Source organism: Paenibacillus sp. JNUCC 34, assembly GCF_058269055.1.
This window is the reverse complement of sequence record NZ_CM177770.1, coordinates 4,622,858-4,853,543: the sequence shown is the minus strand read 5'-3', so window position 1 is coordinate 4,853,543 and position 230,686 is coordinate 4,622,858. Positions and strand designations below refer to the sequence as shown.

193 protein-coding genes, 1 pseudogene and 1 riboswitch (2 of these 195 cut by a window edge) are annotated in these 230,686 nt (G+C 45.7%); of the genes and pseudogenes, 155 read left to right on the top strand and 39 right to left on the bottom strand.

The features are described from left to right. On the bottom strand, window positions 1-88 hold the 5' portion of the coding sequence (locus AC2TF5_RS22680; RefSeq protein WP_491299380.1) for a hypothetical protein. It extends 101 nt beyond the left edge of the window; only the first 88 of its 189 coding nucleotides appear in the window; the start codon lies at window positions 86-88; its stop codon lies beyond the left edge, outside the window. A gap of 280 nt (window positions 89-368) precedes the next feature. On the opposite strand from AC2TF5_RS22680, the gene AC2TF5_RS22675 reads away from it, so the two are divergent. The 5 genes from AC2TF5_RS22675 (at window position 369) to AC2TF5_RS22655 (ending at window position 7,037) form a co-directional block, all read left to right on the top strand. Further along, window positions 369-2,033, top strand: a complete 1,665-nt coding sequence (locus AC2TF5_RS22675; protein ID WP_491299379.1) for an AAA family ATPase — start codon at window positions 369-371, stop codon at window positions 2,031-2,033. Further along, complete coding sequence (locus AC2TF5_RS22670) at window positions 2,017-2,856, top strand: HNH endonuclease (RefSeq protein WP_491299378.1); 840 nt, start codon at window positions 2,017-2,019, stop codon at window positions 2,854-2,856. The genes AC2TF5_RS22675 and AC2TF5_RS22670 overlap by 17 nt, the downstream gene beginning before the upstream one ends. 344 nt (window positions 2,857-3,200) lie before the next feature. Continuing rightward, on the top strand, window positions 3,201-4,247 hold the full coding sequence (gene mutT, locus AC2TF5_RS22665) for an 8-oxo-dGTP diphosphatase MutT (RefSeq protein ID WP_491299377.1): 1,047 nt from the start codon (window positions 3,201-3,203) through the stop codon (window positions 4,245-4,247). 24 nt (window positions 4,248-4,271) lie between these two features. Then, window positions 4,272-4,595 (top strand): pyrophosphohydrolase domain-containing protein, encoded by a 324-nt coding sequence (locus tag AC2TF5_RS22660; RefSeq protein WP_491299376.1) that lies wholly within the window; start codon window positions 4,272-4,274, stop codon window positions 4,593-4,595. After that, complete coding sequence (locus tag AC2TF5_RS22655; protein WP_491299375.1) at window positions 4,596-7,037, top strand: DEAD/DEAH box helicase family protein; 2,442 nt, start codon at window positions 4,596-4,598, stop codon at window positions 7,035-7,037. Window positions 7,038-7,128: 91 nt separating this feature from the next. Here the strand turns inward: AC2TF5_RS22655 and AC2TF5_RS22650 are convergent, their stop codons facing one another. Further along, entirely contained in the window at window positions 7,129-7,377 is a 249-nt protein-coding gene (locus AC2TF5_RS22650) for a helix-turn-helix domain-containing protein (protein ID WP_491299374.1), read from the bottom strand. Window positions 7,378-7,521: 144 nt separating this feature from the next. Here AC2TF5_RS22650 and AC2TF5_RS22645 point away from each other — a divergent pair, with 144 nt between their 5' ends. The 18 genes from AC2TF5_RS22645 to AC2TF5_RS22560 all read left to right on the top strand — a co-directional run bounded on the left by AC2TF5_RS22645 (window position 7,522) and on the right by AC2TF5_RS22560 (window position 21,189). Next, window positions 7,522-8,019: a hypothetical protein gene (locus AC2TF5_RS22645; RefSeq protein ID WP_491299373.1), complete on the top strand. Its 498-nt coding sequence runs from the start codon at window positions 7,522-7,524 to the stop codon at window positions 8,017-8,019. Window positions 8,020-8,202: 183 nt separating this feature from the next. Beyond that, the gene (locus AC2TF5_RS22640) at window positions 8,203-9,282 is read left to right on the top strand and encodes a restriction endonuclease fold toxin (protein WP_491299372.1); all 1,080 of its coding nucleotides are present in this window, start codon (window positions 8,203-8,205) and stop codon (window positions 9,280-9,282) included. Window positions 9,283-9,304: 22 nt separating this feature from the next. After that, window positions 9,305-9,715: an Imm7 family immunity protein gene (locus tag AC2TF5_RS22635; RefSeq protein ID WP_491299371.1), complete on the top strand. Its 411-nt coding sequence runs from the start codon at window positions 9,305-9,307 to the stop codon at window positions 9,713-9,715. 342 nt (window positions 9,716-10,057) lie between these two features. Next, window positions 10,058-10,537, top strand: a complete 480-nt coding sequence (locus AC2TF5_RS22630; RefSeq protein WP_491299370.1) for a hypothetical protein — start codon at window positions 10,058-10,060, stop codon at window positions 10,535-10,537. Continuing rightward, window positions 10,534-11,184 (top strand): hypothetical protein, encoded by a 651-nt coding sequence (locus tag AC2TF5_RS22625; protein ID WP_491299369.1) that lies wholly within the window; start codon window positions 10,534-10,536, stop codon window positions 11,182-11,184. The genes AC2TF5_RS22630 and AC2TF5_RS22625 overlap by 4 nt, the downstream gene beginning before the upstream one ends. Window positions 11,185-11,842: 658 nt before the next feature. Then, window positions 11,843-12,145: a contact-dependent growth inhibition system immunity protein gene (locus AC2TF5_RS22620; RefSeq protein WP_491299368.1), complete on the top strand. Its 303-nt coding sequence runs from the start codon at window positions 11,843-11,845 to the stop codon at window positions 12,143-12,145. A 142-nt stretch (window positions 12,146-12,287) separates the two neighbouring features. Beyond that, window positions 12,288-12,584 carry a hypothetical protein gene (locus AC2TF5_RS22615; RefSeq protein ID WP_491299367.1) on the top strand — a complete coding sequence of 99 codons (297 nt, stop codon included), beginning with the start codon at window positions 12,288-12,290 and terminating at the stop codon, window positions 12,582-12,584. A gap of 834 nt (window positions 12,585-13,418) precedes the next feature. After that, a complete protein-coding gene (locus AC2TF5_RS22610) occupies window positions 13,419-13,787 on the top strand; it encodes a hypothetical protein (protein ID WP_491299366.1) in 369 nt (122 codons plus the stop codon). Between the two features lie 44 nt (window positions 13,788-13,831). After that, window positions 13,832-13,969 (top strand): hypothetical protein, encoded by a 138-nt coding sequence (locus AC2TF5_RS22605; protein WP_491299365.1) that lies wholly within the window; start codon window positions 13,832-13,834, stop codon window positions 13,967-13,969. Window positions 13,970-13,979: 10 nt separating this feature from the next. After that, window positions 13,980-14,483, top strand: coding sequence for an SMI1/KNR4 family protein (locus AC2TF5_RS22600; protein ID WP_491299364.1), 504 nt, complete (start codon window positions 13,980-13,982; stop codon window positions 14,481-14,483). Between the two features lie 145 nt (window positions 14,484-14,628). After that, the gene (locus AC2TF5_RS22595; protein WP_491299363.1) at window positions 14,629-15,480 is read left to right on the top strand and encodes a sugar phosphate isomerase/epimerase family protein; all 852 of its coding nucleotides are present in this window, start codon (window positions 14,629-14,631) and stop codon (window positions 15,478-15,480) included. A gap of 187 nt (window positions 15,481-15,667) precedes the next feature. Continuing rightward, on the top strand, window positions 15,668-16,360 hold the full coding sequence (locus AC2TF5_RS22590; protein ID WP_491299362.1) for a response regulator transcription factor: 693 nt from the start codon (window positions 15,668-15,670) through the stop codon (window positions 16,358-16,360). Window positions 16,361-16,444: 84 nt separating this feature from the next. Continuing rightward, a complete protein-coding gene (locus AC2TF5_RS22585) occupies window positions 16,445-17,368 on the top strand; it encodes an ABC transporter ATP-binding protein (RefSeq protein WP_491299361.1) in 924 nt (307 codons plus the stop codon). After that, on the top strand, window positions 17,361-18,122 hold the full coding sequence (locus AC2TF5_RS22580; protein ID WP_491299360.1) for an ABC transporter permease: 762 nt from the start codon (window positions 17,361-17,363) through the stop codon (window positions 18,120-18,122). Before AC2TF5_RS22585 ends, AC2TF5_RS22580 begins: the two co-directional genes overlap by 8 nt. Window positions 18,123-18,229: 107 nt before the next feature. After that, a complete protein-coding gene (locus AC2TF5_RS22575) occupies window positions 18,230-19,060 on the top strand; it encodes a sensor histidine kinase (RefSeq protein WP_491299359.1) in 831 nt (276 codons plus the stop codon). Window positions 19,061-19,194: 134 nt separating this feature from the next. Continuing rightward, window positions 19,195-19,662: a hypothetical protein gene (locus AC2TF5_RS22570; RefSeq protein ID WP_491299358.1), complete on the top strand. Its 468-nt coding sequence runs from the start codon at window positions 19,195-19,197 to the stop codon at window positions 19,660-19,662. Between the two features lie 92 nt (window positions 19,663-19,754). Further along, window positions 19,755-20,357 (top strand): hypothetical protein, encoded by a 603-nt coding sequence (locus AC2TF5_RS22565; RefSeq protein ID WP_491299357.1) that lies wholly within the window; start codon window positions 19,755-19,757, stop codon window positions 20,355-20,357. A gap of 124 nt (window positions 20,358-20,481) precedes the next feature. Further along, window positions 20,482-21,189 (top strand): copper amine oxidase N-terminal domain-containing protein, encoded by a 708-nt coding sequence (locus tag AC2TF5_RS22560; protein WP_491299356.1) that lies wholly within the window; start codon window positions 20,482-20,484, stop codon window positions 21,187-21,189. Window positions 21,190-21,266: 77 nt separating this feature from the next. On the opposite strand, the gene AC2TF5_RS22555 is transcribed toward AC2TF5_RS22560, so the two are convergent. Further along, the gene (locus AC2TF5_RS22555; RefSeq protein ID WP_491299355.1) at window positions 21,267-22,940 is read right to left on the bottom strand and encodes a hypothetical protein; all 1,674 of its coding nucleotides are present in this window, start codon (window positions 22,938-22,940) and stop codon (window positions 21,267-21,269) included. A gap of 82 nt (window positions 22,941-23,022) precedes the next feature. Beyond that, complete coding sequence (locus AC2TF5_RS22550; protein WP_491299354.1) at window positions 23,023-23,958, bottom strand: FmdB family zinc ribbon protein; 936 nt, start codon at window positions 23,956-23,958, stop codon at window positions 23,023-23,025. 492 nt (window positions 23,959-24,450) lie between these two features. Here AC2TF5_RS22550 and AC2TF5_RS22545 point away from each other — a divergent pair, with 492 nt between their 5' ends. From AC2TF5_RS22545 to AC2TF5_RS22510, 8 genes are all read left to right on the top strand, one after another. Next, window positions 24,451-26,235, top strand: coding sequence for a vWA domain-containing protein (locus AC2TF5_RS22545; protein ID WP_491299353.1), 1,785 nt, complete (start codon window positions 24,451-24,453; stop codon window positions 26,233-26,235). A 15-nt stretch (window positions 26,236-26,250) separates the two neighbouring features. Then, window positions 26,251-29,640, top strand: coding sequence for a tubulin-like doman-containing protein (locus tag AC2TF5_RS22540; protein WP_491299352.1), 3,390 nt, complete (start codon window positions 26,251-26,253; stop codon window positions 29,638-29,640). Window position 29,641: 1 nt separating this feature from the next. Next, window positions 29,642-32,092: a transcription initiation factor TFIID gene (locus AC2TF5_RS22535; protein WP_491299351.1), complete on the top strand. Its 2,451-nt coding sequence runs from the start codon at window positions 29,642-29,644 to the stop codon at window positions 32,090-32,092. A 121-nt stretch (window positions 32,093-32,213) separates the two neighbouring features. Beyond that, window positions 32,214-33,494 carry a vWA domain-containing protein gene (locus tag AC2TF5_RS22530; RefSeq protein WP_491299350.1) on the top strand — a complete coding sequence of 427 codons (1,281 nt, stop codon included), beginning with the start codon at window positions 32,214-32,216 and terminating at the stop codon, window positions 33,492-33,494. Between the two features lie 19 nt (window positions 33,495-33,513). Beyond that, window positions 33,514-34,146 carry a beta-mannanase gene (locus AC2TF5_RS22525; RefSeq protein ID WP_491299349.1) on the top strand — a complete coding sequence of 211 codons (633 nt, stop codon included), beginning with the start codon at window positions 33,514-33,516 and terminating at the stop codon, window positions 34,144-34,146. A gap of 14 nt (window positions 34,147-34,160) precedes the next feature. Beyond that, on the top strand, window positions 34,161-35,423 hold the full coding sequence (locus AC2TF5_RS22520; RefSeq protein ID WP_491299348.1) for a TRAFAC clade GTPase domain-containing protein: 1,263 nt from the start codon (window positions 34,161-34,163) through the stop codon (window positions 35,421-35,423). Further along, window positions 35,420-38,455: a GAP1-N2 domain-containing protein gene (locus AC2TF5_RS22515; protein ID WP_491299347.1), complete on the top strand. Its 3,036-nt coding sequence runs from the start codon at window positions 35,420-35,422 to the stop codon at window positions 38,453-38,455. The genes AC2TF5_RS22520 and AC2TF5_RS22515 overlap by 4 nt, the downstream gene beginning before the upstream one ends. Before the next feature lie 243 nt (window positions 38,456-38,698). After that, window positions 38,699-39,520, top strand: a complete 822-nt coding sequence (locus AC2TF5_RS22510; protein ID WP_491299346.1) for an AraC family transcriptional regulator — start codon at window positions 38,699-38,701, stop codon at window positions 39,518-39,520. Here the strand turns inward: AC2TF5_RS22510 and AC2TF5_RS22505 are convergent. Next, window positions 39,461-40,708, bottom strand: a complete 1,248-nt coding sequence (locus AC2TF5_RS22505; protein ID WP_491299345.1) for an MFS transporter — start codon at window positions 40,706-40,708, stop codon at window positions 39,461-39,463. The two genes, AC2TF5_RS22510 and AC2TF5_RS22505, sit on opposite strands and share 60 nt — an antisense overlap. A 319-nt stretch (window positions 40,709-41,027) precedes the next feature. Between AC2TF5_RS22505 and AC2TF5_RS22500 the strand changes: the two genes are divergently transcribed. From AC2TF5_RS22500 to AC2TF5_RS22475, 6 genes are all read left to right on the top strand, one after another. Further along, window positions 41,028-45,368: a DUF4855 domain-containing protein gene (locus AC2TF5_RS22500; protein WP_491299344.1), complete on the top strand. Its 4,341-nt coding sequence runs from the start codon at window positions 41,028-41,030 to the stop codon at window positions 45,366-45,368. A 193-nt stretch (window positions 45,369-45,561) separates the two neighbouring features. Then, window positions 45,562-46,167 (top strand): class I SAM-dependent methyltransferase, encoded by a 606-nt coding sequence (locus tag AC2TF5_RS22495; protein ID WP_491299343.1) that lies wholly within the window; start codon window positions 45,562-45,564, stop codon window positions 46,165-46,167. 86 nt (window positions 46,168-46,253) lie between these two features. After that, the gene (locus tag AC2TF5_RS22490) at window positions 46,254-46,739 is read left to right on the top strand and encodes a ferritin-like domain-containing protein (RefSeq protein WP_491299342.1); all 486 of its coding nucleotides are present in this window, start codon (window positions 46,254-46,256) and stop codon (window positions 46,737-46,739) included. Window positions 46,740-46,975: 236 nt separating this feature from the next. After that, window positions 46,976-48,148 carry a WXG100 family type VII secretion target gene (locus tag AC2TF5_RS22485; RefSeq protein ID WP_491299341.1) on the top strand — a complete coding sequence of 391 codons (1,173 nt, stop codon included), beginning with the start codon at window positions 46,976-46,978 and terminating at the stop codon, window positions 48,146-48,148. Between the two features lie 19 nt (window positions 48,149-48,167). Next, window positions 48,168-48,416 carry a hypothetical protein gene (locus tag AC2TF5_RS22480; RefSeq protein ID WP_491299340.1) on the top strand — a complete coding sequence of 83 codons (249 nt, stop codon included), beginning with the start codon at window positions 48,168-48,170 and terminating at the stop codon, window positions 48,414-48,416. A 71-nt stretch (window positions 48,417-48,487) separates the two neighbouring features. Continuing rightward, on the top strand, window positions 48,488-49,393 hold the full coding sequence (locus AC2TF5_RS22475; protein WP_491299339.1) for an ATP-grasp domain-containing protein: 906 nt from the start codon (window positions 48,488-48,490) through the stop codon (window positions 49,391-49,393). A 298-nt stretch (window positions 49,394-49,691) separates the two neighbouring features. Here the strand turns inward: AC2TF5_RS22475 and AC2TF5_RS22470 are convergent, their stop codons facing one another. Continuing rightward, window positions 49,692-49,970, bottom strand: coding sequence for a hypothetical protein (locus tag AC2TF5_RS22470; protein WP_491299338.1), 279 nt, complete (start codon window positions 49,968-49,970; stop codon window positions 49,692-49,694). Window positions 49,971-50,101: 131 nt separating this feature from the next. On the opposite strand from AC2TF5_RS22470, the gene AC2TF5_RS22465 reads away from it, so the two are divergent. Further along, window positions 50,102-50,449, top strand: a complete 348-nt coding sequence (locus AC2TF5_RS22465) for a hypothetical protein (protein ID WP_491299337.1) — start codon at window positions 50,102-50,104, stop codon at window positions 50,447-50,449. A gap of 250 nt (window positions 50,450-50,699) precedes the next feature. On the opposite strand, the gene AC2TF5_RS22460 is transcribed toward AC2TF5_RS22465, so the two are convergent. Together AC2TF5_RS22460 and AC2TF5_RS22455 are read right to left on the bottom strand one after the other, a co-directional pair. Then, entirely contained in the window at window positions 50,700-51,872 is a 1,173-nt protein-coding gene (locus AC2TF5_RS22460) for an MFS transporter (protein ID WP_491302972.1), read from the bottom strand. Between the two features lie 64 nt (window positions 51,873-51,936). Continuing rightward, window positions 51,937-52,404 carry a MarR family transcriptional regulator gene (locus AC2TF5_RS22455; protein ID WP_491299336.1) on the bottom strand — a complete coding sequence of 156 codons (468 nt, stop codon included), beginning with the start codon at window positions 52,402-52,404 and terminating at the stop codon, window positions 51,937-51,939. Window positions 52,405-52,670: 266 nt separating this feature from the next. Here AC2TF5_RS22455 and AC2TF5_RS22450 point away from each other — a divergent pair, with 266 nt between their 5' ends. The 8 genes from AC2TF5_RS22450 (at window position 52,671) to AC2TF5_RS22415 (ending at window position 58,159) form a co-directional block, all read left to right on the top strand. After that, the gene (locus tag AC2TF5_RS22450; RefSeq protein WP_491299335.1) at window positions 52,671-53,135 is read left to right on the top strand and encodes a HEAT repeat domain-containing protein; all 465 of its coding nucleotides are present in this window, start codon (window positions 52,671-52,673) and stop codon (window positions 53,133-53,135) included. A 175-nt stretch (window positions 53,136-53,310) separates the two neighbouring features. Beyond that, entirely contained in the window at window positions 53,311-53,499 is a 189-nt protein-coding gene (locus tag AC2TF5_RS22445; RefSeq protein WP_491299334.1) for a DUF3934 family protein, read from the top strand. A 134-nt stretch (window positions 53,500-53,633) separates the two neighbouring features. Then, on the top strand, window positions 53,634-53,921 hold the full coding sequence (locus AC2TF5_RS22440; RefSeq protein ID WP_491302971.1) for a hypothetical protein: 288 nt from the start codon (window positions 53,634-53,636) through the stop codon (window positions 53,919-53,921). Between the two features lie 290 nt (window positions 53,922-54,211). Next, window positions 54,212-54,913: a DMT family transporter gene (locus AC2TF5_RS22435; protein ID WP_491299333.1), complete on the top strand. Its 702-nt coding sequence runs from the start codon at window positions 54,212-54,214 to the stop codon at window positions 54,911-54,913. A gap of 67 nt (window positions 54,914-54,980) precedes the next feature. After that, window positions 54,981-55,427, top strand: a complete 447-nt coding sequence (locus AC2TF5_RS22430; protein ID WP_491299332.1) for an N-acetyltransferase — start codon at window positions 54,981-54,983, stop codon at window positions 55,425-55,427. A 75-nt stretch (window positions 55,428-55,502) separates the two neighbouring features. Next, a complete protein-coding gene (locus AC2TF5_RS22425; RefSeq protein ID WP_491299331.1) occupies window positions 55,503-56,441 on the top strand; it encodes an aldo/keto reductase family protein in 939 nt (312 codons plus the stop codon). A gap of 310 nt (window positions 56,442-56,751) precedes the next feature. Continuing rightward, the gene (locus AC2TF5_RS22420) at window positions 56,752-57,144 is read left to right on the top strand and encodes a nuclear transport factor 2 family protein (RefSeq protein WP_491299330.1); all 393 of its coding nucleotides are present in this window, start codon (window positions 56,752-56,754) and stop codon (window positions 57,142-57,144) included. Next, complete coding sequence (locus tag AC2TF5_RS22415; RefSeq protein WP_491302970.1) at window positions 57,134-58,159, top strand: DUF2332 domain-containing protein; 1,026 nt, start codon at window positions 57,134-57,136, stop codon at window positions 58,157-58,159. Before AC2TF5_RS22420 ends, AC2TF5_RS22415 begins: the two co-directional genes overlap by 11 nt. Window positions 58,160-58,658: 499 nt before the next feature. On the opposite strand, the gene AC2TF5_RS22410 is transcribed toward AC2TF5_RS22415, so the two are convergent. Continuing rightward, a complete protein-coding gene (locus AC2TF5_RS22410) occupies window positions 58,659-59,528 on the bottom strand; it encodes a sigma-70 family RNA polymerase sigma factor (protein WP_491302969.1) in 870 nt (289 codons plus the stop codon). 196 nt (window positions 59,529-59,724) lie between these two features. Between AC2TF5_RS22410 and AC2TF5_RS22405 the strand changes: the two genes are divergently transcribed. After that, complete coding sequence (locus tag AC2TF5_RS22405) at window positions 59,725-60,198, top strand: carboxymuconolactone decarboxylase family protein (RefSeq protein ID WP_491299329.1); 474 nt, start codon at window positions 59,725-59,727, stop codon at window positions 60,196-60,198. Between the two features lie 103 nt (window positions 60,199-60,301). After that, window positions 60,302-60,943, top strand: coding sequence for an FMN-dependent NADH-azoreductase (locus tag AC2TF5_RS22400; protein ID WP_491299328.1), 642 nt, complete (start codon window positions 60,302-60,304; stop codon window positions 60,941-60,943). Window positions 60,944-61,081: 138 nt separating this feature from the next. Here AC2TF5_RS22400 and AC2TF5_RS22395 read toward each other — a convergent pair whose 3' ends face one another. Then, entirely contained in the window at window positions 61,082-62,350 is a 1,269-nt protein-coding gene (locus tag AC2TF5_RS22395) for a Bcr/CflA family multidrug efflux MFS transporter (RefSeq protein ID WP_491299327.1), read from the bottom strand. A gap of 202 nt (window positions 62,351-62,552) precedes the next feature. Here AC2TF5_RS22395 and AC2TF5_RS22390 point away from each other — a divergent pair, with 202 nt between their 5' ends. The 3 genes from AC2TF5_RS22390 (at window position 62,553) to AC2TF5_RS22380 (ending at window position 66,788) form a co-directional block, all read left to right on the top strand. Then, a complete protein-coding gene (locus AC2TF5_RS22390) occupies window positions 62,553-63,983 on the top strand; it encodes an extracellular solute-binding protein (protein ID WP_491299326.1) in 1,431 nt (476 codons plus the stop codon). Between the two features lie 295 nt (window positions 63,984-64,278). After that, complete coding sequence (locus tag AC2TF5_RS22385) at window positions 64,279-64,491, top strand: twin-arginine translocase TatA/TatE family subunit (protein WP_491299325.1); 213 nt, start codon at window positions 64,279-64,281, stop codon at window positions 64,489-64,491. Beyond that, a complete protein-coding gene (locus AC2TF5_RS22380) occupies window positions 64,488-66,788 on the top strand; it encodes a putative phage tail protein (RefSeq protein WP_491299324.1) in 2,301 nt (766 codons plus the stop codon). The genes AC2TF5_RS22385 and AC2TF5_RS22380 overlap by 4 nt, the downstream gene beginning before the upstream one ends. A 57-nt stretch (window positions 66,789-66,845) precedes the next feature. Here AC2TF5_RS22380 and AC2TF5_RS22375 read toward each other — a convergent pair whose 3' ends face one another. Beyond that, window positions 66,846-67,601 carry a YheC/YheD family protein gene (locus AC2TF5_RS22375; protein ID WP_491299323.1) on the bottom strand — a complete coding sequence of 252 codons (756 nt, stop codon included), beginning with the start codon at window positions 67,599-67,601 and terminating at the stop codon, window positions 66,846-66,848. A gap of 276 nt (window positions 67,602-67,877) precedes the next feature. Between AC2TF5_RS22375 and AC2TF5_RS22370 the strand changes: the two genes are divergently transcribed. The 12 genes from AC2TF5_RS22370 to AC2TF5_RS22315 all read left to right on the top strand — a co-directional run bounded on the left by AC2TF5_RS22370 (window position 67,878) and on the right by AC2TF5_RS22315 (window position 79,485). Continuing rightward, on the top strand, window positions 67,878-68,861 hold the full coding sequence (locus AC2TF5_RS22370; RefSeq protein WP_491299322.1) for a GNAT family N-acetyltransferase: 984 nt from the start codon (window positions 67,878-67,880) through the stop codon (window positions 68,859-68,861). Window positions 68,862-69,044: 183 nt separating this feature from the next. Next, window positions 69,045-69,692 (top strand): M23 family metallopeptidase, encoded by a 648-nt coding sequence (locus AC2TF5_RS22365; protein ID WP_491299321.1) that lies wholly within the window; start codon window positions 69,045-69,047, stop codon window positions 69,690-69,692. A 221-nt stretch (window positions 69,693-69,913) separates the two neighbouring features. After that, entirely contained in the window at window positions 69,914-71,266 is a 1,353-nt protein-coding gene (locus AC2TF5_RS22360) for an MATE family efflux transporter (protein ID WP_491299320.1), read from the top strand. 180 nt (window positions 71,267-71,446) lie between these two features. Beyond that, window positions 71,447-71,674: an AbrB/MazE/SpoVT family DNA-binding domain-containing protein gene (locus AC2TF5_RS22355; protein ID WP_241932348.1), complete on the top strand. Its 228-nt coding sequence runs from the start codon at window positions 71,447-71,449 to the stop codon at window positions 71,672-71,674. Continuing rightward, a complete protein-coding gene (locus tag AC2TF5_RS22350) occupies window positions 71,675-72,406 on the top strand; it encodes an ABC transporter ATP-binding protein (RefSeq protein WP_491299319.1) in 732 nt (243 codons plus the stop codon). Then, window positions 72,403-73,131 (top strand): ABC transporter permease, encoded by a 729-nt coding sequence (locus AC2TF5_RS22345; protein ID WP_491299318.1) that lies wholly within the window; start codon window positions 72,403-72,405, stop codon window positions 73,129-73,131. The genes AC2TF5_RS22350 and AC2TF5_RS22345 overlap by 4 nt, the downstream gene beginning before the upstream one ends. Window positions 73,132-73,414: 283 nt before the next feature. Then, window positions 73,415-74,455: a BMP family lipoprotein gene (locus AC2TF5_RS22340; RefSeq protein ID WP_491299317.1), complete on the top strand. Its 1,041-nt coding sequence runs from the start codon at window positions 73,415-73,417 to the stop codon at window positions 74,453-74,455. A gap of 75 nt (window positions 74,456-74,530) precedes the next feature. Then, window positions 74,531-76,027, top strand: coding sequence for an ABC transporter ATP-binding protein (locus AC2TF5_RS22335; protein ID WP_491299316.1), 1,497 nt, complete (start codon window positions 74,531-74,533; stop codon window positions 76,025-76,027). After that, entirely contained in the window at window positions 76,024-77,091 is a 1,068-nt protein-coding gene (locus AC2TF5_RS22330; RefSeq protein ID WP_491299315.1) for an ABC transporter permease, read from the top strand. Before AC2TF5_RS22335 ends, AC2TF5_RS22330 begins: the two co-directional genes overlap by 4 nt. Further along, complete coding sequence (locus AC2TF5_RS22325; RefSeq protein WP_491299314.1) at window positions 77,075-77,998, top strand: ABC transporter permease; 924 nt, start codon at window positions 77,075-77,077, stop codon at window positions 77,996-77,998. The genes AC2TF5_RS22330 and AC2TF5_RS22325 overlap by 17 nt, the downstream gene beginning before the upstream one ends. Before the next feature lie 85 nt (window positions 77,999-78,083). Further along, window positions 78,084-78,758: a sulfite oxidase-like oxidoreductase gene (locus AC2TF5_RS22320; RefSeq protein WP_491299313.1), complete on the top strand. Its 675-nt coding sequence runs from the start codon at window positions 78,084-78,086 to the stop codon at window positions 78,756-78,758. Between the two features lies 1 nt (window position 78,759). Then, the gene (locus AC2TF5_RS22315) at window positions 78,760-79,485 is read left to right on the top strand and encodes a nucleoside phosphorylase (RefSeq protein WP_491299312.1); all 726 of its coding nucleotides are present in this window, start codon (window positions 78,760-78,762) and stop codon (window positions 79,483-79,485) included. Window positions 79,486-79,571: 86 nt separating this feature from the next. Here the strand turns inward: AC2TF5_RS22315 and AC2TF5_RS22310 are convergent, their stop codons facing one another. Continuing rightward, window positions 79,572-79,799: a hypothetical protein gene (locus AC2TF5_RS22310; RefSeq protein WP_491299311.1), complete on the bottom strand. Its 228-nt coding sequence runs from the start codon at window positions 79,797-79,799 to the stop codon at window positions 79,572-79,574. 360 nt (window positions 79,800-80,159) lie between these two features. On the opposite strand from AC2TF5_RS22310, the gene AC2TF5_RS22305 reads away from it, so the two are divergent. From AC2TF5_RS22305 to AC2TF5_RS22285, 5 genes are all read left to right on the top strand, one after another. After that, the gene (locus tag AC2TF5_RS22305; protein WP_491299310.1) at window positions 80,160-80,627 is read left to right on the top strand and encodes an RNA polymerase sigma factor; all 468 of its coding nucleotides are present in this window, start codon (window positions 80,160-80,162) and stop codon (window positions 80,625-80,627) included. Then, on the top strand, window positions 80,624-81,832 hold the full coding sequence (locus tag AC2TF5_RS22300) for a hypothetical protein (RefSeq protein ID WP_491299309.1): 1,209 nt from the start codon (window positions 80,624-80,626) through the stop codon (window positions 81,830-81,832). The genes AC2TF5_RS22305 and AC2TF5_RS22300 overlap by 4 nt, the downstream gene beginning before the upstream one ends. Window positions 81,833-81,862: 30 nt before the next feature. After that, entirely contained in the window at window positions 81,863-82,054 is a 192-nt protein-coding gene (locus AC2TF5_RS22295; RefSeq protein WP_491299308.1) for a hypothetical protein, read from the top strand. A 765-nt stretch (window positions 82,055-82,819) separates the two neighbouring features. Continuing rightward, the gene (locus AC2TF5_RS22290; protein WP_491299307.1) at window positions 82,820-83,389 is read left to right on the top strand and encodes a hypothetical protein; all 570 of its coding nucleotides are present in this window, start codon (window positions 82,820-82,822) and stop codon (window positions 83,387-83,389) included. 17 nt (window positions 83,390-83,406) lie between these two features. Next, the gene (locus AC2TF5_RS22285) at window positions 83,407-83,769 is read left to right on the top strand and encodes a hypothetical protein (protein WP_491299306.1); all 363 of its coding nucleotides are present in this window, start codon (window positions 83,407-83,409) and stop codon (window positions 83,767-83,769) included. Between the two features lie 812 nt (window positions 83,770-84,581). On the opposite strand, the gene AC2TF5_RS22280 is transcribed toward AC2TF5_RS22285, so the two are convergent. Continuing rightward, complete coding sequence (locus tag AC2TF5_RS22280) at window positions 84,582-84,971, bottom strand: tyrosine-type recombinase/integrase (protein ID WP_491299305.1); 390 nt, start codon at window positions 84,969-84,971, stop codon at window positions 84,582-84,584. A 358-nt stretch (window positions 84,972-85,329) separates the two neighbouring features. Here AC2TF5_RS22280 and AC2TF5_RS22275 point away from each other — a divergent pair, with 358 nt between their 5' ends. The 4 genes from AC2TF5_RS22275 (at window position 85,330) to htpG (ending at window position 88,600) form a co-directional block, all read left to right on the top strand. Beyond that, on the top strand, window positions 85,330-85,527 hold the full coding sequence (locus AC2TF5_RS22275) for a transposase (protein ID WP_491299304.1): 198 nt from the start codon (window positions 85,330-85,332) through the stop codon (window positions 85,525-85,527). A gap of 116 nt (window positions 85,528-85,643) precedes the next feature. Next, complete coding sequence (locus tag AC2TF5_RS22270; RefSeq protein WP_491302968.1) at window positions 85,644-86,267, top strand: IS3 family transposase; 624 nt, start codon at window positions 85,644-85,646, stop codon at window positions 86,265-86,267. Between the two features lie 94 nt (window positions 86,268-86,361). Further along, window positions 86,362-86,589, top strand: coding sequence for an IS3 family transposase (locus AC2TF5_RS22265; protein ID WP_491302967.1), 228 nt, complete (start codon window positions 86,362-86,364; stop codon window positions 86,587-86,589). A 130-nt stretch (window positions 86,590-86,719) separates the two neighbouring features. Next, window positions 86,720-88,600: a molecular chaperone HtpG gene (gene htpG, locus AC2TF5_RS22260; RefSeq protein ID WP_491299303.1), complete on the top strand. Its 1,881-nt coding sequence runs from the start codon at window positions 86,720-86,722 to the stop codon at window positions 88,598-88,600. A 66-nt stretch (window positions 88,601-88,666) separates the two neighbouring features. Here the strand turns inward: htpG and AC2TF5_RS22255 are convergent, their stop codons facing one another. Beyond that, window positions 88,667-89,296: a DUF3298 and DUF4163 domain-containing protein gene (locus tag AC2TF5_RS22255; RefSeq protein WP_491299302.1), complete on the bottom strand. Its 630-nt coding sequence runs from the start codon at window positions 89,294-89,296 to the stop codon at window positions 88,667-88,669. A 283-nt stretch (window positions 89,297-89,579) separates the two neighbouring features. Here AC2TF5_RS22255 and AC2TF5_RS22250 point away from each other — a divergent pair, with 283 nt between their 5' ends. From AC2TF5_RS22250 to AC2TF5_RS22215, 8 genes are all read left to right on the top strand, one after another. Further along, the gene (locus tag AC2TF5_RS22250; RefSeq protein WP_491299301.1) at window positions 89,580-91,286 is read left to right on the top strand and encodes an amylo-alpha-1,6-glucosidase; all 1,707 of its coding nucleotides are present in this window, start codon (window positions 89,580-89,582) and stop codon (window positions 91,284-91,286) included. Window positions 91,287-91,490: 204 nt separating this feature from the next. After that, entirely contained in the window at window positions 91,491-93,221 is a 1,731-nt protein-coding gene (locus tag AC2TF5_RS22245; protein WP_491299300.1) for a cache domain-containing sensor histidine kinase, read from the top strand. Then, the gene (locus AC2TF5_RS22240; RefSeq protein WP_491299299.1) at window positions 93,214-94,389 is read left to right on the top strand and encodes a response regulator transcription factor; all 1,176 of its coding nucleotides are present in this window, start codon (window positions 93,214-93,216) and stop codon (window positions 94,387-94,389) included. The genes AC2TF5_RS22245 and AC2TF5_RS22240 overlap by 8 nt, the downstream gene beginning before the upstream one ends. Window positions 94,390-94,532: 143 nt before the next feature. After that, window positions 94,533-95,810, top strand: coding sequence for an ABC transporter substrate-binding protein (locus AC2TF5_RS22235; protein WP_491299298.1), 1,278 nt, complete (start codon window positions 94,533-94,535; stop codon window positions 95,808-95,810). A gap of 22 nt (window positions 95,811-95,832) precedes the next feature. Further along, window positions 95,833-96,834 carry a carbohydrate ABC transporter permease gene (locus AC2TF5_RS22230; RefSeq protein WP_491299297.1) on the top strand — a complete coding sequence of 334 codons (1,002 nt, stop codon included), beginning with the start codon at window positions 95,833-95,835 and terminating at the stop codon, window positions 96,832-96,834. Then, on the top strand, window positions 96,831-97,643 hold the full coding sequence (locus AC2TF5_RS22225; RefSeq protein ID WP_491299296.1) for a carbohydrate ABC transporter permease: 813 nt from the start codon (window positions 96,831-96,833) through the stop codon (window positions 97,641-97,643). Before AC2TF5_RS22230 ends, AC2TF5_RS22225 begins: the two co-directional genes overlap by 4 nt. A 36-nt stretch (window positions 97,644-97,679) precedes the next feature. After that, entirely contained in the window at window positions 97,680-100,778 is a 3,099-nt protein-coding gene (gene ebgA, locus AC2TF5_RS22220; RefSeq protein ID WP_491299295.1) for a beta-galactosidase subunit alpha, read from the top strand. A 50-nt stretch (window positions 100,779-100,828) separates the two neighbouring features. Continuing rightward, on the top strand, window positions 100,829-102,070 hold the full coding sequence (locus AC2TF5_RS22215; RefSeq protein ID WP_491299294.1) for an MFS transporter: 1,242 nt from the start codon (window positions 100,829-100,831) through the stop codon (window positions 102,068-102,070). A 149-nt stretch (window positions 102,071-102,219) separates the two neighbouring features. On the opposite strand, the gene AC2TF5_RS22210 is transcribed toward AC2TF5_RS22215, so the two are convergent. Then, window positions 102,220-103,671 (bottom strand): RNA-guided endonuclease InsQ/TnpB family protein, encoded by a 1,452-nt coding sequence (locus tag AC2TF5_RS22210; protein ID WP_491299293.1) that lies wholly within the window; start codon window positions 103,669-103,671, stop codon window positions 102,220-102,222. A gap of 174 nt (window positions 103,672-103,845) precedes the next feature. Here AC2TF5_RS22210 and AC2TF5_RS22205 point away from each other — a divergent pair. Then, window positions 103,846-104,768 (top strand): annotated as a pseudogene (locus tag AC2TF5_RS22205) (alpha/beta hydrolase). Window positions 104,769-105,122: 354 nt separating this feature from the next. Here the strand turns inward: AC2TF5_RS22205 and AC2TF5_RS22200 are convergent. Further along, window positions 105,123-106,172, bottom strand: coding sequence for an S-layer homology domain-containing protein (locus AC2TF5_RS22200; protein ID WP_491299292.1), 1,050 nt, complete (start codon window positions 106,170-106,172; stop codon window positions 105,123-105,125). Window positions 106,173-106,438: 266 nt separating this feature from the next. Here AC2TF5_RS22200 and AC2TF5_RS22195 point away from each other — a divergent pair, with 266 nt between their 5' ends. Further along, window positions 106,439-107,488, top strand: coding sequence for a putative RNA methyltransferase (locus AC2TF5_RS22195; protein ID WP_491299291.1), 1,050 nt, complete (start codon window positions 106,439-106,441; stop codon window positions 107,486-107,488). 129 nt (window positions 107,489-107,617) lie between these two features. On the opposite strand, the gene AC2TF5_RS22190 is transcribed toward AC2TF5_RS22195, so the two are convergent. Then, window positions 107,618-108,565, bottom strand: coding sequence for a helix-turn-helix transcriptional regulator (locus AC2TF5_RS22190; RefSeq protein ID WP_491299290.1), 948 nt, complete (start codon window positions 108,563-108,565; stop codon window positions 107,618-107,620). A 150-nt stretch (window positions 108,566-108,715) separates the two neighbouring features. On the opposite strand from AC2TF5_RS22190, the gene AC2TF5_RS22185 reads away from it, so the two are divergent. The 3 genes from AC2TF5_RS22185 (at window position 108,716) to AC2TF5_RS22175 (ending at window position 113,234) form a co-directional block, all read left to right on the top strand. Next, window positions 108,716-109,201, top strand: a complete 486-nt coding sequence (locus AC2TF5_RS22185; RefSeq protein ID WP_491299289.1) for a DinB family protein — start codon at window positions 108,716-108,718, stop codon at window positions 109,199-109,201. 221 nt (window positions 109,202-109,422) lie between these two features. Then, entirely contained in the window at window positions 109,423-111,975 is a 2,553-nt protein-coding gene (locus AC2TF5_RS22180; RefSeq protein WP_491299288.1) for a beta-mannosidase, read from the top strand. A gap of 341 nt (window positions 111,976-112,316) precedes the next feature. Next, window positions 112,317-113,234, top strand: coding sequence for a hypothetical protein (locus AC2TF5_RS22175; RefSeq protein WP_491299287.1), 918 nt, complete (start codon window positions 112,317-112,319; stop codon window positions 113,232-113,234). A 226-nt stretch (window positions 113,235-113,460) separates the two neighbouring features. Here the strand turns inward: AC2TF5_RS22175 and AC2TF5_RS22170 are convergent, their stop codons facing one another. Beyond that, window positions 113,461-114,681 (bottom strand): ROK family protein, encoded by a 1,221-nt coding sequence (locus AC2TF5_RS22170; protein WP_491299286.1) that lies wholly within the window; start codon window positions 114,679-114,681, stop codon window positions 113,461-113,463. Window positions 114,682-115,087: 406 nt separating this feature from the next. On the opposite strand from AC2TF5_RS22170, the gene AC2TF5_RS22165 reads away from it, so the two are divergent. The 3 genes from AC2TF5_RS22165 to AC2TF5_RS22155 all read left to right on the top strand — a co-directional run bounded on the left by AC2TF5_RS22165 (window position 115,088) and on the right by AC2TF5_RS22155 (window position 117,738). After that, window positions 115,088-115,864, top strand: coding sequence for a glucosamine-6-phosphate deaminase (locus AC2TF5_RS22165; RefSeq protein WP_491299285.1), 777 nt, complete (start codon window positions 115,088-115,090; stop codon window positions 115,862-115,864). Then, a complete protein-coding gene (nagA, locus tag AC2TF5_RS22160; protein WP_491299284.1) occupies window positions 115,861-117,030 on the top strand; it encodes an N-acetylglucosamine-6-phosphate deacetylase in 1,170 nt (389 codons plus the stop codon). Before AC2TF5_RS22165 ends, nagA begins: the two co-directional genes overlap by 4 nt. Window positions 117,031-117,294: 264 nt before the next feature. Continuing rightward, window positions 117,295-117,738, top strand: coding sequence for an OsmC family protein (locus tag AC2TF5_RS22155; RefSeq protein ID WP_491299283.1), 444 nt, complete (start codon window positions 117,295-117,297; stop codon window positions 117,736-117,738). A gap of 152 nt (window positions 117,739-117,890) precedes the next feature. Here the strand turns inward: AC2TF5_RS22155 and AC2TF5_RS22150 are convergent, their stop codons facing one another. From AC2TF5_RS22150 to AC2TF5_RS22140, 3 genes are read right to left on the bottom strand one after another with little or no spacing between them, the layout of a single operon-like run. Beyond that, complete coding sequence (locus tag AC2TF5_RS22150; RefSeq protein WP_491299282.1) at window positions 117,891-119,717, bottom strand: ABC transporter substrate-binding protein; 1,827 nt, start codon at window positions 119,715-119,717, stop codon at window positions 117,891-117,893. Window positions 119,718-119,769: 52 nt separating this feature from the next. Beyond that, complete coding sequence (locus AC2TF5_RS22145) at window positions 119,770-121,278, bottom strand: ABC transporter permease (RefSeq protein ID WP_491299281.1); 1,509 nt, start codon at window positions 121,276-121,278, stop codon at window positions 119,770-119,772. A 13-nt stretch (window positions 121,279-121,291) separates the two neighbouring features. Next, the gene (locus AC2TF5_RS22140; protein ID WP_491299280.1) at window positions 121,292-122,734 is read right to left on the bottom strand and encodes an ABC transporter permease; all 1,443 of its coding nucleotides are present in this window, start codon (window positions 122,732-122,734) and stop codon (window positions 121,292-121,294) included. Between the two features lie 134 nt (window positions 122,735-122,868). On the opposite strand from AC2TF5_RS22140, the gene AC2TF5_RS22135 reads away from it, so the two are divergent. The 11 genes from AC2TF5_RS22135 (at window position 122,869) to AC2TF5_RS22085 (ending at window position 136,185) form a co-directional block, all read left to right on the top strand. After that, a complete protein-coding gene (locus AC2TF5_RS22135) occupies window positions 122,869-124,617 on the top strand; it encodes an ABC transporter ATP-binding protein (RefSeq protein WP_491299279.1) in 1,749 nt (582 codons plus the stop codon). Window positions 124,618-125,383: 766 nt separating this feature from the next. Next, complete coding sequence (locus tag AC2TF5_RS22130; RefSeq protein WP_491299278.1) at window positions 125,384-126,502, top strand: sugar ABC transporter substrate-binding protein; 1,119 nt, start codon at window positions 125,384-125,386, stop codon at window positions 126,500-126,502. Window positions 126,503-126,653: 151 nt separating this feature from the next. Continuing rightward, window positions 126,654-128,144: a sugar ABC transporter ATP-binding protein gene (locus tag AC2TF5_RS22125; RefSeq protein ID WP_491302966.1), complete on the top strand. Its 1,491-nt coding sequence runs from the start codon at window positions 126,654-126,656 to the stop codon at window positions 128,142-128,144. Further along, window positions 128,141-129,136: an ABC transporter permease gene (locus tag AC2TF5_RS22120; protein ID WP_491299277.1), complete on the top strand. Its 996-nt coding sequence runs from the start codon at window positions 128,141-128,143 to the stop codon at window positions 129,134-129,136. Before AC2TF5_RS22125 ends, AC2TF5_RS22120 begins: the two co-directional genes overlap by 4 nt. A 312-nt stretch (window positions 129,137-129,448) precedes the next feature. Continuing rightward, on the top strand, window positions 129,449-129,904 hold the full coding sequence (locus tag AC2TF5_RS22115) for an acyl-CoA thioesterase (protein WP_491299276.1): 456 nt from the start codon (window positions 129,449-129,451) through the stop codon (window positions 129,902-129,904). A gap of 47 nt (window positions 129,905-129,951) precedes the next feature. After that, on the top strand, window positions 129,952-130,947 hold the full coding sequence (locus AC2TF5_RS22110; RefSeq protein WP_491299275.1) for a Gfo/Idh/MocA family protein: 996 nt from the start codon (window positions 129,952-129,954) through the stop codon (window positions 130,945-130,947). Window positions 130,948-131,197: 250 nt separating this feature from the next. Then, window positions 131,198-132,274, top strand: coding sequence for a Delta(5) desaturase DesA (gene desA, locus AC2TF5_RS22105; RefSeq protein WP_491299274.1), 1,077 nt, complete (start codon window positions 131,198-131,200; stop codon window positions 132,272-132,274). Window positions 132,275-132,337: 63 nt separating this feature from the next. Further along, window positions 132,338-133,474 carry a sensor histidine kinase gene (locus AC2TF5_RS22100; protein ID WP_491299273.1) on the top strand — a complete coding sequence of 379 codons (1,137 nt, stop codon included), beginning with the start codon at window positions 132,338-132,340 and terminating at the stop codon, window positions 133,472-133,474. Continuing rightward, complete coding sequence (locus AC2TF5_RS22095) at window positions 133,471-134,070, top strand: response regulator (RefSeq protein ID WP_491299272.1); 600 nt, start codon at window positions 133,471-133,473, stop codon at window positions 134,068-134,070. The genes AC2TF5_RS22100 and AC2TF5_RS22095 overlap by 4 nt, the downstream gene beginning before the upstream one ends. Window positions 134,071-134,385: 315 nt before the next feature. After that, window positions 134,386-135,603 carry a cation:proton antiporter gene (locus AC2TF5_RS22090; RefSeq protein ID WP_491299271.1) on the top strand — a complete coding sequence of 406 codons (1,218 nt, stop codon included), beginning with the start codon at window positions 134,386-134,388 and terminating at the stop codon, window positions 135,601-135,603. A 93-nt stretch (window positions 135,604-135,696) separates the two neighbouring features. Further along, window positions 135,697-136,185, top strand: a complete 489-nt coding sequence (locus AC2TF5_RS22085) for a cation:proton antiporter regulatory subunit (RefSeq protein WP_491299270.1) — start codon at window positions 135,697-135,699, stop codon at window positions 136,183-136,185. 61 nt (window positions 136,186-136,246) lie between these two features. On the opposite strand, the gene AC2TF5_RS22080 is transcribed toward AC2TF5_RS22085, so the two are convergent. Further along, on the bottom strand, window positions 136,247-136,996 hold the full coding sequence (locus AC2TF5_RS22080; protein ID WP_491299269.1) for a class I SAM-dependent methyltransferase: 750 nt from the start codon (window positions 136,994-136,996) through the stop codon (window positions 136,247-136,249). A gap of 144 nt (window positions 136,997-137,140) precedes the next feature. Here AC2TF5_RS22080 and AC2TF5_RS22075 point away from each other — a divergent pair, with 144 nt between their 5' ends. The 5 genes from AC2TF5_RS22075 (at window position 137,141) to AC2TF5_RS22055 (ending at window position 144,886) form a co-directional block, all read left to right on the top strand. Continuing rightward, entirely contained in the window at window positions 137,141-139,087 is a 1,947-nt protein-coding gene (locus AC2TF5_RS22075; RefSeq protein WP_491299268.1) for a copper amine oxidase N-terminal domain-containing protein, read from the top strand. 236 nt (window positions 139,088-139,323) lie between these two features. Continuing rightward, window positions 139,324-140,514, top strand: a complete 1,191-nt coding sequence (locus AC2TF5_RS22070) for an acyltransferase (RefSeq protein ID WP_491302965.1) — start codon at window positions 139,324-139,326, stop codon at window positions 140,512-140,514. Between the two features lie 33 nt (window positions 140,515-140,547). Continuing rightward, window positions 140,548-141,240 (top strand): response regulator transcription factor, encoded by a 693-nt coding sequence (locus AC2TF5_RS22065; RefSeq protein WP_491299267.1) that lies wholly within the window; start codon window positions 140,548-140,550, stop codon window positions 141,238-141,240. Between the two features lie 22 nt (window positions 141,241-141,262). Then, entirely contained in the window at window positions 141,263-142,486 is a 1,224-nt protein-coding gene (locus AC2TF5_RS22060; RefSeq protein WP_491299266.1) for a sensor histidine kinase, read from the top strand. Window positions 142,487-142,630: 144 nt separating this feature from the next. Continuing rightward, complete coding sequence (locus AC2TF5_RS22055) at window positions 142,631-144,886, top strand: outer membrane protein assembly factor BamB family protein (protein WP_491299265.1); 2,256 nt, start codon at window positions 142,631-142,633, stop codon at window positions 144,884-144,886. A gap of 583 nt (window positions 144,887-145,469) precedes the next feature. Here AC2TF5_RS22055 and chrA read toward each other — a convergent pair. Together chrA and chrB are read right to left on the bottom strand one after the other, a co-directional pair. Beyond that, window positions 145,470-146,009, bottom strand: a complete 540-nt coding sequence (chrA, locus tag AC2TF5_RS22050) for a chromate efflux transporter ChrA (RefSeq protein WP_491299264.1) — start codon at window positions 146,007-146,009, stop codon at window positions 145,470-145,472. After that, on the bottom strand, window positions 146,009-146,602 hold the full coding sequence (chrB, locus tag AC2TF5_RS22045) for a chromate efflux transporter ChrB (RefSeq protein ID WP_491299263.1): 594 nt from the start codon (window positions 146,600-146,602) through the stop codon (window positions 146,009-146,011). Before chrB ends, chrA begins: the two co-directional genes overlap by 1 nt. Before the next feature lie 366 nt (window positions 146,603-146,968). On the opposite strand from chrB, the gene AC2TF5_RS22040 reads away from it, so the two are divergent. Further along, window positions 146,969-150,772: a family 10 glycosylhydrolase gene (locus tag AC2TF5_RS22040; protein WP_491299262.1), complete on the top strand. Its 3,804-nt coding sequence runs from the start codon at window positions 146,969-146,971 to the stop codon at window positions 150,770-150,772. Between the two features lie 103 nt (window positions 150,773-150,875). Here AC2TF5_RS22040 and AC2TF5_RS22035 read toward each other — a convergent pair whose 3' ends face one another. Both AC2TF5_RS22035 and AC2TF5_RS22030 read right to left on the bottom strand, forming a co-directional pair. Next, window positions 150,876-152,612 carry a PH domain-containing protein gene (locus AC2TF5_RS22035; RefSeq protein WP_491299261.1) on the bottom strand — a complete coding sequence of 579 codons (1,737 nt, stop codon included), beginning with the start codon at window positions 152,610-152,612 and terminating at the stop codon, window positions 150,876-150,878. Beyond that, on the bottom strand, window positions 152,605-153,090 hold the full coding sequence (locus AC2TF5_RS22030) for a PH domain-containing protein (protein ID WP_491299260.1): 486 nt from the start codon (window positions 153,088-153,090) through the stop codon (window positions 152,605-152,607). The genes AC2TF5_RS22035 and AC2TF5_RS22030 overlap by 8 nt, the downstream gene beginning before the upstream one ends. Before the next feature lie 205 nt (window positions 153,091-153,295). On the opposite strand from AC2TF5_RS22030, the gene AC2TF5_RS22025 reads away from it, so the two are divergent. The 4 genes from AC2TF5_RS22025 to AC2TF5_RS22010 all read left to right on the top strand — a co-directional run bounded on the left by AC2TF5_RS22025 (window position 153,296) and on the right by AC2TF5_RS22010 (window position 161,860). Then, on the top strand, window positions 153,296-154,237 hold the full coding sequence (locus AC2TF5_RS22025) for a helix-turn-helix transcriptional regulator (protein ID WP_491299259.1): 942 nt from the start codon (window positions 153,296-153,298) through the stop codon (window positions 154,235-154,237). 66 nt (window positions 154,238-154,303) lie between these two features. After that, window positions 154,304-154,786 (top strand): GyrI-like domain-containing protein, encoded by a 483-nt coding sequence (locus AC2TF5_RS22020; RefSeq protein WP_491299258.1) that lies wholly within the window; start codon window positions 154,304-154,306, stop codon window positions 154,784-154,786. Window positions 154,787-155,084: 298 nt separating this feature from the next. Beyond that, window positions 155,085-155,291, top strand: coding sequence for a hypothetical protein (locus tag AC2TF5_RS22015; protein WP_491299257.1), 207 nt, complete (start codon window positions 155,085-155,087; stop codon window positions 155,289-155,291). A gap of 464 nt (window positions 155,292-155,755) precedes the next feature. Continuing rightward, window positions 155,756-161,860, top strand: coding sequence for a phosphodiester glycosidase family protein (locus tag AC2TF5_RS22010; RefSeq protein WP_491299256.1), 6,105 nt, complete (start codon window positions 155,756-155,758; stop codon window positions 161,858-161,860). An 83-nt stretch (window positions 161,861-161,943) separates the two neighbouring features. Here AC2TF5_RS22010 and AC2TF5_RS22005 read toward each other — a convergent pair whose 3' ends face one another. After that, on the bottom strand, window positions 161,944-165,831 hold the full coding sequence (locus tag AC2TF5_RS22005) for a stalk domain-containing protein (RefSeq protein WP_491299255.1): 3,888 nt from the start codon (window positions 165,829-165,831) through the stop codon (window positions 161,944-161,946). Window positions 165,832-166,115: 284 nt separating this feature from the next. Here AC2TF5_RS22005 and AC2TF5_RS22000 point away from each other — a divergent pair, with 284 nt between their 5' ends. From AC2TF5_RS22000 to AC2TF5_RS21970, 7 genes are all read left to right on the top strand, one after another. Continuing rightward, window positions 166,116-166,508: a phosphotransferase gene (locus tag AC2TF5_RS22000; protein ID WP_491299254.1), complete on the top strand. Its 393-nt coding sequence runs from the start codon at window positions 166,116-166,118 to the stop codon at window positions 166,506-166,508. A 97-nt stretch (window positions 166,509-166,605) separates the two neighbouring features. Continuing rightward, the gene (locus AC2TF5_RS21995) at window positions 166,606-166,986 is read left to right on the top strand and encodes a phosphotransferase family protein (protein ID WP_491302964.1); all 381 of its coding nucleotides are present in this window, start codon (window positions 166,606-166,608) and stop codon (window positions 166,984-166,986) included. Between the two features lie 217 nt (window positions 166,987-167,203). Next, window positions 167,204-167,536, top strand: coding sequence for a CPBP family intramembrane glutamic endopeptidase (locus AC2TF5_RS21990; RefSeq protein ID WP_491299253.1), 333 nt, complete (start codon window positions 167,204-167,206; stop codon window positions 167,534-167,536). 375 nt (window positions 167,537-167,911) lie between these two features. After that, a complete protein-coding gene (locus tag AC2TF5_RS21985; RefSeq protein ID WP_491299252.1) occupies window positions 167,912-168,748 on the top strand; it encodes a GNAT family N-acetyltransferase in 837 nt (278 codons plus the stop codon). A 297-nt stretch (window positions 168,749-169,045) separates the two neighbouring features. Beyond that, complete coding sequence (locus AC2TF5_RS21980; protein WP_491299251.1) at window positions 169,046-169,675, top strand: TetR/AcrR family transcriptional regulator; 630 nt, start codon at window positions 169,046-169,048, stop codon at window positions 169,673-169,675. Between the two features lie 24 nt (window positions 169,676-169,699). After that, a complete protein-coding gene (locus AC2TF5_RS21975; RefSeq protein WP_491299250.1) occupies window positions 169,700-170,239 on the top strand; it encodes a GNAT family N-acetyltransferase in 540 nt (179 codons plus the stop codon). A 463-nt stretch (window positions 170,240-170,702) separates the two neighbouring features. Continuing rightward, window positions 170,703-170,860, top strand: a riboswitch (FMN riboswitch). A 129-nt stretch (window positions 170,861-170,989) separates the two neighbouring features. After that, entirely contained in the window at window positions 170,990-171,973 is a 984-nt protein-coding gene (locus AC2TF5_RS21970) for a DMT family transporter (RefSeq protein WP_491299249.1), read from the top strand. A 166-nt stretch (window positions 171,974-172,139) separates the two neighbouring features. Here AC2TF5_RS21970 and AC2TF5_RS21965 read toward each other — a convergent pair whose 3' ends face one another. After that, entirely contained in the window at window positions 172,140-172,427 is a 288-nt protein-coding gene (locus tag AC2TF5_RS21965) for a hypothetical protein (protein ID WP_491299248.1), read from the bottom strand. Window positions 172,428-172,613: 186 nt separating this feature from the next. On the opposite strand from AC2TF5_RS21965, the gene AC2TF5_RS21960 reads away from it, so the two are divergent. Genes AC2TF5_RS21960 through AC2TF5_RS21950 form a run of 3 tightly spaced genes read left to right on the top strand, consistent with a single transcriptional unit; the run spans window position 172,614 to window position 173,531 of the window. Next, window positions 172,614-172,820: a hypothetical protein gene (locus AC2TF5_RS21960; RefSeq protein ID WP_491299247.1), complete on the top strand. Its 207-nt coding sequence runs from the start codon at window positions 172,614-172,616 to the stop codon at window positions 172,818-172,820. Window positions 172,821-172,850: 30 nt separating this feature from the next. Continuing rightward, the gene (locus tag AC2TF5_RS21955) at window positions 172,851-173,369 is read left to right on the top strand and encodes a carbohydrate ABC transporter permease (RefSeq protein WP_491299246.1); all 519 of its coding nucleotides are present in this window, start codon (window positions 172,851-172,853) and stop codon (window positions 173,367-173,369) included. A 9-nt stretch (window positions 173,370-173,378) separates the two neighbouring features. Then, window positions 173,379-173,531: a hypothetical protein gene (locus tag AC2TF5_RS21950; RefSeq protein ID WP_491299245.1), complete on the top strand. Its 153-nt coding sequence runs from the start codon at window positions 173,379-173,381 to the stop codon at window positions 173,529-173,531. Between the two features lie 176 nt (window positions 173,532-173,707). Here the strand turns inward: AC2TF5_RS21950 and AC2TF5_RS21945 are convergent, their stop codons facing one another. Beyond that, the gene (locus AC2TF5_RS21945; RefSeq protein ID WP_491299244.1) at window positions 173,708-174,226 is read right to left on the bottom strand and encodes a YobA family protein; all 519 of its coding nucleotides are present in this window, start codon (window positions 174,224-174,226) and stop codon (window positions 173,708-173,710) included. A 261-nt stretch (window positions 174,227-174,487) separates the two neighbouring features. Here AC2TF5_RS21945 and AC2TF5_RS21940 point away from each other — a divergent pair, with 261 nt between their 5' ends. The 5 genes from AC2TF5_RS21940 to AC2TF5_RS21920 all read left to right on the top strand — a co-directional run bounded on the left by AC2TF5_RS21940 (window position 174,488) and on the right by AC2TF5_RS21920 (window position 181,014). Continuing rightward, window positions 174,488-175,846, top strand: coding sequence for an FAD-dependent oxidoreductase (locus AC2TF5_RS21940; protein WP_491299243.1), 1,359 nt, complete (start codon window positions 174,488-174,490; stop codon window positions 175,844-175,846). A gap of 46 nt (window positions 175,847-175,892) precedes the next feature. Further along, a complete protein-coding gene (locus tag AC2TF5_RS21935) occupies window positions 175,893-177,185 on the top strand; it encodes a TRAP transporter large permease subunit (protein WP_491299242.1) in 1,293 nt (430 codons plus the stop codon). Between the two features lie 74 nt (window positions 177,186-177,259). After that, window positions 177,260-179,407 (top strand): hydantoinase/oxoprolinase family protein, encoded by a 2,148-nt coding sequence (locus AC2TF5_RS21930; protein WP_491299241.1) that lies wholly within the window; start codon window positions 177,260-177,262, stop codon window positions 179,405-179,407. A gap of 17 nt (window positions 179,408-179,424) precedes the next feature. After that, entirely contained in the window at window positions 179,425-180,081 is a 657-nt protein-coding gene (locus AC2TF5_RS21925) for a hypothetical protein (RefSeq protein WP_491299240.1), read from the top strand. A gap of 72 nt (window positions 180,082-180,153) precedes the next feature. Next, window positions 180,154-181,014, top strand: a complete 861-nt coding sequence (locus AC2TF5_RS21920) for a MurR/RpiR family transcriptional regulator (protein WP_208915482.1) — start codon at window positions 180,154-180,156, stop codon at window positions 181,012-181,014. Between the two features lie 107 nt (window positions 181,015-181,121). Here AC2TF5_RS21920 and AC2TF5_RS21915 read toward each other — a convergent pair whose 3' ends face one another. Next, window positions 181,122-181,517 carry a Loki-CTERM sorting domain-containing protein gene (locus AC2TF5_RS21915; protein WP_491299239.1) on the bottom strand — a complete coding sequence of 132 codons (396 nt, stop codon included), beginning with the start codon at window positions 181,515-181,517 and terminating at the stop codon, window positions 181,122-181,124. Between the two features lie 1,349 nt (window positions 181,518-182,866). Here AC2TF5_RS21915 and AC2TF5_RS21910 point away from each other — a divergent pair. Both AC2TF5_RS21910 and AC2TF5_RS21905 read left to right on the top strand, forming a co-directional pair. Beyond that, window positions 182,867-183,526, top strand: coding sequence for an ABC transporter ATP-binding protein (locus AC2TF5_RS21910; RefSeq protein WP_491302963.1), 660 nt, complete (start codon window positions 182,867-182,869; stop codon window positions 183,524-183,526). A 12-nt stretch (window positions 183,527-183,538) separates the two neighbouring features. Continuing rightward, window positions 183,539-186,850 (top strand): FtsX-like permease family protein, encoded by a 3,312-nt coding sequence (locus tag AC2TF5_RS21905; RefSeq protein WP_491299238.1) that lies wholly within the window; start codon window positions 183,539-183,541, stop codon window positions 186,848-186,850. Window positions 186,851-187,288: 438 nt separating this feature from the next. Here the strand turns inward: AC2TF5_RS21905 and AC2TF5_RS21900 are convergent, their stop codons facing one another. Next, complete coding sequence (locus tag AC2TF5_RS21900; RefSeq protein WP_491299237.1) at window positions 187,289-188,335, bottom strand: hypothetical protein; 1,047 nt, start codon at window positions 188,333-188,335, stop codon at window positions 187,289-187,291. Window positions 188,336-188,656: 321 nt separating this feature from the next. On the opposite strand from AC2TF5_RS21900, the gene AC2TF5_RS21895 reads away from it, so the two are divergent. From AC2TF5_RS21895 to AC2TF5_RS21870, 6 genes are all read left to right on the top strand, one after another. After that, window positions 188,657-190,411 carry an ABC transporter ATP-binding protein gene (locus AC2TF5_RS21895; protein WP_491299236.1) on the top strand — a complete coding sequence of 585 codons (1,755 nt, stop codon included), beginning with the start codon at window positions 188,657-188,659 and terminating at the stop codon, window positions 190,409-190,411. Beyond that, window positions 190,392-192,248 (top strand): ABC transporter ATP-binding protein, encoded by a 1,857-nt coding sequence (locus AC2TF5_RS21890; protein WP_491299235.1) that lies wholly within the window; start codon window positions 190,392-190,394, stop codon window positions 192,246-192,248. Before AC2TF5_RS21895 ends, AC2TF5_RS21890 begins: the two co-directional genes overlap by 20 nt. Before the next feature lie 101 nt (window positions 192,249-192,349). Next, on the top strand, window positions 192,350-192,679 hold the full coding sequence (locus AC2TF5_RS21885; RefSeq protein ID WP_491299234.1) for a thioredoxin family protein: 330 nt from the start codon (window positions 192,350-192,352) through the stop codon (window positions 192,677-192,679). A gap of 204 nt (window positions 192,680-192,883) precedes the next feature. Further along, on the top strand, window positions 192,884-193,660 hold the full coding sequence (locus tag AC2TF5_RS21880; RefSeq protein WP_491299233.1) for an ABC transporter permease: 777 nt from the start codon (window positions 192,884-192,886) through the stop codon (window positions 193,658-193,660). Continuing rightward, on the top strand, window positions 193,657-194,457 hold the full coding sequence (locus AC2TF5_RS21875) for an ABC transporter permease (RefSeq protein ID WP_491299232.1): 801 nt from the start codon (window positions 193,657-193,659) through the stop codon (window positions 194,455-194,457). Before AC2TF5_RS21880 ends, AC2TF5_RS21875 begins: the two co-directional genes overlap by 4 nt. Window positions 194,458-194,471: 14 nt before the next feature. Then, window positions 194,472-195,503, top strand: a complete 1,032-nt coding sequence (locus AC2TF5_RS21870) for an ABC transporter ATP-binding protein (protein WP_491299231.1) — start codon at window positions 194,472-194,474, stop codon at window positions 195,501-195,503. A gap of 50 nt (window positions 195,504-195,553) precedes the next feature. Here AC2TF5_RS21870 and AC2TF5_RS21865 read toward each other — a convergent pair whose 3' ends face one another. Genes AC2TF5_RS21865 through AC2TF5_RS21850 form a run of 4 tightly spaced genes read right to left on the bottom strand, consistent with a single transcriptional unit; the run spans window position 195,554 to window position 198,511 of the window. Continuing rightward, window positions 195,554-196,285, bottom strand: coding sequence for an Rv2686c family ABC transporter permease subunit (locus AC2TF5_RS21865; RefSeq protein ID WP_491299230.1), 732 nt, complete (start codon window positions 196,283-196,285; stop codon window positions 195,554-195,556). Next, window positions 196,282-197,046, bottom strand: coding sequence for a fluoroquinolone export ABC transporter permease subunit (locus AC2TF5_RS21860; RefSeq protein ID WP_491299229.1), 765 nt, complete (start codon window positions 197,044-197,046; stop codon window positions 196,282-196,284). Before AC2TF5_RS21860 ends, AC2TF5_RS21865 begins: the two co-directional genes overlap by 4 nt. Then, on the bottom strand, window positions 197,043-197,897 hold the full coding sequence (locus AC2TF5_RS21855; RefSeq protein WP_491299228.1) for an ABC transporter ATP-binding protein: 855 nt from the start codon (window positions 197,895-197,897) through the stop codon (window positions 197,043-197,045). The genes AC2TF5_RS21860 and AC2TF5_RS21855 overlap by 4 nt, the downstream gene beginning before the upstream one ends. Then, window positions 197,894-198,511 carry a TetR/AcrR family transcriptional regulator gene (locus AC2TF5_RS21850; protein ID WP_491299227.1) on the bottom strand — a complete coding sequence of 206 codons (618 nt, stop codon included), beginning with the start codon at window positions 198,509-198,511 and terminating at the stop codon, window positions 197,894-197,896. The genes AC2TF5_RS21855 and AC2TF5_RS21850 overlap by 4 nt, the downstream gene beginning before the upstream one ends. A 295-nt stretch (window positions 198,512-198,806) precedes the next feature. Here AC2TF5_RS21850 and AC2TF5_RS21845 point away from each other — a divergent pair, with 295 nt between their 5' ends. The 4 genes from AC2TF5_RS21845 (at window position 198,807) to AC2TF5_RS21830 (ending at window position 203,176) form a co-directional block, all read left to right on the top strand. Beyond that, on the top strand, window positions 198,807-200,696 hold the full coding sequence (locus AC2TF5_RS21845; RefSeq protein WP_491299226.1) for a tetratricopeptide repeat protein: 1,890 nt from the start codon (window positions 198,807-198,809) through the stop codon (window positions 200,694-200,696). A 173-nt stretch (window positions 200,697-200,869) separates the two neighbouring features. Continuing rightward, window positions 200,870-201,565: a methionine ABC transporter ATP-binding protein gene (locus tag AC2TF5_RS21840; protein ID WP_491299225.1), complete on the top strand. Its 696-nt coding sequence runs from the start codon at window positions 200,870-200,872 to the stop codon at window positions 201,563-201,565. Beyond that, window positions 201,558-202,262 carry a methionine ABC transporter permease gene (locus AC2TF5_RS21835; RefSeq protein WP_491299224.1) on the top strand — a complete coding sequence of 235 codons (705 nt, stop codon included), beginning with the start codon at window positions 201,558-201,560 and terminating at the stop codon, window positions 202,260-202,262. Before AC2TF5_RS21840 ends, AC2TF5_RS21835 begins: the two co-directional genes overlap by 8 nt. Before the next feature lie 56 nt (window positions 202,263-202,318). Further along, window positions 202,319-203,176: a MetQ/NlpA family ABC transporter substrate-binding protein gene (locus tag AC2TF5_RS21830; protein WP_491299223.1), complete on the top strand. Its 858-nt coding sequence runs from the start codon at window positions 202,319-202,321 to the stop codon at window positions 203,174-203,176. Window positions 203,177-203,739: 563 nt separating this feature from the next. On the opposite strand, the gene AC2TF5_RS21825 is transcribed toward AC2TF5_RS21830, so the two are convergent. Beyond that, on the bottom strand, window positions 203,740-204,987 hold the full coding sequence (locus AC2TF5_RS21825) for an ATP-binding protein (RefSeq protein WP_491299222.1): 1,248 nt from the start codon (window positions 204,985-204,987) through the stop codon (window positions 203,740-203,742). Between the two features lie 296 nt (window positions 204,988-205,283). Between AC2TF5_RS21825 and AC2TF5_RS21820 the strand changes: the two genes are divergently transcribed. The 18 genes from AC2TF5_RS21820 to ald all read left to right on the top strand — a co-directional run bounded on the left by AC2TF5_RS21820 (window position 205,284) and on the right by ald (window position 227,434). Then, on the top strand, window positions 205,284-206,837 hold the full coding sequence (locus tag AC2TF5_RS21820) for a sensor domain-containing diguanylate cyclase (protein WP_491299221.1): 1,554 nt from the start codon (window positions 205,284-205,286) through the stop codon (window positions 206,835-206,837). Window positions 206,838-207,074: 237 nt separating this feature from the next. Next, the gene (locus AC2TF5_RS21815) at window positions 207,075-209,567 is read left to right on the top strand and encodes a PAS domain-containing sensor histidine kinase (RefSeq protein ID WP_491299220.1); all 2,493 of its coding nucleotides are present in this window, start codon (window positions 207,075-207,077) and stop codon (window positions 209,565-209,567) included. Window positions 209,568-209,603: 36 nt separating this feature from the next. Next, on the top strand, window positions 209,604-210,278 hold the full coding sequence (locus AC2TF5_RS21810; RefSeq protein WP_491299219.1) for a response regulator transcription factor: 675 nt from the start codon (window positions 209,604-209,606) through the stop codon (window positions 210,276-210,278). Window positions 210,279-210,472: 194 nt separating this feature from the next. Next, a complete protein-coding gene (locus tag AC2TF5_RS21805; protein ID WP_491299218.1) occupies window positions 210,473-210,934 on the top strand; it encodes a chemotaxis protein CheX in 462 nt (153 codons plus the stop codon). Beyond that, window positions 210,931-211,296 (top strand): response regulator, encoded by a 366-nt coding sequence (locus AC2TF5_RS21800; protein ID WP_491299217.1) that lies wholly within the window; start codon window positions 210,931-210,933, stop codon window positions 211,294-211,296. Before AC2TF5_RS21805 ends, AC2TF5_RS21800 begins: the two co-directional genes overlap by 4 nt. A gap of 47 nt (window positions 211,297-211,343) precedes the next feature. Further along, window positions 211,344-213,332, top strand: coding sequence for a methyl-accepting chemotaxis protein (locus AC2TF5_RS21795; protein WP_491299216.1), 1,989 nt, complete (start codon window positions 211,344-211,346; stop codon window positions 213,330-213,332). A 16-nt stretch (window positions 213,333-213,348) separates the two neighbouring features. Beyond that, the gene (locus AC2TF5_RS21790) at window positions 213,349-213,777 is read left to right on the top strand and encodes a chemotaxis protein CheW (protein ID WP_491299215.1); all 429 of its coding nucleotides are present in this window, start codon (window positions 213,349-213,351) and stop codon (window positions 213,775-213,777) included. A gap of 13 nt (window positions 213,778-213,790) precedes the next feature. Then, window positions 213,791-215,809 carry a chemotaxis protein CheW gene (locus AC2TF5_RS21785; RefSeq protein ID WP_491299214.1) on the top strand — a complete coding sequence of 673 codons (2,019 nt, stop codon included), beginning with the start codon at window positions 213,791-213,793 and terminating at the stop codon, window positions 215,807-215,809. 45 nt (window positions 215,810-215,854) lie between these two features. Next, window positions 215,855-216,937: a protein-glutamate methylesterase/protein-glutamine glutaminase gene (locus tag AC2TF5_RS21780; protein WP_491299213.1), complete on the top strand. Its 1,083-nt coding sequence runs from the start codon at window positions 215,855-215,857 to the stop codon at window positions 216,935-216,937. Window positions 216,938-217,382: 445 nt separating this feature from the next. Next, window positions 217,383-218,396, top strand: coding sequence for a LacI family DNA-binding transcriptional regulator (locus tag AC2TF5_RS21775; protein WP_491299212.1), 1,014 nt, complete (start codon window positions 217,383-217,385; stop codon window positions 218,394-218,396). Next, a complete protein-coding gene (rbsK, locus tag AC2TF5_RS21770) occupies window positions 218,386-219,327 on the top strand; it encodes a ribokinase (protein WP_491299211.1) in 942 nt (313 codons plus the stop codon). Before AC2TF5_RS21775 ends, rbsK begins: the two co-directional genes overlap by 11 nt. Window positions 219,328-219,358: 31 nt before the next feature. Next, window positions 219,359-220,426, top strand: a complete 1,068-nt coding sequence (locus AC2TF5_RS21765) for a BMP family lipoprotein (RefSeq protein ID WP_491299210.1) — start codon at window positions 219,359-219,361, stop codon at window positions 220,424-220,426. A gap of 88 nt (window positions 220,427-220,514) precedes the next feature. Then, entirely contained in the window at window positions 220,515-222,059 is a 1,545-nt protein-coding gene (locus AC2TF5_RS21760) for an ABC transporter ATP-binding protein (protein WP_491299209.1), read from the top strand. Then, a complete protein-coding gene (locus AC2TF5_RS21755) occupies window positions 222,059-223,147 on the top strand; it encodes an ABC transporter permease (protein ID WP_491299208.1) in 1,089 nt (362 codons plus the stop codon). Before AC2TF5_RS21760 ends, AC2TF5_RS21755 begins: the two co-directional genes overlap by 1 nt. After that, window positions 223,137-224,081, top strand: coding sequence for an ABC transporter permease (locus AC2TF5_RS21750; RefSeq protein ID WP_491299207.1), 945 nt, complete (start codon window positions 223,137-223,139; stop codon window positions 224,079-224,081). Before AC2TF5_RS21755 ends, AC2TF5_RS21750 begins: the two co-directional genes overlap by 11 nt. A gap of 32 nt (window positions 224,082-224,113) precedes the next feature. Then, on the top strand, window positions 224,114-225,058 hold the full coding sequence (locus AC2TF5_RS21745) for a nucleoside hydrolase (RefSeq protein WP_491299206.1): 945 nt from the start codon (window positions 224,114-224,116) through the stop codon (window positions 225,056-225,058). 36 nt (window positions 225,059-225,094) lie between these two features. After that, on the top strand, window positions 225,095-226,012 hold the full coding sequence (locus tag AC2TF5_RS21740; RefSeq protein ID WP_491299205.1) for a nucleoside hydrolase: 918 nt from the start codon (window positions 225,095-225,097) through the stop codon (window positions 226,010-226,012). 288 nt (window positions 226,013-226,300) lie between these two features. Then, window positions 226,301-227,434, top strand: a complete 1,134-nt coding sequence (ald, locus tag AC2TF5_RS21735; RefSeq protein ID WP_491299204.1) for an alanine dehydrogenase — start codon at window positions 226,301-226,303, stop codon at window positions 227,432-227,434. Window positions 227,435-227,527: 93 nt separating this feature from the next. On the opposite strand, the gene AC2TF5_RS21730 is transcribed toward ald, so the two are convergent. Beyond that, entirely contained in the window at window positions 227,528-228,097 is a 570-nt protein-coding gene (locus AC2TF5_RS21730) for an SLOG family protein (protein ID WP_491299203.1), read from the bottom strand. 193 nt (window positions 228,098-228,290) lie between these two features. Between AC2TF5_RS21730 and AC2TF5_RS21725 the strand changes: the two genes are divergently transcribed. After that, entirely contained in the window at window positions 228,291-229,181 is an 891-nt protein-coding gene (locus AC2TF5_RS21725) for a DUF6612 family protein (protein ID WP_491299202.1), read from the top strand. A gap of 385 nt (window positions 229,182-229,566) precedes the next feature. On the opposite strand, the gene AC2TF5_RS21720 is transcribed toward AC2TF5_RS21725, so the two are convergent. Both AC2TF5_RS21720 and AC2TF5_RS21715 read right to left on the bottom strand, forming a co-directional pair. Then, complete coding sequence (locus tag AC2TF5_RS21720; protein WP_491299201.1) at window positions 229,567-230,451, bottom strand: carbohydrate ABC transporter permease; 885 nt, start codon at window positions 230,449-230,451, stop codon at window positions 229,567-229,569. A 34-nt stretch (window positions 230,452-230,485) separates the two neighbouring features. Next, window positions 230,486-230,686 carry the 3' portion of an ABC transporter permease gene (locus tag AC2TF5_RS21715; protein WP_491299200.1) on the bottom strand. 705 nt of this gene lie beyond the right edge of the window, so only the last 201 of its 906 coding nucleotides appear in the window; its start codon lies beyond the right edge, outside the window; it ends in the stop codon at window positions 230,486-230,488.

Below are 230,686 nucleotides of genomic sequence, written 5' to 3'. Positions count from 1 at the left end.
ATGATTTATCATGAAATACATTTACTTTTTTTTGAAGTATGGCTGCTGTAAACAATTCTAAATCAGATTTTAAAACTTTATCATCCATTTAAGATACCTTCCTTGTATCTTTATTGTGACTTTATGTCTGATACGTTAGGTATTATATACTATTTTAGGGTCTATTATACTATACTGAGATTACTAGGAGAAGGTAGAAGAGCATATATAATCCCAGGTGATTTAAAGTCGACTTTCTTGCATTTTCTAAAATGACCTCTTGTATTAAACATCAACTATTTTTAGAATTGGTTTACTTACGTATGTTCTCGATTACTATGTTCCCAGTTTAATAATATAAACGAGATTAAGCTTGTGGAGGTATTTAAATGAAATTTAGGGTTCTACCCGTAAATGGTAATGTTAAATATGAAGAAGCTGGTTTTATATATCTTGTAATGGATAATTGGAATGACTGGTGGGAGTTTCGGGTTCTTTATCAACTATATTATAAGGATGAAAGAGATGAAGTGACTTATATAGGCTCTGTAAAGATTGGTGAGTTCAATATGATAAGTGGGCAAGATAGGGTTGATATACTGAAAGAATTTGACTCTTTAAATGAAAAGTTTTTTTCGTTAGGACAAGACAACTATTATTATGAAAATCTTAATCGTTTAGGTGATGTATTTAGAGATGAATTACTACAAAGCTTAAATGATATATCTTTGGATTTGGCTCTCTATGATAAAGCTATAAAAGAGTGGGTAACAAAACGTGCCCTTACGAGAGGTATAAGGGCTTCAACTATAAAAAAGGAATTTCATTTGCTAGCAAAAGGAGACTCTGCTTTATCGAGCTATAACTTTAAATATATTTTAGCTAAGAAGGGGAAGGAAGATAGTGTCTCGCATGAGCTTCAATTTATGACTGAACCTGATTCTAATCCTCCTACAAATTTGTACGCTATAATTGGTAGAAATGGAGTAGGGAAGACACACTTACTGGGTCAAATGGTCGAGTCACTTATGAACAAAGAAAAAAACGAGGGCGGGGGTGAATTTCGGTCAGAAGTCCCGCTGAATAAGGATGAGAAATTGTTCAAAAATATCATATATATTTCATTTAGTGCATTTGATGAAGCCAAGTTTTTAAGAAATCAAAAGGGGACATCTAAACAAATTCGTTATTCCTATATCGGCTTGAAAAAATCAACAAGAAAGAAGAAAGGGTTGATACAGTCTTCCCTTGTAGATACAGAAGAAAAAATTATTACTAAGAGTACGGAACAGCTTCGTGAAGAGTTAGTTGATAGTTTATGGGCTTGCAGGGAAATTCCATCAAAAAGAGTGAGACTTGATCAAGCCATAGAGATGCTAAGTGCCGATCCGGTTTTTTCTGCTTCTGGAGTAACAGATTTGCTTTTAACAACGTCAAATTATGAAAACAATCTTTTAGGATTAGCCGAAAGAGAACGTAGAAAATTAAATACTACAGAAAAAAACTTATTGAGGAAGGATTTTAAGGAACGAGCACTACCTTTATGTAAAAAATTTAGTTCAGGGCATAGTATTGTCTTGTTAACAATTTCCCTGTTAATTGAAGAGTTGGAAGAATCAACGCTTGTTCTGTTAGATGAACCAGAATCTCATTTGCATCCACCTCTGTTAGCAACCTTTACGAGGATTCTTTCCAACTTACTTGTCAAAAGAAATGGTGTAGGTATTATAGCCACCCATTCGCCTGTGATTTTACAAGAAATACCCAAAAAGTGCGCTTGGATCTTCAACCGAAGTGGAAGCAACTTAAAGTTTGAAAGGCCTGAAGTTGAAACCTTCGGAGAGAATATAAATATTCTAACAAAAGAGGTATTCTCATTTGAACTAACAAATTCAGGTTTTCATAAACTGCTAGAAGACGTGGCCAATAAGACGGATAGCTACCAACAGGCGCTAGATTACTTTAATAATGAACTAGGGATGCAGGCTCGTGCAATTTTAAGAGCGTTGATGACGACGGAGGAAAAAAGGGATATAGATGAGGAAAATAAATAAACCAACACAAATTGCCACTGAGGTTTTTTCAAAATGCATTAGTAGAGTGAGAAAAAAGGAATTAAAAGCTAAGTTGCAGTCATGTATACCAGATATCGGAGTTGCAGCAGATGAGTTTGAAAAACTGGCAGAAAAGTCCTCTTTGTGTACATTTAAAGATGAACTGTGTTCCGTTAGAGGTGTTACTATTAAAGAAATGGAGGCTGTATATACACAAAGGATGGTTGACAAAGATTCTCCTGGTAGAGAAGCGTATGATGAGCTAATGAATGCTTCAACAAATTGGACCTGTCCTATATGTGGGCAGCGTAAAGTTTCTTCGTTAGATCATTTTTTACCTAAATCAGTATATCCATCACTTGTAGTGACTCCAATTAATTTAATTCCAGCATGTGATCAGTGTAATAAAAAAAAGTTAGATGTAGCTCCATCTTCAATTGAGCAAACTACTTTGCATCCTTATTTTGATGATTTAGGGACAGAACGTTTTTTATTTGCTAGAGTTCTTGAGTCTGTCCCCCCAGTAATTGAATTTTATATTATTCCACCAGTAAGTTGGAGTATAGAGAAAGCGAAACGTGTTGAATATCATTTCAGGACTTTTGAGCTAAATTCACTTTACAGTGTACATGCTGTTGATGAAATATTGGGTCAAATATATTACTGGGAGAATTTGACTAAGGAGGGATTGAGGGACGAGTTATACAGACAAGGTATAAGTCGAGTAAAGCATCATCCTAATTCTTGGCAATCTGCATTTTATGAAGGTATGTCACAAAATGATTGGTTCTGTAAAGGAGGCTTTCTTGCTTTTAAAGTGTAAGTAGGTTATTCATTTGGATCTTCTGGTATTAATTATACTTTTAAGCTGTCAGAGAAATCAAAGCATTCTGATTCATGATGCCCTTGTGTCTTAGAGATTTCAGAAAGCGCTATCTTAAATCTATTAAAGGTTATTGATATTTTTATTGCCATTGTTGACTTCTATCAATAACGAAAGTAACCCACTCTTAAGGTTCACTGCTCCGTTCACGTTCCTCGGAGAAGCGGAATATGTCCGACATGAGGGCAACAAACCAATTAGTTTTGTCTGGCGCTTAAAGGAAGAAATGCCGGCGGCACTAGTGCCTGTGGCAAACAAAGTTATCGTATAGGGAGTGAAGACACTTGTTAGAGGTTGCGGCGGCGATTATAGAAAATGATCAAGGGCAGCTCCTGATTGCCCGAAGGCGGGCCGGTAAGTCACAGGCTGGAATGTGGGAGTTCCCGGGTGGGAAGCTGGAGGCTGGAGAATCTCCGGAATCATGTTTAAAGCGTGAGATTCAGGAGGAGATGAAGATTGAAATTGAGCCCTATGCGTGGTTCGGAAGTAACGACCATCATTATGGAGCGACACACATTCGGCTGATTGCATACAAAGCTCGCTTTACAAGCGGCACCATTCAGCTTGTCGATCATGATGAGTTCCGCTGGGTGGAGCGTCATGAGCTTGGTGAGTATACTTTTGCGCCTGCGGACGTGAAATTTGTAGAGATGCTGGTGGAAGAGCAGAAGATAGCGGAAGAAGAGAATCTGATAGAAGAGCGGGAGACTGCTGCGGTAGACATCAAAAGTGCTCTCAAGCAGGCGTATAACCACCATGCGGACTTAAGAGATTCTACGGAATTGGAAGATTGGAAGGCAGAAGAACGGGAAAACGTGCTTCATGTATTTCAAGAGAACCATGTCCGAAATGTGCTGGAAATCGGTGCCGGGCCAGGCCGGGACAGCTTATACTTTAGGCAGCATGGTTTGGATGTAACAGCGATTGATATGTCAGAAGAAATGGTCCATTTGTGTCAGCAAAAGGGTCTGAACGCCATGGTCATGGATTTTTACCAATTGAAGTTTGCAGATCAGGCCTTTGATGCCGTGTACGCTATGAACTGCCTGCTTCATGTTCCGAAGGCGCAGCTCTCTGACGTGCTCGTGGAGATTAGACGTGTATTGAAACCGAACGGCCTCTTCTATTTGGGGCTGTATGGCGGGTTATCGACGGATGGGGTGTGGGAGCAGGATACATATGAGCCGAAGCGGTATTTTGCCATGTATCCCGATGAAGAGATCCAGCGAATTGTCAAAGAACATTTTCAGGTGGAAGACCTCCATACACGTTCCATGGGTGAGGGAAATCCACATTTTCAATCCATGAGGTTAAGAAAAGAATATCCATGATTATGGAGAGGGGATAGTTAAACGATGCCTGTATATAACAAGCTTGTGCGGGACTTGATTCCTGAAATTATCGGTTCGCAGGGAAAACAGTATTCGATTCAGACGCTTGAGCCGGAGGCTTATCATGCTGAACTGCGGAAGAAGCTGCAGGAAGAGCAACAGGAATATTTATCGGCAACAAGTAATAAAGAGGCCGTCGACGAGCTGGCTGATCTGCTTGAGGTGATCTATGCTTTGGCCTCTGTCCATGGGGTTACGGAGCAGGAACTGAATCAGGTTCGAAGTGAAAAAGCAGCGAAGCGCGGCGGATTTAAAGAACGTATCTTGTTGATCGAGTCAGAAGAGTAAATGCCAGATATTCGATTGATCACCGAGAATCTTGCTGATGAATTGATTCAAGGCATACGCCGCGCTTCGGGCATCTATATCATGACCTCATTTGTGATGGAGTCCGGTGTAAAAATTTTGGCACCACACTTGGAAGAAGCGCTTCAGCGGGGAGCCGAAGTTAAGCTCTTGGCCGGGGACTATCTGCATATCACGCAGCCCGATGCTCTGCGCCGACTGCTGCAAATTAACGGACTGGAGCTACGGATATGGCGCAGTCGTGGAACCTCGTTTCATCCGAAGGCTTATTTGCTGGATTATGATCATGACGAAGGCTTGTTTATCGTGGGCTCTTCCAACATGTCTTTGTCTGCGTTAAAGATGGGCTTCGAGTGGAATCTGGCGATGAGTGCACAGGCGGAGCCATACACGTTCCAAGAAGCTTTAGAGAAATTTATGAATAGCTTCTATCACGAATACACCGAGCAGGTTAATCTAGAAACAGTTCGGTTGTACGAGAACGAATATGAGGCTTATCGGGATAAATATCCGGAGTTAACAACGACGATCTCAAAAATGGAAGAGACAGAGCTCACTCCTCTTTCCGAGGAAATCGAATCTGCTGCTCCTGACGACAGCGCCATGGCAGAGCATGGTTTGACTCCCCGCCCTGCGCAGGCGATGGCGCTCGAAGAGCTGAACAAAACGATCGAGGAAGGCTATGACCGAGCGATTGCAATCATGCCAACAGGGCTGGGGAAGACGTATTTGGCTGCATTTTTTGCCCAGAGGTTTGAACGGATACTGTTCATCGCGCATCGGGAGGAGCTTCTGCATCAAGCCCGCCGTACCTTTCAGCATGTTATGCCGTCTCGTTCCAGCGGGCTATATGACGGTAAGACGAAGGAAGCAGACGTGGATATGGTATTTGCTTCGATCTATACGCTTGGACGGAAGCGTCATCGGGAAGTGTTCAGGGAACAGTCCTTTGACCTGATTGTAGTGGATGAATTTCACCATGCAGCGGCAGATACATATCGGGCGGTATTAGATGAACTTGAGGCCATCTTCCTACTGGGCATCACGGCGACACCGGACCGTATGGACGGCAAGGATATTTATGCGCTGTGTGACGGCAATATCGCCTTCTATATGCATTTTATAGAGGCAATTGATCGGGGTTGGCTAAGTCCTTTTCATTACTATGGTGTATTCGATGAGATTGATTACTCCAAGGTCACTTGGCTGGGCACCCGCTATGATGAAACAGAGCTGTTGTCCGAACAGCTGCAGGATCATGTGGTGGATCGCATTTATGGTGCTTGGCAGCAGCATAAGCTGACGCGTACGCTGGCTTTTTGTTCTTCTATAGCGCAGGCAGATTATTTGGCTAACTACTTCCGAAAGAAAGGGCATGAAGTGATCAGTCTGCACTTTCAGACGAGAGAAATGTCTAGGCAGGAGGCAATCCGAAGGCTGGAGACTCGTGATCTGGAAATTATATTTACCGTCGATTTGTTTAATGAGGGAGTAGACATCCCATCCGTGGATACGTTACTGTTTGCTAGGCCGACGGAATCGCTAACCGTCTTTACCCAACAGGTTGGTCGTGGGCTTCGTATTCACGAAGGCAAGCAGGTATGCCATATTATTGACCTGATCGGGAACTACCGCAATGCAGATCTCAAGCTGTCGTTATTCAAGCTGCCATATGACGATGATAATAAGGGAAAAAAGCAGCGCGACGAACTGATCCCTTCTGTTCCGGAAGGCTGCCTCATTTCTTTCGATCTTCAGGTCATAAATCTGCTTCAAGAGCTCCAACGTAAAAGGCAGCCACTGAAGGAAAAGCTATTGTCCGCTTACCTGGATGTAAAGCAGGAGCTTGGGAGGCGTCCGAGCTACCAAGAGATGCATCTTCACGGTGGGATGGATTCGAAGCTATATCGTCAGCAATTCGGTTCTTATGTCGGCTTGTTGAGCTGGGCAAAGGAGCTATCCCAAGAAGAGCAGCGGGTCTACGAGATGTATCGATATTGGCTTGAGGAAGTTGAAAAGACAAATATGTCGAAGAGCTACAAGATGATTGTGATGCTGGCGATGCTGGATCGTGGTGTGGAAGAGTGGACTAAGCCAATTACAGCAGAAGAGGCGGCACCGTTTTTCTATCAATATTTAATGAGCAAGGAATACCGGAAGTTGAAGGATTTCTCAGATAAAAAAACGAGCAAACTGTGGGAATATGATGCGGAACAGTTAGCCCGATTAGTAGCTGAAATGCCGATGACCAGGTGGGCCAATAGCTCGAATAGACTGATTGATTTTGACGGCAAGGAGTTTGTCATTCATTTGAATATCGATAACGAGCAGTGGGAAGCGCGCCATATAGTATATCAGTGGACCAAGGAAATTGCTGAGTATCGCTTGACGGTGTATTTTGGACGTAATCAAGGAATGATTTAATATTATTCTTTATATAAAAAGACACATTCAATTTTTAGAATGTGTCTTTTTGTTTCTCTTTTTAATAGAGAAACTGATGAGGCAGCAAATTTTAATCTTCCAGCTCCATCTCAAATTTTTCGATAAGTAAAGATGCCTTAATATGTAGTGCCTTTGATAATGAAAGAATTGTATGTAATGAAGGGGCCTTTTCTCCGTTCTCCAGTTCACTAATATATGAACGATCTACACGAGAGTACAGGCTTAATTCGTCTTGAGTAAGCTGATTTTCTTTTCGGAGTTTACGTAGGGCTTTACCAAATGCGATCAGCTCTATTGATTTGTCACCATGATTCTTCAAAATAAAAACCCCTTAATTGATAGTTAAAATAATCATATGTTGTTCTATAAGGGTATTTCCGTAGGCTATTGCCTACAAAGTGTGTATGATGATACAATACATATACTGGAATTACTGATAAATATATAGATAGAAGGGGGACTTATGACAAACTTAACAACTAAAAGGGAACATGAAAATACATTGAATAAGTTAGCCGAGGCAGAGCTAGATGAATCTGTATTAATAAAAGCGATAAGAGAGTATTATAATCTCTCTCAGATTTATATGAATTTTTCGCTCTTATTTATAGACGTGAAGTTGCCTCATGTTAGCATAATATTATGTGAGCATGCCTTAGAATCAATGCTGAGAGCACTTTATATTAAGGAAAATCATGACCTGTTTCATTCACGTACATTTTCGATAGATGATTTAACTCAATTTTCATTCAAAAGCTCAGTTGTTGATATGGATACCATAATGCTGTTATACTTCACGAAATTCTTATCCCATCTTGAAGATTATTCTTTCATTGATCAAATACAAAAGGCCCATCTTATAAAATTAATCTATAGAGTAGACGAGACATTGATTAATTTATCTTCTAAGATAGCAATCTTTTCTTCCGAAAAGTATAACTCTATCCAGAGCGAGCATTGAATCATTGAATCATTGGTACTGCCCATGATCAGATCACATTGTTTATTCTCTGAAATAGTAACAATGAACCAGATGGCCGATAACAGCGGTGGATTAAAAATCGGAAATGAAGGACCTTGGAACCTTTACCAATTATTTGTAGATCAATAAAATTAGATTAGCAAATGATGGAGAGGTTGATTTATGTCCAAGATCCTTGTTACACCGGAGCAGCTGCTCCGTGTGGCGAATGAATTTCATATAGCGTCAATACAATTGGAATGGACCATTAACCTGCTGAACCAGCAAATTTCCACGATGCTGGTTTGGGATGGAACAACGCGGCAGCGGTTTTTTGACGATTTCCACAGATCCCGCAGCGAGATGACATTAACGATTGAGCACATGAGGGTAATTAGTGAGGAACTAAAGCAAATTGCTATTAAATTTAGACTTTTAGACGAAGAATTATTTCCTATACTTCTTGGTGATGGGGAAGATGAGCCTAAAACATGGCAAAACTATGCTGAAGAGCTCTGGGAAGGTGCGAAATCTGGCGGGCAAAAGTTAGCCGACTCTATTGGCGATACAGTAGAATCGCTAATAGAAGATCCATTGGGAACCAGTGGACAGATGCTATACAATGCTACGATCGGAACCGTTGAGGAAGTCATCGACACAGCTGTGTGGGGGACTAAAATGGTTTTTGATGTTGACGACACCCGAGAGAAGTTTAATGAGAAAATCAATGAAACAGGCGGTATGGCGAACTATTTGGGAGAGCAGGGAGCTCTGTTTGCTGGAGGAGTCCTTCTCCGCAGGGTCGGGGTGAAGAATAGGCATGACTCGGGTGGTAACGGAGGTAAACCACCTAAGAAAGATGAGGGGACGCCAAAAGCTGGTGCGAATTTGGTAGAGGGTAAAGGTATCTATACTCAATACTCGGGAGGTTTGAAACAGTCTCCTAAAGAGGATATCGGGGCTGATTTATTTGCAGAAAAATTGGGTGGCGAATCCAGAGTAATATTCAAGAATGATCCTAAAGGCCGTGAATTCGATGCAATATCTGAGCAATACGTTGGACAAACCAAAACCTCAATAAATAATCTAAGTCCTCAGTACAGGGAGCAAGCTAAGGCTACGATAGAAGCGGCGATTGAAACTGGAAAAAAAGCATACTTTCATTTTGAGACTCCCCCTGTTGATAAAGTCATTAGGCAGTTACGAGAATATGAGAAAAGATATGGTGTTGAGATAATCATTGATATATCTCCATTTAAATAACTATGATTTAGGAGGGCTTTAAGTGTACCAATATCACGGATGGGCAGTTATTTTAGAAAGTGCGAGTGCTGATGGTGAAAGCAATGATGAACATGAAATTGTCCAATCAATCAAAGATTATGTTGAAGTATTAAAGAAGGGTAGTGATATTATAGATATCAAAGGAATTAACGGACAGTATCACTTTTGGATGACAGGCTTATGGAATCATGAACCAAGTTCAAAATATAATCCAGTAAGTATTATGGAGTATATTGGGTCAAAAGCTCCTGGCTCTTATGGAATGCTCTATGTATGTAATGATGAGGATGCAGAACATTATAACGAATTTAGAGCATACATTCTTTCGCGGGGTAAATTAGATGAACACAAAGATCCATTTCTGTCACCGCTAATTCCGGTTGTTACAGATGAGTATGAATTAGAGGACTGATGGAATAACAAGCAATTTGGAGTTTACATTATAGCAACAAGATCGTACAATACAACCAACAAACCAAACACTAAACAACTTGACAAACTTTCACAGGCTTATTCCAACTTGAACAATGAGGAGGAATGAGCCTTTTTGCATGCGCTAAAATCAAAGGAGAAAGAAAACAATGGAAAAACAGGTACCGGCAGAAGAAGAGGCTGGCTAATTTACACAGGCTCAAGCATGAATCGATAAGAAGAGCTCTGGGAAGGTGCGAAATCTGGCGGAAAAATGTTGGCCGACTCCGTTAGCGATACAGTAGAATCTCTAATAGAAGACCCATTGGGGACCGGCGGACAGATGCTATACAATGCTACGATCGGAACTGTTGAGGAAGTCATCGACACAGCCATGTGGGGAACTAAAATGGTTTTTGATGTCGGCGACACTCGAGAGAAGTTTGATGAGAAAATCGATGAAGCGGGCGGTGACGGAGGTGGACCATCTAAGAAAGCTGAGGGGACGGGTGAAATTCCGAAGAGTTATGAACCTAGCCCTAAACATGACCCGAAAAGTGGGTGGGGGAGTACAAACCCAATTCCAGATGCTGAAACAGGGCAAAAATTATTGGATACAGCATACTCATCTTCAAAGAATAAGCAACTTTACAACATTTATGAGGGAAAGCTTATTAAATTTCAGCCAGATGGCGAAACAGGGTGGCATCCATATGAAGTTACGAACCCTGCTAAAGAAGTACCTGCCGATGTGTTAAGACAACTACTTAAAGATGATAAGATTACAAAAGTGGAATACAATAAGCTATTAAAAAACAAGTGAGGTGCTTCATTCTGAGGACTTTTGGAGAAAAAAACACATTTACTATTCAATATGAGTTTGAAAATAATCCTTTTAATGAAAATAGTTTAACTGGTGAAACATGGGGGAGGTTTGAATTATTTGTTCAAGGGGTAGATGTTTGCCAATTTAAGAGAGAGAATAGCGTAACTACCTATCAATGGAATTTGATATATATAGTCGAATGGTTTAGTGAAAATCTAAAGTATATATTGAGTGATAAACCATTCCCTCTCCCTGTTGAAGGACAACACTCGCTTGAACTTTTGGATAATTGTTTGTTGTTTGAATCAGATAATGATGATGAATTTGATGCATGGTTCGATACAAAGCAAGAATGGGAATTTAAACACTCTTGGTTTTCAAATAGGGCAGGTTCTTTTTTGCCTGATGTATTTTTCAGAAGGGTTAATGGTGAAATAGAGATTGCATGGAATAATGAATCGACGTATTCTTCGGAAGGAATTTCGTTTATTAATCCAATTGGAATTGAATATGTATCGCTTGGGATATTTGAATCTACTGTCAATAATTTTATTGAAGACTTCTTGGATAATCTTCTCCTGAACTCTAAATACAAAAAAGATGCCGAAGAAGTTTACCAAAAAATAAAAAACTTAATCAAATAGTCGAGTCGTTTCTTCTTTTGTTGGGGGCTACCCAGTGCCGAATAAGAAAACTATTTATTATAAACTTCCAAAAGCTTATTCCAACTTGAACGATAAGGAGGAATGAGCCTTTTTTGCATGTCCAAGATTAAAGAAGGAAGAAAACAGCGGCAAAGCAGGTACAGGCACAAGAAGAGGCAGGCTAAATTGCTTAAGCTCAAGGAAGATGAATCGATAAGAAGAGCTCTGGAAAGGTGCGAAATCTGGCGGAAAAATGTTGGCCGACTCAGTTATCGATACAGTAGAATCGCTAATAGAAGACCCATTGGGAACCAGCGGACAGATGCTATACGGATGCTACGATCGGAACCGTTGAGGAAGTCATCGACACAGCTGAGTGGGGAATTAAAATGGTTTTTGATGTCGGCGACACCCGAGAGAAGTTTGATGAGACAGCATAAGAAAAAATGTTAATAATGAAATCTTGGATGAAATGGAGGCCAGCATAATTATCCTGTTGGCAAAGGTGTTGATGTGAAGAGTGGAGGTAACTCTGCTTCTAAGCAAGTGTCTAACAGTTTGTCCACATCCCAGCTTTACCTAGTTAAAGATCCTTCTATGCCCTCAGGCTACAGAATTATTACTGGCTATCCTGTTTTTGATTAAAGGAGTGGAACAAATGAGAAATGAAAGAATGAAGTATGAAAATCTCAAGTATTTTATAGAATGTTATTTTAACTGGAGTATGGATTATGCAGACTTAGAAAAATTGATTGAAGAGTTTAAAAGTCGAGAATTACCTGTGTATATCAGAGGCTTATCTCAAGAAATTATTGTAATAAGTGAACAACGTAATTGGAGTGAAATAAAGGACTTTGTTTACTTAAACGGTAGAAGGAATTTAAATATCAAGAAAACTCAAGAAATGATTGAACTATTGCAAAAAAAATTATTAGAAGAAAAGACAAACTGTACTTTTTAACGATAAGATCGTACAACACAACCAACAAACCAAAGACTAAAAAACTTTACAAATACTTGATAAACTTTCAAAGGCTTATTTCAACTTGAATGATAAGGAGGAATGAGCTTTTTTACATGCTCAAAATCAAAGGAGCAATAAAATGGCTATTGAGTATTCTCTCAAATTAGAGAAAAAATTATCGGGATCCGATTTATTGGAACAACTTGAATCAATAGGATACATGAATAATGATGTAATAGAGTTACCTAAAGGAATTGAAATGAGTCAGTTTAAAAACACACTTGGTTTGATTCTTTACTTAACGGAGTCTGGCGAATATCCATATAACGCTTATGGAACTCAGTTCTTGAGAAATGAATTCGTGTATGAAGGTACATTAAGTTTTCGGTTTGTAAACAACTTATACAATAATGAAACTTATGAGTTTGTGCTATAGGTCGAGATGGCGTTAAGGCTGTGTGCTGATTTTATCGCAGAAAAGACTAACATGGCACTGAGCCTAGCTATGTGGGAAATATCCCTAGGAAAAGGGATTGATGATCTCACTGATAATGGATAAATGCCTCGGACATCCCGAATGTTGGAATGAAATTGCTATAATAGAGGAATTATTATATAAATTGAACTCAGACCTTCAGAGAGTAGCTTTAACACAGTAAATATACTTGAGGTAGATAGTCTTATTAAATAAGCTTATATACTTTCTATAAATAAAATAAGCATGAGTGAAAAAGCTTGCCGATTAATCGGCAAGCTTTTTGTGGTGGTACGGCTATCGTCGTGAGTGGGCTCTAAAGGAAATAGGGGAAAGTACGACTTGAGTTGGGTGCAGTATAGGGTGGATATGCATCTCCTGGTGAGTTACGAACAGTTCAGAATACTTTCTATTATCCGGAATAATAACTTACATTAGCCATTGAGTTGTATGAAATTATACTTAATAGCAATTAATAAGAAAAGACCGACTAGAATAAGGATTCCGGCAACCAATAACCCACCTATAATAATTACTCTGTCTAGAGAGGTTGACTTTTTCATTTTCTCACGTCCTTTTAAGATCAATGTAAGTTGCAATAAGAATACATTTTCGATGATTCATATCCATTATTTGAAATTATAAAAAAGTTATTATTTCACTTATTTAACTTTAATTATAACATAAATTCTTTTTGTTAATGGTTGTTAGTATAAAGGTAAGCTTCACTTTAGTAATTAACCAAGAACAAGAACACTTGGTTTGATCTAAAAAAAAAAACAGAGGTGAGGAAAGATGAAAATTATTCATGATTTGAAACAAACTCCAGAAAAGACTGCTAAATTGCTTTCTGATTTGCAGGGTTCTAAACAATTTACTAAAGTGTTGGAAAATTCCAAACAAGCCATTACTCCCAAGGACCCTTTGCAAACAATTTCTTACGAAATGACACTTGTTTACGATGAACAAAAAGAAGTAGATGTAGAAGTTTTATTCGTAAAGTATGATGAAAATTCGGTGGTATCGTTTGGGGATGGTTATCCAGATACACTCATAAAGCCAAGAAAAAGTTATCCCTTTTCGTTCGGTGCTATCTATTTATATGCACAAATGTTAGAAGGTTCGATTGAGAACCCCATAAAAAGCTATTGGCAATTTTCTTAATGTGAAAAGATGAAAAATACTCTGCATCAAAAAGGAGTGGAAGAATGCGAACTAATAAGTATTGGAAGTATTTTGATCGAGCGATGAAAGAGTACAAAAAACGAATAATTTCAGATGAAGAAGTGAAAGAAATACGTGATGATCGACTGAATGAAATGAAGGACTTAATATCTTACCATTAAAGGAGTATGTATGAGGATAATAGAGATTATTAAGAAAATTGAACAGGATAGTAATTGCAGACTTGTGAAAAAGACCACAGATTTCACAAATGAATTAGCTCTTCCAGAAGATTTGAATTATTTTTTTAGCAATTATGACTCCTTACAAATGTTTTTAGATAAGCCTTATGGAATAAAAATAGTTTCTTCAAATGAGGTTATTCCAACTAGTAAAAGGCTTTACCCAAAGGATGATGTTATTTGGGAGGAACTAGAAGGAGATATTAGTAATGAGTGGTATCTAATTGCTGAATCTGAACAAATAAACCAATACATTAGTATTGACATAAGCAAGTCTCATTTTGGTTATTGCTATGATAGCTTCTTGGAAACTCATGCAACACCAGGGGATAGTCAGATTATTGCTAAAAGCTTTACGGAACTGTTAGAGCATTTATACTCTAGTAAAGGTGAAAATTGGTTTTGGTTGGCTGAAAATTTCGAGTCGTATGGGGATGCTTATGATGGCAGGTAAAATATTTTTTAATGGTATTTAACCCACGGGCATACATTCTGAATGAAGATATATATTTGAGGGTTTGGAAATTATGACAAAAACAAGGTGCAAAGATGAAGGTAGGAAGAACAATATTTATGTTTTATGAAGCAGAAGGAAAAACGTGGACGTCGTCGAAGATATTCATATTGGGCGCGTGCTGGTAGAGCAAGAAAGGAAGTGGCTTATGATTACCATTTATGATTGGTTTGGCTACGAATTGCCCAATAAGGAACGTTTTAAGTTAATAAAAGAAGCTGGATTTGATGGCGTTTTATTATGGTGGAGTGATGGTTTTGGTCGTGACTGCTTTGGTCGGAACGATTACCGCAACGGGCCGAAAATTGCGCGAGAAGCGGGACTTTTTATAGAAAATATCCACACACCAGTCCAAAACGAAAACAACCTATGGCTTGACAATCTGGACGGTGAAACCGTAACTGATTGCTATTTGCAATGTGTTGCAGATTGCGCCGAATTTGAGATTCCGACAATGGTGGTGCACTTGCCGGGCGAAAACAATCCATATAACACATTGGGACTGGATAGAATCAAGAGAATCACTGAAAAAGCTGAACAGCTTGGTGTCAATGTTGCACTGGAGAATTTATGGAACCTTTCCAATTTGGCATATGTGCTGGAGCAAGTGGATTCCCTGCGTATCGGATTCTGTTATGACAGTGGACATCACTACCGCCATTATCCAGACGATGATTTATTATCCATGTACGGTTCCCGGCTGATGGCACTACATTTACATGATAATAACGGAAGTTATGCCCAACACGGGTTACCCTTTGACGGCACGATCGATTGGTCTACAACCATGAAAAAAATTGCGGAAACGGATTATTCAGGCGCGACTGCAATAGAGGCCATGAATTGGGATTATGAGGATTTATCGGCTAAAGAGTTTTTACATAAGGCGTTTGAGCGAGCAAAAAGGCTGGAAGCATTAAAACTCTATAATCAATGAAAACGGAAATAATCTGCAACAATCTTTGATATATGCAGGATACCATAATTAGCAGCATCTTCGCCTTATTTCCCAAAGAAGAATAAAAGGCGCATTTACCTGTCGAGTAAAGCCCGAACGTATTCAGCGCTCGGGTTTTTGAGTATTTGGAGGGGCGTATTATCAAAGAGATTTAAAAGGAGATTCAATGAAAAAAACCGTACATATTCTAGTTGCCGAGGATGACAGTTACATCAGTCAACTGTTGTGCAATATTATCAAGAAAAGTGGATATATTCCCCAGCCCGTTTTCTCCGGGACCGAAGCGCTCCTTTATCTGAAGAAGCAAAAGTGGAACATGCTTTTGCTTGATTTGATGCTGCCCGGCTTGACGGGCGAAGAGCTTCTTGAGCAAATCAGCGGACGGGACGATATGCCGGTGATTGTGATCTCAGCCAAAGGCGAATCGCAGACCAAGGTATCGGCGCTGCGCGGAGGAGCGCGTGATTTCATTACGAAGCCATTTGACATTGAGGAGGTATCGGCGCGGATCGACTCCCAATTGGGCTTGTACGCCCGCATGGTGCGGACCGACTCACCCAACGTGCTGAAGCATAAAGGGCTTGTGTTGGATCGCGAGGCCATGTCGATTACAGTAAACGGGGTCAAGCTGTCACTTACCGCGAGAGAATATGAAATTCTGGCGTTGCTATTGTCGGCGCCCAAGAAGGTATTCACGAAAGCCAACCTGTACGAAAGCGTCTGGCATGAGCCGTTCCACGGTGAGGATAACACGGTCAATGTCCATGTGAGCAATTTACGCAGCAAGCTAGCCAAGGCTGCTCCGGGAAGCGAGTTTATCGAGACGGTATGGGGGATGGGCTACCGACTTAAGCCTTAAGGAATTCTTTAGATTTGTCTTTAGCTCTTCTTATGTTTTCTTTCCTATACTCGGTTCATATCGTTGAAGGAGGTCAAGACGAAGATGTACGAGTATGTATTGAGAACAAATCAGCTATCCAAAAAATTTAAAGGCCATACCGCCTTGGATAAGGTCAGTTTGGCGATCCGCAAAGGCTCCATTTACGGCTTTATCGGACAAAACGGCGCCGGAAAGTCGACGTTGATCCGTATCGTGACCGGCCTTGCTTTCCCGACGGAAGGGTCCATCGAACTTTTCGGCACCGGCGAAGAACAAGCATTGGTTCAGGCGCGCAAGCGGATCGGTTCGATCATCGAGAGCCCCGCGTTGTTTCCCCACATGACCGCTGGTGAAAATCTGGAGGCGAACCGAATTTTGCGCGGCATTCCCGGTAGAGCGTGCGTTCCCAGAATGCTGGAGCTGGTCGGCCTGCAGGAGACGGGCAGAAAGAAAGCGAAAAACTTCTCGCTTGGCATGAAGCAGCGCCTGGGTCTGGCGATTGCCTTGCTCGGCGATCCGGAGTTTCTGATTCTGGATGAACCCACCAACGGCTTGGACCCGACGGGCGTCGTCGAAATGCGCGAACTACTGAAGCGGCTGAATCGCGAGTTGGGCATTACGATTCTGATTTCCAGTCATATTCTGAGCGAACTGCATCTGATGGCAAGCCATTACGGCATTATTCACCGCGGCCGGTTGCTCGAACAACTCACCGCCCAGGAATTAAACGACAAGTGTCAGCAGTACGTGCTTATCCAGGTGGATAATCCGGACAAGGCAACAGCCGTCATCCAGAACGAGCTGAACACGGCCGATTTTGAGGTGCTACAAAATGGCTCCATCAAGCTGTATAACGCTGTAGATGAGCCGAGTAAGATATCGTCGGCTTTGTTTTCCGCCGGCTTGCAGATCGAAAAGTTTATGCCCATGGGCGAGGATTTGGAGAGCTATTTTACAAAACGGATTGGAGGGCTTTCGCATGTATAATCTGATTAGAGTCGAGTTTTTCAAGCTGCGGAAGAACAGATCGTTTTGGACCATGCTGCTTGCGTTCTCCGTTCTCTCGCTGGCATACCCGCTGCTATACTATTTCGATCATCGGTCCAGCGGAATCCCCCAAATGACGGGAGCCGAATTTCTGATGACCTTTATTACAAGTAATGCTTATGTTATCAAACTTGGTGTGGCAGTGTTGGCCGGCTTCTTCATCTCGAACGAATACTCCACAGGCGTCATGAAGACGATCGCCTCATCCGGAAATACCAGAGGCCGGCTGTTTACGGCAAAGCTGATCGTGTTTGCAGCCGGAACGATGGTGTTCTCTCTTGTCTTTCCGCTGCTTAGCACCGTGGAAGTGACGCTGCTTTCAGGCTTTGGGCAACTGCCAGCAGGGACCGCCCAGATGTTTATCCCGCGGGTGTTTGGGCTGACGTTGCTCTACTCGGCCGGTTATGCGGCCATGGGAGCATTATTCACGGTCATCTTTACAGACAGCGGCAAGACGATCGGATTTTCCCTCATTTTTTTCCTTATGATCGATATTGCACTGGCTGGCATAGGCGCGAAAATCGATTGGTTTGCCACCATGTATGACTACTCCATTTTCAAGCTGGTGGGAGATATCGGCAGCCCACGTATCGACAGCGGAGATTGGCCTAGGCTCTTACTGAGTCCGTTGCTTACGATTGCCATTTCGGGAATGCTGGGCATTCTCGTGTACCGCCGCAAGGAAATCAAATAACGGTTGAGAGGGGCGGGAGAACCTTGCTTATCCTGAGTATCCTATCGGTTGCGGCGGCGGTTCTCCTGCTTGCCCGTTTACTGATGCTGAGGCGCGAATTAGGGCGCATGACGACACAATTAAGAAGCTACAACGATCAGGACACCGGCAAAAAAATCGACGTAGCCCTGTTCGACCGGGGGCTCGAAGAGCTTGCCGTCCAAATCAATCGCCAGTCCAATCTGATCGTCGAATCGAAAGCCCGCCAGAAACGAATAGAAAATGAACTCCGGCAGGCGGTCGCGAATATTTCCCACGATATCCGCACACCGTTAACTTCTATCTTCGGATACATTCAACTGCTTGACTCGGAGGATGTAACGTCTGAGGATCGGCTTGAATACGTCGCTATCGTTAAAAATCGGACCAAGCGTCTGCAGGCGCTGCTGGACGATTTTTTCGAATTATCCGTGATCGAATCGTTGGATTACCCCCTTTCCATCGAAAAGCTGGGGCTAAACGCCCTGCTCTCCGACATTTTGATCCAGTTTTATGATTTGTTCAACGAACGCAATATTGTGCCTGACATCCGGCTCCAGGAGCAGAATGTGTACGTCTTCGCGGACGAGCCCGCGGTGCGGAGAGTTGTAGAGAACCTACTGGTTAATACGCTCAAACATGCGACTGGGCAGGTTGCGATCACCTTCAAACGGGAACGGGATAAAGCTAGCCTGACGATCACAAACGATGCGAAGGAGCTCGTCGGAAGTGACGTCAATCTGTTGTTTGACCGTTTCTATACCGCAGACCGCACGCGGTCTACTCAAAGCTCCGGTCTTGGCCTCTCCATCGCAAAAAGTTTAATGAACAAGATGGACGGTACGCTGACCGCCGAAATGAATGGCGAACAACTGCGGATGAGCTGTAGTTGGAGACTCTATAACGAGGCAACTAAATAAAAATGTAGGAAATAAGGATGGTGTCGAAAATACCGAAACATATGTAAAGAAGACGTCATAAGCTCTTTATTTACATATGTTTTTTGTTAGAAAAGAGAGCCATGCAAAAGTTAAATGTCCTTGAGGTGAGTAAAGTGGAATTTGAAATCATAATCAACCCAAATTTTAAGATTGGAATACGTGATTCAGAAGATACAACGATATCTGAAGCACTAGATAATAGGCTTGTTAATAGCCAACACTTTACAATGAAATGGCATGATACGTCATTAAGAATCAATTATGGAACACAAATAGCCGATGGCATAAGTGATATTGTTAAAATGTTAGAAGCAATAAAAAAGAGAGAAGAGCAGTTCGTTGTAACTTTCCCAAGTCAAGCATTTTTCGAAACATGGATATGTAAAATTGAAAAATGCGATATTAACATTAATTGGGATAGTCGTGATGATTATCGGAGTATTACGATGAAAATTGAGTTATTTATAAAAGAATGGCTCAAGCTATTGCAGCAACTACGACAGGTCTTAATAGAAACGGGATATAATGTTACCAATCTAGTAGATTTTGATTTACTTGAAAATCTTGAAAGATTTCATTAGCCAATTTTTTAGAAAAGTTGAAGGAGCTATGGTGTAGGCGGACGTCCATATAGATCAGCTGCAGGGGAGCCAATTAGGGAGATGCTTATAATATGAGGGGAAAAACGGATATTTTGAGTATAATAATTTACTACTATAGAGATGAAGAGAGAATGAAAAATCTTTGGTCAAATAAAAAAGAGTTTTCAAAGATTCTCTCTTTAGTAATGGAAGTTGAGCAAGATACCTCTTCAAAAACGATGCTACACAGTTGTGCTGAGTATTTTATAAACTTTACTAGTGTTTTTTTAATACAACAAAGTTCTGATTTTCTGAATTTATTTTCTGAGATAAATGATATCAATAAACGTGTTTCGTTTATGGAAAATTTTTTTATAAATGATCTTGTTTCTGATAAGATTATTTTCAAACTTTTGAATGATGTGGAAGTGATAAAAAGAATAGGTTCTTACAAAGAATGGATAGAATTACCTATTGTGATAAGGGCACGAAAAATCATTGCTACATCGAATGATAGTGAAGTATCTGTAGACCAAATTATTCCATTAGATTTAGATTTAGATAATAGTTTTCAAGAATATTTATTATCTTGGGCCTTTGAAGAAAAAAAGTTATCTAAGGAGGGCACAGAATATTTTAGAAAAAACTTTGAGAAAAAGTATAAACACATATGTTCTATTATGGAACAGAATTAACGCCTAGCCACAAACATACCTTTTATTTAACACGAACAATGAATTAGTAGAGCAAATATTTTTGTTTTTAAAGCAACTTTAACGGGTATTTAACGTTTATATTAAAAATGGGAGGGATTACATTATGAAGAAAAAGATAGTCATTTCTGTCTTGGCTACACTGGTGACGGTATCCACTGTGTTTGGAGCTGCGTATGCAAGTGGAGTAATTAAAATCAATGTCAACGGTAAGCAGGTCTCAACAGACGTGGCGCCACGGATGGTAAATAATCGAGTAATGGTACCTATTAGCTTTATTTCGAAAGCACTTGGCGCTAATGTTGCGTGGAATGAAAAAACACAGACAGTCTCAATAAAAAGTATTGGGATTCCTCATGAAAATGTTTGGAATGATGACGTAAGTAATATAAGTCAATTTACTGTTGGGGGTATTAACAACACAGTTCAAGTATTTATGGCTGGAATGGATACAGGTAGTGAAGATCTTCTTAAAAAAACCACAACAGACGACATGGACGTGGAACTATTAAAGCAGCTACATTTTTCTATGGGACCAACCATGTTAGCTTCGCAAATTATGGATATGAAACAAATCAAGAATGGACAAAAAACAGAATATCAAGTTCGAGTGGCGATTCAAACATGGTTAGAAGAAACAACGATAGACTACTGGGATCTTACCTTAGTGCCTGCTCCAGCTATAAAGGATGGAAATACAACGTCTACAGGAGGTAAAATGGAATATATCGTTAAGAAAAGAGAGGTAGTTAAATCAGTGCCTATTGATGCACTAAGAGTATTCCCAGGATACACCCTCGACTTCAAGAAATAGAGAGCCTGAGCCTGGTATCCTTGCTTGCAAGAGGATACCAGGCTCTGTCTTTTATCAGTATGACCGTAATATTCTTATTATTCAACTTTCTCGACATGGAACACCGGAATAGTGACGGCTTCGTTGTCTAAGTATACTTCTGTATGATAGCTGAGGATACCGCAAACTGTAATTGGTCCTTCCACGAATGCATAGTCACCCCGCAGCCAAATATAACTGTTACTCATACGGGCATATGGCTCTCCATCGCTGTCAAGCACGATCTCGGATGTGAAACGCACCTTTTTGTGTGAATACTCCGGCAGTTGCTCCACCAGGATGTCGATATAATTCGCATTCGGGACAAGTTCGACGAATTGGTAACTGTCACCGTAAAGCTCATAACGGGCTGTTTCATCTTCCTTCCCCGTTTCGTTCAGGTTATGCACGAGCAAAGAGCCGTCATTGTCAATTTTATAGCCGTCTGCCTCGAATGAGAACAGCAGCTCAATTCGATCGTTTGCCACGGCATAGGCACTGTAAGCGGCGGATCGAGAATTCGAATCATACTCGATGAGCAGGACAGGCCGTTCATTTGAACTCAATTGCTCTTCAACGGTCAGGCGGCGCACCTCATAATGGTAAGGTATTGGCTGCGGGTTGCGCAGCACTTTCGGCTTCGAAGTGCCGTCCCACGTTGCATAATACAAACGACGTTCGGTATCGAGTGCCATCGTATACACGGCAGCGCCAAATCGGTTTTTACCGCCTTCGATGATCGGATAATTGCCTTCCGGTAGCAAGAGCGAAGGCTCTGCTGCGGCCCAGACGAGCCGGACGTCCGCGATTTCGGCAGTGGTGTCGTGGAAGCCGGACAGGTCTTCATACAAGCGAATAGCCGTCTCGTATTCCCCGGCCGCGACATGGCGGTCTGCCTTCCTCATCCAGTTTTTTAGTTCTTGCTCCAGATAATTGGTGACGCGGGACGAGCTGCCGGAGCGGTCCGCATAAGCCGCATAGATGGTGGCATGGATTGCGAACGCTTTTGCATTGTTCTGTTCGCCATCTTTCCGCATGATCGTCTCAACAAGCTCCTCCGACTTGGACTGCAGCCACTCCGCTGTGATGCCCAGCTTCTGGTAAGCTTTTTCCATAGTCACTGCTTCGTCCAGCATTTGCTGTAACTCCCCTTTGCCTGCGATACGGGCCAACTTGGATTCATCATAGGAGCGGAACAGGGTATTCAGTTGGGTGGTTTTCTTCTCAGCTCCACCGAAGAGTGAGGACGGAAGAGTTAGCAGATTTGCTTTGAATGATTCAGTGCTACTGTCTCCCTGCTGCTTACTGGCAGCGAGCTGCTCTTCGAAATATGCTTTGAACTGAATCAGATGCTCGTTCATCCGGTCAGCGGCCGTTGTTGAGGTGAGCATTTGCTTGAACTCGTTGATATGGGAGCTGCCGGGCTCTAAGTAAGAGGAACGCAATTGCTGATAGCGTTTGTACGCCTCCATGAACGTCTCAAACTGGAGATCAGCCGCAGCCGCATCTGCATCAGACAAAATCTTGTCTAGCTTGCGCTTCATGGCAGTAATTGGCGCTAGCTTGTGCAGCCGCTCGGCCAATTTGTCCTCCTCATAGAGAATCCATTGATTATTGTGCGCTTGTCGGTACGCTTCTTCCGCCGCAACGAGATCGTTAGCGGCGTACAGCCGATCGGCTTCCTTGATGGTATCAATCTTCTCTGCAATATGCACTCCCCTGATTCCAATCATTACCACAGTCCCCGCACATAATAAAATCATAAAATTCCGCGGGTTTAGAACCTCTCTTATCGTCATAGATATTAGTCTCTCTCTACTCTACAGAATCCTGGAAATCAGGATCCCATTCATATTGGTCATGCACGATTCGTTTCACCTCTTCGGCTACACGATCCCACGGCTCGTTCGGATATTGCTGAATCATTCGGTACAGCCGCAGGATGCGATCCTTCGGCAGCCGGTAGGCGTAACGACGAATTAAGCCGGGATAAGTGAGCACATACCGTTTCATTCTTACGGCTACTCCGGCCACACCGGTCAGGATGTCCTGGCCGTTCTTAAGACCGAGTATTTCTGGCTCGTAATGGATGATGTATCGGAACGTGTCGTCTTTAATCAGTTCACGCTTTATCTTGGCGATCTCCCCAATATAATCGACCAGCAGCGGATCAAATTGCTGCAGTAGGAGTGGTTCCAGCTCCAGCTCCATATCTTTACGCAGTGCGAAGTGATGGAGAAGCCCAAGCTGTTGCAGTCGAAACGTATCGTTGCGGATAAGGGGCCGGAGTTGCCGCAGCAGCTCGTAAGTAAGCTGCTTGTCCTCATCCCAGTGTGAGAAAGCTATCTCCCAGTCACGGTATATGTCCCGTGTCAGCTGCATCTGTTCTTGCTGCAGTAGTCGATCCAGCTTCAGGCTGATCTCAGAAGCGATAAATCTTCTCTGGACGAACCAGAGAATAACAATAAGTATTAGGGCTGTTGCAAGGCAAAGCATCATCTGGCCGAACGTATCGCTTAGAAGGACCCCAACCAGCGTAATGAACAGCAAGAAGAGTCGCTTTGTCTGCATTGACCGTTTAACATTGACGGCTGCCTCACGTTCGATCGGACGCAGTGCAGTCTTGCCGCAGGAAGGACAGACTTCATCTTCCAGTGCAGAGAAGGAGCCGCATGATTTACATCTACGAATTAAATCATAGAGTTGTTTTGGCTTGTGGTAAGGTCTGAAAAAGACAGGTATTTTTTTCATGGCGTCTTCTCGCTCCTATCGTTCAATATGGAGAGAAGCCGATGATCAATCTCGTTGGGTGCGGGTGTTTTCTTGTGTCGAATCCAGTAGAGGACAACTTGAATGGTAATAAAAAGAAACAAAACTGCGATACAACCGTATGCTAACATAAGAGAGTCCCTTCCTTATAAAAATAAAATCTTTATATTTTTGGAATTTGGTTCTTATTATTACTAGAAATGATATTGCTATATGGCTTTATTCCTATATCGTATGTGTAATAAGGTTGAACTTTACATTTCCTGATTATATCATAATGACAGTCGGTGGTAGATAAAGTGAATATAGTGTCATATCCAGTAATTTGATGAAGATAAAACGGAACCAAGAGGATGTTTATTTCGTTGTAACAATAGTCAGGAACGATTAGGTATAACAATGCTATGCCGTTTCAGTGGCGCTTGTGGGCCTACCAATACCCACCCTATCATTTTACGATAAAGGAGTACAACTATGCTTCAAAGAAAAGTGATTGCTTATATGATGTTGTTCACTCTGGTACTCAGCTTCATGCCATGGATTGGGAGAGAAGCCGCTGCTCAGGGTGCCCAAACAGCGTCCCAAATTGATGCGATGCTCGTTATCGATGTGAGTAACTCGATGGATACGAGTGACAAGGACAAAATCGGTAATGAAGCGATGAAGATGTTCATTGATATGTTGTCTTCTACCGGAGACAAGGTTGGCATCGTCGCTTATACCGACAAAATCGAACGTGAGAAGGCGCTGCTTGAGATCCGGTCCGATACGGACAAAGAGGATCTCAAGCACTTTATCGACCAACTGAACCGCGGGGCCTATACGGACATCGCTGTCGGGGTGAAAGAAGCCGTCAAGGTGCTCGAGCAGGGAGTTGATCCTGCCCATGAGCCAATGATTGTCTTGCTTGCGGACGGCAACAATTACTTGAATAAGAACGGTAACCGTACACAGGCAGAGTCGGATCAGGAGCTGAGCGCGGCGGTAGCCGCCGCGAAGCAGAAGGGCATTCCGATCTACACGATCGGGCTGAACGCTGACGGGCAGCTGAACCAGGATGCGCTGGCGGATTTGTCAAAGCAGACGAACGGCAAATCATTTGAAACGTCTTCTGCGGACGATCTGCCGCAGATATTGAGCGAGATTTTCGCCAGCCATCAGAAGCTGAAAATCGTTCCGATCCAGTCGATGACAGGCAACGGAAGCTATCAGGACGTGACGGTGAATGTGCCAAATGCGAACGTGATGGAGGCCAATATTTCCATCATGTCTTCACAGCCGGTCGATCTGAAGCTATACGATCCGTCCGGCAAGGAGGTCGCTATCCCTAGCGATAATGTACAGCTGTCCCGCTCCAAGAGCTATTCCCTGCTGAAGCTGCTTCAACCGGCTCAGGGCGATTGGAAGCTGCAGGTAAAAGGGGCGAAGAAAGACAAAATCGATATAAATCTCGTTTTTAACTATGATTTAAAGCTGGCGCTGGACCCCATACCGTCCAAAACTTACAAACAAGGCGACAAAATCAAAATCAACGCCTACTTGACTAGCAATGGACAGAAGCTGCAAAATGATGCGCTGTATCGCAACATGAACGCTGTACTTCATGTCAAGGACCTTGATACTGGGAATAGTGTCGACCTATCGCTCGTTAACGAGGGAGATCGGTTCACAGGGGAATTCGAGGTGAAGGACAAGCATGAATATGAGCTCAAGGTAAGGGCAGAGGAGAAAAGCTTCTACCGGGAGACTGAGCCAGTCAAGGTGAGTGCGAAGCCAGCTGCTGGCGCAGGAGCTTCTGCCCAGCCGGGTACTAGCGAAGGAGAAGTTAAAAAGCCGTTTCCAATGTGGATTGTTTATTCAGCCACCGGAGGGATTGTGCTCGCTCTGGCGGCCGCCTTTCTGATTGCGGCATGGAAGAAGGCAAACCGTGGCTTCGTTGGTCAAATGGTCATTGAAGTACGGGATGAGAATACAGGCGAGAAGAGCCATCCTCAATATAAGAAATTGAACGCCTTCAAAGGCAAGTGCTCGCTCCACCAGCTGCTGCAACTGGCTCCCGAGTTCAAGGAGACCGAGAAGATGATATTCATTCCGGACAAGAACGACCGCATTCTGCTCAAGAACGGCTCTAACGGAACGATTGAAAAATCGGGTCGTGCAATCGACGCGAGCAAAGGTTTGGAATTAAAGAGCGGCGATCGGATTACGGTGCCGTTGACTCAAGTAGATAAAACGATCTGGATCGAATATATCGTATAGGGAGGAACATCCATTATGAAACCAATCGTTAGAGAACATATTCAGCAATTGGACGTATCGCTGGGCGGAGGGATTGTCAGCGATAAAATTCGCGTTGATACGATCGATAACCCAATCCTTATTATCGGTTTGGGAGGAACCGGGATCGATGCGCTGCTTCGTTTAAAATATCAAATTAATCGCAGATTTAGGCTCCCCGAAGATCCGATCTCGAAGAAGAAACGCGATAAGCCAGATAATGTGGAGTTTCTGGCGCTAGAGACAAATGAGCAGGATCGCAATAAGAAATATCGCGGCATTGGTCTCGATCCGCTCAATGAATTTGTGCTACTGTCGAACGCCGAAATCGGCGGACTGCTGCAGAACCGCAGTATTCTGGAGCCTTATATTACCGAATGGCTGTCCCCAGAGCTGAGCATTACTGACGGGATGAACGGCGCCGCTGGGGTGCGCCAAGCTGGACGGTTACTGCTGTTCACCAAGATCAACCAGGTTGTTCAGGCGATTGACAAGAAGATCAAGACACTGTCGGTCGGTACGAATAAGAAGTTAATGGTATTTATGCTGTCCGGCTTGTCCGGGGGAACTGGCAGCGGCTGCTTCTTGGACATTTCCTATATCGTACGCGGTATTATCGAGCGGGATTACGGTTCTGCCGGCATCGACCGCGTCAATACGCTCGGCTATCTGTTTACTCCGGATGTGAATCTGGCGAACAAAAGTTTGAGCGAGCACACACGCGAATATATCAAGAAGAACGGCTACGCCGCACTTAAGGAACTGGACTATTGGATGAACGTCGACAGCCGGGGCGAGCGTTTCCAGCAGAAGTACGGCAACATTTTGACGGTCAATTCCCCGCTTCCTCCGTTTAACCTGTGCCATTTGATCTCGGCGACGAACACGGAAGGGAAGCTGCTGGAGAATGCCTACGACTACTGCATGAATGTGACGGCGGAGAACATCACGAACTTCATGGCAAGCGAGGATAAACAGTCTGGTGAGGAATTCGCGATTCACGATTATATCAGCAATATCCGCACGAATATCGCCCAGATGAATCGAGTCTATCCAGCCAATTACGAATACAATATCATCGGCGCTTCGTCGGCGGTCCTGCCGATCGAAGAGATGACGACCTATCTCGGATACCGCTTGTTCCAAAAGATGGAGAAGATGTTCCAGAAGGCGCCGAGTCAAGAGGAAGTCGAGAAGTTCGCCCGCCAGTTGGGTGTCGATCTCGACACGATGGTGAAGACGTTTGAATCGCGTGTGCCCGATCCGCTGCCGGGGTATGAGAATAGCGAACGACTGAGCTATAACAATGTAGTGAAGCTGCAGGTTGTAAATATGGATACGGAGCTGGAACAGACATTTTTGGCGCGGGCACGCGAGGAATACATCAAGGCGAAGAAGCAGCTTCCTGGTGAGATTGTTGGCAACTTCACCGATCAGATCCGGCGGATGTTCCTCCATCCAGAGCAGGGGCCGTTCTATGTGTCCCGTCTGATCTATACGGAGAAGGGCTTCTGTCTGTTGAAAATGCTGCTTTCCTACATTGAGACGCTGCGCGAGAATCTGCATCGTATTCCGCGCGACATCGAAGCGGCGCAGGAGCAGTCAAACGAGCGTCTCGGGGATGCGAAGAGCGCCTTTATTTCCAAGGATAAAAAGAAAAACATGTATATCCAATCCAAAATTCAGGAGTATTGGTTGCATGCCGACGTAGAGCGTATGGAGCAGATGATCGAGTTCTATGAGGATCTGTATCAGCTGCTGAATCAGGAGAACAACCGCATTTATAGCCTATTTACTGAAATTTTGAACGCGCTCAACACGATCTTCGAGAAGAACGGCGACATTCTGATTAACGGTGAAGAGCAAGCCGATCATAAAGGGAACCGGACTTACTACTGGAATATTGTCAGTGTTCCGGACATTTCGAAAGTGATCAGCAATATTATGGATCAGAGGGAAGTCGACGACCTGATCCGTGACTTCTCGCTGGAGCTGCTGGATCACTCGAACCAGTGGATCAAGGAGCAGGAACTCGATATCGTCAGCTCGATCTCGGATTTCCTGTCGGACAAGTTTGGCGATCTGATTACGCAATCGATGGAAGATTTCCTCGTCATGAAGTTTGGCAACGACGAGTCGATCGACAAGTTTGTCGAGCGCCAGATCGCAAGCAAGCTGGATGACGAGGCCGTTCCGGTGTTCCATCTGAGCAACAGCTCGGGCAACTTGCATTTTCCAAAATGGGGATTTGTGTCAGTGCCCGTGAAGGCGCCAAGCATTCTGAAGGGAATACGCAATTATCAGAACAATGCGGTTGGTAAGTCGAACTTCACTGTCAAGGAGAGCGAGGTGAAAAACCGCATCTTCTGGCTGAACACGCATAACGGGGTGCCGCTCTTCGTCTATACGCCGCTCAAAGTATACGAGGAGAGCTACGAACGCACCATTCTCGACAAGGAAGGCATCGGACGCCATCTCGTGCAGACCGACAAGGCGAACTGGACGTATCTCCCTTCCCCCATTCCGCAGCAATCTTGGGGGGACACGTACCGCAACGAACGGGTAGAGCAATACAATGTTCGCGTACGCGCTGAGTTTGAGCTTGGCCTGAAGTACAAAGCCGTTGTTGCGAAAAGCATGGATGAGAACACAAGTAATCGCTATGCGGTCGTCTTCACCAAGCCGTTCCAGCTGCAGGATATGCTGAACGACTATGATCTGCAGCTGCAGGTAGCGAAGCCGAACCTCGGAGAAGTAAAGCGCGCTTATTTAGAACTGAAGCGGCTGTTGGAGGAAGGGCTGGAGCAGGTAGGAACGAAGGATATTTTCGGCAGTATTAATGAAAATCTGGCCAAGGAAAATCTGATCCGATCGCCGGAGCTGCTTGCACGCTTGCGTGAGGAATTGGCTAAATATGAGGCGATCCGCACCCAGGCTGAACAATTCGAGCAGCTGCTCAGCCAGTATCAGGACGAAGAGAAATGGCAGGATCATTTCATTGAAGCACTGTACACAGGCACGATCTGTAAAAAAGGCGCACTCTACGTCTATGATCGGGATGAGGAAGAAGAAGCGTGGGAGCCGTTTGCCAATCTGATGAAGAGCCGGGACTATGTAGAATTTGAGGTATACGAGCATTTCCGCAGTTTGGATGAGAAGCTCCGTGGTACGCTGCTCCGTAAGTCGTCCCGCCGTGCGGCGGAGATGACGGCAACGGAGGATGTTGCTCTGCTGCTGACGAAGCTGGATGAATTGTACACGGCGTTCCTGGAAGCCCGCGAACGTCTGGAATACGAGAAGATTGAGCTGGCGAACGGCGAGGATACCTACCAGTTCTACAAGCAATTGACGATCAAGCTGAATGCGATTCGGAGAAAGTTGAAATAGGATGAAGATACACACGATAGTGGAGAAATACGCAACAGCATATTCAGGCGATGAAGGGAGACTCAGCGGCAAAGACGATAGTCAGAGCAGCATTCATTATCCGACGGTGTTTCTCTTCATTGGTGACAAGGCGGGCGATGCGATTGAGCCGATGATCCGGATTAATGAGAGGAATTGGGATAACAGCGCCGGCGTCATGTATATCCACGCGCTGTCTCGTAACGCTGCTGCGCCCGCTATGGCCTCCGGAGATGGTGGGGACGGCAGCAGTAATTCCGGCCGTCAAGACGCTTTTGCATGGCAGAAATCCGATTCCGGCAGCAGAATTGCTCGGCTCGTTCTGCCGGTTGACGGCAGCCATGTCCCGGAGAAGAGCAAAACGATGCGCCGCGATGTGTACCGGCAGTTCTATGAGCATAATCGTGGATTGTTCGAGCTCAATCGCATTTTGCGGCAGGTGAGCAGCGATATCGCGGAGTACGGCCGGCTTTACGCCTCGTTTGACCGGATTCATTTGGCGGTTGTTACGAGAGTCGACGATCCACTCAACGTACTGGTACCGGAGATTACACTGCTCGCGGATGCGATCTTCCAGCAATCGTTCAAGTCGGTCCAGATGGACCTGTATGTGCTTATCAACGAACGGGAACAGGCGGATGCATTCGGCTATGCCAGCTCGGCGGGGGTCGCATACCTGCGCGAGGTCGATTATATGCAGAGTCCGGACTATTCCTTCTCGGCCCCTTTGCATGTGACGGAAGACGGGATTTCGATCGAAGTGACGCATCCCGCTTCACCATTGTTCGATCTCGTTTATGTGCTGACGGACAAAAATGAGCGGGGGATGTCGACCTTTGCCGAAGAGGACAATTACGAGATTATATGCCATATGAATCTATTGAAAAACCGGAAGCAGACCGGCTCGGGCCACTTGCATGAAATGGACAACTACAACAATACGTCCTTGCGAAACAATGTAATGACCGAATCTGGCCGCTATGGGTATGTTTCGGCCGGCTTATCCAAGGTCGCGCGTCCGAACCATTCGATTGCACTCACCGTGCTGTATCATTTCTACCGCGGGTTGACCGACCGAATGAAGGCCGCTCCCGAGCGTACGCAGGCGGAGAAGCTGGTCTGGTTTGGGCTTGATCCTCAGGCAATCGCTGTCGGGGTTGATCGGGTTGTACCGGATGAGGCGCTGCTTAGCGATATGAACGGCATCATGACCCATGGTATCAGCTTCGGCCAATTGAAGCGCATGACGCTGCGCGAAGCCGAGGATGCTTTGTTCGGTAGCGGCTGCCATGCATACTTTCGGGATAATTATGAACAGGTCACGGACAAAGCGCTCCAGCAATTACCGGATGACGAACTGGTGCAGATGGTCCGGGAAAGGCTGGCCGTTCAGGCGGATACAAGCTTCTATCATGTGTACGATTGGACGAATGAAGCGGATGAAGGAGGGAGCGTTTGGCCGCTCCTGCACAGCCGCATCCGTGATGCAAGCCGGGCGCTGGAGGCGGCGCGGGCCGAGCTGGAGCAAAAGTATGCCGAGGCGGTGGAGGAGCAATCATTCCAGCGGATGCCGCTGATGGATAAGCATAATGTGCGCAATTTCATCCGCTGCTTTTTTAACACCGTATACCGCCTGAAGCTTGAGGTGCTGCGGCTGGAGACGGGGCTGCGGTTGTATCGAAAATATGAAGCGGAGCTGGAGCGGCTGCACGTTATCTACAAAAAGTACGTGCAGCAGATGGAATCGCTGGAGGAGACGCTCAGAGCTGCAGCGTTCACCAGCATCCGCCGCGCCGATGACTATATCGGCCAAAATATTATGGAGTACTACGAACGGGTTACGGCGGACATTATGCAGGAGATTGAAGTGAAGCGGGGACCGAACGCCTTTGGCGAAGAGCGGTATATGGGCAGCATGCCCCGACTGCTGGAGCAGGGAACCGACGCGTTAGTTACACGGTTATGTGAAGTGTGCAGAAGTTATGTTCTGACGGCGGCGCCGTTCAGGCAGACGTTTGAGGAAGAACTGCTGCAGCGGGCGAATGTGACGATTGAATACAGCAATCAAGAGGTGCTGTCGAAGGACGAGCTGTTCAAGAAGCTTTACCGGACGCTGGAGGAGCATGCTGGCATACATGTGCGGCTTCTGGATTATACGCATGAACACCGTTACGAGGAAAAATATTTTTTTGGCGATGCGACGAGCGAGTTTATGCGTTATGCACTGGGGGAAGAGGAGACGTCTCGTATCTACAAACTCGGCTGCGTGCATGAGCAGCGCACCAGCGGTGTAGAGAAGCTTAACATTATGGGCGGCTTCCAGATCGAGGATTTGCTGTATTACCGGAATGGACAAATGTACTACGAGAGATATATAGAGAACGGATATCAACTTCACGGCATCAGTTCCGAGCTGCTGCCTCCTGTCCGGTAACCAGGATGGTTTGATAATCAGTCCCGTCAGTCATCGTTACCAAGGATTGCCCCGACAGTAGCAATGACGGGAAGAACGCATCCGGGCGGATGCACACTATATGTGAGAGGATGCTATATCTATGCAGCGAAAAATAAATTGGCTCATGGTGCTGTTCAGCTTGATCGGTGGCGCCATCGGCTGGGGGATCGGAGAATGGCTGCTAAATAGCCTGCGCGGCGAGTGGCCGAATATTGTAGTGAGCGGACTTTACTTCGGTGTGATCTCGCTTTGTGTTGGTCTGTCCTGCCTGATCGCTGAGATGATCTCGCCTCGGTTGAATGGCCCTTCGTGGCGTCAGCGATATACAGGAACCTCGTGGCTGGTGCTTGTTCCCGCGACGCTGGTGATGCTGTTCATTGCGGGCTTGGCGTTGGAAGCGGCATATCAGTTCGAGCCGGGCAATGTAAAAACCGTGAACAATATCGTTCTCGCCATCGACAACTCGGGCAGTATGGAGCAGACCGATCCGAATCAGGACCGGTATAAAGCAGCCAAGCGTATGATCGAAGAGATGGATAGTGACAAGCAAGTAGCTGTGTTTGTATTTAACGACAATGTGGACCTGCTCCAGCCTTTTGTGCAGTTGGAAGATCAGGATGTCAAGAACCAGCTGTTCGACAAGATCGATGCGATCCAGCCGACGCAGGGCGGTACGGATATCGGCCTGTCTCTATCCGAAGCGATGAAGCACATCAAGGATCATCAGGATACGGAGCGCGGCACGATGGTCGTGCTTCTGTCGGACGGCTTCAGTGAAGTAGACACAAACGCCATGCTCGCCGATTATAAGGCGCAGCATATTGGCGTTCATACGATTGGCCTCAGTCAGGTCGATGCCCAAGGCTCAGTTCTACTGCGCCAGATTGCAGAGGAGACCGGAGGCCAATATTACGATGTATCCGATGCAAATGAGCTGTCGTTCGTCTTCGAACAGATCTACAGCAGTATCGGTGAAAGGACGCTGGTTACGGAGCGCTCCGGCCCGCTTAAGAACAGTACTTATTATATGGTTCTGCATATCATTGCCTTGGTACTTATTGGAACGATGCTTGGCCTGGCGCTGGGGCTCGTATTCGACAACCGTTATCTCGCCAAGAGCTTTGCGATTGGCGGCGCGGCAGCGGGGCTCTTGGCTGGCTTCCTGCTGGAGGCGGGCCTATCCGGACATTCGTTCACGGACGGACTCGTTCGCTTGGGTGCCGATCTCGTGCTTGCGGGTGTCATTACGCTGTTCTCATTCGTTGTGCCTATCCGGGAGAACCAGCGGCAGCGGGGAGGACGACGGCACAGAGGCGCGGCCGAGAGCGAAGCCAGCAGCCTGTCCGGCCGTCGGCCTGATCGAAGCAGCCGCGGATTCTAGTGTGGGGAGGCCATGACAGATGCATTATATTGAGGCGGGATCGGATACGCCGATCATCCGCGAACTGACACATCATATTGACGAAGGGCAATGCACCTTGCGCTGGCTATGGCCGGCTGGTATCCAAGCCGTCTATATTCACAAGACGGTGGATGGCTCGCCATTGGATCGTCCGTCAGGCGCGGAGCTGAAGCTCTATACGAGAGACGAATATAAAGCAAATAACGGGTATCACGACCGAATTGAAGGGATCGGGCGGCTCGTCTATACGGTATACGCCTGTCTGTTGCAGGAAGACGGTCAAATGCTTCTCATCCAGCCGAATGGCGAAAACCGGATCGCGCTCAGTACGGGCCGGGCGAGAATCTATTATTCGATCCGCTACAAGGGCGGCTGGTTCAAAAAATTCAAAGCCGCGCAAATCCAGGTGACGGCAGAGGTACCGCTGCCCGCGGATGTCCTTTGCTATGTGAAGAAACAGGGCAGCTATCCCGTCAGCCAGGACGACGGAACAGTCTATCCTTTCGTCGAGCCGTTTGCCCCGGGCCGTAATGTGCTGCCGGAGATAGAGATCGGCAAGGACGACTATATCCGGCTTTTCTTTACCGATCGCCAACAATACGGCCAATTATACGAGCTGATACCGGAATAAGGAGGGGAAGACACTTGGGGATTTTTGATTTTCTGAAACGCAAACCGCAGCCGAAGTCGCAACCGCTGTTCTATGATATCGTGTGTCCGTACTGCTTCAGCAAGTTCTCGCCGGAAGAGGTTGTGTTTCGTGCGGCGCACCATCGCGAGGATGATGAGGATTATGCGATGCAGGAGGATGAGAAGCTTAACAAATACCGGGACCGCTTCGGCCTCGATACCGTCTATGATATGGAGGCGGTCATCGATCCGCGAGATATTCCAGAGGAGCACCATCTGTATTCCGATCATGTGTTGATTGGATTGAACGACCGGTATGGAGTCGTTACGCGCAGAAGACTGTGCCCGCATTGCCATAACGAGCTTCCGGTGACGGCCGGGAAGGTGCCCAGTAATATTATATCCATTATCGGGGCTTCCCAGGTCGGCAAGTCGGTTTACATGACTTCGCTTATTCATACGCTTCAGCATAGTACGGCGGATAATTTCGATGCCGCCTGCATGCCGCTCAATGCGGAGATAAGCCGCAAATTTCGTCAGATGTACGAGGAGCCGCTTTTCGAACGCGGTGATCTGCTTGCTTCGACACAGAAGGAGAAGATGCAGGAGCCGTTTATTTTTCAATTCGTCTTTAAGGATGAGTCGAAACCTCCGCTGACGCTGGTGTTTTTTGATGTCGCGGGAGAAGGAATGGTCGATCAAGATTATCTCGGGTTGCATGGTCAGCATATCAAAAATTCAGCAGGCATCTTATTCATGATTGATCCGCTGCAAATTCGCTCCATTCGTGAAAAAATACGCATGCAATACGGCGGCGGATCTGACGAGTGGATACCGCAATACGATGAACCGCGTGATGTTGTGCTGACGATGTTCGGCGATTTCATCGCCTATCAAGAGAAAAACAAGACCGACATTCCGACGGCGGTCGTGCTGACGAAAAGCGATATGCTGCATGCGTTGAAAGATGAGGACGGCGATTATATAAAGGGAAATAGTAATATTTTTCATAATATGATTCATCGCAAATATCTTAATCTGACCGAATCCAACAATATCGACGGTGAGATGCGGCGCTTTATCGAGAAGGTGGACCGTCCGTTCAAAGGCACGATGGATGTCTACTTCTCGAATACGTCCTACTTCGCTGTGTCCGCACTCGGCAGCAACCCGGTCAATCAGAAGCTGCAAGGTGTTGTAAGCCCGATACGGGTCGATGAGCCGTTCATATGGCTGCTGTATCAACTGAATTATATCGAGGGGAGAGAGCAGCATTGACAGCGAACAGATCCTCTCGCATCCAGCAGCAAATGTACACACGGGAGCGGAGTGGCATTTTCCGTCCGAACGAAGGATTTGACACGATTGCGAAGTCGGCAGGTCTCGATACTGGGTTCATCAAAAAAGTGCTGCACCCATTCTGTGTTTACGATGCGCCTACAGAACTGGTGTCGCAAGGCGAAAAGGATGAAGCTCGCTATCCGCAGGCGCTGCATCTGTTTCACGGTGACTCGGGACAGCTCGTCCTGGGCCGTAGCATTTATCAGGCAGCCGATTTTACCGGCTTGCGCAGCGCTTTCTTCACTCATAACTACATCATTCCTGTCGAAAGGGCTGCGGCGGTAAAAGACTATGCAGGCTTGCTGAGAACCGCCTTCGCCAGCAGCTATGACATCGAGCAAGGCATGGAACTGCCCGAGTTGGAGCAACTTCCTGTTGAAGCGGAAGTGCATCATACGGCCTCGCCATCCGCTCTGCTCGCTAGCTTAGGGATCGACGAGAAGATGTTCAAGCAGTTGCTGTTCGCCGTCATGTCGTCCATCGTTACAAGGCGCAAGGTGTTCGTGGCGCTCGATGTTGAGTTGGAGGCGTTGACAGAGTGCGCAATACAACTCGCTAGCGTGTTATACGGTAGCCTCCCTTACGCGTACCGCCGCGCTCTGGGTTTGCTTACATATTCGAAGGATCCGCAGAGCCTGAAGGGGATTCATCTCACCTTCGTTGAACGCGGAAGCTTGCGGCCCAATGATCGTCAAATCGACAAAGATTATACATTCGATCTGGCTTCTCGGCGGGTTACGAATGTCGATATCGACCTGGCGAAGCAGCCTTACCTGAACTTTGCCTGGAACAATCTCTCGCTGCCGGAGCGGGCTGAAGCGTTCTATGACTTTGCGGAACAGCTGCTGCAAGGGATGGACTCGCAGCAGTATACGGCGATTGTGAGCTACCACGAGCTTGCCGTCTTGTACCAGATTGAAGGAGGCAACGCTTCCTTATATATGCAGAATCGAAACATCGTACTCCGTTCCATGCTCGGCTATTTGGAGCCCGCCCAGGCTACCCTTGCGAAGCCGCGGCTGCAAAAGCTGTTCCGCGACTGCTTCGAACGCGAATATGAACGGGTGCAGCAGGGACAGGCGCCAGATCCGAATATTGTGAAGTGCTTCATCGAGTACGAAGCAATTGCCGGGGGAACGGCGGGATTGGGAAGCGATCTGCTCGGATATTTAATCCGAAGCTTGTACGAGGCAAGCAAGGAGAAGAACCGCGAGTGGATGGAAGCTTACTATGATCTTATTGAGGGCAGTGGCAGGGTCAGCCAGGCCTTCTTCGCTGCGCTGCTGCGGGGCGGCAAGACGATTTCGCTTTTCTTCCCGTTTATGCAGCGGAAGTTCCAAAAAGCGACCCGGGCCGAGGAGGTCGTGAAGTTGGCGTTGCATTGGTCCAGCCAGCATCCGATCCTTCTAGACACGAAGGAATTTATTGACCTGACCACTGGACAGCTGATGGAGAAGCTCCGGCATGAGGTGGAGCCGGTGTCGGCTGTGAATAAGGTGCTCGATATGATCGACCGCTTGTTCGAGGAGAAGAGCCATTCGGCGAGTGAATCGATGCTATCATTCTTGAAACTGCTGTCCTATGAAGCGAATGTGTTCTTGCTGACAGAGCTCGAACTGGAGCAGGTACACAAGGATGCAATCCTGCAGATCGATTTCCTGGCATACCCGGATGAAGTTAGACAATGGGCGACCCGTTTTCCGCCGCATGTGGAGTCGAACGCAGCGGTTATGCTGTCTGCGTACCGTTGGTTTCACGACAAAGATCCGGATGAATTGCTGTTCGACGGATTGTCACCGGCAGAGATGGATCGGCTGCAGAAGCTCGGCCGCCGCTGGCTGCAGGACGATCTCGAACAGGCCAATTTTGGCCGGCTGGTGCTTGCCTTCTATCGCGGTATCGACGGCGGCATGATCGAGTATGGATCACTGCTTCATTACTTGCAGCAGCATGCCTCTGACAAAGAGATCGTCTATAAATTTATAAACTGGTCGAAGAACAAGCGTTTCTTCTTGAAAGGGAAGAAGCTCGAGCCGGGATATGCGTCGGCATTGGTAGCCTATTTCAAGAAATATGACAGGGACGCATTCAAACACCGGATGAACCGGAAACTTTATTTCGATAAGGCGGGCGCGCCGCTGCAAGCTGTCTACGACAAGGCACGCCGCGAGCTGTCTCCGCCGCTCGTGAGATGGCTGCATCGTAACCGGAAGCTGCTTGTGTGGCTCATGGCCATTGTCCTGGTTGGCGGGGGGATTGTCGGAGGAATGGCAGCGTTCGGCATCTTTGACCGAGGCGAGCCGGCCGTGACAGGAAAGCCTGGTACGGAGCCGATGCCGCCGCAGCAAGCAGTAGAGAAGCAGGAGCCGCAGGTTTACGCACAGCTAACTGAGGATTTCGTTGATGGCGAATTGAAGCCGCTGACAGAGCTTGTATTCGAGTTCGGAACAGAGGCGGAGTGCGCCGCCTTCCAAACGGACACGATTACTTTGAAGCTGATGGACGGCAAGGAGCAGAGTTATACGGATTTTAAAGTGCAGCATCTTTGCTCTGAGGGAAGCGGAGCAAGCGATGATGAAGGCCGTTCGGATGCAGGGTCGTCGGATCGTTCTCAAGACACCGGTGCAGGAACGGAGGAACCGACATCGGTGAAGGGAGAAGCCGGAGACGCAGAACCTCAAACCGAGTTAGACGGGAACGGGGACCAGACACCGGCTGGAGATTCTTCGGGAAACCCTTCAGGGAACAGCATGGGGACGGACAAGACGGCAGCGAACGACACAACGCAGGGAGAAGCGCCATCTCCCTCGGGCGAAACAGATGCTGATAACGATAACGCCCAGGATACAATTGAGCCTACCCCTAAGCAGATCTACTATGCGATCGTCTCTTTAAGCGAAGAGGTCGCTGTTGATCATATAAGTGAAGTACTCGTGAACGAAAAGATGGTTAAATATATTAAAAAATAGAGGACTCACTTGTCTGAATAGCGATTCTACTGGTATCAAACCGCTGGTCAACCAATGTGGAACTAAATAATAAAACGCACGCTAACCATGAAATGGCTTGGCGTGCGTTTTTTTGCGTACAATCCCAGGCTGAGCTCACTTTTTATATCAAGACCCATTCCCAAAAAATTAGATATTGCATCATAATCATATTTGACATGGTAAACTATAATGTAAAACTTCAGTATAGTGATGGTGATTTAATTGTCTATCGTTTTACAAGCTACACAGGGTTTGTTATTGTCCACAAATCAAAAAAAATGCGAGAGTAAATGGCGAAACGACTATTCTTATAAGCTTATCTATTCTATGAAAGGATCTATGTATTACCAGACCGAGAGAAGCGACATTTTCTTATCTAAAAATGAATTTATTCTTTTTAACCCGAATGATATGCATAAACAAATTTCAGTAGATGATCATAAATTTTTAATAGAGCTTGATCCACGATTTTTTAATCAACTGACGGCTGATATTTCATTTATTAAAGATGATATTTCTTTCGCTCTTACTGCTCAAAAACATCCATTAATCCAGCAATGGGTCCATTTTATAAATGATTATGTACAAATAGAAGAAGTAAACGAAAGTCATTCATTAGAGTTATTTTTAGACCATAGCTTCACTCAGTTAGCATTAATTATACTTAAAGTTATGATTGGTACACATTCGTCTGACATTAACATACAACCATTTAAAGAAATTCACCCTGCACTATACAAAACGATGAACGTTATAAAAGAAGACTTCCAACATGCTTGGAGCCTAGATGAAATGGCAGGGGTTTTAGATATAAGCAAATTTCAATTTGCCCATCTTTTTAAGGAGTACATTGGAATTTCTCCCTTTTCGTGGCTTCAATTATATCGCATTATCAGAAGTCAAGAAATGCTTATCAATACCAAGAAAACTATTGCAGATATTTCATATAGTTGTGGGTTTTCTACTATCTCTGTTTATAATCAATTATTTAAACGTCTCTACGGAATCACGCCCAGTTTTTTTCGAGGGAAATACACGAAATAAATAGACAAATGAGCCGATAACCATCATACTTCCGCAAAAAACAAAAATATACCGAATTTCTACAAGAGAGGATAGTGCGCCAAACAAGCTCAACGAAAGCACATTAGAACCATATAAGAGAACTGCATTAAAACTAAACGCTCTGCCTAATTTATTTATTGGTATCAATGTTTGAATAAGATAAACCCGTGCTAAACCAGAAATAGGAAGCCCAATAGCTGCGATTAGTATACCGATATAATAGGTTGACAGATGAGTTGCAAATCCTAATACAAGTATACCAACACCCCATACAATAGAACCGATTAAATAAGTCCTGAGGGTCAGCTTTTTCCAAAGAAAAGGGATGACGATATTGACTGTAATCACACCAGCACCATACCACCCCATTAGAAGACTGTAAAGTTGCTCACCATTATTTTGGGTTTCTATTAGTTGTAACAATAATCCGACCTGCCATACCCAAGTATTAAAGAACACAATCAAAAAAGTTACAAACAACAATGTTCTGATAGTATATTCACCTTTTACCCAGTTAAGGAAATCTTTTATAGAACTAAAAATACTGTCAGTTGTATTCAATAGGTTATCCGTAGTATCGTTATTTTCTTTCCAATGTAGTTTTAAGATGAAAAATGCACTGATTAAATACGTTAAGGCATCAATTGTGAAGAAATGAATTATTTGTCCTGAATTTAACAGACCAATACTAAATATTGGTCCAAGCATTTGTACACCTCTTGTTACAATATCAAATAAGCTATTTGTAGCTGTTCGATCTTCTATAGAAGTAATGAGAGGCAATACAGCTCTGTATGCTGGATTATAAAAACACCCTAGACTTTGAATTATGAAACTCACAACTATTAAATGCCAAAAACCTAAGAGATTCATTTGATAAATAAAGACCAATGAAAGAATAATAGGTACTCGTATGATGTCTATCCACAGTAATAAACGTTTTTTGTTTACAGAGTCAGCAATTACTCCACCAGCTAGTCCGAATAAAAGGTATGGAGTAGCTTGTGTTATAGCTATAACTGTGGTCAGAATGCTGGATTGCGTTAGTTCATAAGATAAAAAAAGGAAAGCAAGTCCTGAAATAACATTTCCTAATTGGGAAATTCCTGCTCCCGCCAAATAATACAATGTCATTCGATTCTTCAGTACACTTCTATACACTGTCATCACCTCATTTAAAAGCTACAGTGTATCCTTCTTTTTTTCTATCTTCATCTTGCTGCATTTTTTTTCAATATTTACTTACCTCTGTGGTCTTAAAAACTTCAAATCAGTGTGAGCTATTGTAGCTCAAGCTATCGTTCTTAAGCGACAGGTAAACAAGTGTATATGAAAAGTAATAACTTATCTCTTTAAAACAAGGGTTAAGTTTCTTAATGTTACTGTAAAGCCGCATCTAAAGCTTTAAAAATAATAGGTGGAAAGGATGAAAGATCATCGGATTAAGCTTGTTACATCATAAAGAATAGGAAGGAAGTGGGCGTTTATGACATGGTATAGAAAATGGGCAACGATTGTAATGATTATGAGCTTATTGTTGACACTTGTTCCGGCAGTGCAAGCGGAGGAGGGAAATCTGCCAACGCCAACGGAAGAGCAGGTTCTTCCAGGCGAACCAAGTGAGAATGACGCGACAAATCCAGATGAAGAAGTATCAGATCCTGAAGTCCAAGCGGAAGATCTGGCACCGGTGCAGGGTGTAGAAGGGGTGATCCCTGCAGTGTATGGGTTACAGTCAGATATTCATAATCTTGCTCTAGGGCTTAATTATGAATGGTCTGAAGCACCTGACGCCGCGTATCCCGACGATAGCAATAAGTTGACTGATGGCAAACATGGCGAACTGAAAATGTCGGATCCGGCATGGGTAGGGCATGTGAAGAAGAAGACACGCGAAGTCGTGTTTGACTTGGGCGAGCCAAAGTCGATCTCGAACATTAAAGCCCGGTTTATGCAAGATTGGCCTACGAACTCTATGTTGGTTCCGTTGACGGTCTCGATGTACGTCTCTGACGACAAGGAAAATTGGGGAACGCTTTCACACAACGCCACTCAGCTTCTTTGGGGGGACGGACCACCAAGAGAAGAGGTGTATGAGTGGGATGGGGCAACAGACGGAATTCGAAGCGGAAATTTGGATGCGAGCATGGCTTATGCCCGTTATGTAAAGGTAACCTTTTCGATGCATACGAGGGCGTGGAGTTTCATTGATGAAATTGAAATTATGGGTGCTGACGGGAAGCTTGAAGGAGCGGTGACGGTTCCGGCTGAGCAACCAGCCTTCTTAGAACCGGGTGAAGCCACAGGAGGCATTCGCAATCTCAATTTACTGTATAACGGACATTATCCGAATGATTTGGGAACTTGGAAGAAGGACCGGATTATTCCTAATATCAGTTATGTAGATCAGTCAGGGGAGCCGGTGGATTGGCTCTTTGACGGTGTTCTTTATCTCGGTCTTGCTGCACCGAATGGCCTAGCATTTGATGGGGGATTCAGTCCGAGCACAGGAGCCACTCTGAAAGAATGGCAGTGGTATCTGGATAAGACCTTTGCCGTAGCAGGCGATATGCAGCAATTAAATGAAGCAACAAAGGAAGTCGGAGCCAAGCTCGATCAGCCAGATTTTAAAGAAAAGGTTGTTTTGATGATTCCAGATCCAGGTGAGTATGTGAGGGATTTCGGAGTTATAGATGGTGAACCTCTAAACTTTAATGCTTCAGATGTCAAAGAAGAGAAAGCGTTTTCTAACCGGGAAAAAGCGATTCAATGGTGGTTGGATCAAGTGGAAGAAAGATGGGGAGCAGCGAATTATTCCAATCTTGAGCTTGTGGGAATGTACTGGCTGGCAGAACAAATCAGTACAAGTGAGAAAGGTCCGGATCTGCTTCAATCGACAAGTGTAAAAGTTCATAACAAAAATCTGAAGTTTTTCTGGATACCGCACTCCCTGGCGTACAAAAGCTACATGTGGAAGGATGTCGGGTTCGATGCCGTAGCCTTCCAGCCTAATTATTTCTTTGAAGAACTGGGTTATGACCGTTTGGAAGACGCCGCGAACATAGCGAAACAGTATGGGATGAGCAATGAAATAGAGTTTGATGATCGGATGCTTACAGATGCTGTATTCCGTGAACGGTTTATTGATTATTTGAACAGTGGTGTAGAAACGGGGCTTATGCAAAAGGGTTTTAAAGCCTACTACCAAGGGAATAATGCTGTTTTCAATACAGCTGTTAGTACGGATCCTTCAACACGTATTTTGTATGAATGGCTTTATCAATTCGTGAATGGAACATATGAAAAAAACAATGCCGCTCCACCAGAGGCGGTAGTACAAATGAACGGAAAAACGCTTCAAAGCGGAGCCGTCATACCGGATACGGAGCCGGTTCAATTCACATGGGAAGTCCAAAATGATGATGGAAGCGGATTGACTAAAGTGACTGCAACGTTTGATGGCAAAGCCTATACCGAAGGAACGGTCATTGATCTGGCAGGTAAGTCAGGAAAACATGAACTGATCATAACCGTAGCAGCAGGTAAATCGATGAAAACCTCATATGTCATTGAAGCATCCACGAATGCTGACGGTTTGAAAACGTTAGTTAACCGCTTCGAGGAGAAGCAGCAATTTACGAATGCTGAAGCGGCTCGTTCTTTGAACAATTATTTGGAAATGATGAAACGCTACGAAGGCGCGGATGCAGCTAAGGTTGTCAAATATCTCAAAGGATTTAATGCAAAGATGGAGCTGTTGAAGAGAGATCATATCATTTCTGATAGCGCTTACAGCACACTGAAGGAAGGAGTCTATTACCTGATTGGGAGTGTCGCTACAAATAAAACTGTGGAAGCATCATCGATAGAAGGCGCCAATCCGAATTATGCACCTGCAAAAGCAGTGGATGGATTCGCTGCTACAAGATGGGCGAGTGACTATGTTAACAATTCGTGGTTCCAGGTTGATCTCGGTGAAGTGAAGGAGATGGATACGGTAAGAATCGATTGGGAGTATGCTCGTGCTAAGACATATAGATTACTTGTATCAAGCGATAAGCAGAACTGGACAAATGCTGTGAGTGAGAATGATGGAATCATTACAGCACATGATGGAAAAGAAACGGTTCAATTTGATCCGGTTAAGGCTAGATACATTAAATTTCAAGGAATTGAAAGAGCGACGGATTATGGATATTCCTTCTATGAATTTGGTGTGTATAGTCTCTCCGGAGCTGAGGAGATCAAAGCGATTGAAGGCTTGAAAGCGGCAATAGACGCAGCATCGAAAAAAGTTACGATAGATGGGTTAGTCATGAATGGCGGCCTTGAAAAGGTTCAATTGAAAGTGCTTAATCCGAAAGGCAAAGTGGATCACGAAGGTCAAACGACAAGTACAGAAGCCGGAAGCTTCCAATTTGCATTTACGCTTAAGACTGGAATAGAGGGAACCTACGAAGCGTATCTGTCAACAGACGAGATGAGTGTGCCTGAAAAAGTTACTTTTGAATATAAGAAAGGAAACCCTGGCGAAGGCAATGGCAACGAAGGCAACAATGGAGGCGGCGGAGGAAATGGTGGTGGTAATAGTGGAGGTAATAGCGGTGGTGGAACTCCTTCTCCAACTCCAGATGGATTCCAGCGCCAACCGGATGGTTCTGTAAAAACAGTATTGAGCTCCAAGCTCGATTCCGATGGAAAAACGGCAATTGGTGTTTTGAGTGAGCAGGAAGTACGAAAGGCGTTAGCTCAGGCAAAGGCTGATCAAGCAGGTAAGCAGAAATTAAGTATAGAGATTAAGAAAAATGGGGAGGCAGCGAACTATGCGCTGGATCTTCCTGCAATATTCTTGTCCGAGTATCCTAATCTGCTTATTGAAGTGATCACACCGAAAGCATCAATTGTCCTTTCCGGACAGATGCTGACAAAATCAGAAGGGCTTGGCAAGCAGCTTCGTTTTGTTATTGGTGATCGGGATGGAAAAACAATAAGCTCAGAAGCACAAGTTCAAATAGGTAACAGACCTATTATTCATTTGGAGGCCATGCTGGATGGCAAGCTGATTCAGTGGAAAAATGAAAAGGCTCCAATTACCGTCACTGTTCCGTATTTAGTTGCTGGCAAAGAGATCGGGACTAGAATCGGTATATTGTCGATTAACGATCAAGGTGTAGCATCAGCTATGAAGGGAGCGATATATTCAGCTTCCGACAAGCTCATCCGCTTCCAAACGGACCATACAGGCACATATGCGGTATATTATGATCAACCTGTATCCCAATTTACGGATCTTGGCAATCATTTATGGGCTAAGGAAGCCATTGATCAATTAACTGCATTGGGGATTGTGAAGGGAACATCGGATGGGATATTCAGCCCTGGTGAGCAAGTGGGCAGAGCAGATTTTATTCTGATGCTCGTCAGAGCACTTGATTTAAAGGCGGAAGCAAGTGATACATTTACAGATGTTAAACCACAGGATTATTATTTCGATGCTGTATCCATCGCGAAGCAGCTGAACATCGTTACCGGTGTTGATGGGGAGCGATTAGAACCGAAAGCAAAAATAACACGACAAGATATGATGGTAATAGCTGCTCGGGCGTTGAAGGTGGCAAAAGCAACAGAGATCGCGGGAGATCCGGCAGCGCTTGATGGTTTTAAGGATGCAAACAGCATATCCGGTTATGCGGCAGACAGTATTGCGGGCATGATTGAGCAGGGTCTGATTCAAGGTGATGGACATATGATCCATCCACGCAATAACACCACTCGTGCTGAAGCAGCCGTATTCCTATATCGATTATTGAATTATGTAACTGAATAATGGTTTAAATGTATAAGGCAAGCCGATCGAATCTAAGACCAAGGGTCTGGCATTCGATCGGCTTTTCCCTATATGCTGGAAATTTATTGACATAAAATAACTGCAACACTATTATAAAGAAGAAAAACACCATGTTATTTCCTCTTAATTCTTTCTTTGCCGTACATTCATTAAATTGTGGGAGGAATCGAAAATGGAAAATGCGAAAATTCAGGATTATATCGAGAGCAGTCAACAGCAATGGGATGAAGAGTACAAATCTAATATGTGGAGTTATTTATCGGATATCACGGAATATGCCAGATATTCAATTGTCTACGGGTACATAAGAAAGTTTGTTGCAGATGAGGGCATTTTAGATATGGGGTGTGGCACCGGTATATTGTACGATATGCTTTTGGACAGCGAGAAGGATGTCTATACAGGTGTGGACCTCTCGGAGGAAGCTATTAAAATAGCGTCGAGTAAAACATCTAAGCGCATTTTCCATAGTGGGGACATTAATCAATATGTTCCTACAAAGCAATACGATGTCATCATTTTTAATGAATCATTGCAATACGTACCGAATACGCCCAGCAAGCTGTTTGATTACTCACGTTACCTGACTACGGATGGCGTGATCATATCTTCCTTATACTCTCACAAAAACACCCTGGATCCGGACTATGCAATGGTAGAATATAAAATCGAAGAGATGGAGCAGTGCGGACTGTTTGATGTAGTAGACAAGGTGAGCTTGTTTAACCATAACGCCGGATTGAAATGGTATATTCATCTTTTGAAGAAAAAGAGTTAGAGGGCTAGCAGATCATGCGTTGAAATAATGCGACTCCCTTAATGGGTTGTCGCTTTTCTTTATAAACGAGACCACGATCGAAGTCGATGAATGATTCACCGATTTATTATTGTAGAAATATGAGGAAAGAGCCAACTTTCTATAAATCGCCGGAGGAAGCTCTGATTCTTATTGAACAGGCTGTATCGGGTGAAAGAGAGGACGAATTGTTTTACGATTATTTGATATCAGTGGCACCTTCCCAAGAAGAAAAAGAGATTATCCAAAGTATTCGTAATGATGAACGAAAGCATAATCAAATGTTTCGCAGTATTTATCAGGATCTTACGGGTAAGACGATTACAGCTCCAACAGAAATAAGTTTCGAAAAACCAAGTTCTTACGTTGAAGGAATTCGAAGAGCGTTGTTTGGAGAGCTTGCGGCAGTAGAACGTTACCGTAATATACAAGCGGGTATGCCAAATAATTATTTCCGGGATATGGTGTTTGAAATTTTAACGGATGAATTGAAGCATGCAAGCAAGTACAACTATATCTTGAATTTGAATGTAAGGAGATTGAATGAGAAATAATAACGAAATAACTCACTTCTGAGGCATGCGCCTAAGTGGGTTTTTTCTCGTTCCTGGAATGATCTACATAAGTTACTCAAACTCCGATAGGAAGAGGGACCCATAAGGCAACGTTTTTGATTTCTGATGCCTTCTGTTAACATGAATATAGTGAGAAGTGAAGGACCCAGGAACCTTTTCCATCTATTAGTAAACATGTAAAATAAGATATTGGCTAATGATGGAGAGGTTGATCTATGTCCAAGATACTTGTTCCCCCAACGGTGTTGTTGGCCGTGTCGGATCAATTTGCAAGAGCTTCGGATCACCTAGAAATGACAAAAAACACATTGAATACACAAATCTCAATGATGATGTTTACCTGGGACGGAGCGACGAGACAGCGTTTTTTTGCAGATTTCCAGGGAGCGCGTAGCGAGATGAAACTGACGATTGAGCATATGCGGGTGATTAGTCAGGAATTGAAAGACATCGCTTATAAATTTTTAGCGGTAGATAACGAGACCGGTGAATTAGATCCAAGATGTATGGCTCCAGTCATTCCAGCATCAGGATCAGGCTCAGGAGTGGTAGAAGACAAGCCTAAAACATGGGGGGATCACGCTGAGGAACTTTGGAAGGGTGTACAGTTTGGAGCGAAGATTTTAGCCGATTCAATAACAGGTACTGCAGAGGCACTGATTGAGGATCCGATTGGAACCGGTGGGCAGATGGCATACGATGCAACGATCGGAACGGTCGAAGAGATCATCGATACGACGGTGTGGGGTACCAAAATGGTCTTTGATGTTGGCGATACCCGAGAACAGTTTGATGAAAAATGGAATGCAGAACAAGATAAAATCAATCAAATGGGCATGTCAGGGTATTTGGGCGAGAAGGGCGCTCTTTTTTTAGGAGGAGTTGCACTCCGAAGAGTTGGAGTTAAGAATAGGCATGGGGTGAAGCATGATTCGGGTAGAGATGATGAGCATTCGAGCTCGGGGACGAGTAAACCTGCACAAACTGGCGGTCAGGATTTAAGTTATGAAGAATTTATACGACAGGAAAAAATAGCAACACAGATGTATACTGAAATAAGGTCTAGTACAACTGATGTGTCATCTATAGCAAAAAATACTGGTTGGAAAGAGCATCGTATTCAGGAGATAAAAAATCATGTTTTTTATAACGAGCAAATTTTACGAGACGGATCTAAAGGAAAGTTTGATCCCGATTATGATATGGCAGAAGCATGGAAAAGGTTGGAGAAGGGGACGTTTACTGAGAATGATATTGTTTTATTAAACCATGAGATATTTGAAAAGAAATTAGTAGGAATAAATAAATGGGATGCGGGAAGTGCCCATGACATAATAATGACTACTGAAAAACTAAACAATATTATTGAACGAAGATGGAAACCATAAACAAGGAGGTTATAGTATCGTGAGTACTCATTTACTTTTAATTAAGGATAAAGAAGATGAGAGTGACGTAATTTACTTTTTTGGTCCGAATAAAAATCAGTTGGGGAAAATTAATTTTAATAAAAAGACAAAAGCTTTTTCCAGTCTAAGCCCCGTACCTGATTTGGATGATTCATGGTCTAATCATTACTTAAAGTATGCAGCAAAACGTTTGGTGAAATGCGACATAGATGGATATTTTCCTGAAGAAACTTTTTATATGTCGTAAAGGTTAGTCTTAAAATTGCTACAAGGCAGTATTTTTTTTGTATTTCATGTTGTGTAAATCAGGAGGCTGAAATGAGGATTATATATTGCTCAGATCCTTTTAACCCTAAAAAAGTAGATTCATATTATGAGAAGGAGTATGAGACTTCGAAAAAGTTGGGGTTTAATGTAAGTTTAATAAGTTTTGAAGATCTAACGTCTAATAACATGACGAGGGCAACTCAACAAATATCAATTCAAGAACAAAAAGAACAAGCCATATTTCGCGGATGGATGATGGCAGGAGAAATATATCTTCAACTTTACAAAAATTTAAAAGATAAAAATGTTGAATTAATAAATAATGTCGAGGAATATAATTTCTGCCACTATACACCCAATTCATATGAGGTAATTAAAAAAATTACTCCTTTAACTGTTTGGTTACACAAATCAGAAATAGAAGTCTCATTTGAAAGAGTTTTAGATTTAGTTAAGATATTTGGACAATCACCGATAATTCTAAAAGACTACGTAAAATCCCGTAAACATGATTGGGATGAAGCTTGCTTTATTCCCGATGCATCAAATAGCAATAAACTATTACAAGTAGTTGAAAAGTTTTTAGAATTACAAAGTGACGATTTGAATGAAGGACTAGTGTTTAAGGAGTTTTTAAATTTAGAATTTTTATCATATCATCCACAAAGTGGATCTCCTCTGTCTAAAGAATTTAGGATTTTCTTTTTGGATGGTAAGCCCATAATAACACTTGAGTATTGGGACGAGGGGATTTATGGAGAACTCAAGCCAGATCTATCATCCTTTATAGAGGTTGCAAAAAAAATTAATAGCCGCTTTTTTACAATGGATATTGCAAAAATTGAAAATGGTCCATGGATTATTCTTGAATTAGGAGATGGACAAGTGGCCGGCCTGCCTAACAATGCTGATGTCATAGATTTCTATAACAATATCAAAATATCTAATATCCAATAAATATTTCAATCTCCATTACCCATCTACAAAACATTCCGATACTGGATAACTCGAGTTACCTAAGTTTCTTCTACTTGATATTACGAGCAAAGCAGCCCTTCACCTTATTTTTCCTTATATGAAAGAGATAAGAGAATGATCACATTCCCGGGGTTGAAGGATGACATCCTCAATGCGTTGCAGCGGTAAGTAGATCAAAGCCAAAAAACATCGGCATTCCCTTACAGGACGCCGATGTTTTTTTACCCTCTGAAGCGTGCTGGTCAAGGCCAAAGAATGACGGTTGGTTACGTGTGCCTTACTTAGTTTTTTCTTGCCCTGGATCAGCCTGGATTGTTTCGTCCGCACCGGGAAAATCCCGCTTGATGCCCATATGCAGATTACGGTCCTCATAATCAAAGGGATTGGGCGGCCGTTGATCCTTGCGCCACGGACTGCTTTTGCCTAATGATTCACTCCGCAGATCAGCCCCATATGGCCCTTCGGGAAATTCCTCGGGAATCAGGTCGTTGCGTTGGGATTCGACAGTAGATAGATCTGTATATTCCGCTCGTTCTTCCTTCTCAAACCGGTTCATAGACGAAGCCTCCCGAATGGGTACTTAAAATACCGTTTCAGTGTGCCCCAGACCGCAAAAATCATGCGACTGCCGAATCCTATATTCACACTCTTTTGCATACATATGATATGAAGAGGAGCGTGAGCAATATGGACAGTAAATTAAAGCGATATTATCAACTAAAGCAAAAGCAGAAAGAGATAGAGCAGGAATTAACTGAATTACGGAGTGAGATCATTGACCATTGTAAGGAGCAGGGCATATCCGAACTGGACGCTGGGAGCTACAAAGCGAAGATTGTTCTTCAAGAGCGGAAAGAATACGATGATAATAAGCTGTATGAAGCGCTCCCTGATCCCGAGGTGTGGCGCATGCTTTCCAAGCCGGATCCCTCTAAGATCGCCAGCCTGATCACACTTAATGTCATCTCTGGGGAAAAGATTAAAGATACGTTCTCGATCAAAAGTGTGTCCCTGCTGCATGTGGATAAAAAGTAAATATTTTGACTGCAAAAATTAAAGGATGACATTCATGCGTTTCCGGCGTAAGTTCCGTACGATGCAATGGGTTCAGTAATCCGAACCACCAGGGCTTTAGGGAGCCATGGTGACGGATGGACTGATAGTTTGAACGAATGAAGAGGTTTACGATGGGGGCGTTCGGTGACTGCTCCCTTTTTTGCGCTATAAACAGGACAGTCCCCGAGTATTTTGCCCTTACATTGTTACTACGGCAGTGTCTGCTCGATCATTTAATCCTTATGAACATGATATAGCTTAATAGAGCAAACAATATGCCAAACGCTCCAAATACAAGCGCAGAGGGAGCAACATTTAATAACAGCCCGGACAGCACCGGCCCCCCAGCCATTCCCATATATCTGATGAAGTTAAACATCCCTACCGCGCTTCCACGGTTATGCTCAAATTCATTCGTTATTCTAGTGGCAAATAGAGGGGTCAGCATGCCTACAGCTATCCCATGAAGAGCCAAAATGACAGACGTGCCCGCTAAAGTATACAAGTGAGCCACGGCAAATAAAAGGATGCTGGAAGACGCCAATATGTTTCCAAATGCTAATAACTTTCTGAACGAAATTTTAGCTTGGAGAAACTTAAATGCGATACTTCCGAGGATTAAACTTAAAGCCATGGGCAAATAAAGAAGTCCTACGATTTTTAAACTCAAATGATAGTGATCCGCTAACAAAACGGGCAAATACACCATAATCGAAAAATAGAGAAAGAATATGCAAAAACTTAAAAGCAGAACGGAGCTTCCGACTTTATTTTTAAATATGGATGTGTAGTGAAGCGCCAGAGTTTTTAGGCTTACAGCCTGATTGCAATCGATATCGTCTTCAGGGAAGAACAACCAATTGATAAGCAGCAAAATGACGGAAACTCCTACAAGAAACCAGAACACGCCGGGATAACCATACCGCTCGCCGATGAAGCCGCCTAGTACGGGTGCGGCTGCCGGAGCGACGGATAATAACATCTGATAAGTTCCCATCGCGCTTCCCCGTTGATTTCCTTGGAATAGCCGACCGATTGTCGTTGCCGCAATAAGCGGGATCGCCGCCGTCCCAACCGCTTGCAATATCCTCGAAATAAAAAATACGGTGAAATTTCTTGTAATGGCACAAGCAATGCTGGCGGCAACCGTTAGCAGGATACTGGAAATAAGAACGAACCGGGTTCCTTTAAAATCAAGGAGCGCTCCAAAGATAATTTGCATCACGGCTGTAAGAAAGATGAAAATGGATACCGACAGGTTTACCATGGTTACGGAAACATGGAAAGAATCCCTAATCAAAGGGATGATCGGAGAATAGATGTTTTGATTCAAAGAAGCGATAAAAGCACTGATACATACCAAATATAGGATAAAATAAGAGTTTGATTTCAAGCGATTCATCATAACCATCCCATCTTGATTTCAAAATTAAATGAAGATCCATAACAAGAGTTTCAATTCTCTGTTATTCGTGGGTCATATCCTGCAAAAATTTCAGGATCACTTTTTGTTCCGATTGCGAAAATGTATCGATAAACGCATAGAATTCTTTTTCTTTTTGCTTATGAATTTTTTCATGTAATTCGAATAAGGAATGCCCTTTGGACGTTAACTCAAAATATATTTCTTTCTTGTTATCAGGGGATTGAAAGCGGGTAATAAGGCCTTCCTTTATCAGCTTCGTGCTGATTTTCGTAATATTCGCTTTCGATAGATTCATCTTTTTGGCAATGGCAATATTATTGATGGGTTGATGTTCGCCAATACACGCAATAACATGCAGACTTGTCATATTTGTAGGCAGATACGGCAGTTCCTCTTGCGCGGCCTGTTTATAAAACATCTGTATATCACGATCTGCTTTCTGTTCGTTGAGATGTAAAAAATGCAAGTAATTATGATATATTTCGTGTTTTGTAAGATTGTGGTTCATTACGACAGCGCCTTCTTTCAAACGTATTTGTATTGATTATCTTAGAAAATGGTTTACCAGTAAACAATTTTGATTTTATATGTTACGCCTATCGATTGTCAAATAATCGGGCCAAAGCAAAAAAGTATAGAATATCCTGTACTTCTCCCCGGTAATGTTGTATATTTCATCATGCTTGTATTCATAATGATCGGTAAAGGATTGAGCCGGAATCCCGGGTCATATAAGATATTTCGCAGAGCTATTAACGAAGGGAATGAAGTGTTTTGAATACGGAAGAACAAGTACAGGTCGAATCAAATGAAAACGGCTATAAGGAACTAAAAGCGGCAGCCAACCGAACAGCAGACTGGCGGGAACGGCTGAGAGCGGTCGAAGAATTGGGCAAGATCGACAATCCGCAGGCCCTGGATGTGCTGAAGCATCGCATGATGAACGATCCGGTCTATAAAGTGCAAGAGGCTGCGTATCAACAGCTGAAAGAAGCGGGCGAAGATGTTCAGATGCCTCCAAGAAGACAAGAAGAATTGGTTAAGGGACTTACGAAAATGCTCGTCCGAATCAAGAAAAGCCTTCCGGTTGGACATAGCTATGAAGAGTTCAAAGAGAAATTGAAAAAGATGAGAATTGATGTGTACGATACGTACGAAGGTGACAAGGGCGAAGAATTCGACAAGTGGCTAGAAGACAAATGGGCGTCACTTCGGACAAGCCAGCAAAAAGGGGTATAACACGGTAGGTGGTTCCTCAGAAGGGGGAGCCGCCTTTTTTCTTCCATAAATTAAATTCAAATCAGACAATTACAGATTTAGCTGGTATACTGGAAAAAATGATAATTGCGTATTTATGTGGGTATACCCGTTAATAGTAATTAACAATAAAGTTACAATATAACGGAGTGATTATGTGAGTAAAGCTAAGGGTAAGGGCGGAACAGGCAGGGGAACAGGCAAAAAGGGCTGGAACCGGTGGCAGGCCAGTGCCAACAGATCCAAGAGCGCCCCCAAACCGTATAAGAGCAAAAATACTAAAAATCAGGACAGTGCAGAAAGCTCCAAGATGGATGGAGACAAATTGGACAGATTGGACATATAGGCAGTCTGATATGTATAAACTTAAGGATAGGCTGATTCCATATGCTCAAATAACTTGACGAAGAGGCAATGTAAGGGGTAGGCTGGAATCGATAAAATAGATTTAGGAGTGGTAATTTGAGGAAACACAAACCGATGTCTTTTGACGAACTGCTGTTGGATTTACAGGGACAAAGAACGATTCAGGACGATCCGAATCATGTATCGCTGGACGATCTTTTTAATGAGACGTTTATGAGCAAGCATTCCAGCTTTAATAGCTTTGGAGCGTTTGTAGAGAAAGGCAACTTTCAAGTGCAGACACAGGAAGATATCAATAACATCCCTGATGAACTGTTCGACCGTCATGTTGCAAGGGAAACGGATTTTGCAGACTGGAAATCCATGCTGGACACAGCGACCAAGGAACATGCCAATAAATAATGAGCATAAATATGAAGCTGAGTTGAGCGTTTGAGTTAACTTAGCGGATTTGATGAAAGGCACGGGATGGTTGTTTCGTGTCTTTTTGCGTTAGTATATAATCATGCCTGCGTTCGTTGAAATGGAAAGGTTTGATGCTGATACCATGTTTAGTGTAGCTATATTGCTCGTACTTGGTTCGGGGTTTCTGCATTCCGTCTGGAACATGTTTACGAAAAAAAGTATAAACAAAAACGTGTTCCTCTGGTTTTGCCAACTGGTAGCTATCCTCATCTTTCTGCCGTAAGACGATGATGGAATGGGATGCCATCCAGTTCAGTAGTACAGGAGGGTGGATTGTACTTGCATCGATACTCCTGCACGGACTGTATATGATTTTACTCGCAGCTACTTATTCGGTAGGTGACCTTTCACAGGTATATCCAATTATGAGGGGAACCAGCCCATTATTAGTGCCATTACTTGGAGTAACTTTACTTAACGAACAATTATCCACAGCAGGATGGATAGGTGTTATAACGATTGTCGTAGGCATTGCGCTGTTAAGTAACATAAAAATCAGTCGTCATGAATCTTCATTAAAGGCACCGCTGATGGCATTGGCTGTGGGGATTTGTATAGCGAGCTACATCGTCGTAGATAAAATAGCTCTAAACTACGTTCCGGCAGTCGTGTTAAATGAAGCGGCGAATGTAAGTAGTCTGTTGGCTCTGTCTTGGGCGGCTTTCCATTCCAAAGGAATGAGAAAGGAACTAAGTACGAACTGGAAGATCATCTTACTGGGCGGGTTAATCGCACCTGCAGGGTACTTATTGTTTTTGTTTTCTTTATCTCTGGCTCCAGTATCACAGCTTGCGCCAATAAGGGAGATCGGAACCGTTTTCGGGACGATCATGGGAATATTTATTTTGAAGGAACAACAAGGTACAAGGCGTATACTTACATCTATCTTAATTACTATAGGAGTCATCATATTAGGAGTTTGGGGTTAATGGTAGGTCTAATACCTAACAATCAGTCGAGAGGAAAAGGCAGATCAACGCTGCCGGGTACAAACATATGAATATACGATTATTTCAGAATTCCGATACGGAGAGGGCTGTTGATATTTGGCTAGAGGGCTCATTAAGATCGCATCCCTTTATTGACTCTGGATACTGGGAAGCGCAAAAAGAAGCGATGGCAAGCCTGTATCTTCCTTCCTCAACAACATTCGTGTTGGAGCATGAAGATGAAGATAACGACACCATCATTGGATTTGTTTCACTAGTAGAACAGTACATAGCCGCCTTATTTATTGACGTTAATGCGCAGAACCGGGGATACGGAGGAAGGCTACTGAATCATATCAAGAAAGAACGTGACTCACTCCATTTGAACGTATATCAGAAGAACGAAAGTGCCACCCAATTTTATAAGAGAAATGGCTTTTATATTGTTGAAGAATCGGTAGATCCAGAAACGTCGGAATCGGAGTACGTGATGAAGTGGGAACGGGAATCGTAACATTTTAATCGAACAGTGGTAAATGTTCATAACAGATACAGAAATCAAGACCATTACTTTTAGGAGGAATGTGACATGAAATATCGGAGACTTGGCCGCAGTGGCCTGAAGGTAAGTGAGATTAGCTTGGGAAGCTGGCTTACTTACGGCGGTTATGTAGAGCGGGAGAATGCTGTCCATGCGATTGAGACCGCTTATGATCTCGGCATTAATTTTTTTGATACAGCGAATGTGTATGAGAAAGGTGCGGCTGAAGTGCTGGTCGGTGAAACGTTGAAAGCGTATCCGCGCGAATCGTATGTGCTGGCAACGAAAGTATTTTGGCCGATGGGAGATGGTCCGAATGACCGTGGACTGTCGCGCAAGCACATTATGGAACAGGCTCACGCCAGCTTAAAACGTCTGGGTCACGATTATGTCGACATTTTCTATTGCCACCGTCATGATCCGGAAACACCACTCGATGAAACGCTGCGTGCACTGGATGATCTTGTTCGTCAGGGCAAGGTGCTCTATGTGGGTGTCAGTGAGTGGCAGGCCTCCCAGATCGCTGAAGCGATGAGTGTGGCCGACCGTTATCTACTGGACCGTATTGTCGTGAATCAGCCGCATTACAACATGTTTGAGCGTTATATTGAAAAAGAAGTGATGCCGCTCAGCGAGCGCTCCGGGGTCGGTCAGGTTGTGTTCTCACCGCTTGCCCAAGGCTTACTGACAGGGAAGTACACATCGGCTTCCGATATTCCGGAAGACAGCCGTGCTGCGAAGCTGGAATGGGTGCGTAAAGGCATTACAGAAGAGAAGATTGCCAAAGTGTATGAGCTAGAGAAGATTGCAGGTGAACTTGATTTATCCGTTGGCAATCTGGCCCTTGCCTGGATTTTGCGTAATTCCAATGTCGCCAGCGCGCTTGTAGGCGCCAGCCGTCCGGAACAGGTGACGGAGAATGCGAAAGCGTCCGGTGTAGAGCTGAGTGAAGAAATCGTGGGCCGGATTGAAGAGATTCTCAAGTAGTGAGTGTAAGAGATGGCTTCTGATATGATCAGGAGTCATCTTTTTTTTCCTAAGAGATAAGAAAGTAAAAACAGTTGAGTAAAGTGCATGCATCCTTATCTCGCAAGAAAAACTTCCGCTGAGAGCGGTCTGTCTTCTTTGAGGTGCATCGATAGATGTTTTTCTTATATTGAGTAAGGAGTAAGCAGGGAATGGATTCACTGATGGAGAAGAAGTCACGCATATTGAGATTAGTAAGGTAGAAAATCGAGGTGAAAAATCGGACATAGGACAGGCTCAAGCCCATAATATGTGGAGAGGATGCTGGGAAGTGGACAATATCTCTTTAAAAGAGAATTTGCTTCAACTGGAGGAAGAATTGCTGAAACCGGATGTTCGTACCTCTCCAGAAGAGCTTTCAAAACGGCTGGCAGATGATTTTTTTGAGTTCGGAAGTTCAGGGAACATATTTTATAAACAGGATTGTATCGGAGAAGGTGGAATAGGTGTTCGAAACATGACGCTTCATGATTTTGAAATCCATCCTTTGTCGGAGGATGTGGTGTTAACTACATATCGTTTATTCGATGAAACAAGAATGGTACATACGCTGCGAAGTTCCATCTGGAAGCGTGTGAATGACGTATGGCAAATGTTCTTTCATCAAGGGACACCAAGCTCTCACAATCTTACATCCAAGGAGGATACGAATTATCATGGATAAAAATCAATTATCTAAACGGTTTATTCAATTCGCAGCAGAATGCCAATCTAGTCCGCTGTACGAGCATTTATCCCTCCACATCGCCGAAGATGCAGAGCTGCTGGAACTAAGCTCCTATGCACAAAAAGGGCAGCCGATGCCGAACCTGTTTTTTGGTGCGGTCCACTTCCTGTTGTTGAACGGAAAAGAGCACAACCTCAAAAATTTCTACCCCAGTCTCGTGAACCAACCGGAAACCGAGGGTGTATTTACTCATTTTAAAGACTTCTGCCTTGCCCACAGAGAAGAGATTATCCCGATCCTGGAACACAAGCTGGTACAGACCAATGAGGTACGGCGCTGCGCTTATTTATATCCATCATTTTGTTATATCTACGACAAGGTGAAAAAGCCGCTGGCCTTGATCGAGATCGGAACGAGCTCAGGCTTACAGCTGCTATGGGACCAATTCAGTTACTCCTATGGTACGGGAATAACCTACGGAAATCCGCGTGCTGCAGTTCATATTACTTCCGAGATCAAGGGCGGTTCAACCCCGCTGCTGACGGATACAGCTCCGCCAGTGTCAGCCAGAATTGGAGTAGATTTGCACGTTAATGACGTATCCAATCCAGAAGACAAGCAGTGGTTGCAGGCGTTAATATGGCCGGAGCATCATGAAAGACGTGAATTATTCACGAGAGCATCTCAATGTGTACAAGAAACACCTATACAGCTGATTGAAGGGGATGGAGTCGCTCTGCTCACACAATTAAGTGACCAAATATCTACAGACTCGTTGATCTGTGTTTTCCATACTCATGTAGCCAACCAGATTCCCAAGGAAGCTAAGAAAAGGTTGACGGAGACGATACAAGAGATTGGCAACAGAAGAGACATTGCCCACCTCTACAATAATATGAATGATGGCGATCTTCATTTGGATTATGTACTCAATGGAAAAACGTATAATCACACGATTGGAGCAACGGAGGGCCATGGAAGATGGTTCGAGTGGAATATCGTAGAAGATTGAGCGGAGAATTAATCATTTTACAGCATAGTGTTTGGCAATTGTAACAGTCCATATGATTTAAGGTACATCAGTACATGAAATAACTCCTTACAAGTGGAATGTGTACTTATATCGCCTAACAGGATTCAGTGAGTGTTGTATAAAGTGCAACTTTATTTTGGTATCTAGCGGTGAAGCACGTATTGTTGCATAAAATACAATAATTGGGATAGGGAATCTTTTATTTACCACTTTCCAGGAGGGATTGTTGTAGAATCTACAACAATATCAATAGATTCAGGTATTCTGTTTCTCCAGTGTTGTATAACATACAACATTACTTAACACATCATGTTTGATCATTGACGATCATATGGTCAAACGAGTCATCCAGGGAGAATTATCGTAATTCTCCCTTTTCTCGTGACTTTGTGTTAAAACAGATTAACTGGGGGCATTAAGCTAACTGGCTGGATAATGTAATGCTAGGCATTATTTGTATACTGTGGCACAACTGTGTTCAATCGTTCAATACCGTCAGATCAAGCTGACTTATGCGCTCAGGATCGGAGATCAAGTCGACTTCGGTAATCTTTCCGTGACTTATAGTAAATTTAAGTACATATAGCAATCTTCCTTGAGGAGCCACAATGATTCCTACTGTTCCGTTAACGTGGGCTAGCTGTGCTGCTTTCTGTGCACGTCCCGAAACTTGTTTCGCTAGAGCAGCCGCTCCTCGCGTTACTCTTGAAGATCCTGTTTGACGATCGTCACGAAGAATAACGTGCGGATCGAGTGCAGCTACTAGAGTATCGAAATCGCCTGCATGCGTTGCAGCAAGAAAAGCTTGAACGACGTCGCGTTGGAGAGCTAGGTCGACTTCCTGCATTGGTTTCGCCCCGCGAACCCGGTGGCGTGCCCTACTCGCAAGTTGTCTTGTAGCGACCTCCGACTTACCTACAATAGGAGCAATTTCATTGAAGGGCATGGCGAAAACATCGTGTAGCACGAACGTGATGCGTTCCGCAGGATTCAAATTACCGAGCACGACTAGCAGTGCAATACCGACAGAATCAGCCAATATGGCTTCTTGTTCGGGGTCAATTATATTCTCTTGGCTTGTGAAAGCATCGGGCAATTGAGCTTCTATCGATTCTTCACGCCTAGATTTTCGCGATCGTAACATGTCGAGACAAACCCGTGAAACAACGGTGGTCAACCATCCTCCCATATTCTCAATGCCTCTTGCATCCGCACGACTAAGACGTAACCAAGACTCCTGTACCGCGTCCTCCGCTTCGTTCAATGATCCAAGCATTCGATAAGCTACTGCCTGAAGGTGCTTCCGGTGTGCTTCGAATATATTTGCCAACCAAACCTGTTCACTCATCATTCAAACTCCCTCGCACAAAAATAAAAAAGCCTCTATAAATACTGACGGATGAAATCTAAACAATGTGACAAAAAGCCGGTCATTTGTTGGTTTTTCGCTTCTCAAGAGAATTTTGTCACAAATCCCGTGGGCGATCCGTCAGCATAGTAAGGAGCCAAAATCGGTTCTAATCAAAATTAAAGGAGTGCTTAACATGCAATCAAGAATGGATAGTCCTGCTATGATCGTACCCGATGCGACTCAAGCCTTACAAGCCCTGGGCAAAGCCTTATTTACATCCGCAGAGAAAACAGGTATTCCGAGCCGTACGCTCTTTCTTGCGTATCTTCGGGCAAGCCAAATCAATGGGGATAGTGTATGCGTCGAACTTCATTCGCGTAATGCCTTGGCGGCAGGTGAATCTACAGAGCGTCTACTGGCCGTATCGGCATGGCGTGAAACGCAATACTTCAATGATACCGAGCGTGCTGCTCTTGCGCTCAGTGAAGCTGTTACCCGACTCAATGACCGAGTAGACCCAGTGCCGGATGAAATCTTTAACGAGGCAGCCCGACACTTCGATGTGCTGGCACTAGCGACCCTGATCGCCGGGATCGCCACGGCCAACCTCTGGAATCGACTTAACGTTTCTACCAGACAGATTGTAACAGTTTCTGCGAGCAAATAATTGTAACGAATATTGCGGTCAGTAATGGAAGGGGATTAGAGGTAGAGTTTATCCCCCTCCAATATTATCGCTTTTCAGAAAAGTGAAAGTGGGTATTACGATTATGGCAACAGTATTATATATTACGGCAAATCCACACGATCATGAAAAATCATACAGCATGTTAGTAGGTAAAGAGTTTGTACAGACTTATCGATCTGCAAATCCGAATGATGAAGTTATCCATCTTGATCTGTATAAAATGGATATACCACAACTTGATATAGATGTTTTTAGCGGTTGGGGCAAACTGAAAGCTGGTATTGCATTTGAACAATTGACTGAAGCGGAGATAATGAAACTAAGCCGTATTAATGAGTTGGTTGATCAATTTGTTGCCGCAGATAAATATGTATTTGTTACTCCGATTTGGAATTATTCGTATCCACCCGTTATGAAGTCATACATTGACTGCATTTGCATAGTGGATAAGACTTTTAAATATTTACCGGATATCGGCCGAGTGGGCTTGCTGAGTGATAAAAAAGCCGTTCATATTCAAGCTAGCGGAAGTTTCTTGTCACCAGGCTCAGATGATGCAGACTTAGAAATGGGTCACCGCCACTTGAAGGTCATTATGGAATTCGTTGGAGTTCCTACCTTTGAGATGATATCTGTTGAGGGAATGGCCGCGAAACCCGAGCAAGAGCCTGCGATAAAAGAAAAGGCGATTCAACAAGCGCGCGAGGTTGCCCGAGGATTCTAACGATTGTCTAAAGCCGCTGTTTCAATTTCTGGGTTCAGTCTAAAGCTTTGTCTAAGCCTTTTAAATTAAAAAAAGAATGGATAAAGCTATCAGTTCTGAGCTGATGCTCTATCCATTCTTTATTAGTACGTTCTATACTCATCCAACGGATGATGCAGCTGCCTTCCTCTCGGGTCTCCGCACCAGCAGTAAATAGCACAGCACAGCTCCTACATCAGCACCAGCTATGACGATACCCATCGGAACCGCTGTCCCATTGCCCATAATTCCTACAAGTGGCATGACCAAAGCGCCCAAAATATAAGATAGCAATCCTAGCAGTGCAGAGGCGCTCCCTGCCGCATGCCCGTAATTTTGCAGTGCCAATGATGCGCCGGCTGTACCGACAATACCGACACAGGAAACGACGATAAAGAGTGGCGGCAGTATAAAGGCAAGCCCTGCTCCGCTCACAATGGTCAACAGCAGAACAAAGCCGCCGATCGTTGCCAACGTGATGCCTGAGCGGAACAATGTTCGTTCACTGACCCGGCCTGCAAGGCGGCCTGTGATTTGACCGGCTATGATAATGCCGATCCCATTGGCGGCAAATATAAGTCCGAAGGACTGAGGGGACACCCCAAAAATGTCCTGAAGTACGAAAGGAGAGCCTGAAATATAAGCAAACATCGCTGCAGAAACAAAGCCTTGGCATAGAGCCAGTCCTACAAATCCTGGATCACGAAATAGAGTTCCAAATGTGGATAACGTGTTGGAAATCCCGCCCTTGGAGCGTTTTTCTCTGCTTAATGTCTCCGGCAATCCAAAGAGTACCGCAAGAAGCATAGCCACCCCAATAAAGGTCAATACGATGAACACACCGCGCCAAGAGGTGAATTTAAGCAGCTGTCCTCCGATAATTGGAGAAAGAATGGGCGCTGCTCCATTCACCAGCATAAGCATAGAGAAAAATTTGGTGAGCTCGGATCCGGAATACATATCCCGTACAATAGCTCTTGATATAACAATGCCCGCCGAACCGGCAATGCCTTGAATAAAGCGAAGGGCAATTAACATTTCAATGGATGTGCTAAAAGCACACAGTAGAGATGCAACCCCATAGACAACCATTCCGATGATCAGCGGAATGCGTCTTCCCCGTACATCACTAAGTGGACCTGCCAGAAGCTGTCCCACAGCGAGGCCAATGAGGCAAGAGGTCAGGCTGAGCTGCGTAAGCGACGTTGTCGTATGCATGGATCTGGCCAATTCCGGCAAGGAAGGCAAATACATGTCCAGCGAAAGGGGTCCAAAAGCGGACAGCGCGCCCAGGATCAGGATCATCCATAGTCGGCTTGTACTTGGTTTAGTGCGTATAACGGTTTCCGTCTTGTTTCTTGTATTTAGTTCTTGTCCTAATTCACTCATGAATGTTCTGAACCTTTCCTTTCTGTCAAAATAAAATGCACGCTTAATAGACATTAGCACAAAAAGGTACGGTATGGCGATTAAAAAATGTGCCAGATCAGCTAAATAGAAGAGAGGCTGCTAAGTATTTGACAATCCTATCTCCTTCCACCAGAATATAATTTGTGATGTAACTTTATTCATATTATTGGGAGTTTTGTACATGAATGAGGAATCAGACAAGCTGTCTTTTCAGGAGAAGCTGGATCGAATGGTCCATTCACTCCGTTCAGAGATAATAAATGGTATAAAAAAGCCGGGGGCGTTTCTGCCTTCGGAAAGCGCGTTGGCCAAGCAGTTTAAGATAAGCAATAAAACAGTCCGCAAAGGGCTGGAACTTCTAGTGGAAGAAGAACTCATCGTGAAAATCGACCGGGTTGGGAGCATGGTCTCGAAGGAGCAGAAGCCGGTAATCGTAAACTTCGGCTGCAATCCTTCCTTGTCAGAAGATATCGTGATGGATCAACTGCTGGAGGAATTCCACCGACTGCATCCGGCTATTCATGTCCGGGCTATCCCGCTTGATTTTTTCGAACATGTGACTTCTGCCGGCGAAATGCTCTCAAGCGGGCTGCTGGATGTCGTGTCGTTTAATAACTGGCAGTTTCAAGAAATGTGTGAGACCGGAACCGGATTGCCGCTGCTGGAGCCGCTTGAGCCGGACGATGGAATATACCGGATCGCCAGCGAGGCGTTTCGGCATGAAGGACAGTTGTATGCAAGGGCCGTGTCATTCTCGCCGGTCGTCTTATGTTACAACAAGGAGCATTTTCAAGAAGCGAAGCTGCAGGAACCTGACAGCTCGTGGACCTGGGAAGATCTGCTGGATACGGCCCGTAAGCTTACGAAGTATAGCGGAAGGCACTCTATTTATTTTGTTCCTGCTGCCTTGAACAGGTATCCAGTATTTCTGCTGCACAGTGGTCTGATGGAAAGTGCGGAAGGTGTATCTGTTAATAGCTTGGATGAGCTAAACGGAAATACGGGGCGTAAGAGGAATGATGCTCCGGGGCTGGCTTACAGTCTAAGGAAGCTCAGTGATATTGTGAATGATCATACGATTTTTCCTAAATACTTCTCAGGAAGTAGCGAAGATGACTCCATCTCGCTGTTTATGCAGGAGCGGGTATCCATCATTTTGACGACTTACTTCAGTCTGAACGCATTTAAGGAACAGAGTCTGTCGTACGATATTTCACCTGTACCTTTGATGAACTGTGGTGGTGAGCAAAAAACGCTACTTGTATCGATTGGGGTTGCGATAAACCGCAGATCGAAAGAGAAGGAGGCAGCCCGGACATTTGCGGAATTTCTGGCGTCAGCTGCAGCGCAGGCTATCATCAGGGAGAAGACGATCAGTATCCCGTCCAGGAAGATGATTGCAGAAGAAGCGGCTACCGTGGACATTAACCGCCCATCGCGTTATTTTATGTATCGGGAACTGTTCCCGAGCTTTATGTATCACAATCAGCTTGGCTTATCCATTCACTCGATGAAGCAATTCAGCAGCAGCCTGAAGGAATTCTGGTCAGACATCATCGACGAGAAGGAGCTATATGCCAAGTTGGAAAGTTATTATTCGGATAACAAGTAAATCGAAGATTTGATGTGGTCAATCGCTGTCATGCAACGCCACACCGCGCTTTTGGAGTTTCGCGTGGTGTGTTTTTTTTATGTTGACAAAAAAATTATGCTGTTTTTATAATTAGTGTACATCAGCGTACATCAGTAATGGTGAACAAGTGTTTCCATCGATCTGCAAGCATTGCTTCGTGAACTAACCGTGAATCAAAGGAGGCTGAACGTTAATTTGAAAGCGCATCCATTCATGCGCGGTAGGAGCACTAAGTTAGTAATGAGAATGTGAAGAATGGGAGGGAAATAACATTATGCCGACTATTGGAGTGACCGGTATTGTGCTTCTGGTCGTGTTGGGTCTTTTGCTATTCGGTCCCAAGAAGCTGCCGGAGCTGGGCCGTGCCGTTGGAACGACAATGCGGGAGCTGCCAAAATCATTTCAGAGCCGCCGAACTCGCAAGATAAAGATTGATCATAGGATCTATACGCATAGAGTCTATTCAACTGAAGGAGGTTACCCATGAATCATGAAGACTGCAGTTCAAATTCTAGTTCAGCTGTAAGCAGACGTAAAGCACTTCAGGTGTTGGGCGCCGCAGGAGCAGTCGTTGTTGGAAGCGTCCTGGGTTCCAAGCTGACTTTTGCCGACGAGGCACAGTCACAGTCACAGTCTCAGAGCGCAGAGTCCCAAGGAGGACAGACCAAAGTTGAATTTGTGTCTGATGTAAAAGCGTTGTTAGCGATCAATCCTAAACGGCTTAAAGCAGACTCTATTGTATATGTCGCAGGCTACCATAAGGCCGGGGACGGTGGGGGGAAATGGGTCCGCTGGGCGGCAGACAGTAATAAAGAGAACAACGGTGGAACGGTTCATGCAGCCAAAGGCGTCGGATCAGGCCGCTGGGAAACCGCTCATAACGGAGTGGCCGACTTCCGCTGGTTCGGTATATTCGGTGCACAGAGCAATGCGGATGATGCACTGGCAGCGATGGTGAACGATCTTTCCATCCACAGGGTTGAGGCGCATACGCCTTTGAATTTCGTAAGACGGCATGTGTTTCACCGCAGCGGGATCGAACTGGATTTTGGCGGACACCGGGTGTCGACGGATGGAATCGAGCTGAATACACGGGATAATCCGTTTGGTGCCGTGATGTTTTTTCAGGGACAAGCTGCGGGTACGGCAAGCAGTGTTACGTTAAGTGCCGACATTCCGGAGGGTAGTGATGTACTGCAGGTGCAGAACTCCTCCGCCTTTACAGTAGAGGATTGGTGGATTGCCCAAGTGTCACCCCAGAGTGGCGGCAAAGCCCAACGTGAGCTGGATTATATGGTGAAGGTGACGGAGATCATCGATGGCACTCATATACGGATCAATTACAAGCTCGGCTGGAGCCTTGAAGCAGGACGTACCATTACATATACGAAAATGAATCCTGTTTACCAATGCAGCGTGCGCAACATGGAATTTGTCGGTGTGCCTGTTCCTCCGACAGAATCAACGAGTCAAAGGCCGTTCGAAACATGGGATCAGATCGGCTCCAACCCGGTCGCTTATGAGTTTGCTGTTGAATGTGACGTATCTGGAATTCGGGCGACCAAAGTATTTTGGCCGGTCGTTCAGCGGCGCTATTGCTCCCACTATGTAACAGAAAGCTGCGAGCTGATCAATCCGGAGGAACGGGACTGGGGTGGAACAGGGTACTTAACCCAGCAGTTGAATGTGCTGTACGGTAACGTTCGGAACTGCAATACGAGTAATGCCCGTCACTTGAATGATTTTACGTGCGCCGCTTATTGTCTGGTCGAGAACTGCCACGGCGACGGAGATGATTATGGTCCGTTCGTAACACACGGCCAGTTCGAACATGATCTGACGTATATCGGCAACTCCGGTCTGCTGTCGTTCGCCAACAGCGGCACACATTGGGGCGACAGTGCCAAACGGGTCACAGTTAAGAAGCACATCGCAACACGGATCGTAGCTCATAAAAAGCTGACGGATCTTACGCTGGAGGACTGCTACGCTATCAACAAGCCAGGTCTCAGTAATTCCGGTTCGATCTGGGCTAACGTTGACGGCCTGCAAATCCGGGGCTGTACGGCTGAGAATATGATTACTTTATCGCAAAGCTCGGTACGTTCCAAGCGTCCGAACGCCATCGAGAGTTGTTCCTTTGGCATGTTGAAGGGGTATGAAATTGCCAGACCGATTCGGAGTGAGGCGGTAGGTGTAACTCCGGTGTCTAGCGATCTGTTGATTTCCAACTGTGAGTTTACTTCGGTGGAGGATGTCAATATCGGAAGTATCAACAGGCTGACTATCCGGGACACCTGGTTTAGAGGGACTTCAGCATCGACAGGTATTGTGCGTGTCGGAAGCAAGGAAGTGATGATCAGCGGCGGAGGATTAGACAACTGCAGCTTGGTCTTCACAGGAGCTTGGGACCATATCAGGACAGGTAGGATGGACCAGTGTCTGACTGTAGACGGTGGAGCGGTATTCAAAGGGACAAGCGGCGAGAACGCATATGTTAAGCATGAAGCCGCAGGCGGAACCTTTACGCTGCACTACGGCAGCTGCCAGAGTCTGGCGGATGACGCCCGTACACTGCATTTTCAGATGACCGATGGCAAGCTGAACTTCAAGGCAGTGGGAGCTCATTTCAAGGGAGGTCAATACGCCGCTTCGGAGGGAAGTGTTGCGAAGGGGAACTATTTCCTTCTGACGTCTTGCATCGAAGAGAAGGTGAACCGTTCGTCGCTCCCAGCTGAAGGAGCATCGGTCCAGCACAGCACCGGGAACCTGATCATCGGTTGAGTACAACGGGGGGGACCCAGGTCAACAGACCTTGGGACACCCCCTTCGTTATGCAATCTATTTTGTTCTCCCATACTGTTTGCCATAAGAAACAATCCGATGATATAGGCTTTTGTCTTTCAAAGCTTTAAGCGGGTAAAATTGAGGCCGTGTATTCACTTCTAGTATCCATGGTTTTCCGCTTTGATCCAGAGCGACGTCCAGCCCCAGCTCCTTAAAGCCCTTGTAATGCCGATCAAAGTTATGCCCCACAGAAACACCGAGTTGCTTCAGTTTGTGTTCTATCTGTTGTATGGAGATGCTGTTAAATTCTGAACGGGCCATCGTTTTATTAAAATATTCAACGGTTCCGCCTTGATTGTAATTCGTAGCGACCTTGTTTGGCTTTCCGACTTTCGTAAACAACCCGGTGCTTACCCAAGAGCCTTTGTTCGTCTTTTGAACCATGACACGAATATCGAATGGTTTTCCGTTGCTTTTGGCTAGACGGATTCCTTTTTGCAGCAGAAAATCTTTCTTCCCCGCAAACCGTTTCAATCCTTTATAGAGTTTATCTTGCGTCGTGTAAGTAGTCTTGACGGTATTATACTGGGTCTGATACCCCCCGTCCTTTTTTTTGATTCGGACAATATTATGCCCGCCGGAGCCGCTTGTCGGTTTGAAATAAACAGTGGAATAGGAAGAGAGCATGGACGACAGGTTGCTTTTGCTGAAGGTAACTGTTGCCGGCACATATTGCTGTAAATGGGATTCTTCCAGAAGCCATTTCGTTTTCTTCCACTTGCTCTTAATTGAGCTGCTCTTATAGGTCATGGGAAAGAGCCCCACCTCTCTTTTTGCCAGCATATGAATTGGAATGGGAGCTTGTCGCCACGTTTGCCTATCACAATGAAGCCCAGTTCTTACTAATTGTTCTGGTGTAGTTCGTCCAGTGATAATATAGCATGTTTTACCGTTATCATAAGACCAACCAGCATCGGATTGAACACCTTCATTTGTATCAAAAGTTTTATTTACCATGAAATGGATTTTGAGATATGGGATAATGTCTATGGAATCTTATTCTAAATAAGGTGGTAGATTAGAAGCATGACAAAGTTTGTTATTCGAAGGATGCGGCAGCCGGATGATTTTGCGGCGGTTGCGCAGCTGTTGAATTGGATCTGGTCGGAACCGACGACAGCGGAACGCTTGAAGGCAGAGGAGGACCAAATTCCTCCGGGGAAGCTGGATTACAATGAAAAGGGCGAGCTTATGGGATGGGACCGTCCTCAATGGGTGGCGGAAGACGAGTTTGGTCAAGTTGTTGCCTACGCGATCGCATGGCGGGCTCCATGGACGGATCCCGGAACATTAATCCAGACCAATGTCGTTCATCCGGAAAGCCGTGGGAACGGGATAGGAAGAGCCTTGCACGATACGCTTCTTCAGTGGGCTGCAGAGGTCAAAGCCTCGCGTTTAATCAGCTTTTTGAGAGAGACAGATGATCGTTCGGTAGCTTTTGCGGAACGTCGCGGCTACGTAAAGGAACGCCACACGTTCGAATCCGTTCTGGACCTGGCATCGTTTGATGGCGGTAATCTGTATGATGCGATCAACGAGGCAGAACGAGCCGGAATCCGGTTCGTTACGCTGGCGGATGAGCCGGGGGAAGCGAGTGAAAGAAAGCTCTATGAGGTGTATAAGGTCACTCATCCGGATATACCAGGCTATGCTGGCGACTTTCCCTGGTTTGAAGAATGGAAAAAATGGAGCATCGGGCAAGCCGGTGCGCGCCAGGAATGGATCCATATCGCCAAGGATGGCGATCGCTACATCGGCGTTGTCACGTTGCTGCAGAACGAGCAGACACAAGCGATGTATCACGAATACACCGGCGTGCTTCCGGAATACCGCGGCCGCCGTATTGCACTTGCCTTAAAGATGCTCGGCGTGCAAACGGCCCGTGCATTCGGAGTCCCCTATTTGAGAACACACAACGACTCTATGAATGCCCCCATGCTGCGAATTAACCGTGATCTGATCGGTTTCCGGGCGGAGCCCGGGAATTACAAGATGGTGTGCGAGCTTTAGTTGAGCGCGCAGATGCAGGGAAATGATAGAGAAGAATTACAGATGGTAGGTGAAAGGATAATAGATAATCGTTTGCTGAACTCTATCAAAAAAAATCTGTATTCCAATTATATTATATATTTACAAATTTATAATATATGATAAACTTATGGTGTATTTACCATAAAAAGGAGATGATAGAGTATGAAGAAATTAGTAACGTTGTTGTCGGTACTTGCTTTATGTATTGCCTCTCTCTCCACAGTTGCTTCTGCAGCCAATGATTACAACTGGCCCGTACCTGATTCAACAAGGATTACACAAGGTTTCAGCAGCAGTCACAATGGAATTGACATTGGGGCTAAGACTGCTGGCGTAGCCGGCAATAAGATTGTCGCCTTCTATGACGGTACCGTGTCAAGATCAGGTTGGTCAACAAGTTATGGTTGGGTCGTCTACATTCATCATGCAATCAACAATACGAATTATCAATCCAGATACGCTCACATGAAACAAGAACCTTCTGTAACTCTCAATCAAAAGGTGAGTAAAGGAAACACCGTCGGTTACATGGGCCAGACGGGAGATGCCACTGGCGTTCATCTTCATTTTGAGACAAGAAAATGTTCAGGTGCTTGCCAAATAGACAATTCCTCTACTCCCGTCAATCCGATAACGAATTTCTTCCCTGGATACAGTATTGCCTTAGATTCATTCACGACCGAGGAGACGGATTTGTTGCAGGTGCCCGATTTCATTCAGCTCGAGGACGATGAAGTTTTCTACAGCATGGAGGACATTCAGAACATGTCTGTTGAGGAACGGATAGAGAAGGGTATTCCAATAGAGTAGTTTACATTGCGGTACTCCATACCGGAGTAAGACATATCATATTTTTCAGGACAAAAGGGGAGGCTTCCATTCTAATGGGAAGCCTCCCCTCTTTAACTATAGCCAACAGATACGGTTTCAGGTAACTACCAATATAAACATAAGGTGTACTGATTATTTTAGAGTGTTAGTATATATTGGATAAGGGTACATAATTAAATGACAAAGAAGGTATTCTTATCGTGAGTTTATTTGTGCGAGAGAAGCATTTTTACAAGAGTTTCTTCTGGCTAACTCTGATCATCGGGCTGCAGAACATTATTTCCCTCGGGGTAAACCTGTCCGACAACGTTATGCTGGGTGGATACAGCGAATCTGCACTTTCCGGCGTGGCGCTCGCGAACCAGATTCAATTCCTGCTCCACATGTTGGTTATGGGCGCGGGCGAGGGGCTTGTCATTATGGCGTCAAGATATTGGGGCGCTAAAGACATCGGGGCTATTAAAAAAGTTGCAAGCATCGGGATGCGGATGGCCGTTGTGTTAAGTGTAGTATTGTGGGCCATTGTGTTTTTCTTCCCTCACGCCACACTTTCGATATTTACCAGTGGGGAGAGTGTCATCAACGAGGGAGTAAAATATTTGCAGATCATATGCTTTTCGTATGTGTTTTTTGCCATTACAAGCATTCTGCTTGCCTCCCTGCGCAGTGTAGAGACAGTCAAAATCGGCTTTATCGTATCCTTGTCCACGCTGATTATTAATGTGGGGTTGAACTATGTACTGATTTACGGCCATTTCGGCTTTCCAGAGCTCGGAGTTAGAGGTTCTGCCATAGCAACACTAATAGCGAGAATGATTGAAACAGCTATTGTCTGTGTGTACATCAAGAAATACGACCGCAAAATTTTATTGAAGCTGAAGGATTTCTTCCGCATCGATCTGAGCTTGTTCAAGCAGTACATCAAAGTCGGATCACCTATATTGTTATCCAATACGATCTGGGGGCTCGCCATGGGGGCGCAAACCGCTATTCTCGGACATATGGGTGAGGCTGCAATCGCAGCTAACAGTATTGCAACTACTATATTCCAGCTGGTGAGCGTTGTGATTTATGCTTCGGCTAGTGCAACAGCCGTTCTGATCGGCAAAACGATTGGGGAAGGCTTTGCCGATAAGATCAAAGCATATGCCAAAACGCTTCAGATTCTGTATCTTTTCTTGGGTTTGTGTACAGGGGCCGTATTGTTCATTCTAAAGGATCACGTGTTAGGGTTATACTCGATATCCGGCGAAGCTAAGGAGCTCGCACTGCAGTTTATGACGGTAATGTCCATTACCGTGGTTGGAACCGCTTATCAGATGCCGGCACTGACCGGCATTGTGCGTAGTGGCGGGGACACCAAGTTTGTGCTGTACAATGACTTTATTTTTATGTGGCTCATCGTGCTTCCGTCCTCATTCCTCTGTGCCTTTGTATTTAATCTGTCACCACTAATTACGTTTATTTGTCTGAAATCAGATCAGATTCTGAAATGCTTTGTAGCTATTGTCAAAGTGAACCGGTATAAATGGATTCGATCGTTCGGATCATAAAAAGGTACCGGAAGATGCTTCTAGACTGTAGACAAACTCGATGAAAAATCGAGGTTTGTAAGCAGTCTTTTTTCTTATTATTTTTGTATAATTTTGGATGGATTTTTTTAACATATGATGTATAATTGGTATGAAAAGTATAACCAGTCATACTTAAATGAATTATAGGAGGTAAGTGGAATGAAAGGACCAGATGGAAAATATATTTTCGGAACAGTAAAAGTAGGAGAAAAAGGGCAGATCGTAATTCCAAAAGAAGCAAGAGACGTTTTTGACATTAAACCGGGTGATTCATTACTCCTACTAGGAGATGAGAAGCAAGGCATTGCGATCGTGAAAAATGAGCTGATGTTTAAATTTGCGCAAGACATTTTAAAAGCACAAGAAATACGGGAGGATGAAGAATAATTGGCAGCCATCAAATTAAATAATTTGACGAAACAATATAAAGACCGCACTGTCGTTAATTCCCTTGATTTCTCGATTGAGGAAGGCGAATTTTTTGCTTTGCTTGGAGAAAATGGTGCTGGGAAAACGACATTAATCAGTATGCTTTGTTGTCTATTAACACCTACAGCTGGCGATGCTCTTGTGTTAGGTGATAGTATTCGCAAAGGCGCTGATGCTGTGAAGCAAAAAATTAATATTTCCCCTCAGGAAACAGCAGTTGCACCGAATTTAACCATTCGAGAAAACCTTGAGTTAATCGCCGGCATTTATGGCAGCTCAAAAAAGGAAGCAAAAGAAAGAGCGACGGAAATGCTTCAAACATTCGGGCTGATGGAACGACAAAAAGATAAAGCAAAAGCTTTATCAGGCGGTATGCAGCGACGTTTAAGTATTGCGATGGGGCTTATTACAAATCCTCAAATTTTGTTCCTTGATGAACCGACACTTGGGCTGGATGTTCGTTCAAGACGTGAACTGTGGGCAACACTTTCGAAATTAAAAGGAAAAATGACGATTGTCCTAACAACGCATTATTTAGAGGAAGCAGAAGCACTTGCAGATCGTATTTGTATTTTACAGAAGGGGTCTGTAAAATCCATTGGCACAGCGGAAGAAATGAAAAACAATACAAATACAACGTCGTTTGAAGAGGCGTTTTTAGCGATTTGCAATCAAGAGGTGGCCATATGAGAATGCTTAATTTTGCAGGAAGAAATCGAAAAGAAATTTTTAGAGATCCGCTTTCTATTGTTCTTGGCATTGCGTTACCACTTCTTCTTTTAGTCGTCTTTACAACGATTGAAAAAAACGCACCTCTCGATACATTTAAAGTTGAAAACTTAACGCCGGGTTTGATTGTATTTAGCTTTGCCTTTTTAACGATGTTTTCGGCACTATTAATTTCTAAGGATAAGCAAAGTGCGTTTTTAACAAGATTATTTGCTTCACCATTAACAGTGATGGATTATGTATTTGGTTATGCATTACCGTTAATTCCTCTGGCATTGCTGCAAGGCGTAATTTGTTTTGTATTGGCGAAGTTTCTTGGTTTATCGTCTAGCTTAATGGATATCTCGCTGAGCATTTTAACGCTTCTTCCCATTGCACTTATGTCCATTTTCCTTGGGTTATTGTTAGGTGCGTTATTTACAGAAAAACAAATTTCAGGTATTGGTACCATCTTTATTACAGCTGTGTCTTTCTTAGGCGGTGCGTGGATGGATATAAGTATGCTAGGGGACACGTTTCAAAAAGTAGCGAATGCGCTTCCTTTTGTACATTCTATTCAATTAGCGCGTGACGTATTGGCCCAGAATTTCGATACATTTAATGCTCATTTTTGGTGGAGTACTGGATATGGGGCTCTTGCTTTAGTAATAGCTGGGCTCGCATTTGTACGTTTATGCAAAAGATAGATAATTTTATATGGATGATCTGAAAGCACCGTAAGGTGCTTTTTTTGATATTTTACATGTCAATTTGATGTAAGGGATTAAAATAAAAGCATTGTCTATTTCCGAACATTCGATGATTCAATTAATCAAAATGTACTGTAAAAAGACCATATTATAATTTAATTTGTAATATTATTCCAATTAAAAATACAATTCGCTAAAATTGCTTTGACATATCCGTCGTCATACCATAGGATATTAACTATACTAAGATAAGCACAACTGAGGAGGATAAGGGCAGGAAATGAAGAAATCATGGTCAATTCTATTAACAATGGTGTTGTTCGTCGGATTATTGGCAGGTTGCGGCAGCAAGGACAGCTCTTCCGAGAGCGATGCATCAGCCAGTGATAAAGGCGATTCTAAAGATAAGAAACGCATTGCACTTGTTCTTCCTGAGAAAATCGGCGTAAACCCGTTCTTCGCATTAATGGATGAAGGTTTGAAGAAAGCTGCAACGGAATTCGGCGTTGAGGTGAAGACAATCGAATCGACCGATCCGGCCTCGATTGAACAGAACCTTCGTACAGCTGTTGCGGAAAAATATGATCTGATTATTACGACGACCTTCCAGATGGAGGATGCACTGAACAAGGTTGCACCAGAAAATCCGGACGTGCCGTTTGCCATTATTGATACGGTTGTTGACCTGCCTAACGTACGCAGTGTTGTATTCCGCGAACATGAAGCAGCTTACCTGCTCGGTGCAACAGCGGGATTGGCAACAAAAACAGGCAAGATCGGCAATGTCGTTGCGAATGACATTCCGATTATGCACAAATATATTACCGGCTTTGAAGAAGGCGCAAAATCGGTTCGGCCGGATGTCGAAATATTCGTAAACTATGTCGGAAGCTTCAATGATCCGGCAAAAGCGAAAGAGTTCGCACTTCTGCAAAACTCGAAAGGCGCTGACTTTGTTGCTGGATTGTCTGCTGTTGGTGACCTTGGAGTATTTGAAGCTGCGAAAGAAAAAGGCTTCTACACTTCAGGACAAGATACAGATAACACCGGTGTGGATCCTGAACACGTCGTCCTGGCTCAATTGAAGAGCACAGACACCGTTGTGTATGAAACGGTTAAAGACTTCGCCGAAGGCAACTATTCCTATGATGTTCGTGACTATGGCTTGAAAGAAGGCGGTGTAGGTCTTACTTACGTTACTCACGAGAGTAAATCCCCGCTTAATGACTTCATTGGACAAGAGACCGTGGACAAGGTAAAAGCGATTGCCGACGATATTATCGCTGGCAAGATCAAAGTTACGAACGCTCTGGAACAATAATTCGTTCTCTACCCTCGACCGGCTGTCTATGGCAGTCGGTCTTTCATTAATGAGTGAAAGGAAGGAAGAACTTCAATGCTACTCCAAATGGACAAAATAACGAAGAAGTATGGTGAGTTCAGCGCGAACCGGGGCATCGATTTTTCACTTCGTGCCGGAGAGGTCCATGCAATTGTCGGCGAGAACGGAGCGGGGAAAACGACGCTTATGCGGATATTGTACGGAATGGAGCAGCCAACGTCCGGTTCCATCCGGTTGAACGGTAAGGAAGTTACCTTCTCCAGTCCGTTAGATGCCATCCATCACGGTATCGGGATGGTACACCAGCACTTCATGCTCTTTCCTTCCTTTACGATAGCTGAAAATATTGTGATCGGTAACGAGCCGGGTTCCTCAGCCAAGTTCGACCGGAAACAGGCCGTCAAAATCGTGGACGGGCTCTGTGATCAATACGGGATGAAAGTAGACCCGAGAGCTGTTGCAGGCAGCAGTGCTCCGGGTATTCAGCAGCGTGTCGAAATTTTAAAGGTGCTGTATCAGGGCGCCGAAATTATTATTTTGGACGAACCGACAGGTGTGCTTACACCGGTGGAAGTGCAGGAGCTGCTGCAGGCCATCAAACTGCTCGCGAAACAGGGGAAAAGTTTTATCCTGATCAGCCACAAGCTGAATGAAGTGCTTGATGTGGCTGACCGAATAACCGTACTTCGTGATGGAGCTGTTACGGGAACCGTGGAGAAGGGCGAGACGGATGCCAATCAGCTGTCCCGCATGATGGTCGGACGAGAGCTTGCAGAGCTGAAGAAGAAACCGGCGGACCCCGGTGATAAAGTGCTCGATGTTTCTGACGTGACCATTCGCGGAACCAAAGGAAAGCCGGTGCTGGATGGGATCAACCTGGCGGTGCAGGCAGGTGAAGTTGTCGGCATTGCTGGCATATCCGGCAACGGTCAATCGGAGTTGCTGCAGGTTATTTCAGGACTCATGCAACCGGATCAAGGACGAATTACGCTCGGAAACACTGACGTCACGGGGATGTCGACTCGCAAAATACGTGAACACGGTCTTGCCCACATACCGGAAGACCGATATGTATGGGGAGCGAACCGGGAAGCGACCGTTCTAGATACCGGAATGATGGGACATCATCGCCGTTTGCAGAAGAATGGGTTTCTTAAACTGAAAGACATCCGCTCACTGGTGTCCGGTTGGGTAAGCAAGTTCTCGATTAAGACGGGCTCCTTGGAGACAAGCACCCAGTATTTATCGGGGGGGAACCTGCAGAAACTCATCGTAGCGAGGGAGCTGGAGCAAGGGACGCCATTTTTGATAGCAGCCGAGCCGACACGCGGCGTCGATATCGGTGCAATGGAGACGATTCATGGCGAGCTTCTGAAAAGGCGGGATGAGGGTACAGGTATCCTGCTTGTATCGTCCGAATTAACGGAAATATTAAAGCTGTCTGACCGGGTTCTGGTCATGTATGAAGGGCGGATCGCCGGCGAGCTGCCGGCGCAGGAAGCCACGGAAGAAAAGCTAGGTCTGTTGATGGCAGGAGGAAGTATTCAATGAACAAACTAATGAAATATGCTTCTCCGCTGCTTCAGCCGATTGTGGCTGTTATTGTCGGCCTTCTCGCTGGAGCGATTGCTATTGTCATCGCGGGCGGGGACATCATGGAAACTTATGCGGAAATGTGGAAAGGGGCATTTGGCGGGTTTTATTTTCTGACGAATACTCTGTCTAGAGCTACGCCTATTATTTTGGTAGGTTTGGGTGCTGCTTTTGCCTTCCGGGCTGGATTTTTCAATCTCGGCTCTCCGGGACAGATGATATTCGGCGCGTTAGCGGCCGCACTGGTCGGATTGTACATGCCGGGGCCGGGCTGGCTTGTGTGTGTAGCGGCCTTGCTGGCGGGTATTATTGCCGGCGGCTTATGGTCGGTAATGGCTGGTTATTTTGACGCAAGATTTGCGGTTAACCTGCTCATATCCACGTTGCTGCTGAACTATGTAGCAGATCTGTTTGCAGGCTATCTCGTTGCTTACCCTCTGAAAGACACATCGGGCTCTGCAGCCATGGCACAGTCGGCGATGCTCGAGAACCAGGTGTGGCTACCGAAGCTGTTCTCTGGTATGCCACTTCATATCGGATTTATTTTTGCGGTGATCGCTGCCGTGGTCATTTATGTGTTGTTGAAGCGTTCCGTCGCGGGGTATGAAGTCCGTATGCTCGGTGGCAATCCGCTGTTTGCCTTGTACGGCGGCATTAAGCGGGGTTCTATGATGATCGGTGCGATGTTTGTCAGCGGCGGACTTGCCGGGTTAGGCGGCGCAGTTGAAATTCTCGGCTCACAGTACCGGTATATTGACGGCGCACTGACTACGGCCGACTACGCATGGACGGGTATTATGGCGGCGTTGCTCGCCGGATCGCATCCCATCGGCACGCTGATATCAGCTATATTTTTGGCCGCACTACAGACGGGTGGAATGGGCGTTGAACGAAACACGGAGGTACCTCTCGAAGTGGGCGCTATTATCCAAGCCGTGCTTATCCTGTTTATATCCGCGAGGTTCACATACAGCTTCCTGAAGCGCAGAAAGGGGAATAAGTCACATGGAACAGCTGTTTGATCTTGCTCTGCTGAATACGGCCCTCCGTGTTCTTACTCCGATTTTGCTCGCAGCGCTTGGGGGAGCCTTGTGCGCACGTGTTGGATTGTTTAATGTCGGCTTGGAAGGTTTTATGCTGCTGGGGGCTTTTGCAGCGGTAGCAGGCAACTATTTTTTCGGAAACGTCATATTGGCGATTCTCTTTGCGATTATGGTCGTATCGGTCTTTTCCTTCGTCTTTGCTTACCTGGCGATCAATCTGAGAGCGAACGTCATTGTTGTCGGGATTGCGATGAACGCGCTGGCAGCTGGCTTGACCACCTTTAGCCTGCGGGCGATTTTCGATGTGAAGGGCGCTTTTTATGATAAGGAGATGGTTGGTCTTCCAAAATGGAACATTCCAATCATTGAGGATATTCCTGTCATTGGTCCTATCCTTTCCGGTCATACACCTCTGGTGTATTTGGCGTTCGTCATTGCTGGCTTGATGTGGTGTTACTTCTACCGCACGAAAAATGGGTTCCGGTTCCTTGCTTCTGGAGAAAACCCGCTTGCTGCCAGCAGCATCGGTATTCGAGTGCCTCGTTATCAATATGGGGCGGTATTAACAAGCGGTGTGCTTTGTACGCTGGCGGGTGCGCAACTGTCTCTCGGCCAGTTGACGATGTTTACGGAAGGAATGACCGAAGGGCGCGGATTTATCGCGCTGGTGGCTACCATGCTTGGACAGTCCGGTCCGCTCGGCGTTACGGCAGCAAGCCTGCTGTTCGGTTTCATGGAGGCGGTAAGCATCCGTTTCCAAGGTTTGGCGCTGCCGACACATTTCACTCAAATGCTGCCGTATGTAGTCACGATTGCCGTTATGTTTTTCTTCAAAGACAAGAGTTATCTGAAAGATGCGCAAAAGCAAAGTTCGAGCTCCAGATAGCGATCGTACGAACGTACACGCCCAAGCATCATTGAATAGAAATTCATGACGTACGGATCGACCAAGCCGGAAGGAGATGGATTCTATGCATAAAAAAGCGGAACGTCTGAAGAAAATGAAGCCGGTGCCTGCCGCGAATCTTACAGAGGAGCAGCGCGCCAAGCTGCCGCCTGGACAAGCACTGACGGAGAAGTTTCCGATTCTTCATGAAGGAGAAGTGCCTCATTATGACCTGTCCGAGTGGACGCTTGAGGTATTTGGAGAGGTTGAAGAGAATCGGACGTTCACCTATGACGAGCTGATGGCGCTGCCGACGGTGACGGTTGATTGTGATATTCACTGTGTTACCCGGTGGTCGAAGTTCGACACACGGTGGGAGGGCATCTTGTTCAGAGATTTCCTGAAACTGCTGAAGGTGAAGCCGGAAGCGAAATACGTCATGTTCCATGCGGATCCAGATTATGATACGAATGTGCCGATGGAGGACTTGATGAAGGATGATGTGCTTATGGCTTACCGCTTTAACGGTGAGCCGCTGACGGAGAAGCACGGATGGCCGCTGCGGACAGTCGTGCCGCACCGGTACTTTTGGAAGAGCGCCAAATGGCTGCGCAAGATTGAATTCATGAAGGAAGACCGCCCGGGTTTCTGGGAGCAGAATGGCTTCCACAATGAAGCCGATCCTTTTGAGGAACAGCGGTTTAGTGGAGAAGCACTACCAATACCCGAAGATGAATGGACACGGAAGGAGTATGATTAATATGTTGATGCCAATATTGCAAGTAAACTCAGAAGACATTCCTGAATATGCGGTCGTCTGCGGCGACCCGAAGCGTGCGGAGGTTATTTCACGCAAGTTGAAAGACGTACGTGAGCTGGCGTTCAGCCGTGAATACCGGACATTTGTCGGAACGTATGAAGGTGTGAAACTCGCGGTCACAAGCCATGGTGTTGGTTCACCCGGCGCTGCTGTTTGCTTCGAGGAGCTCATTCGAGCCGGTGTGAAAACGCTGATCCGTGTCGGCACGGCGGGCTCTTACCGTGCAGATATACCTGCAGGGAGCCTTGTGGTCAGTACAGCTGCTGTACGGACGGACGGATTGACCCGTCAGCTTGTGCCGGATGGTTTCCCGGCGGTAGCTGATAGTGAAGTTACGGAGGCGTTATACGAATCCGCATTATCGATCGGTGAAGGTGTAGTTCGCAAGGGGATTACGGTCACGCTGGATGTTTTTTTCAACGGTGTTGAGGAAGTACCTCATCAGAAATACAAAGCGGCTGGAGCACTCGGCGTTGAGATGGAAATAGCGGCATTGTATGTTGTTGCGGCGATCCGGGGCGTTCGCGCTGGCGCGATTGTGGCGATGGACGGCTTTGCTGATGCGGATCTTGCGGCAGAGTACGATCCAAACACGAACGTTGTTGCAGATGCTGTGGAACGTGAGATTAGTGCTGCACTGCAGGCGGTTGTGAAGCTGGCGAAATAGGCGATCCTGCCGGCACTTTAAGATACAAACTCGTATAAGAGGCTGTCCCAAAAGTATAAATTTTTGGGACGGCCTCTTTTTTTGCGCTAGAAGAACATTTGAACAATTCCATTCACAATAGTGACGATACCAATTGCTGTACAAATCAAACCAGCATTTTTTTTCCCACCGTTTCCTTTTGTACGCTTGCTAGTGAGAAAGAAGACAATTCCTAAGATGACAAGCACAATTCCTAAACCAACACTAAACATATGAAGCTGTGATGAAGAATTTTCAAGTGTGTTCTCAATAGCCTTTTCAATTCTTTGTCCCATTTACTCTATCTCCATAAGACTTATTTTGTGTATCAGATGTATCGAAAAATACTTGAAGTGGTATTTACCACAGTATTGCACCCTTAACGAAACCAAAAGAACATCCGCAACAATAGTATTAGGAACACTTTAATTCTCCTCTCACTGTTAAGATGAATTTATTCTAGTTCTTAAAACTCACTTATTTCATACGTGATTCTTAAGAATTTCTTACTTTACTCATTATTTTTTGCACAGCATCACAACATTCTTCTCAATAACCTTTACACGTGAAATTTTTTAAAAATAAATCCATCAGTTCGTCTTCGTCAAACGTTATATTAACAGGAAAGACAAAACGTAAAGTTGAGAGGTTGGCTAATGGAAGTATGTGATCTTTATGAAAATCTGAAGGCTGATGTATACCGTTATGCCAGATCGCTTGTGAAACATGAGTTTGAAGCGGACGATCTGGTGCAGGATGCCTTTATGAAGGCAATGAATGAAGTAAAGCTGGTAGACCTGCCTGTACACAAGCAAAAGGCCTGGTTCTTCAGAGTAATCAAAAATCGCATGATCGATATTAGCCGGCGGGAGAAGCGGTTTGTATCGTGGGAAGAAGATCTAGATGTGGCCGTGTTTCCTGCTCCAAGCCACAGTATAGAAATGACAGAATGGCTCGGCCGCCTGCCGCAATCACAGAGTGATATCGTGTTTAAACGTTACTGGCTTGGCATGTCCAGTCAGGAAATCGGGGAACAGCTCGGAATTCCTGCAGCGACAGTTCGATACAAACTACAAGTTGCAATCAAGAGGTTAAGGAAATTTTGGGAGGATGATATGAGATGAGTAAAGTGATTGGCAATGTTGGGATGTTGGATCTTACACAGGCAACCGAGGAGAGCGTAAAAAGCATTGAACGGATTGGAAACATTGGGATGGTTCTTTACCGGGCAGAGACGGCTCACCTGCTGACACTTTTGAACAATGCGGGCAATATCGGCAAAACGCTGGAAATACCCAAGGGTCACCGTTACTACAATGGCACGCTGCACCTCAATGAGGAATATTTCAAGCTCTTAGAACAAACAGAGAATGTATTTGTTAACGGTGTGGTTATGATCGATCAGCATGTAACATTGGAGACATTCCAGAAAGGACAGCTGCATCTGGTTGTGAACGGAGAAGTCTATACTCCGCAGCATTTGGCTGGCGCTGTTACGGCATCACTTCTTAAAGCAGGAGGAGCCAGTGTCGAAATTCATACGTATAAATTTTTACCACGCTTTGAATCGGGGAAGTTCCAGCTGACGAACGCCTACTTAGCTTCCGCCAGGGAACCAATACATTTGGTTGTAAACGGAGTGCTGCAGTTCGACAAGGATCTGGATATGGAACAATTTTCAACTCTAATGGATTGTCTCCGGATTAATGGAAAGGTGATTATTTATGAAGAGCAGTCCTCTTATTTCTACGATAAAATACAGGCCGTTAATGGGCTGGTTCAAGTCATTCCTGCGGGATATCAGTATTTGACTAAGTCTCTTCGACTTAATGCCCGTTCCATCCGCCGTTTTAAAAATCAAAAATTTTACACGAAACACCCTATTCTTATCGAAGCCGATGTGTCCCGGGAAGCCTTTAGCAATGCGATTGCGGAGATTCAGTCCTCCTCATTTATTATTTGCAGTGAAGACGTAGAGGATCTGGTGTGGGAGCGCTGCCCTGATCTAAATACCGAAATTGTAAGTTATGAGCATGCTTTTGTGTTCGTTGATGGTGAGGAAACGTGGTCGAAGGAGCAGTTCTTGGCCATGGAGCATCCTATCAGTTTCATTGTTGATGGAACACTGAATTTAGACGACGATGTGACAGAGGAAGTGCTGAAGGACACATTGCAGTCTCTTGACCTATTTGGCGAGGTGATTGTTGCAGATAACAGAATGAAAGGTGTGTTACACCCTTATCTTAGAAGCAATACAGGCATGATTAGAGTGAAAGGAATGGAAGAAGAGCTAGTGGGCATTGGTAATGTAGGAATGTTGTCGCTATAAATGAAATGAGGTGAGGTGTGAGCCTTGTATATGAATAATGAAGATCTAGCTAAACAGTATGCGAACGATCGCCTACAGGAATTGGAACAATGTCGGTTGTTGCAGGAAGTGCGTCTTTCCCGCAATGAAACTATTGCATCAACAGGCGGTGAGCGGAAATCCGGAGGGAAATGGAGATCATTACTTGAGACCATCATGAGGATGGGAAGAAGAATGCTATAAAGGTAATTAAATTTAACAGTTATTTATTGGGGGTGTCCAAAAGGCCCATTGGCCTGGGACACCCCCAGTCTGTTGTAAAGACGCTACGTGTACGAATCACATGCGCTGCTTTCCACGGTAAGCACCGGGCGGAGCGCATTAGGACTGGAATTCCGCTATTTGCTACAATCGACGAGTTTTACAATCGTTACGGACTGAGTAGAACTAGAATAAAAAGTGGACACAGCGTTAAGAGACACGGGATAATATACTTAACGAAGAAAGAGGTGTCCTAGATGGGGGAACAACGGCAGCGTTACAATGAAGAATTCAAAAGACAGACGGTGAAATACATTCAGGAACAGACCAATAATCCGATCTATTTCTTTTAAAGTATCTACGCCTTAAATCTTTAAGTTATTTCCATGCCGCCGGGTACCCACATTGCTCCAATGATCCATACGATCTGAAATATCGTTCCTTATAGCGCAAAAAGCCCAATGGAACGGCGGTGAACTTCCGCGGTTCCATTGGGCTTTTCGTGGGTGATGGGAATTCATCGCCACGTTCTACTCAATTGGTCTACGAATACATACAATGATCTGAAATAACAGTGGAGTGACCTTTAGTGCTACTCCCATCTATAATATTAGAGCTAAGAGCAGGAGGAAATTTTGATGACTCATACAACTACGTTATTGGTAATCTCTTTTTAGTACTTTGGGACCATTTAATCGATAAAGAGCAAAAAAACGTAACCTTTCCCATTTCTAGGTGTTCTTATTATTGAAACAAAAAATACATGTAGTTATGAATAAGAAAATCGCCGCAGCTTTTCTGTCAACAGCACTTATGCTATCCGTTTCCGCAGTTGCCTCTGCTGATAACTTATCAGTAGAAACATTTAATTCAGAGTCGCCAATAGTTACGAATTTAGGACCTTCAGCAAACGATGAATTATTTACATCTGGTTCACTTTCACAGTCGAATACTACCGATGAGGTAATTTCTCCAAGAGCTTTTGATGGTAGAAATATATCATACGAGTTTTCAAAAGTTTATGATAATATTTGGTCTTCAAGTTCGTTGCCCTTAAACACTTATGGAAAGGTGCCCCTTACCTTAGTTCAAACCACTGATAGCTCTAGCATTGAGGCAACAGTAACTTATCAATTTTCTAACAAAAGTGGCACCAAAAAATCTTCTGTAATTCAGGTTGTTGGTAATCTCACTGGTAAAAATACAACTATTAACTTTACTGATGTTCCTAAAGGTACAGCAAACGATCCTATATTTTTGGTTATTGTTAATAAGGTCGATCTTCCTATAAGAGGGAACGGTTACACAAGCTTTTAAGAAAGGAATGATTCGTTTTGAAGAAAAAGTCAATGGGAATAGCAGTTCTATTAGTCAGTGCAATGGCATTATCGGGAGCATTAACATCTAACGTTCTAGCAAGCAATGTTGTCGGTAGCAAAGCAGGGATTGCTAATATCCATGAACATTCAAACAAAGTTGAGGATGGTATTAACGACCCATTACCAGATGTATTACTTGAGGATTCTAATCATCCTGATGCCATTAAAACAAAGGATGGGTTATTTGTAAAAAGTGATACGTCTGAAGAAGATTATAATTCGGACGAAGTAGTTTATGATGTTGAGAAAACTACTGACAAAACAAAAATGATCGTCGAATATGGTGATATTTATATTAAGGAAGAAAAGAGTGAGTAAACACAAACTCTAAGTATTCAAAATAAAAAGATCCTGTTAACTTAAAGGGTCTTTTCGCATTATTAGGTCAGCCAGAAACTTCTGGTTGACCTATTTTTTAGGTGCTATACGATGACGGTAGCCAAAGCTGTTCTCCCACTGCCCCCAATGACCATGTTTGAGCTGGTAAAGGGAAAGAGACCTCGTATCACAAGCGAAGCTATGGGTTTGGAACCATCGTAGGAGTGCCGGTAATATTATTTTGGGAGGTTGTTATGGAACCAGTTATAGGATTGAAAAGGAATGAGTGTATTTCAAGCTTTTCTAGGACGAAATCAGCCTCTCAGTCAGTCAGAAAGCTCTACCTATAGTGACCTCCGATCCATCCGGATCTCTCTAGCCGATAGCATTAGCCCACACGCAATAAAAATAGACCTTTAATAAAGAAGATCTTCATGGCTGTTCCAGACAATACAGAGCGAGCGATTATTGCCAGTTCGAGTATTTTGCTTTTTGGATAGATACCGGTGATGATCTGGATTGGATATTTAATGAGACATTTCAATACGCCGAAGATATTTTAAAAGAACGGCCATGCCACTTCGAACACTTCACTTAAGGCAATCCATATACCATATGTCTTCTCGTAGCAGTTTCCTCCACCAACCATCCGGAATTTAGTCCGATAAAATCCACTCATTTGAATATCCTTTATTTACATATACCCCTTGCTTAATTGAACAATTGTAGAATTCACTTGGACTAATAGCAGTCACAATCACATTTCCTAAATATTTTTTCGTCATATTAAATACCCTCTTTCTTCTCAATAATTACGTCCAACTGATCGACTCCGCCGCAGCCTCTAAGTCCTCGACTCCGGGCGTGGTGTAAATCATCGTCATTTCAATATTAGGCGAACCATCTTTTTTAAAATGCCCCATTAAGATGGCTACGTCTTGCAGGGTATTATCGGCAACTATAAGGTCATGCCCAAACGTGTGTCTTAGAGAATGACAGGTAAGATGCTCAATCTGGGTTCGATCACGATATTTTTCGATAATATGCTGCACACCTCTTACCGATATTTTTTCGGAGTGTTGGGAAGAGAATGCATATCGCCTATCTGAGGGATTGTCCTTCAGATAGCTTTCTAAAGCTGAACGTGCTTCCGAATTAACAGGAACTTCATGATCCTCATACCCTTTACCTCTGATGAACACGTAACCCTAGCTTAAGCAACATGATTACTATCGCATATTCCCTCTTGCTCTGGCCTTTGCGAACTTCACGTTGAAAACGATTCTGTTCATTTTTGGTTAGCCATTTCAGTGTTCGCCTTGCGGCCGGTGGTTTTTTCACAGGATCAACCGGTTTATCTGGAATATAATTCAGGGAAGCATAAAATTAAAAAATTGCATTTAGGTGAACAAAGGTGAGTTGCATTGTGCTCGGCTTCGCCAGTTCCCCCCCTTCCACCATGAACAAGCATATAACGTTTGTAATAGAACTAGAATAAAAAGTGGACACAGCGTTAAGAGACACGGGATAATATACTTAACGAAGAAAGAGGTGTCCTAGATGGGGGAACAACGGCAGCGTTACAATGAAGAATTCAAAAGACAGACGGTGAAATACATTCAGGAACAGACCAAGTCTGTAGCAGATGTTTGTGTCGAGCTCAATATTCCAAAAAGTACGGTAAATCAATGGATTGCAAAATACCGGGAATTTGACCAAGAGCCCCTTGCAGCGCCCGAAAAAGTCCGTGAGCTATAGCAACAGCTGAAAGAACAAGAAAAGGCCAACAAACTTAAAGAACGTAAGATTGAGGATCTTCAGGAGGAACTGGCGATTCTAAAAAAAGCACTGCACATCTTCAGCAAGGAACCGAACTGAAGTTCCAGTTTATCGAAGATCATCACTCCGAGTTTCGAGTGGAGAAGATGTGCGTTGTGATGAACGTTTCCTGGAGCGGCTACTACAAATGGAGAACAGCAAGCCCTAGCAATCAAGCCTTGAGAAAGGCTGACATCAAAAAGCGTATCGAATACCATTATCATGATTCGGAGAGTCGCTACGGGAGCCCTAAGATCACGTATTTGCTTATACAAGAGGGCTATGACATACAAGAGCGCACTGTTGGGAAATACATGAAGGAAATGAATTTTCGTTCCTGTGTGTTTAAAAAGTTCAGGGTCCAGACTACGGATTCCAACCATGATCAACCCATTGGGCCCAACATCTTGAACCAGGAATTCCACGTTAGTGAGCCTAATAAAGTGTGGGTTACAGATATCACTTACATCCCATGTCGGCAAGGGCGACTTTATTTAGCTAGTGTATTGGATCTTTGTACCCGTGAAATTGTAGGATGGCGTTTAGAAAACCGTATGACCAAAGATCTTGTCCTAGGTGCTCTCGAAGATGCTTATCAAGCCAAAAAACCAGGAAAAGGACTTCTCCATCACTCTGACGTGGAACCCAGTATGCTTCCCATGAATACCGTGCCAAACTGAAATCCTACCATATGCAGGCGAGTATGAGCCGCAAAGGGAATTGTTATGACAATGCCTGCATTGAGTCGTTTCACAGCGTGTTAAAGAAAGACTTATTTACTGTAAAAAGTTTAAAACACGGCAACAAGCCTATGACGAAATTTTTCGGTACATTGAATTCTTTTATAACCGAAAACGAATCCATGGTTCACTGGGTTACCTTTCTCCAGTTCGATTTGCAGAACAATTTTACAAGAAAGAAGTTTCTAAAAAATCACGCTATTTTTGTGTCCACTTTCTTGACAGAGGTCCAGTGAGTCCGCTCGCATTTAAAAAGCAATAAAAAAGGGAGGAGCAAATCACCCCTCAACATATTGACATTAAAAAATATAACGTGTTAAATAAAAGAAGTGTTGGCACTCTCGACATGGGAGTGCTAAAAAGATTATTAATGTCTGAAGGGAGATTCATCCATGGCTAAAAAGGAATTCAAAGCGGAATCTAAACGATTGCTGGAAATGATGATTAATTCCATCTATACGCAGAGGGAAATTTTTCTCAGAGAACTGATTTCTAACGCAAGCGACGCCATCGACAAGATCTACTACAAAGCACTCACTGACGATAATTTGGTGTTTAATAAAGAGGACTATTATATCAAGGTAACGGCGGATAAAGAGAACCGCACGCTGACGCTTACCGATTCAGGAATCGGGATGACCCAAGAAGACTTGGAGAACAATCTGGGGGTTATCGCGAAGAGTGGTTCCCTTGCGTTTAAGAGTGAGAATGAAGCGAAGGACGGCCACAATATCATCGGCCAATTCGGTGTCGGATTCTATTCGGCCTTTATGGTTGCGGATGTAGTGACCGTAACAAGTAAAGCATTGGGCAGCGATGAAGCGTTCAAGTGGGAATCTACGGGAACCGAGGGTTACACGATCGAGCCTTGCGAGAAGGATTCCGTAGGTACGGAGATCGTTCTGAAGATTAAAGAGAACACGGAAGATGATCAGTACGATGAATATCTTGAGGAGTACCGTCTAAAAGCTATCGTTAAAAAATACTCCGATTTTATCCGGTATCCAATCAAGATGGATATTAAAGGGCAGCGGCCAAAAGAAGGCACCGAGAACGAATTCGAGGAGTACGTTGAAGAGCAAACCGTCAACAGTATGGTTCCGATCTGGCGCAAAAATAAGGACGAGCTGACAAATGAAGATTACGAGAATTTCTATGCTGAGAAACGCTATGGCTTTGATAAGCCGCTGAAGCATGTTCACATTAAAGCTGACGGCGCCGTTGTATACAATGCGATTATGTTCATTCCGGAAAACACTCCATTCGATTATTACACGAAGGAATATGAGAAGGGGCTTGAGCTGTACTCCAACGGCGTTCTGATCATGGACAAGTGTGGAGACCTGCTTCCGGACTACTTCAGCTTTGTCAAAGGTATGGTGGACTCCGAAGACCTGTCACTGAACATCTCGAGAGAGATGCTGCAGCATGACCGTCAGCTGACGATGATCGCTAAGAACATCAAGAGCAAAATCAAAAGCGCTCTGCAAAGCCTGCTGAAAGAAGAAAGAGAGAACTACGAGAAATTTTATCAAGCATTTGGCAGACAGCTGAAATTCGGTGTGTATAACGACTACGGCCAACATAAAGATGTGCTTCAGGACCTGTTGCTGTTCCACTCTTCCAAAGAGAAGAAACTGGTCACCCTGGACGAGTACGTATCGAGAATGCCTGAGGATCAGAAATACATTTACTATGCTTCCGGTGAATCCATTGAACGGATTGAGAAGCTCCCGCAGACCGAAATGGTGGCTGATAAGGGGTATGAAATTTTGTACTTCACCGATGACGTGGATGAGTTTGCGATCAAGATGTTGATGGCTTATAAGGAAAAAGAATTTAAGTCGGTATCGAGTGGTGATCTTGGAATTGAGCCGGATGCGGATGATAAACCAAGCGAAGCTGAAGAAGGCGAGAACAAGGAGTTGTTTGAGTCGATGAGCGGCATTTTGGGCGGCAAGGTGAAGAGTGTCAGAGCTTCCAAACGTCTGAAATCCCATCCGGTATGTCTGACTGCTGAAGGCGATCTAACCATTGAGATGGAAAAGATCCTGAAGGCGATGCCGAACGGACAGGACGTTAAAGCGGATAAAGTGCTGGAAATTAACATGAACCATGAGGTGTTCAAGTCATTGAAAGACGCCCATCAAGGTGATCAGGAAAAATTGGCGCTCTACACTAACCTGCTGTACAATCAGGCGCTGCTGATCGAAGGTCTGCCGGTTTCAGACCCGGTAGAGTTCACGAACGATATTTGCAAAATTATGGTGTGAAAAGAAATAAATAAACGATAACTCCAATAAACCAGACCTGGGATAAAGGTCTGGTTTATTTTTTCATCACACAATATCGGCAGCCAAAATCATGAGCGGGCCGTTCTCGGCAGCAATACCCTGGAGGGAGTACACCGAGATCGGGAACATCGGAATTCCAACATAGTAAGGGGTAATCGCATAGAGTGGATAAAAGATAACAAGCGATTTGTCAGCCAGATAAAAATCCTGGCTAGGTTGGACGGTAACGACATTTCCTTCTAAGGTAGGAATGTTCCGTTCTTTGATCTGCCGGTTAACCTCAGCAGTCAAGAGGGCCAAATGGTTTGACCCTGGACGGAACAAGTCTGACAGGTTGTACGATTGACCTGTTTGAGTAGTGAAGGTTAGCGCTTTGGCAACTGTGTAACCATGGGCCATCGGTATAGAGTAAGTATAGTTGCTCAGCAGAAGACTGAGAATGCCTCGTTCGTTCGTTTTGATCTCAAAATGTCCGGTTGTTTCCGGGTTCGTACCGGTCTGTACACCCTGCTGGATGCGCTGCATTTCTTGAATCTGAAGGATAATAGTCCGGTTAATCCTCTCCTCGGCTTGGCGGTTGGCAAGCCCAGTTACCTGCGGGTACTGAATTATGGTACCAGGAGCCATGTAGGTGAGTGTCCGGATTTCAACCGGCGGTTCATAGTAGGTCGTCATGATATTCGCTCCATTTCACATCATATACATTAGCCTATTCCTTCAAGAATCACTCGGTGACATATATTAAATACGAAAAGGAACCGGAGTTTGACGGGAACTTGTTCGGCACAAGACCACGAATCTAACAAATGACCACCATCCGCCTGACAAAATGACACCTCCTTCGTTCCTGTAAGGGTGCTGACAACAATATTCCTTCTTCCATAAAACATCATGCCGTTCCTAATCCTTCATGAGAAGGCTTACAATGAAAGCGATACCTCAGTGAAGGAGACGGCTTATGAATTTTGATCTGAATATCGTACCTTTTAGCAGAAGAGAATCCTTTCTGGCGGTTTCCCTCCTGCCTGCAGGAAAGGACCGGGAAAAGGGGCTTTACCTGCGTTCTGTCCGCGGAGGGGATGACAAGTTTGGCGAGGCATTTCTTATTGAGCTGCTCGGCCGGCAGAACGAGCCGGTTTCATTTGAACCGCAGGCTTCACCCGAAATCATCAGGTTAATATGTTCTGATTCGGATATGCATGCCGAAATTTGCATATCTGATTCTCGGACCGTAAGGTTCCGTTCGGAAGGATGCGGTATACGGCTTACTTTCTTCCCGGCGGCTTATGATTATGCTTATGAAGCGGATCAAGACAGCTGGGAAGTGAACAGCTTTACGCATGGCTGCCGCTTTATGCTTACTCGGCTTTCAGGTCTAATGAATATGGAAGTCGAATGGAATGAAATTAAAAGTTCACGCGTTGCAGCGGAGTTCACCGTGGAAGCCGGGACCAATATAGTAGAGTTCGCCGTGGAGGAGTTTATTACGGTTAAGGAGCCCCGAACCGAGTGGGAAGCCTTTGACGATGCCGTCCAAAAGGTCCAACAGGATTATGCGGGCTGGCTGAAGAATGCCCTCACCGTACCCGATCGCTGGCAGGAAGCCAGAGAACTGGCAGCTTATATCACCTGGTCCTGCCTTGTTCCAGCCGAAGGCTGCCTGACCCGACCAGCCATGTACATGTCGAAAAACTGGATGACCAACATATGGAGCTGGGACAACTGTTTTAATGCGATGGCACTTGTCCGCCATAACCCGGAACTGGCCTGGGATCAATTCATGATATTTTTTGACCGGCAGGATGAGAGCGGCTTGATTCCCGACTTTATAAATGATAAATACGAGCTTTGGAATTGCAACAAACCGCCGATTCATGGCTGGACCTTGTCCTGGATGATGCGTCGGACTGATTTTATAAAGGAGCCGCAGCTTCGCGAAATCTACGGCCCCTTATCCAAATGGACGCGGTGGTGGTTCACTTATCGGGATAGTGACGGCGACGGAATTCCACAATATAACCACGGCAATGATTCGGGGTGGGACAACAGCACGGCGTTTAATAACGGTATCCCTGTAGAAAGTCCTGATCTTGCTTCCTTCTTAATTCTCCAGATGGAGATCCTGGCTGAAATCGCCGGATTGCTTGGTCTGTCGGAAGAGTCCAAAGCGTGGAGACAGAAAGCTGACGATACGCTTGAGGACATGATCAGACACTTTTGGAAAGACGGCAGATTCATAGCCTGCCGTTCAGGAACCCATGAGGTGTCGGAAGGAGACAGCCTGCTGCTGTTCGTGCCGATCTTACTGGGCCGTCGATTGCCGGAGCATATACGAACCGCCCTTCTAGAAGGACTTAAGGACGAGAGCCGGTTCTTGACAGATAACGGCTGGGCAACCGAGAGTGTAAACAGCCGTTATTATAAATCTGACGGCTACTGGCGAGGTCCGATCTGGGCACCATCCACGATGCTACTTGTCGAAGGTGCAGCTGCGGCTGGTGACTTGGAACTCGCGAGAGAGGTTTCAGATCGTTTCTGCCGTATGCTCAGCGTCAGCGGCATGGCTGAAAATTTTGATGCTGTGACCGGAGCCGGGCTTCGGGACAGAGCCTTCACCTGGACCTCAAGCGTGTTTTTAATTCTTGGACATGAATATACGATATGACCATAAAGGATGCACTTTTTCTGCAGGCGTTTTTTCACCTTGCAGGAGAGGTGCTTTTCCTGTTTTCCAGTTGGCGCCTAGTTACAACCTTTTTTTTCGCGTTTATAATGAAAGCGTTAACAAACCGGAGGCGGTAATGGTAAAGGAAGTGGAAGAGACCATGCAAAGATGGATATATACATTAGGACTGTGGGGAGAGTGACCATGAACCATAGGCGGACTAAAAAGTTTTTTTCCGGCCGGGTCTTCTCCGGCGATTATCAGAGCATACGAACCAAGCTGCTTTTCAGATTTTTAATCGTTACGCTTATACCGCTGTTTTCGCTTGGCGGTTTGTCGTATTATCAATCCACTCGGGTTATTAACTCTCAGTTCGGGAAATACGGAGATAATGCCGTAGCGCAGCTGGAGCAGCAGACCAGTTCAACATTAAATCGGATGAAGCAGACGGCGGAAACCATCTATTCTTATTTGCTGGATCCGACTCACAAGGGGATCGGGAACCGGGCCCCTTCCACTTATAGTGAAATTATGGAGAAAAATGATTTTGAATCACTTTTGAAATCCATTCGGACTCATTTGACCGCCGGCATCTACATTATTACAACGTCGGGCTATTATTACGGGGAGAACAAACTGGATGTTGCCAAACTTGGAAATATACCATTATGGAACACGAGACCTAAGGCGTACACCGGAACCTATTGGCTTGGATTTTACCAACAGGATCATGCGATAACGAGCGACGAAATCAGTTTGTCCGTTATCGGCTTAGCCGTGCCGATCCATCATCCGAACAAGGCCCAGAACGGCAGTGTTATTCTCATTGAGGAAAATGCCGAGGAACTGCTACATATGTTTAAAAAGTTTGAGACAGATACCTATGCCCATCTGCTCATCAAATCCCCCGACGGGACCGTGGTTTATGAGACTGCCTCGGCCTATAATCCCAAAGAAAGCGATATTACATGGTCCCGGACGCTCGCCGTAAATCAATGGACAATAGAAGCGAGAATTCCGGCTAAAGCCTTCTATCAATCTTCCGCTATTATCCGGGCTAATACAATAGTGGTGGCTATCATTTCCTGCCTGCTCGCTTTCGGAATCGCCTATTTGTTCTCCTCTCGTTTCACTTCCAGAATAAGAAGACTGAAGGAATCCATGCAAAAGGTAAGCTTTGGCAAGCTTGATACCCGAACGCCGATTGAGGGCAAGGATGAGCTTGGCAGCTTGGACATCAGCTTTAACCGGATGGTTACGGGGGTTCAATCACTGATCAGTGAAGTGGAGCAAAGCGAGAGGCTTAAAAAGGAAGCGGAGCTTCGGGCGTTTCATTATCAGATCAACCCACATCTGCTGTTCAATACGCTGAACTCCATACAGTGGAAAGCCCGACTAGAAGGGGCCGAAGATATCCGGCAGATGCTGTACCATCTAACCATGGTACTGGAGGGTAATCTGGACATTTCTCAGGAGCTGGTTACTGTGGGGAGGGAGCTGCGCATGATTGAGCACTTTCTAAAAATCCAGGAAATAAGGTACGGGGACGTTTTCCGTTATAAGCTGGATTGTGAACAATCGCTCCGTCAATATGTCATACCGCGCATGACGCTGCAACCGCTGTTCGAAAATATTTTTTTCCATGCTTTTGTAGACGGTAAAGGGGAAATTCATATGAAGATCACCGAGAAGCAGGGCGATCTTCTGCTTACGCTACAGGATAATGGGGCAGGAATTACGGAGGAAAAGCTGGCGAAGTTATTCTTGCCTAGCGAGAAACGAAGTGGTCGTGGCGGACTTGGAGTGCGGAATGCCGACCAGAAATTCAAGCTGCATTTTGGACCGTTATACGGACTATCCGTACATTCGGTTAAGGGGGAAGGGGCTATTATCACCATTCGGTGGCCTAAGAGAGAGGAGTCTTCCGATGAATAGTACAAAGAAAATTAAGGTACTGATTGCAGATGACGAGAGCATTGTACGCAAAGGACTACGCACGACAGTAGACTGGGAGCGATTCGGGATGGAAGTCGTGGCCGATGCTCCTAACGGACAGGCCGCTTGGGAAGCTTTTTTAGAACACCGTCCCGAGGTTGTTATTACAGATATTGTCATGCCTGAAATGGATGGAATCGAGCTATCCCGTAAAGTGAAGGAAGAAGCGGAGGAAACCAGAATCATCCTGCTAAGCTGCCACCGAGACTTTGAATATGCCCAAGAGGGGATACGGCTAGGAGCTTCGGGATATTTACTGAAAACAGCTTTTGAGGATGAAGAGCTTGAAGCGATGCTGAGCAAATTTCAGCGGGAAATGGCTGACGCCCCAGTTTCCGGTCATGAAGATAAGGAACGATTATCGACGCATCTTTTTGCATGGCTTAATGGTCACAATGACAAGTTTTTGGAGGAAATCCAGAAGCTACGCCGCAGTAGCTGGAAGTTTGATGGACAGTTCTTATACCTTTATCTGGTCAAGACTGCGGGGTGCGGTAGGAATTGGAATGATATTGTTCAGGATCAGGAGATATATGACCAGAGCATGTGTGAGGGCAAGCTTATATCGTATGGTGCAGACAGCTGTTACTGGGCGGTTCCTGAATCGCTTAAGGAGGACGCAGACAGCCTGCTGGTTGAGATCAAGAGTGGATGCGGGAAGCTGAAATGGAGTGTGCAGGGAATTCTCCGGGATTGTGAAGATTTGAAGGAAGCATTTCTGTTGCTGCATAAGGAAGCCGAGCTGGAGCGGATATACGGACTGACGGGCGAAGATTGGCCTGAGCCAATCTGGCATGCCATTCATTTACTGCATGAGTTCCCGGCAACAGACTGGTCGGCCGGGGAACTGGCACATAAGGTAGGATTAAGCCGCAGCCATTTTTCAATTCTGTTCAAAAAAACGGTAGGGGACAGTTTCGTCGCTTTTCAATATAAACGAAAGCTTCGGCTTGCCTATTGTCTGCTGCGTGAAACGACACTGACAATGCAGGAAATAGCAGAACGAACGAGTCTTGGAGACAGTAAATATTTCAGCAAATGGTTCAAACGATGCACGGGTCAGACGCCAAGCCAATACCGTACCGAACAAAAAAAGGAGTTATTCTGAACAAATAAACACCCCTCTCTTACAATTCGAACAAAATAACGATATTTTGCATATCGGTGCACGTTTTGAACCGCTTTCATTCGAGTTATGATGAAAGCGGTTCAATTAATAATGGCCTCAATACTTTAGGGGGAGCTGACAATATGAAAAAAAGAATGTCATGGATGACTCTGGTATCCATTGTGGCACTAATGGGAACCGTGCTGGCCGCGTGCGGGGGTAACGGAAGTTCCGATGCGGATAAGGAAAAGGGCGGAGATTCGCCAGCAAAAACCACCACACTCCGATTTGCTTCCTGGGATTCAGGAGATACGCTCAAAATCGAGCAGGAAATCGCCAAAAAGTTTGAAGAAAAGAATCCGGGAATAAAAGTGCAGGTTGAAGCCTATGCGGATGGTTTCGATCAAAAGCTAGCCGCAGGCTTCGGTGCAGCTAATCCGCCGGATGTGATGTATATGTGGGATTTTCCTACGTATCACCAATCGCTAGAGCCACTGGACAGCTATGCAAGCGATGATAAGGACTTAAATATTGATGACTTTTATCAGGGATTGTTCAACTACGGGAAGATCGAGGATAAGCTGTACGGTATTCCGGCTGGCTTCACAACCCGGGTGGTTTACTATAACAAGAAGCTGTTCGATGAAGCAGGCATTGCTTATCCGAAAGATGGATGGACATGGGATGAATTTCAGGAGATCGCTCTGAAGCTGACGGATAAATCCAAAAAGCAGTACGGCTTTGGTGTCCGGGCTGAAAACGATACGTATGATCTTCAAGGACTGGTATGGAGCAACGGAGGTTCCTTCATTTCGGAGGACGGAAAGACGATTGAAGGCTTTATGAACAGCAAAGAAACAGCGGATGCGATTCAGATGCTGGGAGATATGATCAAGAACGGCTCTGCCGTGCTTACCGGTGGCAAGGGACAGCAAAGCGGAGAGGATATTTTCAAAGCCGGGAAGATCGCGATATGGGAAAGCGGAATTTGGCCACTGGAAGGCTTCAGAGAGGCCGGTATTGATGTAGGTACTGTGGAGATGCCGGCATTCCCCGGCAAGCCCGTTAAAGGAATTCTCGCGGAATCTGCGCTGTCGATTGCAAAAGATTCCAAACATAAAGACCTTGCATGGGAGTTCATCAAATTTTACGTGTCGGATGAAGCTATTAAAATGCGGGTGTCCGACCTCCCTGTTCGGGTAAGCGTGGTTAATGAGCTGAAGAAGGACCAAGACCCGCTGTACAAACCGTACTATACGATGTTGGAACGTTCGGATAATACGCCGGCTTTCCTGCTGAATCTGAAGTGGAATGAAGTGAACCGGCAGCTGTCGGCGGCTGTGGAGTCCGTTATGTTTGGAAGCAGCGCACAGGAAGTGCTGAACCAGGCAGTTAAGGATAGCGAACGTTATTTGAAATAATATTTAGAAAGAAGGTTCGGAGATGGCCGAGACTCATGTGCCCCACTCACAAAAGCAGACAGCCGCCCCGAAACGATTGGGAAAACAAAGATGGGGTGGGGCTACGCCCTACCTCTTTATTTTTCCATGGATATTCGGATTTGTAGTATTCACTTTAGGTCCACTGTTATTTTCCCTCGTGATTTCGTTTTTTGATTGGCCGATTGTCGGTAAAGTGACCTTTATCGGCATAGTCAATTATAAGGAAATGTTTTCTAATGATCCGTTGTTCTGGACATCGCTGATGGTCACTTTAAAGTTCGCGGCTTTGTTCGTACCGCTTAATATCATTGTGGCCTTGGGACTTGCCATGCTGCTGAACCAGAAAGTTAGAGGGAGTGCGATCTTTCGCACAGCATTCTACCTGCCGTCAGTCATTTCCGGTGTAGCTCTTGCCATGATCTGGTCCTGGGTGTACAGCGGGGATTATGGAATACTGAATTACTTTTTATCGGTGTTCGGTGTCGAAGGACCTGACTGGCTGAACGATACGAAGTGGTCTTTGGTAGCGATGGTCATTGCAAGCCTTTGGAGTCAGGGCGCCATGATGCTTATTTTTCTGGCGGGGCTTAAAGGAATTCCCAAGGATCTGTATGAGTCGGCATCCATAGATGGAGCGGGAAAGATCAGACAATTTTTTAGTGTGACGATACCGATGATAACGCCAACGATCTTGTTTAACTTGATTACTTCCATTATTGCTGCCTTTCAGCAGCTAACTCTCGCTCTCCTGCTTACGGGCGGTGGACCGATGAAAGCTACGTATTTTTACGCGATGTACATGTACGAGAATGCCTTTAAATACTTTAAAATGGGTTACTCTGCAGCGAATGCATGGTTCATGTTCCTGATCGTCCTGACATTGACGTTCCTTGTGTTCAAATCGTCGGAGGCCTGGGTGTTCTATGAGGGCGAGATGAAGAGGAACAAGCCAAAGCCAGCCAAAAGAAAGGCTAAGGCCAGCAGAAAGGAGCAATCCGTATGAAAAAAGTGCTCACGTATGCCATGCTCATATGCTGCTCCCTGTTGTTCATTGCTCCCTTGTTCTGGGCAATAACAACAGCGCTGAAGTCACAGCAGGAGCTCTATCTGTTTCCTCCAAAATGGTTTCCGGAAGTTTGGCAGTTTAGCAACTTTGCGGAGGCATGGAACATTCAGCCCTTTAATATGTTTTTAAAAAACACGTTGATTGTTACGATGCTGGCGACGCTTGGACAGCTGATATCCTGCACACTGGTGGCTTACGGGTTCGCCAGATTCGAGTTTAAGGGACGGGATACTCTGTTTCTCATCGTATTGGCTACCATGATGATTCCATGGGAAGTGACTATGATTCCACAATATATGGAGTTCAACTACTTGGGCTGGATCAACACATTGAAGCCGCTTATCGTTCCATCTTGGTTCGGCTCCGCTTATTTTATCTTTCTGCTGCGCCAGTTCATCATGACCCTGCCGAGGGATCTCGATGAAGCGGCGACGATTGATGGTGCCGGAAAAATGACGGTGTTATTGCGGATTATCGTGCCGTTGATGGGGCCTTCCCTGATTCTTGTTGCCGTGTTCCAAATGATGAGTTGCTGGAATGATTATCTGGGTCCGCTCATCTTCCTGAATGATCAGACGAAATACACGCTCACGCTTGGATTGTCCCAGTTCAAGGGGATGCATGGTGTCGATATGCAATCTATTATGGCCGTTACATGCTTGATCTCCATTCCGCCGCTTGCTGTATTTTTCTTTGCTCAGCGCTATATCGTCGGCGGAATCGCAACTACAGGGATAAAAGGATAGAGAAATAAAGATGACTTGGAAAGGATGGAGACATAAATGAAGGACAACCGTTTAGGCCGGGACTGGGAACAACTCGGCGTTCTGGAGCGAAATCGTTCCAAGAGCCGTGCTTATTTTATTCCGTTTGCAGACATGGCAGGAGCTTTAAGTTATGACAGAGGCAGATCAGATTGGTATAAATCGCTGAATGGGATGTGGAAATTTCATTATGCGGAGGAGCCTGAGGCTGCTCCGGAAGCCTTTTATCAAGAGGATTTCGACGTGTCTGAGTGGGAGGATATACCTGTTCCAGGACACTGGCAGCTGCAGGAATATGGAAGTCCGCACTACACGGACTTGTATTACCCGTTTCCGGTAGATCCGCCGCATGTGCCAACTGAGAATCCGACAGGCAGTTATGTGTGTGAATTCGAGCTTCCGGATTATTGGAACGGACAGAAGATCCATATCAAATTCGATGGCGTGGACAGTGCGTTTCATGTGTGGCTGAACGGTTCATTTATCGGCTACAGCCAGGGGAGCCGGCTAACCTCTGAATTCGACCTGACGCCTTATGTTAAGTCTGGAATCAACAAGATGGCGGTCCGGGTATACCAGTGGTCTGACGGAAGCTATTTGGAAGATCAGGATATGTGGTGGTTAAGCGGCATTTTCAGGGACGTTTATCTGATTGCCGAACCTGCTGCCCTCCGCATTGCTGATTTTCGCGTTATCACCGAGCTGGATGCCGAGTACCGAAACGCCAATCTGAACGTCCGGATTGATCTGGAGGGAACAGAATCCGCAGGAAACGTAAAGTTGCAGCTGCTCAACCGTACTGGTGAACAGGTTGCAGCCGCTGAAAGGGTCATTGCTCATTCCTCTATAGAGGAGTTTGAACTGGCAATGGAGGAACCGGCCTTGTGGAGTGCCGAATCCCCGACCTTATATCATCTAGTCATCACTTTGATGGATTCACAGGGCCAACTCTTGGAGACCATCGCACAGCGCGTCGGATTCCGCTGCATAGAAGTGAGGGACGGCCAGTTCCTGGTGAATGGAAAGGCCATTTTACTTAAGGGAGTAAACCGCCACGATCATCATCCAGATACGGGAAGAACCGTTACATTGTCCACGATGCAAGAAGACATCCTTTTAATGAAGCAGCATAATATTAACGCTGTGCGGACGGCTCATTATCCGAATGATCCGCGGTTCTACGATCTGTGTGATGAATACGGACTGTATGTTATGGAGGAAACGGATCTGGAGACACATGGATTCGAGCTGCTTGGCAATATCTCACGCTTAAGTGATGATCCGGATTGGAAGGAGGCCTACGTCGACCGGGTCCGCCGAATGGTGGAGCGGGACAAAAATCACCCGTCCGTTCTGTTCTGGTCACTTGGCAATGAATCCGGGTTTGGGTGCAATTTCCGTGCGATGGCTCAGTGGTGCAGGGAGAACGATCAGACGAGACTGATCCATTATGAGGAAGACCGGGAAGCCGAGGTATGTGACGTGGTAAGCACCATGTACTCATCTGTCGAGAAGATGGATGCTTTCGGTAAAATGACGGATCATCCCAAGCCGCATATTTTGTGCGAGTTTGCCCATGCGATGGGCAACGGCCCGGGCGGACTGCGGCCCTATTTTGATACCTTCGAAGCGCATCGACGTCTGCAGGGTGGCTTCGTATGGGAGTGGATAGATCATGGGCTAAGCAGAAAGACAGCGGACGGCAAGGAGGATTATGCTTATGGTGGGGATTACGGGGATGTGCCGAATAACGGCAATTTCGTAATCGACGGTTTAGTGCGTCCCGACCGTACACCCTCTCCTGGACTTCTGGAATACAAGAAGGTCATTGAACCGGTCCGTGTCGAAATGCTCGATAACAGACGCCTTCTCGTCATGAACCGATATGATTTTATTACGCTGGATCATCTTCAGGCCCATTATCGGATTCTGGCGGAAGGCCGACTTGTTCATAGTGGAGTAATGCCGATTCCCCGTATTGAACCCGGAAAGGGTGAAGAGATCTTAGTTCCGTTGAACGCGGACGAGATCGAGGCAGGTGTCGATCCGCATGCGGAAATGTGGCTTGAAATTTCCTTTACGATAGCTGCGGATTGCCGCTGGGCTGCGCGAGGGCACGAGGTAGCTTGGTCTCAATCTACGCTGCGAGCCCCAGCGGTTTCTCAGTTCAAATTGGACCCGATACGGCAACAAGAGCTCCGCTTAACCGAGGAGAAGCGAAGACTTATTGTCGAGACCGATCGTTTCCAGCTTTCTCTGGATTCACTTCATCCCGGTTTTGAATCCCTGCGTTTGAACGGTAAGAATATTACGCTTGGTGGGCCGAGGTTGAATTTTTGGCGTCCGCCGATTGATAACGATATGTATGTGCTACCGGATTGGCGTAAAGCGCATCTGGACCGGTTGACGGAGCGGATTGATCATTTTGAGTGGAAGCGCTTGGATAATAATTGTGTTCGAATCCAGTGGAACTCCCGCATCGCGCCACCGGTTTATGATTGGGGTTTCCGTTGTGAAACATCATATACGATAACTTCCAGCGGCTTGATTATGATGGACGTGAAGGGAGAACCGATAGGAACACCACCCGCCATGCTCCCGAAAATCGGGCTTCAATTGAAGATCGCGGGAGATATGAAGAATGTCCGGTGGTATGGCAGGGGACCGGGTGAAAGTTACCCGGACAGCAAGGAAGCAGGGCGCTTTGGTGAATACCGGAGTACGGTAGACGGTTTGTTTACGCCTTATATTTATCCGCAGGAGAACGGTAACCGTACGGATGTCCGGTGGATCTCTATTGCAGATGGTGCTGGGACGGGCCTTCTTGCCACGGGTGTGCCTGTTCTCAATTTTAGCGCAAGCAGGTACACCGACATTGACCTGGAAGCGGCCATGCATATAAGTGATCTTGTTCCGAGCAATTTTATTACGCTCAATTTGGATTACCGCCAGAACGGGCTTGGAAGCAACAGCTGCGGTCCTGCACAATCTCCCGAGCATACCGTCAAGCCGGAACCTTTCCAGTTCCGTATCCTTTTACAGGCCTATGCGGCGGAGGACACGGATCCGGGGGCACTAAGCTACCGAATGCGTTCGGAAGCGAAAATATATGAATAAGATTGTTATTCGTATAAGGTTACACCGGATTACAGGAAAAGGGGAATGACATGTCCTTTTACATCAAAGACCTGCTTCAGCTGTCTACGGGTGTACGCCGCTTTCTCATTAGCGAAGCATTTTACGGTGTAGGTATTGGTCTATACACACTTGTTCTAAATTTACACTTACTTTTTAGAGGTCTTAGGGAAGATGAGATCGGAGCATTGGTGTCCACTGGGATTCTGATTATGGGGGTTCTTGCCATACCCGTGTCAATGCTAGCTAATAGGATAGGGAGAAAGAAGCTGCTTGTAGCCGGAGTATTCTTTATCGCGGCAGGAAATGTCCTGTTTGCGGTCAGTGAGGAATTGATTTGGTTTTATGCTGCTCAAATTCTGGTGTCCGCCGGTCTAACGCTTGTCGAGACAACAGAGATCCAGTTGCTCTTCCATTATTGCAAGTCCCGGAAAGAAGAGGCACGCGCATATTCTCTAATGTTTGCTGTCTTTACTGCCTTTACGGGTTTAGGTACCTTAGCTGCCGGTTACATTGCGAAAGGTTTTGAGGGGAGCAGGGGATATGAAGTTACTCTCTTGCTGACCGCTTTGGTGCTTGTACTGCATGGAGTCATAAGAGCGTTTTGGCTGCCAACGGAAAGGAAGAGATCACAGGAGGAAGCGATAGAAAAATCGCCCTCTGGAGGATTTTCCATATTAATGGCTAAAATATCGTCCAGAACCTTGTGGCTGTTTGCTGTGTTTACGGCTTTGCTTGGAGGCTCTATCGCTCTGACAGGCTCTTTTCTGAATGTCATTGTAAAGTTCCGTCTGGACTGGATGGATGATCAGGTATCACTTCTACTGGCAATCAACGGTATCGTATTGTTTATCTGTTCGTTACTGACTCCATATATTATGGAACGATTCGGATACAACATAGCCATTATTTCCGTTTTTGTGGTAAATATCTTGCTGTGTGTATCTCTATACATGATCATGCCGGTATGGCTGTTTGCGGTTATGTTCTTGCTGCGCGGCGGAGGTGCGACGATGCTGTCTAACCTTTTGGATAGTCTGCTGATGTCTGCATTTAAAGATGAAGAGCGAAACTTATACGCAGGCATGAGATCGGTTTTCCGAAGTTTAGGATCGTCATTAGCTACTTTTGCCTCCGGCTTGATTTTGTCCGTACAAAACTATCAGCTTCCTTTTTTGGCGACGGCTGGAGCCCTTCTGGCATGTGGATTGTATTATATTTGGTGGATTCGTCCGGTATTGTCAAAGAGAATAAGCGGCAGTATTGGAGCTTGATGTTGAAGAAGCAGCCCTGATTATAGGGGCTGTTTCTTTTATGTCAGATAAGTTTATTGCTCGTTTTTTAGGTGTGACGGAAACATAAGTTCGTGTACGATAGAGATAGAATTAATCATTGGGGGTTTCTGATGTATCATCTCTGCTTATTACTGGATGCTTAACATCAGTGGAGTTGACACGTTGACGGACTGGCTACCGACCAACCCCGCTATCCCATTGGCGGATGCTTTTGGGAATACTTTACGCATGATATTCGCTGCTCCGTTCACATCAGCATGGATCAGGCCCTTCCGACTTCGATACAACCCGCGATGAATCCGCTTGCCCGAGAAGGCCCTTGTAACTCCTTCTTCATACTTGGGCAATGGGTCGTGATCCAGGAAACTGGCCTTCGACGTATACGCCTCTTCGGTGAGAATCACTTCGATTCCGAGTGCCGCGGCTTTATACCGGATCATCGAAACAAGCATCTGATGTGGAATGTAACAGAACGACTGATTGTTGCTCCGCCCCATATCGGATTCCACCTTCCATCCCTGATTGTATCCGATGACGATTGTCCCGATCTTCTGCTCGGCAGCTAGTCTGACAATATAATGACTCGTCTTGTGAAACAAGTCCTTAATCCTCCGATGACGCTTCAGATGCAGCCGATTTAGTCGCTTGGATGAAAATGCACCTTCCTGCGGTTGTTTGCCTTGGCGGAGAATCCCAGTATAATGTGCCTTCAACTTGTTGTAATACTGATTGATTGCTTTTATCGGCTTGCCCTTCACGCATACCGGTCGATGACCCGTATTTGTGACGATGGTTGCAAGCTGATCAATGCCCAAATCAATCGCCAGCGCATTCTCTTTCGCGACATCTGTCGCTTCTACTGGGCAAGCGAATACCAGTTCCACGACATATTGCCCGTATTTCGGAACGATGCGTACCTGCTTCAAATCTCCCTCTGTATAGCCGAGCTTGCCGATATTGAGCCGCTGTTTCGTCTTTGGGAGTTTGAGGTACTTGCGATCCTTGATCTCACAATCCTGATTGGTGAAAACGACTTCCTTGGCTTTGGTGCGGGCGTAGCCGGGAATATGCGGTCTTCCGGCGTATTTGTCAGGTCGCACTCGATAATCCGTGATGCTGGCGAAGAAAGATTGCCAATTGGAAAATACACGCTTCATAACCCACTGACTGCATTGTGCAGGGAGCGCCCGGTAATCCGCTTGTTCCATCGTCTTGAACAGACAATCGAGAAAGGGATAATCCACATAAGGAGATGCCTTCGTCGGCAATTCGAACAGGTGGCAGCGGGAATCCTTCCGCTGGTCGGCTGGTTTCAGAAGCTGCTTCTGAAGTCTCGCCTGATGGGCTTCAAGTTGGCGTACGTTCATCAATCCGATGTTCGTCAGTAACGTGTCCATGACTTGTTGTTGCAAGGGTTGAAGAGGCTTGTCCTGCCTGAGTGCCGTAAACACTTGGCGGATATAAAAGTTCGTCGTATTGTACAAATTCTTGGCGTCCTGACACATCTGCTCCGCGTACGCATACAACCGATGGCCGGGCTTGATCCAGATTTGATAGGTTCTATATGTTGGTTCTGACACACATTCACCCCCCCTGAAACCAAACGTATGTTCTATTTTATATTACCACATATATTTGGATTGTGGGAGTGATTTGAAAGGAATTGTTACAAGCATTTCACAGATGTCCCCGATTCACCACCCCCTTAGCTCCTGCGTCGCTTGAAGAGGGCGTTCACTCGATGAATTTGATAGATGGCAGAACTCGATCGTTTAGAACCCCGAATAAGGGAATCCGTGGAACAATTTATCCGGGCCGGCCGCCCTTCGGCCAGGCTACAGACCTTTGAGGAACGACGGAAGGGGTATTTGGCAACGATTGATCTTGCCGGAGAGGTGGTAGCAGTCTGGAAAATCGAAGACTATAACTTTGACGAGGTTCAGCTGCGGATTTACAGACCGCTGGATGAGAGCAATCTTCCCGTGATGATTTATTTCCACGGTGGCTGCTTTGTAAGTGGCGATCTCGAAACGCATGACCGTCAGATGCGGCAATTGGCCAACCAGGGTCGCTGCCTCGTGTGGCCGTACATTATCGGCTCGCACCGGAGCATCGTTATCCTGCTGCCCATGACGATGCAGTGAAAGCGATACGGATCATTAAGAAGCAGGCGCCTGCTTGGGGAGGGAACCCAGACAAGCTTACCCTGGCTGGAGACAGCGCCGGAGGTCATATCGCCCTTGTAGCTTCCTTGCGGTTGAAATCAGAGGGCTTATCATGGATTCTGCGCTTGATCTTGATTTACCCGATGCTGGATGCGAAGGGCTCTAGTGAGAGTTATAAGAAATACGGCGACGACTATATCATTACACGGGATATGCTGCTCAGCGGATTTGAGGCGTATTTCGAGGGGAATATACTTCCTGAACATCCTGAGTCCAGCCCCTTATATAGGGACGATTTGGCTGGACTCCCGGATACGCATATATTAACGGGGGAGTTTGACCCGCTGGTTGATGAAGGGGAGGAACTCTACCGCCGCCTGTTGAAAGCGGGGGGGAATGCCCAGTGCCAGAGATATTTGGGGGTAAATCACGGCTTTTTCCAGCTTGGCGGAATAAGCCCGGCCGGACGCAAGGCAATCGGAGACGTAGCCGCTCTAATGAGGGGCTGGTAGGAAACATAACTCAGGAAATTCGGGAGCTAAAGTAATTGGAGGAACGCTTCGTACGCTTCGTACTCGTAGCGTCTCATAACAGACAAAGGGGGTGCCCTAACTGTCTAATCACTTTCTTCAGTGGCTTGTTCTTCGGCTGTTTGCTATACATCAGAGGTACCTAGTTTCAACGGATAAGGCGGAATCATGCTGGAGAAACGAAGTGGTCCCCTTTATCCCCGGATTTGACCATACTATCCATTCTGAAAAAATCTGGGGATAACAGGGATTGGAAGGATGATCCGCATGCGTAGTGCTGAAACAGAGATCAAGGAGTTTATATGGCTATCTCATCATGAAATGTAAGCACTAAGGTTATGCGCGGGCAACATCCCACCATTTATAGTAAACCTTGATTTGTCCTTCCGGGCTGGAGATGAGGGGATCAATGACGATTGTCTTTCCACTGACCTTCAGCTGAATTTCTTTTTTATTTTTGACCGCTGAATCGATCTTGGTCAGAAGATAGCTTTTATCGATTTTGAAGCCGTACAAATCCAGTACGTCCGCAAGCATATTACGCTGCGTGCTGTCGTTGCTGTCGGACAGAGATATGCTGCTGAACGACAAGATTTGAGGTTCAAATTGTACAGAAACTGCATTATCGACTTGACCCTGTTGCTTCGTTCGGGTCATGACTACACGGCTGTCGCCGTCGTCGTAAATGCGATATCCGCTATATTTTGTGAACACGTTCTGACGGATTACTATGTACATATTATCCCGGTATACATCCCATTGTGTGGGGAGTTTTGGTAGGCTGGCCGTAGGGCTGCTTTCGGTCGGGCGGTCGTACAGGTTGGACATACCGTGATTCGTCAGATTTTTAATGAGCTGGAGCACTTCTGCCCGGGTGATGGTCTCATGGCCCATAAATCCCCGGATCGTGTTCTCGCCCTTAATTCGTCCTAGTGCATACTTTTTGCCAAGCACGTATTGAATGGCCTGATCTCCTGAATAGTTGACTCCATCCGCGCTGGAGACAAGTTCCGCGACTTGGGCGCGTGTAATATAGGTACTCCGAATCTTCTTGTCTGCAAAACCGCGGACCGGATAATTTTTAAAATGAAGGAAGTTATAATATTTATCTGACCAGAATTCGGTCAAGTAAGTCTCCTCTAAATCCTTGCCCGCGATGCCGACCACGAGCATACGGATGAACTCCGCTTCGGTCACATTTTGGTTGGGCATAAACGTACCATTCGCATACCCGTTCACTATTCCTTTCTCGACTCCCCACTCAATGGTCGCTTTCGCCCAGTGGTTGTCAGTATCGCGAAAAATTACACCTGCAAATACTTGGCTTGATCCTATAAATAATGACATAACCAAAAGCAGGGGGGCAAATAGTCTTAGCTTCAACATCTACAGTCCTCCATCTAATATTTTGCTAAATTTCTACAAAATACATTGTATAAGTCGATATTTCGAGCGGTCAAGACATACAGGACCGGTTATATAAAGATTGGTTAATTCTAACTAGGAATATTCTGGAACTAACATACTAAAGGACTAAACATCATTGGAGCGATGGGGAAGTAAAGAACTATTCCGTAATAGGACGCTGGGAGGAAGGGATCTTAAACCGGTAATATTGCTAAACACTAACATTGTATTTATGAGGATATGAAATGAAATACATAAGGCTTTCACAGCTTAATCGCGGGGCTTGCTGCATCAGTCGTAAATGGAACGAGGAGTGTGTTATGATAGCCGGGGCGGATTATCCGCGATATTTTTCCAGCTTGAAGTTGAATCTAGACCTACAGATAATGAATGGAGTGTTATATATGACCAGAAGCGGGAAGATGTTAGCAAGTGCCCGGCTTATGGAGCAGAATGAAGCATTGTTCAGATGCCCGGTATGTCAAGGCGCGCTGAGCGTAGACGACGGGAAAAGCCTGCTCTGTGTAAAGCATCACCGGTTTGATCTCGCCAAGCAGGGCTATGTTAATATGCTGACAAACCCGTCCAAGACAAAATATGACAAACGGATGTTTGATGCGCGGAAAATGATAAATGAGGCATCTTTTTTTGAGCCGCTGCTGGTCCGGTTGAGTGAAATCATAAGCCGGCGACAGGAGTCGGTCCAGGATAAGAAAATAGTCCTTCTTGATGCCGGATGCGGAGAAGGATCTCACCTAACCGCATTAAGGAAGAAGACAAGCTCTCTTGTAAAAGAGGACGTACTGGGGATTGGGATCGATATTTCTAAAGAGGGCGTCCAAATGGCCGCGCGGGATGACGGGTCTAATATATGGTGTGTTGCTGATCTGGCAAAATGTCCGTTTGCAGAAAAATCGTTTAACGTTATTTTGAATATATTATCGCCTTCCAATTATGCGGAATTTGAGAGATTGCTTACAGATGAGGGGATACTGATCAAGGTTATACCGGACAGCGAATACCTGAAGGAATTGCGAACTTTGCTGTACAGGGAGAGTGAGCGGCGGGAATATTCCAATGAGCAGACCATAGAACTGTTCAACCGAGGCTTTGAGCTGCTGCATCAGGAACGGCTCCAATATAAGGTTAGCCTCGATCCGGTACAGTTGGAGCATCTGGTGTACATGACGCCGTTATCCTGGGGTGCAGCGGAAGAGCAGGTCCAGCAAGTTCTGAGTCATGATCTGAGCGAAATCAGCTGCGATTTTTCCATTCTGATTGGAAGAATAAAATAGTTTATGAGAAAAGCGCCTGGTTCTTTGGAAGAGAATTGGGCGCTTTTTTTCGGTTATTTAAGTTGAACTAAAGATTCTTAGTCTGAGCATCACTACGAATGCGGATTATTCTTCCGATCGCTATCTGCCTCATTCATACTTTGCCATGATGTCAGCTAAGATGTCTTTCATACAGCGGATCAGTTCGGGAGGTTCTTTGACAGTTGCCTCTCTACCCAGTCCAATGAAGAACTTGGCGAAAAATAAGATTTCGCTTTCCGGAATATTTTGCTCTATCCGGCCTGTGCCGTCCTGGTGAATGTGTATGGTCGGTATTGGACGTAACTCGTTCTCACATCGCTGGACACCTTCCCGACTGAGCTCTACGGAAATCTTTACATAGGACGGGGTCTGTCTCGTTAACGACTCCCAATTGCCGAGATGGATATGCCGGTGATCCATAGGTGAAATCCCGCTGGTATCATACTCCGCCGATTGAATTCGGTCACAGCGAAACAGACGGAAATCATTACGCAGAAAGCAGTAGGCAGGACAGTACCAAAACCCGTTGCTGGCATAGATGCCAACTGGCTGGATATTTCGCTGCGAATAACCACCTTTGGATTCATACTGAATCGTGATAACCTTTTGCTGCACGGCTCCATCTAACAAGATCGACAAATGCACAGCTTTTTGCTGCCGAGTCGGTGTAAAAATGTCCATACGGTTTTTGATCTGGTCAATCCGGTCACGCACATCTCCAGGCATATAAAAGTAAAATTTGTTCAGCGCTGAAGAAGACTCAGTTTCAAAGGGCATAAATAGATAGTGACGCAGGGCATGACTGGCAAAAAACATAGCGACTGCCTCTTCCTCGCTGAACGCAATCGGAGGAAGGATTCGTTCATTGAGAACCTGATATCCGCCATGTGGTCCGACTTCAGAATAGAGGGGAACTCCAAGCTCACTTAGCTCCTGCAGATCCCTTAGGATCGTTCTCTGAGACACTTCGAACTGGTCGGCAAGCTCTTTGGCGGTAAACTTCCGCATCCGGTTGACGGTCATCATCAATTCCATGAGTCTTTTGGATTTAGACATAGTACTAGCTCCATCAAATTATTTTAAGGATTTTAATTGTTTTTTTATAATGGTGACAATAGTTGTCACTATTATAATCTACAATAAGTACCAAGCCCAGAACATATACGGCGAAATGGACATGAATATTATGAAAATGGAGTGAATTACATGAACACGACTAATGAAGTAAAGCATTTATTGTTTGAAGAGCTCGAGCATATCGTCAAAACCTCCTGCAATCTCATCCGCAAAATATCACCCGAGCATTGGGATTACAAACCTGCCGACAATATGAGGACCTTGAAGGAGCTCGTTCATCATTTAGTGTCGGTACCGGCTGTAGACCTGCTTATTCTGAAAGAAAAGAGTGAGTCGGAAATCCGCGCACTCGAAGCGGAAGTTGCTGCTGGAACAGAGAAAGAAACGCTTATCGGCTGGATGAACTCCGGCACGGCGGATGTAAAACACTACATGGAGGAACTCACGGAGGAGGAGTTTTTGCGTAAGAAAACAAAGCCATTTTATTTGGAGCACGGATCTGTACAAGCTAAATGGCTGATCGAGATTGTAACTCATGCACAGCACCACCGGGCGCAGATGTTTAACTACCTGAAGACTCTGGGCTATGAAGTGAATATGTTTGATCTCTACTAGAGCTCTTCAAGGGCGAATACCTAATGATTCAGAAATATAAAGAATCGGCTGCAGCCGGTTCTTTTTTGTGACTGAAATTTTAAATAAATTGTTCATAATATATAAATTAAAAGGAAAATTATTCCCCCTGTTTTTTATTTTAGCGGGTCGACAGAGTCTGATCATGGAGGAATGTATTATAATATATGGTGCAATATTTTTTGCGAATAGAGGAGGCTCATATGAAACTACAATTGCTGGATAACTGGACGTTTAAAGCTTGTACTGAACAGGAATGGCTGCCTGCTCGAGTCCCGGGATGTGTACATACTGATCTGCTGCGAAATGGCAAAATTTCCGATCCGTTCTATGGAACGAATGAGCATGATTTGCAGTGGATTGATAAACAGGATTGGGAATACAGAACCACCTTTGAGGTTTCCGATGAACTGATGGCAGAATCCCGTCTGGAACTGGTATTTGACGGGTTGGACACTTATGCGGATGTGTATGTGAACGGAAAGGCTGTTCTCGCTGCGGACAATATGTTCCGCTCCTGGCGGATAGATGTCAAGGAACGAATCGTGCAAGGAAGCAACCGTATCCGGATCGTTTTTCGTTCCCCGATTCAGGAGGATTTACCAAAGCTTGAGAAGCTCGGATATGCGCTCCCAGCAGATAATGACCAATCTGAATTAGGCGAGGTGGGAGAGAAGAAGGTTAGTATCTTCGCGCGTAAAGCACCGTATCATTATGGCTGGGACTGGGGGCCGCGGTTTGTGACGAGTGGAATCTGGCGGGAGTGCCGGATCGAGGCGTGGTCAGAGGCAGTGATCCGTGATGTGTTTATTCATCAAGAACATGTAACGGCTTCGGTTGCCCGAATGAAGGCGGTTGTAACGGTTGAGGTAAATGATGATTTTGATGGAACGCTTATTGTCACAGCAGCAGGACAGAAGTGGGGAGGAAAGACACAGCTAACCGGCGGCAGTAACACGATAGAGCTTGATATGGAAATCAAGGAGCCGGAGCTTTGGTGGTGTAGAGGCCTTGGAGAGCCGAATTTGTATGAATTCCGTGCGGAACTTCAAGCAGAGCAGCGGACGGTATCATATGCTTCAGTACGGACCGGACTTCGCAGCGTCCGTCTCGTTCAAGAGACAGATCAAGCTGGCACATCGTTCTACATCGAATTGAACGGGACGCCGATATTTGCCAAAGGTGCGAATCATATTCCGAACGACAGCTTCCTAACTGAAGTAACGGAAGAACGTTACCGTCATGAGATTGCATCTGCTGCCGAATCCAATATGAACATGCTTCGCGTTTGGGGTGGGGGAATTTACGAAGAGGACATTTTTTATGAGCTGTGCGATGAGTACGGGTTAATGGTGTGGCAGGATTTTATGTTTGCTTGCAGTATGTATCCCGGGGATGAAGCTTTCCTGAATAGCGTTCGGTTGGAAGCAGAGGAGAATGTGACGCGTCTACGCAACCACCCGAGCATTGTGCTCTGGTGCGGAAATAATGAGATTGACTCCGCTTGGGCGCATTATGACGAAAAAGCGGGATGGGGATGGAAGCAGCAGTACAGCTATGACATTCGCGAAAAGCTGTGGAGAGATTACGAAGCAATATTTCACGAGATATTGCCAGAAGCCGTCGAGAGCTATGCACCAGGGGCTGAGTATTGGCCGTCTTCTCCGCTCGTGTCACTCAGCAGGGACAAGGACCAGCATGCCAATTCCGGAACCACGAGTGGTGATATCCACTATTGGGGAGTGTGGCACAATACCGAGCCGTTTGATAACTACAACGTATATGTGGGACGCTTCATGAGTGAATACGGTTTTCAGTCGTTCCCGGAACCCAAGACGGTAAGAACGTATGCTGAAGAGAGCGATATGGAGCTGGAATCCAAGGTTATGCTGGCACACCAGAAGAACGGAGCGGGGAATCGCTTGATCAAAAGTTATATGGACCAGTACATGTATGAGCCGAAGAATTTCACTTCATTTCTGTATATGAGCCAAATGCAGCAGGCGGAAGCGATGAAGACAGCCATTGAGGCGCATCGTCGCAATAAGCCGTATTGTATGGGCACGCTATATTGGCAGATGAACGATTGCTGGCCGGTCGCTTCCTGGGCGGGCATGGATTATTTTGGCCGATGGAAGGCATTGCAGTATGTTGCCAAGCGCAGCTTCCGAGATGTCTGTCTTGCGGTAGAGCAGAAACAGGAGAAGGGCATCGTTTCAGTTCATTTGATTTCCGATGTGTCTGCACCTATTGAGGGTATCCTGCGGCTACAGCTGCTCAGTTTCGAAGGGAAAGAGCTGCAAGCATTATCCCTTCCCGTGCAAGCTGATGCGCAGGAGGCTTTAGTAGTGTATCAGACGCAGGTAAGTGAACTGCTCAGTGGGTACAATCCTTCATCGGTCGTCCTACACGTAGAGTTGGAGCTGGAAGGGGACGTTGTGGACAGCAAAGATCATTATTTTGTAACCGACAAGCATCTTCTGCTGCAAACCCCGGACATCACGGTCAGAGAGGTTCAGGATAGCGGCGGTACGGCTTTTATTGTGGAGAGCAATGTGTTTGCACGCCAGGTATGGCTGTCTTCAGAACATGAGGGCATTTTCAGCGATAACTTCTTCGACCTGATCCCTGGGAAGCCGAAGAAGATTTCCTTTAGCTCCCGTCATTATGCCGAGACAGCATTCATTCCGGCGTCCCCGGGAACAGTGAAGGTATTGTCAATGGCTGATTGCATCCGTTCGGAGTCTTTAGCATAACGGTGATCTACGATTTGTGCATATTATCTTCTTTCAGAAAAAACAAGAGCAGGTAACTCGAGATTCATTCTTGGGTGACCTGCTTTTTTGTGGTCTATTACAGACAGCGGGAGCCTAGGTCAGCAGACCTTTTTGTCACCTTTTTTATTTTGGATAACCATTGGAATGTAGTCCTTAAGGTTCGCGATTATTCCCCAGGAAATGACATTGTTAAAGCTAAAGAGTTATTTTGCTAGTGCAAAAGTATGAATTCGGCCTTTTACTATTGGAAGATAGACTAGCATTAGGTAAAATATTCCTTGGTTTCCTTATGTAAAATATGATCAGGAGGTTATAGCCTAATGAAAAAAATGTTCTTATATAAGTTCATGCTTATGGCGTGTGCGATTTTGATTGCTTCCGCCGCCATACTCCCTGCTTCCGCTGTTGATGCTGCGGATAAAAAATGGATCAATCAGGTATGGAGCCAGTACGAAGCTTATAACAAAAAGACAGTAGATGCTTATAAAGCATATCAAGAGCAGATCGACAAGGATTTCAAACAATTTAATGATTCCAGTAACGCCGGATTGGATGCACTGGAGAGCAAAGTCCTTTCAGACCAGAAGATTTGGATTGAGAAGCTGGAAGCTGACTATAAGCAGCTTGATCAGCTATATGGAAACAACCGTGAAATGGCTGATGACTTGAGAAAGTATAGAAATTATATCAGCGAGACGAATCTCAACAGCCCGATGTGGAAGTACTCCAAAGCAGCTAGTCGCACGCATTTGAACAGTACACTGTGGAAGCTGGATAAAGCCCTAAGTGATACACATCTGAACAGCAACATGTGGACTTACAGACAAACCATCAACCCAACACATTTGAACAGCGCCGCCTGGAAGCTGAACAATAACGTAAGTGAAACGCATTTGAACAGCAACATGTGGAAGCTTCGCAACAGCTCCAACGATACGTCCTTGAACAGCCCGATGTGGAAATATCGTACAGGGAAATTAAGCAAGACTCAAGCCAAGAAACAATTTGATAAATTGTTTAAAGAATTGACGACGGCGCTTGCCAAATACAATACAGCTCGGAAAAAAGATATTACGGATATGGTCAACAGCACGAAGAAAAAAGTGAATGAACTGCATCACCAGACGATTCAGGCATTGGAATCTCAGCGTGAAAAAACGTTGAAAGAAATATCCGAACTTCGGACGAAGATTGCTGGGGAAGGGCTGCAATGGGAGCCACTGCTCGTTACCCCTTAATGCACTAGAACAACGATAATATTTTCAGGAGAAAGATCGATGCTTCAGTTTCACTGTTAGTGGCTCTCAAAGCTCAGTGTAGTACTTGCATGATAGCGATTGATCACAGCACAGGCCAATTGTCGCAGGAGTTTGATAGCTGTGGTTGAAGAAAACAAGAATACAGGCAGATTCACAAAAGAGCCAAGGAAGGATTAATCCCTCCATGGCTCTTTATCATTCCGGTCTACTCGTAGTCTTCAAAGTCCTGAATAACGGACAGTGCGGCGCCGACCGCCGGATTTTCTCGGTTCCGGACAAATCGAATGTCGGTATGCTCATAAGGAAAGCGCAGCGTATTGCCTTGGGTCAACCTCATTGTGATCTGCTTAAAGTGCTCGCTATCACCATAAGGGCTGTCGATTACGATCTGTTTAGGATTGCAAAGATGGATGATGTGTGTGAGTGCCGTGCTTAAATATTGACCGACTTCCGTATACACACGCTCCTCTGGAGTTAACCCTTCCCAGGCATTCAAAGGAGTATCGATCAGAGCGGATCTGTCTTCCGTGTTCCGGTCAGTTATAGCATTATCCACACATGCTTCTGATCCCGCTTTAAAGCTTGCGTGTGCTACCGAATATTCCTCTGCTTCCAGCTGTTGCAGGCGATGGCGTACCGCCTTGGTACGAATCAATGCCTCAAGGCATCCCTTTCGTCCACACTGGCAGAGGGGACCTGTAGGATCAATCATTAAATGGCCGACTTCACAAGCCGTCCATGATCCGCCGAAATGGAGCTTGTCCCGGATCAGAAAAGCTCCGCCAACCCCCTCGTCAATACGTATATAAAAGGTGGAATCAGCTGTTTCTGTTTCTAACTGCTGCAGTGTGGCAAGAGCGCTTGCCTTAACGCTGTTCATCACCTGCAAAGGTAAGGAAATATGGAGGGAGAGCAGCTTTCTTACATCAACATCACTCCAGTCTAGATGCGAAGAATAATGCACAAACCCTTTGTCCGGGTTCACGATACCCGGCATGCCTACTCCGACACCGAGCGTCTCTGGATGTTTGCTCAGCAGCGCAGCGGTTCTGCGCCCGACCTCGTCCAGACAGCGACTGGATTCGGAGGTGTCCAGGGTGAAAACTTCCGAATCTATAACCTGGGAGTTATAATCGGTAACTACGAGATAACCTTGATTGTGTTGAATAAGAATTCCAATTGATTTGAGAGAGTTCGGGATGATCCTAATTTTGATTTTGGGCCGTCCAGCAGTGGATGTCTCATTAATGCCGACTTCCTGGATGATGTGCTGCTTGATGTATTTTTCCACAATAAGAGATACTGTGTTTTTACTGATTTTAAGATGACGGGCGATGTCCAGGCGTGAGCTGATGCGTTCTTTCCTCAGAAAGGCCAAGACACGTTTCTCATTTTGCTGCCGTAAGACAGCGGTTCCTTTCGTCATTTCATAACCCTCTTCTGATTAATTTTGGTTGGAGAGTACTACAACTATTGTAACAGTGAGGGATTGACATTCCAAAGACCTTATTGTATTTTATAGAAAATATTTAGTCCTATATGAGGATTAATATTCGAATCGATGAGGAGAGGGGCGAAATCATAACAAGGATGAAATGATATGCACCGACAGAGGCTTTTTTCGCATATAAATTTGTAAACGCTTACTGTTTAATCGACAGCTTGGATTAAATACAGTTATAGCTATACATGTTGCTAGCCAAAGCCATTGGATAAAATCGTCGCCCTGCCGGTGAAGGATCCATATCATATTTTGCGGAACATGCTGCTGTTGGTAGAGCTATTAACGAAACGAGAGGAAGAATAAAATATAACAATTGGAGGAGTTAAAGATGAGTTTGCCGACTGTGGTGGAAAGGATCGTTGATCGGCTAAAGGTGCAGGTGTATGAGAACCGTTCTATGCTTGGAAGAGCGGCTGGACTGGATTGTGCGGCACATATGAGAGAACTGTTAGGTAATCAGGAACAGGTGCGTATGATATTTGCGGCAGCTCCTTCCCAGAATGAGTTTTTGCAGACGCTTGCGAAGGAGCCGGACATCGACTGGTCTCGCGTGACAGTTTTTCATATGGATGAATATATCGGACTGGGTGAGGATGCGCCGCAAAGGTTCGGGCTTTTTCTGAAGGTGAGGTTATTCGACCTTGTCCATCCTGCAGAAGTACATCTGATCCAGAGTTCGAATTTACCGGAAGAGGAGTGCCAGCGTTATAGCGGACTTATTGCGGAGGGACCGATTGATATTGTCTGCATGGGGATCGGGGAGAATGGCCATATCGCCTTTAATGATCCGCCCGTTGCCGATTTTAACGATCCCGTGCTCATGAAAGCAGTGGTACTTGATGAAGTGTGCCGGCAGCAGCAGGTAAACGACGGCTGCTTCGAGTCGATGGATCTCGTTCCGACACATGCATTAACACTAACAATTCCTGCATTGATGAGGGGAAAAAAACTGTTCTGTATGGTACCCGGAAGTACGAAAAAAGATGCCGTTCATCGGACATTGAAGGATGAAATGTCGACAGCTTGTCCGTCCACCATTCTGCGCCAACACGAGGACTGCACGCTGTATACGGATACGGAAGCTTATGGGGAGCCAGAATCATGAAACTTGAAGATTCATGGACTGTTAGCGGCATTCACTATGGGACAGGAAGACCCATTGAGATAAAGATACAGGGGACACAAATCGTGAATGTCAGCCCATACGATCCGGCAGACCATTCGGACTTGCCGTTAATAGGACCTGGACTGGTTGATCTTCAGATCAACGGATACGGTGGAAGAGATTTCAATACACATCCGCTGTCCGTCGATATGGTTACATCCGTGACGGAAAAGTTATGGCAAACCGGAGTGACAGCGTACTGTCCGACAATCATTACGAACGGAGATCAGGAGATAGAGGACGCTGCACGAACGATAGCCAATGCCTGTGATCAAAATACGAACGTGGAGCACAGCGTTATCGGTATCCACCTGGAAGGGCCGTTCATTACACCAGAAGATGGACCGCGTGGCGCACATGACAGGCAGTACGTAAAGGCACCGGATTGGAACCTTTTCCAGGGCTGGCAGGAGGCGGCTGGTGGAAGAATCTCCATATTGACGATTTCACCGGAATGGGAAAATGCAGCTGCGTTTATTGAACGCTGCGTGGACAACGGAGTGATTGTATCTATCGGGCACACCTCTGCCACCCCGGAGCAGATTCAGGAAGCCGTGAGAGCAGGAGCCCGGTTATCTACGCATCTTGGTAATGGAGCGCATTTGATGCTGCCGCGTCATCCGAATTACATATGGGAGCAGCTGGCCGAGGATTCGCTGCACGCCTGTATCATTGCGGACGGCTTTCATCTGCCGGATAGCTTCATTAAGGTTGCACTCCGGGCCAAAGGAGATCGGATCATGCTTGTTAGCGACGCGGTGTCATTAAGCGGTATGCCGCCGGGAACTTACGACATGCATATCGGGGGAAGAGTCCGGCTGACGGAAGAAGGGAGATTATGTGTTGCCGAGCAGCCGGAATTGCTGGCAGGATCAGCTCAAATGCTGACATGGGGTATCGGTAAGCTGGTTGGCAGCGGGCTGACAGATCTTAAGAATGCATGGGACATGGCTTCACTACGACCAGCACAGTTTGTCGGCATTCCCCATGTCGGTGAGTTGGCTGTGGGTGCAGCAGCGGATCTTGTGTTGTTTGATATGCGAGGAAAAGACGTGACCGTACGCCAGACTATTAAAGGCGGGAAGTCGGTATTTACAAGAGCATAATGCAAAGAAAGAGGTGTGTTTCGAGCAGCCAGGATTTAAGCTGTGAAACACCCTCTTTTTAGCATATTTGAAGAGAAGCCAGGCCTGGTTCACTGAGTGAGATAAAACCTTCTTCGAATCATTTTGTGATTATATTCACATTATTAAATATCTACATGGTCTATCCTTGAGGTAGGATCCTTTTAAAATTTAAAATAAAAAACCATTATTCCTACCGGTTAAATGTGGTATAATTATCTAAATTTATGGAGAAGAGGGATCGTCATGCCTGTAGAAACTTTTAAAGCAACTGCACATCTGCAAAAGGGAATGGTTGTTAAAGCGAAATCAAGAAATTTTGAGATTACGATTGATGAGCCGAAATCTTTAGGCGGTACGGATGAAGGAATGAATCCGGTGGAATTGGTACTGTGTGCACTTGGTGCCTGTCAGTCGATCGTAGCAAGTGTATACGCCCGTAAATTTAATATTGATTTGAAGGATTTTTGGGTAGAGGTAGAGGGAGATCTGGACACCGACGGATTTATGAATAAATCCGATGTCCGTCGTGGATATTCAGATATAAGATATAACATTCATATTAAGACTGACGCAGCAAGAGAAAAGGTTGAGGAGTTCGTGGAATTTATCGAACACACCTGTCCTGTAGGAGATACGATCAATAATCCAGTCAATCTGCAGCTGAACAAAATCATCATCGAAGACTAATTGTTCGTAAATGTACTTTGCTATAGCGTTTATGTACATATATCAAAGAGACCTCTTACAGTCCGTGGACTGATAAGAGGTCTCTTATATTTCTCGCAGAAACGCCGTCGCCCTGTGAAAAGGACGACGGCGTTTCTTCTTGCTGTAGCTTATTATTTTGAAGCGTTTTGATAGTTTGACAGGAATTCTTTCACCTTAGCCGGATCGGCTTTCAGCTCATTTCCGGTTTTAACCATCGGGCTGAGGGTGGAGAAGGCCTTAATCTTGTTATTGCTGTAGTATGTCAGGATTTCATCCTGGTTGATGGAGTACAGTACGGCTTTTCTCAGATCTTCACTCTTCGCAATATCGCGGTTCTTGGTATTGAAGAGCAGGTAAGAAACGGCGTTGCTCTCGATGGACTGGAGCTTCAGCTTGCTGTCGCCTTTAACGACATCATACTTCGTTTCTGGAACGCCATAGTACAGGTGAATCTCGTTACTGCGCAATGCGGACAACGTGCTGTCAGCATCTTTGATGAAGCGTACTTTTACCTGATTGATCTTAGGCTCATGCTCGGTACCTTTCATGTAACCAGGGTTTTTGTAGAATATGGCTTCATAATCATTTTTATAAGACAGAATGTAAGGACCGCTGGCATACAGGGTGTTGTTGTACTTGTCACCTTCGGTTACTGTGTTCTGGTCTCCGTAAGGAATGTCTTTGTTTACATCAAATTTGGCTACATCATACGTGTTAATGCTCTCAACCTGTTTCTTGGATACGATACCGGCCGATTGGTGAGCCAGGTAGTTCAGTACTTGCGGGAACGGCTCAGTGGTCGTCAATTTGATGACCTGGTATTTGCCGTCCTTGGTACTTGCTTGATTTTTATCGGTAACGAGGGAAGAAATTTTGGTGTCTAGCCCTTTTTCCAGAGATTGTCTTACGGTTTCGTCACTTCCAGATACTTTGACAGCATCCAGGGCGCTTAGGTCTTTAACAACCTCTACATCCTTGATATGTTCATGCAACGTGTATGTCCGGTGATCCGGAACGGAGTCTTTATCCTTAGCACGGTTCAGGGCGAATACCACGTCGTCAGCACCGACACGTTCGCCGGAATCTACGGCCAGTTTGTTGTCCACTTTGGCGAAGTTGATGTCATCTCTAAGGATGAAATAGTATTCGGAGTTACCCTCGGCAATGCTGTGATTGTATGAGAGCGAACCTTCGGATGTGATTTTGTCGTCATCGGTCAGGTTGATCAGGCGAACGTTCATGTTTGTGTTAATAATGTTAATCGATCCATCATTACCTTTGATTGGGTCAAGTGATGTCAGTGTTGAAGTCGCTTGGGCCAAAATCAACGGTTCTTTATCCCGTTTGGATTGGTCTTTGAAATCAACGGCTTCCCATGGAAGGGAACGGGATTTGGACAAGCGAACGGAATTTTCATCGAGAATGTCTTTGTTGATCGCTTGGCTCTTCAGCGAGATGTACAGCGGAGCAATGTAGGCTTTATCAGTGACGAGACGCTGTTCTAGCTGTTTATAGGTTTCTTTGGCATCTTCCGATGTTTGCGTTGCTGCCTGGTCAACCAGTTTGTCAACTTCTTCATCGGACATGATGCTGTAGTCACCGCCGGTTTTAAACACGGAACGAACAGCATAGTCAGGGTTACCAGTTACGGTCGTCCAGCCGGAGAGCATTATATCGTAGTTGCCGGCATCCTGCTGAGCTTTATAGCTACCGTAGTCGGGTTGAAGATTGAGTTTTACATTGAAGCCGTTTTTGGTGAGTTGGTCACGGATAATGTTCACATCCGATTCTTGTGAACTCATAGCGAGCAGTTCAATCGGAACAGCCGACGGGTTTGCTGGTTGCTCGCCTGCTGGCTCAGATGGCTTTTGCGACGCTTCATCTTTCGTTTTTACGGTGCAGCCACTGATTACCAGTACTAACGAAAGCAGCAGCAGTAAAAGTGTTCTTTTTTTCATGATGATTTCCTCCTGATCTTATATATATGTTTAAAAAAGTAATAAATAATAATTAATCGAGCTTGGGATCCAGTGCGTCCCGCAATCCATCACCCAAGAAGTTAAAGGACAATACCAGAGCGATAATGGCAAGCCCCGGGTATATAGCCAGGTACGAGTTGGTTTCGAGATACGTACTACCGATCTTCAGAATGTTTCCCCATTCCGGGATATGAGGCTCAACCCCAAGTCCTAGGTAGCTTAAGCTGCTTGTAGAGATAACCGCTCCCCCAATAGTTAAGGTCGATTTAACGATCATCGGAGCAAGGGAATTCGGAACGATATGCTTAAAAATAATCGATAGATTGCTTGAGCCGAATGCACGCGCCGCATCCACGTATTCGTAGGTGGACACGAGCAGTACGTTCGCTCTCATCGTTCTTGCATAGGTCGGAATAGCCCCAACGCTGAGTGCGATGATTAGGTTGACCGTATTGGCTCCGAAAGCGGCGATAATCGCGATCGCAAGGAGAATACCGGGAATCGCGTACAAAATATCAAGCAGACGCATGATAATATTGTCCGTATGGCGACCATAATATCCGGATATCGCGCCGAGAGTACCTCCGATTACGAGCGGAATAACTGTGGACATAAACCCGACGATAAGTGAGATGCGGGCGCCGAACACGATTCTTGAATATAGACAGCGGCCGAAATCATCGGTTCCGAGTGGATATGCCAGACTTGGCTGCTGAAGAATTGCCGAGTAGTTATTGTCTACCGCGAAGCTGTATTCAAACGTAAACAGGCTGCATACAGATACGGTAAACAGGAAGATGATAAAGAACAGTCCCAGCATAGCCGTAGTATTGCCGGTGATCCGTACCCAGACGTCCGCCCAGCGAGTGGATGCCGGATTGCTATTCTTGCGGATCTTGGACAACAAGTTGAAGCCGAGCACGAGGGCAAAGATATTGCCCGTCACCGCTGTCAGGATAAGCGGCAGCGCAAGCCACTTCAGCCGCGGGTGCGCGTAGTGGTTGTTTACGTATTTTGCAACGAACAGCAGGGCGACCAGATGGAATATTGTCACCAGCACCAGCGCTGCCATTCCCGGTAGAAATGTTTCGGCTACGTAAGGCTTGAACATATTCAAGGCCGATAAGGCGATTACGAATATTTGCGTCAATAGCATATAAACGGCGATTGAATATTCGGGACTTTTTTGTTTTTTTATGAGATTAAAACCAAAGGTTGTTACAAACACATTGCCTGTAAAAATACTTAGCAGCTGAATATAGCCGAGTGCGCGGGTTGAGCGTCTGATCTCTCCGTCACGGAGCAGATCCCTCCGGATCAGGGCCGTGATGACCACCTGCAGTAGCGTAAACAAAGCGTACACGGCAAAAGCGGCAAATACATACGGCCTTAAACTTCCGCTCCCGAAACTGTAGCTGTTCAGCAGCAGGATTATCGTTAAGGTTAAAGAGACGACCCACGTGAACCCGGCCTGGCTGTACTCCTGTGAGGACTTCAGCTGGTACTGGGATTGGCGATGGTTGAAAAGCTTCTTAATCATGAGTACACCTGCTTTAGTATTGTTTCATCTTAGAACGGATACGCGGATCGAAAAAGGCATACATAATATCAATAATGACGTTGACCAGTGAAATGGTGATAGCCGTATACACGACCCCGCCCATAATGGCCGGAATATCGGGAATAAACTGCTTATCCACGATGTAGCTGCCGATACCGCTAATGTTAAACACTTTTTCCGTGACCGCTGATCCGCCGAGCATTCCTCCGAACTGTAGTCCGATGACGGTAATGATCGGGATGAGGGCATTGCGCACAGCGTGCTTTCGAAGCACCTGCCGCTTTCCTAGCCCTTTGGCTTTGGCGGTCAAAATATAATCTTCATTAATAACCTCCAGTGTGGAGGAGCGAGTCATTCTCGCAACCGCTGCGGTGAGCCCCGTTCCGAGCACAATGACCGGCATGATCATCGAGAGCCAGTTCTGCGGATTATAGGTGGCTGGTAGCCATTGCAGCTTTATCGAGAAATTAAGGATGAATATCAATCCCTGCCAAAAGCTCGGAATGGACAAGCCCAGCAGCGCTATGAACATAAACGTATAATCGAAGAACGAATTTTTCCGCGTTGCCGAGATAATGCCGACTGGAATGGCAATGATCATGGCGAACAGTAGTGAAATTACAGTCAGCGTCAGCGTCACCGGAAACTTTCTTGCGATGCTGTTCGTAATTTCTTCACTGCCCGAGAAGGATTTACCGAGATCAAAAGTGAATATTCCTTTAATGTTATTCCACAACTGGGTCCAGTAAGGCTGATCCAGTCCGTGAAGTTGGTTGAATGCCGCAATCTGTTCTTGGGTCGCTGTTTCCCCCAAGATGTTCGCTGCCGGATTAAACGGAGACAGGTGCAAAATCGTAAAGACGAGAACGGCTACACCGAAAATGACAAACACACTCATAATAAGTCTTTCAAAAATAAACTTCAGATACGGTCTGCTGTACAAAAAAAGAAGTATGTACATGAGCAGTCCCGGGATCCATGACACTGCGAAAAAGACGGGATTAGCGATGAGTGATTCAAAAGTGTCCGCAAAAGTCAGGCGCTTCTTCCCGGTGAGTTCCAGTTGCTTGCGTGTACGTTCCTCCACAGCTTCCCGGAACCGTGATTCCGTTAAGGTTTCAAGCTCCCGGTTAAATTTTTCCTCACTGACCTTCTGTCCGAAAAACTCATGTTTCCGTTTAAGCTGTTCGAGCTGCTCTGTCCTCAGCTTGTCCCGGAAACCGGTGGAGATCAGCTCGGCCTGAACCTTGGACCTTAACGAAGTATATGCGTCCTTCTTGCTCTGAAACATATAAATAAGGAAGACCACCAGATTAACCGGTGCTCCCAATAATAAAAGAAAGTATTTATATGAAGGATTAAGAAGGATTTTACGGTACGTGATGCTGATGTTACTGATAAGCTGGCGCTGGCCTGCTGCTTCCGTCACCCCCATAAGGTGTCGTGCCTCCTTCATTGAAATTGCATTATTCCGAGTGATATAGTATATTTTATTTTAGCGCTATTTAAAAGTCAATAGATTAAGAGAGTTCCTCTCATGATATACACAAATAAGGCAGGCGAATTTATATGGAACCGATACTACAGGTGAAAAATTTGAGCGTATCCTTTCAATCCCGTGATTCGGAATTTCACGCCGTACGGGGTGTCAGTTTTGAACTGAATAAAGGAGAAACACTCGGCATTGTCGGCGAATCTGGAAGCGGCAAGAGTGTTACGGCACGTTCAATCATGCGTTTGCTGCCTTCGCCTCCTTCATTTATGAAGGAAGGGGAGATCCTCTTCCTAGGAGATAACCTTGCGGGCAAAACCGAGAAGGAAATGGAGAGCATTCGGGGCCGTGATATGGGAATGATCTTTCAAGATCCGATGACATCCCTGAATCCAACGATTAAAATCGGCGAACAGATTGCCGAAAGCCTCATCAAGCACCAAAAGCTGTCACAGAAAGAAGCGAAAAAACAAGCTCTGGACATGCTTAAGCTGGTCGGCATATCGAACAGCGAGACACGATACAATCAATATCCTCACGAGTTTTCTGGAGGTATGCGTCAGCGTGTCATGATTGCTATTGCACTGGCCTGCCGTCCGTCGCTGCTCATAGCGGACGAGCCGACAACTGCGCTCGACGTTACGATTCAGGCGCAAATTTTGAACCTGATGAAAGATATGCAGGAACGCTTCGGCACGTCGATCATCCTGATCACCCATGACCTTGGCGTTGTTGCCGGAATGTGTGACCGCGTTGCCGTGATGAAGGATGGGGTCATCGTGGAGACCGGAACGACAGAGGAGATCTTTGATAACCCTCAGCATCCCTATACACTTAAGCTGCTTAACGCTCTTCCACGGCTGCACGAGAAGAAAAAACCGAAGCCGACACCGCTCATTCTGACTGACAAAGACCGCGAGCGTCCCCTGCTCGAAGTACGCGGGCTCAAGCAGCACTTCGATATGGGGAAAGGTAATGTTCTGAAGGCTGTGAACGATATCAGCTTTCATATTCAAGCCGGTGAAACGCTTGGTCTCGTGGGTGAATCCGGCAGCGGTAAATCGACAACTGGACGGGCTATTCTTCGGCTGCACCAGCCGACAGGCGGCGAGGTGCTGTACCAGGGCATGGCAGTGAACCGCTTGACAGGCTCGGAGATGAAGACGATGCGCCGTTACATGCAGATGATCTTCCAGGACCCGTATGCATCGCTGAACCCGCGGCTTAAGATCGTCGATATTATCGGCGAAGCACTAGATGTTCACAAGCTGTCGGGAAGCAAGCAGGAGCGCAGAAAGCGGGTCGAGGAGCTACTCGACATGGTCGGTTTGAATCCGGCTTTTGCCAACCGGTACCCGCATGAATTCTCCGGCGGCCAGCGGCAGCGGATCGGCATTGCCCGTGCGCTGGCAGTGGAGCCGAAGTTCATCGTATGTGACGAACCACTATCTGCGCTTGACGTGTCCATCCAGTCACAGATTGTGAAGCTGCTCGAAGAGCTGCAGCAGCAGCTCGGACTCACATATCTGTTCATTGCTCATGACCTTTCGATGGTCAAGCATATCAGTGATCGTGTAGCCGTGATGTACATGGGTAAGATCGTTGAACTGGCAGAAAGTGAAGAGCTGTACTCCAACCCGCAGCATGACTATACCAAATCATTATTGTCAGCTATTCCGATTCCGGACCCGAAAGTAGAGTCGAAGAAAAAGCGGGTTTTGATGGAGGAACGTACCGGAGCGGATCAATACAATCTGGAGCATTCCGAGCTGGTTGAGGTGTCTAAAGGGCACTGGGTCGCACAGCCGATCAGCACTTCAGCATAATGTCAATAAACAACGGAGTTTTCTACCAGGTCCATTCGACATCTGGGGGGAGAACTCCTTTTTTTGTGCAGAGCCCCGACAAGGACGAATCCTGTAGGGGCTCTTTTCGTTTTTGGATGCTGACACGTCTGAATGGGCTGCCACAATGATCAAACATGATGGGATAAATGATCAAACATGATGGGATAAATGATCAAACATGATGGGTTAAAGATCAAACATTATGTGATAAGAAGTCGGCAGGCCCCCGAATATTGGGGGGCTTTATAGTAATTTTGTATGTTGTACAACATTGGGCGAACAGAATGCCTGATCCTACTGGTATTGTTGTAGATTCTACAACAATACCACCTGGAAAGAGGAAAATAGATGATTCCCCATCCCTGTTGTTGTATTTCATGCAACAATTCGTCTTTCACCGCTCTATCTCGGAATGTTGTTGTATTTCGTACAACACTCACTGAACCTATTGGATGATATGAGTAGTCACATTCCACACGTGTAAGTAGGTTCCTTCGATCACATTCCACACGTAAGTAGGTTCCTTCGAGTACTGACGCCCCTTGGCATGCAACGCCGCATCGTGATGGGAGCTGCCCTCGGTGTGTGTCTCACATCATATGGCTTGCCTTACAATGCGCAAGCGCTATGTTTTGAGTAGAGCCTACATTAAGGCAGCATAAAAAATGTATTGACTCTATCATTTAAATCCGATAGGATTACTTGTAATAAATTTGTGGTATTACATAACTAGGGGGAGAGAGAAATGAAGGGGAGTAAGTCGTGGTACAAGCTGACCAGCCTACTGTTATCCATTGTTGTTTTGACAGCAGGCTGCGCCCAGTCCGGTAAAGAAAGCGGAAGTGCACCAAAGCCAGTAGCGAAAGTAGAGAACCTGCCAGCAGGTATAGCTGATAAAGAGGAAATTAAATTGATGGCAATCCGTAAAATCGGAGGCGATGATCATACCGCGCAATTCCTAGCAGGAGCCAAGCAAGAGGGTGAAGCTATGGGCTTTAAAGTAGATACGTTCTCTGCAAATAATGACTCGGCAAAATTCCACGATGCAATCGCTCAGGCAGCGGATAACGGATATGACGGAATTCTCCTGTCGCATGGTGATGATCCTGCCACCGTAGAAGACGTCAAGAAGCTGAGCGAGAAAGGCATTCCGGTTGTCGCTTTTGACTCTGTACCGGAGCTTGCGGACATCAAGGGTGTAACCCTGACATCGCAGGATGATGAGGCACTAGCCAAGTTTGCGCTGGACAAGATGATTGAGGAGCAGGGAGCCGAAGCGAACATCGTTTATTTGTGGGTAGACGGATTCCCGCCGATGGTGCGCCGTAATAAGGTGTATCAGGAAACGCTTAAGAACAACCCAGGCATTAAGGAGGTAGAGCGTTTTGGCGTAGCCAGTGCTGACACCTCGGTCGATACGCAAAATGCGGTGGCTGCTATGCTCACGAAACATCCGAAAGGTGAAATTGATGCAATCTACGCCAGTTGGGACGCCTTTGCGATCGGGGCTGCAAGAGCATTGATCGAAGCAGGACGTACCGAGATTAAAATTTACGGTATCGACGTATCAAATTCGGATCTGGAAATTATGCAAAAGACAGATAGCCCTTGGGTCGCTACTGCTGCAGTAGATCCGAAGATGATCGGAGCGGTCAATGTACGGCTTTTGGCTAAGAAAATTGCGGGTGAGGAAACGCCTACCACGCACAATCTGGAAGCGACACTCATTGACCAGGCAAGTCTTGAGAAAGCGAGCGAAGCGGTGAACATGGTCAATCTCAGCGATATTATTCCGGGCTGGGGCGCAAGTGACGACTTTGAAGAAGATTGGATGAAAGCCTTGAAGCAGGCGAACGGTAAATAACATGCCGCAGGCGCTCTTATCGTCCATTGATAAGGGCGCCCTATTTTTTCTGGAGGGAAGGTGATCCACATTGTCAAGTTCAATTACAGCTGACACCTCAGTGAAGGTAGACCCTTCGATAATAGTAGATCTCCCAGCACCATTGCTACAGATGAAACAGATTACGATCACTTTTCCGGGTGTGAAAGCTTTAACGGAAGTTGATTTTAAGCTGAAGGCAGGAACAGCACACGCGCTTATTGGAGCCAATGGAGCAGGCAAATCCACCCTGATGAAAATTCTTGCCGGAGCTTATGATCACTACGATGGCGAGATCTGGATTGAAGGGCAAAAGGCCAAGATATCCTCTCCCAAAGACGCCAAGGATCTCGGCGTTCAGGTTGTGTATCAAGAGGTGGATACAGCCCTTATTCATAATCTGACCGTAGCAGAGAACATTATGCTCGACCGTATGGTCCACGATATGGGCAAGCGTCATGTCATTCACTGGAAAGGGCTGCATCAGGAGGCACAAGCTATTTTGGACCGGATGAACATCCGGATCTCTACACGAAAGCTGGTTCAGGAACTGACCTTGGCAGAGAAACAGATGGTGCTCATTGCCCGTTCCATTACGAAGCAGTGCCGGATTCTTGTGCTGGATGAGCCGACGGCTCCTCTTAGCCACAGTGAAACAAATCGTCTATTCTCGCTTGTGCAGAAGCTGAAATCGGAAGGTGTCGGCGTTATATTCATATCTCACCGGCTTCCAGAGCTGTATGAGATTTGTGATGAAATAACCATTTTGCGTGACGGCAAGCGGATTGTGAGTGACAGAATAGTCAATCTGGATCAGTCTGAGGTCGTGGAACATATGCTGGACGTCAGAATGGAGCAGCAGTTTCCTCATAAGAAGCGCATCATTGGAGAGCCATGGTTCGAGGCACACGGTATTCATGACCGGGGTAAGGTTTATGATGTGAGTTTACATATTCGCCAAGGCGAAATCGTGGGTCTCGCGGGTTTGGTCGGAGCCGGCAAGACAGAGCTGTGCCGCGCGATATTCGGAGCTTCCAAGACTTCTTCTGGGGAGCTGAGACTTCAGGGCAGGAAGTTGCGCATTTCATCACCCTACGATGCGGTCCGGCAGGGCATTGTACTCGTTCCGGAGGAGCGGCGTCGTGAGGGTGTGTTCGTGGAAGAATCGGTCTCCGTCAATCTGACGGCAGCGGGGCTGTCTCAATTTTGCAGATGGGGTTCGTGGCTCAGTCCAGCGAAAGAAAAGAGTACTTCTGCCATGATGATTGATAACTTGGGTATCAAAACACCTAATGAACGAACGAAGGTAAGCAGCTTATCCGGCGGTAATCAGCAAAAGATTGCTATAGGCAAGTGGCTGCTGGTAGATGCGGATGTGTACATTTTTGACGAACCGACCAAGGGAGTCGATGTCGGAGCAAAGCGGGATATTTTTGAACTGGTAGAGGAGCTGGCTGGCCGAGGCAAATGCGTACTATACGCATCCAGCGAGTTGTCAGAGATCATCGGCATTACCGACAGGGTCTACGTCATGTATGACGGTAGCATCACGAAGGAGATGGAGACACGGGAAAGTAATGAAGAGGAGATATTGTTGTACTGCACAGGAGGCGGGTTAATATGAACACAGCAAGAGCACTGCAGGAAAAGCCGGCGCGCAGCGCGTTTGATTTTTTATACAAATATGGCACGATCATTACGGTAGTTGTGCTGATCGCGGTGTTTGGCATCCTTAACGACAACTTTTTAAATACGAGCAATATTATAAATATTTTACGTTCTATCTCCATCGTCACGATCATTGCAGTCGGACTTACCGTGTCGCTTGCCGTCGGCGGGTTTGACCTGTCGGTCGGTTCCACGGCCTCACTGGCCAATGCGCTGGTCATTTCCTTATTTGTGTGGCATGGGCATAATATTGGGGCGGGCATTGCCATCACGCTGCTGTTCTGTCTGGCCGTCGGCCTCTTAAATGCGTTCTTGGTCATCAACTTTAAGATCCAGGATATGCTGATGACATTGGCGACGATGTTTATCTTTCAAGGTGTGGCGCTCACTTACACCCGGGGCGCGACGGTCTCCCAAAATATGATCATGCCAAACGGCGAATTCGCTGAAGGGAAAATTCCTGCGGTGTTCGAGAAGATTGGACAGGTGCCCTGGATTATTATCATTATGCTGCTCGTTGTTGTTGTAGTTCATTTATTCCTGACGTATACGAAGCATGGGCGTTATATGTATATGATTGGAGGCAACCGCGAAGCGGCAGAACTCTCAGGCATTGCGGTTAGCAAATACCGACTTGCAGCTTATGTGATCTCAGCGCTTTTTGCAGCCGTTGGCGGCATTATTTTGGGCGCGCGCGTGATGAACGCAGAGGTAAATGCGGGAGGGCCCTATCTGATGGATGCCGTAGCGGCGGCCTTTATCGGATATTCTGTTCTTGGTGCTGGTAAGCCGAACGCGCTTGGAACATTTGTTGGTGCTGTACTAATCGGTATTTTGCAAAATGGTCTGATTATGCTGTCTGTCCCATATTATGCGATGGATATTGTAAAAGGCTCTGTGCTGGCACTGGCTTTGGCCGTGACCTATTATAAGAAAAAGTTTGTCTGAAACTTCCTGTTTAAAGATGGTGTCTCGTATTTATGATTCAATTGGATTTGCTGTAAATCATGTAGAACCGTTCCGCAAAGGCAGATGTGCTGCCATCGGGGCGGTCCTTTTGTTACCAGGAGGAAATCATTGACACGACATCGAAACATAGGGGATGGAGTAACTGGCATGGTCAAAGATCCGTCCAATGGTCCATGATTTCAAGAAACTTGCCACTCCATGTTAGAGATCATTGTTGACGGGTATAACTTGTATTCATTATCCTTGTAGAAGTGGTTTTATACATACCGCGAAAGGGGACTCATACTCATCATGAAAAAGACTACCTTTGTACAACCGGATCCTCAGAGCTGGTTGGACACATTCCATTTCTCCATTCCGATTAAGATTCGTTATTGTGAGACGGATATGTTGGGGCATGTAAATAATGTGAGCTATTTTATGTATTACGAACAAGGACGGATTGAGTACTTCGAGAACTTGGGGCTAACAGAAGAGCTGTTTAGTGAAAAGGCTGTATCTGTTGTCGCGGATCTGGAGTGCCAATACATGGCCCAGATGTATCTCAAGGATCCTCTCATGCTGCATGTTAAAGTAGCGGAGATGGGCCGTTCCTCTATGGATGTGCAGTATGCCATCGTGGTAAACGGCCAGCTGAAGGCTGCAGGGCGCGGAACGATTGTGCTTATTGATACGAAGAGTGGGAAAAGCATGCCGATTCCGGATGAAGCACGCAACATCATATCCACATTTGAAGGATGGGAATAAACAGACGCAAGTACCTCTAAATTACACAGGAAAGAAGGCGATGAATCATGAAAGTACGCTTTGGCATTATTGGCACCAACTGGATTACGGAACGTTTTATACAGGCTGCCATGGAAACCGAGCAGTTTGTCCTGACAGCAGTGCACTCCCGTTCGGAGGAGAAGGGCGCAGTCTTTGCGGCACAATACGATCATCTCCCCGCTGTGTTTACTGACTTGGAGCAGATGGTGTCAAGCGATGTGCTGGATGCCGTGTACATAGCGAGTCCCAACTCTTTTCACGCAGAGCAAGCGATCCTGTGTATGAATCATGGGAAGCATGTGCTGTGCGAAAAGCCGCTTGCTTCTAATCCTTATGAAGTACAAAAAATGATAGCCGCTGCCCGTGAAAACAATGTGCTGCTTATGGAAGCTATGAAGTCGACTCTCATGCCGAACTTTAAGGCGATAAAGGATAATATGTATAAGCTCGGCCGGGTACGCCGTTATTTTGCAAGCTATTGCCAGTATTCATCACGGTATGATGCCTATAAGCAGGGTACTGTTCTTAATGCCTTTAACCCTAAGTTTTCGAACGGTTCTCTGATGGATCTGGGGGTTTACTGTATTTATCCGATGGTGGCTTTGTTCGGAAGGCCCGATGCAGTACAAGCTGTAGGGGTGTTGCTGTCCTCCGGAGTGGATGGAGAAGGCAGTATGGTAATTCGTTACCCGAAGATGGACGCGGTGATCATGCACTCCAAAATCAGTCATTCCTATGTGCCTGCCGAGATTCAGGGTGAGAATGGCACGATGGTCATTGATAAGATCAACCAGCCTTACGATGTGAAGATACATTATAGAGATGGTACGATAGAGGATATTACACAATCACAGAGTCATGAGTCTATGTATTATGAGGTTAAAGAATTCATCGAATTGCTGGAAACCGATAAGAGGGACAGTGTCATCAACTCCCTTGAAAATTCATTGATTACGGCCGAGATAGCCGCGGAAGCGAGGAAGCAGATCGGGCTTCGGTACCCCGCTGACGGCAATTCATGATTCTGGAAAAATAGCAGAAATCTTATACCCATCCTATAACTCAAGCTGCAGAGAGCTTGGGTTTTTCTCTTTTTGTCACAAAATATAACAACTCGACCTCCTATTCCCACTTTATATATGACGTTTGTCATACCCTCGACTTGACGTTTATGACTACAGCGTATGACAAAAGCTATCTATAATTAAAATAGAATAGTACGCGTTAGGCGTTACAACGTATACATGTGTCATATCGAGGAGGAAACCTGCAATGGCCCAGCCCAATAACCTATCCAGTTTGAAAAAAAATGTAGCTCCCTACGAAAAGATAGAGACGAAATCGAGTATCAGGCAGATGTTTAATACTCTGGTGCCTCTGGTAGTGCTGTGGTATGCCGCATATTTAAGCCTGTCCGTATCGTATTGGTTGACGATTCCTATAGCTATCGTAACCTCCGGGTTTGTAGTTCGGACATTTATTATTTTTCACGATTGCTGTCACCAGTCTTTCTTCAAGAGCCGCCGGGCGAACGAAATTCTAGGTACCATTACAGGTGTGATCACGCTTGTTCCCTATCAAAAGTGGAAGATCAGCCACTCTATTCACCACGCTACCAGCAGCAATCTGGATAAACGTGGAACCGGTGACATGTGGGTCCTTACGGTAGAAGAGTATGAGGAAGCTTCATTCTGGACACGGTTTGCGTACCGGTTTTACAGAAATCCACTCGTTATGTTTGGACTGGGCCCGATTTTTATATTCTTACTATCATATCGTTTTAACCGGAAAGGCGCGAAGCGCAAGGAGAAGATCAGCACCTATATCACAAACGTTTCTATTGTAGCGTTGTATGCGCTGCTCTGCTGGTTGATTGGATGGCAGGCCTTTGTATTGGTACAGGCTCCGGTTTTCTTTTTCTCCGGTATGATGGGCATTTGGATGTTCTATGTGCAGCATCAGTTTGAGGATACGTATTTTGAGCATGACGAAGAATGGTCATATATTAATGCGGCTGTTGAAGGAAGCTCGTACTATAAGCTGCCTAAGATGCTGCAATGGATTACCGGTAATATTGGTTTCCATCATGTACATCACCTGAGTCCGAAAGTTCCGAACTATAACTTGGAGAAAGCCCATGATGCATCTCCGCCTCTTCAAAAGGCAACAACGATCACGATCCGTACCAGCCTGAAGGCGCTGAACTTCCGGTTGTGGGATGAGAGCAGCAAGTCTTTAATCAGCTTTAAGGATATGAAGCGCATTAAGCATGGAAAGCTCATGCCTGACAAAACTGTGCCAGTTACCGAGCCTATACATCGGCCGAATCCGGGTCTGCAAGGAAAGTAACGGTTAGGTCAGCACGTTTATGATAAAATACAGGTAACAAAGATGAACAAAGGTGGGCGACCCATGCAGAAATGGCATCAAATTTTCCAGAGAAACACGGGCCTAAACCCGTACGTATGGGTCGTCTTTTATATCCTTCCTTTTTACTTTATATTCCGTTCTTCATCCACCTACGAAGTTGTGATCGGAATCATCATCATTCTTGTCTTTTTCGTATGTTATGTGCTTTCTTTTGTATCCAAGGGTTGGCTCGTATACTTCTGGACAAGTGTCCAAATCTTGATCTCGATTACAATGACATTGGTATTCGGCTATGTCTATTTCGCACTGTTTCTAGCATTCTTCATTGGGAATATTAAAAACCGGATCGGGTTTTTCACGTTGTACTCCATTCATTTAGTTACAACTGTTATTTCGATTAATTACGGATTTGTATCGAAAACTCCCTGGTTTATTACCCAACTTCCCTTCGTGATCATCAGTGTAGTAGCCGTTATCTTGCTGCCAGTTACCACGTACAATCGGAATAAGAATGATATACTCCAGCTCCAGCTTGAAGACGCGAACAAGAAGATATCGGAGATGGTAAAGCTGGAAGAGCGGCAGCGTATCGCACGTGATTTGCATGATACGCTGGGTCAAAAGTTATCTTTGATTGGCCTCAAAAGTGATCTTGCGAGCAAGCTCATTACGAAAAATCCGACTCGAGCTCAAGCTGAGATCAATGATGTAAGACAAACGGCCAGGAGTGCGCTCAAGGAAGTTCGGGAAATGGTTACTGAAATGCGTGGCACCCGTCTGGAGGATGAAATATTCCGTATTTCCCAGATCCTGAAGGCGGCCCAAATCGAGTTTACACTCGAAGGCAATTCGGAACTGACCAACATATCGCTAATGAATGAAAATGTGCTTAGCATGTGCCTGAAGGAAGCTGTCAATAATATTGTGAAGCACAGCAATGCCACGGCCTGCTCCATTACGATTGAACCCGGCAGAACGGATCTTATCGTTACTGTGAAAGACAATGGAATTGGTATTCCTAGTGAAACGGCTTATACCCGAGGAAATGGGCTTAGAGGCATGTGGGAACGGCTTGAATTCGTGAACGGGAGTATGGAGATGAAGTCCGATAAAGGAACCATGCTGGTGATAAAAGTGCCAAATGTTCTGAAACAACCAGAGAAGGAGGCAGGGATATGATTTCTGTAGTCATAGCGGAGGATCAACGGATGCTGCTGGGAGCCCTTGCCTCCTTATTGGATCTCGAAGACGATATGCAGGTGGTAGGGACAGCGAATAACGGTGAAGATGCCGTTAAGCTTGTTCATCAGCATAAGCCAGATGTTTGCATCATGGATATCGAAATGCCGATCAAGAGCGGACTTGAAGCAGCTGAGGAACTTAGGGGGATGGGTTGTAAGATTATGATTCTTACGACTTTTGCGCGTCCCGGATATTTTGAACGGGCTCTAAAAGCCGGCGCTCACGGGTATTTGTTAAAAGACAGCCCCAGTGAGGAGTTGGCGACTTCGATCCGCAGCATCATGGACGGACGCCGCATTTATGCTCCAGAGCTGGTGGATGAGGCTTACGGCGAAGAGAATCCTCTGACACAGCGGGAAAAGGAAGTTCTTGGGCTTATTGCCAATGGCAAGAACACGAAGGAAATTGCAAGTGAGTTGTTTATTACGACAGGTACGGTCCGCAACTACATATCTGTCATTCTTGATAAGCTTGGTGTCAGCAACCGGATTGAGGCAATCACTCGGTTCCAAGAAAAGGGCTGGTTTAAATAACTTTCAATTGCCATAAAGAGCCGACTAACGGTTCTTTTTTTTGTCAATTAAATGAATTTTTATACATTTTTTTGTATTCTTAGGTGAGGTGTCTTGATAAAAAGTACTTCTGGGAATAAGATACATGGATTTTGGGAATATTAGAATGATTGAATTATGATTGAATTATGAAGTGTTCTATCTTGTGATTTTATTATCAATAAAATATTTTTGTTTAAATAAGTGAGTTTACTCTGTAAATGTATGCATTTTTTCTGTATACTATATAGAGTGATTTGCCCAAAAGTCATCGTATAGGAGGAGGACGAACGTTGTATGGACCACATGATATTTGAAGTCGGTACGGCCCTTATGCTTGTAGCCCTTGCTTCAGTTTTGGCAGGCAAGCTAAAATTTTCGATCATTCCATTTCTTATCGTACTTGGAATGTTGGTCGGCCCTCACGCACCAACCATCGGAGTCTTTGACTTTACGTTCATTGAAAGCCAAAGTATTATCGAGTTTCTGGGGCGGATTGGGGTTTTGTTCTTATTGTTTTATCTGGGCTTGGAATTCTCGGTTCAGAAATTAATTAAGTCTGGCAAAAATATTGTTTATGGTGGGACGGTTTATGTCCTGTTGAATTTTGTACTCGGGATAGGATATGGTTTCTTATTCGGTCTCCCGCTGTATGAAGTTTTGATTATTGCAGGTATGCTTTCCGTTTCATCAAGTGCTATCGTGGCAAAGGTTTTGGTTGATTTAAGACGTACCGGTAACTCGGAAACCGAGCTGATACTCGGAATGATTTTGTTTGATGATATTTTTCTGGCTGTATTTCTGTCCGTCATGTCGGGACTACTGCTTGGAGGAGCCACATCAGTAGGAGCAACAATCTTATCGGTATCCATCTCCATAGGATATATGCTGTTGTTCTTCTTGATCGCAAGAAAGGGTACACCGATTTTAAATAAGATTCTCAATATCTCATCGAGTGAAATATTTATCATCGTTGTATTTTCTTCACTATTCTTTGTTGCGGGTTTCTCCGAGACGCTGCACGTTGCAGAAGCGATTGGTGCGTTACTGTTCGGGCTCGCTTTATCGGAAACGGAGCATAGCAAACGAATTGAGCATCTTGTTGTACCATTCCGGGATTTCTTCGGTGCAATCTTCTTCTTCAGCTTCGGATTGAGTATAGATCCGTTAGCGCTTGGAGATGCGTTATGGATGGCACTTGGAGCTATTCTACTTACGGTCATCTGCAACTTTATTGCTGGGATGATGGCAGGAAGGAAAGCAGGTTTGTCTCATAAGTCTTCCACTAATATCGGTCTTACAATTATGGCAAGAGGAGAATTTACAATTATCGTAGCTAACTTGGGGATAGCCGGTGGATTGGCTCCTATACTAAAACCTTTCTCTGCACTATATGTTTTGGTTCTCGCTATACTCGGTCCATTGTTAACAAAAGAATCAAAACACATTTACAAAGCACTCAATAAGGTGTTTAAATGGAGCGAGCCAAAAATTAACGTAAAAGAAAATGGCTAATAAGTGCTACGAGACTACTAAAGTGTGTTATCTTCATGATATGAGTTTTTGATGAAGGCACAGAATATGCAGTTGAACGGGAGGATTCAAAGAATGAGTATGATCAGAGAATCCGATCTGCCTGGGATCGGTAAGAAATTTCAAGTGAATACGAGAAGTGGAGATAAACTGGTTATTGTTATACATGATGATGGCCGCAGAGAGCTGTATCATTTTGAAGATAATGATCCGGATGAGAGCATCTCCATGGTTTCACTGGAGGACGATGAGGCCCGTCAGATCGCTGGAATTATCGGAGGAATGACGTATAAGCCGAAAGCGCTCGAGACAATCGAGGTATCTCTTGATGATCTGATTATTGAATGGTTCCGGATAGAACCCCACTATAAGGCCGTAGATAAGACGATCGCAGAGCTGCAAGTACGCCAACGTACCGGAGCTAATGTTCTGGCCATTGTGAAAAAGAATGAGCAGAAGATAAATCCCGGGCCGGAGGATCACCTAACAGCCGGATCCACACTGGTTCTCGCAGGAGAGCGTAAGCAGATTAAGCAGGTGAAAGAACTTTTGATCAATGGCTAATAGCGGTTATCTGACTGCATGAAGCAAGGCCCATCCGAATGGATGGGCCTTTTTTGTCTTTTTATTTTTTCGCTATGATCATGAACCGTGCGGAATTGGTCATGATTCCTTTGTCTGTACGGTTTTCCCGGATAAACTGAGATAACCGCTCAAAGTCGGACAATTCTTGGCCAAAATGAGGGATGATCGGTGTGTGTTTCAGTAGGAATATAAGATCCTCATCCCTTTGGTAGTACTCTATTGCATTGTATTCTGTCGCTTGGATATCGGTAAATCCGGCTTCCTGTAGCTCCGTCGTATACTTCTGCAGCAGTGTTTCACCTTCCTTATGGTCATGCTGTCCTCTACCGAACGCTTGGATGATATTCCACTTATCCAGCTCACTTACCTGTTGCGTCAGAAATACGCCGTCTTCTGTCAGTACTCTGGCAGCCTCTTGTGCGGAGAATGGAGCGTGTCTGCAGGAGATGATGTTAAAGAACCTATCAGGAAACTGAAGTTGCTCCGAATCCATAGCATGAAGACGCACATTGTGACATCCTTTTGCTGATAAATTACGAATTGCAGTTGATATCATGCCTTCGGAGTTGTCGATCCCGATAAGCAGAGAGGCGCATTGAGCGATGGACAACAGATTTTCTGCCCCGCCTGTACCGATATCAAGCAGGATGTCCGATTTACGGCACCGAGCAGAGACTTCCTTGTAAAAGTCCCAAAGAGCGCCCTCTGTCAAACATTGCAGTGAGCTGAAATCCCAACCATTGTTCATCCCTACCTGATCATAAAAGTTTTGATATTCTTGAACTTTCATGTATCATCCCGCCTTTCAAAAAGATCATAACCTTTAACTTTGCGTTCCACAATAAGTTAATTTTAATAGAGCTTTATCGAACTGAGATGGTATAATATTCCTTGGTCCTAAATAACTATATTCATAGAAATGGGTGTCCGAACAATGTTGAAAAGATGGTTCGCATTATTAATGGCAGTATGCTTGGTAATTCCAGCAGCCGCGGGGACAGTATACGGTGATTCCAGAGCGGGTGGAGATAAGATCGTGACGATGCTGCCTGATGGAACCCCATTGCTTGAAGACGGGTCAATATGGGTGACGTATTCCTCAAATCCTCTGACACAAATAGCGGTTCCTGTGAATGGAAATTTGAAGGCGATCGCGGGCAGCGGAATGTCAGGCAACGGAATCAATAACAGCGGACAATTGGTAAAGTGGGGCAAATCCGGTCTGCAAATTGTTCCGGGTACCAGCAGTGTAAAGCAGGTAGGGGATGGATACTGGCTATCCTCAGACGGAACAGTCTGGAGATTGGAGAATTCTAAACCTGCGGCAGTAAAAGGGTTCAGCGGCATAACTATTTTTGATGAGTTTAACGGAATTATTGGAGGCGTTACCTCATCTGGATCCGTACTGCATTACAACGGGAAGTATCGTGCAGAGCCGGTCGTTCTTGGCCAAGTACCGGACACGGCCTCGATTGTTAAACTTGAAGTTTCAGAAGACTACGCTGCCATTTTGTACAATGACGGGCGCTTGATTCTTTTCAGCACAATGATCGTTAATGGAAGCAAGACTTATATATCGCAAACAGTGGTTACAGACGGTGTAGATATTTCGTTAGGCAAGGAAGACAAGCTGGTCTTCGCCAAGAAAGACGGTACCGTATGGAGTGCCAGAACGGATGTATTTACACAGAAATTTGATACAGTCCGTCTAAGCGGAATTGAGGGTATTGATAAGGTTGTAGCCATCAGCGGGAGTAAGTTGTTTTACGCCCGTCAGCAAAATGGAACTTGGGTTGAATATGACAATGGCCAGCTGTATAAGGTTGAAATTCCACAGATTGATCGCATCACATTAAAGGTATCGAACAGCAGACCTAAGGTCGGGGATTCTATTACGCCAAAGCTCGAATTCCAGTATGCCAACGGTAAAAAGGTAGCTATTCCAGAAGGGTTGGTTCAGCTATCAACCGATAAGCCACATTTGTTGCAGCCGTTAGACAATGGAAAGATTAAGGTTCAGGGAGTAGGCGAAGCAAGTTTAAGCGTGAATGTAGGTGGACTGAAGCAATCGGTAACAATTGTATCGGGTCTTGGCAAACCAATCGAGAACGCTAAACAGGAGAAGGGCATTACTTATCTGCCCTTGAAGCCGATCTTTCAAGCATTAGGTGGGACGGTGCAGTATGAGGCTGCGTCTAAGACTTTTAACATTACAGTAGGAACGACCGATATCCGTGTTACATCGGGAAGTAAGAAAGCGAAGATTAATGATAAGACCATAACGATGAAGGGTGCTCCGATTCAGCATAAAGGGGAGACACTCGTTTCATCGGATCTCCTGACGGCTGCACTGGGCGCCAAGCTGAAATGGAACGCATCAAAACAAGAAATGAACGTGTCTTTAGGGGCGGCTCAATTCGTCGTTAAGGCAGAGCAGAAGAAAGCGCAAGAATCTAAGCCGTCCAAGAGTTCAAGCAAAATGTACGAAGTGCCGGCAACCGGAAGCATGGCAGGTTGGAAAGTGCTGAAAGGTCATAAGTATGAGAAGTCACTCCGTATTTACTTCCAGTATAAGAATGGCAATTTGGCGACCAAAACAGAGGATATCCGAAAGGTTAACCTGAACCAAAAGGTAACCTGGACAGACGATTATGGCCTGAAAAGAACAAATACGATCCGAGAAATATATCACCTCTTCTCTTACACGAACGAGTTTACAGCCGAGTGGCTGTTAAAAAAATTCGGAAAGTTGTATGAGGATTGGTTGGCGTCCACATTAGTGGATACTGCTGGGATCGTAGAGGAATATCTGATCGAGACAGGCCAGATGAAGCCTTACGGATCTAATGTCACACTAACGCCAGAAGCTAAGTTTGAGTAACGGCAGGGGGATAACCTGCTGTTATTGAAATGGAACGACCTAGGTTTATCCTGGGTCGTTTTAAATTTATGAAGTGCATAAAAGTTTACAATTAACCGAAAATGAGGGGAAGTAAAAAAACTTAAGCAATTGTTAAGAACTTAGGAAGTATAGCGTTAAGAACTGTCCTGTATAGTAGGTAAAGCTGCTTCATTCTGAAGCGGACGACCTAGTTATACCGGAGGGAATAAGCTATGATGAATAAGTCTGATCTACAGAAGAAGCGGGAAAATATTCCTGAGCTGCAGTTGGTACGAGCATTCGCCATCCTAGGGGTGCTGTCTGTCCACTCTACTTCGTATGCATCCACAGCAATGACGGGATCTAACTACTTCTTCCTATACAATTTCATGAACATATTTATGAAATACGGGACGCCAACGTTTATTTTCTTGAGTAGCTTTGTTCTGTTCTATAATTATTACGAACGGCCATTGACGAAAGAGCTGATTGGCGGATTTTTCAAGAAAAGAATGCTATTTATAATCATTCCTTACATTGTGTTCTCTGCACTTTATTTCGGACTGCTGCATATGCTCCACTATCAGGATCGCTCACTACAAGATACAGTTGAAAGCTTTGTGGGGAAGTTGTTGACGGGAAAGGCTTATACACATCTATACTTTGTATTCATCAGCATTCAGTTCTATGTGTTATTTCCGATTATCTTATGGCTGTTTAAAAAGGCTCCGCTGCTGACCCGATGGGCGATCCCAATCGGACTTGCCGTGCAATGGACTTTTGTTTTGCTAAATAAGTACTACTGGCAAGTCCCGAATAAGGGGAGTTGGTCTCTATCTTACATGGCCTATTTCATGCTGGGCGCTTGCATCGGCATTTATTATCCGAAGCTTAAGGGCTGGCTGACCCTGAGCCGGGATAACGCTACATGGTCTCGTATGATTGGCTGGATTGTTTTATGGACTTGTTGGGCTGCGGCCGGATTAACTCATGTATACTTGTATTACAACTATCGCTTGTACGGTACCATGTACAATTCCACGCTATACGAGCTGATGTGGAACCTGCATACGTATCTAGGGGCGCTCACACTGCTGCAATTGGCTTTTGTCGTGTACCGGAAAGCACCCCGTGGACTTACTTCCACGCTGGAACGGCTTGGCGCGCTTTCGTTCGGTATTTATCTGATCCATCCGTTCTTTCTGCTTCTGTACAGGCAGTACCCACCGCTAAGCGGTAGTCCGATTATTTCACATGTTTGGTATGCAGGCGGGTTCATATTCGCGCTCTGCTGTTCCTGGATCGTTGTGGCACTTACGGTACGCTATGTTCCTTTCTCATGGATTCTGTTTGGCAATATTTCAAAAACCAAGAGAAGTCATACCCGTAGGGAGAAAAGCCTCGTAACTATAGAAAACAGTAATTGATAGCAAGAATCGATTTTTCCACAAGGAGGAGCTATGGCTGGAATAACAATATTAATGGTGGATGATGAGACTGAAATCATTAAACTAATGGATATTTACGTAAAAAATGAAGGCTACACACTGCTCAGTGCATCCAATGGCCTTGAAGCGTTGGATATACTAAAAGCGCATAAGGTTGATCTCATTATTCTGGACGTCATGATGCCACAAATGGACGGCATACAGGCATGCATGAAAATCCGTGAGGAGAATAATACACCGATTATTATGTTATCCGCCAAAAGCCAGGAAATCGATAAAATCGCCGGCCTGAGCATTGGAGCCGATGATTATGTTACTAAACCGTTCAGCCCGTTGGAACTGATTGCGCGTATAAAATCCCAGCTGCGCCGTTATAACCAGCTTAATACTAAGCCTGTTCAAGACGAGAATGAGATCCAGATCGGCGATTTGACCATCAATATTGCATCTCACCGTGTAACCGTGGAGGGCAGAGAAATTAAACTGACCCCAAGAGAGTTTGCCCTGCTTCATATGTTGGCTGTTAACAAAGGACTTGTTATGAGCATGGACAAGATTTATGTCGAGGTATGGAATGAGCCGTTTATGGAATCCAAAAATACGGTCATGGTTCATATTCGAAAGCTTCGTGAAAAAATTGAAAAGGATCCGCAGCGTCCGGACTACATAAAAACGGTATGGGGAATCGGATATAAGATTGAGTAAATCCACGCAGAGGTGAAGGCATATGAGAAATAAATTACTCCATACGGTCCGCTGGAAGCTCATCCTTCTGCTGTTGTCCAGCATCGCTATTACAGCTCTGTTCCTTCTTATTTTGTACTCACTGAGCACTTTCATCGTTGGGATAGAACCCATCAATTATCCGCTTCGCTTCGTTATTAATAATATCGGGTCTCTACCGGTGATGATCACTATCGGCATTGTGGTGTTTTTTGTCAGCATTTATATGAACAGCAATCGTTTCGTGCGTAATCTGCAAGAGATTGAAGCAGGTATGCAGGAGATTTCTAATGGGCGGTTTGACTATCAAATTAAGATCAAGTCTCATGACGAGATCGGTAAGGTGGCGGACAGCATTAACCATATGACGGAGCAGCTTAATTCTTATTTGGAGGAAATTACACACGGATTGCGGGAGATAGCGAAAGGTAATTTTAATATTGAAATACCGGTTGATCCGGGCAGTAAACTCGGCGAGGTGGCAGACAGTATTAATCAGATGAGCAGACAGTTGAGCCATTCTATTCAGGAGGAGCGTAACGCGGAGAAAACGAAAAATGATCTTATAACCGGCGTTTCGCATGATCTCCGAACCCCGCTGACTTCTATACTCGGATTTCTGGAGGTAATTGAGGAAGATCGGTACCAGGATGAGGTGGAGCTGAGGTATTTTGTAAACATTGCTTATGAAAAATCACTGGCTTTGAAAAAGCTGATCGATGATCTGTTTGAGTATACACGCATTAACAATGGGCTTCCTTTGGACATGAAAGAGCTTGATATGGTGGATTTTATCGGGCAGTTGATCGAGGAGTTTGTTCCAAGCTTTGAGAAGCAAGGGATGGAGTGTGTAATGAAGGTTGAGGGTGAATCGCTTAAAATTATGGCCGATGGTGAACGGCTAGTCCGGGCGTATGAGAATCTGATGACGAATGCGATGCGGTATGGACAAGAAGGCAAGGTTGTAGATGTAGTTGTCCGCAGAGACAATGATCAAGTTGTCGTGAGTTTTAGCAATTATGGGGAACCCATACCCGAGAATGATATCCCTTTTATCTTTGACCGGTTTTACCGGGTGGAAAGCTCTCGTTCCAAGCAAACTGGCGGCACCGGACTCGGCCTTGCTATTACGAAGAGCATTATTGAAGTTCAGGGCGGGGAAATTACCGTGCGAAGCGACCGTCATAAGACGACCTTTGAGACACGTTTTTTCATAAATCGATCATAAAGTTGTTCGACAGGGTGAACTGTATTTGGAGACTTCGTCTATAACGACGAGGTCTTTTTCTTTTTTTAATTCCAATTGATGGAACTAATGAGCCAGAAGAGACGTTTAATCAGTAAGCGGCTTATACCAGAAAGGATGGTTCTATTGAACAAGCAATATTCCTTTACCAAAATGCTGACTTATGGATGTATGACAGTGGTTAGCGTCTCTTTATTGTTTAGTCCGATCACACCATTGAAGCAGGCAACGGCAGAATCCGTTAAGGTTTCAAGTGTCGGCTCTTCACAAATGTTCAAGGCGGGCGATAAAGTTAAATTGCAGATGAATGCAGTTTATTTTCCGACTCAACTAACCAAGAACAGCAATCCGCGAAATCTTCAGGTTGAGTACTATGGCAAAAAAGGCGAGTCGTTTAAAGTGGATTTTGTGGACGATGAGATGGTTGGCGTGAAGGATGACAGCCGCGGCAACTTGTGGATTCCTTTCTGGTATCTTGCGAAGGACTCTGTGAATACCAAGAGCATTCCGCCGATGACGGTAATTATGAAATCAAAGCGGAGTTTGTCCATGACACCGGGTAGTAATCTGAAGTGGAGTGAAATGAAAAGCAACACCTCATATACCGCGGTTGCTCAGTGGAAGGATTGGTATGGGGTTCTTGTAAGTCCAGCCCAGTGGCAGCAGGATTATACGATTTACCGTCCGGCTTTGTTATGGGTACAGGCAAAGGATATCGAATCCAAGAAGACACTTCCAGAAGGGTTATGGAACAAGAATTCGGACATTTCGAGCGGTACAATACTGGAACTAGTAACATACATGCTAAAAGATGGGGATGATTCAGCATCTATACTTAAGCTGCTTGGCACACCGCAGGTGAAAGAAAAATCGGTTAATCTGCAAATGGAGGATAGAGGACCGATGCAACTCGGCGAGACATGGAGATACGAGCGGGATGATGCGCAGTTTATTGTTACATTTTCCAAGTCAGGTAAGCTGAAGCAGACGGAGTGGATAATGCCTTCTATTGACACTTATCGAGATAGACGCAGCTCTGGAGACGACTATTACTTCACCTATGATTTTGTAACTTCGCCTCTCGCACGTACTCTGAAAGCTGACCCAATATGGAGAAATCAAGGGGATCTGAACTTTTCGTATTTAATCGGAGGAAATGATGATGTTCTGCTTCTGAAAGGTGATGACGGTGGATTTAGCGGATTTCACCATAATTCATCGCTTTATGCTTTGAACCGGAAGACCGGCAAAAAGCTGTGGCAGCAAAATGCGGGATTTGGTGGGTTTACGGTCAAAATGGATTCAGAGCAGAAACATGTAACAATGTATTCCGCTTATAATCCTGATATTAAGGATTATGAGGATCGTGTTCGCCACATCCGTTTGGCGGATGGCACAATCATGTGGGAGGTAAAGCTGAAGAAGAGCGATGGCGCTTATGGCATGACAGCTGCTGATCGATCCATCATTGTGTATGAGCTCTGGGGGCCCAATTCGAAAAACGGAACACTGACTGTACTGGACAGCAAAACAGGGAATATGCGCTGGAAAAAGACTCTTTCAGGGGAATATCGTATTTTGAATCAAGGGGTGAATGACCCGTACGTACTCATTCAGCAGAACCAACAACTCAAAGCTTATGATCCGATAACAGGAAAAGTGGTCTGGAGCTTGAACGTAAAGGAGACACAGTTGGATGATCCGGCTAGAAACCCTTATTACACTGGGGGCGAACGGATTGAACCTTTGGCGCTTGCAGATTCCACTACAAGATGGGTATTGCTTGGGGAAGAGTGGTTGCTGCTCAACATTAAAACCGGCAAGTCTGAGGCTGTATATCCAGCGAAGCCTGATGAATTATTTGAAGTGCTGGATCAGCGTTACCTTCTGGTGCAGCGCGGATCGAGACATCATATAAAAGGCATTGAGAGCGTGTTCTATGACACGGTGGAGAAGAGGGAATTGTGGACTTTTAAGGGCAGTGCTACCAAAGGTGTGATCGAGGGTGACATGATCTATTTAGCGCTCAATGGCGTGCCTGCTGCTGTTCATAAAGAAACAGGCGAGGTGCAGTGGAAGATGCGGATGACATCTACTAACAATAAGGATCTATCTCATCTGGTATATAGCAGCTTTGCGGTATTGGATCGTTATTTGCTCATTCAGCATGCTTCCAATCTTCTTGTGTTGAATAAAGAGGATGGAAGTCTTCTCGGACGATTGCATGATGTTCATGCGGGAAGTGCCGAGCTTCGCGAGCAAGAGGCCAGAAACGGTGCGCTGAATGCGACCAACGAGGAGGTTTATGTCGGTACGGCCAACGGCGCATTTGTGCGTTATGATGCTAAGGCATTGGAGCAATTCCTGGATCAGGTGGACTGAAAAGATCCGGGGTATGTGATGGGAAGGTTAACGAGAACAGTAAGCTGATTATTAGGTTGTTGAAGCTGCCGAGAAAGTCGGTGGCTTTTTTTTTCCGGAATTCAGTCCTCACGCTGGGTTTCTATTGTTCATAACCTTAAACCCTGTGCTTCTTCCGGCGTGAGGTGTAATGGTGAGGTGCAACATGTTGATGGACATCCGTCTGCCGCTACGTTAACATACTATTCTTGCGGAACTTGAGGACTGGCGTTCCACTATTTCTCCATTTCTGACTTTTTGGGTGTGTATGCGCACAGGAGATACGCTATTATCCGTAACCCAATGATTTCAGGGGGTTCACGGCAAATAACGGAACCTCAGTCCGCGAGTATCGCAATAAACAGCTGATTTTCACAAATAACGGATTCTCTGTCCGCCAATGTGTGTTTGTGTGTACATTTTCTGTACCTCTGCCTAGTGCCTGTATTTGTTCGAAACGTGTACAGCTCCCAGCGTGCGATGCGGCGCTGCATGCTGGTGGTGTAACGCTACATGGCGGAGGTAGAAAATAAGAAATAGTAAATTATCCTCCCTCTACGGTACCTCACACCATATGGGACAATACAAATCCACCGTAAGCAAAGGCCGCAAGAATGACCAGGGCGGGATGGATCTTACGTACATTCATGGCCCAGAAGGCCACGGCAGCGATGCCTAGAGTCTGTATAGCGCCAACGGAGACGATAGAGCTTTTGCCCATCTGCCAGGTCAGCGTGAGCATCATGATGGCTATGACAGGCTGCACGAGCAGGGTCATCCCTTTAACGACCGATGATGACCGGTACTTCTGGAGCAGCTTCAGAAGTAGTATGAGAGCTATTGCTGACGGTACTACGGTTGCTGTTAGAGCGGAAGCCATGCCGACCCAGCCGGATACGCCGTATCCGACAAAAGCGGCGATTTTGGTGGCAATCGGTCCCGGTAGGGCATTTCCTAAGGCGAGCATGTTGGAGAACTCCAGATCGCTTAGCCAGCCGCGGCGGATAACAACCTCCTCATACATAAGCGGGATAGAAGCGGGGCCGCCTCCGTAGCCAAGGACATTGGCGACAAAAAAACTGATGAACAGTTCAATCCATTCCATTATTCAGCCCCCTCCTTTTCCCGTCTTTCCTTCTTCATCTTGCCTACGACTTTAAAATGCACCGCACCATACATAAGGAACAGGACAATGACGATGGCGGGATGGATTTGGATGGTCTCGAGCAGAGCGAATGACAGTGCGAAAAAGCCGATACCTGCGTATATACCGAGTCCCTTTACAGCCTTTTCACCAAATTCATAAGCCATTGTGCCGAGCATAACAGCAATAACGGGAGTAACGCCAGCGATCATGCCGGCTATAATTTTGGAGGTGCTCAAATATTGCACCGCCGATAGCAGGGCAATCATAGCGATACAGGTTGGAAGGATATGGGCTAAAATGGCCACAACGGCGCCTAGACTCTTTTTTTGCTGATAACCCAAATAGGCAGCCATCTTGGTTGCGATCGGTCCCGGCAGCGCATTGGCCAGTGCAAGTACCTCTCCGAATTCGTCGTTGCTTAGCCATTTATAACGTGTAACGGCCTCATGACGGATTAACGGGATGACCGAGGGACCTCCTCCATAACCGAGAATGCCTGTGCGAAACATCGCGATGGTAAGTTGTAAGTAAGTATTGCCGGTTTTACTCAAGGTAAGGATCCTTTCTCCGGTTTGGTCTGTGTTTACGTATGTAAGTATAAATATATAGAGGTTATCATATGTTTTCAACGAAATTGGTCAATGGCATTAATTCATATCTCCCTACAGAATGCTTTTTATCCGTCTCTTATGCCACTAATCTCAAAATTCCTGCATAAAAAAACAAAATAAAATTTTAAAAAACTATTGATATTCGAAATAAAATTTCAATATGATAAGGGTGCATCTTATTTATTGGCTTCGTGAATTCACACAAACCTAAAAAGGAGGTGGGGAAATCTTCTCTGTTAGGCTGAATCTAAAGAAGTTCAGCAGTGAAGCGGCACTCATTATATTATTTAGGGAGTGAATTAATGAATGTTAAGTAAACGAAAATTCAGGCGTAGCAGAACGGTTATATGCTGGACGATGGCGGTTCTCATGACGCTCAGTACGACCCTATCGGGATGGGGGAGCATGATTCCAGAAGTTTCAGCAGAGGCTGTAACTGAAATAACGACAGATGTCCCAGTTGATTCATCTAGGGAGGATTCAACAGATGTCCCAACGGATGTCCCAGCAGATTCATCAGGAGAAGATTCAACAGATATCCCGACAGATATTCCAGCGGATTCATCTACGGAGAATCCATCAGATGTCCCCACAGACACCCCAACAGAAACACAAGTTGATCCATTGTATCTGACTTCTGCCGAGCCGGCAGCAGTGAATCCCTCATCCGAGGTCATCGAGGAGTTTGAGAATCTTTCGTATATACAAGCCTCAGCTGTTCGGGCAACAGCCGATCTGGGTCTGGTAAGCAGGCCGGAAACGATTTTTTATGGCCATCACGCGGCGAAATTATCTTACGATTTTACAGGTACGACTGGAACTTCCGCGGCATACATCAACTTTAAGGACCCAGACGGAAGTGTGGGCAGAACCTTTACCGGAAATCCCAAAAGCATGGGGCTTTGGGTGTACGGAGATGGTGGCAATCACTGGCTGCGGGCACAGGTTCAAGGAGCAGATGGTGTAAAAACAGCTCTTGATCTCACCACATCGACAGGATTAAGTTGGACTGGATGGAAATACATCACATTTAGTGTTCCTGCCTCAATATCCACTCCTTTGAAACTCACTCAAATTTACGTTACGGAACTGAAAGATACGAACAAAAACAAGGGTGAACTCTACTTTGATCGTCTGACAGCTCTGTACAGTGATTCCAAGGCATATGCCCTAGACATCACCGGACTGACCCCGATGCAGACGGGCGAATCCCAGCGAGCAGTATTTTATGCGACATATGCGAATATGACCGAACCTGCTTTGGTGACAGAAGGAGTAAAACTGAGCAGCAGCGATGAAAACATTGCCACAGTGACAGGGGCTACATATGACACTGTTGAGGCAGTGGCACCAGGCGAAGTTACGATTACAGCACAATATGGTGGTGCGCCTCCTGCAACGTTTAACTTAAAGGTAACTGACGAAGAGGTTGTCCCACAGAAATTAGAATTGTCTGGACCGGTACATTTGGAAACCAGCGTTACTGGAAAAATGAAAGCGCATGCAATTTATGACGGGTATGATAATCCGCTTCCGCTTGCGGATGGTGTAAGCTTTATTTGCAGTCATCCCGATATTGTCAGCGTGAATGATGAAGGGCATCTTACAGCCTTGTCCCAAGGTTCAGCGGTTATTACCGTATCCTACAAGGGGGTATCCGTTGAACATCCGATCACGGTGGAGAAGCCTGTACCTGTTTTGAAGAGTATTGAACTTCGCGGCTTGACGGCTGTAAACATCGGGGACTCCTTTGATACCGTTGCGATGGCATCTTATACGTGGATGGATGAGCCTGTAGAATTGAATGAAGGAGTAATGTACAGCAGCAGTAACCCGGAAGTCGCTTCTATAGATGAGAACGGGAAGGTGACGGGATTGAAGGTCGGGGCATCGAGAATAACTGCCACACACGGCGGAAAAACAAGCTCACTGTACATCACCGTTAATCAGTCAAAGGCCATGCCGAAGGCTGAGATGAGAGCGGCTTGGATAGCGACAGTGGAGAACATCGATTGGCCTGTAAAAGGTGCTGATCCCGCAGCTCAAAAGCAGCAGTATATTGATCTGCTCGATCAGCTGGAGTCTGCAGGTATGAACGCGGTGATTATGCAGATCAAGCCGACAGCTGATGCCTTCTATCCGTCAAAGTACGGCCCATGGTCGGCATGGCTCACAGGCGTGCAGGGCAAGGATCCGGGCTATAATCCGTTGGAATTTTTAATCGAGGAAACCCATAAACGGAACATGGAATTCCATGCGTGGTTCAATCCTTATCGTGTAAGTATGAATGAAAATATAAACGAACTGATCGAGGATCATCCGGCAAGACTGCACCCGGAATGGGTTGAAGCCTATGGCGGCAAACTCCTCTTTAACCCAGGTATCCCGGAGGCACAGAAGTTTATCCTTGACGGGGTCATGGAAGTTGTAGAGAACTACGATATTGATGCGGTCCACTTCGACGACTACTTCTATCCGTATCCTGTATCAGGTAAGGACTTTCCTGATGACGATACGTTTACTGAGTACGGCAAAGGATTCTCGAATAAGGAAGATTGGCGCAGAAATAATGTGAATCAGTTCGTGAAGAACGTCAGCGAAGCGATTAAAGCCAAGAAAAGTCATGTGAAGTTTGGCATTAGTCCATTTGGCATTTGGAAGAACAAGAGTGCTAGCGCCCCGGATGGATCTGAGACGAATGGACTCAGCAGCTATGATGCTATTTACGCTGATTCTAAAAAGTGGGTTGATGAAGAGTGGATCGATTATATTACTCCTCAAATCTACTGGTATAGAGGCTACGGGCCAGCGGCCTACGATAAGCTAATTGAGTGGTGGAGCGACGTTACCGCAGGCAAGAATGTCCAGTTGTACAGCGGTCAGGCCGTTTATCGGGTCGGCTCGGTAGATAACTGGCTTGATCCGGAGGAAATGCCAAACCAGATTAAGTACAACCGGAACTTTGATCAGGTTGCTGGAAGCATGTACTTTAGCGCGAAATGGTTTGCAGAGAACCCTCTGGGATTTACAGACCGCCTCCGCGAAGATTTGTACCGTTACCCGGCCTTGGTTCCGACCATGCCATGGTTAGATAACAAAGCCCCATCAGCACCAGTAGGCCTAACAGCGCATAATGACCAGAAGGGCGTAAAGCTGAATTGGAGATCCAAGGACGATGAAGCTTATTATGCGATTTACCGTTTCTTGGACAAAGAAACCATTGATATTCAGAATCCGGCAAAAATGTTGAAGACATTACGCAAACAGGAAGGCTCTGTCCAATCGTTCGTTGATACAACGGTAGTTGAAAATAGTAAGTATACCTATGTCGTTACCGCCGTTGATCGACTTCACAACGAGAGTAAAGAGAGTGGACCTGCTACGGTTCATGTCAAAAAAGGCGGTACTCCTACGGATCCTAATCCGCCGGTGACACCACCAGTCACACCACCAGTGACACCGCCCGTAACGCCTACTAAACCGGTCACACCACCGGTGACGCCACCTGTAACACCTACAGAACCGGTTAAACCGCCAGTTGAACCAACGAAACCTCCGGCGTTCAAGGATGCAGACCAAATTGCTTCCTGGGCGAAGGAAGCGATTGAGGAATTAACGACAAGAGGCATATTGAAGGGCTTTGGTGATAATACCTTCAAGCCGCTCAAGCCGGTAACACGTGCCGAGTTTTTAGCTATGCTGGTCCGTGCTTTTGAGCTGACGGGAGGAAGTGTACCTGCGACCATGAAGGATGTTAAGTCATCCGATTGGTACTACGACATCATAGCAGCCGCCATGAAGGCTGGTCTTGCTCAGGGAGTAGGCGGCGGGAAGTTTGAACCGAATCGTCCGATTACCCGTGAAGAGATGGCAATCATGAGTGCCAACGCCTTGAACCTGGTGAACAAAAAGACAGCTGACAAGGTAGAGGAGACTCTTTCGAAATTCAAAGACAAGGAGAAAATTGCTCCATACGCGAAGTCTGCCATAGCCCTGCTTACCCAAGAGGGAATTATAAACGGAACGGGTAATGACCGCTTTACGCCAAAAGGTATCGCGAACCGTGCACAGGCAGCCGTTATTATCTGGAACCTGCTCAATGCCCAATAACGAATAACCGAAGTACGCTATGAAGAAAGAGCGTTAAGTCGATTAGAATCATAAAAATCAAAAGGTACCTGCGCTAAGCAGGTACCTTTTATTGTAGATAATGTCATAGAGGATTCGATTCGGAGGCAGATATTTCGGTATAGTGGGTGCCTTTCGGGCGGCGGAACCATTCCCATACCGCTTCAACAGCAGATTGTTCCAAGCTGTATATTTTGCCATCATACTGGCTGGAGATGAGGCTCACCTCGAACGACCGAAGGTTAATCCGGCGCTGTCTACGGGTACCTGATACCTTCAGGCTGATGACCTGTGGACGGCGGATATATTGGGTAGTGCGAGTGATCAATCGAGACCGTATCGTTAGCTGCTTGCCTCGTAGAGCGATGCCTGCATCCTTGTACGTTAGAACTGCCCACAGGATTCCGATCGGAAACAACAGGAGTGACCATAATCCGGGTGTCTTGAAATACCAGATGAATCCTGTGCACGCAGCCGTTGTAAGAAGAACTTCCAAACGCATGTACAACCACAGCGCTCTCAGAGGAGGGACGGTATCCACGGTATCCGCGGTGTACTGCGGAACAATTCGCTCCAGCAGTGCCGCAATATCTTTCATCGGAATCAGTGGATGAAGCATAAGGTTTTTATCTGATTCCGAAGTGAGAACGTGGAGCTTCACTTCGCCATAACCGAAAGGCTGCCGCAGCAGTCCTTCCTTCACGGATACAGCTTGTACCCGCTGAGGAGAGAAGAACATCTGCTTGCGTTCCAGCAGGCCACATGTAACGGCGATCTGTTTTCCTACACGCTCCACCGTAAATCCAGCATACTTGATCGTATATAGCACGGCGGATAAGAGCCAGGCCAGGACGAGGGCAAGGGCAATGAGAGCCACCCATCCACCGGGAAGAAAATGTCCTGCTTCCTGATATAGTTTGGTATACAGATTTTTGGGAAGGATGTCGTCTGCCAAGGAGAATACACCTGCAGCAAAGGCTAAAGCAAGCGATAAGTTAAGTGACGTGAGTGCCGCTAGCATCAGACGGCCTGCTGATAGTTGTAGAAGTACGGTACGTTCCTCTGGAACACCCGAAGACTCCGGAATCATTGCAGAGTTAGAAGATCTCGCTGCATTCACTTCTTCGGTTTCCCCGGCAGTATTAGCGCAGGTTGCATTTCTGCTGATCTCAAACTCTGTCCGTGTGTTCTCGGGGTTCTCTTCGTTTACTGTGACAAGAGTAGCTGTAGAATTGCTGTTACTAGCACCGTCATTCGCTGTAGTTCCAATTACATCGCTATTCTGCCATGTGGTGTGGTCCGGTACAACGTTTGCATCCCCATCAGCGTGACCCTCTTCGGTTCGGTTCTGAGCTGCTCCGGCCGCTGTACGCTCTCTAAGCCAGCGTTGAAGACGTTCTGCTTCTGCGCCGGAGATAGCAGGAAGCTTGCCGCCATCATCGGTCTTCCCTGGTGTATCAATCTTCACCTGCGTCAAACCGAGAATTCGCTGCAGCAGCGGCTGCTCCATGTTCATGGAGTGTATACGTCCGGTGTAAATAGAAAGCTCCTCCCGGAAGAATACGCCGCGCCGAATGACGATTTTGTTATCCTCCAGCACATATACCAAGCGTCTCCATTGGAGCCATCCGTAAATGATCAGCAGCAGAACGACTGCCGTGATACCGGCTGCAATCCAATACGCCTGCGTGGACTTAAGTGACCCACCATTTATCATTTTTAAGCCAAACAAAATAATAAGAGGAATAAAAGACTTAATACTGCCGGCAAGTGGGAACAGGATGTACAGCTTGTGAAGGCGTTTTTCCACCGGTTCATTCATCGTGTTCCACCACTTTCGCAAGCTCTCCGATCTGTTGTTTCAATCTTTCCGCTTCGTCCGATTCCAGAGCCATGATGATGTGCGTCTTAGCGGCTGTTACGACCTTCACTTCAGCCAATCCGTATTTTCGCAGCAGCGGGCCTCTCTCCAGCTCGACATGCTGGACGCGTGTCATAGGTACGATGGTGTCTGTGAGCCATATCCAGCCGGAGCGGAGCTCAAGTTCTTCCTCGGATACTTTGAAGCCGAATGTCCGGTAGGACAGTACCGGAGTGACCCATGTGAACCAAATGAGTGTGAACATAAACAGCCCCAGCCCGATCCATCCCGGGATGAGTGTCCAATCTTTTAATTGGGCTATAATGATGTACGCGATAGACACCGCGATCAGTACGGCATTACACAAAAATCCGGCAATACGCTCAGTCCTGATTGAATCGGGATGACAGCGGCGCATGGAAGCAAGCCGATCATTCATTTGTATTTCCCCCCCTTATGTAACAAGCATTGATGTCTGTGTCTCTAGCGGTTTCCGACCTCAATTATGTTTCAATCAATTTTACCATGAAATCATAAATACCGACTGAAGAGTACTTTAATATTTGTTTAACGCAATCCGTAAGTGTTTAGCTGGAATTAAGATATAATTGAACCATGTAGAGGATGAAAGGCTGGATTAACTTATGAAAATAGACCGCTTACTGGCGATTACAGTACTGCTGCTTAATCGTGGCCGGGTCAGCGCCAAGGAACTGTCTGAACGGTTTGAGGTTTCCAGCAAAACCATTTACCGGGACATGGACACATTAAATCAAGCGGGAATTCCTATTGTTGCTCATCAGGGGATCTCGGGCGGCTTTGAGATTATGGAACAGTTCATGATCGACAGGCACTGGTTATCGATTGAAGAGATGAGCTCGCTCGTTACGGCTGTTAAAGGTATTAACTGTGCTCTGGAGGATAAAGAGACGGACGCTCTGCTGCAAAAAGTGAAAAGCCTCCTGCAGAAAGCACAGCGGGGATACGCACAAGATAAATGCGAAGACAGACTGATCATGGATATGAACCCATGGGGCCAGCGGAACGGAATAAAAGAGACGATGCAGCTGCTTAAACAGGCTGTTGATGAGAGACGCAGAACCGCTATTGAATATATCTCCTCGGGCGGGAGAAGTCAGAACAGAATCATAGAGCCGGTCTCTTTGATTTTGAAAAGCTCGATCTGGTATGTACACGCCTATTGCACGTTACGGAAGGATTTCAGAGTCTTTCGATTATCCCGCATTCAGCATGCGGCGTTGACGGAGGAAAGGTTTGAGCCTCTTGAGGCTCCGGTAATAGAGGAATTTCAGTGGGATACGTCCTGGTCGGATATCCCCGAGGAATCCTTGGTGCTGACGTTTAAGAGTGAAGCAAGGCAGCGGATAGCCGATGTATTCCATCCGGATGAGGTGACCATGCTGCCGAGTGGAGCGTTTCGGGTCGAGGTTGTTCGGAAGCCGGACGACTGGTTTTACGGCATGATTTTAAGCTTTGGAGACCAGGTGAAGGTAGAAAGTCCGGACTTTGTAGCTGAGGAAGTTGTGCGGCGGGCACAACAAATTATGGGGCAGTATTTGAACTGAGACAGACAGATGTCCACTTTTCCTTGTTAGAATGAGGTCATATTTAGATGGAAAAGAGGATGACAAATGAAAGTAGAACGTATAAGTAAGCCTGCAGTACAGTTGATCGGGGTGGCCGCAAGAACGTCTAACCAGGCGGAAGCGGGACCTGAAGGGAAAATTTCAGGGCTTTGGGGAAGCTTTTTTCAAACCGGGATCATGCAGCAGCCTGGAATAAAGCCAGATAAAATTTATGGATTATACACAGATTACGCCAGCGATGTGAATGGAGAATATACGGTCGTGCTTGGATGTGAATCTGCTGGAGGAAATGCATCCGGTTCTGGGGATAACTTCACGAAAGTTGATATTCCGGCATCAGACTATTTGGTGTTTACAACCAAACAGGGACCGATAGGGTCTGTGGTGATAGAAGCATGGCAGGAAATATGGGCGTATTTTCAAAATAGTACCGAAACCAGAACATATACAGGGGACTTCGAGCTGTATGATGCGGTACAATTTGATCCTTCAAATGCGGTCGCGAAGATTTATATCGCTGTGTCCTAGAGTGAACCAGAGCTATTTTTATGATATTTCACTAAAAGAGGTTGTTCAAAAAGTCCGCTTTTGATCACGAAGTGAATCGGGATGTGTGCTCGGCATCGAATCTTGAATTCAGCCGGTCCTTCCGGTGCTCACGTACCCAAAACGTACGCTCCGCTCCTCAGTCCCTAGCTTCTTCCAACCTTCTCGGTGCTGAAAACCGACCTTTTTGAACACGAACTAAAAGGGAAAATTTTGAAGGACTATATATTGGTGATGGAGAATTCTACATACACATACTTTATGGAATGGAGTGTATGTAATGGCCAGGAAAATGAGAAATACCCAAATGCCGTCAAAATATGAACTCCCGCCGGCAGAGGACACCAAGCTCAGACATAGGATTGTAGAGAAAGCGGTTGAGCTAGTGTTCATCGGGTTTATTATTTTCTGGCTGGTCACTTTAATAAAAGCCATATGGAGCACAACGATTGTGATACTTAAGTTGAACGGAGTTATAGGCGAATAATCAATCAGGAAATTCGGGGGATCCCATAGGTCTAAGACCTTTTGGGACCCTCTTTTTCAATTATTGTTGTTCTTAGATCTGACAGTGCTTCGGTCAGCTGGGGATATTGGAATCGGAAGCCACGCTCTTCGGCTACACAAATCTTATAAATCGAGCTATTTAGACATTTTTTTTATTAATCAGGTTCAAAAGTCATGCAATGGGGCCCATTGTCCCGGCAATCTAGTGAAATATCTGGTAAGAAAGATGCTTTTAATAGAGAGGACAGGTTCTTTATAGTAAGTAATGTAAACGCTTTAATAGCTGGGGTAGCGGCAATTGATTTCTATTAACACAGCTTTAACATAGCTTTAACACAGAGAGGGGGTAGAGTTTACAAGGCATCGATATACTGTCCTAAGGTAACTCGTCGTTGAAGTCACCTGTGAGACAGATTTTTTTACTAGAATGGAGGTCATTATGGAATGGTAGGTAGCAAGCAGAAACAGATCATATCTTCTTTACTCAGCGGTGTGATGCTGCTGTCTCTTCTAATGCCCGCGCGGCAAGTCATGGCGGAGGAAGTGTCTCCGACGACCGGAATCATTTTGGATCAGAGGGAAATGGAGATTGGGCCGGGAGCGACATACACATGGCAGAATATGCAGATGGAACGGGGATTGGAGAAAGTTCATTCTGTGGAGTTTAATCCGAAAAATTCAGCTCTTGAGCTTCAGCCTGGTAAGACCAGCGGAAAGATTTACGGCATGCAAGAGGTTAGCAAAATGGCCTCGGATGCAGATAGCGTTGGGAATCGTGTTATCGCTGCTGTGAACGGGGATTTTTACGATATGTCGAATGGTTTGCCATTAGGTCTCTTTATGGGAGATAGCGAGTTGCTCAATAGTCCGCCGGACGATTGGTTTGCATTCGGTATAAAAAAAGACGGAACGACGCTGTATGGGCCAAGTCCTAAGCTGACACGAAGTCTGAACATTGCCGGAAAGGACACGACGATTACAGCGATCAATCGGCTGCGGAGTACAGATGCACTGGTTCTCTATACGCCTTCGTTTCACTCTTCGACGATGACGAATGTTTTGGGTGATGAGGTCGTATTGGATATTACTTCGGGAGAAGTTAAGAGCGGACAAACCTTAAGTTTGAAAGTATCTGATATACATAAGGATAGAGGTAATACACCGATCACTGACGGTCAAGTTATTTTGTCGGCGTCAGGAAAGCATCGTGAAGTATTGGCGGGGCTAAAAATCGGCGATGAGGTATCTGTCTCCTTGGAACTCGAACCAGAGTGGAAGGATGTTACGATGGCGATCGGCGGGAGTGCCGTGTTAATCGATGACGGTGTTGTGCAGAACAGCAGCGATACTGCTGTAGCCCCTCGAACCGCTATTGGAACTAAAGCGGATGGCTCAGTTATCATGCTTGTCATTGATGGACGACAGCCCGGATTCAGTGAAGGAGTAACGCTGAATGAACTCGGCCAGATGATGAAAGATATGGGAGTCGTTAACGCCCTGAATCTTGATGGTGGAGGCTCGGCGACATTTGTTGCCCGTATGCCGGGAGAACCGGTACGCGAAATGCTAAACTCCCCTTCAGACGGCAGTGAGAGAAAGACGGCTAATGGGATATTGCTCGTGAACAAAGCTCCGGAAGGAGCCGCGGATAAGCTGGTGGTGAAGCCGCAGACAGAGCGGGTGCTGGCTGGTTCCAGAGCTGAGTTTAAAGCAGCAGCTGTCGATGCCAATATTCATCCAGCACGGTTATCCGGTAAGGTGGCATGGAGTGTTGATCCGACTCTGGGAACCGTGGATGAAGCTGGAATCTTTACAGCCGGATCTACTGCGGTTACAGCTGAAATAAAGGCTATGTCCGGAAGTTTGAGCGGAACGGGTACCGTGGAAGTCGTGGATGAACTGACAGAGCTGAGCTTTGGTGATGTCGTGAAGAGCTTTGCTCCTGGAAAGACGGAAACGCTGAAAGTAACAGCTCTTCGCAACGGCCAAGTTATTCGGGCTGATAACAGCCAGCTGAAATGGCGAACAGAGGGAGAGATCGGATCGATCGACGAGAAAGGAACGTTTACCGCAACAAGCGAGTCAGAGAAGACCGGGAAGATTATCGTAAGTTACAAAGGCGTTGAAGCCTCTGTTGATGTGAACATTGGACTTCCGCCGGTTGTTCTGGAGGATTTCGAGAATGGATTAGATCGTTATCATGAGAGTGCTGGTGCACAGTATAAATCAGTCAAAGCAAGCATTGAGACTAATGAGGATCTGGTGCGGTTCGGAAACAGCTCTCTTAAGCTGGAATATGATTTTACGGGTACAACCGGAACGTCAGGAGCTTATCTGCAAACCAAGAGCGCGGACCAAAATATTGTCATTCCCGGTTATCCGGAAAAAATAGGCATGTGGGTATATGGAGATGGTAAGAAGCACTGGCTTCGTGCACAATTGCGGGACATCAAAGGGATTATTTCGCTTGATTTTGTAGATCAAAGCGTCGGTGTGGACTTCGAAGGGTGGAAGTACCTGGAGGCAGATGTGCCCAAGGGAAGGCTGATGCCTTTGACGATGGACATGCCCGTACGATACATGGAAACATCGGCTGCCAAAAAGGATGCGGGTGTCATTTATGTAGATCAGATCCGTGCGCTTTACGGGCCGAACCAAGATGATATGGACCCTCCGGTGTTGAAGGATTTATCTCCTGCGGAAGGAACGACAATTAATACGAATCAGCCGAAAATCTCCATTACGGCGGAGGATGCCGGCTATGACCCGGAGAAGCACCCAGGTACTACATTGATTGATCCGGAGAAAATTCGGTTCTATCTGGATGGAAAGCTGGTCGAACATACCCTGTATCCGCCAAAAGGTCAGATTCATTATACACCTGACACGCCTTTGGCTGATGGTGTTCACCAGGTTAAGGTGTCGGTAAGGGATCTTTCAGGCAATCAAAGCATCAAAGTATGGACTTTTAATGTGGATACTGATGCTGCCAAGCTGGTGTACAGCACACCGAAGGACATTTACGCTGGCGGTACTTATACTTTGGATTTATCGGCAGTAAAGCCGTCAGATATCCGTAAAGGCGAAATTGAATTGGCTTACGATCCGGCAAAATTGGAAAATCTGAAGCTTATTGTAGGAGACAATTTGGATGATTCCAAGCTTCAAGCTGACATCAACAGTGAAGCGGGCCGCATGGTTCTCAAGTTGAACGATATCGATTCGGCTGGCTTAACGGATAAGGACTTGATTGGACAAATTCAATACGATGTCAAAAAAGATGCTGTGGGCACTCATACATTTGAATTCATATCCGGATCGGTTTCCTTTGTCAGCTCAGGAGACGTTAGCTACCCATTCTTCGGACTTCCTCAGGTTGCGGAGATTCATACGCATCTGACGCTGGAGTGGAATGAACATGGGCATGTTGAAGGATATGAAACGGTCTTCCAAGTTAAGGATGAGAGTGGCGCGTCTGTAGAAGGAGCGCAGATTACGGCAGACGGTCAGGTTATCGGTACAACGGATGCGAGCGGAATGCTAAAAGACAGCACGCTGACTTCGTCGGTCAAGATTTACCAGCTACAGGCTGTTAAGGGAACCTTCTATAGCCCGGTAGTGGCATTTACGGTATCGAAGTTGTCCGGGAGCGAAACGCCTTACAATATCAACGTAAATATGGGGGAAGATCCGACCCGCGCGAGAGGTTTTGCGTGGCATACCCACCCAAGTGTAGATCAGACTGTTGTGGAGTTTGTGAAGAAGTCGGAGTTTACAGGCTTTGATGGGCCGAATGTGAAGCAAACCAGCGGAGAGAATTACCTCTTTAATACGCTGGATGTTGGAACGATTCGGGTGCATAAAACTACCGTTAACGATTTGGAGCCTGGAACCACTTATGTTTACCGTGTTGGAGACGGCAAAGGGCATTACGGTCCGCAGGGTTCATTCCAGACGGCGGAGACGGCAGGGGATGAACTGAAATTTTTGTATTTTGCCGATTCTCAAGGAAGTAGTGAGGCCGATTTTAAGCTATGGGGAAATACAGTTCAGAAGGCTGTTCAAGAGTATCCGAATGCGGAGTTTATCGTTCAAGCCGGAGACATGGTGGAGAAGGGATTCAATGAAAAAGAATGGAATCTCTGGTTCAAAGAAGCACAAGAGGCTTTCTTGAATACAACTCTCATTGGAGCGATCGGGAATCATGAGGTGATGGGCTCCAGAGGCAACGATGATTTCCTGGCTCATTTCAACCAACCGGGTAACGGTGTGTCGAGCCTCAAGGGTACCAATTTCTCCTTTGACTACAAAGATGCTCATTTCATGGTGCTTAACAGTGAGTATCAGTACGAAGAACAGAAGCTGTGGCTGGAGCAAGATCTGGCGAACACGACAAAGAAATGGAAAATCGCGATTTTCCACCGCGGTCCTTACGGCAGTATTTATGATACAGCGGAAGTCAGAAATCTATGGGCGCCTGTTTTGGAAGAAAACAAGGTTGATCTGGTACTGAATGGACATGATCATATTTATTTACGGACACATCTCATGAAAGGCAAACAAGTATCCGAAGATGGTGAAGGCACAACTTACGTTATCGCAGGTTCCTCGGGACCTAAATTCTATTCGCTGACAGCAAGAGATTGGCAAAAAGTGACCGATGAAGAGAAGACTCAAATGTATGCTTCGGTTGAAATTTCGGGCAATGATCTGAAAATGGTAACGAAGACCGTGGGCGGACGTGTTGTGGATGAGTTCATCTTATCCAAAAATACCGCACTGCCAGAATCTATCGAAATTGAGCAGCAGGATGTGAAGCTTGCGGTGGGTGAGAGCAAGCCTTTAACCGTTAAGGTTAAGCCCGATAATGCAGCAGACAAGACGGTTACATGGTCTGTGTACAGTTCTGAACCGGAACAGGTTGTTACTGTTACTGCTGATGGACTTGTTACGGCAAAAGGGCTTGGCACGGCAGTCGTGCGGGCTGCCAGTAACGCTGTACCGGAGTTGTATGCAGACACAACTATCACCGTAGACAGAATTCCGGATGGCGTCATGGAATCATTGTCTCTGCAAGGAAAGTCATCACTTAAGACAGGTGATCAAGATCAAACCGTGACGGAGGCCGTATATGCTGACGGTACCCGAATCCGCCTGCTGGAAGGTGTTGTGTATGATAGCAGCGCTCCAAACGTCGCATCGATCGATGATCAAGGATTGGTACGAGCATTAACGGAAGGAACGACGGTCATTTCTGCAACCTATGGAGAATACAGTGCCAAATATGATCTGACCGTTCAAGCGTCTGGCAATCCAGGAGAAGGCAACGGCGGTGAGCCGGGAGGAAATCCTGGTAGCGGTAGTGGTGATGGTTCAAGCGGACCGGTACAGCCACCAACTGAGCCTAAGCCGACCCCAGATAATGGTACGATTAAAGTGAGTTCTGCTGAACTTGCAGCTATGGTGGCTAAAGGGGAAGTGGTTTTCAATACAAAGGCTAATCTTGAAGAGCTGTTGCTGCCAGGTAATGCTGCAGCGTTGGTGAAAGATAAGTCTGTGACGGTGAACGCAGGTAATCTGACACTTACGATTCCTGCTAATGTACTCCGCTCCCTGAGCGAACTTGTCCCAGCTGACCAACTGGACAGTAGTACGATTAAGCTAAGTGCCAAGACAATAACCGGACAGGATGCTCTCCGCTTGATAGCAGAGGCAGCCAGTAAATCAGGTGCCAAGATTGTTGCTGCCAGTGATCTGCTGACCTTCGGTTTGAGCATCACGACAAAGGATGGTAAGACAAGCGAACTCTCAAGCTTCGTTAAGCCGATCACACTTATTCTTCCTGTTACGGGTAATGTTGACCGTAAGATGACCGGTATTTACTACATGGCAAAAGACGGTAATCTGGAATACATCGGCGGCACATGGCAGGAAAATAAGCTGAAAGCAGAGATTCATCATTTCAGCACTTATGCTGCCCTTCAGTTCAATAAGATCTTTACAGATGTTCCAGCGGATCATTGGGCTTCCAGCGTCATTCAGCAATTGGCAGCCAAGCAGTTGATTAAAGGAATCAATCATTATCAATTTGCACCTGGAAAACAGGTAACACGTGCAGAGTTTGCAGCGATGCTGGTTCGTGCGCTGGGTCTGAAGGAAGAAGGAAACTCCCATTTCACTGATGTTTCTTCTGAGTCATGGTATGCAGGAGCTGTATCTGCTGCGGCGAAGGCTGGCATCGTTACAGGCATCAACAGCAAAGAATTTGCTCCTGACGCTTCCATCAAGCGCCAAGAAATGGCTGCTATGATTGTAAGAGCGTATCGATCCATGGCTTTCCTACAAGGCTCCCAGGGTGAAAAGACTCACTTCACCGATGTGAAGACCTCACCGATCTGGGTTCAGGAAGTAGTCCAATCGGCATATGAGCTTGGGTTGGTAAAGGGCCTCTCTAGCAGTGCATTTAAGCCGCTAGGTTTGACGACACGTGCGGAAAGCGCACAGGTCATCTACAACCTGCTGAGCAAGATGCCGAGATATGCGAGGTAAGCTGGGGCAGTAAGGAAAACAGCCTTCATCCAAAATGGATGAAGGCTGTTTGTATTGATTAGGTGTCGTTATTGGAAAGAATGCTACGGTGTAGACGGTGTAGTAGGTGTAAAAGTAGGTGTTGATGGCTTGGATACGGCAATAACTTCTTCAGCTTTGTTTACTGAAAGGACTACTACTTTATACTCTGTATTTGGCAGTATACTTTGATTGAAAGCATCTTTTACCGTTGAAATAGTTATTTTCTCTGAATAATTCTTACCATCTTTTGTTGGTGTAACTTTAGCTGCATGTACTCTGTTTGTTGTGTTTGATTTAACTGCTGTCTTGGAAGCAGCAACTTTTTTCGGATCCCAGCTGTTGTCAGGTACCTCTTTAAGAGCGATCAATATCTCATATGAATCGATGTTGCTCTCATTGCCGGCAGGTTTAAAGTCCACTTGCAAACTATCCTTATCATTGTCATTGATAGAAGCCTTTACATCAATGGCTTGTGCGGGATCTGTAATTGTGAATTCAGTAGCAACCGATAGTGCGTTTTTGGTTGTTTTCTGGTCCATGGCTACAGCAAGGACGTATACTTTGTAAAGTGTATCCGTAGTTATGGGATTTCCCTTCACATCTTTAGATGCAAATTTAATATTTACTTTCAGTGGATTTGAAGGATTTACTGGAGTAAATATGTTATCTTTACTCGCTGCTTCAGCTTCCTCGAACTTTTGGACAGATGGTGGTACTACCATAACACGATACTCTTCTATATTTGTGTTTTTATTTGACGATGAAAACGTGACTTCGATATCCCCGTTGGTTTTATCCACCTTCGCCGTCACCTCCAAAGGAGGTGAGACCGGTACTCCTTTTAGCGTAAAAGGTTTCGATGGGACAGACAAATTGTTGCCTTCGTTACCGTCTTTGCTGACCGAGAGAACAAATACTTGATAAGAAAATGTACTATCGATGCTTTTATTGTTAATATCTTTCACGTTAGGAGCTAAGCTTTCATCGATATTGGATCCAGATCCCAATGTGCTCACTGATGTATAGTTGCTCACGCCACTTGCTTTGTCAATCGTGAATTTATCTGCCTCAGATTCCATAACTACAAAAATCTTATAATTTCTGATGTTTTTAGTATCATCTGGTTCAGTAAAAGAAACAGTCAATCGGTTTTCAGTGTTTGGTCCCTTATCAGTTACAGTTACACCTGTGACCGGATTGACCGGAGAAATGCTGTTTTTCAGCGTTATAATTTTGGACTCAGGGGACAGTTCAGAGCTATAACTACCGCTGCCAACGGACATGACATATACCCGGTAGGCGGTGCCAGTTTTAATTTTTTCCCCGTCCACATCACTAGCTTTGGAATCAAGCGTTAGAGAGATTGCACTGTTAGATTTGTTGCTCACATCAGTATATTTGCCGCTTCCTTTTAAATCATTTGCTCTCTCTAAATTGAATCCTTTTGGATCGTTCGCTTTAACAACGAATATTCGGTAGGCACTAATGTTGTTGTAATCCAAAGTCCGATCGAATGATACCTTCAGACCCGGCCCGTTGTTATAGTCACTTACGTCCTGAACAGTTACGTTGGTTACGGGATTAACTTTACTTTTGTTAGCAAGCGTAATGTTAGAACCTGTCATTACGTTATCACCAGAGTAATTACTATTGCCTACTGACAAGATATATAAGCGGTAACTGCCGCCGTTTCGGATAGAATCCCCATCTGTATCCTTGCTATCATAGGACAAGGACTTGGTGATCGTGTTGTAGCCTGTTTTATCGATTTTCGTGAAATAGCCACTGGAGGTAGCAGCGTTCGGATTAAAGTTGCCCACCTTAGACGATTTCACAAATAACGCACGGTACTCGCGGATGTTGTTCTCATCAGAAGCACGAGTAAAAGATACCTTAAGATCCTGTCCGTTGTCCGTTACATTTAAATTGGAAACGGCTTTTACAACATTACTATTTCCACTGAGTGTGATGATTGAAGAGTAAGATGACAACGCGTTGTTACCGGAGTAATTACTATTGCCGACCGACAAGATAAACACGCGGTAATCAGTGCCATTCCGGATGTAATCTCCGTCTGTATCACGGCTTCCCGATTGCAAGGATTTGGTGATAGTGCTGGAGCCTGTTTTATAGATATCCGTGTAATAGTAACTGGATAGTCTGTTGGCATCATTCAGATCAAAGTTACCCGCTTTATTCGATTTTACAACGAATGCACGGTAATGACTGATGTTATATTCATCCGATGGACGGGTGAACGAAACCTCTAGATCCCGGCCGTCATTATTATCGCTAACGTCCCTTACATAAAGATTGGAGACAGAGCCGACATACGAACTGCCGCCGTTGTTATTAGATAAAATAATATCGCTCGAAACGGAAGACAGGTTATTGTTTCCATTATTGTTGCCCGAACCAACGGACATGACGAACACCCGGTAATAAACTCCGTTTCTTATTGAGGATCCGTCAACATCTCTGGCTCCGGAGGATAACGTTAGAGAGATGTTATTTCCGGTCTTGTTCACTTGTGTGTAATTGGAGCTGTATACCGAATTCGCTTTGTTCAAATTGAAATTGTGATAGTCAGATGATTTAACCACAAAAATTCGGTAAGACCCGATACCTGACTCATCGGATACCCTGTTGAAGCTTACACGCAGATCGCGTCCATCGCCATAATTGCTCACATCGGCTACTTGAGTGATGACAGGAGCAGTGGTGGACCCTGTAGATAGCGTGATCGAAGCCGAACCGGAAGACAGCTTGCTGGCTAACGTGTTCTCATTGCTGCTCACGGACATAACGAACAGAGTATATGGTACTCCGTTCTTAATATACTCGCCGGAAGTATCACGTGTAGATGAGCTCAAAGTAGTTGTCAGCGTTGTGCCGCTACCACTTGTTTTATATACGGTTGTGTAATACTGACTTGGTACGGATTTGGCCGCTGCCAGATCAAACTTGCTGATATCTTTGGTTTTAACAACCATAATTCTGTAATTGGAAATGAGATCTTCTTTCTGAGCACGGGTGAAGCTTACTGAAAGATCCCGCCCGTCACCATAGTTGTTAACATCGTTCCCCTTCACATTGGTGGCTGTTTCAACGGCATTGGTATTTGTCAGTGTAATGGATGATGATGGCGAGGATAACGCGAATTCGCCGTTATATCTTCCAGCAGTCAACACGTAGGCCGTATATGCTTGGTTTTCACGAATGTAATCTCCGTCGACATCACGGGCACCTGAGGTAAGGGTAACCGTATTACTAGATCCGGTTGGAAATACTACGGAATAGTTGGATGATGGAACCATTCGCGCTGCTGATTGATTAAAGTTGTATGACTTCTCCGCCTTTACAATCATGACCCGGTATTGAGCCGCACGTGATTCTGTATACGACTTGGAGAAGCTGACCTGAAGGTCCCGTCCGTCACCGTAATTTCCAATATCTCTTACGGTTACATTAGAAGCAGGCGAGAGGCCGGTATCAGGAACTGGAACTGGTCTGCCGCCGTTCGAAGTTGTAGTAATGGATACGGTTTTGGTTTTGGAATTCCATCCGACCTTCTCACCTAAGGATTCACTGACGAAGCGTACTGGCACCATCGTTGCACCTTTCAGGTTTTTGGCAGGAACATCGAGACTAACACTTTGGTTGTTAATTGTTGCTGTTTTGGAGTTGATCTTCAATACGATCTTTGTGTTGTCTCTTACAGCGGTGACCGTCTGTGCTTTCTGATTCCATGTAATCTTAGCATCCAGCGCTTCGAAAATGGCCCTCATAGGTAGCATGACACGGCCTTGGATCATAACCGGATCCTGATTTGTTGCTAATCTCACCCCGTCAATTAAGATGTTGAATTTTACTGCTGCTTGCGCCTGTGACTGGAATAGCATAGGAATAATAAGTAGAGCTGATAACATAGCAGCCCAAAACTTCCTCACACGCTTGACCTCCTTCAAAATTAAACGATTGTTATTATTTTCCTCACCTATAAGACGCTGTAGGAGGATGGAAAGTTTCAACAATTGTGCAGTGTTAAGAAAATTTTAAGAAAAATGATGAAAGCATTACAAAAAGCCACCAAAATAAGGAGGTTTTTGGATGGTTTATTCATAATTGAGAAAAAATGTTCGATACCTTCCCAAGTGGTTTCATTCAGGCGACCATACGTATATATCCAATGAGCTGAGAACATGAATAATATCAAATGGAAGGAAGATCACGGTTGGAAAATCCTTTACGCAGCATTCAGTGGATCGAGAAAAGGGATATTTTGGACCATTTATTGCATCAGGTAAGCATTATAACAACTCATCCTATGGAACAGGGTTTTGAAGCGGAAGTAACAAAGTTACATTCAGATCAAGGAAGTTTTGTATTAAAAATATGGAACAAAAGCTCTAGACCGAATATTTCCCTTCAATATAGTTTATTGAATGCTTTATTTGATTGTGGTCTTCCCGTATCGAAGCCGGTGGGTTTTGGGAAATATCAAAACGCTGACTACGTGTTATTGACCACCTTTGATGGTGCACCTATTACCAAGGTGAACAAAATGAAGCTGACAGATATAGCTATGATTTTATCCAAAATACATACAATTCCAGTGAGGAGCTAGGACCGATCCAGCTTCCAACGTATGATTTTAAGGATTACTTTTATCCGGGAATCCAGATCATGCTGACTTGGACCAGGCATTCACTCATCTTGCTGAAATGACCTCAATCAAGCAGGAACGAGTCATACACGGTGATTATCACTTGAGAAATATACTGGAACATAATGATCAATTGACAGTTATCGATTGGACGAACGGAAAATACGGAGATCCCAGATATGATTTTGCATGGTCACTTGTGCTGATCAAGATATACTTGTCAGAGCGGAATGCTTCCGTGTTTAGTTCTGCATATTTATCGCAAAATGAAATCCGACCGGATGAACTTGCCGTGTTTGAGGCCATGGCATGTCTCAGATGGATATTATTTCATAGAAATGGTGGTACGCCCATTGAACCCAACACGCTGAAGAAGGTTAGAAGGCTTATCCATGAGAATCCGAACCTGAAAGAATTGGAGTTTTACGATATTACATGAATACGAGAAAAAATATAATTTCAATGGTAACGATGATTGTAATTGGATGTATCGCAATGGCTTATGTAGATGCTGTCATCTCTCCAGAGTATGCGGCGAAATCGGTCATTAAAATCTTTATTTTCCTAACGTTTCCGCTTGGTTATAGTCTCATTAGTAAAAAGGTATCTTTTAGGCCATTATTCAAGTTTGAGAAAAAAGAGATGCGGGCAACTTTGTGTTCGTCGCTATTTATATATCCATTGTTAACTCGTTGCTGGAGGAGTTTTTCTTTCGCGGTTTTGCTTTTCTGACGTTGAAGAAGCTGACCGGACGCAAGTTCGCTTATATATTCAGCGCAGGTGCGTTTTCCGTGTATCATATTGCCATGATGACGAGCTGGTTTACGGTTCCACTATTCATAGTGTTAATTGTAAGTTTGTTTGTAGCAGGCTTGTTATTCAATTGGTTGAATGAAAGAAACGGGAACATTTACACATCGTGGCTGGTTCATATGAGTGCTAACCTTGCGATTAATACCATCGGGTTTATTTTGTTTGGATTAATATGAAGAAGCAGTCCATTCATGGAAAATAGTACCTTTCGATACATTGGTCTGGTATACTGATTTTGTAGTTTTTTAAAACTTACCTCACCTTAAATGGACGGAGGCTTTGATTGAATGTGCTACTGCATCGCATTTTTTCGTTTGAGATAGTGTAAGGTACAGAACATTTATGCCCTTTCATTTTTTGTAAAATGAACGAGGGTTATTTGATCTGTACCTTTTTTAGCTCTCATTTACGAAAGAATGCGGTGCTTTTTGTGTTGAAAAACAAAAAAACGCGGAGCAATACGAAATAACGTTTCACCAAAAAATAAATTTAGGCGAAAACATCCAGTTTCGCAGGATGAGTCGGCCTTATGATAAAGGACGTGTATTCAAATGTATTTAATGAAAGAACGTAATGAACGATTGGGTGAACAGCTGCTTTGTATGGACAGTGATGCCATGTTTGCAGGAGTCGTATCGGGGCATAATCCCGGTGAGGTGTGGGTGGACGATCGTGATCATCCTTCATCAGCTCTCGTCTGGTCGGGTGGTCTGGAGAGCTTTTGTTTTATGGGGCGCCCTTCATCGCGAGTATCAAATGCGACCTTGGGAAGGTTGATAGACGATGAAATCATTCCGTTTCTGAAAGAGAAGGATACTCATTATTTTGAATTTTCGGTGGATAGTGAGGGGTGGCAGCCGATTATTCAGGATACACTCGGTAGCCGGGATTTGAAAGACAGTTATCAATATGTATATAAGTCAAATCCGATTGCAGGACAGGATCAAAACGGTGAACAATCCGTTTTTCCGGAATCATTTACGGCTGTCCGGTTAGATGCACGGCAGCTTGATGAATGGGAACGAAATGGAGCGGGAAATGCTGACTTTTTAGTTCAGTACATTGAACAGTATTGGGGAACGGTAACCGACTTCTTGGCTAAAGGACACGGTTACGCTGCCATTACTGACCGTAATGTTATCGCGAGTTTGGCAATATCCTCTGCGAAGTTCGGCATGACCCATTCTATTGGTGTAGAGACATTAGAGGACTATATGCGCTTGGGACTGTCGAGCTCGCTTGTGAAGCTGCTGTTGAACGATTTCCATGAGCATGGGATTATGGCATGGTGGGACTGTATGGACAGTAACATCGCCTCGCAAAAAACAGCCGAAAAAGCAGGTTTGGTGAGAACGCATCGTTATAAAATATACTGGCTTACGTTTTGAGCGGAAATCTGAAAAATAAACGGCTGTCCTATAAGCGATAATAATTAGGACTTATTAGAAAAAACAAGCAGGTCGCTTGAGGATTAATCCTTAAGCGACCTGTTTGTTAAGTAGATATGCACAAAAGTAGCGGAGAGGACGAAGCGATTGTAGGAACGATTCGTACTCGCAGCGGCTCATAACAGACAACCTTTTCCTTTTGAGAGAATTCATTGTTGAAAACCGACACTCATGTCGGTTATAATTAAATTCACAAAACGACATTCGTGTCTATTTTATAAAGGGGGTTAGGAAGAGGTGTCTCCGAGAGTGAGCGAACAATACAAGCAGCAGAAAAAAAAGGACTTGCTGAGGGCGGCTAAGCAAGTGTTTACTACCAAAGGGTATCATCAAGCTACGATGCAGGATGTGATGGATGCAGGTGGAGTGTCCAGAGGGGCGCTGTATGCCTATTTTGACAATATTGAACATGTCTATGAAGAGCTGCTTCGGTTAGAGGATGAAGAAGATGCTTTTTCTTTTCAAATCGAAGATGGCGCACAGACGTACTGGAAGCAGCTGGCTGAATGGCTCTTTACGCAGCAGAAGGGGATGGAAGCCGGAGAGCCATCGCTTGCCTTGGCTAATGCTGAGTACTTTTTGTCGTTACATTATCGAACGGATTCAGAAAATGAGAGTTACATGAACATGCGTTACCAGAGACTGATTGAGGTACTAACCTCATTTTTTCAAAAAGGAGCTTCACAAGGCGAATTCAACCCCTGTGTACCTGTAGGTCATATTGCCCGGTATCTTATTTCATGTATGGATGGAATCGTACTTAATACCGCCCGCTTGGGTCATGAAATAACAAAGGTAGATGAACAGATAGAAATGCTGGTGTTTTCTTTGGAGTCCATGTTGTTCCGGGACGGAATAAGAGATTGAACATATTAGGAAGGAGAATAAGCGATGCTATTTGAATCTGCTAGAATTAAATTCCGCAAGATGACAACGAATGATGTACAGTTGTACAACGAATGGAGAAATGATCTTGAGGTCATGACAACGACCAGTCCTTCACTGGATTTGTATACTGAGGAAGATACACACGAATTTGTCAGCCATGTGATTTTGGGATCTGACACTTCCAAAAGTTATATCATCTTGGACAAGCAAAGCGATCGGCCGATTGGCATCATATCTCTCATTCAGCTGGATTACAAAAACCGCAATGCGGAGTGTATTATTGATATTGGCGAAAAGGACTACTGGGGCAAGGGCTATGGAACCGAGGCGCTTCGATTGCTGCTGGATTATGCATTTTTGGAGCTGAATTTGCACAGGGTTTCTTTAAGGGTGTTCTCATTTAATCAGAAAGCGATACACTTATATGAAAAAATAGGGTTCAAGCATGAAGGGGCTTCCCGGCAAGCGATCTTCCGGGACGGTGCATGGGGCGACATTGTCCAGATGGGGATTCTTCAGCATGAGTATGTGACAGCTAGATAATACGCACCGTAAAGCAGGCATGTTTCATGTCTGCTTTTTATTGTTATACAACCTTTTAAAGAGAAAAGAGTAATTTTGGTGATGTGGACGGAGACGGAATCAGCGAAAACATGAACATACAGGAGGTAGGCGAGGAACAAGCGCTAATCAATCGCCAAAATCCCCGGATCCTGCCACCCGTGCAGTGTATGACAAAACGTATCAATATTTAAAGGGGACCTATCGACCATAGGGATGTTAGAACTGGAGACAAATTAAAGGTTGTAACTTATCGATATACACTATATAATTCTCAGTAACAAACTTATGTTATGAAATTAACATGATTTTCTGCAAAAAAATTGTATTTACATGAAACTATTCGTGTTATAATTTCATTGTGATCTTTGTATCAGCGGATTGTCATAAATTTTAGTATCATAAGTTCAAGTTAATTATGCATTACAAAATATAATAAATGAATATGGATCTTCGGGGTAAGGTGAAATTCCTGACCGGCGGTGATGGTGCGTTACTTGTGAATGTGCTTCAGCCCGCGACTCGCTGTTTCGAGATTGAGATGGCGACTGACTTGGTGTAATTCCAAGGCCGACGGTATAGTCCGGATGGGAGAAGATCAAACATGAGTTTGTCGCGGGCTTTTTTAAGCTTTCGGCAGGCTTATTTGGTCAGCCCCCGTATTTTTCGACATTGTCGATTACGGGGGCTTTCTGCTGGTAAGACTCCGTATTCAGGACAGGAGACAGCAAGATGGAAAATGTAAGCTCAAGTGTTAAGATGCAGCCGACCTCAACGGCGAAAGAGAAAAGCAGCTTTAAAGGTGGATTTTGGCTGGTTGTATTGGGAGCGGCTCTGTGGGGTGTAGATCCCCTGTTCCGGATCATTCTTTTGAAAAATATGACTTCCTCTCAAATCGTACTGCTTGAACATATTATTATATCTCTTATTGCGATACCGGTTATTTGGAAAAATCGTCACGAGTTCAAGAGTCTCGGCTGGCGGCATGTCGGCGCGCTGCTCTTCATATCATGGGGCGGCTCAGGTATAGCCACCATCCTGTTCACGATGGGACTGACGAGCGGGAACCTGAACGCCGTGCTATTACTGCAAAAGCTGCAGCCGCTGTTTGCTATTATTTTAGCCAGTCTGCTGCTTAAGGAAAAGCTTCCACGTCATTTTTCGATGCTCTTTATTTTGGCACTTGGCGGTACGTATTTACTGACCTTCGGGTTCACTCTTCCGATTGGCCATTATAGCGAGTTTATTCAGGTCGGAAGCCTGCTCTCACTCGGTGCTGCCGCACTGTGGGGCGGATCGACAGTGATGGGACGTTTGATGGTCGGTCAGATGAAATATGAGACGGTCACGTCTCTGCGGTTTGTTCTGGCTCTTCCGCTGCTCAGCGTCATTACATGGAGTGAAGGAGCAGCATGGAATTTGCCGGCTGCCGGAACAATGGATTTTGCCGCGGTTATGCTTAATCTGATCGGTCAAGCACTGCTGCCGGGCTTGCTTAGTCTGCTGGTGTATTACAAAGGACTTACGACAACGAAAGCATCGGTAGCGACGCTTGGGGAGTTGAGCTTCCCAATGGTAGGGGTGCTGATTAACTGGATCGTGTTCCGCGAGGTTATAACTTACGCCCAAATTACGGGCTTCCTGCTGATCTGGTTCGCACTGTTTGTAATTTCCAGACAATCAGATTCCAGCTCTCTGGCGGGAGAGCAGGGATAAGAATATGTGTGTGAACAAGCTGTCGAGACAACTCGGCAGCTTTTTTTAAGAGAGAAGTACAAACTTCGGAGCAAACGGCATCCTTGTCTCGCAAGAAAAACTACAACCAATGGGTGGTTTTCTTGTTCTCTTTCTTCCCGCAAATTAATTGATCGAGCATGTATCGTCACTTTAGCAGCTTGATCTCATCTGGTGTCACCAAATACGTATAGATCGTTTCCATTTGCGGCCCTTCGCCGTTTTCCGGCTCGCAATTTTGTTTCACTGTCACAATATAATCCGTCCCGGACTGCTGTGTGTCTGTTATCGTATTGAACGTCTGGAGGCTGTTACTGCATTGCGGTACGAGCTTCAGCACCTTTTCTTCCGCCGTATCACGGGTAAACTCCTCTGGGACAGTGCATCCGGTTGCCGCCATGAAAACGATGAGCAAACACCACAATAAACGTTTCATCTGAACCTCCTTTTAATCCACAATGAATATCAATGGTCCTCGTCTGGATGTATGATGTATAACGTTTCCGAATTGCAAAATGTTGCTCTCTCCTGCAGATCTGGTTAGTCATGATTAACATTGCGTCGGACCCAATTTACTGGTTGCTTCTCTACTTCCGGATGAAGGATAAGCACAAAGAAAAATATGAGCGGTAGTATCGGTCTGCCATTTGACGGTGACCCGAGAGCGGGTTACGGGATTATTGATTTTTGCTATGGGAATATTGCCGTCCAGCTCAGAAGGATAGCCTATGATACGGATAAGGCGATCGCGATCGCCAAAGAACGCGGAATGCCGGGCATTGCGCGCTACGGAAAGCCAGATATCCATATGACAGTAAAAAACAGCTGACTTAGGAGAAACGGTAAGGCAGGCCGTCTCATGATGACTCTGGGACTGTTGGTCTCGTCGTTCCGTCCGGCGGCGGATATTATGCAATCCGGCTGGTGGAACGTGTTTCCGCATCAGGAATGGAAAACAGCGGATACGATCAAGCTCTCCAAGGATATCGATCTCCGGGAACCGATTGAGGTGAACGGAAAGACCTACAATGATGAACAGTTAAAATCGGGTGTCTTGGCGGAAGACAGCCGTCTGATCTGGCAAAGCCGGCGCGCCCGTGAAATCAGCGTGCGCACGTACCTGGGAATATGGCTGGCGCATACCGCTTTTGGTCTGCCGCTCGTTACCTATTTCATGTACAACTTTATCAGCCAACTACCGAAGGATCTGTTCGAGTCGGCTTTCATGGACGGTGCGAACCATTTTACAATCTTTAGTAAACTGATTCTTCCGCTGTCTGTTCCGGCCCTTGCTTCCATTGGTATCTTTCAATTTCTGTGGGTATGGAACGACTATCTGGTGTCGCTTATTTTCATCGGTAACCAGCCGAGCGTGTAGGTGATGTCCATGAAAATCGCCGATCTGGTCGGTTCCCGCGGCAACGACTGGCATCTGCTTACCTCAGCCGCTTTTATATCGATGCTCATGCCGCTCGCCATCTTCTTCCTGCTGCAAAAGTATTTCGTGCGCGGATTGATGGGCGGTTCGGTAAAGGGCTGAAGGAATATGAGCGCGCCGAACGCGAAACATCAGATAAGCGGAAGCCTGTTTGCGCTCGGTAAATAGACCATGATCTTGGCGTTTATGCCCGCGATCATGGTCTATTTGTGTTGTGCAGCCATAAGCTTGTATGGATTAAACGTTTTCACGGAACGTCCTTTGTCTTGGTGGACCGTTCATTCCGAATCCTGTTTTTCATCTATAACCTGTACGTTCAATTCAGCTTTTCCTTGTTTGATATGAACAATCCAAATGTCCTTTTCAGCAACATAATTTACTGTTTTTATAACAGGAACCTCTGCGCTACTCATTCCTTGTGACGTCAAAGCTTTACGAATGACCTCTGGTTCGGTCAGGTTTGCGTGTTCTGGTTGACTGCTTGGCACAACAGAAACTTGGTTAGCTTTCGATTGTCCCGGGTAGGATTCCAGCACCATATCGTACCACACCTGCACCTTTTGGCCGATAGAAATGTCTTTTGGAGCATTCGAAAACCAAATCGCATTATAGAACTCTTTCACGCCGGCTGTCGAGCTGTAATCCTTCGGCACATTGCTCACGACCAGGATCTGGTCGTCCGCTTTCCCTACGACATATCCTTCCATCCCCGGTTCAACAGCAGTCGTATCCGGATTATAATCGATTAACGATAAGCTGAATAATAGCATGATTACAGTGATTATTAATTTATTCAATTGTTATGCCTCCCCGCTCTATGAAACCGATTTATAATATAAATCTAGCATTTCTACTGATATTGACGTCCTCTTTTTACAAAAAGTTGCTGTTCTGAAAAATAGTTCGTGCACCCCTTTATTCACGATGGAAAATGATTTTCTGAATTTCCGGATATTTAGAAAAATATTTTCCTGAAAGCATTTACATAATCCGAGTGCTCTGGTAATCTAAGGTCAAGAAATCATCATACATCATTACCAGAAGGAGCGAAGATGGAAATGGAGAGTATGCAAAAGTATGACGTTGTCGTAATGGGCGGAGGCATTTCCGGGGCGATGGCCGCGGTTGCGGCATCCAGCTCAGGGGCAAAGACATTGATTGTTGAATCCCACGGGTTTTTGGGAGGGACGCTTACCGCGAACGGCGTCGGTCCGATGATGACCTTTCATGCGGGGGAGAAGCTAGCGATACAGGGATATACAAATCAGTTAATTGAGCGCTTGAAGAAGCTGGGTAAATCACCGGGACATATTTTTGATACCGTCGGGTTTACGTATTCAGTAACTCCATTTGATGCGGAGGCCATGAAACATGAACTTGAGCTGATGGTAACCGAGAGCGGCGGAGAGATTTTATACCACACGATGCTGGCAGGAGTGAAGACAGAGAATGGCCGGATCGTTAGCATAACGGTGTGCAACAAGTCGGGGCTGAGCGAAATTCAAGGCTCCGTATTTATCGACGGTACGGGAGATGGAGATTTGTCTGTCGGAGCAGGTGCGGAGTTTACGAAGGGCAGAGAGTCTGACGGGGCGATGCAGCCGATGACTTTGAAGATGAAAATGTACAATGTGGACATTTCGAAGGTTAAAGAATACATCCACAGTCATCCCGATGATTTCCCGTTGTACAACGGAGATACATCGATCATTGAGAAATCACCTCGACTGTCGGTTGGCGGGTTTGACAGTCTGTTCAAGGAAGCCAAGGCGAAGGGTGAAATCTCCATCCCGCGGGAAAATATCCTTTTCTTTGAGACAAATAATCCGGGTGAAGTCATCATGAACACGACCCGAATACTGGGTCATGACGCAACGGATGCGATGAGCCTGAGCCAGGCGGAGATGGTAGGTCGTAAACAATGTCGTGAGCTTGAACTGTTTGTTCGGAAGTACATTCCAGGATTTGAGAACGCTGTCGTAGAATCGACTGGTCCGAGCATCGGTGTGCGCGGTTCCCGGCAGATTAAGGGAGTGTACACACTGACGGTTGAAGATTTGATGGAGCAGCGGTTGTTCGAGGATACCATTGCCCATTCAGGTTACCCTGTTGATATTCACAGTCCGGACGGGGAAGGAACGAAGCACCAGAAGCTGGAATGGGGCGGTATGTACAGCATTCCTTACTCCTGTATGATAACAGAGTCCGTAAGGAACCTAATCGTAATCGGACGTTGTATCTCGGCAACATTTGAAGCACAGTCCGCGATGAGAACGACACCAACAACAGGTGCTATCGGGCACGCCGGGGGTGTAGCGGCTGCGATAGCTGCCAAGAGTGGAGTTGACGTTCAGGATGTCAATATCAAAGAAGTGCAGCAGAGTCTTAAAGAGCAGGGCGCTTATCTGGAAATATAGTTATAACTCGTTATAAGCAGTAACCATATTGAGAGGGGATATTAAAGTGACAACTTTAATGTGGTTTCAAGCCATCGGCATTTTACTCGTCTTCCTGATCTTTGTAGGATTGATGATGACTCGGAAACTTCCGACAATTCTGGCTTTGCCTTTAATGGCTGTATTGTTTGCGGTCATTGCGGGCGTTCCTTGGATGTCAGATGATCCGGAAACAGCTACGATAGCCAAAACAATCTTATCAGCCGGCTCCATGAGACTGTCCGGTGCGATTGCAGGCCTCGTGTTTGGTGCCTGGTTCGGACAGATTTTGAACAAAGTCGGTATTACTAAATCGATTATACGTAAAGCAGCTGAACTTGCCGGTGACAAACCGGTTCTGATCGCAGTCTTGTTCTTTGCGACCGCATCGATTATATTCTCCGCAGCAGGCGGACTCGGTATGGTCATCTTGGTAGGTACGATCGTTATTCCGATCATGCTTACCGCAGGTATTTCCCAGTTTGTTGCTTCAATCGTAGTCATTTCGGCTGTCGGGGTGGGGGCTCTGTTTAACGTCTCCAACTGGGCCGTGTATGTGGACGTTCTTGGTCTCTCCGTTGCAGAGATTGCTGACTACACACTCGTAGCGGCTCTGCCACTTATATTTATTTCACTAGCCATGATTATTTTCTACATTAAAAGAGACGGCAAAGGCCGCAAGGCATGGGCTATGCCAAATGCGACTGGCGGAGAAGGAAAGAAAGTTCCAACGATCGCACTCATCAGCCCGATTGTTCCGGTTGTTCTCGTATTTGCCTTTAAGCTTGATATCGTACCAGCGGTTGTTATTGGCGCCCTGGTAACTATTTTGCTAACATGGCCTAAGCGTCCAGTTCACGTACTATCCAGTGCGCTGGTGGAAGGGATTCAGGACATTGCTGGAGCGATGGCGCTGATGATCGGTATCGGTATTCTCTTGAACTCTGTTATGGCGCCACAGGTGTCGTCGCTCATCTCGCCTCTGATTGAAGCGGTTCTGCCGACGAACCCAATCATGTACGTTCTCTTCTTTACTCTCTTGTCACCACTCGCTATTTATCGTGGACCGCTGAACGTATGGGGCCTCGGAAGTGGTATCGCTGCCTTGTTCGTATCGGCTGGTATGACTCCGATTGCTGCGATGCTTGCGCTGCGTGTAGTGAGTAACGTGCAAGCGGTTTCTGACCCAACAAACTCGCACAACGTGTGGGTTGCAGACTTTACGAAGAGTGACATTAACGAAATTTTGAAAAAGACACTGCCTTGGATGATGGTTGCCGTACTCATTTCGATGCTGATCGGATCATTCATGGTCTTTTAAATCCGGCACATGGATTCGGGCGGGGCGTTGCATAGTATGTGCGAACCCCGCCTGTTACTTCAGGAGGGAGAACAATGGAGAGAAAAAAAGTAAGGGTAGGCATTGATGTCGGGGGCACGTTTACGGACGCGGCTGTTATTGATAATGAAACTTATGAAGTTATAGAGAAAATGAAAATTCCGACCACTCACCACGATGAAGACGGCGTAGCTAAAGGGATCGTACAAATTTTGAATAAAATTTTGGCGAGCCGGGGAATTCTGCCAGATGATGTAGCGTTTATCGCTCACGGAACAACGCAAGCAACAAATGCGCTGCTGGAGGGGGACGTGGCATCTGTTGGTATTATCGGAATGGGTTCAGGCCTCGATGGTCTCAGCGCACGCTCGGAGTCCAACCCGGGTGATATCGAGCTCGCTCCAGGAAAGTATTTGAAGACTTACCATACGTATGTGGACTCCAAGGAATTAAAGGATGACCAGATCGAAACGGCAATCGATGAACTTGTGAAGCAGGGGGCCGAAGTGATTGTGGCTTCCGAAGCCTACAGCGTAGACGACCCTGCGAACGAGCTGCGCGTTGTGGAAATTGCTAACCGTAAAGGAATTTATGCAACTGGCGGACATGAAATTTCCCAGCTTTATGGACTTAAGACGCGGACAAGAACAGCGGTCGTGAACGCTTCACTCATACCGAAAATGATGGAGACAGCAAATATGACGGAGAAGTCCGTCAAAAACGCCGACATTAAATCACAGCTCATGATCATGCGTTGTGATGGCGGGGTTATGAGTATTGATGAGGTACGCAAGCGGCCGATTTTGACGATGCTGTCCGGGCTAGCGGCCGGGGTGGCCGGTGCGCTCATGTATGAGAAAATCTCGGATGGGATTTTCTTTGAAGTTGGCGGTACCAGCGTCGATATATCCGTGATCAAGAACGGTAAAGTTATGATCAAGAATGCTCAGGTAGGTGGACACCGGACTTACCTTCAATCGCTTGACGTGCGTACGCTTGGTATTGCGGGGGGCAGCATGATCAAAGTGGCGGGCGGCAAGATCACCGATGTAGGCCCGCGAAGCGCGCACATTGCCGGCAAGGAATATGAGGCTTTCGCAAAGACGGAGGATATTGTAAATCCCAAGGTGAAGTTCGTTAGTCCTCGGCAGGGTGACCCAGCAGAATACATTATCCTTGAGAGCGAGAACGGTAATGATTACTCTTATACATTGTCCGGGGCAGCCAACATTCTTGGCTATATTCCGGAAGGCGATTATGCACAAGGGAATAAGGAAGCGGCGGTAAAGGCTTGGGAAGCGCTCGCTGCCCATGTCGGACTGAGTGTGGAAGAAGCCGCCAGACAGGTCATGAACATCGCAATCGATAAAACGATGAAGACAGTTAATGAAATGATCGAGGATTATGAACTGGACCGTTCGTTTGTTACGCTGGTAGGTGGCGGAGGTAGTGGTGCGGTTCTTGTTCCTGCGATGGCGGAGCGAGAAAACATGAAGAGCAAGATTGCCAACAATGCTCCGTACGTGTCTACGATCGGTGTGGCTCTAGCGATGGTGAAGGAACAGCTGGAACGGACGGTTGTGAATCCGACGGAAGAGGATATTAAGCGAATCCGGGCCGAAATTATGGAGCGTATCGTTAAATCAGGTGCAAGCGAAGCTACGGTTGAGGTTACGATCGAGATTGACAGCCAGAAAAACATTTTGCGCGCTGTCGCTACAGGTTCGACCGAGCTCCGTTCGAAAGATTTAGGCAGTGAGGCGATGTCTGATTCCGAGATGGTTGTCATCGCAGCCAAATCTGTGGATCAGCCGCTCGAATCGACGAAGCTTACTGCAAGAAGTGGCCGCTGGAGTCTTTTTGCAAGTGAAAATGTGAAGAAGTCGTTCTTCGGATTGATTAAGAAGAAGTCCAATGCGGTAAGCGTTCTGGACCGGGAAGGCGTTGTGCGTTTCAAGAAGGCCAACGTGCAGTATACGAAGCTTACCAAGTCTCAGTTTCAGAGTACGCTGGGTGATTTTTTGGACGATAACACGATCTATTCGGATGCGAATGCAACGATTCCAAAGGTGTTTGTATTTTATAAGGAAAAAATGCTGGATTTGACAGGGATGCAGACGAAAGAGCAGCTCATGTCGATTCTGGAGATCGAGACGGAAATGTTGCGCGGAGAAGATGAAATGATCGTAATTGCTTATCAGTAGGAAAGGGGCGGGAAGGGATGACGGTTCGTGAAGGGATACTATCTGACGAGATTATGGCATGTGCGGAGCTGGAACAAGATCCTCTTTTTCATAAAATACCGAAGGACAAGATCCCGTACTATGTATCAACGTCGCTTGCCAGAGGCAAAGAGGCAGCAGCGCCGTATATTGGAAGGAATATCCGAGAGCTGTGCCAGGCCGAAGGCCTTCGCTATGAAATCACGAACCGTTCAGGAACCTTCCACAACGTATCGTTTCGCGCACAGATCGATTTTGCCAAGAAAACGCCGGAAATTATCGTGTACTCTGCATCCTTGGCGGGAATGAGGCAGGCCTATCAAGAGGTGGTGGGTACGGATGCCGAGGGTACGGAGCTGGATAGACTGATTGATATCCATCTGGCACACGAGTTCTATCACTACCTAGAATATAAAGCGGGGAAATTCACGAATGAAGAGCTTGAACCCATTGAGGTATTCAGGTTGGGGCAATTCTTTGTGAAGCGCTCAAGTGTAGTAAAAACCAGCGAGATTGCAGCACATGCTTTTTGCAAGGAAATGATAGGGCTTCCCTGTCTGCCGAATGTGCTTGATTATGTCTACCTGATCCAGAGCAATACGCTCTCCGAGGGACAATTCGGGCAGAAGATAAACTCTTGGGAGTCCTGGATGTAGCTTTATCAATACCTTACTCGGTGTGATATAATGGATTGTGCTAGTTCCATAGGTAGATCAGGAGGAGGTATCATGTCTTCACAGGTTCCGGCTGTCATAGCAAAAATAGTATCGCAAACGCAAAAATTAACATACGGGGAAAATCAGATTGCTAACTTTGTTATCCATAACCCCGAATTTATTACACGGAACACCATTACCGCCATCGCGAATGAGATCGGTGTATCGGAGACAAGCATCAACCGCTTTTGTAAAAAGGTTGGGTTTAAGGGGTTTAACGATTTCAAAATTGCTTTTGCCCAGGATGCGTTCTACCGGGATATGCAGGCGAAGAAAAAAGAGAGACGGGAGATCAACGCAATTGATGCCCTGGCTCTGGACTATAATGAACTGATCGTAAACACCTCGGCGCTTATTACGGAAGAACAGCTGAACCGGGTGGTTGAGCTGTTGAAAGGTGCACGGAGGATTTTTTTGGTCGGCCTGTTCGATTCCTTTCTGGCGGCGATTGCGTTAAAGAACCGGCTGGCGATTATCGGCATTATGTCCGAAGCGATCAGTGATAGCCGGGCGATGAAGATTGCCGCTTCCCAGTGCAGCTCGGAAGATGTGATGATTGCGTTCTCACGTTCAGGATCAACGAAGGAGATTATCGACGCGGTATCTATCGCGCAGGTCAATCAGGCCAAGACGATTGCAATTACCTGTTACGATTCGTCGCCGATTACGGAGAATGCCGTTGTCGACATTATCGTGCCGGATAAGATCTCCGTCAGCAACAGTGCGCTGATGTCCAACCATATCACGTTCCTGTTCGTTGTGGATCTGATCATGAATATATTCATTTCCTCGGACAAGAAGTATTTGAAGAAAAAGCTGGATAGCGAAGCGATTCTGGCGAGCGATCAATCGATAACGAATTATTTCTTATAACTTAAGAAGGGGGTGTCCCAAAAGGTCTATTGACCTGGGACCCCCCTTTGTCTGTTGTAAGACGCTGCGTGTACGAATCGTTCCTCATGTGTTTTTTATTAAGCAACTTAAAGTTTTATTTGCGAAGGTTTCATCACAACTCTCAAAAAAAACAAAGGATAAATTAATAAATATAAATTAAAGCCCCACCAGAAAACATCAAAATCGCCAGCGAAGGCCCAAAAAGCAATGGCTTGCAAACCAGAGCAAAACGTCAATACCAAAGATATTAACGCCCAAGACTGCCAGGTAGAACGATTTTTCTTATAAAGATACAAGCTGCTTAGACCAGTAATCGAAATTAATATATCTAGCGGGAAGAAGGACCAATTCCAATCTACCAGAATAGGATTATTGTAATCCTTGAAGGCCCATGACTCTGGAATAATCTTAAGATACGTTACAATCCAGTAAATAATAAACCCGATATCTGTAACTAGAAAAAACGGTTTTAGAAATTTCATGCTACCTCCAAAGTAGGTTAAATAATTTGATTAATCATTCGGTTTTTGAGCAACCAATGACTGATCAAAAAGGAAAAAATCAAGGTGCAGACAGTTACAATAGCAACCTTTATCACTAGATGGACAGATACTGTCCTTAAGGCAAGTTGTAGACTGACAATGACCGGAGCATGGATAAAATAAATGAATTTTATTTTCCAATCAATGGTTACGATAAGCTACCGTCCCTAACCAAAACAGCACAAGATATTGAGGAAAATATCCTAAAAAGAAGTCATGGATGTACAGTTGGTTAGTGGAGAAAACAAGCCTCGTCAAAAAGTTAAGTTTGCAAGGTAATGGTCCCGTTCAAAATTCTGGATCCGCAGGAGGAAGCTCCATAACGTTGCGACGCCTCAAGCGAGGCTTGAACAATTCTTGGATCTCCTGATACCCTAAAACATCTTACAATAAAAACCATTATTCTACTACACCGAAAGTATTTTTATTCCAAAAAAATAAAAGTTAAAAATATGTCTGTCTATAATAAATGTACGCGCCTATAAGGATTTCCATCTCTCCATGACGATGCTGAACGCATTAATTTACATACATAATCTCCTTTATTAGGGATATGAGTCTACTAATAAAGAATTAGAAAAACTTCAACGGAGAAGGCGGAATTATTCTGGAGAAACGTAAGTGGTCGCCCGAAAGCTTTCCACAGGAAAGCTCGCATCGGAAGCATAGACTGTCACCGGATTTTAACGATTATATAAATACATAAAAAAATCTGGGGGCAACAACGATTGGAAGAATAATCCGCATTCGTAGTGATGCTCAGACTAACAATCTTTAGTTCAACTTATGTAGATATGAATCTACTAACATAAACGTATTACATACAATATTTGCTTTACAGGGATTATTTAAGTTTGAATATTCAATAGAGGCTCAATCTTATAATCAGTTCTTGACATAAAAAGCAAAGTAGCGGAGGGGATGGAATCGATTTGAAGAAGCGAAGCGTTCGCCTTTGTCCCCGAATTTCATCCACTTTAAAAGTTGATTCATAAGGAATTTGGGGACAACAGCGATCGTAAGAACGATCCATACACGTAGCGGCTTCATTGCTTAATGAAAGCACTGATTTTGGATTTGAGCCTCAATAGACATTCTAAATTTATATCCAAAATCAAAACATTGTGTGACCATGCCGGTTTCAAAGGCTTCTCTGTTTTTATTGGTCGATGTTTTTTGTTACACTTGGTTACAAGTTGAAGTTAAGAGAAAGCCAGAGGAGCAATCGCCAGAAGGGAGTGGGTAGAGTGGCATTTGTGTCTATTAAAAATGAATATAAACGTTATCAGATGGGGGAGACCACCATTGTAGCGAATGACGGGATTGATTTTGAGATTGAAAAAGGGGAGTTCGCCATTATTGTAGGTCCCAGCGGCGCGGGCAAATCTACGGTACTGAATATATTGGGAGGCATGGATACGGCAGATGAAGGGCAGGTTCTGGTGGACGGAACAGATATAGCCCGGTTTAACAGCAAAGAGCTTACCGGATACCGACGAACGGATGTCGGATTTGTGTTTCAGTTTTACAATTTGGTGCCGAACCTTACGACAAAAGAAAATGTTGAACTCGCTTCCCAGATTTCCCCACGTGCTTTAGATGCGGAGCAGGTACTAATAGATGTCGGGCTGGGAGAGCGTCTAAACAATTTTCCGGCACAGCTCTCCGGCGGAGAACAGCAGCGAGTGGCGATCGCGAGAGCACTTGCCAAGCAGCCCAAGCTGCTCTTGTGTGATGAGCCGACTGGAGCACTGGACTATAACACAGGTAAGCAGGTACTGAAGCTGCTACAGGATACATGCCGGAATACCGGAACGACAGTTATCGTTATTACACATAACTCGGCAATCGCGCCTATGGCTGACCGGGTCATCGAGATCAACAACGCAAAGGTCCGGAAAATCGTGCAGAACCCGAATCCGGTCTCAGTCGACCACATCGAATGGTAAGGGGCTAATTACTTGAAAAAAAGAGCATTATGGAGCGATATTTTCCGGGAAATATGGCGGACCAAGGCGCGGTTTTTGTCCATTTTTGCCATTATCATGCTCGGTGTCGGTTTTTTCGCAGGGATTAAAGCTACTGGCCCCGACATGTTGAATACTGCAGAACATTATTATAAAGAGCTTCGATTGATGGATTTGAAGGTGCAATCTACATATGGCCTGCGGGAAAAGGATATCGCTACCCTTGAACAGGTCCCAGGTGTATCGGAGGTGCAGCCTGGTTACAGCTCGGATGTCTTCTTAGGTGATAGCGGACTTATTGCAAAAGTATTTTCCAATCAGCAAGACAATCATCTTAACCGGTATAAAGTAATGTCAGGTAGATTGCCACAATCATCCGGTGAAATTGCCCTCGATGATAACGGTAAGTTGGGAAGCCTTTATAAGCTGGGTGATACGATTACCTTTACGAATCCGGACCCTGAGGCGGATCTGAAGGATACGTTCGGCAAGGTGAGTTATAAGGTAGTCGGAACCGTCAGAAGCCCTATGTTCATAGGGAATATGGGGCGTGGGAACAGCAGCATTGGCAAGGGAACGGCGGATGCTTTCGTAGTCGTTCCCCAGGAAGATTTCAATCTGCCCGTGTATACCGAAGCTTATATAGACTTTAAGGATACAACAGATCTTGCACCATATACGCCCGAATATGACGATCTTATTGAGAAGGATAAAGAGCAGGTGGAGCAAGCGCTCAAGGGACAACCTGAGGAGCGTTTGAAGGAAATTCGGGATGAGGGGCAGGAGAAGCTGGATGAAGCCCAGCTAAAAATCGATGATGCCAAGCAGCAGCTGGCTGATGCTCAGCAGGAGCTTGCGGATGCCAAAGCTAAACTGGATGATGGACGCCGAAGCTATCAGGAAGGCGTAGATAAGCTGCAATCGGAGCTGGCGAGCGGACAAGCGAAGCTGGATTCGGCGGCTAGAGAAATCGAAAAGGGCAAGGCAGATTTGGAGCGTAACCGAAAGCGTATCGCCGATGGACAAGCTCAGATCAAGTCAGGCCAAGCTAAGTTAGATGCCCAAAAGAAAACTTCCGAGCCTCAGCTGGCACAAGGGCAAGAGCTGGTGAAATCACTGAAGCAGATTGCGAAGATGCCGCCCGATTCGATACCTGCGGAACAGAAGCAGCAGCTTATTGCCGCTTCGGGAGCGGCGAATGCGGGGTTAGGGCAGGCCGTCACCGGATATTTGAACGGTGCGGTGGATGCCACAACATTAAACGGTGCGACTGCCTCTTTTGAGCAGGGACTAAATCAGGGGGCTCAGAAGCTTCGATCCGCGCAGCAGGAGCTGGACACCCGAAAGCAACAGCTGGAAGAAGGACAGGCTCAGCTTCGTACTGGCGAACGTGAACTGGCGCAAGGCGAGGCAGAGCTTAAACAAGGTCAATCAGATCTTGCAATAGCTAGACAGCAGGGAGAAGAGAAGCTGGCTTTAGCTAAGGCGGAGCTGGATCAAGGGCAAGCCGAATATGATAAAGGACTTGCTACTTATGAGGAAGAGAAGCAGAAGGCCGACCGTAAAATCGCTGACGGGCAAAAGGATTTGGCTGAGGGACAAAAAGAGCTGAATGAACTCGAGCGTCCCAAGACATATGTGTTTGACCGCAGCATCAATCCGGGATACACCGAGTATAGTGATAACGCGGACCGTCTGGCGTCTATCGCAACCGCATTTCCTGTATTCTTTTTCCTGATTGCAGCATTGGTCAGTCTGACAACGATGACACGTATGGTGGAGGAGCAGAGGCTGCAGATTGGAACACTGAAAGCGCTCGGATATAACAACAGAGATATTATGAAAAAATTTCTGGTGTACGCCACATTAGCTAGTGTTATGGCAACCGCCGCTGGATTGGCTATAGGGTATACCCTCTTTCCGAATATTATCTTTGACGCTTACGGTGCTTTATACAACTTGCCGAGTATACGGACAAGCTTCTATACGAGCTACAGTGTTATATCGGTTGTCGTTGCGCTGCTGTGCACAACGATGACTGCGCTTATTGTGGCAAGAGTGGAGCTTCGTAGCAATGCTTCCGTACTCATGCGGCCGAGAGCGCCGAAGAGCGGTCAGCGTATACTACTGGAACGGATAGGTTTTATATGGAAGCGCCTTGGATTTACAGGGAAAGTAACAGCGCGCAATCTATTCCGTTATAAACAGCGTATGTTTATGACCGTATGTGGTGTGGCAGGCTGTACCGCACTTATCCTGACAGGTTTTGGCCTGAAGGATTCGATTGGGGATATTGCGCCGCTGCAGTTCGGAAAAATTATGAAATATAATGCGATAGTCGCTTTTCAGGATGATAGTAGCGAGCAGTTGAAGCAGGATTATGACAAGTTGATCGATCAAACGCCGGAACTGACAGGTGTGCTGAACGTAACGCAGGATGCGATGAAGGTATCGGCTAAGGGTGTCAACAGTCAGGATGTAACACTGTTTGTTCCAGAATCACCGGATAAGCTGAGCGATTTTGTGACGCTGAAGGAAAGGAAGTCGGACAAGAGTGTACCGCTGTCTGATCAAGGGGCTGTAGTATCGGAAAAGCTGGCCAGACTATACGATGTGAAAATCGGAGATATGCTGACCATCCAAAACAACAACAATGATCCATTTGAGGTTAAGATAGCAGGTATAACGGAGAACTATGCCATGCACTATCTGTATATGACGCCTGCTTACTATGAATCGGTCTTTGGTAAGGAACCGAAAGTAAACACACAGCTGTTGACTTACAAGGATACCCGTTCGGAATGGGAGGATGCTTTCGGCGAAAAGCTGACCGCAAACAAACGGGTTGGCATGGTGAGTTTTACGAGCGGGGTAAGCAGCGCTTTTGAAGACACTATGGACAGTATGAATGTTGTTGTGGTCGTGCTTATCATATCTGCAGCAGCTTTGGCTTTTGTTGTATTGTACAACCTGACCAACATTAATGTGTCGGAGCGGATTCGAGAGCTGTCCACCATTAAAGTGCTGGGCTTTTACGATAATGAAGTTACCATGTACATCTACCGGGAGAATATGATTCTGACCGTGCTCGGCATAATCGCAGGCAATTTCCTCGGGATATGGCTTCACGGGTTCGTGCTGCAAACGGCTGAGGTGGATGCCATGATGTTCAGTAGAACTATCGAGTGGATGAGTTATGGTTATGCTGCCGCGTTGACTCTGCTGTTCTCGGGTATCGTAATGCTGTCCATGCATTACAAGCTGAAACGCATCGATATGATTGAAGCGTTGAAATCGGTGGAGTAGGATTGTTGTATTTCCCATTGGAATGAGATAATTTAAATGTATCTTCACTTTTCGAAGGAGGCGTTTTTGTATGATCGAGATGGACATATCACAACTCTATATTAACGCCCCCAACAAGGAACGGATTTCTTGGATCAAGACCTCTGCCTCCTCAAAAAGGCGCAGTGAGACAGAAAAGGTTTTGCTGATGCGTAGCACCCGAAACCAATTCCTTAGGGCCGTGGAGAAGGGCAAAATTGTCATCCATAGTAAGACAGAATGGACTCTGAATAAATGAGGTGACAGGATGTCAGAAATATGAGGGCAGGAGGATCCTCAGCTGCTACAGAAATTGAATGAAACGATAGAGTGGGTTGTTCAAAATAAATCATAGCTAGCTATGATTTCAAATGAATAATAGAAGACGGGCTCCGCATGAACCGCGGAGCCCGTCTTCTATTATTTTATTAACTGCCGGAACGCCCGGTTCAGAATATGGGTCATCTGCATCATTTCTTTTTTAGTGTTATAAATGCCGGTTAACAGCATTTCTCGCTCGATTTGATGCTTGAATTCCAGAAACATTTCTTGCGCTTTGATCAAGATATCTATGGTTACAGCCTGATCGCGGTTGTCGTCTGATTTCAGGTAATGAATGAGGTTTATCACCTTGACGATGTTTAGAGCAACAGCCTCTTGTGGAATCTGGCTCAGTATTTTACCAACGGTACCCCCGGAGACCACACCGAGCAGACTGCTGCCGCCGACAAGCACAGTCATTCCGCCCACCATCCCGACGCCTGCAGCAATCGATCCGCCGCCGAGCATTGTGAGACCTGTTGTCGTGGCCGCAGCACCGGAAAGACCAAGCAATCCTCCAACAGCGGGCGCGATGACGGGCAGGGTGAGTACAGCAGCAATCGATCCGACACCCACAAGGCCAGTGATGCCCCATTTGGGCATTTTTCCGCCTTCATCTTTAATATCTTTAAAAAACTTCTCCGTATCTTTATAAACTTTTTTGCCCCATGGGCCGAACCCGCACAGGTGGGAGATTTTATCGATATGAGCTTCAAAGTTGGTTTCCTCGCCGGCATCTTTGAAGTGATCCATATCGTAATAGATCGGTGTATGTATGACTTCTTGCATGATGAGAAACAGCTGTATCCGGCCTTCGGCCGTTGCGCTGAAATCGTTTATCAGCTGCTCAATTGCAGCATCCCTAAGAATTTCCGGCAGCGAGATCAAGTTTTTGGCTTCCCAGTACGCCTTCCATTCTTCTTTTTTACGGATTCGTTCAAGCATCTTGGAGGCTGCATGGTTCTTATGTGCCTTGTTCAGTGAGTGAAAGATACCGTTCTTTTGCGCGATATTCTGCTGTTTTTCTTCAATAACTCTGAGTCCATGATATTCATACGCGAGATCTTCATCCATTCGAAATTGAACCAACTTCTGGATCAAGGTGTATCCATCTTCATTTAATGTGAATGTCTGCGGTAGGTTCATTGCATCATCTTCTTTCCGAGTTGCTATCTACTATATCGAAGAAATAGAGGCGAAAATTTAGCTCCCTGCCCGGTGCTGCTGCAATTTTCCAATAAAAAACCTTCTCTCTCCGCAAGAAAGAGTAAGAAGCTTGTTATCAAAGCTAACGCTTTGATAACATAAAATTGGAGATAACATAAATTTGAAATTTCCTTATCTAACCGATTAAGGTGGAAAAATACGTTATAATATACATATTAGCAGTGGAACGAACTAGTAATGCTACTAAAGAGGCCTTCGCTTGAACGTGCAGCATCAGGGCCAACAGTCGGAGGTATGTGAATGGGTATAGTCTTTTCCTTTTTAAAGAAGTACCGAGTTGCCGCAATAGCGGCTCTTACGATGATGCTGATTGAGCTTTCGCTGGAATTGGTCCAGCCGCTCATCATTTCCAAAATTATTGATGACGGCATACAGCAGGAGAATTTGTCGGTTGTATGGATGTGGGGAGGCATACTGACGTTTAGTGCGCTGATCGCATTCGGGGCGGGAGTTGCGAGTTCTTTTTTCGCCGCACATACGAGCCAGGGGCTCGGATACGATATGCGGGACAGGCTGTATGACAAGGTGCAGTCTTTTTCATACTCAGTGTTTAACCGTTTTGCGACCTCGTCTTTGATTACGCGGCTGACTGGGGACGTTACGCAAATCCAGGATACGGTGTTTATGGGGCTGCGGTTTATGACCCGGGTGCCACTTGTGGTGACTGGAAGCATTATTATGGCGCTTGTAGTCAACGTCCGTTTGGGAGTGTGGCTTGTGCTGACGGTACCCGCGCTGTTTATTTTTATCGCCTGGGTTATGAAAAAAGCGGCCGTCTCTTTTCGTAATGTGCAGCAGCGGCTTGATGCGGTGAACGGCGTTATTCAGGAAAACTTGACGGGAATCCGGCTCATTCGCGTTTTTGTCCGGATGGGACACGAGATCAAACGCTTTGCTAATTCCTCGGAGCGTCTAATGAAAGGGACGGTATCCACGCTGCGGATGACAGAGCGGACGATGCCTTTTATACTGATCGTCATGAATGCGGCGATTATGGCGGTATTGTGGTTTGGCCGAAAAGATATCATCTCCGGCAGCGCTTCAATTGGCGAAGTGGTTGCCGTACTGAACTATACTTTGCGTTGTATAGGTGCCATGTCGGCTTTATCCGGTCTGGTCATGGTGCTGTCACGAGCACGTGCGTCGGCGCAGCGTGTAGAGGAGGTTTTGGATACGGAGAATGATGCCTATGAGAACCAGATGTCTGGACCAGAGGCGGGAAAGGTTGGAGCAAAGCCTGTTCAAGGCTCGGTAAAATTCGATAACGTTAGCTTTAGCTACCCGGGCAGTGATATCGCGGTGCTTACTGACATATCGTTCCAAGCTCGCCCCGGTGAGCGAATCGCAATTATGGGCGCGACTGGCTCTGGAAAATCTTCAGTCGTTCAGTTGATTCCGCGATTATACGAGGAAGATTCTGGAGTTGTCTACATAGACGGAGGGGAGGCCAGTGAGCTGGATCCTGAGCGGCTCCGTAAAAGTATCGGCTACGTTCCGCAAGAAGTGCTGCTGTTCTCGGGAACGGTAAGGGACAATATCGCTTGGGGCAGAGAAGACGCGAGCATGGATGAAATTGTAGACGCTGCCAAAAGAGCGCAAATTCATGAGACGATTGAACGTCTTCCGAAAGGGTATGAAACGATGCTTGGCCAGCGGGGCGTGAATTTGTCCGGAGGCCAAAAACAGCGTCTGTCGATTGCGAGGGCACTCGTGCGCAAGCCTGCCATTTTGATTCTTGATGACAGTACAAGCGCTTTGGATGTGCGGACGGAAGGAGCCCTTCTGGACGCGTTAAAAGATCTTTCATGCACGACTTTCCTCATAACACAGAAGATCAGTTCTACCACAACGGCGGATCTGATTTTGCTGCTGGATGACGGACGTTTAATTGCACAAGGAAATCATGAAGCGCTGATGACAGACTCCTCGCTGTATCGCCGCATTTATGAGTCTCAATACGGGGAGGAGGCACAACATGTTCAAAACATTCACTGAACCGTTCCGTCACCCGAGGCCGAAGTTTGAGCTGGGGGAAGGCAAAGGCATATTCAGTCGGAAGTCTGGCGCCAAAGCAAAAAATTGGTCGGCCACACTGGGAAGGATATGGTCATATCTGGCAAGTAGGAAGGGCAAGCTTTCCCTTGTCCTGCTTATGGTAATGCTCAGTTCGGGACTGGCGCTTTTGGGGCCGTATTTGATTGGTGTTGCCGTGGATGAATTTTTGGGGGACGCTAGCAAAACCGGGGGATCCGCCGGGCCTTCATGGATATATTTTTTGATCGGACTCGCGGTTGTATATGTGCTTCAGGCGCTTACCACCTGGCTTCACAACATATGGATGATTGGGATCGCACAAGAAACGGTGTACCGGATGCGAATGGATCTGTTTTCACATCTGCACCGGCTCCCGATCCCGTTCTATGGAAAAAGACAGCAGGGCGAAATTATGAGCCGCCTGACTAATGATATCGAAAATGTAAGCTCCACGCTGAACAGCTCTGCGATTCAGATCTTCTCCAGTGTGCTGACACTGGTCGGCACGCTGTCGGTCATGCTATGGCTTAGTCCGCTGCTGACGCTGCTCACGTTTCTGGTGGTACCGCTTATGGCCCTCGGTATGCGCTGGATTACGCGCCGCACAGGTCCGCTCTTCAAGGAACGGCAGCGCAACTTAGGGGAGCTGAACGGTTACATCGAAGAGACGCTCTCCGGGCAGCGCATTATTAAAGCCTTCTCTCAAGAGGATCGGGTTATCCGCGAGTTCGGGGAACGTAATGCCAAGATCCGTATGTCCGGCTTTTGGGCACAGACGATTTCGGGCTTCATTCCAAAGTTAATGAATGGTTTGAACAACCTTAGCTTTGCAATTGTAGCCGGTATTGGCGGTATTATGGCCATTAAGGGCTATATCACGATTGGAGTTATCATTATTTTTGAGAGCTATGCAAGGCAGTTCACAAGACCGCTGAATGATCTGGCGAACCAGTGGAATACGCTGCTGTCTGCCATCGCAGGGGCAGAGCGGGTATTCGAAGTGCTCGATGAAGAGGTCGAGGCCAAAGATGAAGGTGCTGCTGTAAAGCTCGCAAGCGTGAAGGGGGCCGTCTCCTTCAAAGACGTCTCGTTTTCGTATGAAAAAGACGGCGACACGCTGGAAGGTATCACATTTGAGGCGAAACCCGGAGAGATGATCGCCTTGGTCGGACCGACAGGAGCAGGCAAAACTACATTAATTCAGCTGCTGTCACGGTTCTATGATCCGGATGGCGGGATCATTACGCTGGACGGACGTGATTTGTCGTCCATCCAGCGGGAGAGTCTGCGATCTCATATGGCATTCGTATTGCAGGATTCATTTCTGTTTGAAGGAACGATCCGGGACAATATCCGTTTCGGACGGCTTGATGCAAGTGATGAGGAAGTCGAAGAGGCCGCAAAGCTTGCCAATGCACACTCTTTTATCATGCGTCTGAATGATGGGTACGATAAGGTGCTCAAGCAGGGAGGAAGTGGAATCAGCCAAGGCCAGAAGCAGCTGCTCGCTATTGCCCGGGCAATTCTTGCCAATCCTTCTATGCTTGTGCTGGATGAAGCGACCAGCAGCATTGATACCGTGACAGAAATCAAGATTCAAGAGGGATTGCAGCGTCTTATGAAAGGAAGAACGAGCTTTGTTATCGCGCACCGACTGAACACGATCCGCCAAGCGGACCGAATATTGGTGCTTAAAGAAGGACGGCTGCTGGAGCAGGGATCGCATGATGAGCTCCTTCAGCAAGGTGGATTCTATAGCGAGCTGTACCACAGTCAATTGAAGCGGGCTGCCATGTGAAGTTAGCTTGAGAGTTGTATATTTAACTTCAAAGCCACCGTTGATAAAGGCGCTATGAGGCCGTTTCAACGGTGCTTTAAGTTTATCTGGAACGGAGGTGGATGAATTTGCGGCAAATGAGATCGTCAAGTGAAATAAATCAGGTGACCGAGAACGAACCGCTCGTCCTGCTCATCATTAAAACGGGTCAATGCGGTGTGTGCGAATCTGTGGAGGCTAAGGTTTCCCTTATGCTAGAGTCCCGGCCTGATGTGACCGGCATTTACGTATATATGGAGGACGCTCCTGATGTGGCCTCAGCGTATTTGGCACTTTCCGCACCGACGGTACTGCTGTTTTACGAGGGGAAGGAAGTATACCGTATCGCTCGTTTTGTCCGCTTTGACGAGCTGGATCATGTGTTGTCACAGTACGAGGAATTGCTTAAATAGCAGGGGTTATAATATAACGCCGGATGGACAGGATAGGTTCCTGTTTCCGGCGTTTTTTGTTAGGTACGTTTTTATAAATGACATCGGTTGCAAAAAATAGGTTGCCACTTGTGGAATGATTTGGTATGCTATTGTCCTTCTCTCATTTTCGCCTTGTCTGAAGTGGGCGGGTCCGCCGTCCAAACAACTTATCGGAGGTGTCACATGCTTTATTTCACGCTGGCTTCCAAAGCCTATGCCCGGAATTTACAATACCGGGGTGCGCACATGGTTCACAACATTGCGAGTGCTATGTTTGGTTTCATGTACGCCTGTATCTGGATCGGTCTCGGAGCCGACTACACGCTTGGAGAGTACGGAACGCAGGGAATGGTGAGTTACATCGCTTTTACCCAATCTGCACTATGGGTCTCCAGTTTCATCACGAATGGTCTCGGCATCCCTCAATCCGTCAGGACGGGTCATATCTCACTTGACCTGATGCGTCCTGTGCACTTGTTTAGTCATTTGATGGCCAGGGAGTGGGGGCAGATTGCCTATCAGTTCGTGTACAAGTCCATTCCGATCTATGTGGTGTATTACTTCGCTTTTTCACTCTCTCTCCCGGAACAAGCTATTTCTCTTCTTTACGCAGCCATTGCTTTGGCTGGAGCCGCCTATCTGTCCATTTGCATTAATTACCTGATCGGCGCGTCCGCTTTGTGGACAACGGAATCTTCATGGCTATATTGGGGTAATCATGCCATGATCAACCTGCTCGCGGGCTTTTTCATTCCGATTGAATGGCTGCCGGACTGGCTGGAACGTATCGCCTGGCTGTCGCCGTATCCTTACCTGCTGTATGTCCCAACACGATTCTATCTTGGTTTAGGTAGCGTTTCCGCCTTATGGGGAACGTTGTTTTGGTGTCTGCTGCTGACGCTTGCCTGCTTGCTGATAACTGGGTTTTTACGTCGAAAGGTGGAGGTGCAGGGGGGATGACGATAAAATCAATGATTTCCTTGTACGGTATGCTGATTCGTACGAGTATTAAAAGTCGCATGCAGTATAAGTTCAACTTTATTCTCGCCTCATTTCTGGCCGCGCTCATTCAAATTTCCGAATTTCTGATGGTAGCCATCGTGCTGCATAAATTCGGTGCTATTCAAGGCTGGTCCATGTATGAAGTCGGCTATTTGTTTGCAGTGATGACCCTATCCAAGACGGTGTACCGGACTTTTGCAGATGAAGTGCATCATCTCGAAAAATATCTTGTTACCGGAGAGCTCGACCAGCTCTTGACCCGGCCGATGCCGGTGTTACTAGCACTGATGCCGCAAAATTTTCGCATTATGCTCGGTGAAGTTCTTCAAGGCGGGTTTCTGCTGGCGTGGTCCCTCGGCGGCATGATCGCTAGCGGACAGGTGGGCTGGATCGCTGTCCCGCAAACCTTGTTTATTATCGGCACGGGGGCGGTGATCTTGTTCTCGATCGGGCTTGCAACTGCAACATGCGGCTTTTGGACGACTCGGATCAGCGAACTGCAGACCATTACGGAGGATGCCGCAGGCACGGCAGTCCGTTATCCGCTCAGTCTGTATCCGAAATGGATGTCAACCATTCTGCTCGTTGTCATTCCTATCGGGTTCGTTAACTATGTTCCATCCCTTTACATATTGCGTGGTGAGCTCGGACCCTGGGTATTTATCGCCACGGCAGCAGCCGCGGGGGTTTGTTTGGCCTTAAGTTTAAGATTTTGGAAATTCGGCATGACCAAATACCAAAGTGCTGGAAGTTAAAGGAGGAGTGAACGATGATTGAAGTTCGGGACATACGCAAGGAGTTTAAAACGCCTGTTGTCAAGGAGGGTCGCTTCTCCGGTCTGAGGACCCTCTTCACAAGGGAATACAAGACGAAGGAGGCCGTGCGCGGCATCAGCTTTCAAGTGGAGCAAGGGGAGTTCCTTGGATATATCGGGCCTAATGGAGCCGGGAAATCCACGACGATCAAAATGCTATCAGGTATCTTGCACCCGACATCGGGCGAAGTGCTAATAAGCGGAATGAATCCGCATAAGGAACGCCGTCGCGTTGTGAAAAACCTGGGGGTCGTGTTCGGTCAACGGAGTCAGCTGTGGTGGGACCTGCCAGTTAAAGATTCTTACGATATTCTGGCTAAAATGTACGAAGTGAGCGAAACGGATAAGAAGCGGAGACTCCATCAGTTTTCCGAGCTACTGGAGCTGCACACATTCTGGGAAACGCCAGTGCGCAAGCTGTCGCTTGGGCAGCGCATGCGCGCGGACCTCGCCGCAGCCATGCTGCATGACCCGGATCTCTTGTTCCTGGATGAGCCGACGATCGGCCTGGATGTGAATGCTAAACGGAGTATCCGCGAGTTTCTGACGAAGTTGAACAAGGATTTTGGCAAGACTGTACTGCTCACAACACATGACATGGACGATATCGAGCAGCTGTGTAGCCGCGTCATGGTCATCAACAACGGAGAGCTGACGTATGACGGGACGATTCAATCGCTCCGGGATACGATCGGGCTGCCAACTCTGATCACCGTTACCTACCGCGGCGTTTTTCAAGTACCGGATCAGTACGGAATGGGAAGCCAGACTATATGGAATCCGAGTCCATCCGGGACGGTGACCGCTGAACGGGCACAAGCCGCGATCCGTATCGTAAACGTTGCGGGAAGCACGGTTACAGTGGAGGCCAACCGCCGAGAGATCAATACGCTGGAAGTGATGAAGGAGCTCGGCAGTTGGGGGGAGCTGGACGACATTGATATGAAAGATCCGGATTTTGAGGATGTCATTCATAAGGTGTACTGATATCAATCACAGTTTGAATCAGAGTTCCTGTTAAAATAATGACCACAGTTTCAGGCGATCCGGCGTAAATATCGCCTGAACAATATCCTGAACCAGACAAGGTGCACAACTAAACCTGTGAATCCTGCAGCAATCAACTTTGGCTCATTCCATGGCATGCTGTTGGGCAGCGTAAACAGCTCAGCGACCCAAAAGGTCGGTAGTACGGCCGAGCCCCAGCGCCAGGGCTCTGGCAAGAAGTAAGATAGTACGGGTACAAAAACCAGCAGCCCTCCTATTTTAGATAACGCAAGTCCCTCCACTTTGTTGGACGCAAAGGAAACGAGGAGTAATGCCATGATCGGGCCCTCGATCAGAAGCATGGGTAGAGCCAAACCATATTGAATTGGGCTCCAGGACGAGTAACCGACCATTAGAAAAGCCAGAACAATATAAATGCCGGACAGCAGCGTCGGCAGCGTTAATCGGTGGAGAAAATATCCTTGCTGCGTGATGGGAGTAACAGCATAATAAGCAATTAACTGCTCATCTCTTTCGTCAAGCATCATTAGTCCGGCCATCACACCGATGATAAGCGGAATAAGAAGAATGGAGGTTCCGTATATGATGCCATAATGCGCCGATAATTGGAAATCAGCTGAGAGCAAAAGAGAAGTGATGATGGGCACCCCATATTTAAGCGCCAGCACCAGTAATAAAGGAGCGACAGTGATGAACACAAGCATCGGATCGCGTCCGACCTGTTTTATATCACGTTGCAGCATTTGTACGGCCCGGTTCATACCGTGAGCCCTCCTTTTTTAAAACCCCATAATAATAATTGCATGGACCGATGAGACCAGCCGAAAGCAATGCCGATCCATACGAGCAAAACGATGATCGCAAAGATGGTGTCAACTGTTTGTACCGGTTCAAAAACCGATTGGAGCAGCAGAAGCGAGGCACCAGCCGGAAAAAACAAGAAAACTTTGCTTGAAAAAATATGCAGCGTGTCCATAACGGGTAACACCAGAATGGTGGAGACAAGGATCGACGAGAAGAAGAATCCGTTCATGGTATGACAGCGTACTGCAACTCCAAGTCCAACCAAAGTAAAAAAAACAGACGTTAGCATAACAGCGATGATCAGTATTATCATGTTTCGATGGAGACCAAACGTACCAATATGGATGGCAAGGCTGCTCATCAGTGACAGACAAGTTAGTGAAAGTGTTTTTGACCAAATGTATGCTCCAAGCGGATACGGGGTAACAAACAGATTGTCGTGGATATGCTGTCCTTTTTCGAGCAGGATAAGACCACCAATAAAAAAGAAGCCGAGCATGCTTGGATCTGAAAATGTCAGGAGTATACTCCACATTACCTGCTGATTCTCAGGGATCATGTTTAATAGAATGAGATAGGCGAGGCTGATCAGCAGATAAGCGGTATAAAAATGATGGCGCAGCTGAAGTTTGATATCCTGCCTCCATGAGCAGGCAAACTGCCGAGCACCGAATTGACGAAGCCGAAGAGTAGGAGGTGCAGTGGTCTGATGCTTCATGTCAGAGTTCTCCCTGTTACTTGGATAAACAGTTGATCAAGCGTCGCTTCCTGCGTGTGGATTGTCTCGATGGAGCCGCTCCGCAGAAGTAAATGAAATGCTTCGTTATCCGCGATACCGTCCAGCTGATAATCGGCACGCTTGAGCAATGTTCCTTCCCTGTACTCCACGGATACTGCCTTTTTTCCTTCTCTCACTTTAAGCTCCCGAGGCGCGTCGATCAGCTTGATCTCACCGTCCACGATAAAAGCGACTCTGTCGCAGATCTCTTCGGCGGCATGCATGTTATGCGTTGTTAGAATGACAGTTTTTCCAAGAGCTTTTTGCTGCAAAATGATTTCTTTTACGGTGCTTGCGTTCACAGGGTCGAGCCCCGAGGTGGGTTCGTCAAGGAACAATATATCCGGACGATGCATGAGCGCTCGGCATAAGTTCAGGCGCATTTTCATGCCTTTTGAAAAATCGGACACTTTCGTCCGCCCATATTCCTCCAGCGATAACTGAGCGAGTAGATGCTCGGGTTCATCTGTGGGAACGTTATATAAGGAGCGAAACAGGTTCAGATTTTCCAGTGCCGTAAACTGGCTGTAGAAGTTGGGGAATTCAAAGGCAACGCCGATCGAGTTGTAGTACTCCCGCCCATGGTTCCTCAGCTGCTTGCCCAAAATGCAGACACTGCCTTCGTACTGCTTCAGCATGCCGATCAGTATTTTCTGGGTCGTGCTCTTTCCGGCACCCGACGGCCCGAGAAACCCGAATATTTCTCCTTGAGGGATATGAAAATTTAAGCCTTTCAGCGTGTAGTGCTTATGACCGGGATAGTGGAAGCGAAGCTCCTTCACATCAATCATGGCTCTATCTCCTTCGTTTCGATAATTAGGCCGTCCGTAATCAAATCAATGAACAGATTCATGGTATCGCGGTAGTGTTTATCCCCGATAAGATGCTTTTGCAGGGACAGTAGAATAAACGAGCGAATCATACTGACAATCACCTCGGGATTTTGAGGTTTAATCCATCCCTGCTGCTGTCCTTTCTTGATTACTGGCAGCAGGTCGTCTGCATCCTTGGTGAAGTTGCTTTCCAGTTTCTCAGCCGGGAGTTTCCGGAATAAAGACTCCGCGAACTCTTCATCGTACAGCTGCCTTAAAAAGGGGTTACTCTCCAGCACGGTAAGTGACTCGCGCAGAAATTGCTTGAAACGTTCACGGCTGAGGGGACCACCATTAAAATATGTTTCGGCCATCTGTCCGCGAATCATCTCTTCTTCCTGCTCTAGCAATTCAAAGTACAGTTCCTCCTTGGATGAATAAAACAAATAGAACGTTCCTTGAGCAATGCCGGCTGCTTTTGTCAGATCGGCAATGCTCGTTTTTTTTAATCCAAATACGGAAAATAAATGCTTTCCTTTTTGCTGCAGATCCAGCCGGATCTTTGCTTTCTCTTGTTCGTTGAACCGGGGCATACTTCGTCTCACACTCCATTGTGAATTTATGAATGAAATTATTTTATATTCATAATTAAAATCCAAATCTTAAAATTTGTCAATATTAACCACACATAGCTTTCGAAACAAAATTGAAACAACTGGAAAAAATCGGATTAATGTCTGGACAATTCCTTCTCTTATCGTCAAAATAATAGATACGTCAATCAAGTTTACTTAAAGGGTGAGAGATATGGTTTTTATCGATAGGATCTGGCTCAGAATTGGTAACTATTATCGCAGGCGTCAAGATACGGAGAAGGCGCTCAAATACATGAGGAAAGGTCAAAAGGCTATTCAATCTTTAAGTGACCAGATCATATACGCCGAACTGCTACATAATACTGGGCATTCTGATGAAGCAGTGGAATACTTAGGGCAGATTATTGAATGGAAAGGTGCGGGAAAAGCCTACGAGCGGCGGGCGCATATTTTGCGTGAGATGAATCGGGAAGAGGAAGCGATAACTGATCTGAATGAAGCTATCCTTTTAGATGGCGACAATTATTTAACTTGGTATACGAGAGGCATAGCGTATAAGGATTTAGGGAAATACGACGAAGCGATTCGAGATTTAAAGGAATCGATTAAGCGGGAGGATCGGAGTACTGTCATCTCAACCTATTATGAGTTAGGTATGACGTATTATGAGAGCGGCAACCCAGCAGAAGCTGTTGCTTGCTTCAAGGAAAGTATCAGTCTTCCGGATCGGGTTATCCCGATGTATTACTTCATGTTGGCCAGATGTCTGGATCTGATTGATTCGGTAGAGGAAGCTTTAACTGTATTGCGGCAAGGAATTGAGCTGGCTAACCGCTATGAAGCCGAGGCGGATCAAGGCTACGGGCTGTTTGATGCAAGTACGAATTACAGCTATGGTGCTTTCATGACATTTCAGCGTCAGATGAAGGAGAGCTTTTCCTTTCGGAGGCTGCTTGCCGATCTGTACCTGCAGCTTGGTCAATATGAGAAAGGGGTCGCTGCAGCGTCGGAAGGGTTGCAGAAATACGCCGGTGCGGTGGAGCTTTATTTGAAACGGGCGGAAATCTATGCAGCCTGGGGTAAAAACCATCAGGCTAAAGAAGATTTGGAGCTGGCGCTTCATCAAGATCCGAACGACTTCCGCGCCTATTTCGAGCTTGCTAGATTGCACAGAGAGGAAGATTCAGAGGAAAAAGCGACAGAAGTAGTAACGAAGCTGTACCGCTTGCATCCGGAATCTCCATTGGTATGCTACTGGATGGCCGATAGCTTTTATCGCATGGGACAGAATGACAAGGCTATTCAGTTGAATGACAAATTGCTTGAGATGGAAAATGATGACCCTGCAAACTATACGCAGCGTGCTGATATCTGTATTGAAATGGGTGATCTGCCTTTAGCGGAACAGGCGTTGAATGATGCGTTGAAGCTCAGCGACCTACCAGAAATTCATAATAAACAAAGTTATGTTAAGTATCTGCAGGGCAAGAATGAAGAAGCATTGCTTGAGCTCCAGAAAGCCGTTTCACTGGACCCTGATTTTGCAGAACATCCGACCTATTTAACTGCAAGCGGCCATATTTATAAAGAGATGGGATTGTGGGAGCTGGCGATTGATGCTTATACGAAAGTCATTCATGCGAATCCTGGCAATCCGAGATTATATGAATTTCGTGCGATCTGCTTTTTGGAGACGGAACAATTGGACAGAGGACTATCGGACTGTACCCAAGGGATTGAGCTGGACCCAAGTTATGCAGGGCTTTACAGCCTCCGTAGCGGCATTTACCTCTCAATGATGGATTATACAAGAGCCAGAATGGATATTATGAGCTTTCTTGAGCTTCAGCCCGGGCATCCGGGTGCATATTATCGCTTGGGTCAAATCCATTACAAGGATAACGACGAGGAGGCTGCATTGGAAGCTTTTGACGAGGTGCTGAACATTATGCCGGAACATGCGGAAAGTTATTTGTACAAGGCTCATATTTATTTCCAGCAGTTAGAGCCGGAAGAAACCGTCCAGAATATTGTAAACTGGAGCCTGCACTTGAATAAAGAAAGTTCTCCGTCTGAGAAGATTAAAGCGATCGAAGCCTTGGAAGGATTTGATGAGACCATTCTGGAGCGGGCAGTTAAGAAGCTAACGGAAATGTACGGTCACCAACTGTACTTGTCTTGACGTTACAAAATCCCAAACATTGCTTTACTCTATAAAAAAGACCACTTAGTTCAAATTTGTGATATGATTATTATTGCTTTCACGAGAAACGGTTTCGTCCTTGGAAGGACGTGAACCGTTTCTTCTTGTGCTTATACATACAGTGCTTGTAGAAGTAGTTAGGGAGGTACATTATGATATCCTTACAGCAGGTGAGTAAAAGTTTCGGACCTCCGAACAAGCGTTTTTTGGCCATTGACTCCGTCACCCTAAGCATTGAAGAGGGGGATATTCACGGCATTATAGGAGCGAGCGGTGCTGGTAAATCGACACTTCTTCGCTTAATGAATGTTCTGGAAAGACCCGATTCCGGACGTGTGATTGTGGATAAACGCGATTTAACTGGGCTCGGGAATAGACAGCTCCGAGAGGCAAGAAGATCCATCGGAATGATCTTTCAGCATTTTAATCTGATTAGCAACCGGACCGTAGGCGGAAATGTAGTCTTACCGTTAGAGCTTGCAGGTGTACAGAAAAAGGAAAGGCTCAATCGGATGGAGGAATACCTACATTTTGTCGGACTCTGGGATAAAATGGACCAATATCCCGCCCAGCTTAGCGGTGGACAGAAGCAGAGAGTCGCGATTGCCCGGGCATTGGCGAACCGTCCCAGGGTACTGCTCTGTGATGAGCCAACTTCAGCTTTGGATTCACAGACCACTTCCGGTATCCTTGATGTGCTGAGTCACGTAAATGAGCGTTACGGGGTTACGGTTGTGATGGTTACGCATGAGATGAATGTGGTAAACCGGATTTGCAGGCATGTTTCGGTCATGGACAACGGCCATTTGACGGAAACAAATCCGGTGGAGGTTCAAGCTAATGATTGATTTTTTGAACGAAATGGTGCAATATGTGAATGACTATTTTGCTTATGTGGCGCAGTATCAGTCAGAAATATGGAAAGCGATCGGAGAAACGTTTTTTATGGTCGGCATATCTATCGCTGCGGCTATAATACTGGGTCTTCCGGTAGGAACACTATTATATCTGTGCCGAAAGGGACAGCTCTATGAGAATGCGCTCATATTCTCCCTGTTAAATGGGGCAGTGAACATCATTCGCTCGTTTCCTTTCCTGCTGCTTGTGGTCATCATGATCCCGTTTACCCGTATGCTGGTCGGAACGTCCATCGGCACAATGGCGGCAGCGGTACCGTTATCCGTGGTTGCAGTAGCCTATTATTCCAGGCTGGTGGAGCAATCACTGCTCGACGTTCCGAAGGAAGTGACCGTGACAGCCTCTTCTATGGGCGCATCAACGCTGCAGTTGATCTTTAAATTTCTGTATGTGGAAGCTCGTTCGGGACTCGTACTGGGACTGACAACATCTACGATCAGCTTTATATCCTATTCGACGGTGATGGGAATTGTTGGCGGAGGCGGTGTGGGCGATTTTGCGATCCGTTACGGATATCAGAGATTTGAGACGGAAATTATGGTGTTTACGATCATTATCATGATCATACTGGTTCAGTCGATCCAATTTACTGGCAATCTGCTGTCAAGGCTGTTGGATAAAAGATAATATATTCCGGCAGTTCATCAAGCTTATTACATCAAATGATAGGGGTATGGTTTACTATGAATTTCATGTCAAAATTTTCTCGAAGTATGCTGGTTGGCCTTCTGGCTGCCGTTATGCTCGTAGTCGCAGGCTGCGGACAGAAAGAAACAGCAGAGCCTGCGGGCGAAACAGAAAAGGAAGCTGCAGGTAAAGAAGTAACTTTGAAAGTTGCCAGCCTGATTCCGCCGATGACCGAAGTGCTGGAGCTTGTGAAGCCGAAACTGAAAGAAGACGGTATTAATCTGGATATTGTCATTCTGTCCGATAATGTTCAACCGAACAATGCGCTTGCTAATAAGGAAGTGGATGCCAACTTCTTTCAACATGTGCCTTATATGGAGGAGTATAACGTGAATAACGGTAGCGAGCTTGTACCTATTGAGCCGATTTATCATGCGATTTACGGTGGTTACTCCAAGCGTTATAAGTCCATTGAGAAGCTGCCGGATGGAGCGACGATCGCTGTTGCCAATGACCCGTCCAACCTTGGACGTTCTCTTGTCTTGCTTGAGAAGCATGGACTTATCAAGCTTAAGGAGGGTGTAGGCATCAAAGCTACTACAGCTGATATTGTGGAGAATTCTAAGAAATTTAAATTCCAGGAAGTCGATCTGTTGATGCTGTCTCGTACGCTGGATGATGTGGATATGGCAATCATGACTCCGGCTTATGCCAAGCCGCTCGGTTTGACACCGAAGAAAGATGCGCTGATTACTGAGGGAACAGACTCTGAATTCGCGATCACTTTGGTGGCACGGAAGGACAATGCAGATTCTGAAGCTATTCGTAAGCTTGCCGAGGCAATGACAGGCCCTGAGGTGAAGAAATTTTTCGAAGAGAATTATGATGATATAGCGATTCCTGCATTTGAATAAGAATTTTGAGTTGATAAAGATAGGACTGTCCCAAAAGTAGATCCGGGGCGTCTTCATCTTATAAGAAAGAAGAATGTAGACCATAAAATGGTAGTCCGAGATGTACTTGGACTACCATTTTATTATTTTTAATGCGGCTGACTTTATTTTTCGATTTGCTTGCTGTAGCGGACATATTTCACAAGCAGTGGGGATACGAAGTATTCCGGAGAAGCATTAGCGGTAAAAGCTTTCCCAAGGAAAGCGCGCAACGGAAGCATATGACGGAATAATGGTGCACTTTATACAACATTGGATGAGCAGAATGCCTGAACCTACTGATATTGTTGCAGATTGTACAACAATCCCTACTGAAAAGAGGTAAATAAATGATTCCCTATCCCGATTGTTGTATATCATGCAACAATCCGTTCTCCACCGCTATATGACGGAATAATGTTGCGCTTTATACAACATTTACTGACCAAATCCAGTCGGATTATTTGGAGTGGTCACATTTCATAGGTAAGAAGGTTCAATCAGGTATTGATATGTCTTAAACGTCGTTAATGTATAGCGCAGCGTCACGCAAGAGGCAGTGAAATGGTAAACACGGTTCCTGAATACGGCTCGCTTTTAACGGAAATCGTACCGTTCATGGAACGTATAGCTTGATAGGAAAAGGTTAGCCCGAGTCCGGTGCCGTTGCTTTTGGTAGAATAATAGATTGAGCCAAGCCGGCTCATCTGTTCTTCATCCATCCCCACACCGTTATCCTGGATTTCGAGTTGAACCCGGCGGAGATGCTGCAAGAATTGAATGCTGACTCTGGCCTTGGGCATATCGGCGCTGGCTTCAATTGCATTTTTAATAAAGTTAACGAGAAGCTGTTTCATCTCTGTAGGGTTACCGGTGATATGCACGGGAGCAGCCGGGTACGACACTTCCAAAGAAACATTGTTCATGTTGGCGTATGGCGTCATCACCTCAACGACCGTTTTTAGCTGCACGACAAGATCGATATGCTGATGGAAGGTAGCCAGAGGTTTACTGATGGACAGGTAATTTGAAAGAATTTGTTCTGTACGGTGGATTTCTTCAATACTGATATCGATGAAACGTTCTGTTTTTTCCCAGCCTAACGTGTTCGCGCGAATTAATTTCAGAAAACCGAGGACGGTCGTCAGAGGGTTGCGTACTTCATGGGCGAGCGAAGCAGCCACTTGATTAATGGTCTCGACCTTCTCGTTCTGGATAACTTTAAGATATAACTCCTTGTCTGTGACAGATTTATTGAACAAAGTGATGAGCAGCCAAATGCCAAGACAATTATGAACTGGCATAGCTAGAATGTTAAACGTTACATTGGAAAGTATATAATCCGTTTTGGTGATGTAAAGCACGACTATAGGAATGATGGAAAAGCTGATTCCAGCGATGAACGTAATCCAATACTTTTTTTTGATTTTGTAATAAAGAGAGCTTAGTAGAATGGATAAAGGAAAGGAGATAGCCAAAATAATAAAGGCGTCCAAAGTGCCTGAACCACCAATATATAATCGGTATATTATAAATTCTACGAGTAAAATAAAGCCGGTCGTAACCCCGCCAAACAAGATGCCAAAAAATATGATGACATACCTGACATCAAAGACAAGTCCATCCTGTACACTGAGGGGAAAGGTCATGGACAGTATGAGGCAGAATGAACAAGTAAATATGATGAACCGTCTGGAGTAGTTTACCTCAAGGTTGCGGTAGTAGATGTTATACAATACAAATGGTGTAAGTGCGAACAGCAGCTGGAGGAGTATTTCTTTGATTTCTGACAAAATGTATCACCCTCTGGAGGACTGAAAGTATGTCGATACTTTCGTCATTTTTATTGAACTAATCTTTCGACATCGGATGAAAAAATCCTTGGTTTTTTTGTGAAAACCGCAAAAAAATTTAAATAATCTGTGAGATAAGCGGAATGGAATTTAAATTCATAATTTAGAATAATATTTCGTGAAGAACAACGACATTTTTCGCCATATTTTGTTATAATGGGATAATAATCCTGTTATTTGACCTGTCCAACCGGGTTCCGTCAGGGTTTTAATTTTGGAACGAAGGAAGGCTCATCGTGGGAAAGCACAAAGGATTCAAGCTCCGTATTATACTCGGCTTACTCGTTATCAGTTCCATTGTGTTAACCGCTGTTGTTGGAGGATATTTAGCGGTAACCGCCAATGTGAAGTCTTTGACCTACAATTATTTGGAGAGCAACTATCAATATGCCAAGAAACTGGCATCGAATACAACCGATATTTTAGATAATATGCAAAACAACATGAACAGTGTTGCCCGCTTAGCAGGAGAATCAACCTTTAGTCAGCGGGATTTGGATATTTGGTTCAAGGCGAATGAGCAGTATTTTAATTCGGTCTTTATTGCTGATTCAAGACGCCAGATTAAGGCCGTCACTCCCGATCAGGAATATAGCCTGGTCGGGAGTCAACTCACATCGGAAGCTTCCGTTCAAGCCGTGGAGATGAAAGCTTCGATCATTTCGAAACCTTACGTAGCAAAGACAGGACGCTTGATCCTGCTGATCTCCTCCCCGATTTATGACGCTCAGGGAAATTATAAAGGCTTTGCAGGAGGAACGATCTATCTGCAGGAGGACAATGTACTCAGCAGGTTGCTGAGTGAGCATTTTTACGGAAACGGCTCCTATGTCTACGTGACGGATAATCACTCTCATCTTATCTTTCACCCGGATTCCCGGCGGATTAATCGGACCATCATTGGAAATGATGTCGTTCAGCAAGCAATCAGCGGAAAAAGCGGCACTGCCGAAATAACGAATACCGAAGGAATATCGTTCTTTGTAGGTTATGCTTATGAGCCGAGAGGCGGCTGGGGAATTGTGTCACAGACCCCTGTTTCGGTTCTGGATGAACCGCTAAAGAAGCTTGTATGGAGTATCTTGCTTCATGCTCTGCCGATTTGTATCGTCATTTTGTTCGTTGCCTGGCGCGTTTCCCGTTATATTTCAACTCCCCTCTACGAGTTAGCTAAATTCTCGGAAGATGCGGTCGTGTCCAAAAAATCAGTTCCACCAGCGATGCCCAAGATTTCTTCTCTCATCTATGAAGTGAGACAGCTGCACCATAGCATAGGCAATCATTTGACCCATCTCAATGATGAAATGCAAATTGATGGTCTTACAGGATTGGCTAATCGCAAAACATTTGATTTAACGCTCCAGGAATGGCTCGATGAACGTCAGCCGTTTGCACTTATTTTGATAGATATCGATTTTTTAAAACGAGTAAATGATATGTATGGACATGCGATTGGGGACGAGGTGTTGAAATATCTAGCTTCGGAGATGCGTTTGTTCACAGGGCTAGAGGATTTATGTTTCCGCTATGGTGGAGAAGAATTTGGTATTGTGATGAAGCACGCGAGTCTTCAAAAGGCAGTTGAGCTTGCTAATACTCTCCGTCAAGATATGGCTGAGGGACCGGGGCCAAACGGAGTAGAGGTTACCATATCGATTGGGATTGCGATATACAACGAAACGGAGTTATTGACCTCTAGGGAAATTCTGGAGAGGGCGGATGTAGCCCTTTACAGGTCTAAACTGGAAGGTAGAAACCGGGTTACCGTATTTACACCGGAGGAGATATAAAATCTAATCTGGATATAGATGTTAAATGAGAAACCTTTCTATTCATATCCGGTAGGGCTCTATGCCCTACCAATGGTGAGGTTTTTTTCATTTTTGTGCCAGTGAAATATATTGACTTTTGGTTGGAAATATATTCGCAAATGCGAAATGTGTGCCGATAATAAACATTGATACCTCTTATGGGAATGAGGGGAAATGTTCCTTACAACTAAAGAAAGTTAAAGGAGACTCGGCAGCTTGGGCCTGAACTATATCATGCTTTCACTACTTCAACAGTTTTTCAATGTCGTCATTGTTTATATGCTGTGTCAGTGCTGTAGCAAGAGTATTGGGTACTGCCGACACATGGGAAGTGCTGAACGAAAATGCAATTTTCTCGTAAAAAAGCATCATTTTAGATACAAGAGCAAAGTGAAACCGCAACAACCCAGTGACAGCCATGAGGAACAGGAGGACTTATCTTATTTTGAACGGGAGTTCAAAGAAAGTTTGGAACGTTATGGGTGGTTGGTTGATCTCTCTCCGCAGCCGATAATTGTACAGAACAATGAGAGGATCATTTTTATTAACCCGGCAGGGGTGAAATGGTTTGGGGCAAGCTCGCAGGCAGAGCTTATCGGCAGGCCGATTTACGACATTTTACCGCCGCATGAAATCCATAAAGTCCGCAAACAAATGGATCACATTGTGACTCATAAGTATGGACAAGCGATTGAATATGACATTGTCACACTCAAGGGGCAGCTGATTGAGGCGGAAGTAACAGGAATCTATGACGAACATACCGGACATACGATTCGCATTTTTTACGATATTTCGGAACGCAAAAAAATGGAAAGAGCACTTAAAGAAAGTATGGAGCGTTACCGGAGACTGGTGGAACTTTCACCAATTGCGATTGCGGTATCGAAAGACGGAAAGTTGATATACCTTAATCCCAGCGGGATACGGATTGTCGGGGCGTCCGGACTACAGGATATTGTCGGGACAAGCCCTTGGAGCTGGGTAGTCGAGGAGGACCGGGATTGGGGTAAGGTTGTCCGGAAAGAGCTGCTGGAGAATGGATATGTGTCTCCAAAGGAAGTTAAGATTAAACGGATTAATGGTGAAATTATTGATATTGTGGCAAGCGCTATTTATGATAACCAATCGGGTACGGTCGAAATCGTCATGGAAGATATAACGGAGCGTAAGCAGGTGGCACAGGCTCTGATGGATAGTGAGCAATTGAACCGGCAGTTGATTGAAATATCGCCCGTGGCAATGCTGCTGCACAAAAACTTTACATATACGTATGTTAATCCGAAAGCCCTGTCGTTACTGGGCGCATCGGAGCCGGATGACTTAATGGGCCGTCCGATTCTCGACATTATTCATACGGATTCGAAAGCGTTGGTGATGGATTATATAAACAAAGTATATCAGGAACAGGGGGCTATCCAGTTAGGAGAACACCGCATTATGCGGCTCGATGGAAGTATAATTGATGTGGAGGCCATTTCGGCTTCCGTTCCATTTAAAGGGGCGGGTACGGCTGTAACGATTGTTAGAGATATTACAGAACAAAAGAGAATCGAAGAAGACAGGAAATACGCTGAAGATATGATACGCGAAAGCGAAGACCGGTATTTTCGACTACAGATGAGTCTGGATCAGTTCTCTTCTGACTTGTTCGGCATGGTGAAGGTAGAGGATTTGAATAGCCGGTTTGTCAGGGAAGTCTGCCAGGTGATTTCGACCGATAGGGTTAGCTTCATTGAAGTAGACCGTGACTCTAATGTTACAGTAACTCATGGATATCATCAGATTCCACAGTACATTTTGGAGACGATACAGGAACAGTGCGCAGAGAACTTGCCTCTTTGTGAAATGATCGATACGCTCGACGGTCATTTCGTGAAGATCGGTGAAATACACGGCAAGAGCTGTATCTTGTGTGTAGGGGAGAATTCCCCGTTTTTACTCATCCAGGCAACAAAAGTATGGCTAGAGACGATTTCTCGTTATGTTAGTGTACTGTATGATAATTTCCGAGCTATCGAGGATTTAACCCGGGAGCTCGAACAATTCGCCTCGCAGCAGACCACCCCCGTGTGGCTGCTGCGGTTTATGTTTCAGCTGTCTGAGAACGAAAGGAAACATCTGGCACAGGATTTACACGATGCAGCCCTTCAGGAGCAGATTATCTGGTACCGCAGGCTGGATCAGCTTATATCGGAGAGAAGTTTACCGAAAGATTCGCTTCAAGAGCTGGAATGCATTAAGCAAGGATTACTGGATGTCATTTATCAGATACGCATTACATGCAATGAATTACGCCCACCGCTCCTTAAAGAGGTAGGGCTTGAAAGATCGCTCGAGGCGTTATTTGAATTTACGCAGCTTCGATCTGATTATGCGATACGGTTCGATTGTATGGGTGTAAGCCATGATCTGAACGATGACCTGATCATCGGGCTGTACCGCATCGTTCAAGAGATGCTGGCTAACGCATCGAAACATTCGAACGCAACACAAGTCATTATTAAGCTCTACAGTGATTTAGACATGATTCATCTGAATTATGAAGATAACGGGATCGGTATGAATGTGATGGAGAAGATATCTATTTTTGGAAGTATGGGGGTATATGGTATTAAGGAACGTGTCCGAAGTATGGATGGGGAGATTGAATTTGTTTCGTCGCCACATAATGGTTTATCTATTCTTATATCTGTACCAATCAGCTGAATAGCACAGGAACAATGTGAATGGGGGAAAATCAAGATGTATCAGATTTTATTGGTTGATGACCATCCTTCTGTCATGGAGGGAACCAAAATGTTACTTGAACAAGAGGGCGATTTAATCGTTACATTGGCAAACACGGGAGATCAGGCATTAGAGCTAGCTAAAGAGCGCCCCTTTGATGTCATGCTTATTGACCTGCATATGCCAGGTATCAATGGTATTGACCTTGCTAAAAAGATACTTACAGCGGTACCTGAAGCTATTATTTTGACTTATACCGGCTATGATTTTATGAATCATTTTAATATTATGATTGAAGCAGGAATTGCAGGGCTTGTACATAAAACTTCGAACAAGGAGCAGCTTGTTACAGCGGTTCGTTGCGCCCTTCGAGGTGAGGTCGTACTGCCACTTTCTCTTGTTAGGCAGATGCGAAGAACTACAGATCATGGTTTTAAAGATATTAAAGATACCGGAACCAGTTCAATCACGACTAAAGAGTATAAAATATTGAAACAAATCGCTGGTGGCATGAGCAACAAGGAAATAGCAGAACAGGTCATTATGAGCCAGCGGTCATTGGAATATTGCCTGACCAATCTGTTTCAAAAGCTGAATGTAAAGTCACGCATAGAAGCGGTAATGAAGGCTAAAAATCTCGGACTTTTGTCGGATTCGGATTTCATCAAGCAATCTTTAAAAAAACAATAAGATACAGATAGGGAAGGCCCGTTATTCAGTGGAAACGGGTCTTTTTTTTGCGCAATTCGACAAAATACTGCAAATATCCGCAAAATTTTTGCGTGGCAGCGCAATTTATTTTCGGTTACCTTCCATGGTCCTCGGTGTATGATTATTTGCATACATAGGCCTATTTTCACAAAAAGAGGGTGGTTCTAGTGCAAATGAACGAGAATGATTCGCTATTGCTGAATAGTACTATCGAATCGATGGGACAGGTATTCATGCAATCAATGGATGCTTCTCAGCCTATTCCGATCGAACAAGGACTGGTACAGAGCGGCATTGGTGTGCTGATCGGGATCATGGGGGACTTACAGGGACGTCTCGTGTTTCATGGGGACCTCGAGACCTTTAGCCGTTTGGGTGAATCGATGTACGGCATGCCGTTGGAAGGGGAGATGCTCCACAGTTTTATCGGAGAAATGGCAAATATGATTGCTGGAAACACATCCACCATTTTATCCGGTAAAGGAAAGCATGTGGACATTACACCACCTACGATCATGTCGGGACAGTTGGAAATATACGGATTCGAGGCAGGGATACATGTATCCGTTCATCTTGAAGAGATTGGGAAGATACATATAGCACTGTTGTTTCATACCAAAGGAGGATCAACATGAAAACGAAGGTATTAATTGTGGATGATGCGGCATTTATGCGGCTGGTGCTTAAAAATATGCTGGACAAGAACGGATTTGAGGTTGTAGGTGAAGCTGCCAACGGACAGGAGGCGATAGATAAATATAAGTCTCTTTCTCCCGATCTCGTTACGATGGACATCACCATGCCCGTTATGGAAGGGATCGAAGCGGTTAAGCGTATCAAACAGCTGGATGCGGAGGCCAAAATCATCATGTGTTCTGCCATGGGGCAGCAGATTATGGTCGTTCAATCGCTGCAGGCTGGAGCTAAAGATTTTATCGTAAAACCTTTTCAGGAAGAAAGAGTACTGGAGTCGATCCGGAGAGTTATAGGGGCCTGATCCAAGGTTCCATATAAAAAATACTATGATAAGCAAGGGGATGCACGATGAAACGTATAAAATCTATCTTTTCTATGAGGCTACAGGCTCGAATGTTAATTGTAATTCTAGGTTCTATCGTTATTTTATTAGGTGGAATGCTGACTGCAATAGCCTTGATTACCAATAATACATCCATGAAATCTGCGATATCCCTGACAGAGACAGCCGGAGAGAAGATCGGTGTATCTGTTCAGAATAGGCTGGATAGAACCATGGGCACAGCACGTACTTTGGCTCACAGCTTTGAGGTTATGAAGAAACAAGGTGACACGGACCGCGAAACCGTTAATACCATTATTAAAAATGTTCTGGAAAAAAATGAATCGTATCTGGCAGCCTGGACGATCTGGGAGCCAAATGCGTTCGATGGCAAAGATCAGCAGTACAAGAATACATCGGGTACCGATCAGAGCGGGAGACTGATACCTTACTGGAAGAGAACAGATGCAGGGTTAAAGCTCAGTCCACTTGAAGCATATGAAGAGGACGGCATAGGTGATTATTATCTTAAAGTCAAGAACAGTGGCGAGGAGGCGATTATTGAGCCATATAAGGAGAAATTTGACGATAAAGATGTCTTTATGACCTCACTTGTTGTGCCGATTAAAGAAAATAACGAAGTTATTGGCGCAGTAGGGATAGACATCGATCTTGAAGAGCTGCAGAAGATGATGGATCAATTCGAGCTGTATGATACCGGATATGCGCATATATACTCCAATACGGGAACAGTCGTTACACTGCCTGACCAAAGCCAGATCGGAAACAATTTGAAAGACGTTTATCCTAGCGAGCGGGTTCCGGATATTCTCGCAGCGATTAGCGAAGGCAATACATTATCTTACAATGACAAGGGTACCTATCTGATGTATACACCGATACAAATCGGAAATACCGATACGCCTTGGTCTGTAACCATCGTCATTCCTATGAAGGAGATTATGGCTGACTCACAAGCGCTTATGTACTACATCATTGCGGCTGGTGTCGTTACATTAATTCTGTTAGGACTTGTGATCGTGTTGCTGACCAATACCATTGTAAGGCCTTTAAACCGTGCAGTTGTTGTTGGGGAAAGCATGGCTCGGGGAGACTTTACGCAGGAGCTTCCAGAGGCATACCGGGATCGTAAAGATGAAATCGGAACATTCGCCAGAGTGTTTCATGAGATCACTGAGAGCATGACCAACATGATTGGTCAGGTGAACATGAATGCTTCGCAGGTTGCAGCCGCTGCACAGCAAATTTCCGCTAGTGCTGAAGAGTTGGCTGGGGGTAGCAGCCAGCAGGCCGATTCTGTTCAGACCATCAATGAGCTGTTTAAGGAGTTGTCGTTCGCGATCAATGCGGTGGCCAGCAGCGCGACATCCGCTGCCGAACTCGTGAACGAGACTGCAGGCATTGCATCCCAGGGGGGAACCGTTGTCCAGCAGTCGATTGAAGGCATGAATCGTGTGAACCGGCAGGTATTGAAGCTGGAGGATGATTCGACACGTATAGGGGAAATCATTGAAGTCATTGATGATATCGCTGAACAAACGAACCTGCTTGCACTCAATGCAGCGATTGAAGCTGCACGCGCAGGGGAGCAGGGCCGCGGATTCGCTGTTGTAGCCGACGAAGTCCGCAAGCTCGCCGAACGAAGCGGGGAAGCGACCAAACAGATCGCCACCATCATTAAAGGAATGCAAAACAACACGACTGAAAGTGTCAAGGCCGTAGAAGCAGGGGTTATCTCAACGGAGAAAACAGGTGAATCTTTTGATCACATCATCTCGATGGTTAACGATTCATCCAATACCGTTATGGAAATAGCAGCGGCAAGTGAAGAGCAGGCGGCTCAGGCTGCCGAAGTAGTTACGGCAATCGAGAGTATTTCCGCCTCAGCGGAAGAAACCGCCGCAAGCAGTGAAGAAACGGCATCAACTGCGCAGTCGCTGGCTCAGTTGGCGGAAGAACTGAACAATATGGTAGCAGCTTTTAAAATTAAGTAGTGCGAGGAGTTATATCATGCAGGTAACCGGGAAAGAGCAGTATGTTGAGTTTGGCATTGAAAATGAACAGTATGCTATCCGGATACAGGATATACACGAGATTATTAAAATGCAGGAGATTACACCCATTCCGAATATGAGGGAATTCGTTAAAGGTGTCATCAATCTGAGGGGGACCATTGTTCCGGTTATCAGTCTCCGTTGTTTATTCGATATGGCAGAGACGGAAGTCACCAAATACAGCAGAATTGTTGTGGTTCATCATCAGGAAGAAGCGGTCGGTATTATCGTGGACTATGTTAACAAGGTAACCACATTCTCCGATATCCAGCTTCCGCCGGAGCGGGTTGGAGGAATAAATGGCGGATTTTTCACGGGTATTGGCGTAGCGGACAACGGACTGGTTGGCATTTTGCAATTGGACGAAGTTCTGCTGCATGAATAGGGGAGGGGACGGCATGCTGTCCGAGTATAAAGAAGTTTTTATGGAGGAGCTGGATGAACAGCTTCAACTAATGGATGATGAGATTTTAAAGCTGGAGCAGGAAGGCGATAAGGGCGATGCAGTGCAAAGTCTGTTTCGTGCAGCCCATACGTTAAAGGGATCATCGGCAGCTATGGGATTTGATACGATGAAACAGTTAACCCACGAGATGGAACATTTGCTCGATCAGGTTAGAAGTCATCAATTGACAGTTTCTGCCCCTTTAATCGACCTACTGTTTCAAGCGCTGGACAACCTGAAACTTCTGAAGCTGGAGATTATGGAAGGTGAAGAGAGTCTGACAGACATATCCGGATGTGTGTATGACCTTCAACATTTTGGACATGTCACCGAGGATATGAAGCCTGGCCCTGAGTTAGTGTCAGAACCTCTTATCAAACCGCAGATCAGTATGGATAATAGGCTGAGAGTATCGGAATGTCTGGAGCAGCAGCTTCAGGTGAACTGGATATTTTTGCGGATTTCAGCGTCCTGTTTCATTAAAGGGGCAAGAGCCTATGTCATTCAGATGAGCCTTGCGGAATGCGGGGAGATTCTATACACTTCACCGGATCTTGGAGAACTTGATGAGCAGGGGGAAGAAGGGGAGCTGGAGCTGGTATTTCTTCATGCAGGTGTCTGCGACGTGGAGAAGCTGTATTCCATAGCTTCAGGGCTCATGGATGTGGAGCAAGTTATAGTTGAGCCTGTCCAGTTGGAGGAAATCGCTATTCTTCCGGTTTCCACCCCTACCCCTATTAAGGAGTTGGAGTCAGCAGAATCATCCTCCGCTGTAAAGTCCAAGCCGCAGACCATTCGAGTAAGCGTGGAGCGGCTGGAGCATTTAATGAACTTGGTGGGCGAGCTTGTTATCGACCAGACCCGGATTCATCAGGTGGAGCAGATACAGAGAAGACGGTTTGCGGATGATTCCGTGACGGACCTTGCCCATATTTCCGACCATCTGTCGCGTGTTATCGGTGATCTGCAGGATAGTGTCATGAAGGCAAGAATGCTGCCAATCGAGCAGCTGTTTAATCGGTTCCCGCGCATGATCCGGGATTTGGGCCGGGATTTAGGAAAAGATATCGATCTGTTGATTGAGGGGAAAGACACCGAGCTTGACCGTACGTTAATCGAGGAGATTAGTGATCCACTCATCCATCTAATCCGTAATGCGGTGGATCATGGGATTGAAACGCCGGACGCCCGGGTCGCTAAAGGCAAATCCCCCACAGGGAAGCTGATGATTCGCGCGGCGCATGAGGATAATCAGGTTGTTATTTATGTGAAGGATGACGGAGCTGGAATTGATCCGGCCAGAATGAAGTCGTCGGCTATAAGCAAAGGTCTGCTGACAGCAGAAGAAGCAGAAGCTTTAAGTAAGAGGGATGCTGTGGAGCTCATATTTCGGCCGGGATTTTCAACAGCAAGCGTCGTAAGTGATGTGTCGGGCCGCGGCGTGGGTATGGATATCGTGAAAAGCCATATCGAAAAAATGAACGGGTTAATCGACATTGAAACCGAGCTTGGATCGGGTACTCAGTTCAAGATTAAGCTTCCGCTCACACTTGCGATTATTGAAGGCCTTCTTGTAAAGATTTCCGGTCAAACCTTTATTATTCCCATGAGTAACATTGCTGAAATTGTGAGAGTTAAGGCAGAGGAGCTGGTGAAGCTCCGGGGACAGTCGGTTCTACTGCTGCGTAATCAAGTAATTCCAGTATCCTGGATACAGGAACATTTTAAAATCGCAAGCCAGGAGCGTCATAAGAACCAGCTTTCTCTTGTCATTGTTGGATCGGCGGAAAAGCGTCTCGCTCTGGTCGTTGATGAGCTTATCGGAAATCAGGAGATTGTCATCAAATCACTGGGATCCTATATCGGCAAGGTGAACGGCATTGCTGGCGGTACGATTCTCGGGGACGGCAGCGTAGCCCTCATCATGGAAATATCAGCATTGATCAATCAAATCAGCGAAAAAAAGCAATAAGTGGATGGGGTAGAGAATGTTTAAGATAAAGGAAGATTGCCTTTTATGGGATCAATAAAAGTATTGGTTGTGGATGATTCGCTGTTTATGCGTAATCTGATTGTGCGTCTGATGAAAGAGGACGACTCCATTGAAGTGATTGGAACTGCCCGAAATGGAGTTGAGGGTGTGCGTATGGTCAAAGAGCTGCGTCCTGATATTGTGACCATGGATGTTGAAATGCCGGAAATGAACGGGATGGAAGCATTGAACCACATCATGGATGAACTGCCAACCAGAGTGATTATGCTCAGTGCACTGACAAAGGAAGGGGCGGAGATTACGGTCACGGCACTTCAGAGCGGGGCTGTAGATTTTATACCCAAGCCTTCTGTATCGGGTGCTGCGGATCTTGAAGAAGCCAAGAAAGAAATTATAAGCAAGATTAAGGCTGCAGCCCGGACTCCACTTTCTACGCTCATTGCTGCAAGACGGAGTCTGAATCACACAGTACAGCGGCCTTCAAGTCCAAAAACGGTGGAAAGACCGAAGGAGTTTAATCAGATTGTGGCAGTGGGTACTTCTACAGGAGGACCAAAAGCGCTGCAAACCGTGCTGACTGGACTTCCTGCACAGTTCCCCTTCCCTGTTTTGGTTGTGCAGCATATGCCTCCGAAATTCACAACATCGTTGGCAGAGCGGTTAGATCAGATATGCCGGATCTCCGTGGTGGAAGCTGAGGACAATCAGTTGCTTCAAGGAGGAACAGCTTATATCGCTCCGGGGGGATACCATATGACCGTAGTGATGAGGCAAGGGGAATACCGCATTGTGCTGCATCAGAAGCCACAAGTCAATGGGCACCGGCCATCGGTGGATGTGTTGTTCCACTCTGTGTCGGATTTGGCAGGTCTGAAACGTCACTTTGTGCTTATGACGGGCATGGGCAGCGACGGAGCCAAAGGAATGGCTTACGCAAAACGCCACGGAGCTGCATCTACGATAGCAGAGGCCGAGGAAACATGTGTTGTATTCGGCATGCCTAGGACAGCCATCAAGCTGAACTGTGTGGATCATGTGCTGCCGGTTACCGTTATTGCCGCAAAAATAAGGCAGCTTACAAGTTCACCCACAGGGGAACTCTTATAAATCTTAACCAAATGAATTATTGTTTTGGGAGGATTCTCATGGTTGGGCAACGGCCGGATGCTTGTAGGAAGCACCGGCTGTTTTTGTTGATCTTTCAAGGCAAAAAGGGGGTAGAAAATGAGTAAATAAAAAAACAGTTGAACATTTTTTTGTTCGGTGGTATTCTGGCAATGAGCTCTTGAAACCGCTTTCTTTATCGGTATTTTGAGAAACCGGTTTCTCGTAATTTTTACCAATCCTGAAGTGAGATACTACCCCGATGAAACACAGATGCGATAATACTTTAATGGGTCACAGTACTGCATGAGCTCTATTTCTGAGTTAAAGCTATTACAAGATGTATTCATGAACAACCGTGTTACTGCCAAACCGGGAGAACTTTTTTTACGGATTTGTGAAACCGGTTTCTCATGGGATTTCTTGCATAAGCGGAAAGGGGGAATCTATGAAACCTACCATTCTCGATGTGGCGAGACATGCTAATGTATCGAAGGCCTCGGTATCCAGAGTCATCAATAACAATCCTAAAGTGGATAAAAATATCCGTGAACGGGTGGAGCAGGCAATTGAGGAACTGGGGTACCGACCAAGTGCCATAGCCAGAAATCTGGCCAATAACACATCGAATATGATCGGATTGATCCTGCCTGATATTACGAACCCTTTTTTTCCGCTGGTTGCCAGAGGGATTGAGGATGCAGCCCATGAGTTGGGATACACACTGTTCATTTGCAACACGGACAATGACCCCAAGATAGAACAGGAATATATTCACAAGATGGCACAGCAGCAAGTCGGAGGAATCATTCTCATATCATCGATTATTGATGAAGACAAAATGAATGACCTGTTGTCAATACAGCTCCCTTTTGTTCTCTGTGACCGTACGATCTCCCAGACACCGTTCGATGTAGTAACGATTGACCATTACCGTGCAGCCTACGAAGCGGTGGAGCATCTGATCTCGCAAGGACACAAGAACATATGCCACATTTCAGGCCCACTTCAAATTCAGACAGCGGTGGTACGTAAAGAGGGCTATATGGATGCGATGCTTGCTGCGGGACTATCTCCACGGATTTGTGTTGGTAACTTCTCCTATGAATCCGGTGTAGAACAGATGAACCTTCTGCTCAATGGTGATTCGTATCAGCCGACGGCTCTTTTTGCGGCTAATGACCTCATCGCTTTTGGTGCAATGAATGCAATTAAAGCCAGGGGGCTGAGAATTCCGGATGATATCGCGGTGATCGGATGTGACGATATTATTTTCGGTCAGATGTACAATCCCGCACTCAGTACGATTTCGGTTCCTGCGTATCAGATTGGTGCAACGGCCGTCAGCCTGCTGAATGATCGAATGAAAGGGGAAAGGATGGATGCCAGGCAAATCATTTTAAAACATCAACTAATATATAGAGAAACCTGCATAGGAGGAACACGACAAGATGAGCTCTGACATTGTGGTCGTTGGCAGTTTGAATATGGATATGGTCGTTACGATTGACCGCCGCCCTGAGCGAGGAGAGACGCTTCTTGGTGATGATTTCTTTATGAGTCCTGGAGGGAAGGGGGCGAACCAGGCTTACGCGGCCGGACGTCTTGGCGCTTCAGTATCCATGGTTGGCATGCTTGGAGATGACCTGTTCGCGGATAAACTCCTGGATAATTTAAGTGGTGCTGGCGTTACAACAGAACATATTGCCAAAGTCGCGGATATGTCGAGCGGGATCGCTCTGATCACCATTGACGCTGACGGAGATAACAGCATTATTGTAGCTCCGGGAGCAAATCAACAAATGACACCGGAATGCGTTCAGTTTATGGAAGAGGTCATCTCAGAAGCCAAGCTCATCCTGGTGCAGCTGGAAATCCCGCTGGATTCAGTCCATGAAGTCGTTAAAATTGCGCACAAGCACGGTGTACCTGTACTGCTTGATCCAGCGCCGGCCCAGTCGCTTCCGGAAGAACTGCTTAGAATGGTGGACTACATCGTTCCGAACGAAAGTGAGAACTCTCAGTTGACCGGAATACAGGTCAAGGATGAAGAAACCGCAAGGGCGGCCGGGAAGAAACTGCTGGAGATGGGTGTCAAAACAGCTGTTTCCAAGCTCGGAGCGCAGGGTGTCGTTATTACTCAGGCCAGCGGCTCCACCTTCGTTCCAGGTTACCGGGTAAACGCGGTGGACACGACAGCAGCTGGAGATGCTTTTGCCGGAGCTTTTGCAACAGCTCTAGTGGCCGGGAAAACGCTAGAAGAAGCAGCGGCTTTTGCCAATGCGGTTGGAGCGCTGACGGTTACCAGGCATGGAGCGCAGGTCTCTATGCCTGATCTGAAAGAGACGGAACTTTTTGTCGAGGGATTATCCCAAGATAAAGTTTCCAAATAAATAAAAACAATTTTAAGGGGGATTTATCGGTATGAAAAAGATTGGAAGATTAGTGCTTACATTAAGCCTGGCTGCAATCATGATGGTTGTGGCTGCATGCGGCAACGACAGTGCAAAGCCTAGCGATTCGAACAGCGGTGGAGGCACGGATTCCGGCGGGAATAAAATGAAAGTGGGTTACTATGTAAACGCTACCTTGGGAGACAAATCCTTTTTTGACTCTGTTAAGCGTGGCCTCGATGAAGCTGAGAAGGCGCTTGGTTATGAAACCAAAACGATTGAAGGCGGAACGAACCAAGCAGACTGGGCTGCAGGTGTTGAGTCCATGGTTTCCGGTAAGGAATATGACGTAATTATTGTAGGTACGAGCCAAATGACGGAAATTGTCGCGGATCTCGCTGATCGTTATCCGGATCAAAAGTTCATTTTCTTTGATGATAAAGTGCCTAACAAGCCTAACGTGTATTCGATGACTTATTCCCAAAGTGAAGGTTCTTTCCTGGCAGGGGCATTCGCAGGTCTGGTAACGACAAGCACTGAGCTTGAAGGCGCCAATCCGGAAAAAACGGTTGGATTCATAGGCGGTATGGACATTCCGATCGTCAATGACTTCAAGTCTGGTTATGAGCAAGGTGCAAAATATATTGATCCAGAAATCAATGTTGTTTCTTCGTATATCGGTGACTTTGCTGATGCACCTAAAGCGAAAGAACTTGCGCTTGCTCAATATGCTCAAAAGGCTGATATCACTTATCAGGTAGCAGCTGCAGCTGGTCTGGGTGTTCTCGAAGCAGGTAAAGAGCAGGGTAAATACACGATTGGTGTAGACAGCAACCAGAACCCGCTGTATCCAGGAAGTGTATTGACTTCGATGTTGAAAAACCTCGATAATACAACACTGCGTGCATTGGAAATGTTTAAAGACGGCAAGCTTCCTTTCGGAACTGTTGAAGTGCTGGGTGCTAAAGAAGGCGGCGTAGGGCTGGCTAAAGATGACCTGTATGAGAAGCATGTTCCGCAATCGATTCGCGACAAAATGGCTGAAATCGAAGCAAAACTGGCTTCCGGTGAAATCAAGGTTGAGTCCAGCTTGAAATAGTTGAATCTCATCGTGTGGAGAGGGAGGAGCACTTCCCTCTCTGCTCATTTAAGAATTTCTTATCCCAATTGGCGGGGGTGTGCATGGCATGGCAGTATTGCTGGAGATGAAAGATATTCATAAGATTTATCCCAATGGGACAGTAGCCAATAGGGGAGTAAACCTCGAGGTACATGAAGGCGAAATTCATGCACTGGTTGGCGAGAATGGAGCGGGCAAATCCACACTGATGAAGATTTTATTCGGTCTGGAGAATCCGACAAGCGGAAGCATCGTTTATAAAGGACAGGAAGTTCATTTTCAGGGGCCGCGGGATGCAATACAGCAGGGGCTCGGCATGGTGCACCAGCACTTTATGCTTGCTCCCTCACTTACGGTTTCAGAGAACATCGTTCTGGGCGATGAGCCGCGTAAAGGAATGTTTAATATGTTCCGCGACCGGAAGACGGAGCTGAACAATATCCGGGAGCTTATTACGAGATTTGGTCTTAAGACCGATCCGGAAGCGGCGGTGGATTCGATCTCTGTTGGACAAAAGCAGCGCGTTGAAATTCTTAAGGTGCTGTATCGGGGTGCGAAGCTTATTATTTTGGATGAACCCACAGCCGTTCTGACTCCTCAGGAGACTGACGAGTTGTTTGATTCTATCAAATCTCTTGTGGCACAAGGCTACACTATTATTTTTATTACGCACAAGCTGCGTGAAGTTATGGAAATATCCGACCGGATTACGGTGCTAAAAGCAGGACAAACCATTCAGACATTATTAACCAAAGATACGAGCAAAGAAGAGATTTCAAGGCTAATGGTCGGGCGTGACGTGCTGCTTCGAGTGGATAAACAGGAACCACAGCTTCGCGAAACGGTGCTGGAATTGAAAGCGCTATCCGCAAATGACGATAAAGGTTTTCCGATGCTGAAGGACGTATCCTTTGCTATTCGCGGGGGGGAAGTGTTTGGCATTGCTGGGGTTGAAGGCAATGGTCAGACTGAGCTGGTGGAAGTGATCACCGGAATGAAACGGGCAACAGGCGGCGAGGTGCTCTATCTAAATAAGAATATACTCGGCAACTCCATTGGCGAAATTCGCAATATGAAGATTGGCCACATTCCGGAAGATCGCCAAACCACAGGCGCTTGTCTGACTTCGACTATAGAAGAAAATATCATTTTGGACGTCTATAGACAGAAGGAATTCAAGAAAGGTCCTTTCATGGACCGTAAGAAACTGAAGTTGTTCGCACAAGATCTAATGAAGAAGTTTGACGTGCGTGCGGCGAATGAAGAAGTGCTGGCCGGCTCCCTGTCGGGAGGTAATCTGCAAAAAGTCGTTATTGCGCGGGAAATTGCAAAAAGTCCAAAACTGTTAATCGCTTCCCAGCCTACCCGGGGCGTTGATATCGGCGCCATTGAGTTCATTCACCGCGAGATCATCAAAAAACGCGATGAAGGCTCAGCTGTGCTGCTCGTGTCTGCAGAGCTCTCCGAAATTATTAGCCTCAGCGACCGGATCGGCGTGGTGTACAACGGTGAGCTCGTAGCGGTGCTGGACAACAGCAAGGATCTGACGGAACAGGAAATCGGTTATTACATGCTCGGTATTAAGAAAGAAAAGAAAGGGGCGGCCGTCTGATGAATCAGAAGCGCTTTCTTTACTTGGATCTTGTAGGCATCATAGGCGCTGCTCTACTAGCGTTAATATGCGGATTCATTATCATTTTGTTTGTTAGTGACGACCCGCTGAATGCTATCAGCGCGTTTATAACGGGTCCCATCTCCAATGCTTTTAACATAAGTACACTGATAAACAAAGCGATACCGCTTATATTTACGGGTCTGGCTCTTGCAGTCGTATTTCAGACGAACGTGTTCAGCATGGGAGCGGAAGGACAGCTCTACGTTGGCGGATTTCTTGGATCCTTGTCAGCGCTGTATATTCCGGGCCTTCCCGCATTCATTCATATTCCAGTCATTCTGATTTGTGCAATGGTTGGTGGAGCGCTGTTTGGAGGGATGGCTGGTTTCCTGAAGGCAAAATGGAATGCGCACGAAGTCGTTACAACGCTTATGCTGAACTACGTGGCTATTATTCTGACTTCCTACTTTGTTAATAACGTATTTAAAGATCCGGAAAGTGGCGGTTTTGCCCGTATGCCTTTCTTCGAGAAAGATTTGCTTCTAGGGAAAATGTTTAACTCGTTTCCGGTCCATTACGGAATTATTGTAGCTCTGATTGCCGTCGTCGTTGTGTATCTACTCATGTATAAGACGAAGATCGGATATGAGCTGCGTCTGGTCGGTAAAAATGACAAGTTCGCCCGATATGGCGGGATTAAAACGAAACATATCATTATTATCAGTGTCATGATCAGTGGAGCCTTGGCGGGACTTGGCGGTATCGTCGAGCTGCTCGGTGTTCATGGTGCGTACAAAGACAGCTTTTCGGCTAAGCTCGGCTTTGACGGTATCATTATCGCGTTGCTTGCCCGAAACCATCCGATCGGTGTGCTGATCTCGGCCTTATTCTATGCTTATCTGCAGGTTGGCGGTCAAGTAATGCAGGCGCAGAGTGATGTGTCCCGCGAACTGTCCGTTATCATACAGGTGCTGCTGGTACTGTTCGTATCCGCGCAAGTTGTATTCAATTACTTGAAACAAAGAGCCATCATGAAACAGAAGACTCAAACCGGCGAAAAGAAGGTGAATACTCATGTGGTCTAGTATATGGATGCAATTTGCCGACTTAACGATCATCTATGTGCTGCTGCGCGCGATGACTCCAATCTTGCTTGCTTCTCTGGGAGGTCTCATCTCAGACATCACAGGCGTTACGAACATCGGTCTTGAAGGATTAATGCTCGTCTCAGCCTTTACTTCCATCGCGGTTGGTTCAGCAACAGGGAGCTGGGCGATCGGGGTTGTGTCCGGTGTACTGGCTTGTGTACTCATTTCATATGCCATGGGTTTCTTCCATCTCAAAATGAAGGTAGATATCATTATAACCGGATTCGCCATTAACATTTTTGGCTCGGGTGTCACTGTGTTCCTCATGAGTAAACTGTTCAACGTGACAGGGAGCTACAACCCGACAGAATTGAACAAGATTCCAAATGTAAATATTCCGTTTATCGAGAATATTCCGGTGCTTGGGAAACTGCTAAGCGGTCACAACCTCATGTCATGGATCGCACTGTTGTCCGTCGTATTTTGTTTCTACTTGCTGTACCGGACTCCTTACGGTGTGCATCTGCGGGCGATCGGTGAAGCTCCTGAATCTGCTAAATCGCTTGGCATTCCGGTGCGCAGGCTGCAATACTCCGCATTTGCATGGAGTGGCGTGTTTGTAGGATTAGCAGGTGCGTTTATGTCGATGGGGATGACGAGTATGTTCGTTAAGGATATGACAGCAGGAACCGGCTTTTTGGCCTTGGCTGTCGTGCTTCTCGGTAACCGTAATCCAATCGGAATTCTGATCGGTGCATTCATTTTCGGATTTTCCAAAGCGATTGAAACGATGCTGCAGACCATTCCGAACAGCCCAATTCCAAGCCAGTTTGTTCAAATACTGCCTTATGTCGTAACAATCATTGCGCTTGTCATTTTCGCTATCCGTAAACAGCGCAAAGGTGAAAGCATGACCATTGGTAACACGTAGAAAAAAATAAGTGATAAGGGGAAATGACACCGATGAGTAACGAAAACAAACGAAAAATCATTCTTGATTGCGATCCGGGACATGACGATGCTATCGCCATTTTGCTGGCAGCTGGAAATCCGGCCATTGACTTGGTAGCCATCACGACCGTAGCGGGTAACGCCGAAATTGAGAAGACAACACAGAACGCTTTGAAGGTATGCGAGATTGCAGGAGTCCGTGATGTGCCTATCGCAAAAGGTGCAGGGCAACCTATGGTCCGGAAGCGTGAAACGGCAGCTGACATTCACGGGGATTCCGGTATGGACGGTCCGGTGCTGCCGGAACCTACACTGAACATTGTAGAAGAACATGCGGTGGATCTGATCATTAGAAAGTTGCTTGAATCTGACGGAGACATTACGCTCGTGCCGGTTGGACCGCTGACGAATATTGCGATGGCTATGCGGCGTGAGCCTGCCATCCTGCCTAAAATCCAGGAGATTGTCATTATGGGTGGCGGTACGTTTGGCAACTGGACACCGGCTGCGGAGTTTAACATCTATGTGGATGCGGAAGCAGCCGCGGTGGTGTTTGAGAGCGGGGTTCCGATTACAATGATGGGCCTTGACGTGACACACCAGGCACTGGCCACGGTTGAAGTAAGTGATAAAATCGCTTCGATCGAGAATCCGGTCGCGAAATTTGTAAGTGAACTTCTTGTCTTCTTCCGTCAAACCTATAAGGATGTTTTTGATTTCGAGCATCCTCCTGTGCATGATGTGTGCAGTGTTGCATACTGTATTGATCCAACTGTGTTTAACTGCAAGAAGCTTCGGGTGGATATAGAGACACGCGGTGACTTCACGTACGGAATGACGGTGGTCGATACCCTGGGTGTCACCCATAAAGAACCGAATGTCAATTTCGCTCTCGGCCTGGATCACGGGAAATTCTGGAATATGCTGTATCAAACACTTGGCAATTATTCGAAATAGGATCACATCAACTACTTACGCTTGGGGGATGGAGAAATGAAGTCTGTTATTATTGATGTGGACACAGGAATTGATGATGCTCTAGCGATTGCCTATGCGGCCAAATCGCAGGAACTGAAGCTCATCGGCTTAACGACTTGTTTCGGGAACATACCGGTGGAGGATGCAACACGTAATTCTCTGCTTCTTGCGGAAATGCTGGGCTGTGATGTTCCGGTCATTCCGGGTGCGGAAAAACCGCTTACCCGAGCATCTCTTGAAGGATACGCCACAAGGGTTCACGGTAACAACGGCCTAGGCAACGCGGTGGCGCCTTTCACACCGAGCGGTCAGGCGCTGAAAGCACATGCGGCGGATTTTATAATCGAAGTGGTGCGAAACCAACCGAACAAAATTACACTTATTATGGTGGGACCTTTAACAAATTTGGCGCTCGCTATCCAAAAGGACCCCGAAATCGTAAATCTGGTCGACCGGGTTGTGGTCATGGGGGGAGCGGTACGCTGCCGAGGCAATGTGACACCTTCGGCCGAAGCGAATATCCATGCGGACCCGGAAGCTGCGGAATATGTGTTTAATTCAGGAATTCCGCTTACATTAGTCGGTCTCGATGTAACCATGAAGACACTCCTGCCACGTGAGCACCTGAAGGAGTGGGAAAAGCTTGGAACTGATTTCTCTAAACTGTTTGCAGAAATGACCCACTATTATATAGATGTATACGAAGGATTTTATCCTGGTATCGGTGGATGCGCGCTGCATGATCCGCTTGCGGTAGGTGTAGTCATTAATCCTGAATTTGTGAAGACACTGCCGATGCGGGTCGATGTCATCACATCCGGTGATGCGGTAGGACAGACGGTTGAAGTCCCGGATCGTGATTCTAACATTGATGTATGCGTGGAAGTGGATGAGAAGGCCTTTCTGGAGCATTTTCTTAGTAGAGTGATGTAAGTAAAGACGGAAGAAAAGAACGATCATTCGCCGCTGTCAATCAGAAAATTAACGTGTAACGACACAGCATGGGCTGTCCTCAGGTCTTAAGATGACCTTTTCAGGACAGCCTTTATTTATTTAAAAGTATAACATCGGAGTAAATTTTATCTATTGGGAGTGTTACAACTTTTCTGCCTGGGGGGTTTCTGAGGTAGCCTTCTGGTAGTATAATGGTAGAGATTACCTTTAAGTGGATAAAATGCTGCTTAAGGATGTCAATTTATTACGTTATGGGGGCTGAAGGCGATGATCATTGGGGTTCCAAAGGAAATTAAAAATAGTGAACACCGTGTTGGTATGACGCCAGGTACGGTGATAAGCTACAAAAATGCGGGCCACGAAGTTTGGGTGGAGTCGGGAGCAGGTGTCGGTATCGGTTTTACGGATGATGATTACACTAGCTCCGGTGCCCGGATCGTTTCCGATGCCAAAGAAGCTTGGGCTGCGGACATGGTGGTTAAGGTAAAGGAGCCGCTGCCGGAGGAATACGAGTACTTCAGGGAAGGACAGATTCTGTATACTTATCTGCATCTGGCTCCCGAAGCAGAATTGACCAAGGCACTGATAGATTCAAAAGTAACTGCTATCGCTTATGAAACAATACAGCTGGATGACGGCAGTCTGCCGCTACTTACACCGATGAGTGAGGTAGCAGGGAGAATGTGCATCCAGATCGGTGCGCATTTTCTAGAAAAGGCCCATGGGGGAAAAGGAGTCCTTCTGAGCGGTGTACCGGGTGTGGCACCAGGAAAGGTCGCGGTTATCGGAGGCGGCATTGTTGGAACTAACGCCGCGAGAATTGCGCTTGGAATGGGTGCGGAAGTAAGCATATTGGACATTAACCCGAACCGCTTGCGTCAGCTGGATGACCAGTTTCAAGGACGTATTAAGACGATCATGTCGGACTCATTCCATATCGCGGAAACCGTAAAGGAAGCGGATCTTGTGGTTGGAGCCGTGCTTATTCCCGGAGCGCGAGCGCCACGCCTTGTGACGGAGGAAATGGTGAAGCAGATGAGTCCTGGTTCCGTTATCGTGGATGTGGCTATTGACCAGGGAGGATCAATTGAAACGATCGACCGGATCACGACACATGACAATCCGACTTATGAAAAGTTTGGTGTTATTCACTATGCCGTTGCGAATATGCCCGGTGCAGTGGCACGTACATCCACGATAGCTCTGACCAACGCAACGACTCCCTTCGGCCTAAGAATTGCAAGCCAGGGGGTTCGTCAGGCATCGGCAACAAACAGAGCCCTAGCCAAAGGGATCAATGTAATTGGTGGGAAGGTAACCTATCAGGCGGTAGCCGAAGCTCACGGATACGTTCATACGAATATTGATGATTATTGGGCGGGCCTGGGGGTAGTAAATTAGGTTTTATCTGGTGGCTCGAAATGGTAATCATGGTTTTATTCATCACACAAATAACCGTCCCGGCAGGGGACGGTTATTTGTCGTTCGGAAATTTTAGAACCCATCATAAAACTCTTGTTCGTCGGTATCTTCATCTGCAACAGCCTGTATTTCCTCCGAACCAATACTAATGTAATGATAGCCCTCTTCCATATGCTTTTTCAGTGCACGCTCTTTCACAAATTTCGGACTGGCCTCACCCGAATCTTCATCATATACAAGCAGAATCCCGTCTGTTTTACGAAACAACAGCTCATCTCTGGCTTTAAATTGCCAGCTTCCCTGATAAGACTCTTTGCTAACCGCAGCGTAATAGTCTATTCCCTTGAGAATTTGCATATAATACTCTTTCTTCTCATCACTCCACTTTTCTTCTGGATGCGTATAGGCTGTAATAATGGAACATCTCAGCTGCGGATACTGTTGCTTTAACGATATGACGGCTTCACAGGCCCAAAGATCAACCCCGTATTGGCCTGGCGTGATAACCCACTCTAACCCTTCCTCGATCAAAGGAATCAGTCTCGACTCAATCGCTTTTTTTATATATGGAATTCCTTTGTGTTTGTTATTGTAAATACCGAGCTCATGAGCCCGGTAACCGGTAAGCAGGAGATTTTTCACTTAAGCAGCACATCCCTTGATATCTTTCATTGTTCATTAAGTGTATCGCTATGGGGCCGGGCAAGCAAGAAGGCGTATTTTTAGTGAGGAAAAGCATCGTATAACTAAGAATTCTCACAATTTAATGGAGGGGGTTACACTTTTTTCTGATTTGGGTAATGACAGTTGAATACATATTTGGGGGTGATTATTTTTGAAAAAATGGATAGTGGCATTACTCAGTGTAATTTTGGTGATGGGAATTACCGCATGCAGCACAGAAAAACAAACTGACGGAGGTGCTACCACACCGACAACAGAACAGCCGACAACCGGCCAAACGAAAGAACCCCCGGCAGAAGCTCCTAAGGAAGAGGAGTTTCCTACGGTTGATGAATTAGTTCAGAAATCAGCGGAGGCCAGCAAGAATATGAAGAGTTTTTCCATGGACACTGACATTAAACAGAACATTGTTGAGAACAAGCTGGAGCAGAATGTCGATATGGCGATGAAAGTGGATACGACCATGAATCCGATGGAGATGTATCAAGAGATTCAAATGAACATTCCTGGAAAAGGAAAGCAGTACATCAAACAGTACATTACACAGAACGGTGTTTATTCCTCGGTGGATGGTGAGTGGTTCCAGCTGTCTGAAGAAAACGTCAAAGATCTTATGGCGAGCATGAAGATGATAACGGAAGGTCCGGAGAAACAGTTGGAGCAGTTTAAATCTATCGTTAAGGATACAAAGGTGAGTGTGGAAGGTGATCAATATATCCTGACGGCTAACGTTTCCGGTGACAGTCTAAAGGAACTGGCTAAATACTACATGAACCAAGCAGGCGGATCGAATGCTCAAACTGCTGAGATGATGGAGCAGATGGACATTAAGAGCATCAAAATTGTTTACGGGGTGAAAAAAGACACTTATCTGCCAACGAAGTCAGACATGCATTTGATTATGAGCATGAGTCAGGCCGAACAAAGCGTTTCCGTTGATATGAAAATGAAAAGTACGTTCTCCAAACATAATGAAATTGAGAAGATTGAAATTCCGAAAGAAGCGTTGGATAGTGCAAAAAGTCCCGACAATGTGAAATAAGGAAAGAACGGTTTCAAACACTTTTGATGAATTTACTGATATGCCAAATGTCTTCATGGGCGGATCCATGGCGTAATAAGTAATGTTGTATGGTATACAACAAAGGAGAAGTAGATTGCCTAGACGTACTGATATTGTTGTAGATTCTACAACAATCCCTCCGGGAAAGAGGTAAATAAATGATTTCCTATTCCTATTGTTGTATTGCATGCAACAATCCGTCCTTTGCGTCTAAATGACGGAATAGAGTTGTACTTTATACAACACTTTCTATGTTGAATGATACAAATAGTAGGAATAACTCATTCGCGTAGTGTCTTACAACAAACAAGAGGGGTATCCTTAGGGTCAAATGACCTTAGGAACACCCCTCTAGCATCTGATATTATTCTTTGACACTCCCCATCACAATTCCTTTAATGAAGAACCGTTGTAAGAACGGATAGACGATCAGAATCGGGAATGCTGCAACGAAAATCTGCGCTGCCTTACTTGTACGATCTGATAACTTAATCATCAATTCGACATTCTCCGCCTTAATAAAGCGAAAATCCATTTTGATAATGACAGACTGCAAGAACGTCTGTAGTGGATAATTCTCTGGATGATTCATATACAACATCCCGTCAAACCAGCTGTTCCAGTGTCCCACAATCGTGAAGAGACCTGTTGTTGCAAGAGCGGGTAAAGACAACGGCACATAGATTTTCCATAACGTTTTGAAGTGACCGGCTCCATCGATTCGTGAGGATTCCTCCAGTTCCTTCGGTAAGTTGCGATAGAAATTAAGCAATAGAATAACGTTAAATACCGGAACCGCTCCTGGCAGGACCAAGGCCCAAATAGTATCCAGCATTCCTAACGACTTCACCGTTATATACATTGGTATGAGGCCGCCGCTGAAGAGAATCGTAAATACAAAAAACCAAGCATACCAGGTACGCAATCTAAACTGCGAAGTACTTTTCGATAAAGGATACGCCGTAACAATCGTCAACAGCATGCTTACTATCGTACCGAGCACAACGCGCTGAGTGGACACCCAGAAAGCTCGCAAGTATTCCGGCTTTCCGAATACGTTGTCATAAGCGGCCGTCGTGAAATCAACCGGCCACAATAGGACTTTACCGGCTGATGCCGCAGCTCCGGAGCTGAATGAGATCGCTAATATATGAACAATTGGCATAAGACACAACAAGGATATAAAAGTTAGAAAGATGAAATTGAATACTAGAAACACCTTTCTAGACCATGAGCTATGGTTAGGCACGATACGTCTCCCTTCTGAATTACCTGCTATCGCACTAGAAAATGCGGTAATTCGCTACACGATAAGCTAGCACATAGGAACATGAGATGAGAATAAAGCTTACGATTGATTTCAACAGACCTACAGCCGTTGCAAATCCGAACTGAGCCTGCTGGATCCCCATACGGTAGACGAAGGTATCGATAATATCCGCGCTTTCATAGACCGGAGGACTGTACAAGTTGAATATTTGATC

What these genes read in the sequence shown, in the direction of transcription:
- AC2TF5_RS22660 (WP_491299376.1), top strand. Translation starts at nt 4,272, where the DNA reads ATGCCTGTATATAACAAGCTTGTGCGGGACTTGATTCCTGAAATTATC.
- AC2TF5_RS22400 (WP_491299328.1), top strand. Translation starts at nt 60,302, where the DNA reads ATGGCAACAGTATTATATATTACGGCAAATCCACACGATCATGAAAAA.
- AC2TF5_RS21900 (WP_491299237.1), bottom strand. Translation starts at nt 188,335, where the DNA reads ATGAACCTACCGCAGACATTCACATTAAATGAAGATGGATACACCTTG.
- AC2TF5_RS22225 (WP_491299296.1), top strand. Translation starts at nt 96,831, where the DNA reads ATGAAAAAAGTGCTCACGTATGCCATGCTCATATGCTGCTCCCTGTTG.
- AC2TF5_RS21955 (WP_491299246.1), top strand. Translation starts at nt 172,851, where the DNA reads ATGATGACTCTGGGACTGTTGGTCTCGTCGTTCCGTCCGGCGGCGGAT.
- AC2TF5_RS22500 (WP_491299344.1), top strand. Translation starts at nt 41,028, where the DNA reads ATGACATGGTATAGAAAATGGGCAACGATTGTAATGATTATGAGCTTA.
- AC2TF5_RS22540 (WP_491299352.1), top strand. Translation starts at nt 26,251, where the DNA reads ATGAAACCAATCGTTAGAGAACATATTCAGCAATTGGACGTATCGCTG.
- AC2TF5_RS22245 (WP_491299300.1), top strand. Translation starts at nt 91,491, where the DNA reads ATGAACCATAGGCGGACTAAAAAGTTTTTTTCCGGCCGGGTCTTCTCC.
- AC2TF5_RS21865 (WP_491299230.1), bottom strand. Translation starts at nt 196,285, where the DNA reads ATGAACCGGGCCGTACAAATGCTGCAACGTGATATAAAACAGGTCGGA.
- AC2TF5_RS22545 (WP_491299353.1), top strand. Translation starts at nt 24,451, where the DNA reads ATGCTTCAAAGAAAAGTGATTGCTTATATGATGTTGTTCACTCTGGTA.
- AC2TF5_RS22655 (WP_491299375.1), top strand. Translation starts at nt 4,596, where the DNA reads ATGCCAGATATTCGATTGATCACCGAGAATCTTGCTGATGAATTGATT.
- AC2TF5_RS22495 (WP_491299343.1), top strand. Translation starts at nt 45,562, where the DNA reads ATGGAAAATGCGAAAATTCAGGATTATATCGAGAGCAGTCAACAGCAA.
- AC2TF5_RS22110 (WP_491299275.1), top strand. Translation starts at nt 129,952, where the DNA reads ATGAAAGTACGCTTTGGCATTATTGGCACCAACTGGATTACGGAACGT.
- AC2TF5_RS22600 (WP_491299364.1), top strand. Translation starts at nt 13,980, where the DNA reads ATGAGGATAATAGAGATTATTAAGAAAATTGAACAGGATAGTAATTGC.
- AC2TF5_RS22040 (WP_491299262.1), top strand. Translation starts at nt 146,969, where the DNA reads ATGTTAAGTAAACGAAAATTCAGGCGTAGCAGAACGGTTATATGCTGG.
- AC2TF5_RS22150 (WP_491299282.1), bottom strand. Translation starts at nt 119,717, where the DNA reads ATGAAAAAAAGAACACTTTTACTGCTGCTGCTTTCGTTAGTACTGGTA.
- AC2TF5_RS22485 (WP_491299341.1), top strand. Translation starts at nt 46,976, where the DNA reads ATGTCCAAGATACTTGTTCCCCCAACGGTGTTGTTGGCCGTGTCGGAT.
- AC2TF5_RS21760 (WP_491299209.1), top strand. Translation starts at nt 220,515, where the DNA reads ATGGCAGTATTGCTGGAGATGAAAGATATTCATAAGATTTATCCCAAT.
- AC2TF5_RS21930 (WP_491299241.1), top strand. Translation starts at nt 177,260, where the DNA reads ATGGAGAGAAAAAAAGTAAGGGTAGGCATTGATGTCGGGGGCACGTTT.
- AC2TF5_RS22325 (WP_491299314.1), top strand. Translation starts at nt 77,075, where the DNA reads ATGGAACAGCTGTTTGATCTTGCTCTGCTGAATACGGCCCTCCGTGTT.
- AC2TF5_RS22330 (WP_491299315.1), top strand. Translation starts at nt 76,024, where the DNA reads ATGAACAAACTAATGAAATATGCTTCTCCGCTGCTTCAGCCGATTGTG.
- AC2TF5_RS22240 (WP_491299299.1), top strand. Translation starts at nt 93,214, where the DNA reads ATGAATAGTACAAAGAAAATTAAGGTACTGATTGCAGATGACGAGAGC.
- AC2TF5_RS22125 (WP_491302966.1), top strand. Translation starts at nt 126,654, where the DNA reads ATGAAACAGATTACGATCACTTTTCCGGGTGTGAAAGCTTTAACGGAA.
- AC2TF5_RS21950 (WP_491299245.1), top strand. Translation starts at nt 173,379, where the DNA reads ATGAAAATCGCCGATCTGGTCGGTTCCCGCGGCAACGACTGGCATCTG.
- AC2TF5_RS21885 (WP_491299234.1), top strand. Translation starts at nt 192,350, where the DNA reads ATGAATTTGCGGCAAATGAGATCGTCAAGTGAAATAAATCAGGTGACC.
- AC2TF5_RS22085 (WP_491299270.1), top strand. Translation starts at nt 135,697, where the DNA reads ATGAGTATGATCAGAGAATCCGATCTGCCTGGGATCGGTAAGAAATTT.
- AC2TF5_RS22455 (WP_491299336.1), bottom strand. Translation starts at nt 52,404, where the DNA reads ATGAACCACAATCTTACAAAACACGAAATATATCATAATTACTTGCAT.
- AC2TF5_RS22275 (WP_491299304.1), top strand. Translation starts at nt 85,330, where the DNA reads ATGGGGGAACAACGGCAGCGTTACAATGAAGAATTCAAAAGACAGACG.
- AC2TF5_RS22065 (WP_491299267.1), top strand. Translation starts at nt 140,548, where the DNA reads ATGGCTGGAATAACAATATTAATGGTGGATGATGAGACTGAAATCATT.
- AC2TF5_RS22305 (WP_491299310.1), top strand. Translation starts at nt 80,160, where the DNA reads ATGGAAGTATGTGATCTTTATGAAAATCTGAAGGCTGATGTATACCGT.
- AC2TF5_RS22640 (WP_491299372.1), top strand. Translation starts at nt 8,203, where the DNA reads ATGTCCAAGATCCTTGTTACACCGGAGCAGCTGCTCCGTGTGGCGAAT.
- AC2TF5_RS22525 (WP_491299349.1), top strand. Translation starts at nt 33,514, where the DNA reads ATGCATTATATTGAGGCGGGATCGGATACGCCGATCATCCGCGAACTG.
- AC2TF5_RS22565 (WP_491299357.1), top strand. Translation starts at nt 19,755, where the DNA reads ATGAGGGGAAAAACGGATATTTTGAGTATAATAATTTACTACTATAGA.
- ebgA (WP_491299295.1), top strand. Translation starts at nt 97,680, where the DNA reads ATGAAGGACAACCGTTTAGGCCGGGACTGGGAACAACTCGGCGTTCTG.
- AC2TF5_RS21970 (WP_491299249.1), top strand. Translation starts at nt 170,990, where the DNA reads ATGGAAAATGTAAGCTCAAGTGTTAAGATGCAGCCGACCTCAACGGCG.
- AC2TF5_RS21845 (WP_491299226.1), top strand. Translation starts at nt 198,807, where the DNA reads ATGAGGAAAGGTCAAAAGGCTATTCAATCTTTAAGTGACCAGATCATA.
- AC2TF5_RS21870 (WP_491299231.1), top strand. Translation starts at nt 194,472, where the DNA reads ATGATTGAAGTTCGGGACATACGCAAGGAGTTTAAAACGCCTGTTGTC.
- AC2TF5_RS21985 (WP_491299252.1), top strand. Translation starts at nt 167,912, where the DNA reads ATGTATTTAATGAAAGAACGTAATGAACGATTGGGTGAACAGCTGCTT.
- AC2TF5_RS22115 (WP_491299276.1), top strand. Translation starts at nt 129,449, where the DNA reads ATGAAAAAGACTACCTTTGTACAACCGGATCCTCAGAGCTGGTTGGAC.
- AC2TF5_RS22080 (WP_491299269.1), bottom strand. Translation starts at nt 136,996, where the DNA reads ATGAAAGTTCAAGAATATCAAAACTTTTATGATCAGGTAGGGATGAAC.
- nagA (WP_491299284.1), top strand. Translation starts at nt 115,861, where the DNA reads ATGAAACTTGAAGATTCATGGACTGTTAGCGGCATTCACTATGGGACA.
- AC2TF5_RS22335 (WP_491299316.1), top strand. Translation starts at nt 74,531, where the DNA reads ATGCTACTCCAAATGGACAAAATAACGAAGAAGTATGGTGAGTTCAGC.
- AC2TF5_RS22165 (WP_491299285.1), top strand. Translation starts at nt 115,088, where the DNA reads ATGAGTTTGCCGACTGTGGTGGAAAGGATCGTTGATCGGCTAAAGGTG.
- AC2TF5_RS21850 (WP_491299227.1), bottom strand. Translation starts at nt 198,511, where the DNA reads ATGCCCCGGTTCAACGAACAAGAGAAAGCAAAGATCCGGCTGGATCTG.
- AC2TF5_RS22195 (WP_491299291.1), top strand. Translation starts at nt 106,439, where the DNA reads ATGAAATACATAAGGCTTTCACAGCTTAATCGCGGGGCTTGCTGCATC.
- AC2TF5_RS22490 (WP_491299342.1), top strand. Translation starts at nt 46,254, where the DNA reads ATGAATGATTCACCGATTTATTATTGTAGAAATATGAGGAAAGAGCCA.
- AC2TF5_RS21960 (WP_491299247.1), top strand. Translation starts at nt 172,614, where the DNA reads ATGAGCGGTAGTATCGGTCTGCCATTTGACGGTGACCCGAGAGCGGGT.
- AC2TF5_RS22340 (WP_491299317.1), top strand. Translation starts at nt 73,415, where the DNA reads ATGAAGAAATCATGGTCAATTCTATTAACAATGGTGTTGTTCGTCGGA.
- AC2TF5_RS22575 (WP_491299359.1), top strand. Translation starts at nt 18,230, where the DNA reads ATGACGACACAATTAAGAAGCTACAACGATCAGGACACCGGCAAAAAA.
- AC2TF5_RS22075 (WP_491299268.1), top strand. Translation starts at nt 137,141, where the DNA reads ATGTTGAAAAGATGGTTCGCATTATTAATGGCAGTATGCTTGGTAATT.
- desA (WP_491299274.1), top strand. Translation starts at nt 131,198, where the DNA reads ATGGCCCAGCCCAATAACCTATCCAGTTTGAAAAAAAATGTAGCTCCC.
- AC2TF5_RS21995 (WP_491302964.1), top strand. Translation starts at nt 166,606, where the DNA reads ATGACCTCAATCAAGCAGGAACGAGTCATACACGGTGATTATCACTTG.
- AC2TF5_RS22200 (WP_491299292.1), bottom strand. Translation starts at nt 106,172, where the DNA reads ATGTTGAAGCTAAGACTATTTGCCCCCCTGCTTTTGGTTATGTCATTA.
- AC2TF5_RS22155 (WP_491299283.1), top strand. Translation starts at nt 117,295, where the DNA reads ATGCCTGTAGAAACTTTTAAAGCAACTGCACATCTGCAAAAGGGAATG.
- AC2TF5_RS22645 (WP_491299373.1), top strand. Translation starts at nt 7,522, where the DNA reads ATGACAAACTTAACAACTAAAAGGGAACATGAAAATACATTGAATAAG.
- AC2TF5_RS22175 (WP_491299287.1), top strand. Translation starts at nt 112,317, where the DNA reads ATGAAAAAAATGTTCTTATATAAGTTCATGCTTATGGCGTGTGCGATT.
- AC2TF5_RS22425 (WP_491299331.1), top strand. Translation starts at nt 55,503, where the DNA reads ATGAAATATCGGAGACTTGGCCGCAGTGGCCTGAAGGTAAGTGAGATT.
- AC2TF5_RS22135 (WP_491299279.1), top strand. Translation starts at nt 122,869, where the DNA reads ATGGAACCGATACTACAGGTGAAAAATTTGAGCGTATCCTTTCAATCC.
- AC2TF5_RS22300 (WP_491299309.1), top strand. Translation starts at nt 80,624, where the DNA reads ATGAGTAAAGTGATTGGCAATGTTGGGATGTTGGATCTTACACAGGCA.
- AC2TF5_RS22440 (WP_491302971.1), top strand. Translation starts at nt 53,634, where the DNA reads ATGTCTTTTGACGAACTGCTGTTGGATTTACAGGGACAAAGAACGATT.
- AC2TF5_RS21880 (WP_491299233.1), top strand. Translation starts at nt 192,884, where the DNA reads ATGCTTTATTTCACGCTGGCTTCCAAAGCCTATGCCCGGAATTTACAA.
- AC2TF5_RS22675 (WP_491299379.1), top strand. Translation starts at nt 369, where the DNA reads ATGAAATTTAGGGTTCTACCCGTAAATGGTAATGTTAAATATGAAGAA.
- AC2TF5_RS21855 (WP_491299228.1), bottom strand. Translation starts at nt 197,897, where the DNA reads ATGATTGATGTGAAGGAGCTTCGCTTCCACTATCCCGGTCATAAGCAC.
- AC2TF5_RS22130 (WP_491299278.1), top strand. Translation starts at nt 125,384, where the DNA reads ATGAAGGGGAGTAAGTCGTGGTACAAGCTGACCAGCCTACTGTTATCC.
- AC2TF5_RS21800 (WP_491299217.1), top strand. Translation starts at nt 210,931, where the DNA reads ATGAAAACGAAGGTATTAATTGTGGATGATGCGGCATTTATGCGGCTG.
- AC2TF5_RS22605 (WP_491299365.1), top strand. Translation starts at nt 13,832, where the DNA reads ATGCGAACTAATAAGTATTGGAAGTATTTTGATCGAGCGATGAAAGAG.
- AC2TF5_RS22390 (WP_491299326.1), top strand. Translation starts at nt 62,553, where the DNA reads ATGAATGAGGAATCAGACAAGCTGTCTTTTCAGGAGAAGCTGGATCGA.
- AC2TF5_RS22580 (WP_491299360.1), top strand. Translation starts at nt 17,361, where the DNA reads ATGTATAATCTGATTAGAGTCGAGTTTTTCAAGCTGCGGAAGAACAGA.
- AC2TF5_RS22385 (WP_491299325.1), top strand. Translation starts at nt 64,279, where the DNA reads ATGCCGACTATTGGAGTGACCGGTATTGTGCTTCTGGTCGTGTTGGGT.
- AC2TF5_RS22560 (WP_491299356.1), top strand. Translation starts at nt 20,482, where the DNA reads ATGAAGAAAAAGATAGTCATTTCTGTCTTGGCTACACTGGTGACGGTA.
- AC2TF5_RS21875 (WP_491299232.1), top strand. Translation starts at nt 193,657, where the DNA reads ATGACGATAAAATCAATGATTTCCTTGTACGGTATGCTGATTCGTACG.
- AC2TF5_RS21810 (WP_491299219.1), top strand. Translation starts at nt 209,604, where the DNA reads ATGTATCAGATTTTATTGGTTGATGACCATCCTTCTGTCATGGAGGGA.
- AC2TF5_RS22470 (WP_491299338.1), bottom strand. Translation starts at nt 49,970, where the DNA reads ATGAACCGGTTTGAGAAGGAAGAACGAGCGGAATATACAGATCTATCT.
- AC2TF5_RS22460 (WP_491302972.1), bottom strand. Translation starts at nt 51,872, where the DNA reads ATGAATCGCTTGAAATCAAACTCTTATTTTATCCTATATTTGGTATGT.
- AC2TF5_RS21915 (WP_491299239.1), bottom strand. Translation starts at nt 181,517, where the DNA reads ATGAAATTTCTAAAACCGTTTTTTCTAGTTACAGATATCGGGTTTATT.
- AC2TF5_RS22190 (WP_491299290.1), bottom strand. Translation starts at nt 108,565, where the DNA reads ATGTCTAAATCCAAAAGACTCATGGAATTGATGATGACCGTCAACCGG.
- AC2TF5_RS22025 (WP_491299259.1), top strand. Translation starts at nt 153,296, where the DNA reads ATGAAAATAGACCGCTTACTGGCGATTACAGTACTGCTGCTTAATCGT.
- AC2TF5_RS22030 (WP_491299260.1), bottom strand. Translation starts at nt 153,090, where the DNA reads ATGAATGATCGGCTTGCTTCCATGCGCCGCTGTCATCCCGATTCAATC.
- AC2TF5_RS21790 (WP_491299215.1), top strand. Translation starts at nt 213,349, where the DNA reads ATGCAGGTAACCGGGAAAGAGCAGTATGTTGAGTTTGGCATTGAAAAT.
- AC2TF5_RS22670 (WP_491299378.1), top strand. Translation starts at nt 2,017, where the DNA reads ATGAGGAAAATAAATAAACCAACACAAATTGCCACTGAGGTTTTTTCA.
- AC2TF5_RS21895 (WP_491299236.1), top strand. Translation starts at nt 188,657, where the DNA reads ATGGGTATAGTCTTTTCCTTTTTAAAGAAGTACCGAGTTGCCGCAATA.
- AC2TF5_RS22070 (WP_491302965.1), top strand. Translation starts at nt 139,324, where the DNA reads ATGAATAAGTCTGATCTACAGAAGAAGCGGGAAAATATTCCTGAGCTG.
- AC2TF5_RS21830 (WP_491299223.1), top strand. Translation starts at nt 202,319, where the DNA reads ATGAATTTCATGTCAAAATTTTCTCGAAGTATGCTGGTTGGCCTTCTG.
- AC2TF5_RS21965 (WP_491299248.1), bottom strand. Translation starts at nt 172,427, where the DNA reads ATGAAACGTTTATTGTGGTGTTTGCTCATCGTTTTCATGGCGGCAACC.
- AC2TF5_RS21920 (WP_208915482.1), top strand. Translation starts at nt 180,154, where the DNA reads ATGTCTTCACAGGTTCCGGCTGTCATAGCAAAAATAGTATCGCAAACG.
- AC2TF5_RS22405 (WP_491299329.1), top strand. Translation starts at nt 59,725, where the DNA reads ATGCAATCAAGAATGGATAGTCCTGCTATGATCGTACCCGATGCGACT.
- AC2TF5_RS22590 (WP_491299362.1), top strand. Translation starts at nt 15,668, where the DNA reads ATGAAAAAAACCGTACATATTCTAGTTGCCGAGGATGACAGTTACATC.
- AC2TF5_RS22380 (WP_491299324.1), top strand. Translation starts at nt 64,488, where the DNA reads ATGAATCATGAAGACTGCAGTTCAAATTCTAGTTCAGCTGTAAGCAGA.
- AC2TF5_RS21910 (WP_491302963.1), top strand. Translation starts at nt 182,867, where the DNA reads ATGGGGGAGACCACCATTGTAGCGAATGACGGGATTGATTTTGAGATT.
- AC2TF5_RS21795 (WP_491299216.1), top strand. Translation starts at nt 211,344, where the DNA reads ATGAAACGTATAAAATCTATCTTTTCTATGAGGCTACAGGCTCGAATG.
- AC2TF5_RS22095 (WP_491299272.1), top strand. Translation starts at nt 133,471, where the DNA reads ATGATTTCTGTAGTCATAGCGGAGGATCAACGGATGCTGCTGGGAGCC.
- AC2TF5_RS21890 (WP_491299235.1), top strand. Translation starts at nt 190,392, where the DNA reads ATGTTCAAAACATTCACTGAACCGTTCCGTCACCCGAGGCCGAAGTTT.
- AC2TF5_RS22020 (WP_491299258.1), top strand. Translation starts at nt 154,304, where the DNA reads ATGAAAGTAGAACGTATAAGTAAGCCTGCAGTACAGTTGATCGGGGTG.
- AC2TF5_RS21765 (WP_491299210.1), top strand. Translation starts at nt 219,359, where the DNA reads ATGAAAAAGATTGGAAGATTAGTGCTTACATTAAGCCTGGCTGCAATC.
- AC2TF5_RS21805 (WP_491299218.1), top strand. Translation starts at nt 210,473, where the DNA reads ATGAACGAGAATGATTCGCTATTGCTGAATAGTACTATCGAATCGATG.
- AC2TF5_RS21750 (WP_491299207.1), top strand. Translation starts at nt 223,137, where the DNA reads ATGTGGTCTAGTATATGGATGCAATTTGCCGACTTAACGATCATCTAT.
- AC2TF5_RS22375 (WP_491299323.1), bottom strand. Translation starts at nt 67,601, where the DNA reads ATGACCTATAAGAGCAGCTCAATTAAGAGCAAGTGGAAGAAAACGAAA.
- AC2TF5_RS22620 (WP_491299368.1), top strand. Translation starts at nt 11,843, where the DNA reads ATGAGAAATGAAAGAATGAAGTATGAAAATCTCAAGTATTTTATAGAA.
- AC2TF5_RS22615 (WP_491299367.1), top strand. Translation starts at nt 12,288, where the DNA reads ATGGCTATTGAGTATTCTCTCAAATTAGAGAAAAAATTATCGGGATCC.
- AC2TF5_RS22120 (WP_491299277.1), top strand. Translation starts at nt 128,141, where the DNA reads ATGAACACAGCAAGAGCACTGCAGGAAAAGCCGGCGCGCAGCGCGTTT.
- AC2TF5_RS22185 (WP_491299289.1), top strand. Translation starts at nt 108,716, where the DNA reads ATGAACACGACTAATGAAGTAAAGCATTTATTGTTTGAAGAGCTCGAG.
- AC2TF5_RS21835 (WP_491299224.1), top strand. Translation starts at nt 201,558, where the DNA reads ATGATTGATTTTTTGAACGAAATGGTGCAATATGTGAATGACTATTTT.
- AC2TF5_RS22435 (WP_491299333.1), top strand. Translation starts at nt 54,212, where the DNA reads ATGATGGAATGGGATGCCATCCAGTTCAGTAGTACAGGAGGGTGGATT.
- AC2TF5_RS21940 (WP_491299243.1), top strand. Translation starts at nt 174,488, where the DNA reads ATGGAGAGTATGCAAAAGTATGACGTTGTCGTAATGGGCGGAGGCATT.
- AC2TF5_RS22535 (WP_491299351.1), top strand. Translation starts at nt 29,642, where the DNA reads ATGAAGATACACACGATAGTGGAGAAATACGCAACAGCATATTCAGGC.
- AC2TF5_RS22315 (WP_491299312.1), top strand. Translation starts at nt 78,760, where the DNA reads ATGTTGATGCCAATATTGCAAGTAAACTCAGAAGACATTCCTGAATAT.
- AC2TF5_RS22215 (WP_491299294.1), top strand. Translation starts at nt 100,829, where the DNA reads ATGTCCTTTTACATCAAAGACCTGCTTCAGCTGTCTACGGGTGTACGC.
- AC2TF5_RS22035 (WP_491299261.1), bottom strand. Translation starts at nt 152,612, where the DNA reads ATGAATGAACCGGTGGAAAAACGCCTTCACAAGCTGTACATCCTGTTC.
- AC2TF5_RS22475 (WP_491299339.1), top strand. Translation starts at nt 48,488, where the DNA reads ATGAGGATTATATATTGCTCAGATCCTTTTAACCCTAAAAAAGTAGAT.
- AC2TF5_RS21775 (WP_491299212.1), top strand. Translation starts at nt 217,383, where the DNA reads ATGAAACCTACCATTCTCGATGTGGCGAGACATGCTAATGTATCGAAG.
- AC2TF5_RS22295 (WP_491299308.1), top strand. Translation starts at nt 81,863, where the DNA reads ATGAATAATGAAGATCTAGCTAAACAGTATGCGAACGATCGCCTACAG.
- AC2TF5_RS21755 (WP_491299208.1), top strand. Translation starts at nt 222,059, where the DNA reads ATGAATCAGAAGCGCTTTCTTTACTTGGATCTTGTAGGCATCATAGGC.
- AC2TF5_RS22370 (WP_491299322.1), top strand. Translation starts at nt 67,878, where the DNA reads ATGACAAAGTTTGTTATTCGAAGGATGCGGCAGCCGGATGATTTTGCG.
- rbsK (WP_491299211.1), top strand. Translation starts at nt 218,386, where the DNA reads ATGAGCTCTGACATTGTGGTCGTTGGCAGTTTGAATATGGATATGGTC.
- AC2TF5_RS22100 (WP_491299273.1), top strand. Translation starts at nt 132,338, where the DNA reads ATGCAGAAATGGCATCAAATTTTCCAGAGAAACACGGGCCTAAACCCG.
- AC2TF5_RS22320 (WP_491299313.1), top strand. Translation starts at nt 78,084, where the DNA reads ATGCATAAAAAAGCGGAACGTCTGAAGAAAATGAAGCCGGTGCCTGCC.
- AC2TF5_RS22365 (WP_491299321.1), top strand. Translation starts at nt 69,045, where the DNA reads ATGAAGAAATTAGTAACGTTGTTGTCGGTACTTGCTTTATGTATTGCC.
- AC2TF5_RS21785 (WP_491299214.1), top strand. Translation starts at nt 213,791, where the DNA reads ATGCTGTCCGAGTATAAAGAAGTTTTTATGGAGGAGCTGGATGAACAG.
- AC2TF5_RS22145 (WP_491299281.1), bottom strand. Translation starts at nt 121,278, where the DNA reads ATGATTAAGAAGCTTTTCAACCATCGCCAATCCCAGTACCAGCTGAAG.
- AC2TF5_RS21745 (WP_491299206.1), top strand. Translation starts at nt 224,114, where the DNA reads ATGAGTAACGAAAACAAACGAAAAATCATTCTTGATTGCGATCCGGGA.
- AC2TF5_RS21860 (WP_491299229.1), bottom strand. Translation starts at nt 197,046, where the DNA reads ATGAAGCATCAGACCACTGCACCTCCTACTCTTCGGCTTCGTCAATTC.
- AC2TF5_RS22250 (WP_491299301.1), top strand. Translation starts at nt 89,580, where the DNA reads ATGAATTTTGATCTGAATATCGTACCTTTTAGCAGAAGAGAATCCTTT.
- AC2TF5_RS22505 (WP_491299345.1), bottom strand. Translation starts at nt 40,708, where the DNA reads ATGACAGTGTATAGAAGTGTACTGAAGAATCGAATGACATTGTATTAT.
- chrA (WP_491299264.1), bottom strand. Translation starts at nt 146,009, where the DNA reads ATGGAATGGATTGAACTGTTCATCAGTTTTTTTGTCGCCAATGTCCTT.
- AC2TF5_RS22395 (WP_491299327.1), bottom strand. Translation starts at nt 62,350, where the DNA reads ATGAGTGAATTAGGACAAGAACTAAATACAAGAAACAAGACGGAAACC.
- AC2TF5_RS22550 (WP_491299354.1), bottom strand. Translation starts at nt 23,958, where the DNA reads ATGAAAAAAATACCTGTCTTTTTCAGACCTTACCACAAGCCAAAACAA.
- AC2TF5_RS22610 (WP_491299366.1), top strand. Translation starts at nt 13,419, where the DNA reads ATGAAAATTATTCATGATTTGAAACAAACTCCAGAAAAGACTGCTAAA.
- AC2TF5_RS22235 (WP_491299298.1), top strand. Translation starts at nt 94,533, where the DNA reads ATGAAAAAAAGAATGTCATGGATGACTCTGGTATCCATTGTGGCACTA.
- AC2TF5_RS22090 (WP_491299271.1), top strand. Translation starts at nt 134,386, where the DNA reads ATGGACCACATGATATTTGAAGTCGGTACGGCCCTTATGCTTGTAGCC.
- htpG (WP_491299303.1), top strand. Translation starts at nt 86,720, where the DNA reads ATGGCTAAAAAGGAATTCAAAGCGGAATCTAAACGATTGCTGGAAATG.
- AC2TF5_RS21740 (WP_491299205.1), top strand. Translation starts at nt 225,095, where the DNA reads ATGAAGTCTGTTATTATTGATGTGGACACAGGAATTGATGATGCTCTA.
- AC2TF5_RS22630 (WP_491299370.1), top strand. Translation starts at nt 10,058, where the DNA reads ATGCTATACAATGCTACGATCGGAACTGTTGAGGAAGTCATCGACACA.
- AC2TF5_RS22430 (WP_491299332.1), top strand. Translation starts at nt 54,981, where the DNA reads ATGAATATACGATTATTTCAGAATTCCGATACGGAGAGGGCTGTTGAT.
- AC2TF5_RS21925 (WP_491299240.1), top strand. Translation starts at nt 179,425, where the DNA reads ATGACGGTTCGTGAAGGGATACTATCTGACGAGATTATGGCATGTGCG.
- AC2TF5_RS22310 (WP_491299311.1), bottom strand. Translation starts at nt 79,799, where the DNA reads ATGGGACAAAGAATTGAAAAGGCTATTGAGAACACACTTGAAAATTCT.
- AC2TF5_RS22010 (WP_491299256.1), top strand. Translation starts at nt 155,756, where the DNA reads ATGGTAGGTAGCAAGCAGAAACAGATCATATCTTCTTTACTCAGCGGT.
- AC2TF5_RS22230 (WP_491299297.1), top strand. Translation starts at nt 95,833, where the DNA reads ATGGCCGAGACTCATGTGCCCCACTCACAAAAGCAGACAGCCGCCCCG.
- AC2TF5_RS21975 (WP_491299250.1), top strand. Translation starts at nt 169,700, where the DNA reads ATGCTATTTGAATCTGCTAGAATTAAATTCCGCAAGATGACAACGAAT.
- AC2TF5_RS21840 (WP_491299225.1), top strand. Translation starts at nt 200,870, where the DNA reads ATGATATCCTTACAGCAGGTGAGTAAAAGTTTCGGACCTCCGAACAAG.
- AC2TF5_RS22530 (WP_491299350.1), top strand. Translation starts at nt 32,214, where the DNA reads ATGCAGCGAAAAATAAATTGGCTCATGGTGCTGTTCAGCTTGATCGGT.
- AC2TF5_RS22170 (WP_491299286.1), bottom strand. Translation starts at nt 114,681, where the DNA reads ATGACGAAAGGAACCGCTGTCTTACGGCAGCAAAATGAGAAACGTGTC.
- AC2TF5_RS22180 (WP_491299288.1), top strand. Translation starts at nt 109,423, where the DNA reads ATGAAACTACAATTGCTGGATAACTGGACGTTTAAAGCTTGTACTGAA.
- AC2TF5_RS22355 (WP_241932348.1), top strand. Translation starts at nt 71,447, where the DNA reads ATGAAAGGACCAGATGGAAAATATATTTTCGGAACAGTAAAAGTAGGA.
- AC2TF5_RS22140 (WP_491299280.1), bottom strand. Translation starts at nt 122,734, where the DNA reads ATGGGGGTGACGGAAGCAGCAGGCCAGCGCCAGCTTATCAGTAACATC.
- AC2TF5_RS22015 (WP_491299257.1), top strand. Translation starts at nt 155,085, where the DNA reads ATGGCCAGGAAAATGAGAAATACCCAAATGCCGTCAAAATATGAACTC.
- AC2TF5_RS22345 (WP_491299318.1), top strand. Translation starts at nt 72,403, where the DNA reads ATGAGAATGCTTAATTTTGCAGGAAGAAATCGAAAAGAAATTTTTAGA.
- AC2TF5_RS22585 (WP_491299361.1), top strand. Translation starts at nt 16,445, where the DNA reads ATGTACGAGTATGTATTGAGAACAAATCAGCTATCCAAAAAATTTAAA.
- AC2TF5_RS22060 (WP_491299266.1), top strand. Translation starts at nt 141,263, where the DNA reads ATGAGAAATAAATTACTCCATACGGTCCGCTGGAAGCTCATCCTTCTG.
- ald (WP_491299204.1), top strand. Translation starts at nt 226,301, where the DNA reads ATGATCATTGGGGTTCCAAAGGAAATTAAAAATAGTGAACACCGTGTT.
- AC2TF5_RS22255 (WP_491299302.1), bottom strand. Translation starts at nt 89,296, where the DNA reads ATGACGACCTACTATGAACCGCCGGTTGAAATCCGGACACTCACCTAC.
- AC2TF5_RS21780 (WP_491299213.1), top strand. Translation starts at nt 215,855, where the DNA reads ATGGGATCAATAAAAGTATTGGTTGTGGATGATTCGCTGTTTATGCGT.
- AC2TF5_RS22555 (WP_491299355.1), bottom strand. Translation starts at nt 22,940, where the DNA reads ATGATTGGAATCAGGGGAGTGCATATTGCAGAGAAGATTGATACCATC.
- AC2TF5_RS22410 (WP_491302969.1), bottom strand. Translation starts at nt 59,528, where the DNA reads ATGAGTGAACAGGTTTGGTTGGCAAATATATTCGAAGCACACCGGAAG.
- AC2TF5_RS22465 (WP_491299337.1), top strand. Translation starts at nt 50,102, where the DNA reads ATGGACAGTAAATTAAAGCGATATTATCAACTAAAGCAAAAGCAGAAA.